The sequence below is a fragment of the Mesorhizobium sp. M1348 genome, from assembly GCF_040317925.1.
In the GTDB taxonomy this organism is placed as follows: Bacteria; Pseudomonadota; Alphaproteobacteria; order Rhizobiales; family Rhizobiaceae; genus Mesorhizobium.
Window position 1 is genome coordinate 334,335 of sequence record NZ_JAMYLH010000001.1, and the last position, 203,166, is coordinate 537,500.

Annotated in this window: 197 protein-coding genes, 2 tRNA genes, 5 pseudogenes and 1 riboswitch (2 of these 205 running past the window's edge); of the genes and pseudogenes, 122 read left to right on the forward strand and 82 right to left on the reverse strand. The window is 62.9% G+C overall.

The features are described from left to right. The 5 genes from NKH13_RS01710 to NKH13_RS01730 all read left to right on the forward strand — a co-directional run. Positions 1-463, forward strand: partial view of a GMC family oxidoreductase gene (locus NKH13_RS01710; RefSeq protein WP_352910105.1) — the final stretch only. The gene continues 1,163 nt to the left of window position 1, outside the view; only the last 463 of its 1,626 coding nucleotides appear in the window; the start codon falls outside the window, past its left edge; its stop codon occupies positions 461-463. A gap of 462 nt (positions 464-925) precedes the next feature. Next, positions 926-2,098 carry a patatin-like phospholipase family protein gene (locus tag NKH13_RS01715; protein WP_352910108.1) on the forward strand — a complete coding sequence of 391 codons (1,173 nt, stop codon included), beginning with the start codon at positions 926-928 and terminating at the stop codon, positions 2,096-2,098. A 47-nt stretch (positions 2,099-2,145) separates the two neighbouring features. Next, on the forward strand, positions 2,146-3,021 hold the full coding sequence (locus NKH13_RS01720; protein WP_352910110.1) for a DUF3313 domain-containing protein: 876 nt from the start codon (positions 2,146-2,148) through the stop codon (positions 3,019-3,021). Positions 3,022-3,154: 133 nt separating this feature from the next. Continuing rightward, on the forward strand, positions 3,155-4,282 hold the full coding sequence (gene lpxD, locus NKH13_RS01725; protein ID WP_352910113.1) for a UDP-3-O-(3-hydroxymyristoyl)glucosamine N-acyltransferase: 1,128 nt from the start codon (positions 3,155-3,157) through the stop codon (positions 4,280-4,282). Between the two features lie 677 nt (positions 4,283-4,959). Then, on the forward strand, positions 4,960-6,408 hold the full coding sequence (locus NKH13_RS01730; RefSeq protein WP_352910115.1) for a tyrosine-type recombinase/integrase: 1,449 nt from the start codon (positions 4,960-4,962) through the stop codon (positions 6,406-6,408). A 165-nt stretch (positions 6,409-6,573) separates the two neighbouring features. On the opposite strand, the gene NKH13_RS01735 is transcribed toward NKH13_RS01730, so the two are convergent. The 5 genes and pseudogenes from NKH13_RS01735 to NKH13_RS01755 all read right to left on the reverse strand — a co-directional run bounded on the left by NKH13_RS01735 (position 6,574) and on the right by NKH13_RS01755 (position 9,127). Continuing rightward, positions 6,574-6,777 carry a hypothetical protein gene (locus tag NKH13_RS01735; RefSeq protein WP_352910117.1) on the reverse strand — a complete coding sequence of 68 codons (204 nt, stop codon included), beginning with the start codon at positions 6,775-6,777 and terminating at the stop codon, positions 6,574-6,576. Positions 6,778-6,791: 14 nt separating this feature from the next. Further along, positions 6,792-7,119: pseudogene (locus NKH13_RS01740) on the reverse strand (uracil-DNA glycosylase family protein); the annotation flags it as partial. Then, a complete protein-coding gene (locus NKH13_RS01745; RefSeq protein WP_352910119.1) occupies positions 7,059-7,670 on the reverse strand; it encodes a glutathione S-transferase in 612 nt (203 codons plus the stop codon). The pseudogene NKH13_RS01740 and the gene NKH13_RS01745, both read right to left, overlap by 61 nt. A 67-nt stretch (positions 7,671-7,737) precedes the next feature. Beyond that, a complete protein-coding gene (locus NKH13_RS01750; protein WP_352910121.1) occupies positions 7,738-8,211 on the reverse strand; it encodes a methyltransferase family protein in 474 nt (157 codons plus the stop codon). A 22-nt stretch (positions 8,212-8,233) separates the two neighbouring features. Then, positions 8,234-9,127 (reverse strand): NAD(P)/FAD-dependent oxidoreductase, encoded by an 894-nt coding sequence (locus NKH13_RS01755; protein ID WP_352910123.1) that lies wholly within the window; start codon positions 9,125-9,127, stop codon positions 8,234-8,236. Positions 9,128-9,415: 288 nt separating this feature from the next. Between NKH13_RS01755 and NKH13_RS01760 the strand changes: the two genes are divergently transcribed. Together NKH13_RS01760 and NKH13_RS01765 are read left to right on the forward strand one after the other, a co-directional pair. Beyond that, positions 9,416-10,066, forward strand: a complete 651-nt coding sequence (locus tag NKH13_RS01760) for a TetR/AcrR family transcriptional regulator (protein ID WP_352910127.1) — start codon at positions 9,416-9,418, stop codon at positions 10,064-10,066. A 34-nt stretch (positions 10,067-10,100) separates the two neighbouring features. Further along, positions 10,101-10,962: pseudogene (locus NKH13_RS01765) on the forward strand (class I SAM-dependent methyltransferase). 619 nt (positions 10,963-11,581) lie between these two features. On the opposite strand, the gene NKH13_RS01770 reads toward NKH13_RS01765, so the two are convergent. From NKH13_RS01770 to NKH13_RS01795, 6 genes and pseudogenes are all read right to left on the reverse strand, one after another. Next, the gene (locus NKH13_RS01770) at positions 11,582-12,763 is read right to left on the reverse strand and encodes an arabinose transporter (RefSeq protein ID WP_352910129.1); all 1,182 of its coding nucleotides are present in this window, start codon (positions 12,761-12,763) and stop codon (positions 11,582-11,584) included. 40 nt (positions 12,764-12,803) lie between these two features. Further along, on the reverse strand, positions 12,804-13,232 hold the full coding sequence (locus NKH13_RS01775) for a lipocalin-like domain-containing protein (protein WP_352910131.1): 429 nt from the start codon (positions 13,230-13,232) through the stop codon (positions 12,804-12,806). Between the two features lie 50 nt (positions 13,233-13,282). Further along, positions 13,283-14,298, reverse strand: a pseudogene (locus NKH13_RS01780) (zinc-dependent alcohol dehydrogenase family protein). A gap of 25 nt (positions 14,299-14,323) precedes the next feature. Further along, positions 14,324-14,719, reverse strand: a complete 396-nt coding sequence (locus tag NKH13_RS01785) for a (R)-mandelonitrile lyase (protein ID WP_352910134.1) — start codon at positions 14,717-14,719, stop codon at positions 14,324-14,326. 19 nt (positions 14,720-14,738) lie between these two features. Next, positions 14,739-15,209: a cyclophilin-like fold protein gene (locus NKH13_RS01790; protein ID WP_352910136.1), complete on the reverse strand. Its 471-nt coding sequence runs from the start codon at positions 15,207-15,209 to the stop codon at positions 14,739-14,741. Continuing rightward, the gene (locus NKH13_RS01795; RefSeq protein ID WP_352910138.1) at positions 15,206-16,396 is read right to left on the reverse strand and encodes an MFS transporter; all 1,191 of its coding nucleotides are present in this window, start codon (positions 16,394-16,396) and stop codon (positions 15,206-15,208) included. Before NKH13_RS01795 ends, NKH13_RS01790 begins: the two co-directional genes overlap by 4 nt. 151 nt (positions 16,397-16,547) lie before the next feature. Between NKH13_RS01795 and NKH13_RS01800 the strand changes: the two genes are divergently transcribed. Beyond that, the gene (locus NKH13_RS01800) at positions 16,548-17,441 is read left to right on the forward strand and encodes a LysR family transcriptional regulator (protein WP_352910140.1); all 894 of its coding nucleotides are present in this window, start codon (positions 16,548-16,550) and stop codon (positions 17,439-17,441) included. A gap of 64 nt (positions 17,442-17,505) precedes the next feature. Here NKH13_RS01800 and NKH13_RS01805 read toward each other — a convergent pair whose 3' ends face one another. The 5 genes from NKH13_RS01805 to NKH13_RS01825 form a co-directional block, all read right to left on the reverse strand. Continuing rightward, positions 17,506-19,890, reverse strand: coding sequence for a xanthine dehydrogenase family protein molybdopterin-binding subunit (locus tag NKH13_RS01805; RefSeq protein WP_352910143.1), 2,385 nt, complete (start codon positions 19,888-19,890; stop codon positions 17,506-17,508). Beyond that, a complete protein-coding gene (locus NKH13_RS01810; RefSeq protein WP_352910145.1) occupies positions 19,887-20,879 on the reverse strand; it encodes an FAD binding domain-containing protein in 993 nt (330 codons plus the stop codon). The genes NKH13_RS01805 and NKH13_RS01810 overlap by 4 nt, the downstream gene beginning before the upstream one ends. Further along, entirely contained in the window at positions 20,876-21,367 is a 492-nt protein-coding gene (locus NKH13_RS01815; protein WP_352910148.1) for a (2Fe-2S)-binding protein, read from the reverse strand. Before NKH13_RS01815 ends, NKH13_RS01810 begins: the two co-directional genes overlap by 4 nt. 240 nt (positions 21,368-21,607) lie before the next feature. Then, entirely contained in the window at positions 21,608-22,441 is an 834-nt protein-coding gene (locus NKH13_RS01820; RefSeq protein WP_352910151.1) for an SDR family oxidoreductase, read from the reverse strand. Positions 22,442-22,474: 33 nt separating this feature from the next. After that, a complete protein-coding gene (locus NKH13_RS01825) occupies positions 22,475-23,638 on the reverse strand; it encodes an NADH-dependent flavin oxidoreductase (RefSeq protein WP_352910154.1) in 1,164 nt (387 codons plus the stop codon). A 110-nt stretch (positions 23,639-23,748) separates the two neighbouring features. On the opposite strand from NKH13_RS01825, the gene NKH13_RS01830 reads away from it, so the two are divergent. After that, a complete protein-coding gene (locus NKH13_RS01830; protein ID WP_352910156.1) occupies positions 23,749-24,642 on the forward strand; it encodes a LysR family transcriptional regulator in 894 nt (297 codons plus the stop codon). Between the two features lie 669 nt (positions 24,643-25,311). On the opposite strand, the gene NKH13_RS01835 is transcribed toward NKH13_RS01830, so the two are convergent. Then, complete coding sequence (locus tag NKH13_RS01835) at positions 25,312-26,346, reverse strand: LacI family DNA-binding transcriptional regulator (RefSeq protein WP_352910158.1); 1,035 nt, start codon at positions 26,344-26,346, stop codon at positions 25,312-25,314. Positions 26,347-26,661: 315 nt separating this feature from the next. Here NKH13_RS01835 and NKH13_RS01840 point away from each other — a divergent pair, with 315 nt between their 5' ends. From NKH13_RS01840 to NKH13_RS01950, 23 genes are all read left to right on the forward strand, one after another. Next, positions 26,662-27,675, forward strand: coding sequence for a sterol desaturase family protein (locus NKH13_RS01840; protein ID WP_352910161.1), 1,014 nt, complete (start codon positions 26,662-26,664; stop codon positions 27,673-27,675). Positions 27,676-27,720: 45 nt separating this feature from the next. Further along, entirely contained in the window at positions 27,721-28,686 is a 966-nt protein-coding gene (locus NKH13_RS01845) for a sugar ABC transporter substrate-binding protein (RefSeq protein ID WP_352910164.1), read from the forward strand. 114 nt (positions 28,687-28,800) lie between these two features. Continuing rightward, a complete protein-coding gene (locus NKH13_RS01850) occupies positions 28,801-29,847 on the forward strand; it encodes an ABC transporter permease (RefSeq protein ID WP_352910167.1) in 1,047 nt (348 codons plus the stop codon). A gap of 59 nt (positions 29,848-29,906) precedes the next feature. Next, a complete protein-coding gene (locus tag NKH13_RS01855) occupies positions 29,907-30,113 on the forward strand; it encodes a hypothetical protein (protein ID WP_352910169.1) in 207 nt (68 codons plus the stop codon). Positions 30,114-30,179: 66 nt separating this feature from the next. Further along, a complete protein-coding gene (locus NKH13_RS01860; RefSeq protein WP_352910172.1) occupies positions 30,180-30,311 on the forward strand; it encodes a hypothetical protein in 132 nt (43 codons plus the stop codon). Between the two features lie 285 nt (positions 30,312-30,596). Next, positions 30,597-31,643: a sterol desaturase family protein gene (locus NKH13_RS01865; protein ID WP_352910175.1), complete on the forward strand. Its 1,047-nt coding sequence runs from the start codon at positions 30,597-30,599 to the stop codon at positions 31,641-31,643. A 97-nt stretch (positions 31,644-31,740) separates the two neighbouring features. Further along, positions 31,741-32,706, forward strand: a complete 966-nt coding sequence (locus NKH13_RS01870; RefSeq protein WP_352910178.1) for a sugar ABC transporter substrate-binding protein — start codon at positions 31,741-31,743, stop codon at positions 32,704-32,706. Between the two features lie 114 nt (positions 32,707-32,820). Then, the gene (locus tag NKH13_RS01875) at positions 32,821-33,861 is read left to right on the forward strand and encodes an ABC transporter permease (protein ID WP_352910181.1); all 1,041 of its coding nucleotides are present in this window, start codon (positions 32,821-32,823) and stop codon (positions 33,859-33,861) included. Continuing rightward, complete coding sequence (locus NKH13_RS01880; RefSeq protein ID WP_502914224.1) at positions 33,858-34,880, forward strand: ABC transporter permease; 1,023 nt, start codon at positions 33,858-33,860, stop codon at positions 34,878-34,880. The genes NKH13_RS01875 and NKH13_RS01880 overlap by 4 nt, the downstream gene beginning before the upstream one ends. Before the next feature lie 127 nt (positions 34,881-35,007). Beyond that, on the forward strand, positions 35,008-35,853 hold the full coding sequence (locus NKH13_RS01885; RefSeq protein ID WP_352910183.1) for an ATP-binding cassette domain-containing protein: 846 nt from the start codon (positions 35,008-35,010) through the stop codon (positions 35,851-35,853). Between the two features lie 88 nt (positions 35,854-35,941). Next, positions 35,942-36,946, forward strand: coding sequence for a Gfo/Idh/MocA family oxidoreductase (locus NKH13_RS01890; protein ID WP_352910186.1), 1,005 nt, complete (start codon positions 35,942-35,944; stop codon positions 36,944-36,946). Then, the gene (locus NKH13_RS01895; protein WP_352910188.1) at positions 36,943-37,902 is read left to right on the forward strand and encodes a sugar phosphate isomerase/epimerase family protein; all 960 of its coding nucleotides are present in this window, start codon (positions 36,943-36,945) and stop codon (positions 37,900-37,902) included. The genes NKH13_RS01890 and NKH13_RS01895 overlap by 4 nt, the downstream gene beginning before the upstream one ends. Before the next feature lie 11 nt (positions 37,903-37,913). Further along, positions 37,914-38,222 (forward strand): MocE family 2Fe-2S type ferredoxin, encoded by a 309-nt coding sequence (locus tag NKH13_RS01900; RefSeq protein ID WP_352910191.1) that lies wholly within the window; start codon positions 37,914-37,916, stop codon positions 38,220-38,222. Positions 38,223-38,228: 6 nt separating this feature from the next. Next, positions 38,229-39,008: a TIM barrel protein gene (locus tag NKH13_RS01905; protein WP_352910194.1), complete on the forward strand. Its 780-nt coding sequence runs from the start codon at positions 38,229-38,231 to the stop codon at positions 39,006-39,008. A gap of 109 nt (positions 39,009-39,117) precedes the next feature. Beyond that, on the forward strand, positions 39,118-39,942 hold the full coding sequence (locus NKH13_RS01910; protein ID WP_352910197.1) for a 3-methyl-2-oxobutanoate hydroxymethyltransferase: 825 nt from the start codon (positions 39,118-39,120) through the stop codon (positions 39,940-39,942). Positions 39,943-40,940: 998 nt separating this feature from the next. Then, positions 40,941-42,380, forward strand: coding sequence for an NAD(P)-binding domain-containing protein (locus NKH13_RS01915; RefSeq protein ID WP_352910199.1), 1,440 nt, complete (start codon positions 40,941-40,943; stop codon positions 42,378-42,380). A 24-nt stretch (positions 42,381-42,404) separates the two neighbouring features. Beyond that, entirely contained in the window at positions 42,405-43,580 is a 1,176-nt protein-coding gene (locus NKH13_RS01920) for an acyl-CoA dehydrogenase family protein (protein WP_352910202.1), read from the forward strand. Positions 43,581-43,593: 13 nt separating this feature from the next. Further along, a complete protein-coding gene (locus tag NKH13_RS01925) occupies positions 43,594-44,949 on the forward strand; it encodes an LLM class flavin-dependent oxidoreductase (protein ID WP_352910205.1) in 1,356 nt (451 codons plus the stop codon). A 7-nt stretch (positions 44,950-44,956) separates the two neighbouring features. Further along, a complete protein-coding gene (locus tag NKH13_RS01930) occupies positions 44,957-45,298 on the forward strand; it encodes a DUF3088 domain-containing protein (protein ID WP_352910207.1) in 342 nt (113 codons plus the stop codon). Positions 45,299-45,302: 4 nt separating this feature from the next. Next, entirely contained in the window at positions 45,303-46,484 is a 1,182-nt protein-coding gene (locus NKH13_RS01935; RefSeq protein ID WP_352910210.1) for an acyl-CoA dehydrogenase family protein, read from the forward strand. After that, positions 46,481-47,836 (forward strand): LLM class flavin-dependent oxidoreductase, encoded by a 1,356-nt coding sequence (locus NKH13_RS01940; protein ID WP_352910212.1) that lies wholly within the window; start codon positions 46,481-46,483, stop codon positions 47,834-47,836. The genes NKH13_RS01935 and NKH13_RS01940 overlap by 4 nt, the downstream gene beginning before the upstream one ends. A gap of 74 nt (positions 47,837-47,910) precedes the next feature. Continuing rightward, positions 47,911-48,987 (forward strand): LLM class flavin-dependent oxidoreductase, encoded by a 1,077-nt coding sequence (locus tag NKH13_RS01945; RefSeq protein WP_352910214.1) that lies wholly within the window; start codon positions 47,911-47,913, stop codon positions 48,985-48,987. Between the two features lie 3 nt (positions 48,988-48,990). Beyond that, complete coding sequence (locus tag NKH13_RS01950; RefSeq protein ID WP_352910216.1) at positions 48,991-49,851, forward strand: NADPH-dependent oxidoreductase; 861 nt, start codon at positions 48,991-48,993, stop codon at positions 49,849-49,851. Positions 49,852-49,885: 34 nt separating this feature from the next. Here the strand turns inward: NKH13_RS01950 and gcvA are convergent, their stop codons facing one another. Then, positions 49,886-50,896 carry a transcriptional regulator GcvA gene (gene gcvA, locus NKH13_RS01955; RefSeq protein ID WP_352910219.1) on the reverse strand — a complete coding sequence of 337 codons (1,011 nt, stop codon included), beginning with the start codon at positions 50,894-50,896 and terminating at the stop codon, positions 49,886-49,888. Between the two features lie 348 nt (positions 50,897-51,244). Between gcvA and NKH13_RS01960 the strand changes: the two genes are divergently transcribed. Further along, on the forward strand, positions 51,245-52,840 hold the full coding sequence (locus NKH13_RS01960) for an ABC transporter substrate-binding protein (protein ID WP_352910221.1): 1,596 nt from the start codon (positions 51,245-51,247) through the stop codon (positions 52,838-52,840). A gap of 94 nt (positions 52,841-52,934) precedes the next feature. Then, entirely contained in the window at positions 52,935-54,530 is a 1,596-nt protein-coding gene (locus NKH13_RS01965) for an ABC transporter substrate-binding protein (RefSeq protein WP_352910224.1), read from the forward strand. 66 nt (positions 54,531-54,596) lie between these two features. On the opposite strand, the gene NKH13_RS01970 is transcribed toward NKH13_RS01965, so the two are convergent. Next, positions 54,597-56,081 (reverse strand): FAD/NAD(P)-binding protein, encoded by a 1,485-nt coding sequence (locus NKH13_RS01970; protein WP_352910227.1) that lies wholly within the window; start codon positions 56,079-56,081, stop codon positions 54,597-54,599. Positions 56,082-56,219: 138 nt separating this feature from the next. Between NKH13_RS01970 and NKH13_RS01975 the strand changes: the two genes are divergently transcribed. Next, on the forward strand, positions 56,220-57,578 hold the full coding sequence (locus NKH13_RS01975) for an LLM class flavin-dependent oxidoreductase (RefSeq protein WP_352910230.1): 1,359 nt from the start codon (positions 56,220-56,222) through the stop codon (positions 57,576-57,578). Further along, positions 57,575-58,622, forward strand: a pseudogene (locus NKH13_RS01980) (rhodanese-like domain-containing protein). The gene NKH13_RS01975 and the pseudogene NKH13_RS01980 overlap by 4 nt, the downstream one beginning before the upstream one ends. A gap of 34 nt (positions 58,623-58,656) precedes the next feature. Here NKH13_RS01980 and NKH13_RS01985 read toward each other — a convergent pair. From NKH13_RS01985 to NKH13_RS02005, 5 genes are all read right to left on the reverse strand, one after another. Then, positions 58,657-59,916 carry an FAD-dependent oxidoreductase gene (locus NKH13_RS01985; protein WP_352910232.1) on the reverse strand — a complete coding sequence of 420 codons (1,260 nt, stop codon included), beginning with the start codon at positions 59,914-59,916 and terminating at the stop codon, positions 58,657-58,659. 8 nt (positions 59,917-59,924) lie between these two features. Next, positions 59,925-61,145, reverse strand: a complete 1,221-nt coding sequence (locus NKH13_RS01990) for an acyl-CoA dehydrogenase family protein (RefSeq protein WP_352910234.1) — start codon at positions 61,143-61,145, stop codon at positions 59,925-59,927. 15 nt (positions 61,146-61,160) lie between these two features. Further along, positions 61,161-62,198: an ABC transporter substrate-binding protein gene (locus NKH13_RS01995; RefSeq protein WP_352910237.1), complete on the reverse strand. Its 1,038-nt coding sequence runs from the start codon at positions 62,196-62,198 to the stop codon at positions 61,161-61,163. A 9-nt stretch (positions 62,199-62,207) separates the two neighbouring features. Further along, a complete protein-coding gene (locus NKH13_RS02000; RefSeq protein WP_352910240.1) occupies positions 62,208-63,392 on the reverse strand; it encodes an LLM class flavin-dependent oxidoreductase in 1,185 nt (394 codons plus the stop codon). A 66-nt stretch (positions 63,393-63,458) separates the two neighbouring features. After that, positions 63,459-65,069, reverse strand: coding sequence for an ABC transporter substrate-binding protein (locus NKH13_RS02005; protein ID WP_352910242.1), 1,611 nt, complete (start codon positions 65,067-65,069; stop codon positions 63,459-63,461). A 315-nt stretch (positions 65,070-65,384) separates the two neighbouring features. On the opposite strand from NKH13_RS02005, the gene NKH13_RS02010 reads away from it, so the two are divergent. From NKH13_RS02010 to ssuD, 10 genes are all read left to right on the forward strand, one after another. After that, a complete protein-coding gene (locus NKH13_RS02010; RefSeq protein WP_352910244.1) occupies positions 65,385-66,371 on the forward strand; it encodes an ABC transporter permease in 987 nt (328 codons plus the stop codon). Further along, positions 66,371-67,369, forward strand: a complete 999-nt coding sequence (locus NKH13_RS02015) for an ABC transporter permease (protein WP_352910246.1) — start codon at positions 66,371-66,373, stop codon at positions 67,367-67,369. The genes NKH13_RS02010 and NKH13_RS02015 overlap by 1 nt, the downstream gene beginning before the upstream one ends. A 2-nt stretch (positions 67,370-67,371) precedes the next feature. Next, the gene (locus NKH13_RS02020; protein WP_352910249.1) at positions 67,372-68,367 is read left to right on the forward strand and encodes an ABC transporter ATP-binding protein; all 996 of its coding nucleotides are present in this window, start codon (positions 67,372-67,374) and stop codon (positions 68,365-68,367) included. Beyond that, positions 68,345-69,292, forward strand: a complete 948-nt coding sequence (locus NKH13_RS02025) for an ABC transporter ATP-binding protein (protein WP_352910251.1) — start codon at positions 68,345-68,347, stop codon at positions 69,290-69,292. Before NKH13_RS02020 ends, NKH13_RS02025 begins: the two co-directional genes overlap by 23 nt. A 20-nt stretch (positions 69,293-69,312) precedes the next feature. Next, on the forward strand, positions 69,313-70,368 hold the full coding sequence (locus tag NKH13_RS02030; protein WP_352910254.1) for an aldo/keto reductase: 1,056 nt from the start codon (positions 69,313-69,315) through the stop codon (positions 70,366-70,368). Between the two features lie 74 nt (positions 70,369-70,442). Beyond that, positions 70,443-71,033, forward strand: a complete 591-nt coding sequence (msuE, locus tag NKH13_RS02035) for an FMN reductase (protein ID WP_352910257.1) — start codon at positions 70,443-70,445, stop codon at positions 71,031-71,033. Between the two features lie 258 nt (positions 71,034-71,291). After that, positions 71,292-72,299 (forward strand): taurine ABC transporter substrate-binding protein, encoded by a 1,008-nt coding sequence (gene tauA / locus NKH13_RS02040; protein ID WP_352910260.1) that lies wholly within the window; start codon positions 71,292-71,294, stop codon positions 72,297-72,299. A 67-nt stretch (positions 72,300-72,366) separates the two neighbouring features. After that, positions 72,367-73,161: a taurine ABC transporter ATP-binding protein gene (locus tag NKH13_RS02045; RefSeq protein WP_352910263.1), complete on the forward strand. Its 795-nt coding sequence runs from the start codon at positions 72,367-72,369 to the stop codon at positions 73,159-73,161. Continuing rightward, the gene (locus tag NKH13_RS02050; protein WP_352910266.1) at positions 73,158-74,006 is read left to right on the forward strand and encodes an ABC transporter permease subunit; all 849 of its coding nucleotides are present in this window, start codon (positions 73,158-73,160) and stop codon (positions 74,004-74,006) included. Before NKH13_RS02045 ends, NKH13_RS02050 begins: the two co-directional genes overlap by 4 nt. A gap of 44 nt (positions 74,007-74,050) precedes the next feature. Next, positions 74,051-75,202, forward strand: coding sequence for an FMNH2-dependent alkanesulfonate monooxygenase (gene ssuD / locus NKH13_RS02055; protein WP_352910269.1), 1,152 nt, complete (start codon positions 74,051-74,053; stop codon positions 75,200-75,202). Positions 75,203-75,643: 441 nt separating this feature from the next. Here the strand turns inward: ssuD and NKH13_RS02060 are convergent. Both NKH13_RS02060 and NKH13_RS02065 read right to left on the reverse strand, forming a co-directional pair. After that, positions 75,644-75,720 (reverse strand) — tRNA-Arg (locus NKH13_RS02060). Between the two features lie 47 nt (positions 75,721-75,767). Beyond that, positions 75,768-76,460 carry a winged helix-turn-helix transcriptional regulator gene (locus NKH13_RS02065; RefSeq protein WP_292659138.1) on the reverse strand — a complete coding sequence of 231 codons (693 nt, stop codon included), beginning with the start codon at positions 76,458-76,460 and terminating at the stop codon, positions 75,768-75,770. Positions 76,461-76,800: 340 nt separating this feature from the next. Here NKH13_RS02065 and NKH13_RS02070 point away from each other — a divergent pair, with 340 nt between their 5' ends. From NKH13_RS02070 to NKH13_RS02095, 6 genes are all read left to right on the forward strand, one after another. Continuing rightward, positions 76,801-77,127 (forward strand): DUF1330 domain-containing protein, encoded by a 327-nt coding sequence (locus NKH13_RS02070; RefSeq protein ID WP_352529087.1) that lies wholly within the window; start codon positions 76,801-76,803, stop codon positions 77,125-77,127. Positions 77,128-77,254: 127 nt separating this feature from the next. Continuing rightward, entirely contained in the window at positions 77,255-77,779 is a 525-nt protein-coding gene (locus tag NKH13_RS02075) for a hypothetical protein (RefSeq protein ID WP_502908348.1), read from the forward strand. A 192-nt stretch (positions 77,780-77,971) separates the two neighbouring features. Further along, positions 77,972-78,544 carry a TetR/AcrR family transcriptional regulator gene (locus NKH13_RS02080; protein ID WP_352910275.1) on the forward strand — a complete coding sequence of 191 codons (573 nt, stop codon included), beginning with the start codon at positions 77,972-77,974 and terminating at the stop codon, positions 78,542-78,544. Between the two features lie 86 nt (positions 78,545-78,630). Beyond that, a complete protein-coding gene (locus tag NKH13_RS02085) occupies positions 78,631-79,656 on the forward strand; it encodes an alpha/beta fold hydrolase (RefSeq protein ID WP_352910785.1) in 1,026 nt (341 codons plus the stop codon). Between the two features lie 86 nt (positions 79,657-79,742). After that, the gene (locus tag NKH13_RS02090) at positions 79,743-80,042 is read left to right on the forward strand and encodes a hypothetical protein (protein WP_352910278.1); all 300 of its coding nucleotides are present in this window, start codon (positions 79,743-79,745) and stop codon (positions 80,040-80,042) included. Between the two features lie 41 nt (positions 80,043-80,083). Continuing rightward, complete coding sequence (locus tag NKH13_RS02095; RefSeq protein ID WP_352910280.1) at positions 80,084-80,227, forward strand: glycine zipper domain-containing protein; 144 nt, start codon at positions 80,084-80,086, stop codon at positions 80,225-80,227. Between the two features lie 72 nt (positions 80,228-80,299). Here NKH13_RS02095 and NKH13_RS02100 read toward each other — a convergent pair whose 3' ends face one another. Further along, positions 80,300-81,463: a M20 aminoacylase family protein gene (locus tag NKH13_RS02100; protein WP_352910282.1), complete on the reverse strand. Its 1,164-nt coding sequence runs from the start codon at positions 81,461-81,463 to the stop codon at positions 80,300-80,302. A 270-nt stretch (positions 81,464-81,733) separates the two neighbouring features. On the opposite strand from NKH13_RS02100, the gene NKH13_RS02105 reads away from it, so the two are divergent. Together NKH13_RS02105 and NKH13_RS02110 are read left to right on the forward strand one after the other, a co-directional pair. Next, complete coding sequence (locus NKH13_RS02105; RefSeq protein WP_352910786.1) at positions 81,734-82,912, forward strand: D-alanyl-D-alanine carboxypeptidase family protein; 1,179 nt, start codon at positions 81,734-81,736, stop codon at positions 82,910-82,912. Between the two features lie 4 nt (positions 82,913-82,916). Continuing rightward, a complete protein-coding gene (locus NKH13_RS02110; RefSeq protein WP_352714243.1) occupies positions 82,917-84,053 on the forward strand; it encodes a CobW family GTP-binding protein in 1,137 nt (378 codons plus the stop codon). Between the two features lie 166 nt (positions 84,054-84,219). On the opposite strand, the gene NKH13_RS02115 is transcribed toward NKH13_RS02110, so the two are convergent. The 5 genes from NKH13_RS02115 to NKH13_RS02135 all read right to left on the reverse strand — a co-directional run bounded on the left by NKH13_RS02115 (position 84,220) and on the right by NKH13_RS02135 (position 88,145). Next, positions 84,220-84,489: a sulfurtransferase TusA family protein gene (locus tag NKH13_RS02115; RefSeq protein ID WP_352910284.1), complete on the reverse strand. Its 270-nt coding sequence runs from the start codon at positions 84,487-84,489 to the stop codon at positions 84,220-84,222. 5 nt (positions 84,490-84,494) lie between these two features. Next, positions 84,495-85,820 carry a L,D-transpeptidase family protein gene (locus tag NKH13_RS02120; RefSeq protein ID WP_352714239.1) on the reverse strand — a complete coding sequence of 442 codons (1,326 nt, stop codon included), beginning with the start codon at positions 85,818-85,820 and terminating at the stop codon, positions 84,495-84,497. Between the two features lie 211 nt (positions 85,821-86,031). After that, entirely contained in the window at positions 86,032-86,982 is a 951-nt protein-coding gene (locus tag NKH13_RS02125) for an acetyl-CoA carboxylase carboxyltransferase subunit alpha (RefSeq protein ID WP_292664002.1), read from the reverse strand. A gap of 99 nt (positions 86,983-87,081) precedes the next feature. Next, positions 87,082-87,999, reverse strand: a complete 918-nt coding sequence (locus tag NKH13_RS02130; RefSeq protein WP_352714237.1) for a site-specific tyrosine recombinase XerD — start codon at positions 87,997-87,999, stop codon at positions 87,082-87,084. Then, positions 87,996-88,145, reverse strand: a complete 150-nt coding sequence (locus NKH13_RS02135; RefSeq protein ID WP_023677884.1) for a hypothetical protein — start codon at positions 88,143-88,145, stop codon at positions 87,996-87,998. The genes NKH13_RS02130 and NKH13_RS02135 overlap by 4 nt, the downstream gene beginning before the upstream one ends. A gap of 160 nt (positions 88,146-88,305) precedes the next feature. On the opposite strand from NKH13_RS02135, the gene NKH13_RS02140 reads away from it, so the two are divergent. Genes NKH13_RS02140 through NKH13_RS02155 form a run of 4 tightly spaced genes read left to right on the forward strand, consistent with a single transcriptional unit; the run spans position 88,306 to position 91,766 of the window. Beyond that, positions 88,306-88,908 carry a shikimate kinase gene (locus tag NKH13_RS02140; RefSeq protein ID WP_352910288.1) on the forward strand — a complete coding sequence of 201 codons (603 nt, stop codon included), beginning with the start codon at positions 88,306-88,308 and terminating at the stop codon, positions 88,906-88,908. Further along, the gene (gene aroB, locus NKH13_RS02145) at positions 88,905-90,026 is read left to right on the forward strand and encodes a 3-dehydroquinate synthase (protein ID WP_352910291.1); all 1,122 of its coding nucleotides are present in this window, start codon (positions 88,905-88,907) and stop codon (positions 90,024-90,026) included. The genes NKH13_RS02140 and aroB overlap by 4 nt, the downstream gene beginning before the upstream one ends. Continuing rightward, positions 90,023-90,919, forward strand: a complete 897-nt coding sequence (locus tag NKH13_RS02150; protein ID WP_352910294.1) for an HlyC/CorC family transporter — start codon at positions 90,023-90,025, stop codon at positions 90,917-90,919. The genes aroB and NKH13_RS02150 overlap by 4 nt, the downstream gene beginning before the upstream one ends. 40 nt (positions 90,920-90,959) lie before the next feature. Then, positions 90,960-91,766, forward strand: coding sequence for an alpha/beta hydrolase (locus tag NKH13_RS02155; protein WP_352910297.1), 807 nt, complete (start codon positions 90,960-90,962; stop codon positions 91,764-91,766). Position 91,767: 1 nt separating this feature from the next. On the opposite strand, the gene NKH13_RS02160 is transcribed toward NKH13_RS02155, so the two are convergent. Next, positions 91,768-92,070 (reverse strand): BolA family protein, encoded by a 303-nt coding sequence (locus NKH13_RS02160; protein ID WP_352910300.1) that lies wholly within the window; start codon positions 92,068-92,070, stop codon positions 91,768-91,770. A 133-nt stretch (positions 92,071-92,203) separates the two neighbouring features. On the opposite strand from NKH13_RS02160, the gene NKH13_RS02165 reads away from it, so the two are divergent. The 6 genes from NKH13_RS02165 (at position 92,204) to NKH13_RS02190 (ending at position 97,911) form a co-directional block, all read left to right on the forward strand. After that, positions 92,204-92,833 carry a J domain-containing protein gene (locus tag NKH13_RS02165; protein WP_254816626.1) on the forward strand — a complete coding sequence of 210 codons (630 nt, stop codon included), beginning with the start codon at positions 92,204-92,206 and terminating at the stop codon, positions 92,831-92,833. 123 nt (positions 92,834-92,956) lie between these two features. Beyond that, a complete protein-coding gene (gene cobS, locus NKH13_RS02170) occupies positions 92,957-93,943 on the forward strand; it encodes a cobaltochelatase subunit CobS (protein WP_023721131.1) in 987 nt (328 codons plus the stop codon). Positions 93,944-93,954: 11 nt separating this feature from the next. Then, entirely contained in the window at positions 93,955-95,853 is a 1,899-nt protein-coding gene (cobT, locus tag NKH13_RS02175; RefSeq protein WP_352910302.1) for a cobaltochelatase subunit CobT, read from the forward strand. After that, entirely contained in the window at positions 95,850-96,875 is a 1,026-nt protein-coding gene (locus NKH13_RS02180; protein WP_352910304.1) for an esterase-like activity of phytase family protein, read from the forward strand. The genes cobT and NKH13_RS02180 overlap by 4 nt, the downstream gene beginning before the upstream one ends. A 185-nt stretch (positions 96,876-97,060) precedes the next feature. Continuing rightward, positions 97,061-97,429: an ArsR/SmtB family transcription factor gene (locus NKH13_RS02185; RefSeq protein WP_292664933.1), complete on the forward strand. Its 369-nt coding sequence runs from the start codon at positions 97,061-97,063 to the stop codon at positions 97,427-97,429. After that, complete coding sequence (locus NKH13_RS02190; RefSeq protein WP_352714226.1) at positions 97,426-97,911, forward strand: SRPBCC family protein; 486 nt, start codon at positions 97,426-97,428, stop codon at positions 97,909-97,911. Before NKH13_RS02185 ends, NKH13_RS02190 begins: the two co-directional genes overlap by 4 nt. A gap of 38 nt (positions 97,912-97,949) precedes the next feature. Here the strand turns inward: NKH13_RS02190 and NKH13_RS02195 are convergent, their stop codons facing one another. The 3 genes from NKH13_RS02195 to rpmB form a co-directional block, all read right to left on the reverse strand. After that, a complete protein-coding gene (locus tag NKH13_RS02195; protein ID WP_352714224.1) occupies positions 97,950-98,624 on the reverse strand; it encodes a polyamine aminopropyltransferase in 675 nt (224 codons plus the stop codon). A 62-nt stretch (positions 98,625-98,686) separates the two neighbouring features. After that, the gene (locus tag NKH13_RS02200) at positions 98,687-99,367 is read right to left on the reverse strand and encodes a queuosine precursor transporter (protein WP_352714222.1); all 681 of its coding nucleotides are present in this window, start codon (positions 99,365-99,367) and stop codon (positions 98,687-98,689) included. An 82-nt stretch (positions 99,368-99,449) separates the two neighbouring features. Then, positions 99,450-99,746: a 50S ribosomal protein L28 gene (gene rpmB / locus NKH13_RS02205; protein ID WP_352714220.1), complete on the reverse strand. Its 297-nt coding sequence runs from the start codon at positions 99,744-99,746 to the stop codon at positions 99,450-99,452. A gap of 618 nt (positions 99,747-100,364) precedes the next feature. Between rpmB and NKH13_RS02210 the strand changes: the two genes are divergently transcribed. From NKH13_RS02210 to NKH13_RS02220, 3 genes are read left to right on the forward strand one after another with little or no spacing between them, the layout of a single operon-like run. Further along, the gene (locus tag NKH13_RS02210) at positions 100,365-101,156 is read left to right on the forward strand and encodes a DUF3108 domain-containing protein (protein ID WP_352714218.1); all 792 of its coding nucleotides are present in this window, start codon (positions 100,365-100,367) and stop codon (positions 101,154-101,156) included. A 43-nt stretch (positions 101,157-101,199) separates the two neighbouring features. Then, positions 101,200-102,105, forward strand: a complete 906-nt coding sequence (yddG, locus tag NKH13_RS02215) for an aromatic amino acid exporter YddG (RefSeq protein ID WP_352714216.1) — start codon at positions 101,200-101,202, stop codon at positions 102,103-102,105. Continuing rightward, positions 102,102-102,773 (forward strand): lysoplasmalogenase family protein, encoded by a 672-nt coding sequence (locus NKH13_RS02220; RefSeq protein ID WP_352714214.1) that lies wholly within the window; start codon positions 102,102-102,104, stop codon positions 102,771-102,773. Before yddG ends, NKH13_RS02220 begins: the two co-directional genes overlap by 4 nt. Before the next feature lie 4 nt (positions 102,774-102,777). Here NKH13_RS02220 and NKH13_RS02225 read toward each other — a convergent pair whose 3' ends face one another. After that, positions 102,778-103,206: a cupin domain-containing protein gene (locus NKH13_RS02225; RefSeq protein WP_352910310.1), complete on the reverse strand. Its 429-nt coding sequence runs from the start codon at positions 103,204-103,206 to the stop codon at positions 102,778-102,780. Between the two features lie 21 nt (positions 103,207-103,227). Then, positions 103,228-103,995 carry a hydroxyacylglutathione hydrolase gene (gene gloB, locus NKH13_RS02230; RefSeq protein WP_352910312.1) on the reverse strand — a complete coding sequence of 256 codons (768 nt, stop codon included), beginning with the start codon at positions 103,993-103,995 and terminating at the stop codon, positions 103,228-103,230. Between the two features lie 98 nt (positions 103,996-104,093). On the opposite strand from gloB, the gene NKH13_RS02235 reads away from it, so the two are divergent. The 3 genes from NKH13_RS02235 to NKH13_RS02245 all read left to right on the forward strand — a co-directional run bounded on the left by NKH13_RS02235 (position 104,094) and on the right by NKH13_RS02245 (position 107,710). Next, positions 104,094-104,864 carry a class I SAM-dependent methyltransferase gene (locus NKH13_RS02235; protein WP_352910313.1) on the forward strand — a complete coding sequence of 257 codons (771 nt, stop codon included), beginning with the start codon at positions 104,094-104,096 and terminating at the stop codon, positions 104,862-104,864. A 130-nt stretch (positions 104,865-104,994) separates the two neighbouring features. After that, a complete protein-coding gene (locus NKH13_RS02240) occupies positions 104,995-106,827 on the forward strand; it encodes an ABC transporter ATP-binding protein/permease (protein ID WP_352714210.1) in 1,833 nt (610 codons plus the stop codon). A 76-nt stretch (positions 106,828-106,903) separates the two neighbouring features. After that, positions 106,904-107,710 (forward strand): DUF1194 domain-containing protein, encoded by an 807-nt coding sequence (locus NKH13_RS02245; RefSeq protein WP_352714209.1) that lies wholly within the window; start codon positions 106,904-106,906, stop codon positions 107,708-107,710. 17 nt (positions 107,711-107,727) lie between these two features. Here NKH13_RS02245 and NKH13_RS02250 read toward each other — a convergent pair whose 3' ends face one another. Both NKH13_RS02250 and NKH13_RS02255 read right to left on the reverse strand, forming a co-directional pair. Continuing rightward, the gene (locus tag NKH13_RS02250; RefSeq protein ID WP_352910316.1) at positions 107,728-108,648 is read right to left on the reverse strand and encodes an RNA polymerase subunit sigma-70; all 921 of its coding nucleotides are present in this window, start codon (positions 108,646-108,648) and stop codon (positions 107,728-107,730) included. Positions 108,649-108,786: 138 nt separating this feature from the next. After that, the gene (locus NKH13_RS02255) at positions 108,787-109,533 is read right to left on the reverse strand and encodes an SDR family NAD(P)-dependent oxidoreductase (RefSeq protein ID WP_352910319.1); all 747 of its coding nucleotides are present in this window, start codon (positions 109,531-109,533) and stop codon (positions 108,787-108,789) included. A 235-nt stretch (positions 109,534-109,768) separates the two neighbouring features. On the opposite strand from NKH13_RS02255, the gene NKH13_RS02260 reads away from it, so the two are divergent. Next, the gene (locus tag NKH13_RS02260) at positions 109,769-110,089 is read left to right on the forward strand and encodes a DUF1330 domain-containing protein (protein ID WP_352910322.1); all 321 of its coding nucleotides are present in this window, start codon (positions 109,769-109,771) and stop codon (positions 110,087-110,089) included. A 25-nt stretch (positions 110,090-110,114) separates the two neighbouring features. Here the strand turns inward: NKH13_RS02260 and metW are convergent, their stop codons facing one another. Further along, a complete protein-coding gene (gene metW, locus NKH13_RS02265; protein ID WP_352910325.1) occupies positions 110,115-110,729 on the reverse strand; it encodes a methionine biosynthesis protein MetW in 615 nt (204 codons plus the stop codon). A gap of 58 nt (positions 110,730-110,787) precedes the next feature. Next, positions 110,788-111,957 (reverse strand): homoserine O-acetyltransferase MetX, encoded by a 1,170-nt coding sequence (gene metX / locus NKH13_RS02270; RefSeq protein ID WP_352714202.1) that lies wholly within the window; start codon positions 111,955-111,957, stop codon positions 110,788-110,790. A gap of 92 nt (positions 111,958-112,049) precedes the next feature. Then, positions 112,050-112,127, reverse strand: a riboswitch (SAM riboswitch). A 138-nt stretch (positions 112,128-112,265) separates the two neighbouring features. Here metX and hisC point away from each other — a divergent pair. Together hisC and NKH13_RS02280 are read left to right on the forward strand one after the other, a co-directional pair. Further along, a complete protein-coding gene (hisC, locus tag NKH13_RS02275; protein ID WP_352714201.1) occupies positions 112,266-113,375 on the forward strand; it encodes a histidinol-phosphate transaminase in 1,110 nt (369 codons plus the stop codon). Positions 113,376-113,381: 6 nt separating this feature from the next. Then, positions 113,382-114,317, forward strand: a complete 936-nt coding sequence (locus tag NKH13_RS02280; RefSeq protein ID WP_352910327.1) for a prephenate/arogenate dehydrogenase family protein — start codon at positions 113,382-113,384, stop codon at positions 114,315-114,317. Positions 114,318-114,554: 237 nt separating this feature from the next. On the opposite strand, the gene NKH13_RS02285 is transcribed toward NKH13_RS02280, so the two are convergent. Next, on the reverse strand, positions 114,555-115,556 hold the full coding sequence (locus NKH13_RS02285; protein ID WP_352910328.1) for a DUF2125 domain-containing protein: 1,002 nt from the start codon (positions 115,554-115,556) through the stop codon (positions 114,555-114,557). 114 nt (positions 115,557-115,670) lie between these two features. On the opposite strand from NKH13_RS02285, the gene NKH13_RS02290 reads away from it, so the two are divergent. Continuing rightward, positions 115,671-116,204: a gamma-glutamylcyclotransferase gene (locus NKH13_RS02290; RefSeq protein ID WP_352910330.1), complete on the forward strand. Its 534-nt coding sequence runs from the start codon at positions 115,671-115,673 to the stop codon at positions 116,202-116,204. 20 nt (positions 116,205-116,224) lie between these two features. Here NKH13_RS02290 and NKH13_RS02295 read toward each other — a convergent pair whose 3' ends face one another. Further along, positions 116,225-117,205, reverse strand: coding sequence for a quinone oxidoreductase family protein (locus NKH13_RS02295; protein WP_352910332.1), 981 nt, complete (start codon positions 117,203-117,205; stop codon positions 116,225-116,227). A gap of 326 nt (positions 117,206-117,531) precedes the next feature. On the opposite strand from NKH13_RS02295, the gene NKH13_RS02300 reads away from it, so the two are divergent. Beyond that, on the forward strand, positions 117,532-118,479 hold the full coding sequence (locus tag NKH13_RS02300) for an aldo/keto reductase (protein WP_352910334.1): 948 nt from the start codon (positions 117,532-117,534) through the stop codon (positions 118,477-118,479). 78 nt (positions 118,480-118,557) lie between these two features. Next, a complete protein-coding gene (locus NKH13_RS02305; protein WP_352910335.1) occupies positions 118,558-119,181 on the forward strand; it encodes a LysE family transporter in 624 nt (207 codons plus the stop codon). Between the two features lie 27 nt (positions 119,182-119,208). Here the strand turns inward: NKH13_RS02305 and NKH13_RS02310 are convergent, their stop codons facing one another. Then, the gene (locus NKH13_RS02310) at positions 119,209-120,009 is read right to left on the reverse strand and encodes a lysophospholipid acyltransferase family protein (RefSeq protein ID WP_352910337.1); all 801 of its coding nucleotides are present in this window, start codon (positions 120,007-120,009) and stop codon (positions 119,209-119,211) included. A 107-nt stretch (positions 120,010-120,116) separates the two neighbouring features. Next, positions 120,117-121,025 (reverse strand): LysR family transcriptional regulator, encoded by a 909-nt coding sequence (locus NKH13_RS02315; RefSeq protein ID WP_352910340.1) that lies wholly within the window; start codon positions 121,023-121,025, stop codon positions 120,117-120,119. Between the two features lie 132 nt (positions 121,026-121,157). Between NKH13_RS02315 and NKH13_RS02320 the strand changes: the two genes are divergently transcribed. Then, positions 121,158-121,778 carry a pyridoxamine 5'-phosphate oxidase family protein gene (locus NKH13_RS02320; protein WP_352910342.1) on the forward strand — a complete coding sequence of 207 codons (621 nt, stop codon included), beginning with the start codon at positions 121,158-121,160 and terminating at the stop codon, positions 121,776-121,778. Positions 121,779-121,794: 16 nt separating this feature from the next. Here the strand turns inward: NKH13_RS02320 and NKH13_RS02325 are convergent, their stop codons facing one another. The 3 genes from NKH13_RS02325 to ftsE form a co-directional block, all read right to left on the reverse strand. Continuing rightward, positions 121,795-122,556, reverse strand: a complete 762-nt coding sequence (locus NKH13_RS02325) for a YdcF family protein (RefSeq protein WP_352910345.1) — start codon at positions 122,554-122,556, stop codon at positions 121,795-121,797. A gap of 88 nt (positions 122,557-122,644) precedes the next feature. Beyond that, the gene (locus NKH13_RS02330) at positions 122,645-123,628 is read right to left on the reverse strand and encodes a cell division protein FtsX (RefSeq protein ID WP_352910348.1); all 984 of its coding nucleotides are present in this window, start codon (positions 123,626-123,628) and stop codon (positions 122,645-122,647) included. Continuing rightward, positions 123,621-124,280 (reverse strand): cell division ATP-binding protein FtsE, encoded by a 660-nt coding sequence (ftsE, locus tag NKH13_RS02335; protein ID WP_352910350.1) that lies wholly within the window; start codon positions 124,278-124,280, stop codon positions 123,621-123,623. The genes NKH13_RS02330 and ftsE overlap by 8 nt, the downstream gene beginning before the upstream one ends. A 236-nt stretch (positions 124,281-124,516) precedes the next feature. On the opposite strand from ftsE, the gene NKH13_RS02340 reads away from it, so the two are divergent. The 3 genes from NKH13_RS02340 (at position 124,517) to NKH13_RS02350 (ending at position 126,075) form a co-directional block, all read left to right on the forward strand. Then, entirely contained in the window at positions 124,517-124,807 is a 291-nt protein-coding gene (locus NKH13_RS02340) for a hypothetical protein (RefSeq protein ID WP_352910353.1), read from the forward strand. Between the two features lie 186 nt (positions 124,808-124,993). Further along, complete coding sequence (gene hpt, locus NKH13_RS02345) at positions 124,994-125,536, forward strand: hypoxanthine phosphoribosyltransferase (protein WP_352910354.1); 543 nt, start codon at positions 124,994-124,996, stop codon at positions 125,534-125,536. Positions 125,537-125,703: 167 nt separating this feature from the next. Then, positions 125,704-126,075, forward strand: a complete 372-nt coding sequence (locus NKH13_RS02350) for a response regulator (protein ID WP_352910356.1) — start codon at positions 125,704-125,706, stop codon at positions 126,073-126,075. A 19-nt stretch (positions 126,076-126,094) separates the two neighbouring features. Here the strand turns inward: NKH13_RS02350 and NKH13_RS02355 are convergent, their stop codons facing one another. Further along, complete coding sequence (locus tag NKH13_RS02355) at positions 126,095-127,045, reverse strand: DMT family transporter (RefSeq protein ID WP_352910358.1); 951 nt, start codon at positions 127,043-127,045, stop codon at positions 126,095-126,097. A gap of 223 nt (positions 127,046-127,268) precedes the next feature. Between NKH13_RS02355 and NKH13_RS02360 the strand changes: the two genes are divergently transcribed. After that, positions 127,269-128,126, forward strand: a complete 858-nt coding sequence (locus tag NKH13_RS02360) for a LysR family transcriptional regulator (RefSeq protein WP_352910360.1) — start codon at positions 127,269-127,271, stop codon at positions 128,124-128,126. A gap of 72 nt (positions 128,127-128,198) precedes the next feature. Here NKH13_RS02360 and NKH13_RS02365 read toward each other — a convergent pair whose 3' ends face one another. Together NKH13_RS02365 and NKH13_RS02370 are read right to left on the reverse strand one after the other, a co-directional pair. Continuing rightward, entirely contained in the window at positions 128,199-130,814 is a 2,616-nt protein-coding gene (locus tag NKH13_RS02365) for a TIGR02302 family protein (protein WP_352910361.1), read from the reverse strand. Positions 130,815-131,027: 213 nt separating this feature from the next. Next, the gene (locus NKH13_RS02370; protein ID WP_352714177.1) at positions 131,028-131,969 is read right to left on the reverse strand and encodes a threonine/serine dehydratase; all 942 of its coding nucleotides are present in this window, start codon (positions 131,967-131,969) and stop codon (positions 131,028-131,030) included. A gap of 63 nt (positions 131,970-132,032) precedes the next feature. Here NKH13_RS02370 and NKH13_RS02375 point away from each other — a divergent pair, with 63 nt between their 5' ends. Next, on the forward strand, positions 132,033-132,335 hold the full coding sequence (locus NKH13_RS02375; RefSeq protein WP_352714176.1) for an ArsR/SmtB family transcription factor: 303 nt from the start codon (positions 132,033-132,035) through the stop codon (positions 132,333-132,335). 95 nt (positions 132,336-132,430) lie between these two features. Here NKH13_RS02375 and lysA read toward each other — a convergent pair whose 3' ends face one another. From lysA to argH, 3 genes are all read right to left on the reverse strand, one after another. Next, entirely contained in the window at positions 132,431-133,699 is a 1,269-nt protein-coding gene (lysA, locus tag NKH13_RS02380; protein ID WP_352910363.1) for a diaminopimelate decarboxylase, read from the reverse strand. Between the two features lie 16 nt (positions 133,700-133,715). Continuing rightward, complete coding sequence (locus tag NKH13_RS02385; protein WP_023677931.1) at positions 133,716-133,922, reverse strand: hypothetical protein; 207 nt, start codon at positions 133,920-133,922, stop codon at positions 133,716-133,718. 71 nt (positions 133,923-133,993) lie between these two features. Then, positions 133,994-135,394 carry an argininosuccinate lyase gene (argH, locus tag NKH13_RS02390; RefSeq protein ID WP_352910364.1) on the reverse strand — a complete coding sequence of 467 codons (1,401 nt, stop codon included), beginning with the start codon at positions 135,392-135,394 and terminating at the stop codon, positions 133,994-133,996. Between the two features lie 35 nt (positions 135,395-135,429). Here argH and tlpA point away from each other — a divergent pair, with 35 nt between their 5' ends. Further along, positions 135,430-136,113 carry a thiol:disulfide interchange protein TlpA gene (gene tlpA / locus NKH13_RS02395; RefSeq protein WP_352910367.1) on the forward strand — a complete coding sequence of 228 codons (684 nt, stop codon included), beginning with the start codon at positions 135,430-135,432 and terminating at the stop codon, positions 136,111-136,113. 2 nt (positions 136,114-136,115) lie between these two features. On the opposite strand, the gene NKH13_RS02400 is transcribed toward tlpA, so the two are convergent. Beyond that, positions 136,116-138,548: a bifunctional diguanylate cyclase/phosphodiesterase gene (locus tag NKH13_RS02400; protein WP_352910368.1), complete on the reverse strand. Its 2,433-nt coding sequence runs from the start codon at positions 138,546-138,548 to the stop codon at positions 136,116-136,118. A 332-nt stretch (positions 138,549-138,880) separates the two neighbouring features. On the opposite strand from NKH13_RS02400, the gene NKH13_RS02405 reads away from it, so the two are divergent. The 5 genes from NKH13_RS02405 to NKH13_RS02425 all read left to right on the forward strand — a co-directional run bounded on the left by NKH13_RS02405 (position 138,881) and on the right by NKH13_RS02425 (position 144,150). Further along, positions 138,881-140,233, forward strand: a complete 1,353-nt coding sequence (locus NKH13_RS02405) for an extracellular solute-binding protein (protein ID WP_352910370.1) — start codon at positions 138,881-138,883, stop codon at positions 140,231-140,233. Positions 140,234-140,303: 70 nt separating this feature from the next. Continuing rightward, positions 140,304-141,188, forward strand: coding sequence for a carbohydrate ABC transporter permease (locus NKH13_RS02410; protein WP_352910373.1), 885 nt, complete (start codon positions 140,304-140,306; stop codon positions 141,186-141,188). A gap of 7 nt (positions 141,189-141,195) precedes the next feature. Next, entirely contained in the window at positions 141,196-142,110 is a 915-nt protein-coding gene (locus tag NKH13_RS02415) for an ABC transporter permease subunit (protein ID WP_352910376.1), read from the forward strand. A 31-nt stretch (positions 142,111-142,141) separates the two neighbouring features. Then, positions 142,142-143,242 (forward strand): sn-glycerol-3-phosphate ABC transporter ATP-binding protein UgpC, encoded by a 1,101-nt coding sequence (ugpC, locus tag NKH13_RS02420; RefSeq protein WP_352910379.1) that lies wholly within the window; start codon positions 142,142-142,144, stop codon positions 143,240-143,242. Between the two features lie 86 nt (positions 143,243-143,328). After that, on the forward strand, positions 143,329-144,150 hold the full coding sequence (locus NKH13_RS02425) for a phosphodiesterase (RefSeq protein WP_352910382.1): 822 nt from the start codon (positions 143,329-143,331) through the stop codon (positions 144,148-144,150). 36 nt (positions 144,151-144,186) lie between these two features. Here the strand turns inward: NKH13_RS02425 and NKH13_RS02430 are convergent, their stop codons facing one another. The 3 genes from NKH13_RS02430 to NKH13_RS02440 form a co-directional block, all read right to left on the reverse strand. Further along, on the reverse strand, positions 144,187-145,269 hold the full coding sequence (locus NKH13_RS02430) for an ABC transporter ATP-binding protein (RefSeq protein ID WP_352910385.1): 1,083 nt from the start codon (positions 145,267-145,269) through the stop codon (positions 144,187-144,189). Continuing rightward, the gene (locus tag NKH13_RS02435) at positions 145,266-146,849 is read right to left on the reverse strand and encodes an ABC transporter permease (RefSeq protein WP_352910387.1); all 1,584 of its coding nucleotides are present in this window, start codon (positions 146,847-146,849) and stop codon (positions 145,266-145,268) included. Before NKH13_RS02435 ends, NKH13_RS02430 begins: the two co-directional genes overlap by 4 nt. A gap of 166 nt (positions 146,850-147,015) precedes the next feature. Continuing rightward, on the reverse strand, positions 147,016-148,023 hold the full coding sequence (locus NKH13_RS02440; protein WP_352910787.1) for an iron ABC transporter substrate-binding protein: 1,008 nt from the start codon (positions 148,021-148,023) through the stop codon (positions 147,016-147,018). A 202-nt stretch (positions 148,024-148,225) separates the two neighbouring features. Here NKH13_RS02440 and NKH13_RS02445 point away from each other — a divergent pair, with 202 nt between their 5' ends. Beyond that, entirely contained in the window at positions 148,226-148,768 is a 543-nt protein-coding gene (locus NKH13_RS02445) for a sigma-70 family RNA polymerase sigma factor (RefSeq protein WP_352467572.1), read from the forward strand. 1 nt (position 148,769) lies between these two features. Continuing rightward, entirely contained in the window at positions 148,770-149,408 is a 639-nt protein-coding gene (locus tag NKH13_RS02450) for an NrsF family protein (protein ID WP_352910390.1), read from the forward strand. A 9-nt stretch (positions 149,409-149,417) separates the two neighbouring features. Here the strand turns inward: NKH13_RS02450 and NKH13_RS02455 are convergent, their stop codons facing one another. The 7 genes from NKH13_RS02455 to NKH13_RS02485 form a co-directional block, all read right to left on the reverse strand. Then, positions 149,418-150,296 (reverse strand): 3-hydroxybutyryl-CoA dehydrogenase, encoded by an 879-nt coding sequence (locus NKH13_RS02455; RefSeq protein WP_023721073.1) that lies wholly within the window; start codon positions 150,294-150,296, stop codon positions 149,418-149,420. A 114-nt stretch (positions 150,297-150,410) separates the two neighbouring features. Next, positions 150,411-151,340, reverse strand: a complete 930-nt coding sequence (locus NKH13_RS02460) for an electron transfer flavoprotein subunit alpha/FixB family protein (protein WP_352910393.1) — start codon at positions 151,338-151,340, stop codon at positions 150,411-150,413. Between the two features lie 19 nt (positions 151,341-151,359). Then, positions 151,360-152,109: an electron transfer flavoprotein subunit beta/FixA family protein gene (locus tag NKH13_RS02465; RefSeq protein ID WP_352910396.1), complete on the reverse strand. Its 750-nt coding sequence runs from the start codon at positions 152,107-152,109 to the stop codon at positions 151,360-151,362. 207 nt (positions 152,110-152,316) lie between these two features. Beyond that, entirely contained in the window at positions 152,317-153,120 is an 804-nt protein-coding gene (locus NKH13_RS02470; protein WP_352910400.1) for a rhomboid family intramembrane serine protease, read from the reverse strand. A 25-nt stretch (positions 153,121-153,145) separates the two neighbouring features. Continuing rightward, positions 153,146-153,727, reverse strand: a complete 582-nt coding sequence (locus tag NKH13_RS02475) for a cob(I)yrinic acid a,c-diamide adenosyltransferase (RefSeq protein WP_352910401.1) — start codon at positions 153,725-153,727, stop codon at positions 153,146-153,148. A gap of 29 nt (positions 153,728-153,756) precedes the next feature. Then, positions 153,757-153,948: a twin transmembrane helix small protein gene (locus NKH13_RS02480; RefSeq protein WP_023677950.1), complete on the reverse strand. Its 192-nt coding sequence runs from the start codon at positions 153,946-153,948 to the stop codon at positions 153,757-153,759. A gap of 23 nt (positions 153,949-153,971) precedes the next feature. Further along, positions 153,972-154,838: an SDR family oxidoreductase gene (locus tag NKH13_RS02485; protein ID WP_352910402.1), complete on the reverse strand. Its 867-nt coding sequence runs from the start codon at positions 154,836-154,838 to the stop codon at positions 153,972-153,974. Between the two features lie 57 nt (positions 154,839-154,895). On the opposite strand from NKH13_RS02485, the gene NKH13_RS02490 reads away from it, so the two are divergent. Further along, on the forward strand, positions 154,896-155,750 hold the full coding sequence (locus NKH13_RS02490; RefSeq protein WP_292656768.1) for a YihY/virulence factor BrkB family protein: 855 nt from the start codon (positions 154,896-154,898) through the stop codon (positions 155,748-155,750). Here NKH13_RS02490 and NKH13_RS02495 read toward each other — a convergent pair. Beyond that, positions 155,717-156,607, reverse strand: a complete 891-nt coding sequence (locus NKH13_RS02495) for a DMT family transporter (protein ID WP_352910405.1) — start codon at positions 156,605-156,607, stop codon at positions 155,717-155,719. The genes NKH13_RS02490 and NKH13_RS02495 overlap by 34 nt on opposite strands. Before the next feature lie 151 nt (positions 156,608-156,758). Then, positions 156,759-157,634, reverse strand: coding sequence for a tRNA glutamyl-Q(34) synthetase GluQRS (gene gluQRS / locus NKH13_RS02500; RefSeq protein ID WP_352910408.1), 876 nt, complete (start codon positions 157,632-157,634; stop codon positions 156,759-156,761). A 122-nt stretch (positions 157,635-157,756) separates the two neighbouring features. Between gluQRS and NKH13_RS02505 the strand changes: the two genes are divergently transcribed. Both NKH13_RS02505 and NKH13_RS02510 read left to right on the forward strand, forming a co-directional pair. Then, positions 157,757-158,398: a DNA-3-methyladenine glycosylase family protein gene (locus NKH13_RS02505; RefSeq protein WP_352910411.1), complete on the forward strand. Its 642-nt coding sequence runs from the start codon at positions 157,757-157,759 to the stop codon at positions 158,396-158,398. A 129-nt stretch (positions 158,399-158,527) separates the two neighbouring features. Further along, positions 158,528-159,085, forward strand: coding sequence for an HNH endonuclease (locus NKH13_RS02510; protein WP_023677956.1), 558 nt, complete (start codon positions 158,528-158,530; stop codon positions 159,083-159,085). A 162-nt stretch (positions 159,086-159,247) separates the two neighbouring features. Here the strand turns inward: NKH13_RS02510 and NKH13_RS02515 are convergent, their stop codons facing one another. After that, positions 159,248-159,766 (reverse strand): disulfide bond formation protein B, encoded by a 519-nt coding sequence (locus NKH13_RS02515; protein WP_352910413.1) that lies wholly within the window; start codon positions 159,764-159,766, stop codon positions 159,248-159,250. Positions 159,767-159,795: 29 nt separating this feature from the next. After that, positions 159,796-160,383, reverse strand: coding sequence for a YqaA family protein (locus NKH13_RS02520; protein WP_023677958.1), 588 nt, complete (start codon positions 160,381-160,383; stop codon positions 159,796-159,798). Between the two features lie 272 nt (positions 160,384-160,655). Here NKH13_RS02520 and NKH13_RS02525 point away from each other — a divergent pair. Further along, positions 160,656-160,740: transfer RNA gene (locus tag NKH13_RS02525), tRNA-Leu, on the forward strand. 107 nt (positions 160,741-160,847) lie between these two features. Here the strand turns inward: NKH13_RS02525 and NKH13_RS02530 are convergent. From NKH13_RS02530 to NKH13_RS02540, 3 genes are all read right to left on the reverse strand, one after another. Further along, positions 160,848-161,456, reverse strand: a complete 609-nt coding sequence (locus NKH13_RS02530) for a hypothetical protein (protein WP_352910416.1) — start codon at positions 161,454-161,456, stop codon at positions 160,848-160,850. Positions 161,457-161,880: 424 nt separating this feature from the next. Beyond that, positions 161,881-163,161: a GNAT family N-acetyltransferase gene (locus tag NKH13_RS02535; RefSeq protein WP_352910418.1), complete on the reverse strand. Its 1,281-nt coding sequence runs from the start codon at positions 163,159-163,161 to the stop codon at positions 161,881-161,883. Continuing rightward, the gene (locus NKH13_RS02540; RefSeq protein WP_352910788.1) at positions 163,161-164,561 is read right to left on the reverse strand and encodes a lipopolysaccharide biosynthesis protein; all 1,401 of its coding nucleotides are present in this window, start codon (positions 164,559-164,561) and stop codon (positions 163,161-163,163) included. Before NKH13_RS02540 ends, NKH13_RS02535 begins: the two co-directional genes overlap by 1 nt. Positions 164,562-164,823: 262 nt before the next feature. Between NKH13_RS02540 and NKH13_RS02545 the strand changes: the two genes are divergently transcribed. From NKH13_RS02545 to NKH13_RS02560, 4 genes are all read left to right on the forward strand, one after another. Then, complete coding sequence (locus tag NKH13_RS02545) at positions 164,824-167,520, forward strand: N-6 DNA methylase (RefSeq protein ID WP_352910421.1); 2,697 nt, start codon at positions 164,824-164,826, stop codon at positions 167,518-167,520. Between the two features lie 110 nt (positions 167,521-167,630). After that, positions 167,631-167,894, forward strand: a complete 264-nt coding sequence (locus NKH13_RS02550; protein WP_352910424.1) for a hypothetical protein — start codon at positions 167,631-167,633, stop codon at positions 167,892-167,894. A 4-nt stretch (positions 167,895-167,898) separates the two neighbouring features. Beyond that, positions 167,899-168,186 carry a hypothetical protein gene (locus NKH13_RS02555; RefSeq protein ID WP_352910426.1) on the forward strand — a complete coding sequence of 96 codons (288 nt, stop codon included), beginning with the start codon at positions 167,899-167,901 and terminating at the stop codon, positions 168,184-168,186. After that, the gene (locus NKH13_RS02560) at positions 168,183-168,434 is read left to right on the forward strand and encodes a hypothetical protein (RefSeq protein ID WP_352910428.1); all 252 of its coding nucleotides are present in this window, start codon (positions 168,183-168,185) and stop codon (positions 168,432-168,434) included. Before NKH13_RS02555 ends, NKH13_RS02560 begins: the two co-directional genes overlap by 4 nt. 144 nt (positions 168,435-168,578) lie before the next feature. On the opposite strand, the gene secA is transcribed toward NKH13_RS02560, so the two are convergent. Further along, positions 168,579-171,311 carry a preprotein translocase subunit SecA gene (gene secA, locus NKH13_RS02565; RefSeq protein WP_352910430.1) on the reverse strand — a complete coding sequence of 911 codons (2,733 nt, stop codon included), beginning with the start codon at positions 171,309-171,311 and terminating at the stop codon, positions 168,579-168,581. A gap of 252 nt (positions 171,312-171,563) precedes the next feature. Between secA and NKH13_RS02570 the strand changes: the two genes are divergently transcribed. Then, complete coding sequence (locus tag NKH13_RS02570) at positions 171,564-172,478, forward strand: peptidylprolyl isomerase (protein WP_352910432.1); 915 nt, start codon at positions 171,564-171,566, stop codon at positions 172,476-172,478. 43 nt (positions 172,479-172,521) lie between these two features. Here NKH13_RS02570 and NKH13_RS02575 read toward each other — a convergent pair whose 3' ends face one another. After that, a complete protein-coding gene (locus NKH13_RS02575; RefSeq protein ID WP_352910790.1) occupies positions 172,522-173,178 on the reverse strand; it encodes a TetR/AcrR family transcriptional regulator in 657 nt (218 codons plus the stop codon). Positions 173,179-173,443: 265 nt separating this feature from the next. On the opposite strand from NKH13_RS02575, the gene NKH13_RS35590 reads away from it, so the two are divergent. Further along, the gene (locus tag NKH13_RS35590; protein ID WP_502912331.1) at positions 173,444-173,524 is read left to right on the forward strand and encodes a hypothetical protein; all 81 of its coding nucleotides are present in this window, start codon (positions 173,444-173,446) and stop codon (positions 173,522-173,524) included. A gap of 3 nt (positions 173,525-173,527) precedes the next feature. Here NKH13_RS35590 and NKH13_RS02580 read toward each other — a convergent pair whose 3' ends face one another. Beyond that, on the reverse strand, positions 173,528-174,754 hold the full coding sequence (locus NKH13_RS02580; protein WP_352910434.1) for a caspase family protein: 1,227 nt from the start codon (positions 174,752-174,754) through the stop codon (positions 173,528-173,530). Positions 174,755-174,935: 181 nt separating this feature from the next. On the opposite strand from NKH13_RS02580, the gene argJ reads away from it, so the two are divergent. The 5 genes from argJ to NKH13_RS02605 all read left to right on the forward strand — a co-directional run bounded on the left by argJ (position 174,936) and on the right by NKH13_RS02605 (position 178,097). After that, positions 174,936-176,177: a bifunctional glutamate N-acetyltransferase/amino-acid acetyltransferase ArgJ gene (argJ, locus tag NKH13_RS02585; protein WP_352910437.1), complete on the forward strand. Its 1,242-nt coding sequence runs from the start codon at positions 174,936-174,938 to the stop codon at positions 176,175-176,177. Beyond that, positions 176,177-176,956, forward strand: coding sequence for a GNAT family N-acetyltransferase (locus NKH13_RS02590; protein WP_352467596.1), 780 nt, complete (start codon positions 176,177-176,179; stop codon positions 176,954-176,956). Before argJ ends, NKH13_RS02590 begins: the two co-directional genes overlap by 1 nt. Further along, positions 176,953-177,375 carry a (deoxy)nucleoside triphosphate pyrophosphohydrolase gene (locus NKH13_RS02595; RefSeq protein ID WP_352910442.1) on the forward strand — a complete coding sequence of 141 codons (423 nt, stop codon included), beginning with the start codon at positions 176,953-176,955 and terminating at the stop codon, positions 177,373-177,375. The genes NKH13_RS02590 and NKH13_RS02595 overlap by 4 nt, the downstream gene beginning before the upstream one ends. 127 nt (positions 177,376-177,502) lie before the next feature. Continuing rightward, entirely contained in the window at positions 177,503-177,808 is a 306-nt protein-coding gene (locus NKH13_RS02600) for a hypothetical protein (RefSeq protein ID WP_352910445.1), read from the forward strand. Positions 177,809-177,917: 109 nt separating this feature from the next. Next, positions 177,918-178,097 (forward strand): Flp family type IVb pilin, encoded by a 180-nt coding sequence (locus tag NKH13_RS02605; RefSeq protein ID WP_352910447.1) that lies wholly within the window; start codon positions 177,918-177,920, stop codon positions 178,095-178,097. 50 nt (positions 178,098-178,147) lie between these two features. On the opposite strand, the gene NKH13_RS02610 is transcribed toward NKH13_RS02605, so the two are convergent. After that, complete coding sequence (locus NKH13_RS02610) at positions 178,148-179,020, reverse strand: methyltransferase domain-containing protein (RefSeq protein ID WP_352910449.1); 873 nt, start codon at positions 179,018-179,020, stop codon at positions 178,148-178,150. A gap of 54 nt (positions 179,021-179,074) precedes the next feature. Here NKH13_RS02610 and NKH13_RS02615 point away from each other — a divergent pair, with 54 nt between their 5' ends. From NKH13_RS02615 to NKH13_RS02630, 4 genes are read left to right on the forward strand one after another with little or no spacing between them, the layout of a single operon-like run. Continuing rightward, complete coding sequence (locus tag NKH13_RS02615) at positions 179,075-179,875, forward strand: ComF family protein (protein ID WP_352910451.1); 801 nt, start codon at positions 179,075-179,077, stop codon at positions 179,873-179,875. 37 nt (positions 179,876-179,912) lie between these two features. After that, positions 179,913-180,182: a glutaredoxin 3 gene (gene grxC, locus NKH13_RS02620; protein WP_352910454.1), complete on the forward strand. Its 270-nt coding sequence runs from the start codon at positions 179,913-179,915 to the stop codon at positions 180,180-180,182. Between the two features lie 10 nt (positions 180,183-180,192). Then, positions 180,193-181,077 (forward strand): carbon-nitrogen hydrolase family protein, encoded by an 885-nt coding sequence (locus NKH13_RS02625; protein WP_352910457.1) that lies wholly within the window; start codon positions 180,193-180,195, stop codon positions 181,075-181,077. Then, entirely contained in the window at positions 181,074-181,499 is a 426-nt protein-coding gene (locus NKH13_RS02630) for a DUF1178 family protein (protein WP_352910459.1), read from the forward strand. Before NKH13_RS02625 ends, NKH13_RS02630 begins: the two co-directional genes overlap by 4 nt. 144 nt (positions 181,500-181,643) lie before the next feature. Here the strand turns inward: NKH13_RS02630 and NKH13_RS02635 are convergent, their stop codons facing one another. After that, on the reverse strand, positions 181,644-182,444 hold the full coding sequence (locus tag NKH13_RS02635) for an SDR family NAD(P)-dependent oxidoreductase (protein ID WP_352910462.1): 801 nt from the start codon (positions 182,442-182,444) through the stop codon (positions 181,644-181,646). A 158-nt stretch (positions 182,445-182,602) separates the two neighbouring features. Between NKH13_RS02635 and NKH13_RS02640 the strand changes: the two genes are divergently transcribed. Next, positions 182,603-183,823, forward strand: a complete 1,221-nt coding sequence (locus NKH13_RS02640; RefSeq protein ID WP_352910464.1) for a helix-turn-helix domain-containing protein — start codon at positions 182,603-182,605, stop codon at positions 183,821-183,823. 9 nt (positions 183,824-183,832) lie between these two features. Further along, a complete protein-coding gene (locus NKH13_RS02645; RefSeq protein WP_352910465.1) occupies positions 183,833-184,486 on the forward strand; it encodes a Vgb family protein in 654 nt (217 codons plus the stop codon). 39 nt (positions 184,487-184,525) lie between these two features. Here the strand turns inward: NKH13_RS02645 and NKH13_RS02650 are convergent, their stop codons facing one another. Then, on the reverse strand, positions 184,526-185,011 hold the full coding sequence (locus NKH13_RS02650) for a MarR family winged helix-turn-helix transcriptional regulator (RefSeq protein WP_352910468.1): 486 nt from the start codon (positions 185,009-185,011) through the stop codon (positions 184,526-184,528). A gap of 102 nt (positions 185,012-185,113) precedes the next feature. On the opposite strand from NKH13_RS02650, the gene NKH13_RS02655 reads away from it, so the two are divergent. After that, complete coding sequence (locus tag NKH13_RS02655; protein ID WP_352910471.1) at positions 185,114-186,004, forward strand: DMT family transporter; 891 nt, start codon at positions 185,114-185,116, stop codon at positions 186,002-186,004. Between the two features lie 19 nt (positions 186,005-186,023). On the opposite strand, the gene ubiG is transcribed toward NKH13_RS02655, so the two are convergent. Beyond that, positions 186,024-186,773, reverse strand: coding sequence for a bifunctional 2-polyprenyl-6-hydroxyphenol methylase/3-demethylubiquinol 3-O-methyltransferase UbiG (gene ubiG, locus NKH13_RS02660; RefSeq protein ID WP_352910472.1), 750 nt, complete (start codon positions 186,771-186,773; stop codon positions 186,024-186,026). 217 nt (positions 186,774-186,990) lie between these two features. On the opposite strand from ubiG, the gene NKH13_RS02665 reads away from it, so the two are divergent. From NKH13_RS02665 to NKH13_RS02705, 9 genes and pseudogenes are all read left to right on the forward strand, one after another. Continuing rightward, the gene (locus tag NKH13_RS02665) at positions 186,991-187,557 is read left to right on the forward strand and encodes a putative glycolipid-binding domain-containing protein (protein ID WP_352910474.1); all 567 of its coding nucleotides are present in this window, start codon (positions 186,991-186,993) and stop codon (positions 187,555-187,557) included. A 185-nt stretch (positions 187,558-187,742) separates the two neighbouring features. After that, positions 187,743-188,996 (forward strand): aspartate kinase, encoded by a 1,254-nt coding sequence (locus NKH13_RS02670; RefSeq protein ID WP_254816709.1) that lies wholly within the window; start codon positions 187,743-187,745, stop codon positions 188,994-188,996. A gap of 181 nt (positions 188,997-189,177) precedes the next feature. After that, the gene (gene ptsP / locus NKH13_RS02675) at positions 189,178-191,448 is read left to right on the forward strand and encodes a phosphoenolpyruvate--protein phosphotransferase (protein WP_292661374.1); all 2,271 of its coding nucleotides are present in this window, start codon (positions 189,178-189,180) and stop codon (positions 191,446-191,448) included. 8 nt (positions 191,449-191,456) lie between these two features. After that, positions 191,457-192,536: a peptide chain release factor 1 gene (prfA, locus tag NKH13_RS02680; RefSeq protein ID WP_352910476.1), complete on the forward strand. Its 1,080-nt coding sequence runs from the start codon at positions 191,457-191,459 to the stop codon at positions 192,534-192,536. Further along, complete coding sequence (gene prmC, locus NKH13_RS02685) at positions 192,529-193,407, forward strand: peptide chain release factor N(5)-glutamine methyltransferase (protein WP_352910477.1); 879 nt, start codon at positions 192,529-192,531, stop codon at positions 193,405-193,407. The genes prfA and prmC overlap by 8 nt, the downstream gene beginning before the upstream one ends. Positions 193,408-193,738: 331 nt before the next feature. Then, positions 193,739-194,680, forward strand: a complete 942-nt coding sequence (locus NKH13_RS02690) for a DUF4167 domain-containing protein (RefSeq protein WP_352910479.1) — start codon at positions 193,739-193,741, stop codon at positions 194,678-194,680. Between the two features lie 343 nt (positions 194,681-195,023). Further along, a complete protein-coding gene (gene clpB, locus NKH13_RS02695; protein ID WP_352910482.1) occupies positions 195,024-197,630 on the forward strand; it encodes an ATP-dependent chaperone ClpB in 2,607 nt (868 codons plus the stop codon). Positions 197,631-197,760: 130 nt separating this feature from the next. Continuing rightward, positions 197,761-198,126 (forward strand): annotated as a pseudogene (locus NKH13_RS02700) (MmcQ/YjbR family DNA-binding protein). Positions 198,127-198,364: 238 nt separating this feature from the next. After that, a complete protein-coding gene (locus NKH13_RS02705) occupies positions 198,365-199,846 on the forward strand; it encodes a L,D-transpeptidase family protein (protein ID WP_352910483.1) in 1,482 nt (493 codons plus the stop codon). A gap of 166 nt (positions 199,847-200,012) precedes the next feature. On the opposite strand, the gene NKH13_RS02710 is transcribed toward NKH13_RS02705, so the two are convergent. Next, positions 200,013-200,645 (reverse strand): TMEM175 family protein, encoded by a 633-nt coding sequence (locus NKH13_RS02710; protein ID WP_352910485.1) that lies wholly within the window; start codon positions 200,643-200,645, stop codon positions 200,013-200,015. 168 nt (positions 200,646-200,813) lie between these two features. On the opposite strand from NKH13_RS02710, the gene NKH13_RS02715 reads away from it, so the two are divergent. Next, the gene (locus NKH13_RS02715; protein ID WP_352910488.1) at positions 200,814-202,379 is read left to right on the forward strand and encodes an MFS transporter; all 1,566 of its coding nucleotides are present in this window, start codon (positions 200,814-200,816) and stop codon (positions 202,377-202,379) included. Between the two features lie 16 nt (positions 202,380-202,395). Here the strand turns inward: NKH13_RS02715 and NKH13_RS02720 are convergent, their stop codons facing one another. Then, positions 202,396-203,166 carry the final stretch of a M23 family metallopeptidase gene (locus NKH13_RS02720; RefSeq protein ID WP_352910490.1) on the reverse strand. Its footprint extends 1,188 nt past the window's final position, so 771 of the gene's 1,959 nt are visible here — the last part of the coding sequence; the start codon falls outside the window, past its right edge — the gene reads right to left on this strand; its stop codon occupies positions 202,396-202,398.

The window sequence follows — 203,166 nt, forward strand, 5'->3', positions numbered from 1 at the left end:
GTGTGTTGTCAGCCTTCAGCGGCCTACAAGTACGGGTCTTGTTTGGCTGAGTAGCGCCGATCCTTTTGCTCCCCCGGCCTTTCGGTTCAACTACCTACGAACAGAGCATGACCGGAAGCTCGCGGTTGTCGCACTCAGGCAATTGCGTGACTTGATGAACCAGCCCAGCATGGTGACCAAGCTCAAGGGCGAGGTCGGGGAACAGGTCGCCTGTCGCACCGATAAGACGTTGCTGTCCTGGGCAAAACGGGTCGCGAAATCCAGCTACCATTCCTCCTGCACGTTGCGTATGGGGAGTGGAGAGGGGAGTGTTGTGGACTCGTCCGGAAAAGTGCACGGGTTCGACAATCTGAGGGTGGTGGACGCATCCATCTTCCCCACGATCCCCACGGCGAATCTTTACGCGCCCACGATCATGTTGGCGGAGAAAATCTCTGCCGATCTGATCCGGGTGTCGGCGTAAGCGTCGTCGGGGACGGCCCGTGGGAGAGGGCGCGCGCTTTACAGTCAACCAAACGAACAAGGGCCAAACCGGCAGCGCACGAAACGTCCGCCATCAGGACCAGCTCAGTTCGATGCTAAGGTCGGTCGGGCAACCATCCGCATAGCACCGCCGACCGCAAGATGCGGTACTAGCCCGGCATTGGCACATTGTGCGACGATCGTCGCCAAGCCCGTTCCTTCAAAAAGTCAAACCATTGACGGTCGCGACCTTCGACTCCGCGGCGCGGCTTCCTAAGCGCAAGAGCGTTTGCCGGCGAGGATTGCAGGGCGAAACAACTCTTAACAATACAAAACCCACGGCAACGACAAATCGGGATTAATGCCGCCAGACGCGATTGCGAACAGCGGTCGCGGGTATGCCGACCGCCGGTGGCGACCTTGATGGTTCCTTCCGGCGATGGCCCGGGACAAGGCGGTAGACATGTATCGACTGGTGGCCATCGTCCTGCTGGCCTTCCTTGCGGGCTGTTTGGCGCCCGATCGCATTGTTTACGGGCCGAAGGCTGCGACGCTAGCCAGCATCCAAGGGTTCAGCGACATTCGTATTTATGCAGATTCGGCCCGGAAACTGCGCGACGCGCAAACCTGGCTGCCCATCCCGAGACACAAGGAAATCAACTACCTCGTCCTGTCGAGCGGCGGTGGCGCAGGCGCATTCAGCGTCGGGGCGCTCAAGGCTTGGTCGGACAATGGACAGCGGCCGGAATTCGACATGGTCAGCGGTGTCAGCACGGGCGCGCTAATTGCGCCCTATGCCTTCCTAGGCTCTGCCTACGACCAGCCCCTCGTGGAACTCTATACAAGCGGTGTCGCCAAGGAGTTAGTCGATGCGGATTTCCTACCGAAAGGCCTGTTCGGAGCAAGTCTCCTGAAACAGGAGCCGCTTCGCAAAATGGTCGAGCGCTATGTAACGCAAGACGTACTGGAAAAGATCGCAACTGAGCACCGCAAGGGGCGACGACTGCTTGTTTTGACCTCCAACCTCGATTCCCAAAGAGCGGTGATCTGGAACATGGGCGCCATCGCCGCCAGCGGGCGGCGCGGTTCGCTGAAACTCTTCCAGGACATACTCATCGCCTCGGCAAGTATCCCCGGCATTTATCCGGCCGTCCTCATCCGGGCCGAAGCTGGAGGGGAGGCGTTTGAAGAAATGCACTCCGACGGCGGTTCGGCGACCCAGATCCTGACGATCCCGGAGGGGTGGATAGCCAATTCGGACAAAAGCGTCCTGCCTAAGAACCTCAAGTTCAACATGTACATCATCATCAACAATGCGCTCATGCCAGAATTTACCACGACAACGAACAATACGTTTTCTGTCATGGCCAGGGCGAATTCCACCCTTGTCAAGTCACAGACCCGCAGTGCGCTGCTGGCCACTTACGTCTACGCCCAAAAGAACGGCATTCGATTTCGCGTGGCTTCGATCGACAAGCAGCTCCCCTACAGCATGACCGATCCGTTCAACACCGACTACATGCGCGCCGTTTACAACCTCGGATACACAAAAATGGCTGGTGGCAGCCTGTGGCAAGACAGGCCCGTGTTCACCGACAAGGTTGCTGCCGCTCAGCCAGCGAAACAGACGCAGTAGCCACGCGCCTGCCTCCCTCCATTCCCCAAGCCCAACAGGAGAACGAAGTGCCAAATTTCCATACAAACCAGGCTGCCGGTCGGCTGCAGCATAGATCGATCGGCGCCGCGATTCTGCCGTCGCTGCTTGTATCGGCAGTTGCCGGCTGCACCTCGGTGCCACTCCAGCCGGACAACTCGCTGGCCTCCTATGACGGTCTCACCAAGGTCGACGGGCGAATAAGGAAGGCAGAGTACAAGGCTGTCCCCGAGGATCTCGACGTCAGCAAAACAGTGTACATTGAGCCTACGCTGGTTTCGCCAACCGCAGCGCAATCCTCCATAAAACCCGCCGATCAGGCCTTAGTGGCAACCGTAGTTAGCCGCGCGCTTTGCGTTGGCGTCAGCGATCGTTTCGTAGTCACGGGAGACAGAGAAAGCGCCGATCTGGTTGTTCATGCGACGGTCACCCGCATCGTGCCAACGAACGCCACAGTCGCCGGCCTGTCGACCGCGGCGTCGATTGGGGCTTCGTTCGCGTCCTCCTCCGTCCCTGTCCCGAGGATTCCGCTGGGACTGGGCGGGCTTGCCGTCGAGGCCGAGGCGACCACGAAGGATGGAAAACAGGCGGCTGCGATGGTGTGGTCGAAGGGCGCGAATTTCGTGACAACAGGCGCGCGGATGTCACAGATTGGCGACGCCTACTCTCTGGCGGAGAGTTTCGGAAGCGACTTTTCCAAGATGCTTGTCACGGGCAAAACACCATTCAAGTTTGGCTTCCCGAAGCTTCCGTCTTATCAGAAGCTGAAATCCGGGCTCGGCGGCAAACCCAAATATCAGGCTTGCGAAAGGTTCGGTCGGTCGCCAGGCCTGAAGGATTTCGCAGGCGGGCAACTCGGTTTGCCGCCGTCCTGGACGGACAAGCCAGCTCGTCCGCAAAGCTAGAGCAGAATTTGTATCGACCAACTCCATCGCCGGACATCCGGATTAATGGACTGCGCGTCCGTATGCGGACCCGCGGTAAGTCGGTCGGCCTGCACTCCCCTGCCCCCCGACAGGCCGACCGACGCTTTGATGAATGCAAATCAAATCAAACCAAAACCAGTCCTGTCATGAACCGAGCCTGATCGTGCCGCCGATCTTTCAGCCGAGCGGATTAGCTTTAGCCGAACTCGCCAAAGAGGCGGGAGTGCTGCTACCCGCAGCTGCCAACCCAGACATGCTTCTGCAGAGCGGGGCGAGCCTTGAGACGGCACGGTCGTGGCATATCGCGTACATTGATCATGCACGCTACACGAACGCCTTGCGCACCACCAAGGCCGGCGCTTGCTTTGTCACGGAGCGCTTCGCCCATCTGGTGCCGCCTGGCACCGTTCCCATCACCGTTCGGGATCCCCGCCTTGTTTATGCCAAGGTGCTTGCCCGGCTACACCCCGAGGCATTGCGAACCCCGCCGCTTTTGGGCAGCCCTGATGTCACCGAGGGATGTTTTGTGCATCCATCGGCGCAGATCGGCGCCGGCGTCGTGCTCGATCCTGGTGTTGTCATAGGAGATCGGGTGTTCATCGGAGCCGGCACCACAATAGGCGCCCATGTGGTGCTGGGTCCAGACGTGGTGATCGGCTGGGACTGCTCCATCGGCCCTAGCGTCTCAATAGCCCATTGCAGCTTAGGTGATCGGTCGATCGTCTATGCGGGCGCGCGTATAGGCCAGGATGGTTTCGGCTTCGCGATGAGCGGTTCAGGGCATGTAAAAGTCCCGCAACTCGGCCGCGTCACGATCGGAAACGACGTCGAGATCGGAGCCAACAGCACGGTCGATCGCGGTAGTGCGGGCAATACTGTCATTGGAGACGGAACAAAGATCGATAATCTCGTCCAGATTGCGCACAACGTACGGATCGGGCGTCATTGCGTGATCACTGCCCAGGTCGGGATCGCGGGCTCGACCGTGCTGGAGGACTACGTAGCGGTGGGCGGCCATAGTGCGATTGCTGGCCATCTGCACATCGGCCAGGGCGCTCAACTTGCCGCGGCCTCGCGGTTCATGAGAGACGTGCCGGCAGGCGAACGCTGGGGCGGAATGCCCGCCAGACCACTGCGAGAATGGTTCCGCGAACAAGCAACCCTCAAGAAATTGGCGAAGCATCGCACCGGGGCTGACTCTGTAGCCATCTCATTCGCGGCCTGGCTGTCGAAGCTGTGAGCTCAGATATAATCCAGTGTTCCGCGGTGTTGGCCGGGCGCGTTTCGAATACGGCTCCATAAATGATGTTCTGCGACTTCTATGGTCGAGTACGTCTCATGTCGGTCGCCCACGATGGCTCCGCACATGACAGGGCACAAATGCAGCGCCGCTGCGGCTGTGATCAGGGTACCGTCATATGTCCAGAACCAACACTTTCAAAGAAACCGCATGCAGTCGCTAACGACAGCAGCGTCCCAAGCCTGTCTGGAGTGGGACGAAACCCGGCGCTGGGTCGGGGGCGTACGAGCATCCAGCCATCTCCTTCGAGGTCGATGCGCAATCTTTTTTGCCTTGAAAACTCGGCGGATACAGAGACGGGTTGCGCGGCTCAGCCAGACTGTCCGGAGAAGGCTGCGCTAACTCTCGGATAAGTCGACCGAATTTCGAGCCAGCCTACATAAGCTATGTCTACAGTGACTGAATGGTGATCCCGACAGGAATCGAACCTGTGACCTACAGATTAGGAATTTGTCAGACGGCCTTTCCCATTGTTTCCCAATGCCGGTCGTTGTACGATTGCGCTGTCACTAACATATTAAAGTTGTTGCGATTTTCGTACTGAGCGGCTATAATGACGTAGACAAACCAACAGATCGAACTGGTCGCAATCCCCGTACTAATCCCGTACTAATTGCATGGCAGACCTTCGAATCCCCCTTACAGACCGCGCCGTTGCACGCCTCCAGCAGGCGGCTTCGGGCCAGTATTTTGCTCGGGACACCGACCTGCTGGGCTTCATGGTGCTCGTGGGCAAACGAAAAAAAACGTTCGTCGTCCAGGGTGATCGAATGAAGGCGGGCAAGCGTCTGTCCGTCCGGATGAAGGTTGCCGAAGTTGGAGAACTCACAACGCGCGCGGCGCGGGCGAAGGCCAAGGACATTCTCGGGAAGATTGCCAACGGCATTGATCCTCGCGCGTCGACGCGCAAGCGGGACGGCGAAGCTGTAGCGGTCGATCTGCCGTCGATTACGAACCCCACGCTGCGCACTGCCTGGGAGCGCTATCGCGACGGGCATATGAAGAACAAAGGCCGCAGCAATGGGACGATCAATAACTATCGGGATCACATCGAGCGGCTCTTGGCCGATTGGCTTGACGAGCCGCTTTCCAAGTTGGGTAACGATCCTTCCCTCGTGACTGTGCGGCACGAGAAACTCACCAAGAGAAACGGCGCCTATATAGCCAACGGCTGCATGCGAACGTTACGCGCTGTTTACAACCACGCTCGCAAGGTCGCCCGCACGCTGCCGGCGGACAACCCGGTCTCGGCCATCGACTGGAATGCCGAACATCGGCGCAACACCGCGCTCGGGCTTTCGGATCTGGAGGAATGGTTCACCCAGCTCGCGACTTTGAAGAACCCTGTTCGGCGGGAGCTACATCTGTTCATGTTGCTCTCAGGCCATCGCCCTGAAGCGATCAGGAAGGCGCGGATCGACCATGTCGATTTTCGCGCGCGGGTCCTGCACATACCCAGGCCGAAGGGTGGTGAGGTCAAGGCATTCGACATACCGCTTTCGCGAGCCATGATCCGCTGCCTGGTGAGAGTGATGCGCATCGGTAGGGCTCTCTACGCCGAGCAATCGCGTGACTGGCTCTTCCCGGCCGACAGCGAAAGCGGTCACATCATCGAGCACAAAGAGAAACGCAGCGATCTGTCGAAATGGGGGAATGACCTGCGGCAGACCTTCCGCACGATCGCCCAAGCCGCGGGCGTTGCGGAGTTGGACGTCCATCTTCTGATGAACCACTCGATCCCGGGGGTTAACGCAGGCTACATCACACGCAACAAGCTGCTGAACGATCACCTGCGCCAGCAGCAGGAGACCATCTCACGTCGGATGCTCGAAGCTGGACGTTCGCGAGAGAACGGACCGGTGCGTCGCACTACTGGCTGGCCCGTACTTCCAAGCAGGCGCCTGCTTTCTGGTCTGATGAGTGGCAAGGATTTGCGGTTTCGAGCAATGGAAGTCGAGTCCTGCGCCAAACAATTTGCGGAGTATTGGGGGTTCGAGTCCGTAGAGCGCTACCGCCTTTCTCCCCACTCAAAAGACTTGCGGTATTTTCTGCGAAGTTGGGCGTGACGGAGCTGTCTTGGTGCTGCAAGAACGGTATGGAACGCGAAAGTCTGACCGAAGCCGACGAAGGTTTTTCGTGGCGCGAACGGCAGCTTCGCGCCTAATATCGGCTAGCGTCGTAGGAATTGATGCGATGACTGATCAGCGCGTCACGAGCAATTGAGGGTCCATTCACAAGATTGGAGTGCACCCATGTTTCGATCGAAAGTTGTCGCCCTTGCGTCGCTTGGCCTCGTCCTGGGACTTGCCGCTGCCCCCGCGCCCCTGCAGCGGAGTAGGCGTCGGCAGGATCGGTGCGAACGCCTTCGCGACGCGAAGCCGGCCATAGACGTTGACGTCGAACATCATGTCCACGTCGGTCGCGATTTTCGCCAAATCCGAGACTGCCTGAAGCCCATCGGCACGATGACGAATTTCTCAATGTCGTAGAATTCGTCGCCGGTCACCTCAAGTCGGCTGCGCAGGCGGTCGCCCGAGGCATCGGTGAAAGGCATGCCCGACAGGTGGATCCCGGCGCTTGGCTGGCGATCAGGATGCGGGCGCTGGATGATGGCCGCAGCACCGGCGCGGCTCATGCGGCAGCGGTTTGCCGACGGGATTTTCGACGCAGATGCGGCAGGCCCGAACCGTCGCTGCAAAACTGTCCAGTTCCACGCTCAAGCGGCGGCACTCGGCCGGCTGGAGACCGCCTGATGCCAGCGCAACACATTGGTGTATTCATCCGGCACCTTGATGCGCGCCGGATTCATGAAGTCGACCGCGATCAGACCGGTGATATCGGCAATCGAATAGCTGTCGCCGGCGACGAATTCCCGGCACGCCAGCTCGTCGTCGAGGATTTTCAGGAATGCGACCGCCTTCGGTTTGTTGGCCTCGCCCCATTCGGGGATCTGCGGGATTTCCAATTCCTTCATGGCCGGATGGATATGGCGAAAGGCCTGCGCGACGGAACTGAGCAGGTTGAACTCCATCCGCCTCTGCCACATCTCGACCTGCGCCTTGCCGAGCGCGCCACGCCCGAACAGGGCGGGCTCGGGGTGCAACTCCTCGAAATAGCGGCAGATGGCGACGGATTCGGTGATGATGGTGCCGTTGTCAAGCTCCAGCACTGGCAGGTGTTGCAACGGATTGCGTGAGCTGACCGTCTGGCTCTTGTGCTCAAGCGCGCCCATGTCGACCGACACCAAAGGAACCGCGATCCCCTTCTCAGCAAGGAAAACGCGAACCCGCCGCGGATTGGGCGCTCGGTCGCTGTCGTAGAGTTTCATTCGATACTTCCTTTTTCTTCCCAGCCAATGCTGGTTTCGGGCCCCGCAGGCGGCAGCGGCGGAATGGTCAGAGCCATCGGCGAACCTCGGCCTTGTAGCGGCGGTAGTCGTCGCCGAACTTCGCTTCGAGATAGCGCTCCTCGCGGGCGATCACCTGCGTCTGGATCGCAATCAGCACCAACGGGAGCAAGGCGAAGGCGATCGGCCCGTCAAAGCCGGTCGCAAGGCCGGCATAGATAAGCGCCATTCCGAGATACATCGGATTGCGGGTCCACCGATAAGGACCGGTCGTTGCGATGAGCGTCGTTGGCTGCGACGGCGGAACGTTGGTGCCCAGCCGCCGGAACAGCCTCGCCGCCGCAAGCATCATCGCCGCGCCGGCAACGAACAGCAGCGCGCCCGTCGCGACCAGCAACCACCAGTCGATGCCGAAAGAGCGCAGGGTGACGAATCGCTCCGCCGCCAGCCCCAACAGCAGCGCTCCCAGATAGACGAAAGGCGGAGGGAAGCGCACACCCGCGCTGTCCGGTTCGACGGTCATGCTCATCCTCCAGTCTGTGCTCTCAAACCAGCATCGACTGCTGGGCGGAGATACCCGCCGTCGCGCCCTGCGATATTGCCGTGGTGACCGAAGCCATGGCTGGGTTTGCAAGATCGCCGGCGGCGTACATGCCGGGTATGCTGGTTTCGCGGCGCTCGTCGGCCTTGAGGGCGATGCCGAGGGGCGTATTGACCGTGGCGAGGCCCAGTGATTCATGCAGGCTTGCGGACGGCTTGTTGCGCGGATGCGCGAATAAGATATCGACTGCGACATCGGGGGCGGTATCGAGCTTGACGGTGGCGTTATGCCCCCCGTGACGGGCGATCCCGGTGATCCGGCCATCGACGACAGGTATGTTGCGGCGCGCCAAATCGGCCCGGATATCGGGTGCAATGTCGTGACCATCGGCGAAGACCGTCAACGTGTCGGTCCAGTCGTGGTACAGCCTGACATAATTGTGCGACTGTGGGCCGGACCAGACGAGGCCCCAATGCTGGCCGGCGACTTCAAAGCCATCGCAATAGGGGCAGGGTACGATGGACGTGCCCCAGCCTTCGGCAAAGCCCGGAACATCAGGCATCTGGTCGGCGACGCCATAGCTCAGGATCAGGCGGCGCGCCCTAAGGCTTTCACCATAGGCAGTGAGGACGGAGAAATCGTCGATGGCGCCGGAGACGCTGTCGGCCCGGGCACTGGCTAGCCTGATCGTGGGATAGCGCGCCAGCTGCTGCCGCGCTTCGGCCAGGATGTCCAGCGGTGGCTTGTGATCGTGGCCGAGCAGGCCATGCGAGTGGCCGGCGAAGCGGTTGCGCGGCAGACCGGTATCGAGAACGGTGACCTTGCGGCGGGCACGGCCGAGCTGCAGGGCGGCGGCGAGACCGGCAAAGCTGCCGCCGATGATGATGACGTCATCCATAGTGATGGGCTCCGTGTTGCGGTTGGAGGGGTGTGGGCTGGGCGTGTCGCGAAATAGCGTCCAGCGATACGCGCTCGAGACGGGCAGCGAGCAGGGCTCCGGCATCGCCGAGACAGTCGCCCATCACTGTGTTGACCGGCCGGACGATGCCGCATTCGATATCTCCGGGCGGCCTCGGGAAACTTGATTTGGAGGACAGGGTAAAATCCAATCTTTGGCTTGCATATTTCTGAAACTGCGTGGTATCGTAATGCAAGGATTAGGATACTGTCAAGTACTGGAATTGCCGTGACCGAAAATAGCAAGGGCCGGCGCGGCCGGCCCGCCAACGAGGCGCTTGGCCAAACGATACTCGACGCTGCGTCCGAACTCTTTGTGGAATTGGGTTTTCAAGCGACGACATTGGACAAGGTCGCCCAGCGGGCGAAGATATCCAAGCTCAGCATCTATCGGCACTTCGAGAACAAGGAGGCGCTGTTCAGCGCGGCCATCGCGTCCGGCTGCCATCAGTTGTTTGCACCACAGGCCCTTCTTGAAGGCCTCGACGGTTCGGTCGAAGATCAGCTCATGGCGGTGGGATCATCCCTGCTTCGCACGCTGTTGAGATCAGACGTCCGCAGTGTCGAAGCCATGGTAATGGCCGACCAGACGAATCCAAAGTCGTTAAGCAAGCTCCATTACGAAGCCGGCCCCTCCCATGTCATCGCCCAGATCGAGGCCCTGTTGCGTCAGTTGCACGCAAAGGCGGTTCTGAACGTGCCCGATTCTCTCCGGTCCGCCCGCTTGTTTGCCGCGCTTTTCAAAGGATCCGATCTCCTGATTATCGCACGCTTCGATGAGGCGAGAGCAGCGGACGACAACGAAATCGATTCCTATTGCCGGTCCGCCGTCGCCATGTTCATCGCCGCGCACGGTGGCAACGACCACGCGGGCCGATAGCCTAGTTAAGAACGGATCAGAACAAGGATATGGCATGGCAGAGAAAAATGTTTATCAGGTAGCCGACTGGAATGGCCAAAGCGGGGAGCGCTGGGTCGCTTACCAGGCCCGGCTCGATGCCATGATGGCGGTGTTCGGCCGGGCCGCGATCGAAGCCGCCGCGCCCGCCACGGGCGAACGCGTGCTGGACGTCGGCTGCGGCGCGGGAGCGACTAGTCTGGATCTGGCCGCCCGCGTCGGCGCGGGGGGCCATGTGCTGGGCGTGGACATATCCGAAGCGCTAATCAGCAGAGCGCGCGCGCTAGCGCCACAGGATACGCCGGCCGTGTTCCAGGTGGCCGACGCCAGCAGCACCGAATTGCCCCAGGGCGCGTTCGACATCCTGTTCTCGCGCTTCGGAGTGATGTTCTTTGACGATCCTACGGCGGCCTTCACTCATATGCGCCGTGCGCTCAAGCCGGGGGCGCGGGTCGCTTTCGTCTGCTGGCGCGGCATGTTAGAACGATTGGGTGCGCTTGCCGATGGGCGCGATGAAGGGCATCCTTCCGCCGATGACGCCGCCCGGTCCCGAAGCGCCCGGCCCGTTCTCGTTTGGCGACCAGGGGCGGGTGGCGCGTATTCTAACGGTGGCTGGCTTCACCGATGTCGCTATCGCGCCCTTCGATGCCTCCATCCCGTTCGGCAAGGGGGAGACGCGGGACGCGGCGCTCGACGACGCGGTGAAGATGACACTCGAGGTCGGCCCGCTGTCGCGCGCTCTCGCTGATCAGCCCGACGACATCCGCGCCAGCGCCTCGGCAGCGATTCGTGCCGCCTTCGCGGGCTGCCCCGGTGAGCGGTCGGTGATGATCGACGGCGCGGCGTGGATCGTCACCGCGCGCAATCCGGCAAGCTGACAGGGACTAACAGGGGTAGACGCCCCGTCTCGATGGCTCGGCGTCGGCCGTGACGCGATAGACCCGCACTGCTTGCGGCCGGAACGCAGAGGAGATAGGGCGGCGGGCTTTTGTCCCAGGTCGCACCGATGCCATTGGTTTATATCGCGCTCATCGGCGATTACCTCTGGAACGATATTGACCGCCCCCTCGAACGGCCAATCCGAATGTCTGGTCGGCAGCGGATGGGAGCATCCTGTTCGGAGCGCCAACCATGCAGCATTGAAATTATTTGTGAAATTTTTCCGAAGGCGCTACCAAATATGCGGAAATTTCTAACTATTTCAATAACTTATTCGATTTTTGGTAGCGGGAGAGCGCTACCGCCTTTCCCCCCACTCAGAAGACTTGCAGTATTTTCTACGGTGTTGGGCGTGATGGACCTGTCTTGGTGCTGCAAAGACCGGTGGAGAACGGGAAAGTCTGACCCGAAGCCGACGAACGTTTTCCACGACGCGAACGACAGCTTCGCGCCCAATGTCGGCCGTAGAAGTCGATCTTGCCATTGCTCGGAAGCAGACGTCGCCCGAAGCGGGAGCGATCGTGGTTGCGCGACATCTCGAGCCCAGACTATCCGGCTCTATAGTGGAGCGTTGCGGCGACTCAGCAGCAGAGCGATGCCCAACGCCGGAAGCGTCGCCGTCGCGACGGCCAGGAAGACGAATTGCAGCCCGGCCGACGCAGCCACCAAGCCGAGCGCCGGACTGCCGAAGCCGAGCGCCACGTCGAGGAAGACTGTGTAGAGTCCCATGGCCAGGCCGCGGCTGCGTGGCGGAAGACGGCTTACGGCCTCGGCACCGAGGCCTGGATAGACCAGCGAGTAGCCAAGGCCAGTCAGGCCCGCTCCGATGGCGGCGAGAACGGGCCCGGGCGCAAGCCAGATCAGCATGAGCCCGACAGCCTCGACCGCCACGAAGATCGCGGCGACGCGCGCACCCCCCAACCTGTCAGGCAGGTGACCGAAGCACAGCCTTGCCACGATCAGCGACGCGGCATAGGCGGTGAAGGGAAGCCAGACCGGCTGCCAACCGCGTTCGGCAAAGAGCAGGGCGCCGAAACCCAGAATCGCACCATAGCCGAGGCTGCTAAAAGCTGCTCCCACTCCGGGAAGCCAGACCGCTTGCGCCACGCCCGTCCATGAGTGTCGCGCGGCGCTCGCGGCGAGACTGGTGCCACGCATAGGCAGGATGGCAAGCAGCGTCGCAAGCGGCAGGCCGACCGTCGCGACTGCGATCGCGGCGAAGCCGCTCGCCGCGTGAAGCGCAGATCCAATCGGCGCGCCTAGCGCGAGCGCCGCGAACATCGCCGTGCCCACCCAGGCTATGACCTTTCCGGAGTTCTGTCCGCCCGCGAGGGAGAGGCCCCAGGCGACGCCGCCGGTGATGATGAAGCTCTCGGACGCGCCCAGTACGGCCCGACCGGCGAAGAGCGCCGATGCGGACGCTACCGGCCGGTCGAGCAATGCCAGCGAGCCTAGGTAAATGAACCCCGCCAGGGCAGCGGCAATGAGGCCGACGATGACGGCCCGCTTGCCGCCGCGCCCATCGGCATAATTTCCGGCTCCAATGCGCGACAGCATCGAGGCGACGAACTGGCTGCCCGTCACCAGCCCGACCGCGAAAGGGCCGAAGCCGAGCTGCTGGTGAAGATGCAGCGGCAGGACGGGTAGCGCCAAGCCGATCAGTAGGAAGCCGGCGAAGACAGCCGCCATGATTGGCACCAGTTCCGCCATCACGCCATTTCGCTCTGAAGTCCGCGCCATTGCCGCCACCGATAACACTTTGACAGCCGAGCTGTTCCGATCAGTAACGTGCGTAGGTCACGCGCCAGCCTTCGGCCGGATTGTCCGGCGTGAGGACCAGTTTGTTGTCCGAGACTTCGAATTTGCGTTTCATGCTCTTCCCGACAAGGTTGCGGACCAGGGAGGACTCGATCGTGATGACGAAGGTCTTGTCCTGGTCGTTGATGGCGACCGGCCCGTAATAGGCTTCGTAGCCATTCTTTGTGTAAGGCGTGTCCGGCGCCTTGGCGTCGGGGTTCTGGGCCTGCACCGTGAGGGTGCCGGCCTCGGTGAAAATGACCTGACCGGAATACGGTACGGGCTTGAGATTTCCGCCTGCGCTGACCTCGAGCGACGTCATACGCCACGCACCGACGATCGGGGACTCTTGCGAGAAAGCCGGCGTGGCGACCGAAAGCGCAAGGGCGGCTATCTTCAATCTCATCGTCATATGCGTTGTTCCTTTTCTGATTTGTGGGTGCCCGTCCGCCCAATCTTCGCTCAAACCGAAAGCATGACCTTGATGGCGCGCCGCTCGTCCATGGCGCGGTAGCCTTCAGCGACCTCGGCCAACGGCAGCTTGAGGTCGAAGACTTTGCCGGGCTTGATCCTGCCGTTGAGCACACGGTCCATAAGGTCGGGCAGGAAGCGGCGCACCGGCGCCGGGCCGCCGAGCATGCGCTTCTGGCCGAAGAAGAGGTTCTGGCCATCGAAGCTCACGCCATGCGGCACGCCGACATAGCCGATGGTGCCGCCGGGGCGAGAGCAGGCCAGCGCCTGGTCGAAGGATTCCGCCGTGCCGACGCATTCCAGCACCGAGTCCGCGCCGACGTCCTTGGTGAGCTCTTTGATCCGGGCCACACCTTCCTCGCCGCGCTCGGCGACGATGTCGGTGGCGCCGAACTCGCGAGCGAGTTTCTGGCGGCTGGCGTGCCGGCTCATGGCGATGATGCGCTCGGCGCCCATCTCCTTGGCCGCAAGCACGCCCATCAGGCCGACCGCACCGTCGCCCACCACAACCACCGCCGATCCTTCTCGGACCTCGGCTGCGTCGGCCGCATACCAGCCGGTGCCGAGCACATCGGACACAGCCAGCAGGTCAGGGATGAGTTCGGCCGGCGGCACCTCGGCGGTGGCGACCAGTGTGCCATCCGCCAAGGGCACGCGGGCGTAAGGCGCCTGCGCGCCCGACATGAACTCGCGCTGCACACAGGACGACTGGAAGCCAAAGCGGCAATGCGGGCAGGTATTGTCGGACAGGCAGAACGAGCCGACGACGAACTGGCCGGGACGGACCGTGCGCACCTCTGCGCCGACCTCGACGACGATGCCACAATATTCGTGGCCATATGCATAGGGCCGTCGACCGGCTGCAGCCCGCGATAGGGCCACAGATCCGAGCCGCAGATGCAGCTTGTCGAGAGCTTGATGATGGCGTCCGTTGGCCGCATGATTTTCGGATCGGCGATTTCCTCGCAGCGGATGTCGCCCGGTTTGTAAAGAAGGGTTGCGAGCATTTTGGTTCCTTTCGAGTGGAGAAGATCAAGCGCCGTAGTCGGCGTCGCTGGCATGTTCCAGCCAGTCCACGACCTTGCCGTCTTTGACCTCCTGAAGGGCGATGTGGGTCATGGCGGTCTGAGGCGACGCGCCGTGCCAGTGCTTTTCGCCGGGCGCGAACCAGACGACGTCGCCCGGACGGATTTCCTCGACCGGGCCACCCTCGCGCTGCACGCGACCAAGGCCGGAGACGACGATCAGCGTCTGGCCGAGCGGATGCGTGTGCCAGGCGGTGCGGGCGCCGGGCTCGAAGGTCACCTGTGCGCCTTGGACCCGCCCGGCATCGAAGGGATTGAAGAGCGGATCGATCCGCACCGTTCCGGTGAACCAGTCAGCCGGCCCCTTGGCGGAAGGCCTTGTGCCTGCGCGAAGAATGTCCATGGTGATCTCCTTTGTGTCCTCAAATGCGTTCGATGCGAAGCGGGAACTCGCCGCGAAGGTGCAGGGCCTGCTCGCCCTCATCGAAGCGGCCGAGCCTGATCAGCCCGGGATGGCGATAGTCGGCGTAGAACATGGCCAGGTTGCCCCAGGGCATGAAATAGCACAGGTCATAGGGCTGCTCGTTGGCGAACGGACCGCTTCCCTCTTCAGTCAGCTTGCGCGGCAGATAGGCGATCTTCTCGTTATGCGCGTAGTCCTCGATCTCGAGATCGAGCGGCAGCATGGAGAAGAAGTCGCGCGCCGACGGATTGTCGTAGAGCGTGGCGGTCATGGTGCGGCCGTTGAAAACCATCCTGATCTTCATGTCGGTGGGCTCCTGGCTGACGGGGACCTCGCCTTCTTGGCTGGCGGCTGCGCGAGCCAGAGCCGCCACCGCGAGCGCGGCGCCGAGCAATGTCCGGCGGCTGAGCTGCGCACGCTCGATGGTCATGGCAAAGACCTCCGGGTCATATGCGATGCGGCCAGGGCGGCGAGCGCCGATCCGCAGAGCAGCACCGCGCCTAAAGTGAACGCTCCCCACCAGCCGACCGTATCGAAGAGCGTGCCGCCGATCGCGGCACCGCCTGTAATGGCGAGCTGGATGACGGCTACCTGCAACCCGCCGCCGGCCTCTGCGTCGTCCGGCAACGTTCGGCTGAGCCACGTACCCCAACCGACGGGCGCGGCCGTGCCGAAGAAGCCCCAGGCAACCAGCAATAGTGTTGTGGGACCGGGGAGTGCACCGAGAGCGATGAGCGCAGCGGCCAGCGCGGCCATGACCAGCGGGATGACGATGAGGATGCTGAACAGGCGCGTGCGCAAAAGCAGGCCGACGCACCATGTGCCGAGCACCCCGGCCAGCCCCATCGCCAGCAGGATCGCTGAGAGGGCAGCGATGTCGAGCCGAGTGACGCGCTCGAGAAAGGGCCGCAGATAGGTGAAGAGCGCGAACTGACCCATGAACAGCATCATGATCGACGCCATGCCGGTGGCGACAGGAAGACGGCCGAGCAGCGCCAGCGGATTGCCAGCACGCTTCCTCCGGCGCGGGGGCAGCGCCGGCAGGCTTATCCACTGCCAGACCAGCGCCAGGAGCCCAAACGGCACGACGAGGAAGAAAGCGCCGCGCCAGCCGACATAGGCGCCAAGAAAACTGCCCAGCGGCGCGGCGATGGTGGCCGCAATGGCATTGCCAGCGTTCAGCATGGCTAGACCCTTCGGAACCATGTCTTGCGGCACGAGGCGCATGACGATCGCGGTCGACATCGACCAGAACCCGCCGATCGCGATGCCGAGCAGCGCTCGGCCGACCATGAGGAACGCGTAGTTCGGCGCGAAGGTGACAGCCAAACCGGACACGATGAGGAGGAGGGTGAAGCCGGTCACGACCAGTCGGCGGTCGATGTGGCGCGTGAGGCCGGCGACCAGCAGGCTGGTCACGACGGCGAAAACGCCCGAAATCGAGATCGCCTGGCCCGCGCGGCCCTCGGTGATGCCAAGATCGGCCGCGAGCGGCGACAGCAGGCTGACCGGCATGAATTCAGACGCGATGAGCACGAAAACACACAGCGCCATCGATAAGACCGCGCCCCATGCGGCGCGGTCTTCGACAAGCCTTGTGTCGTAAGTCGTTTCCATGATTGGCATCCTTGCAAGGCGACTGGGGCGGATCAGCCGCCCATCCCCGTCGCCATGCCGGAAGGTATTGCAGAGGAACCCATTCTATTAGACTGAGTAATTCGCATGGACTTATCTGCTTGTGATATAAATGTCAGACGAGAGGTGCCCTATGCAGCGCGATGGCATGAAGGATCTGCTCTGGTTCGTGGCGGTCGCCCGGGAGCGCAGCTTCACCAAGGCGGCGGCCAAGCTCGGAACCTCGCAGTCGACCCTGAGCTCGACAATCAAGGAACTTGAAGCTCGTCTTGGCGTCCGCCTGCTGACACGGACGACGCGGAGCGTAGCTCCGACCGAGGCCGGCGAGCGACTTTTCCAGTCTCTTGTTCCCCGCTTCGAGGAAATCGAAGCCGATCTTGCAAGCCTGGTGGCCTTTCGCGACAAGCCCTCCGGAACGGTCCGCATCACGCTGTCCGACCATGCGCTCCAGACCACCGTCTGGCCGAAGCTGCAGCCCGTGCTCAGCGACTATCCTGACGTGCGCGTCGAGCTCTACAGCGACAACGGCTTGAAGAACATTGTCGAGGAGCGCTTCGATGCCGGCGTGCGGCTTGGTGAGAGCATCGACAGGGACATGATTGCAGTGCGAATCGGGCCGGATTGGAGGCTCGTGGCCGTGGCTTCGCCGGAGTACTTTTCCCGCCATCCGGTTCCGACCGCACCCCAGGATCTGGTCGATCATGACTGCATTAATATGCGGCAGGCAACGTTCGGCGGATTATATGTCTGGGAATTCGCCAGGGATGGCCGCGACCTTCGTGTGCGGGTGGAAGGCCAACTCACCTTCAATTCGTCCATTCCCATGATCGAGGCTGCGATAAGCGGTTTCGGGATCGCCTATGTCCCGGAAAACCTCGTCAGCCACCACATCGCCAAGGGATGCCTTAGGCTCGTGCTTGACGACTGGAGTCCGCCATTTGCGGGCTATCACCTCTACTACCCGAGCAGGCGACAGCTCTCGCCTGCGATGGCGGTGATCGTGGAGGCGCTCCGCCATCGTATCTGACCCCTTTAGAAGCGTACTCTTTGAATGCTCGCCTATTCGCGCAGCAAGGGTCACCAGAGGCGCATCAAGCGAGCTTTTCCAGCGTGATTGGAAGGCTTCGAATGCGTTTGCCGGTCGCGTGGAAGACGGCATTCCCGATCGCTGGGGCGACCCCTACGACACCGATCTCGCCGACTCCTTTGCCCCCCAGAGCAGTTGCCTGCATGTCCGGAATACCAACCGAAATCACTTGGATGTCGGGCACATCGGCGTTGACCGGGACGGCATAGTCGGCAAAATTCGCGTTGATGGTGCGTCCGTCCCGCTGGTCGACGTAACCCTCTTCCAGGAGAGCTTGCCCGAGACCCATCACCATACCGCTGATCCACTGGCTTTCGGCAAGCTTCGGATTGAAGATCCTGCCGCTGTCGAATGCCGAGACCATGCGCTTGACACGGATCGTGCCAAAATCCTCATCGATGCGAACTTCCACGAAATGCGCACACCAGCTATGGGCCGAGACGCCTCCTTCCACCGCGCCCTTCAACTGGGCGAAACTGCGGTCGGCCCCATTCTTCGTCTCTTCGGTGGCGCCTGGAGCAAAGGTGTTGCCCTCGATTTCCAGTTTGTCTGTGCCCACTGCCTTCAAAAGTTCCGCTATGCTGATGCCGCCGGTCGGGCGACGGGTCGGCCGTACCGAGCCGTTTTCGAACGTGAGGTCAGTCGCCTTCGAGGCTGCCAGCGGCGACTTCGGATCGGATGCGGCAAGCGCCAGGAAGGCATCCCGTGCATTCTTGGCCGCCTTGTTCACCGCTCCCGTCAGGTTGTTGGCCTGCTGGGAGCCGCCAGCGAGCGCCGATCTGGGGAGGATGGTATCGCCAAGCCGCACCGCGACGGTCTCGACGGGAACACCCAGAGCGTCAGCCGCGGTCTGGGCGAGAATGGTATAGGTCCCCGTTCCCATGTCGGTGCCTGCGCTGAGGACTTCGATCTGTCCACTGGCATGGAATACGATCTTGGCTTCGCTCGCAGTCCGGATCATGGGGTATGACCCGGCGGCCATTCCATAACCGATCAACTCGCGGCCTTCGCGCATCGAGCGAGGGGCCGGGTTCCTGTTCCACCAGCCGATGGCTTCCGCGCCGGCGGCATAGGCTTCGCGCAACTGTCGAGTGGTCCACGGCATACTGTTGCTGGGATCGATCTCCGCCCAGTTGGCAAGGCGAAGCGTGATCGGATCAATGTTGAGCGCGTACGCCAGTTCGTCGATCGCGCTTTCAAGAGCATAAGCACTGGGGTTTTCGCCGGGGCCCCGTTTCCAGCCAGGCTGAACCGTATTGACCGGCACGACGTTGAGACGTGACGAGAAGTTCGGCGTCGCATACATGATTTTCGTCACATTGTTGCAAGCCTCGATATGGACTTCGTCGATCGCTGTCTCGTTCCAGCTCTCATGGACAATCGAGCTTATCTTTCCGTCCTTCGAGGCGCCGATCGACAGGGTCTGCCGGGTTGCCGGTCGGCCGCCAAGGCCGGTGAAGGTCTGCGGTCTAGTGAGAGAAACCTTGACGGGCCTGCTGAGCCTCCGTGAGGCCGCGCAAGCCAGCCCCACATGTGGATGTGCCCCGATCTTGGACCCGAACCCACCGCCGACGTAAGGCGAGATCACCCGCACATTTTCGATGTCGATGCCGAGCCATTCCGACACGACGCTTCGAGCCCCGCCAACCCACTGGCTGGGCTCCCAGACGGTGATTTTCCCGTTCTCCCAGGAAGCGATGCAGGCATGCGGCTCTATCGGCACATTGTATTCGCGTGATGTCGTGTAGGTGACGTCTACCTTGACCTCGGAATTGGCCAGGGCTGTCGCGGCATCGCCCCAGGCAGCACCCATGGGATCGATGAGCTGGGCTTTTGCCTTGGGATCGTTGATGTCGAGAATAGGGTCGCCGTCCTCATATTCCACCTTGAGAAGGCTTGCCGCTTCCGTTGCCTGTTCAAAGGTTTCAGCGACCACGAGCGCGATATGCATGCCGTTGAAGCGGACCACATCGTCCTGAATTGGGGTAAATTCCTCGGTGGCTCCGCCGCCCTTGCTGTAGACGGTCGGCTTGTTGAGCTTCAGGGAATTCTGCGCGGTATAGACGTCCAAGACGCCCGGCAGAGCCTTGGCGGCCGAAGTATCGATATTGACGATACGCCCTGCCGGCCGTGTCGATTGGACGGAAACGCCATAAGCCAAGTTCTCCAGCTTCTGCTCGATCGCATAGCGGGCCTGCCCGGTGACTTTCAACGGGCCTTCGGCGCGCGACAGACGCGCACCGAGCACAGAGCCCTTGGATTTAGTGGGATCGCTTGCAAAAGCTGTTTCGCCCGACAAGCCAACCCCAGCGGTGGCCACAGCGGCTGCGCCTGCTCCGAGTTTCATGACGGTACGCCGGTTGAGTTCGAACTCGTTGCCATGTGTCATGCGATATCTCCTACCGTCATCAGGGCGCGTGCCACGACCTTCGGTGCCAGCTCGATTTTGAACGCATTGTGTCCCCTCGACTTTGCGCCATCGACGGCAGCTGCAGCAGCAGTGCGGAGCGTTGCCTCGTCGAGTGTCTTTCCCTTGAGCGCATCCTCGACCGCACGAAGGCGCCATGGCTTGGTGGCAACGCCGCCAACTGCAATGCGCACATCGCGGATCGTCTTGCCGTCCGCTTCCATCTCGATACCAACGGCAGCACTGGCTGCCGCGAACTCATAAGACGCGCGATCGCGGACCTTGAGATAATGGGAGCGCTTCAACGCGGCCGAACGCGGGATCTCGATCCCGACGATCATCTCGCCTGGCGCCAACTGGTGCTCGAGATGGGGGGTATCGCCCGGGAGCAGGAAGAATTCGTCGACGGGAATTTTGCGTTCGGAAGCTCCCCGGACGATGACCGTGGCGTCGAATGCCACCAGGGAAACTGCAAAATCTCCCGGATAGATCGCTATGCACACGTCACTCGTGCCAAGCACCGCGTGGTTGCGGTTGACACCCTCGAGCGCTGCACATCCGGAGCCGGGACTGCGCTTGTTGCAGTTCGAATAGGCGCCGGGGTCGCGGAAGTACGTGCAGCGGGTTCGCTGCATCAGGTTGCCGCCGATGGACGCCATGTTGCGTAGCTGCGCCGAGGCGGCGCGCCACAGGCTTTCGGAGAGAACCGGTGCCGCTTCCTTGATGTCTGCGTGGGCCGCGACCTTGCTCATCTTGGCAAGGGCGCGGATACGAATGACATCCGCAGACACCTCGATCGTGTCGAGCCCGGAAAGGCGGGTGATGTCCACCACGCGGGCAGGGCGCTCGACATTCAGCTTCATGAGGTCAAGGAGCGTGGTGCCGCCCGCGAGAAAAAGGGTCTCGGGCTTGGCAGCCTCAGCAACCGCCGTTGCGGCGTCTTCGGCGCGGAGATACTCGAACGTTCTCATAGTGCTGCCTCCTTCTTGAGGCGGCTGGCGGCATCGCGCACCGCGGCGACGATATGGGGGTAAGCGCCGCACCTGCAGATATTGCCGCTCATGTATTCGCGGATGTCCTCGTCCGTACCGGCGTGGCCTTCGCGAATACAGGCAACAGCCGACATGATCTGGCCTGGGGTGCAATAACCGCACTGGAAAGCGTCGTGCTCGATAAAGGCAGTTTGAACCGCGTGCATCACACCGTCGGCTGTCTGCAGGCCCTCGATCGTTGTGATCTGACGGCCCTCGACCTGGGCCGCCAAGGTGAGACAGCTCAGAACGCGCTCACCTTCGACGTGAACTGTGCAGGCACCGCACTGGCCGTGATCGCAGCCTTTCTTCGTGCCGGGCAGGTTGGCATGCTCGCGTAGTGCGTCCAGCAGGGTCACGCGTGCATCAAGATTGAACTGGTGGCGGCGGCTGTTGATGTCCAAGGCTAGCTGTCGGGGCTCTGACATGTCGTCTCCTCGAGTGGCGGGCGGGGATTGGGACTTCTCGCGAAGTCGACCGGACCGACGAAGCCTGCGGCATCAGTCGGAAAGGAAGTCTATTCCGAAGGCCCTGTCGTCGGCCGGTTGCCTAAGCAACCCTCAGGAGAGCACGGACGCGACATTCGAATTAGCCCTCAAAATTCGCATGAGCCTATCAATGGCACTCATGAATACACCTGCGACAGTGGTGGTGCTGAATGCGAACCTTCAGCTGTCGAAGGCCAGTGAGCTGGATAGCTCCTCATGGGCGTCGACCTGCTGCTGCAGCAGAGCGAGTTTCTGCCTGACCATGCCAAGAGCATCGGCGCCAGCGATGAACCGGCGGGGCAGCTCCGGCTTGTCGACCAGAGTGATCAACGCCTGCGCGAGTTTGGCCGGGTCGCCGACTTGCTGACCGTTCGCGGCTTTCCAGCCCGTTATCTGCTGGGCGCGACGTTCACTGTAGTCGCTAACGGAAGACGGAGCATATTGAGTGGACTCGTCCGTCAGTAGCTCTGTGCGGAAAAACCCAGGGTTCACGATCATCGTTTCAATGCCGAACGGCGCCACCTCGGCTTGCAGCGACTCGATCCAGCCATCCACGCCGAATTTTGCCGCAGCGTACGCAGAACAGAACTCGAAGCCCACCAGACCTGCCGTCGATGAGATTGCAATGACCTTGCCAGAACCCTGTGCGCGCATCACCGGCAGGACTGCACGGGTGACATTCATGGCCCCGGTCAAGGTGGACGCGAGCTGAAGCTCGATATGGGCTGGGGTCAGGTCCTCGAAATAGCCCGCATAGAAGCCCGCAGCATTGTTGACGAGCACGTTGAGGCGACCGAAGCGGTCGAGGGTTGCCTTCACGGCAGCGTCGGCGTCCTCCGGCTTGGTCACGTCCAACGTGACGACTAAAAGATTGTCCGACTGCCCGATCGCCTTGGCGACCCGATCCGGGTTACGACCGGTCGCAACGACCTTATCGCCGATGGCCAAGACCGCCTTGGCAAAGTCGAGGCCCATGCCTCGCCCTGCGCCGGTAATCATCCATACTCTACTCATAGCCGTATCCTTCCTAGCCAGTGTCTTTTCAATTTATGCCGCGTTGCCTTTTGGCATGTCTGTCTCGGCGGTAATCTTGAACCACCCGGTGGCGGACTGAATTACACCCCATAGTTTCGCTGGAATATCGATGCCCAGAACGCTTGACGGCCGGATTTCGGTCTCGATCAGATCCTCGCGGCCGCTCTTCGCCAGATCGACCCACTCCGGATTCATCACCAGCCCCTGCCCAACCGCGACGAGCGTGAGGCCTCTCTGCAGGGCGCGTTCGGCCTGAAAAGGCGTCCTGACCTGGCCCGCGGCAACGACCGGAATCCGCCCGCTGGCTCGGCGCGTGATCAGGTCAGCGATAGTGTCGCCCTCGGGTGCGTCTATAGGCTTTGCCTCGAGAACGCTCGTCAGCGATGCGTGGAGGTAGTCCACACCTTCATCGATAAGACATTCAATCAGCTCGTACGTGTCAGCGATACGCAAGCCACCTGACTCGGGTTCCTCGGGTGACACCCGGTAGCCTACGAGGAAGGGGCGGTCCGCGTGCGCCGAGACCACTCGCTTTACCTCACGCACTACGGCAATGGGAAAACGCATCCGATTTTCGCGGGTGCCGCCCCATTCATCGCCACGCTGATTGTAGAGAGGCGAGAAGAAGTTCTGGATGAGAAATCCGTGAGCACCATGCAGTTCGATGCCATCGAAGCCTGCCTCAATGGCCCGTCGTGTCGCCTCGCCATAGGCGGTAATGATCGCCAGGATTTCGTCATTCGTCAGTGCACGTGTCTTCACGCCGCCCGGATTGAAGGGGCCGGGCGGAACTTCGAGCGCACTGGCGCTGACGACCTCGCCGCCGGGAATAAGCGCCGGCACGGCCTTGTTCCCGGCGTGGAAGATTTGCAGAACGGCCAAGGCCCCGCCGCTTTTGGCCGCTGACGCCAGCCGAGAGAGGCTTGGGATGAAACGGTCGTCGTAGGAGGCGAATTCGCCTGTAAAGCCGATGCCGTCGGGCAACACATGGGTGCAGCCTGTGAGCACAAGTCCGACACCAGTCGCCCGACGGCGGTAGTAGGTGATCTCCGCATCAGAGACTGTTCCGTCGTCGTTGGCCGACCATGTGGTCATCGGCGCCATGACAATCCTGTTGTCGAGGCTCAAGCCGTTCGGAAATTGGAACGGCTGGAATATCTGTCGTTTGGTGTCCACAGGCGTTTCCCTTTCGACACGCGTTTCGTTGTCTCTAAGGCGAAATAAGGCATGGGACTCGATACGATTAGCCGCTATAATTTGCATGAAGTTAGAAATGGCATTGATAAATGAGGCGCGGAGATTTCAGCGAGCTTGCAGTCTTCATCGCCGTAGCAGAGGCAGGCAGCTTCACACGCGCCGCAGCAAAGCTCGGGCTATCGCAGTCGGCGCTCAGTTACGCTGTCAGGACGCTGGAGCAGCGCCTGGGAGTCCGGCTGATCTCACGCACCACACGCAGCCTGTCCGTGACGGTAGCTGGAGAGCGCTTGCTGCGAAGCCTACGACCGGCCTTCGACCACATCGAAAGCGAGATCGCCGCCGTCACCGCCCTGCGCGACAAGCCCACCGGCCTCATTCGCCTGACGACATTCCGGTATGCTGCCAAATCAGTACTGTGGCCCGTCCTTGCCAAACTCCTTCTGGAGTATCCGGATATCGAAGTGGAATTGAGCCTGGACGAGGGGCTGGTTGACATCGTTGCAAGCAAATTCGACGCCGGTATCCGGATCGGCGAGCAGATCCAGAAGGACATGGTGGCAATAAGGATCGGCCCGGACCTGCGCATGGCGGTAGTCGGATCACCGTCATATTTTGCAAACCGAACCGTTCCAAAGACACCGCGCGAACTTGGGGAACACAAAGGCATCAGCTACCGTCAGAAGACCGGCGGCGGGCTCTTTGCCTGGGAGTTCGAGAAAGACGGGGAGGAACTTGAAGTCAGGATGAATGGCCCCCTCGTTATCAATGACGGTGAAATGCTCGAGGCTGCGGCCCTTGACGGGCTCGGTTTAGCATACACGTTTGAAAGCCAGGTTGCTCCGTTCATCGCAGACGGTCGCCTTATCCGGGTACTAGAAGACTGGTGCCAACCCTTCCCAGGCTATCACCTTTATTACCCCAGCCGACGCCAACACACCGCAGCCTTCGCTCTACTTGTCGAGACACTCCGTCTCAAGGCGTGACAGGGGGGCGAAACGTACTCAAACATGCCGCTCTAACTTGGCATAGTGTGAGTTATCCTCCCTCATATGCGCGACCTCGCAAGATGTCGACAATCGGGTTCCGCCCGCTCAGGCAGAACCGGCGCGCCCTGGCAGATCGCCCTAGAAAAAGTCTCAACTTATCTGACGGGCTGCGTCGCGGTGAACGTCCGATTCCAGAATTCAGAGCCTTAAGCCGCCATTCCGCTTCTGGCCCCTTAAAGGCGACATCACAACATCTGCTCAGCGATGATCGCCTCTGGCGAATCTGCGACGTTCGTTGGCACCGTAAGGTAGCAGGCTCGGCCTTGAAATCATTGAGGATTTTCGGACAGGGCGCTACCATAAATCCGCGTTTTTGTTATGATTTCAATAGCTTAAAGGTAGACTGGTAGCGGGAGAGCGCTACCGCCTTTCCCCCCACTCGGAGAGCATGCGATATTTTCTACAGTGTCGGGCGTGATGGGCCTGTCTCGGTGCTGCAAGGACCAGTAGGGAACGGGAGAGTCTGACCCGAACGCTATCCACGACGCGAAAGGCAGCTTTGCGCCCAAATTTTCAGCCGTTGAGTTGGGTTGTGCATGACCTGAACGCGGTCATATCATCGGGTCGTATAAATACCCGAGGGCGGCCCCTTAGCGGACATCTGCGTCAGATATTCTCCGGAGTGACAATTTCAAAAGGTATAGACCGTTGAAGGGTGGCGAGCGGTGCTTGTGGTCCAATGACATCGATCATCGTCTGCACGAGAAGGGCGGAGGTCGCCTCAAGCGGATGACAGAGAGCTGCAGTAATCAGCCCCTCAGACAATCCCTTACGCGTCTCGGGTCCGATGTCGCGGCATACCACCTTGATCCCCGATCGCCTCTCGGGAGACACTTCCCTTAGCGCGCGAAGCACACCGGTTATTCCGCCGCCGACGATCAGAATGCCGACAAGATCGTCGGTCGACTTTAGAAGCTCGGCCACCATTCGGTGGGCCTCACTCGGTTCCTCATGGGTGGGACGACTTTCCTCGACCGTCAGTCGTGAAGCGTGCTCGCGCAAATAGGAGCGGAAGCTGGCGTCCGCGACATCCTGGCATTGATAGCGATGATTGCCTATGAAAACCGCAATACGACCAGGACCTTGGGTGGTTTGCGTAATCAGGAAAGCCGCGGTGCGCCCCAGCTTCCAATTGTCAGTGCCCACATAAGCTGCCCTTTCCGGCGCGGACTGATCCGTGATGTAAGAGACAATCGGTTTCCCAATCTCCTTCAATGAACGGATGGCCTGGCCAATGATTGGGTGATCCGCCGCGACCACCGCGACAGCGTCGCAAGAATCGCCGAGCGCGATGAGACGGCTCGAGATAGTCTCCGGCGTCAAAATATCCACGAAGTCGACGACAGGTTCGATAACCTCGTCCCGGCGCTCGCGACAGGCGGCAACGATCTTCTTTCCGAATAGCTGGTAAAGGTCGCGTGTCGACTGCTGGAGCAGGAAACCCAATCGGTAATGCGGCGAAATTTTGCGAGCCCGATCGTCAATCGCCCCGATACCGTAAAAGCCAATTTCTTCAGCAGCGCTTTGGACCCGTTGGACTGTTTTCGGCCGCACGGAAACGGTGCCACCCAAAATTCTGTTTACAGTCGCCACTGACACGCCTGCCGCAGTAGCGAGATCGTGGATTGTCGGCCGCTTCATGAACGCCATTCCTGTCTTGTATCATCATGATTGAACTCAAATGATACAAATGCAATTTTGATTTTATTTCTGTCTTCTCCGGATATCAACCCTCCGATATGAATCGCGTCGCTTTAGAGGTTACGCGGGGCATTGTCGGCAAGCGCGACGATTCCACGTGTATTTCGACGGCGACCTATGGCGGGGATGCTCTAGTGCCCCGATAGGCTGTTTCGGCACTTGGCACGAAGGCAGCAAGGAATCCGGCTCGGTCATGAAGACTCGCTTCCACAAGGAGGCGCGAACGGTTGAACCCAAGCAATAGGCGGCCGCGTGATGGACGATCTGGCCTTTGGCACCCGCGACAAGCGCGGCAATTGGCGTCCCAGCGCGCCGCTCCAAGTCGGACCCCTGCTGGATTTTCCCTGGCGCTTCGTGCGCGTGCTGAGATGGCTGCCGGCCTACTTCCTGCCGTGGAACGCTGTGTTCATGGCTGTTGGCGCTTTGTTGTGGTTTTACCTCACTCCTTCACGCGAGACGCTCCAGACCCTCGGTTGGGGATGGGTAGTATATCTCTATCTCCGCAACTCGGCGCTCATTCTGCTCCTCTACGGTGCTCTGGAAATACGCCTCTACTTGAAACGCGCCCAAGGCAATCGCTTCAAGTTCAACGGCAAGTTCCCGGCGGACCATCCATCGGACGTGTTCTGGGTCAAGAGCCAGAATATCGACAACGCGATCCGCACCTTCGTCAGCGGACTGCCGATCTGGACGGCCTATGAGGTGTTGTTTTTGTGGGCCTGGGCCAATGGCTGGGGGCCGTGGACGAGCTTCAGCGAGCATCCGGTCTGGCTTGTCGCCTTCGCTCTCGTCATTCCGCTGATTCATGAGGTGCACTTCTTCTGCATTCATCGACTGATCCACATTCCCGTGCTCTACCGCTGGGTCCATTCGGTGCACCACAATTCCATCAATCCAAGCCCGTGGTCGTCGCTATCCATGCACCCGGTAGAGCACCTGCTCTACTGGTCGGACAGCTTGATCCATCTAATCGTGCCTTCGCATCCGCTGCTCCTGCTTTACCACCTGCAGGTGACCGGCACCGGCGCAGTTGTCGGTCATATCGGCTTCGACAAGGTCGAAGCCGGCGACGGAGGCGTCGATACCCACGCCTACGCCCACTACCTGCACCACAAGTACTTCGAGGTGAACTACGCCGACGGCACGCTGCCGATCGATAAATGGCTCGGCACCTGGCACGACGGCACGAAGCAGGGCGACGAACAGATGAAGGTCCGCTTCGAGACAAAGCGAGCGCGCATCACGGCAAAACAACAGCAGAATTCATGAGGTCATGGATCCGTCAATGTGACGGCAAGAGAGGGAGGAAATGAAATGTGGAAGCTCTTGAAGATTGCGTGCGCGGGCGCGGCCCTGGCGATCATTGCCCAGGCCGCGACGGCGGCGAACATCGCTATCATCGGCGGAAAGGCGGATGATCCGTTTTTCGCCAAGATTAAGAAGGGCATCGACGATGCGACCTTGGTGGTCCAGGCGCATGGCGGAACGGTGAATTATCTGCAGCTTCAGACCTATGACAACATTGGCGGCGACGCCGCCAATCTTGTGCGCACCGCGATCAGCCAACAGGCATCTATCATCGCCGTGCCAAACTGGGTTCCTGCCGCCGAAGATGAGGCCATCAAGGCTGCCTTAGCGGCAGGTATCCCCGTCATGCTCTACAATTCTGGCGGCGGAGATAAAGCCAAGGAACTTGGCGCCATCAACTACATCGGCAATGAAGAATACCCCGCGGGCCTCGCCGGCGGCAAATATTTTTCCACGCACGGCCCCAAGCATGTCATTTGCGTCAATACCGTGCCGGGTGCCCAGAATCTCGAGGACCGCTGCAAGGGCATCGCCGACAACGTGACGAAAGCCGGCGGCAAGTCGAAACAGCTTCCGCTGCCTGCGAGCTCATTCGGAGATCCGACCGCTGTTGCCGAAGCCATCAAGGCCACTCTTCTCAAGGATGACTCCATCGACGGTGTTTTCACAATCTCCGCAGGCGACGCGGATTCCGCTGCTGCCGGCATCGACCAGGCTGGCAAGACCGGCAAAGTACAGCTGGGATCTTTCGACATGAACGTCGCTGGTCTCAACCGCATCAAGGATGGCAAGCAACTTTTCGCTATCGATCAACAGCCTTGGCTGCAGGGCTTCCTGGCCGTTACGATGTCTGACGCTTACGTGAATTATGCGTTGAAGCTCGCGTCGGCCCCAATTTTGACAGGCCCTGGAATTGTCGACAAATCAAATGTCGAAATCACGCTGAAGGGCGGTGAGCAAGGCTATCGGTAATCCTGTCACAGCATTGCTGCCCCTGATATAATCGAGAGGCCGAGGACTCCTCGGCCTCATCTACAAATGTTCTAAGAATACGACGTTGCCGGCACTCCTGGGAGGAATAGTGCAATGAACACAAATGCTGCCAAGCCTTTTGAAGCGGGATCGGGTGGGGTCGGGTCGGCAGGACTCGCAGTTGGTTCGCTGCTTCGGCGGCCGGAAGCTGGTGCGTTCCTGGGCCTGCTCGGAGTGTTCATCTTCTTCACGATCTTCGGGGGCACCAGTTTCCTCATGCCGGCAGGTGTCGCGAGCTGGCTCAATGTCGCTGCCAGTCTCGGTATCGTTGCCCTTCCCATGGGTCTTCTGATGATTGCCGGCGAACTCGACATCTCGATCGGCTCAATGATCCCGGCAGGGTCCATGACGGTCGCCATCATCGCAGGCCATTATGGTCTCTCGATCTGGCTGGGGATTTCTGTCGCGCTTGCCATCGGCGTCATTGTAGGTCTTGTCAACGGAATATTGGTGGTGCGAACCGAGGTGCCTTCGCTCATCGTGACACTTGGCACGCTATTCGCTGTAGCGGGCGCAGTGCTTGGTCTGTCCGTTATCATCACTGGCACCACCAGCGTCGCCCTGACCAGCACTGGGCTGGCAAAGGCCATCTTCGGCTCGTTCATCGGCGCTCAGTTTCAGGTCATAATCCTGTGGTGGATGGCACTCGCGGTAATCTACATTTTCTTCATCCACTACTCACCATTCGGAAACTGGCTCTTCGCCATGGGCGGTGACAAGGAGAGCGCGCGCAATGCCGGTATTCCAACCCAGCGCCTCACCATTTTGCTTTTCGTTCTGTCGAGCACCAGTGCCGCTTTTGTCGGCGTGTGTCAGGCGATCCTTTTCAGTTCGGCGCAGGTTTCGGCCGGCATGTCCTTTATCTTTAATGCCATCATCGCAGTCGTCGTGGGCGGAGTGCTGCTCACTGGCGGCTTCGGCTCTGTGATCGGCATCGTCTTTGGGACCCTCACCTTCGCCGTGGTGAACCAGGGCATCTACTTCACGTCGTTCGATCGCAATTGGTCGAGCCTCATTATCGGCGTACTCCTGCTGCTCGCAGTGCTGATGAACAACACCTTTCGCAAGATGGCATTGACCTACACGCCGAGGAAAAAGTGAGGGCCTTGGACGACGTGTAGGCGCAGGCAATCTTCGCGGGCCGGCGTCCGATGCACGATATGGCTGGCTGGGGATACGAGCCGGAAGAGGCCTGGGGGGTGCTGCGGACTGCAGCTGGCGAAGTGCGCATTCCCGCCGAACAGGGCCGCTATCACGATTACTACACAGCCTTTGCCCGTGCCGTGCGCGAGGGCACTTTGCCGCCGGTTACGCTGCCGCGGGCACGGCGTCCTCGAGGTGCTCGACGCGGCACGACTAAGTTTTGAAACACGACGTTCGATTGACCTTCGATGACGGGTCGGCTGATCGTGATCCAAGGAGTGAAAACTACAATGATCAGGATGGCAGTGATCCGCGCAGGTCTGACGGGCGCGGGTCATGCCAAGATGGTTGCCGAGGAACTGCCCGGCGCAACCCTTCAACTGCTGCGACACGGCAAGCGTCGACTGGCTGCATCGCGGTGATGGAGGTCGACCAGAAGGCGGGCGACGCGTTGAGCTGTTTTGGCCGCACGGAACCGGTGCCACGCAAAATTCTGTTCACAATCGCCGCTGAGAGTGCACCGTGGTTATATCATCATGACTGATACTAAATGATATAAATGTTGCTTTTATACTATTTCCATCTTGCTATGAAGATCAGGCGTTCGATATGAATCGCGTCCAGTCGGGGGTCGATATCTAGATCAGCCCCAAGTGGGCTGACGCCGCAATCTCACGACCGATCCGGGCAAGAGGCACTGTCACGCGATGGACGACCATCAGTATGGAATGCGCGACAAGCGCGGTAACTGGGCACCGCATCGCCGGGCCGAGCCGGCCCCGATCTGGCATCGTCCGTTCAATGCAAAGAAGGTAGTGGCCTGGATTCCTGAGTTTCTCTGGCCGTGGAACGCATTTCATCTCGCCACGTCGATCATTTGGGTGAACCTGCTCATCCCAAGCTGGCAGAGCCTCGCGACCTTTTCGCTGCTCAATTACTTTTGGCTGTATGGTCTCAACGCTGCAGGCATCTTCTTCCTCTACGGCTTCTTCGAGTTGCGCTACTATGTCCAGCGCAAACAACAGAACCGCTTCAAGTACAATCCTAAATTTCCGTCAGACGCGGTGTCAGACGTGTTCTGGTTTCAAAGTCAGAACCTCGACAATTTTACCCGCTCGTTTTTCGTCACGATACCGCTATGGACAGTGGTCGAGATCGCGATGCTGTGGATGTATGCAAACAGCTGGGCGGTCTGGCTGCCATGGACGACGAATTGGCTTTACCTGTCGTTCCTGGTGCTTATCGCGCCAGCCGTGCATGAGGTCTATTTCTTCTTCCTTCATCGGGCGATCCATTGGCCGCCGCTCTACAAATGGGTGCATTCGGTCCATCATAATTCGATCAATCCAAGTCCCTGGTCGTCGCTCTCGATGCACCCGGTCGAAGGCTTCCTCTATCATGCTGAAGTCTGGCTGCACCTGTTGATCCCTTCGAACCCGGTCTGCGCCTATTTCACGCTGCACGGAGCGGGATTTGGAGCAGTGAACGGCCATCTCGGTTTCGAGACATTCGAAATCACCGACAAGGTTAAGCTCGATAGCCATTCTTACGTGCACTACCTTCACCACAAGTATTTCGAGGTGAATTACGGCGGTGATGGGCTGGTACCCCTCGATAAGCTGTTCGGAACTTGGCACGACGGCAGCAAGGAAGCCGACGAGATCATGAAGGCCCGCTTCCGCAAGAAGAAGGAAAAAAGGCGGAGCCAGCAGGAAGGCCGCAGCGATCCCGCATCTGGAATGCCGGCGGAATAATGAACCAATCGCTGTTTCGACTGTGCCCGTGAGGAGCGGGCCCGGGACAGCCGGAATTTTTACTGAAAAGCCCCACGGGGCAAATGGGAGGAAGACTATGAAGCTTTTCAAGAAACTCGTGTCGACGGCCGTGCTGATCGGGTTCAGCACCGGTGCTACGCTTGCCGCCAATATCTTCGTCATCGGCGGCAAGCCGGACGATCCGTTCTGGTCGATTGTCAAGCGTGGCGCCGAAGATGCTGGCAAAGTTGTCGAGGCCCAGGGTGGCAAGGTCACTTGGCTCGGGCCGCAGAACTATGACAATCTGGGCGTCGACGCCGCTGAGCTGATCCGCCAAGCCATCGACCAGAAAGCGGACGCCATTGTCGGCCCGGACTGGGTGCCGGAAGCGATGGACCCTGCGTTCAAGGCCGTCAAGGATGCTGGCATTCCGCTCGTCATCTACAATGCTGGCGGGTTGAAGGCGGCCGATCGCCTCGGCGCTCTGAACTACGTCGGCTCTGACGACTACAAAGGTGGCGTCGCCGGCGGCGAGTACCTCGCCAAAGCCGGCAGCAAGAAAGGCGTCTGCATTAACACCCTCCCGGGTGCCGCCAATATCGAAGCTTATTGTGGTGGTTTCAAAGAGGGGATGAAGAATGGCGGCGGTGAAGCCGACGTGTTGCCCTTGCCGGCAACGTCCTTCGGCTCAGCGACGGCCGTGGCGCAGGCGGTGAAGGCCTATCTGCTCCAGCACTCAGACGTGACCGCCGTATTCACCATCGGCAACGTTGACGCCAACTCCGCCATGAACGGCCTCACCCAGGCTGGCAAGAGTGATAAGGTTCAACTATGCGGCATTAACTTCGACGAGACCATTCTGAACAACATCAAGGATGGCAAACAGGCCTGCGCGATCGATCAGCAGGGTTACCTGCAGGGCTACCTCGCCGTGGCGATCCTCAACGGCAAGGTAAATTACGGCCTCACCGTGCCGACCCGTGAGATCCTCACCGGACCCGGCATTATCGATAAGGCCAGCGTCGATGCAACCATCGCCGGCGTGAAAGCAGGGACGCGATAATCCTCCCGCCTGGGCCGCCCTCGCTTTTACAGTGGGCGGCCCTTTTTCCCTCTCTCTGCGGCGGCCACATCGCGGCCGGCCGCGTGCTCGCGGATTACCCTAATGGCACATCCCGTGACGTCCACATTAACCCCGGCGCCGAACCGCACGCAGTCCGGACTAGCCCTCGGCCGGCTGGCGCGTCGACCAGAGTCGGGCTCGTTCCTCGGCCTGATCGCAGTTCTGCTTTTCTTTGGCCTGTTCGGGGGAAGTGCGTTCATGTCGGCAGCCGGCACGGCCAGCTGGTTGAACATCGCGTCTGAGATCGGGATCATCGCGCTGCCGATAGGGTTGCTGATGATCGCCGGGGAACTCGACATCTCGGTCGGTGCCGTGATCCCCGCAGCGTCGCTTACCGCAGCCATCGTCTCGGGTCACTATGGCCTGCCCGACTGGCTTGGCATAACGGCCGCGCTTGGCCTTGGCCTCGCTGTCGGCTTCCTCAACGGGCTGCTCGTGACGAGAACGACCATCCCGTCGCTCATAATCACCATTGGCACCATGTTCCTCACGATGGGCCTGACGCTGGGTCTCACCGTGAAGATCGCCGGCAGCACTGGCGTCTCGCTTGTGCCGGACCCGCTCACCAAGGCAATCCTAGGCGCCTATCTCGGCGGCATGTTCCAGGTCACGATCCTGTGGTGGGTGGTATTCGTGATTGGCCTGTTCTGGCTGTTGCACATCTCCCCGATGGGCAACTGGATCTATGCACTCGGCGGCGACAAGGAAAGCGCGCGCAACGTTGGTATCCCGACCAAACGGCTGACCATCGGTCTGTTCATGCTGTCCGGCTTCAGCGCCGCTTTCGTCGGGGTCAGCGAGGTGATGGTCTACCAGAGTGCGCAGGTCCTGGCCGGTCAGTCCTTCATCTTCAATTCCATCATGTGTGTGGTCATCGGGGGCGTTCTGCTCACGGGCGGCTTCGGCTCGATCGTTGGCATCGTGTTCGGCACGCTGACATTCTCGATCGTGAACCAGGGCATCTACTTCACGAGCCTGGATCCCAACATTGGAAGCGTCATAATTGGCGCGCTTCTTTTGATCGCGGTGCTGACCAACGACACCTTCCGGCAGCTGGCCCTCAGCTATTCGTCGAAGAAGGGGCCGCAGTCATGATGGACGCAATCAAATCGGTGCTGCGCCGTCCCGAAGCCGGCTCGGTCCTCAGTCTTATCGGCGTGGTGCTGTTCTTCGTTCTGTTCGGCGGCGCCAGTTTGGGCACGCTCGTTGGCGCAGCGAGTTGGGTCAATTTCGCAGCCAATCTTGGCATTGTAGCCATTCCCGTCGGGCTGCTGATGATCGCTGGCGAACTCGACATTTCGATCGGCGCGTTGATCCCCGCCGGTTCAATGACCACCGCCATCCTGACCGGCTACTACGGGCTGCCCATCTCGGTAGGGATCGCTGGGGCGCTGGCTGTCGGCGTGACGGTCGGCCTGGTCAACGGCCTGCTCACGATCCGAACCTCGGTGCCTTCGCTGATCATCACGCTGGCCACGCTGGTCGCCATGCAGGGGGTGGTGCTAAGTGCCTCCGTGCTTCTGACCGGCAATGCCAGCGTTGCGCTAACGGCGCCGGACTGGGCGAAATTCCTGTTCGGACAGTTGATCGGTGGCAGTCACCAGATCATCATCGTCTGGTGGGTGGCGTTCGCCGCTGTCATAGGCTTCGCTCTTCACAAGACCCGCTACGGCAATTGGCTGTTTGCAATGGGCGGCGACAAGGTCAGCGCCCGCAACGCCGGCATTCCGACGAACCGCATGACCATTGCGCTGTTTGTGTTGTCCGCGGTCAGCGCCACGTTCGTCGGCATCTGTCAGGCGATCCTGTTCAACTCCGCCCAGGTCTCCGGCGGAATGAGCTTCATCTTCAATGCCATCGTGTCCGTGGTGGTGGGCGGTGTGCTGCTTACCGGCGGTTTCGGTTCGGTTATTGGTATCTTCGTGGGCACCATCACCTTCGCCATCGTCAGCCAGGGCATCTACTTCACCCAGATCGACCGAAACTGGTCGAACCTGATTATCGGTGTGATGCTCCTGCTGGCCGTGCTGATGAACCAGTCGTTCCGCGACTTGGCTCTGTATTTCAGACCGCGGCGTGGGCGAGGCCTGCCGCGGGAGCCAGCAAACCCATGAGAAACGAGTTGCCACAGGAGCCGTGCCCGGCGGTCGCTTCGATCAACGAGCATCGTGCTTCTATGAACACGGTCGCCGATCAATCGCATCAGCCAAGCCGGTTCGCAGATGAAGAGGTGAGCACGCCATGAACGACAAACCTGCCATTCTCGAGCTGAAAAGCGTCAACAAATCCTTCGGTCCGATCGATGTCCTGCACGATATTTCGCTGAGGGTGCGCGCCGGCGAAGTGCTTTGCCTTCTTGGCGACAACGGCGCCGGCAAGTCCACCCTCATCAAAACCTTGGCCGGGGTCCACAAGCCCACCAGCGGCCAGATATTGATGGATGGTCAGCCGGTGACCTTCACTGGGCCGAGTGATGCGCAGGGACGGGGCATCGCCACGGTGCACCAGTTCGGCGGCACGTTCCCGCTGATGAGCATCGGGCGGTCTTTCTTCGTCGGCGTCGAGCCGACCAAAGGTTGGGGACCGTTCAAGATCTACGACCGTAAGCGCGCCAACGAGATCGCGGTGAAGGCGGTCCGGGATTTCGGAATTACCCGCATTGATGACGGTGACCGCCTGGTCGGCGGCCTGTCGGGTGGAGAGCGCCAGTCGCTCGCCATTGCCCGCGCTGTGTATTTTGGAGCCCGCGTGCTGATCCTGGATGAGCCGACCGCGGCGCTCGGCGTCAAGCAGGCCTCGCATGTGCTGCGTATCGTCAATGAGTCCAAGAAGCGTGGCTTGGCGGTGGTCTTCATCACCCATCAGGTCATGCACGCCATGACCGTCGGCGACCATTTCGCGGTGCTGATCCGCGGCGCCATCGCCGATGATTTCAGCAAGGGCCAAAGGTCCCGCGAGGAGATTACGGATCTGATGGCCGGTGGCGAGACAATGGCCGGCCTGGAAGCCCAGGTCGAAGGTCACATGGCCGAGCACGAAGGCCATCCGCCGTCCCTCCAGGTGCTGGAGGGCCCAGCCGCTCAGTAGATTTCTTAAAAGGCGCCAACCAGGCGTGGCTCCATGCCGCCGAGTTGGCCATTGCCCGTAAATTCGAAAAAGCAAAAGCAGGACAGAAATGACAATCCGCATTGCAGTGATCGGCGCCGGTTTGATGGGCGCGGATCATGCCAAGATAGTTGCCGAGGAACTGCCCGGCGCAACCCTTCAATTGGTCTGCGACATGGATGAGCAGCGCGCTCGTTCTGTTGCCGGCGCGTGTGGCGCTATCGACATTGCCACCGACCCCAACGGCGCCATCACGCGGCAAGACGTGGACGCGGTGATCATTGCGAGTCCAGATTTCACGCATGCGCCGCTTTCGATGGCCTGCATTGCCGCCGGCAAGCGCGTCCTATGCGAAAAACCGCTGTCACAGGCGTCGGCTGACTGCATCGCGGTGATGGAAGCCGAGCAGAAAGCGGGGGCGAAATTCGTCCAGCTCGGCTTCATGCGGCGTTACGACCGCTCCTATCAGGAAATGAAGCAAGCGCTCGATAATGGTCATCTCGGCCGGGCGCTGATGATGCACAATTTTCACCGCAACGTTGAAACGCCTGCGGCCGACTTCACCGGCGCGATGGCTATCACCAATTCGGCCCCGCACGAATTTGATGTCGTGCGATATGTGCTCGGCACCGAATATGCTGCCATCTCCGCATTCCAGCCAAGCCGCTCGGACGGGCGTGTGGCACCTGTCGTCATGGTGCTGGAAACGGTGGATGGGCAACTCGTCAACATCGAGATCAACAACAACGCCGCCTATGGCTATGACGTTCGCGCCGAGCTGATTGGCGAGAACAGCGCCGTGGCAACCAACAACGTTGCCTACACCCGCACGGAGTCAGCGCTTACCCAAAGCACGAACTACGACGCCGACTGGCGCACCCGCTATTACGATGCCTATCGCCGCCAGAACCGCGACTTCCTTCGATTCGTCATGACTGGTGAGTTCCCCGCGACCGCCTCGGACTGCTGGGATGGCTACTGCGCCGCCGTCGTTGCCGAGGCCGGCGTGGTAGCGCTGAAGGAAGCCCGTCGTACGCCTGTCCAGATGATTGCAAAGCCGGAGTTCTACGCGTGAAGCTGGGCTTCGTTTCAGACAGTCTCGGCAATCTGCCGTTCGAGGCGGTGCTTAATCATGCGCAGCGCATGGGGGTATCGGGCATCGAGGTGAACACTTGCGGCTGGTCGACCGCCCCGCATTTCCGACTTTCGTCCATGCTGGGTAACAGGGAAGCGCAGAAGCGGATTGCTTCAGCCTTCGAGGAACGCGGCCTGGAGATCATAAGCCTCAACGCCAACGGCAATCCGCTGCACCCAACCGATCCGGCCCAGGGCCAAGGGTTGAAAGACACGATCCGCGTCGCTGGCGAGATGGGCATTCGCACCGTCTGCACCATGAGCGGTCTGCCGGCTGGCAGCGCTAGCGACAGCATGCCGAACTGGGTCGTCTCGTCCTGGCCGCCGGAAACGCAGACCATCCTTAAATATCAATGGGAAGAAAAGCTGATCCCGTTCTGGACCGAGATCGTGGCGCTGGCGAAAGAAAACGGCGTCGAGCGCATTGCGCTCGAGCTGCATGGCAATCAGTGCGTGTATAACGTGCCCTCGCTCCTGAAGCTTCGAGCAGCCGCAGGACCTGTCGTGGGCGCCAATCTGGACCCGTCGCACCTGTTCTGGATGGGTGCTGATCCCCTCGCTGCTGCCGAAGCGCTCGGCGCGGCCGTTTATCATGTCCATGCCAAGGACACGATGCTGAACCGGCCAGTCCAGGCAACGACCTCGCTGCTTGAGAATGGCAACCTAATGGACATTCCGGCCCGCTCGTGGAGCTACATCACGCTCGGGTTCGGCCATGGTGAGGAGTGGTGGCGGCAATTCTGTTATCGGCTCAAGATGGCTGGCTACGACGGCTGGCTTTCCATCGAGCACGAGGACGTACTTCTGAACTCGCTGGAGGGGCTCGAAAAGTCCGTCGCGCTCCTCCAGAGCGTGATGCCGTCAGCTCCCGCAGATTTCAAACCGCAAGATATCTGAGGAGAGATTCAATGCCCTGGGTTGACGCTTGTGCCGCTGACGAAATCGAAGCCGAGGAAGCCAAGCGCTTCGAGAATGGCGGCCGTACCTTCGCGATCTTCCGCAACGACGCGGATGAATACTATTGTACAGACGGGCTTTGCACGCATGAGAAGATCCACCTCGCGGACGGTCTCGTCATGGGTAATACGGTGGAGTGCCCCAAGCACGCTTCCGTTTTCGACTTCACGACTGGCGAAGTAGAGACGCCCCCGGCCTGCGAGAACCTCAAAATTTACAAGACGAAGGTCGAGAACGGCCGCGTCATGATCGAGGTTTGAGCCGTTATGAGCCAACCCTTCCAGTTGGCCGCCTGCGCCGAGATGCTTTGGCTTGATCGTCCGATGGCTTGGCGCGTCGCACGTCTACATGAGATGGGTTTCGGCGTCGGATTGTGGAATTGGCCGGACCATGACCTCGCAGCGCTCGAGAAGTCGGGGGCGACCTTCACGATCATGAACGGCTACCTCGAAGGAAGGCTCGCCGACGACGAGGGCGCCGACATGCTCTTGAAGTCCGCCCTGGAGACCGCAAGAGTCGGAAAGCGCCTCGGGATTGCCAGGCTCAACCTGCACGGCACCGGTCTCGGCGAAGGCGGTATTCCTATTGTGAAGTCCGAAGTCGAGACCGGCCCCATGTGGCTGAAGGCGCGGGACACCTTGAACCGTATCTGCGACTTGGCCGAGGCCGAAGATGTCGTCTTCACGCTTGAAAACCTGAACCTGCTTGACCACCCGGGCTGCCCCTTTGGCTCGACGGCAGACGTGCTGGCATTGGTGTCATCGATCAATAGACCCCAACTGCGGATCAACCTCGATCTTTATCACACTCAGATCGGCGAGGGCGATATCGTCCGCTGGTGTCAGAAATGCCTGCCCTTCATCGGCGAGGTGCAGATGGCCGACAATCCGGGTCGTTGCGAGCCGGGAACAGGCGAGATGAACTGGCCCTACATCGCGAGAGCTCTGTTCGACATGGGGTATCGCGGGTCGGTGGGTCTGGAAGCCTTTGCCCAAAACGATCCTGAGGCAGCGCTGGTTGCTTTCCGGCGGGCTTTTACGGTGTGAGCCATGCGGAGCATCATCAGGAGCGGCAAGCTGTCCGACCATGCTCTCCGATCCGAGCGCCGCTCGCAGATTTCTTTCGAGTTCACCTGACCTGCAGTGGAGGCTGATTATGGCCATGTATCACAACCGTCCTCATGTCGAGGATATCCGAAAGATGAAGAGGAATGGAAAGAAGATATCCATGCTCTTCGTCAGCACGCCCGACGAGGCAGCCGCCGCTGCCGCGGCAGGCATTCATATGCTCTCCATCGAGGGCCGATACTTTGACCAGGAAATGCGACAGGCAGCCGGCGACTGTTTCGTTCAGGTCGGTCTGCCTTACGGCGGCTGGGGCAGCTTCGCTGGCCGTCCGCTCGCTACGGCAGGAGACTATCTGCGTGCGGCTTTCCACTTTGCTGGCATTGGTGGCGACGCCTTCTACTGCTCTGCGTCCTACGATATCCAGAAGGCGCTCTGCGACAACCACCTCCCTGTCGTCGGGCATATCGGCCTGATCCCTTCGTACATCACCTGGACCGGTTGGCGCGCAGTCGGAAAGAGCGCGGAAGAAGCGATACGCCTCTGGCGGCACACCCAGAAACTCGAGGAGATCGGTGTCTTCGGGGCGGAACTGGAAGTCGTGCCCGACCGGGTGGCGAAATTCCTGACCGAAAACTCGTCGCTGGTCATGCTTGGCATGGGCGCCGGCAAGCATGCTGATGCGCAATACCTCTTCACAGAGGATGTCTGCGGCTATGGCAAGAACCATAAGCCGCGGCACGGAAAGGTTTACCGGAACCTCGGCCCTGAGCTGCAGAAGATCCAGGACGAGCGCGTGGCGGCGTTCAGGGAATACAAGGCCGACGTCGATTCTGGCCGGTACCCCGGTTACGAACATACAGTTCCGATTGGGGACGCTGACTTCGACAGCTTCATGCGAGCAGCCAAAGGGTGACAACCATGCGTGCGGGGCTATCCGATTGCTCAGGAGCGGGTGTCAGGCAAGTCGAAGTCCGCAACACGAAGGCGCCAACGCTCGCTGAACTCAAAATGCTGATTGCGAAGAGGGAGCTGATCCTTCCGGCGAAGTTGGAAACTCTGGTCCGTGTGATGTTTGCAGAGCCAGACTACGTTGCCTTCGAAAATTCTGCCTCGATCGCTCGCCGATGCAACGTGTCAACGACAACCTTATCTCGCCTCGCTCCGCGCCTTGGCTTCAGGTCTTTTAAAGAAATGCAGAACTGCTTCCGAAATCACATCCTCGATCGAAAAGCCCAGCGCAAACCGAGCTGATAAGTCGGCTACATCGATCACTGAGAAGTCCGATCCGCGCCTTGAGCAAGCCCGCCGCCCAAAGTTTAGCTTTCTAGCCCGGCATTCCCAGAAGCTGACTTTCCGCTTACGGGCCCCAAGGCGACATCAGGACATCTGCTTGGCAAAGACCGCTTCTGGCGCCTCTGCGACGTTCGTTGGCACCACAAGGAAGCAGGCTCGGCCCTGAAATCATTGAAGAATTTTTGGACGGGCGCTACCAAAGCTTCAGTTTTTGTTGTGATTTCAATAGCTTATAGGAGGGTGGTAGCGGGAGAGCGCTACCGCCTTTCCCCCCACTCACTGAACTGCCAGTTCCGGCTTCGCTGCTACGGCTGAGCGAAGTGAGCCTCTCTAACTGCGAATCGGGGGGTCAGGAGTTCGAATCGCTTCGGGCGCGCCATTCCAAATAATTGAAATCGTTGGCATTTTTTGGTCAACAGGTTGCGGCCTGCGTCCCACTGCAATATCAAAAGATGCCTCGGCTTCAGGGAGACCACACCACCGCCCATTCGGTCGGCTGTGAAAGCGCGTCGTTACAACGCAAGTGAAAAAAACTACCGGGCAATCAAAGCAGACATTTCTGGACTGTTTGTCGACCGAGGCGGAGTCTGATGACATTCAACCTCAGCCGGAACCGAAATGGCTTTACCGTCCGATCCAGATTTCCACGCCCGCGAAACACTCCGGCTGATCGGCCCTGATCCGCAAAACTGGGTGCCGGACCGGGAGGGCGTCGACCACAATGTCTTCATCGTGGGTGGCGGGCAGACGGGCTCGACCTTTGCCTTCGCGTTGAGGCGCGCCGGCATTGGCAAGGTCACGGTCATCGATGCGGCGCCGGATGAGAGCAAAGCCGGCATCTGGCTGACCCATGCGCGGATGAACCGGTTACGAACGCCCAAGGGCCTGCCGGGACCGGAACTCGGCCTGACGGGCTTGAGCTTTCAATCATGGTATGAAGCCCGCCATGGTGCGGAAGCCTATGCCGGCTTCGATCGTATCGCGCGGACGGATTGGGCGAACTACCTGAAATGGTATCGCGGCTTTCTCGGCATAGGCATTCGCTATGGCACGCGTCTCCTGCGCATCGAGCCGGCTGACGGGCATTTTCGTCTCCACCTCGAAACCGACGGCACGCGATCGGTCGAAAGGGCGCGCAAGGTCATTCTGGCCAATGGATTTGGCGGCAGCGGCGGTGCCGCCGTCCCGGAGGTGCTCGCCACTCTGCCCCAGGGCCTTGTCGCGCACAGTTCGGCAGCAATCGATTTTGCCTCACTCAAGGACCAGGCGATCGCTGTCGTGGGATCCGCGGCCTCGGCATTCGATGCGGCCGGGACAGCCCTTGAGGCCGGGGCAAAATCGGTGCGTCTCTTCGCCCGCCGCAACAGCATTGCCAGCGTGCCGATCAACCGCGTGCGCGGCTATCCCGGCGCCTATGACAACTATCCGCTGTTGCCGGATGCGGTGCGCTGGCGCCAGGCGTTGCGGTTTCGCGAGGCCGGTTCGACGCCGCCGCCCGATGCGGTGGAGCGGGTGGTGCGGCACAGGAATTTCCACCTGCATCTCGGTTCCCTCTGGACAAATGCGGATGTCGAAGGCGGCAAGGTAGTCTCCGATATCGGCGGCGAGACATTTGCCTTCGACTTCGTCATCGCCGGCACCGGCTATTTCGCCGACCCGACACGCAAGCCTGAATTTGCCGATTTCGCAGCCTCAATCCGGCTGTGGCGTGACCAGTACACGCCGCCGGAAGGCGAACTGGATGAAATTTTCGGCGCCCATCCTTATCTCGGCCTCGGTCATGAATTCCTCGAAAAGGCGCCGGGCGAGGCGCCGTTCCTGAAGGATGTCCATGTCTTCAATCCCGGCGGCTTCGTCAGTTTCGGCCTGCCGATCGGCGATGTGCCGTCGATCAGGCGCGATGTGCCGGCCGTGGTCGCCCGCATCAGCCGTGATCTCTTCCTCACCGATCTCGACAGCTATGAGAGCCGCATAACCGGCAGCCATCCGGCCGAGTTCGGCGAGGAGGCCTATGCCTCCGCCGTCTGGCGACCGGCGCAGACCATCGCGGCGGAATAGACATTTTTCGATGGACAATTACCGATGACCTTCAGCCCTGACCTTTCCGACCCGTTCGTCGCTACGGCGGTCGGACTGCGCGATATCTTCGATCGGGATGCGGTGGCGCGTGACAAGGCCGGGGGGCGACCGGTCGAACAGATCCGGCTGCTGAAGGAAAGTGGCTTGCCCTCGGCGCAGATTCCCAAGCGCTACGGCGGCAGGGGCGCGTCCTGGCTGTCGGTGCTTCGCGTCGTGCGCGAATTCGCCCGCACCGATGGTTCGCTCGCCCATCTCTACGGCTACCATCATCTGCCGCTCAACGGCGTGTTGTTTCGCGGCACGCAGGCGCAAAAGGACCAACTGCTGACACGCTCGGCCCGCGAGAACTGGGTCTGGGGCAATTCCGGCAACGCCATGTCGAAGACGTCGACGGCCAAGCGCAACGGCAAGGGCTGGATCCTCAGCGGCTTTCGGCCGTTCTCTTCCGGTTCGCACATCGCCGACTATATCCAGGTTGCCTGGGAGGACGGCCAGGATCGACTAGCGGCGGCGATCCCGGCCGATCGCGAGGGCATCGTCATCGAGGACGACTGGGATGGCGTCGGCCAACGCCAGACGGGTTCCGGCAAGGTCACGTTCAAGGACGTGCATGTCGGCGATGACGAACTGATCGGCTCGCCAGCGGTGCCGCTGACGCCGTTCCAGACGCTGACCTCACTCTTCCAACAGGCGGTCTTGCTCAATTTGTTCGTCGGCAGCGCCCAGGGCGCGCTCAGCGAAGGCCGCGACTATACGGTCTCGCAATCGCGCCCCTGGGTCTATTCCGGCTACGAGAAGCACACGGACGACCCGTTCGTGCAGCGCAAATACGGCGATCTCTATATCCGCACGCTGGCTGCGGCCGAGCTAGCCGATTTGGCGGCGCGAAGCCTCGATGCCGCCTATATCAAGGGCGAGGCTTTGACCCCGGAGCAACGCGGGCAGACGGCGATCGATCTCGCAACCGCCAATGTCTATGCCGGGCAAATCGGCCTCGACGCATCGAGCGAGATTTTCGAGGTGATGGGCGCCCGCTCGGCCACCAAGGCCAACGGCTTCGACAGGTTCTGGCGCAATGTGCGCACGCACACGCTGCACAATCCGGCCGAATACAAGAAGCGCACCATCGGCACCTGGTTGCTCACCGGGGAATTCCCGGTCGGCGGATTGTATCGCTAAGGAGGCGCTAGATATGGCCAGGCGCAAGGACAAGCTGAAGCTGGGAGCGTTTCTTCTCTTCACCGGTCACCATGTGGCAGCCTGGCGCCATCCACAGGCGGCCGAGGGGACCAGCCTCGGCGACCATGTTGAACTGGCGAGGCTCGCGGAAGCGGCCAAATTCGATGCGATCTTCTTTGCCGATGGCGTCGCGGCGCGGCTGAGCAATCTCGAGGCTGCCAGCCGCAAGGCGCATAGCGGCGTCTATCCGTTCGAGCCGATCACGCTGCTGTCGGCGCTGTCGGCTGTGACCACCAATATCGGCCTCATCGCCACGGCTTCGACCAGCTATTCCGATCCCTATAATCTCGCCCGCCAGTTCGCGTCGCTCGACCATCTGAGCGGCGGGCGCGCCGGCTGGAATCTTGTCACCTCGTCCGACCCGGACGCGGCTTTCAATTTCGGCCACGAGGCACATATCCAGCACGGCGACCGTTACGATCGGGCCGAGGAATTCGCCGATGTCGTGCTTGGACTGTGGGACAGCTGGGAAGATGACGCCTTCCCGCGCGACAGAGAAAGCGGGCGCTATTTCGACAAGGACAGGCTGCATGTGCTGAACCACAAGGGCCGGCACTTCAAGGTGCGCGGTCCGCTGAACACGCCGCGAACGCCGCAAGGTCATCCGGTCGTCGTCCAGGCCGGCGCGTCCGGCCCCGGCAAGGAGCTGGCGGCGCGCACGGCGGAAGCGATCTTTGCCGCGCAGATCACGCTCGACGAAGCGACTGCCTTCTATGCCGACGTCAAGGGCAGGCTCGGCAAATACGGCCGCTCGGAGGATGATCTGAAAATCCTGCCTGGCATCTTCCCGGTCGTCGGCCGGACCGAAGCCGAGGCGCAGGAGAAATTCGAACAGCTGCAGGATCTCATCCAGCCGGAAGTCGGCCTGGGTCTGGTGTCGGCGCTGGCCGGCGGCTTCGACCTCAGCTCATACCCGATCGACGGGCCGGTGCCGGACCTGCCGGAGACCAATGCCGGCAAGAGCCGGCAGGCGCTGGTGATCGATTTGGCGCGGCGCGAGCAGCTAACGATCCGGCAGTTGTATCTGCGCATCGCCGGCGCTCGTGGCCACTGGCAGGTGGTCGGCACGCCCGAGCAAATCGCCGACACCATGGAAGAGCGGTTCGAGAACTACGGTGCCGACGGCTTCAACATCATGGCCCCGATCATGCCCGGCGGCTTGAAGGATTTCATCGAGCTGGTGGTGCCGGAACTGCGCCGCCGTGGCCTGTTCCGCGAGGAATATGAGGGCAGCACCTTGCGCGACAATCTCGGCCTGAAGCGGCCGGCAAACCGTTTTTCGCGGCATGCCGCAGCAGCCGCGGAATAGGCCGGCAATGGCACGCGATACGCTCTTTCTCATTCAGCCTGGTTTCTCCGACCCGAAACATCCGGGCCGGACATTCGTCTGTCCCTTTTGCAACCAGGTCGAAGGGCTGCTCGCCGCCTTTCCTGATCTCGCCGCCAGACTGGACGTCGAGCGCGTCCCGTTCGCAAGGCCGAGAAGCAAGGTGATCGACGCTCTTGGCGAACGGCACCAGTCGCTGCCGGTGCTCGTCATCGGCAGCAATCCGCCCACTGGCCTGCCGACGGCCAAAGGCAAGGCCTTCTCCGACGACACCAGGCGCATTCTTGCGCTGCTTGCCGAGCGCCACGGCTTCCCTCATCTGCATGAGTGACACGATGACCTTCGATCCCGATACTTCCAATCCATGGATCGCCAAGGCGGTCGAGCTTCGCGATGTCTTTGCCCGCGACGCGGTCGAGCGCGACCAGCTTGGCGGCCGGCCCACCGAACAGATCCGCCTGCTCAAGGAAAGCGGGCTACTCACCATCGTCATCCCCAAGGAGTTCGGCGGCGCCGGCGAACCCTATTCGACGGCGCTGAAGATCGGCCGCGAGTTCTCCAAGGTCGACGGTTCGATCGGCCACATCTATGGCTACCATTTCAGCGCGCTGATCGCCGCCAGGCTCAATTCGGACGAACCGCGCTCGGCCGATCTGCTGCGCCGTTCGGCTGCCGGCGACTGGTTCTGGGGCAACACCGGCAACAGCTTTTCCAAGACGCTGTTCGGCCGCCAGGATGGCGAGTGGACGATCGTCAACGGCTTCAAGCCGTTCGCCTCCGGCTCGCATGTCGCCGACTACCTTTCGACCTCCTGGGAAGACGAGGTCAGCGGCGAGAGGAAGTTTGCGGCGATCCCCGCGGACCGTGACGGCATCACCATTCTCGACGACTGGGACGGCATCGGCCAGACGCAGACCGGGAGCGGCAAGGTCACCTACAAGGATGTCAGGATCCACGACAGCGAGCTGGTGCGCGGCTGGGTCGACGCGTCGCTGCCGATCCGCACCATCGGCCCGCTGCAACAGCAAAGCGTGCTGCTCAATGTCTTCATCGGCACCGCCCAGGGCGCGCTGCTGGCGGCACGCGACTATACGCTCAACAGCTCACGGCCGTGGATGTATTCCGGCGTCGAGCGCCATATCGACGATCCATGGATCAAGCGGCAATATGGCGAACTCTGGGTCAAGACGCGGGCAGCGACGGTTCTGGCTGATCGCGCAGCAGCGGCGATCGATCATGCGATCGCCCGCGGCAAGGAGCTGACCGAGCAAGAACGCGGCGAGGCGGCGGTTGCCGTCGCTGCCGCCAACGTGCTGGCGGGCAATGTCGCGCTGGAAGTCACGACCGAGATATTCGAGGTGATGGGCGCGCGGTCGGCGGTGCGCAAATACGGCTTCGATCGCTTCTGGCGCAATGCGCGCATTCACACGTTGCACAACCCTGCAGAATACAAGACCCGCACCGTCGGCACCTGGTACCTGACCGGCGCCTATCCCGAGCCGGGCGTCTTTCGATGAGCCGCGGGCAGCTCCATCTCAACGTCAACATCCTGCATGCCGGCTTCTCGCCGGCGGCATGGCGGATGGACGGCGTCGACCCTTACGCTGCCTTCACCGTCGACCACTATGTGCAGGTGGCGAAGATCGCCGAGCGCGCCAAGCTCGACGCCGTATTCCTTGCCGACCAGGCGGCAATCTCGGATCGCATCGACTATCGTCCGATCACATCGCTGGAGCCGACCATCGTGCTGGCAACGATAGCCGCCGCGACCGAGCGCATCGGCCTGATCGCCACGGCATCGACCAGCTTCAACGAACCCTACAACATCGCCAGGCGCTTCGCGACGCTCGACCATGTCAGCGGCGGACGCATCGGCTGGAACATCGTGACCACGGCCGACCCCGCCTCGGCTCGCAATTTCGGCCTGACGGGTGCGATCGATCATGGCCGGCGCTATGAGCGGGCGGCCGAATTCACCGAGATCGTCAAGGCATTGTGGGACAGCTGGGAGGACGATGCCTTCATCGGCGACGTCGCCAGCGGGCGCTTCGTCGATGCCGCCAAGGTTCATGCCATCGAGCACAGGGGCGCGCATTTTTCGGTGCATGGCCCTCACAATGTGCCGCGTTCGCCGCAAGGCCATCCCGTGGTCGTCCAGGCCGGCGGTTCCGATGACGGCAAGGACCTCGCCGCCCGCCACGCCGAAGCGGTGTTTTCCGCATCGCAATCCTTCGATGAGGCGCTCGGCTATGCGCGGGAACTGAAGGCTCGAGCCGTCGCCTATGGCAGGAGCGGCGGTTTGCCGCTCAACCTCGCCGGCCTCGCCACCATCATCGGCAGCACCGAGGGCGAGGCGAAGCGGCGGCAGGAAGAGCTGTGGGACCGCATCCCGCTCGATTACAGCCTGACGCGGCTGTCGGGCGTGCTCGGCATCGATCGCGAGCGGCTGAAGCTCGATGAGAAATTGCCTGACGTCATCCCGTTGCCAGCCAATGGCGGGCACACCTTCTTCAAGGCCACGCTCGCGCTCGCCCGCAACAACGATTTCACCGTGCGGCAATTGATCCGGGCGCTGAACGGCAGCACCGGCCACCGCACCATCGTCGGCACGCCGGAGCAGATCGCCGACGATATCGAAAGATGGTTTGTCGCCGGCGCCGCGGACGGCTTCAATCTGATGCCGGACGTTCTGCCGACCGGGCTGGAAGTTTTTGTCGATACGGTGGTGCCGATCCTGCGTCGGCGTGGCCTCTTTCGCACGGACTATGAAGGGCGCACGCTGCGCGACCATCTCGGGCTCGCCCGGCCCGAAAGCCGTTTTGCGCCGCAGCCGCACGCGGCGCCAGGGCTGCTTGGGGCCACCCATTGAACGATCATCAAACGATAACGGAGCGGACGGTTCTGCCATTAACCTCCACGCCCGGCGAAAATACAGGCCCGACAATGAGCGCTGATCCCGAATTTGTTTGGTACATCCCCAACCATGTCGACCCCGGTCACCGCGGCGAGCCGGCCGTCGTGGACCACAACAGCCTGGAGACGCTGACCAGCCACGCTAAGGCGCTTGAGGACCACGGCTGGAAGGGCGCGCTGATCGGTACCGGCTGGGGTCGGCCCGACACGTTTACCGTCGCGGCCGCGCTCGCCGCGCGGACCAGCTCCTTCGAGCCGCTCATCGCGATCCGCCCAGGTTACTGGCGGCCGGCGCACTTCGCGTCCGCCGTAGCCACGCTCGACCAGCTGACCGCCGGTCGCGTGCGTATCAACATCGTGTCGGGCAAGGACAACCTCGCCGCGTATGGGGACAGCGAAGGCGACCAGAACCATCGCTATGCCCGCACCAGAGAGTTCATGAGGCTGGTTCGCAGACTTTGGACCGAAGAGAACGTGACCTTTGCAGGCGAGCACTTCCAGGTCACCGGGTCTACCGTCATGCCCCGCATCCACGTCCGTGGGAACCGCCGCCATCCCAAGCTCTATTTCGGCGGTGCGTCGGAGGCGGCCGAGCTTGTGTCGGCCAGCGAGGCGGATGTTCAGCTCTTCTGGGGAGAGCCGCTCGACGGCGTCCGAGAGCGGATCGAGCGGCTCAAAGCCTTGAGCACGGAACTTGACCGAGACCTCCCGCCTCTTGAATTCGGGTTGCGGGTCACCACGCTGGTCCGCGACACCACCGGGCAGGCCTGGGCGGACGCCGAGGCGAAGGTCGAGGAGATGGCCAAGGGCCAGGGCGCCGGCTGGAAGGATCACGGTCGGGCGGTAGCGGTGGGCCAGCAGCGTCTGCTCGACCTACATGCGCGCGGCGAGGTGCTGGACGACAATCTTTATACTGCGCCGGGCAAATATGGCGGCGGCGGCGCCGGCACCACCTGGCTGGTCGGCTCGGCCGCCGCCGTCGCCCGCTCGCTCGGCAAGTACCGGGATCTGGGCATCACACACTTCGTGCTCTCGGACACACCGTATCTTTCCGAGATCAAGCGGCAAGGCAACCAGTTGCTTCCGCTTTTGCGCAACGGGGCCTAGACGATGTCACAGCCGGCCGCCTTCAGCACCCGCCCTTCCGACGCCGACCTGCGTGGTGAAGCGGCGCTACGGCGGCGTTACCGGGCGCCGCAAAGCGCGCATACCGGAAACTGGAACAAAGCCCTCGAGGCGAATCTTTCGCATCGCTCGGTCCGCAACTATCTCGCCAAGCCGCTGCCTGACGGGACGCTGGAACTGATCGTCGCTGCCGCCCAGTCGGCGCCGACCTCGTCCAATCTCCAGGCGTGGAGTGTGGTCGCCGTCGAGGATCCGGAACGCAAGGCGCGGCTTGCCGGACTGGCGGCGATCAATCGCCATATTGAGCAGGCGCCGCTGCTGCTGGTCTGGCTGGCTGACCTGTCGCGGCTGCGCGCCATTGCCGATGCAAACGGCCGGGCGGGCGAGGGGCTCGACTATCAGGAGAGTTTTCTGCTGGCCGTGATCGACGCCGCACTTGCCGCACAGAATGCCGTGGTGGCGATCGATGCGCTGGAACTCGCCTCCTGCTACATCGGCGCCATGCGCAATCATCCGCAGGAGGTGGCGCATGAGCTTGGCTTGCCGCCGGAAACCGTGGCGGTGTTCGGTCTGACCGTCGGCTATCCCGATCTCCTGGCCGCGACTGATATCAAGCCCAGACTGCCACAGGCTGTGGTGCTGCATCGCGAGCGCTACCAATCAGCTCCGCATCCGGACGATCTCGCAGCCTACAACCAGACGCTTCGCACCTTCCAGCAGGAGCAGTCGATGCCCGTGGTCGACTGGACCGAGCTGATGTCGAACCGCATCGGCAGCACAGCGGCGCTGAAAGGCCGCGATCGCCTGGGCGATGCGCTCAAGGCGCTGGGCTTCAAGCTGAAATAGCCGAGACCTGCTTCTCTGCAAGACTAAGGCAGGACTATTCAGCGGCGATGATGGCGATGCGCGCCGGCAGCGCCGCCGGCGGTGTGAAGTCGAGCGCGCCAAGCCTCCGCGCCTCAGCCTTCAACCAGCCATGGAAGCGCTCGACGGTCGCGAGCTTCGCCTTGTGCGGCGTCGTCGCGAAATAATAGGAAAACTCGACCGGCTGCGGCGAGCCGAACGGGCTGACCAGACGCCCCGAGGCAAGGTCAGGCTCGGCCAGCCGGAATTTGCCGAGGCCGATGCCCTTGCCGGCAACAGCCGCGTCAAGCACCAGCGACGACTGGCTAAGCCGTATGCCACCTTCGACAAGGCGGCCGGACAGGCCGTTGGATCGCAGCCAGCCCTTCCAGTCCGGGCAGCTCGGATCGCGTTCCGGTCCCTCCTCATGCAGGATAGGCGCGTCACGCAGCCCCTCAGGTCCGCGATAGAGACCGTGCATGCGGGCAAATTCCGGGCTGCAGACGGGCAGCACCGCTTCCGAAAACAGCCGTTCGGTGACGAGGCCGCTATAGGAGCCTGAGCCGTAGCGGATGACACAGTCGATGTCTTCGCTGGCAAAATCGGCAAGCCTGGTCGATGCATCGACTAGCACTTCGAGGCCAGGCACCGCATCGCGTAGCGCATCAAGCCGCGGGATCAACCATTTGCTGGCGAAGGAAGGGGCGACCGACACCTTGATTGGCGCATCCTCCTCGTCGCCGGAAATGCGTGCGACCGATTCGACAACCACGTCGAAAGCCTCGGTGAGGCCCGGCATCAACGCCTGACCGGCCGAGGTCAACAGAAGCTCGCCGCGGTTGCGCTGGAACAGCGGTTGCCCCAGGTGATCCTCGAGCAGGCGGATCTGCTGGCCGATAGCGGCGGGCGTCACATGGAGTTCTTCGGCCGCCCGCGTAAAGCTCAGGTGACGGGCGGTTGCGACAAAAGCGCGAAGCGAGGTCAGCGGCGGAAGTCTCGCCAGCGTCGGTCGTAGCTTCCTTGTTTTCGCGCGAATGAGATCAACCATGAAGCGCATTCAACACGTTCGGACCGGGCGCGACGAGGGCGGCCTTTGCGCCAAAGCGCCCGGCGGAAAATTTCGTTTGCCGCAGCGTTGCCTCAGCGGGAACGGAAATCTAAGAAATCGCAATGTCTACTATTCTTGTAGAATAAGGTCGGGATGCTGATTTGGGCGGCGACCAGCCTCGCCGGGTCCCAAGCCGGGTCTTGGAATGAAACCGTCGTGCGAAGCGGCGCTTTCGGCAGACGATAGAAAATCATTCTTCCGGTTTTGCAGGCTGGCAGGGATCATTGCGTCGAGGCGCCGGAATGTGTTCGGCCGCCGGATGCAATCCGTTTTCCGGAGCCCAAGACCATGCCTGTCAATCGTCGTCATTTCAACCAACTGCTGTTGCTTGGCGGTGCGAGCTTCGCATTGCCCGGTCTTTCCTTTGCCGCCGAAGGCACGCCCGTTAAGGGCGGGACGCTCAACTGGGCCTACTATCCTGATCCGACATCGCTGATCGCCATCAACACCTCGTCGGGCACCGGTCAAGCGATCGGCCCCAAGGTCAATGAGGGCCTGCTGGATTTCGACTATGATCTCAACCCGAAACCGCTGCTGGCGACGGACTGGTCGATCAGCGATGACGGCCTGCGCTATACTTTCAAGCTGCGCGGGGGCGTCAAATGGCACGACGGCAAGGACTTCACCTCGCAGGACGTTGCCTTCACCATCTTTCGGCTGAAGGAGGCGCATCCGCGCGGTCGCATCACCTACCAGAACGTGACGGCGGTCGAGACGCCCGATCTGCACACCGCAATCATTGTGCTTTCAAAGCCGGCGCCCTATCTGGTCACAGCGCTGAGCAGCTCGGAATCGCCGATCGTGCCAAAGCATGTCTACGAAACGTTCAAGCCGGCGGAACAGCCCAAGCTGGAACAGACGATCGGCACCGGGCCGTTCCTTCTCAAGGAATGGGTGCCTGGCAGCCATCTGATCTTCGATCGTAACCCGGATTACTGGGATGCGCCCAGGCCCTATCTTGACCGCGTCGTCCTGCACGTCATCCTCGACCCGGCCGCACGCTCGGCGGCGCTTGAAACCGGCGAGATCGATATCGGCGCCAATCCCGTGCCGCTGGCCGACATCGAGCGGCTGAAGGCAAACCCTGCTCTGGTCGTCGACACCAACACCTACGCCTATTCCGGCCCGCAGCAGCAATTGTTCTTCAACTACGAGAACGAAATCCTAACCAAGCGCGACGTGCGCCTGGCCATCGCGCACGCGATCGACCTGCAGAAGCTGGTCGACATCGCGCTCTATGGCTATGCGCAGGTGTCGCCAAGCCCGGTCAGCACGGCACTGCCCAAATGGTACGACCCGAGCATCAAGGCGCGCGAGCCCGATCCCAAACTGGCGGAGAAATTGCTCGACGACGCCGGCTATCCGCGCGGCGCCGACGGCACGCGCTTCAAGCTCCGGCTTGCCTACAACGCGTTCCTGCCGGCGTCCTATGCCGATTTCATCAAGCAATCGCTGGCAGCGGTCGGCATCGACGCCGAGATCCTGAAGCTCGATCTGTCGACGTTCCTGAAGACCGTCTATACCGACCGTGCCTGGGACCTGGTCGTGGAATCGCTGTCGAACACCTTCGATCCGACACTCGGCGTCCAGCGCGCCTACTGGTCGAAGAATTTCAAGATCGGCCTCGTCTTCTCCAACGCTAGTCACTATGCGAACCCCGAGGTCGACGATATCCTCGAAGCGGCCGCCATAGAGCCCGACGAGACCAAGCGGCGCGAGCTCTGGTACAAATTCCAGCACATCATCCATGACGATGTGGTGTCGGTCGATCTGGTCGCCGCCGGCGCCCAGATCGTGGCCAACAAGAAGGTCCGGGATTTCGCGCCCGGCGCGCAAGGCATCAACAACAGCTTCGCGCAGATCTGGCTCGCGCCAACCGCCTAGGTGTTTGGACTCCCTTGGCTGGGATCGGTTGTGAAGACACCGATCCCGACTTCTCTTCCATGAAAGACAATCGCGCAAACGCGGAGTACCGACCATGACCATCAACCGACGCCTGTTCAATCAGTTCCTGCTGCTGGCCGGCGCGAGTACCGCGCTCCCCGCTGGAGCATTCGCCGAAGACGCAAAGCCGGTGGCCGGCGGCACGCTCAATTTCGTCTACTACCCCGAGCCCAACCAGATCGTTTCCATCAACACCAGCGCCGGCGGGCCGGCCACCATCGGTCCGAAGATTTTCGACGGCCTGCTTGCCTACGATTACGATCTCAATCCGCGGCCGCAACTGGCCACCGAATGGTCGATCAGCGACGACGGGCTCGAATATGTCTTCAAGCTGCGCCAGGGGGTGAAGTTCAGCGATGGCCATGATCTGACGTCCGAGGACGTGGCCTTTTCGATCTCGCGGCTGCGCGAAGCGCATCCGCGTGGGCGCATCACCTTCCAGAACGTCACCGACATCGACACGTCGGATCCGCATATTGTGAAGATCAAACTGTCGAAACCGTCCGCCGCCCTGATCTCGGGTCTGGCCGCGACGGAATCGCCTGTCGTGCCCAAACACATCTACGAGAAGCTGAAGCCGGCCGACGATCCGTCCTTCGAGCAGATCATCGGCAGTGGGCCGTTCGTGCTGAAGGAATGGGTAAAGGGCAGCCACATCCTCGTCGAAAAGAATCCGACCTATTGGGATGCACCGAAACCCTATCTCGACCGGATCATTTTCCGCTTCATCACCGATCCCGGTGCACGCGCCGCGGCGCTGGAGACGGGCGAGGTCGACATCGGGCCGAACCCGGTGGCATTCGCCGACCTGGAGCGGTTCAAGGCGCTGCCGCAGTTCGTCGTCGACAGCACCGTCTTCGCCTATAGCGGCCCGTTGCACCAGCTGATCATCAATCTCGAAAACCCGATCCTGAAGGAGAAGAAGGTCCGTCAGGCAATTGCGCATGCGATCGACCTCGACGCGGTGAACGCCATAGTCTTCTATGGCTACGGCCAGGTGTCGCCAACGCCGATCAGCGTCGTCAACAAGAAGTATTTCGATCCCGATGTGAAGGCCGCTACGTTCGATACGACGCTGTCGGAAAAACTGCTCGACGAAGCCGGCTTCAGGCGGGGAGCCGACGGCATCCGCTTCAAGCTCAGGCTCACCAACAATCCCTACAATCCGTGGGGCTATGCCGACTTCCTCAAGCAGGCATTGGCCAAGATCGGCATCGATGCCGAGATCCAGAAGTTCGACTTCGGCACCTATGTCAAAACCATCTACACCGACCGCACATGGGACCTGTCTACGGAGTCCTGCGGCAACATCTTCGATCCGAGCGCCGGCGCGCAGCGGCTCTACTGGTCGAAGAACATCAAGAAAGGGCTGCCGTTCTCAAACGGCGCGCACTACGAGAATCCCGAGGTCGACCGGCTGCTGGAAGCCGCTTCCGTGGAGCTCGACGAGGCCAAGCGCAAGGAATTGTTCTTCAGGTTCCAGGAGATCATCGCTGACGAGTTGCCGATCATCAATCTGATCGCGCCGCCGACCATCATCATCGCCCGCAAAACCGTCAAAAACTATGCGCCGGGGGCCGAAGGCCTGTCGGCAAATTTCGCTGACGCCTATATCGATCCGAACGCCTGAACTCAGCGGACATCAGCAAGAAAAGGGTCGCACCGAGGTGTGGCCCCCGCTTGTGAGGCTGTAATCTCAGGCTAGGGCACGCAGCCTTGGGCTGGCGCCGACCAGAAGGCCGGCAAGGGCGATGGCCTGCGCCAACTGTTCACTGATGGAGCTTGATTCCCAGGCGATGCCGCGCAGCGGATGGCCGATGGCGAAGAGATTGCCGTGGGTCCTGCCATCGCGGGAAATCACCTGGCCATCATGCGTGGCATCGATGCCGAAGCCGGTTGCATGCGGCCTGACGATGCCGTTTTCGAGCAGGCTGTGAACGAACGGATCCGCGATCCGCCGCCAGTCATGCTCCTGATGGCCGCGGCAGTTGACGACGCCGTCGAAACGCAGCCGTTCGACCACGCCGCTATCGCGCCAGCGGATCTCGGCGGAGATGCCGCCGGCCTCCGGATGGAGTGCCAGCACCCGTCCCGCTCCCCCTGTCCAGCGGCCTTGGTTTCGCGCCAGCGCCACACGCTCAAAACTTGGCGGTGCCGCACGGTGCGCGGTGACATCCCAGAACGCGCGCAGATGGCGTGCGAACTTCAAACGCTCCCTGTCGGTGGCGCCTCGCCACAGAGCCAGGATCCATGGCCGGATCGTCAGCGGCAGCCCTTGCCAGTCCAGCCCGGCGGCTTCGATGGCCCGGCGTTCGGCCTTGACCAGGGCAAGAAGCGTTCTGGCGGTTTTCGGTAGCGGACGACCGGCGAGGAAGTCGCGCCACGCTTCCGTGTTGCGTCGTGGCTCCACGAGCTGCCCCCGGCGCGACACGACGCGATAGCCGCCCTCGAAGCCGCGCGCTTCCATGCTGGCGACAACGTCGACCATGCTGAGACTGGAGCCGATCAGCAGCAATTGCTTGCCACTGGCAAGCCGGTCGAGCGCCGCCGCATCCCAGGGATTGGCGACATAGCGGGGATCGCTGACGATGGCTGCTTCGGTGGCGGATGGCTCGCTCTGGAACACCCCGGTTGCGAGCACGACCTCATCGGCCAGCAATTGCTGGCCATCGCTTGTGCCGACGCAAACTCCGGACGGACCTGTCAGCATGTCGATTGCCGATGCCTTGACGTGGCGCAGCGAGGAACGCCCGTCTGCTTCTCTGACGGCTCTCGTCAGTTCGGACTGGACATAGCTGCCGAACAGCCAGCGCGGCGGGCTGGAGTCCGGGACATCTTCGGGCGGTGTCCAGCCATGCTCCGGCCCATTCGCCACGAGCCAGCGAACGAGATGATCGGGGTCGTCCGGATGCAGCGAAAAGATGCGCGCCGCGCCGTTGACGAGATGTTGCGGATCGACGGTGCTGTAGGCGACGCCGCGACCAAGCTGGGCCCGGCGCTCGATGATGGTGATCGCCAGCGGCTCGGTCGAACGGTCGAGCAGCTTGATCGCGGTAACCGCGCCGGCAAAGCCGCCACCAACGATAATGATTGAGCGCGGGGAGGAGGGGTTATGAAGCATCAAAAACCTTTGCAACGCTGACGGTCGAAGGTTCGGATCCAGCGCGCCGTCACGGGCCATGGTGCTTTCCCGTAACCCGATGTCAAAAAACAATAATTGCCAGCGGGCGAAAGGCATTCTTTCGCTCAGTGGTGCGGGCAGGCGGTAGAGATAAAAAGCATTACGCGACCCGCCTGAGAAACGCTCTCGAGAACACAGATGACTGAAGATCGAAAGATAAGGCTTGGAGCCTTTGTCCGCGGACCCGGCCATCATGTCGCCGCCTGGCGCCATCCCGATGTGCCCACCAATCCGGGCCTCAGTTTTCAGCATTACGCGGATGCCGCGCGCACCGCCCAGCGCGGCCTCTTCGACATGGTGTTTCTTGCCGACAGCCTCAGCGCGCGCAATGGCGAGCAGCCGATCGAGACTTTCGAGCGCACCGGCCATGTCGTGCATTTCGAGCCGCTAACGCTGCTGTCGGCGCTCTCGACTATCACGCAGCGGATCGGCCTCGTCGCGACCGCTTCAACCACCTATTGGGAGCCTTTCCACCTGGCGCGGCTGTTCGCCTCGGTCGATCATCTGAGCGGCGGCAGAACAGGCTGGAACGTCGTCACCTCGGCCGATGCGCCGGCGGCGGCGAATTTCAGCCGCGACCAGCATCCCGTTCACGCCGACCGCTACGACCGCGCCGAGGAGTTCGTCGCCGTGGCGCAGAAGCTGTGGGACAGCTGGGACGACGACGCTTTCGTCGCCGACAAGGCTTCGGGGATCGCCATCGATCGGCACGCCATCCATGCTCCGAACCATGTCGGCCGGCATTTCCGCGTCAAAGGGCCGCTCAACGTCGCCCGCCCGCCGCAGGGCCATCCAGTTATTGTCCAGGCCGGCTCGTCGGATGCCGGCCAGCACTTGGCGGCGCGGACGGCGGAAGTGGTCTTCACTGCCCATCCGACCATCGAATCAGCGCGCGGTTTTTATGCCGAGCTGAAAGGCCGATTGGGGTCGTTTGGCCGTTCTGCCGAATCCCTGAAGATCCTGCCCGGTGTCTTTCCGGTCGTTGCGGCGACGCGTGCGGAAGCCGAGGACAAGTTCGACGCGATCCAGCGCCTGGTCGATCCGGTGGTCGGCGTGGCGCTGGTTTCGGGCTTGCTCGGCGGCGTTGATCTTTCGAACCATCCGCTCGACGGTCCCTTGCCGGAACTCGGTAGTTCCGATGCGGTGAAGAGCCGCCTGAAAGTCGTTTCCGAATTGGCCGCGAGCCGGAACCTGACCATCCGGCAATTGTATCTCGCCGTCGCCGGCGCGCGCGGTCATTATCAGATCGTCGGCACGCCAAAGGATGTCGCCGACATGATGGAAGAGTGGTTCACCAGCGGCGCGGCGGACGGCTTCAACGTCATGCCGCCGATCCTGCCGACCGGCCTCACCGATTTCGTCGATCTCGTCATCCCCGAGCTGCAACGGCGGCGCCTGTTCCGGACCACCTATGAGGGCAGGACGTTGCGCGAGAATCTCGGCCTTGCGCGCCCGATCCGCGGCGCCACCGAACATCAGGAGAGGAAAGCATCATGAGCGCGAACACGATCGATTCGAAAACGTTTCGCCAATGGCTGGCGGATGGCGAAGAACTGGCGGTGCTGGATATCAGAGACAGCGCGACTGTCGGATACGCGTCGCCGCTGTTCGCCACCAATCTTCCTGCCGCTCAGGTCGAAGCGGAGATCGACCGCTTCGTCCCGCGCAAGGCTGTGCGCACCGTGCTGGCCGATGACGGCAGCGGCATTGCCGAGCAACTTGCCGAACGGCTGGCCCAGCGCGGCCGCAACCAGCTTTTCGCACTTGCCGGTGGAATTCCGGAATGGACGAAGGACGGTGTGGAAGGCTTGCCGACCTTCGACACGCCCGGCGTCGATTTTTCGCTGGCAATCGGCGACGAGAGGGGGACGCCGGTCATCACCGTTGATGAACTAGCGGCACTCAAGGGCCAGGGCGCCGACGTGGTCGTCCTTGACAGCCGGACGGTCGCGGAGTTCGACAAGGACCATGTGCCGGGCGCCATCAGCGTGCCGGGCGCCGAACTGGTGCTGCGCTTCGCCGATGTGGTGCCGTCGCCGGAGACGAAGGTGATTGTCTCCTGTGCCGGCCTGCCGCGCGCCATCATCGGCGCGCAGACGTTGATCGATGCCGGCGTGCCCAACCGGGTCGCCTACCTGCACGACGGCACCAAGGCATGGCGCGAGGCCGGCCTTGCGCTCGAAACCGGCAGGACTTCTGCCTATGGTCCGGCCAGTGAGGACGCGAAGCGCTTCGCGTAGGAGCACATCGCAAAACTTGCCGAAAGCGACAGCTTCCCTCGCATCGATGCGGCGACCGCCGCAGCATGGGCCAGGGACGACAAGCGGACAACCTATCTGCTCGACGTGCGCACGCCGGAGGAATTCGCCACAGCCCATATTGCGGGCTCGATCGCGTCGGAGGGCGGGCAGTTGCTCGGCGTCGCCTATCGCACCATTGCCGTGCGCGGCGCCCGTGTCGTGCTGATCGACGAAGCGCGGCTTCGAGATCGCCATCCTCCTGCATGACTTCCAGTCGTCCAGTCTGGTGGAAGCGGCGTAGAGGCAGGAGAACTGGCGGGCGATTTTAGGGGCCGCTATTCGGCGGCTTCGTTTTGACGGCGGCGACCCGACAGGACATTCTTCTGCATCGCCGTCAGCGAAGACCGCACCGCTTTGGCGCCGTGCTCGAGCATCTTGGCCTCATAGTCCGACAGCGCCTCGAGAAGTGGCTTGCCGCCGCGCTTGGCGGCCATCAGTTCGGGCACCAGCAACCCGGCATCGTAGATCGCAGAGTTGCCGCCGAGCGCGCGGAAATAGGTCATGGCGTGGATGGCATCGCCCAGCAGCGTCACCTGTTTCGTCGGCCATGGCTCGACAGGCTCCGAGCTATGGACGTGAAGCATGGCGACCGTGGACGGATCGGTGTAGCGGATGAGGTTGAGGAGTTCCGGATGCCAGTGACCGATCTTCGACATCAAAAGGTCGAGCAGTTCCGATCCGGAAAGTTTTGCCAGCGCGTCATCCGTGGCGAGCTCATCTTTCTCATAGGCGGTGTTCCACCAGACATAGCTGGTGGTGTTGTTGAAATGGAAACCGGCAATGTCCTTGTGGGTGTCGTCGTCCAGCCCGATCAGCCCATATCTGTGATAGGCCTCGACATTGACCCGGTGGCTGGTGACCATCAGTCCGTGACCTTCTGTCGGCCTGACGCCGGCATTGTAGTCGAGCAGCAGCGGCGAGATCTGGTGAAGCGCTGCCGCATGAAGCGTCATCTTGCCGGCCAGGCGCCGGACGCCGGTGTCGAAACTCCGCGCATGCGGCACCAACTGCTGGCGCACGCGCGAACGGGCGCCGTCGGCGCCGACCAGCACATCGGCATGGATTGAAGAGCCGTCCTCGAAATGCGCTGTTACCGAGCCGTCCGGCTGTTCCTCATAGCGTGAAAAGACCTTGCCGTAGTGCACGACGTCGTCGAGGCCGGACAGCAGCACTTGGCGCAGGGTGATGCGGCTCACCGATTTTTCGATATGGGTGTCGTCGGCCTCGCCGAGTGCGTTGCCGCCCCAGGCGTCCTCGCCCAACGTCTCGAAATTCTCGTTAAGCAGGATGTTGCGATCCGGCGCCTGGCCGAGCGTGGCAACAAAAGCCTCGTAGGGGTCCGTCGGCAAATTGGCGATCAGCGAATCGATGCCGCGCTGGCGGATGCGCAGCCGGAAACCCTGGACATAATCGGCGCGGGCGCGATCTTTCTCGAAGACCGCGACATTGATGCCGTTCTTCTTCAGGCCTTGCGCCAGTGTCAGGCCACCGGGGCCTCCGCCGATGATGGCGACTTCGACACGGTCAGATATCATGAGGCCGCTCACCCGACCGCCTTGAGCCTGGGTTTGACAGCGGCAATAGCCGGCGGCTCGGCCGCGTGCCGAGCAGCGTGGCGGCTGAGCGCCGCCTTGGCGGCGATCGTGCGGATCATATGGTTCTGCGGCGCGTGGGAGCGGGCTGTCAGCGTATCGCGATGATGACGCTCGAGCTGGAAATCGCGGTTGAGGCCGGGATTGCCGGCAAGCTCCAGCGCCAGCGAGGTGACAGCGACGGCATTGTCGATGACGACATGCCTGACGGTCATGCCGTCGGTGCCCACAGGCCGGCCGGCGTCGACGTCTTCGGCCAGCGAGCGCAGCAGCCGCGTGCTGGTCGCAAGCCTGACCTCGATCTCGCCCAGCCCTTGCTGGATGTGCGGAACGGTCGAGAGCGGCGCGCCGAGGCTCGCTGGCGCATGCGCGGTCACGAAGGAGACCAGCCGGTCACGGGCAGCGCGGGCGGCACCGTGATAGACGGCGCCGATCAGTGAAAAGAAGAACGCCGTCGAACCTTCTTCACGTCTCAGCGGCTCGGACGCCGGTTGTGCCTCGGTGATATCCTCGGCAGGCACCGCGACGTTGTCGAGAACGATATCGTCGCTGGCGGTGGCCCGCATACCGGCCGCATTCCATGTCTTTTCAACACGCAATCCCTGTGCATTGGTGGGCACCAGGAACGAGGCGAGGCGCGGTTGCGGTTCGTCGGTCAGTGCCAGCAGGTTCACCCATTTCAGAATGGGAATGCCGGTGACGTAGTTCTTGTGGCCGGATATCCGCCAGACATTGCCATCCCGCCGGGCAATGGTCTCAGGCGGCTTGCCATGGGCCGGCGAGCCGATCCGCGGCTCGGCCTGCGCGGCGTTGATCAGGGCAGGGCCGAGACGGCCGGCTTCGACAATCCGCGGAACCAGATGGCGCGGCCATTTTCCGGATTTCCGCATCGCGTACTGGCTGTTGTAGTGCATGGCCAGCACCAGCGCCGTCGATGGCTCGCCACGGCCGATCTCAGCGATCACCGCCTGGGCTTCCGTCAGCCCGCCACTGAGGCCGCCATGCTCGCGCGCCGTCACCAGGCCAAGCAGTCCGGCCTGGTGAAGCCGGTCGAAATTGGCGAAGGGGAATTCCCCGGTCGCGTCGTGATGTGCGGCGGTCAGCGCGAAGTCGTCTGCAAGGCTTGCTACCGTGTCGAGGAGTTGCGGAAACTCGGGGATCGTCGAGGTCATGAAGCTGGCGTCCTTTCAGGCGGCGGCGCGAATGTTCACCTGATCGAGCGGCCGGCGATCGACCCAGGCCTCGACATCGAAATCGCTGGCGAGAAAACCCCAGTCGCGCAGGAAATTCTTGTAGTGGGAAACCGTCGTGACGAGCTCGGGCTGCAGTCCGAGGCCGAGATGCTTGTGGACATCCGGGCCGTTGGCGGCCAGCACCTGCTCCTCGGTGGCGCCGGATTCGCGGGCGACGAAGCGCCGCGTCTCGTCCGGATGCGCCTCGGCCCAGGCGCCGGCGCGCAGGATCGTCTCGATCAGCCGTGCGACCAGATCGGGGCGCTCTTCGGCCAGCAAATCGTCGACGGTCAGCACCCGCGGCGAGCCGGAATTGATGCGGATGTTCGGGTCCGGATGGAAGCCGAATTCGGCGACCTGGATGGCGCCGATCAGATTGGCGACGTTGATGCCGGCGGTGCCTTTGACATAGATGGCGTCAACCTCGCCACGGATTAGCGCGGCGGCTTCCTCACCATAGGCCTGCTTGCGCTTGAGGCCGAACAGCGACGGTCCTTCCTGGCTGTCGAGCACGCTGTCAGCCAGCGCGATGTCGACGATCTCGACATCAGCATGGCTGAGTCCTTCGAGCGAGAGCGCCGAGACCAGGCCCTTCAGTGCCGTCGCCCGCATGAAGTCGACAATGCCTTCGGGACGCCGGGCTATGCCGAAGCGGCGCCCCTTCAAGTCTCTGGTCGTTTTGATGCCGGAGCCGGGCAAGGCGATAATCGCCTGGAACTCGTCGGTCCAGGTGATGCCGACGAGCCGCGTCTTGCGCCCTTCGGAGCGGGCACGGATCGGCGGCACGTTGCCGCCGTGGCGGAACGACCAGTCGAGCGTGTGGTTGAAATGGCTCTGACGGATGTCGCGGCTGGGCGAATCGATGATCGACTTCAGTTCGATCCCTTCCTTGCGAAAAGTTTCGTCGAGAAGCCCGAGCTGTGCTGCGAGGCCGACAGGCGTCGGCACCGGGCAGCGCGTGTACCAGATTTCGGAGATCGCATTCGTGGTCATGATTGCTCCTCAGGCGTTGCGCAGGCCGGCCTGCTTCATCAGCGGCAGAATGTTCTCGCCGAAGAATTCGAGGTCGGGCTTGAAGTCGAAGAAGGACAGCTGCAGGCCGTCGATGCCGGCGTACTTCAACTTGACGAACTGGTCGACGATCTGTTCGGGCGTGCCTATGAGGTAGATGTTGCCGCCGACCTTGGCGTAAGGGTCGTCACGGCCTTCGCGGCCTTTCCAGGCCTGGGCGTCGCTGTTGAAGGTCTGGAACCCTTTCGGCGTGCGGCTATCGGCATGGGCGACGATCTGGTCGGCAACCGCCCAGGCCTCCTTCTCCGTGGGACGGCTGATGACCAGCGGATTGAGCAGCGTGCGCACCTTGCGGCCGACACCAAGGGCTGCGTCCTTCACCTTCTTCGTATGCGCCGGCAGCGCCTCCAGCGCGCTGGCGATATCGGAGCCGGCCGGGCTGGTGACGAAGACGATGTCGGAATAGCGGCCGGCAAAGGAAATGCCGGCGTCGGAGCCGGTGGCGTTGACCAGGATCGGCCTGCCGTAATTCGGCTTCGGCGTGACGAAGCCGCCATTGAGCTTCCAGCTCGATTCTCCCGAGAAGGAGAAATTCTCGTCGTCCTGCCACAGCCGCTGCAGCACTTCGACGAATTCTGCGGCGAGTTCGTAGCGGCGGTCGTGCTCGATGCGGTTCCAGCCGAACATTTCGTGTTCGACGGCGCGATGGCCGGTGACCACATTGATGCCCCAGCGGCCGCCGGAGATATGGTCGAGCGTGGCGCCGAATTTTGCCAGATGCAGCGGATGCCAGGGGCCGTAGAGAACATGCATGGTCGAAATCAGCATGATCTTCTTGGTGATCGCGGCCATGGCTGCCACGGAGACAAAACTGTCCAGCGCCTGGCCGTTGAAAACCCCGCCATAGCCACCCTTGGGTAGCCATTGGCTGAGCGCAAAGACGAGATCGAAGCCAAGCTCTTCGGCCTTCAGCGTCAGGTCGCGATTGTAGTCGAAGCGCCAGTCGGTCGAGCGCGGCAAGGTGGAGTTGGTCCAGCCGCCGGCCTGGATCGGCAGGAACAGCCCGAGCAGCACCGGCTGTTGAAGCGCTTTCGACAGCGGGCTGTCCGGATAGTCGGTCGGCGCCTTGAAGAAGGGCGTGCCGACGATAAAACCAGGCTTGTGGGCGAGTGTCATGGCGAACTTTCTCGGGTGGAGCAAGGGAACCCGTGCGCGAAAGGACCGCGCACACGGTTCAGCGGATCAGGCAACGATATGGGCTGTTGCGAGGGAGCCGGCATTGCCCTCGGCGCCCACCGTGTGGTCGGCGATGCGCTTATTGTAGAGGGTGATTTCCGGCTGGCTGACGATGCCGATGTCGGGCAGGTCCTCGACGAGGATATGCTGGATCGCGGCCCACTGCTCGAAGCGCTTTTCGTGGTCGACTTCGACGGCGGCCGCTTCAAGAAGTTCATCGACCTTGGGGTTGCTGTATTTCGAGCCGTTGGAGAACGGTACGCCCGGCTTGAAATTCTTCGACCAGTAGAGGCGCTGCACGCCGACCGTCGGGTCGAACAAATTGCTCATGCCGTTGAAGGTGAAGTCGAAGTCGCGGTCGGTGTAGATGCGCTTGGTGTAGGTGGCGAAATCCTGGCTGCGTACCGTGACTTCGACACCGACTGCGGCCAGTGCCTGCTTGATGTAGTCGGCACCGCGCTTGTAGGTCTCGCCGCTCGGGACATAATCGTGGACAAGCTTGAGCCGCGTGCCGTCGGCGCCGCGCGGCAAGCCTGCTCCGTCGAGCAGTTTCTCGGCGGCGGCAGTGTCGACTGGGTAGGTCTTCAGGTCGGGTACGAACCACTTCTTCAGATTGGGGTTGATCGGACCGGGAATGGTCGCGCCATAGCCATAGTTGATCGTCTCGCGAATGACGTTGCGATCGATGACATGGGCGAAGGCGCGGCGGACGCGAACATCCTGGAAATAGGGTTTCTCCAGGTTGAACTCGACCCGGCTGATGCCATTGGAATACTGATAGCCCTGCTTCTCGAAGCCGATATGCGGCAGTGTTTCGAAACGCTGCAAATCGCTGTATGGGATCGGTGTTGCCGGCGCCAGATCGATCTCGCCGGTCTCCAGCGCCAGGGCGCGCGCCGAAGCGTCGGGGATGAAACGCACGATCAGCCGGTCGAGATAGGGGCGCGGCGCATCCCAATAGTCAGGGTTGCGTTCGTAGACGATGTGGCTGCCACGAACCCATTCTTTGAAGACGAACGGGCCAGTGCCGACAGGCGCGACGTTGACCGGATTTTCGGCTGCCTTTGTGCCGTCATAGAGGTGCTTCGGCACGATCGGTGTTTCGGCTGCGGCCAGCGCCGTGATCAGGTAAGGCGCCGGCTTCGACAGAACCAGCGTCACGGTCAGCGGATCCGGTGTCTGGATGTCGACAAGACTGAGGAAGGTGTTGCGGCCGCGTGGGTGAACCTCTTTGATCGTGGCGATCGAATAGGCGACGTCGGCGGCGGTAAACGGATTGCCGTCATGCCACTTCACGCCTTCGCGCAGCTTGAACGTGTATTGCAGCCCATCGTCGCTGACCGACCATTGCCTGGCGAGCGACGGGCGCGGCGTGAGATCGAAATCATAGGTCAGCAAGCCCTCTGTGGTCTTTGCCGAGACGTAGACCGAATTGAATGCCGTGTGGGCGATCGTCGTCAGCACCGGCGGCTCAGCCGAGAGCACCAGTGTCGCCGTTCCACCCTGTTTCGGCTCGGCGGCGTAGGCGCTGCGCGATGCAGGCAACAAGGTCGCTCCGAGCGCGGCTGCCGAGATGCCGAGGAACCTGCGGCGGTTCGGAATGAGGAAATGAGACATCGCGCCCTGGTCCTTTTTTGCTGCCGGCATCGGTCGGCCGGTCGTCGGCAGTCGAGTGAAAAATCCATCGTTCCAAGAGCGGGCCCATTTGCGAAAAGATTTGGCCGACCTGCCCCCAAGCGTAAGATTTCATACTTCAAACTGCTAATTTTGTAGCATGAAATAAAATTCTATTCTGCAAAATTGCCATTTACGGAACAAAGTTTCTTAAAACAGGTTTGACAATGTCTATAAATCTTGTCAACTAAAAAGCACGGACCTTTCCGGGAAAACAGCAAACCCACATCGTCAGTCACAGCCGGGATAGCGAAAACGATGTCGACCCTGACGCGCATTGGCAGAACGTTTCGACGCACCGCGATCCAGGCGGTGCCGACGGTTCTGGGCATCGTCATCCTGAATTTCTTTCTGCTGCAGCTCGCGCCCGGCGATGCGGCCGACGTCATGGCCGGCGAGGCTGGTTCGGCCACGGTGGAGACCATGGCGGCACTGCGCCAGCGCTTTGGGCTCGACAATCCGCTGCTCGTCCAGCTGTTCAACTATCTCTACAATCTGGCGCATTTCAGCCTCGGCTTTTCGCCGCGCTACGGCATGCCGGTCGCCGACCTGATCGGTCAGCGGCTGCCAGGGACGCTGCTGCTGATGGCGGTGGCGCTGACCATCGCCATTGCGCTCGGCCTGGTCCTCGGCGCGCTGATGGCGGTGTTTTCCGGGCGCCTGCCGGATCGTCTGCTGTCGGTCGTTTCGCTGCTGTTTTATTCCATTCCCGGCTTTTGGATCGGGCTGATGCTGATCGTGCTGTTCTCGGTCAAGCTCGGCTGGCTGCCAAGCGGCGGTTCGGGAACCATCGGCAGCAACCTGACCGGCCTTGCCAGCCTCTGGGACAAGGCGCGCTACATGATCCTGCCGGCGCTGTCGCTTGCGCTGTTCTACGTGGCGATCTATGCGCGGCTGACCCGGGCGGCGATGCTGGAAGTCCAGTCGCAGGACTATGTGCGCACCGCCGCCGCCAAGGGCCTGTCGCCGACCGTCATCACCATCCGGCATGTCCTGCGCAACGCGCTGATCCCGATCACCACCATGGCCGGCATGCATGTTGGCGGCATGCTCGGCGGCGCCGTGGTTGTCGAGACCGTCTATTCCTGGCCCGGCCTCGGGCGTCTCGCCTTCGAGGCGGTCATGGGCCGCGATTTCACTGTCCTGCTTGGTATCCTCTTGCTGTCGTCGCTGCTGGTCATCGTCGCCAACGCGACCGTCGACGTTCTGCACGCCTGGCTCGACCCCCGCATCGGAGTACGCTGATGGCTTCCACCGATTTTGCCGCCGGCGACACCCGCTCGCGCCGCGCCTATGCCGACGCCCGCGAGCCTGCGGCACCGGCTGAACCCGAAGCGAAGAGCTGGAGCAATCTTCACGCGCCCGACGCGCGCTCCGCCTCGGCGGCATCGGTGCCGATTGCCGCCGGTGGCCGGGCGCTGAAGGTTTTCCTGCGCAATCCCAACGCCATGTTCGGCGTGGTGTTCCTGTCGCTGGTCGTGCTGGCCGCCTTGCTGGCGCCCGTTCTCTATCCCGCCGATCCGCTGTCGATGGTGGCGCGGCCCTTCCTGTGGCCGGGGCAGAATCCGGCTTTCCCGCTGGGCACCGATTCCATGGGCCGCGACGTGCTTTCGGGCATTCTGCATGGCGCGCGGATTTCGCTGTTCGTCGGCCTGGTGGCGACAGCGCTTGGGCTGAGCTTCGGCATCCTTGTCGGCGCCACCGCCGGCTATTTCGGCGGCTGGATCGACGACCTGCTGGTGCGCCTGATCGAGATATTCCAGACCATACCGAGCTTCGTGCTGCTGGTCGTCATGGTGGCCATCGCGCAGCCCACCGCGCTTGTCGTAACCGTGGCGATCGCCGTCATCACCTGGCCGACGGTGGCGCGGCTGACCCGCGCCGAATTTCGGGCCATCCGCGAGAAGGATTTCGTCATGGCTGCCCGCAGCCTCGGCTACGGCCATGCCCGCATCATCTTCCGCGAGATCCTGCCCAATGCGCTGCCGCCTTTGATCGTGATCTCGTCGGTGATGGTGGCGACCGCGATCCTGATGGAATCGGCGCTGTCCTTCATGGGCCTCGGCGATCCCAATGTCGTCAGCTGGGGCTCGATGATTGGAGCGGGCAGGGAACTGATCCGCACCGCCTGGTATCTGACAGCACTGCCGGGACTGGCGATCGTCTTTACCGTGCTGGCGCTGAACCTGATCGGCGACGGCCTCAACGACGCGCTCAATCCGCGCTTCTCGCAGGAGCGCTAGAGATGGCTGCCTTGCTAAGGGTCGACAATCTGACGGTTCGCTTTCCAACCACCGAGCCGGTCAGCCAGCTGAGCTTCGAGGTCGGCGAAGGCGAGACGCTGGCGATCGTCGGTGAATCGGGCTCCGGCAAGTCGCTGACGGCACTTGCCCTGATGCAGCTTCTGCCGCGCTCGGCGAAGATCCCCAATGGCAGGATCGAATTCGCTGGCAGGGATTTGCTCAGCCTCGACCAGAAGGCGATGCGCAATTTGCGCGGGCGCGAGATCGCCATGATCTTCCAGGAGCCGATGACTTCGCTCAACCCGGTGCTGACCATCGGCCGGCAGATCACCGAGGTACTGACGCTGCACGAAGGCATACGCGGCAAGGCCGTGCGAGCGCGGGCGATCGAACTGCTCTCGCTGGTGCGCATTCCCGATCCGCAGCGGCGCATCGACGATTATCCCCACCAGCTTTCCGGCGGCATGCGCCAGCGCGTCATGATTGCCATCGCGGTTGCCTGCCGGCCGCGCCTGCTGATTGCCGACGAACCGACGACGGCACTGGACGTCACCATCCAGGCACAGGTGCTCGACCTGCTCGATACGCTGCGCCGCGAACTCTCGATGGCCGTCGTGCTCATCACCCACGATCTCGGCGTCGTCGCGCAATGGGCCGACAAGGTCGTCGTCATGTATGCCGGCCGCAAGGTCGAACAGGCGCTACCCGGTGCATTGTTCAGAACACCGCTTCATCCCTATACGCGCGGCCTGCTGGCGGCGTCGCCGCGGCTGAAGACCAATCTCCACTATCGCGACGCCAGGCTGACGGAGATTCCCGGCAGCATCGTCTCGGCCGCCGGAGAGAAGGGCTGTCCGTTCCGGCCGCGCTGCTCGGTGGCGCGCGACAGCTGCGCCCATTTCGTGCCCGATCTCGTCGAAGTCAGCGAAGATCGGCTCGTCGCGTGTCCCTACAGCTTCATTCCGGAGGTTGCGCATGGCGCTGCTCTCGGTCTCTGACCTTTTCACGCATTTCCAGGCCCAAGGCGGCGCACTGCGCGCCGTCGATGGCGTTTCCCTGGAGGTCGGGCGCGGCGAGACGGTTGGCCTCGTCGGTGAAAGCGGCTGCGGAAAATCGACGCTCGGCAAGACCATCATGCGGCTGGTCGATCCGACCGGCGGCAGAATAGAATTCAACGGCACCGACATCACCGTGCTCGACGCTCGCCGGCTGAAGGCGGCGCGCCGCAACATCCAGATGATTTTCCAGGACCCGTTCGCCTCGCTCAATCCACGTCATACGATCGGCGACATTTTGACGGCGCCGCTGAAGGTCCATGGCATCGGCAACAAGGCCGAGCGACGCAAAATCGTCGAGGACATCATCGAGCGTGTCGGCCTGCCGAAGGATTCGCTTGGCCGCTACCCGCATGAATTTTCCGGCGGTCAGCGCCAGCGCATCGGCATCGCCCGGGCGCTGATCCTCAACCCGGAACTGGTCGTTTGCGATGAGCCGGTGTCGGCGCTCGACCTTTCGATCCAGGCGCAGATCCTCAACCTGCTGGTCGACATGAAACGGCAGCTCGGCCTGTCCTACCTGTTCATCTCGCATGACCTGTCGGTGGTCCGCTATTTTGCCGACCGGGTGCTGGTCATGTATCTCGGCCGCATTGTCGAAAGCGCCGACAACGCGACGCTGTGGACCTCGCCCAAGCACCCCTACACGCGCGCGCTGATGGACGCCGTGCCGGACCCGGCGCGCCGCCGTCAGGCAGCACCAATCCATGGTGATCTGCCGAGCCCGCAGAACATCCCGAACGGCTGCCGCTTTCACACGCGCTGCCCGCTGGCGACCGATCTGTGCCGTTCGCAGGAACCGGCATTCCGGGCGATCGCGCGGGGACACCACGTCGCCTGCCACTACGCCGAACCAACCCTCAACTGAAACTTCAACGGAGCAGAAAAATGTCCGACTACCGCTATCTCGGCCGCAGCGCCCTGAAGGTTTCGCCGCTCAGCCTCGGCACGATGATGTTCGGCGGGCCGACCGAGGAAACGATCGCCCACCGCATCATCGACAAGGCGCGCGAGCAAGGCATTAATTTCATCGACACCGCCGACGTCTACCACAATGGCAAGTCCGAGGAAGTCGTCGGCCGCGGCATAAAGGCGACGCGCGATCACTGGGTCGTGGCGACCAAATTCGTCAACTCGCATGACAAGGGTCCCAATCTCGGCGGCCATTCACGCAAGTGGGTGATCCAGACCGTCGAGAACAGCCTGCGGCGCCTTGGAACGGACTATATCGACCTGTTCTACTTCCACCGCGCCGTCTTCGACGCGCCGCTGGAGGAGCCGGTGCGGGCCATCGCCGACCTGATCCGCCAGGGCAAGCTGCGCTATTTCGGCGTGTCCAATTTCCGCGGCTGGCGTATCGCGGAAGTCGCGCATCTGGCCGATGAACTCGGTATCGACCGGCCGGTGGCCAGCCAGCCGCTCTACAACATCGTCAACCGCACCGCCGAGGCCGAGCAGCTGCCGGCAGCCGCCTATTTTGGTCTTGGCGTCGTCTCCTACAGCCCGCTGGCGCGCGGCGTGCTTACCGGGAAATACGAGCCGAACCAGGCACCCGGGGCCGATACTCGGGCCGGTCGTGGCGACAAGCGCATCGCCGAGACCGAGTGGCGCCCCGAATCGATCGAGATCGCCAGGCAGATTGCGGCTCATGCAAAATCACGCGGCGTCTCCGCCGCCGATTTCGCGCTGGCCTGGGTGCTGAATAACCGTCTGATCACGGCGGCGATCGCCGGCCCGCGCACCGAGGAACAGTGGGACAGCTACGCCAAGGCGCTGGACTTCAAGCTGAGCGCCGAGGACGAGGCCTTTGTCGACCGCCTCGTCACCGCAGGCCATGCGTCAACGCATGGGTTCAATGATCCGAGCCATCCGGTCGAAGGCCGAGTGCCGCGCTCGGAGCCGGCCGCGCCGATCCCGCTGACGCGGCCTCTGCGCGCCGCCTGATAAGTCGCCGACGACATGGCGGGGCCGGCGGCCCCGCCCGACTTTCCAACCGCTTCGGACAGATGAGAGAGCCCATGAATTTCCATGTCGAACGGCTGCGCCAGAACATCGTCGTGCTGTCGGGCAACACCCACAGGCCGTCGAAGTCACGGACGCTGGCGCATCATCTGGGTGAGGCGCTGCGCGAAAGATTGTCTGTCACGGTAAATTTTCTCGATCTTGTCGATGCCGGCCGCGGTCTGGGCGCAGCATTTACGCGGCAGGAGTTGACTCCGGAGGCGCTGAATGTGGTAGACGCGGTCGAACAGGCCGACGCGCTGATCGTTACGACGCCGGTCTATAACGGCTCCTATGCCGGTCTGTTCAAGCATCTGTTCGACCTTATCGATCCGCTGGCGCTCGTCGACCGGCCGGTTCTGATCGGCGCGACGGGTGGTGGCCAGCGCCATGCGTTGGTGGTCGAACACCAGCTCCGCCCGCTCTTCGGCTTCTACTCGGCACTGACCGTGCCAAGCGCCGTGTACGGCAGCGACAGCGATTTTTCCGATGGCAAGCTTGTGGATCCGCTGGTCCTGGCGCGCGCCGGACAGGCCGTGGACCAATTCGTCGCCCTACTTTCAGCGCGGCAGCCAACGAGCCAACCGGTCCGGGCGGCTTCGGGCTGACGGATAAAGTGCCAAGGCAAGTGCCTGATAGGCCATATATATAGCCAAGGCGCGGCCCGTAAGCACCCCGCTTTTGCGCGTGAATAAACCCGAAGGCGACAGCGTGCCGTCTAATCCGAATTCTTTTTTAAGCGCGAGCTGATTTTCAGAATTCCATTTCTATCTAAGTCTATAATATCAGTGGACTTTAATCCAACGCTCTTTGAATGGAGCGGGCAGTCGAGGGGTTTGCCCTCTGTTCAAAAGGATTAAGATCCCATGCGAAAACTGATTTCCGCCGCCCTTGTCGGGCTTGCCATAGCGGCCACATCGGTCGCAGCCCTTGCCGCCGATAAGAAAGTCGTCATCGCCTACCAGACCGGCGCCAACCCCTATAATCTCGGCATCGCCAATGGCGATCTTGCCAAGAAGACCAGCTGGAACATCGAATTCCGCCGCTTCAATTCCGGCGCTGACATTTTCGCGGCCATAGCATCCGGCGACGTCCAGATCGGTGATGTCGGCTCGAGCCCGTTCGCCGCTGCCGTCAGCAGGGGCATCGACGTGAAGGCGTTCTACATCTCCTCGGTCTCCCGTGACGGCGAGGCTCTGGTGGTGCGGCCCGATATCAAGTCGCCGGCCGACCTGCGCGGCAAGAAGCTTGCCGCCGCACCCGTATCGACGGACCATTACCAGCTTCTCGCCGTGCTCAAGCAGGAAGGCATTTCGGAGAAGGAAACCCAGGTCATCGCCATTCCGCAGCCTGAAATCGTCGCCGCCTGGAAGCGCGGCGACATTGACGGGGCTTTCGTCTGGGATCCGGCACTCTCCGAACTCAAGAAGGACGGCAAGGTCCTGCTCACCGCCGGCCAGGTCGCTGATCGGGGCGCGCCGACCTTCAGCGCACTGGTTGTCACCGGCGATTTCGCCAAGGCCAATCGCGACTTTCTCGGCCAGTATGTCCGGCTGATCGACGGCTACAACACGGCCTACCTGAGCAACCCGGCCGCATGGGGACCGGAGTCCGAAAGCGCCAAGGCGATCGCTAAATTGCAGGGTGGCACGGCGGCCGAGAATTCGGAGCAGTTGAAGACGACAGTCGTTCCGCCGCTCGACGAGCAGGTCTCCGACAAATGGCTGGGCGGTGGTGAGAAGGGCGCCGTTGCGAAAATCCTCAAGGACACCGCCGGCTTCCTGAAGGACCAGAAGAAGATCACCGCCATCAAGGACAGCTACGCTGCGTTCGCCGATCCGGAATATGCCGACGCTGCCAAGGCTTCGAACTAAAAATCAACCAACGACATTCGGTTCTGGCTGGCGGAATTCTCGCCAGCCAGACTGCTTGGAGGCCACCATGCTTCGAATCCGCGATGCCAGCGTCACCTTTCCAGCCTCGGACGGCCAGGACGTGCACGCGCTTGACCACGTCTCGCTGGACATCGCACCCGATTCCATCGTTGTCGCGGTCGGTGCCTCCGGATGCGGCAAGTCGACATTGCTCAACGCGATCGCCGGCTTCCTGCCGCTCAGCGAAGGCACGATCACACTGGACGGAAAAGAGATTGTCGCGCCCGGCGGCGATCGTGGTGTCGTCTTCCAGAAAGACACCTTGTTGCCTTGGGCCAATGTGCTGGACAATGTTGCGCTCGGCTTGAAATACCGGGGCGTGCGGCGCAGCGAACGTCATGAGCGGTCGAGGCGTCTGCTGGAACTGGTCGGGCTCGCCGATTTCGCCGAAAAGCCGCCCTATGAACTGTCCGGCGGCATGCGCCAGCGCGTCGGCATCGCGCGGGCACTGGCCACCGATCCGAAGATCCTGCTGATGGACGAGCCGTTCGGCGCCCTCGACAGCCTGACGCGCGAGACGATGCAGCAGCTTCTGGCCTCGGTCTGGGCCAAGACCGGCAAGCAGATCCTGTTCATCACCCATTCAATCGAGGAAGCCCTCACGCTCGGCACGACCATCGTCGTGATGTCGCCCAGGCCGGGCCGCATCGTTGCCCGGTTCGACGCCGACTTCGTTCGCGAGTTCGCTGAGAGCGGCGACATCGGGCCGATCCAGTCCCACCCGCGCTTCATCGAACTGCGGCAGGAAATCCGCTCGCTCATCCACCAGCCGGAAGGCGCCCGCACAGGAACCTTGCAATGACGCTTGCCGCCAATTCCCCAACTTCATTCCAGCCTTCAACGACCCGCCGCAGGCCGTCTCCTCAGCCGCGACGGTCCGCATCGACAAGCACGTTCGGCATCAGCCTGGTTACGCTGGCGTCGCTCATCGCCTTGTGGTTTTTGGCCACGCGCTTCGGCTGGGCGTCGCCGCTGTTCCTGCCGTCGCCCGCCGAGGTACTGACCCAGTTCAGCGCCGTCTGGGCCGATGGCTATGCCAACGGTACGCTCCTCGAGCACACACTGGCCAGCCTCGGCCGCATCGCCGCGGCGCTCGGTGTCGGCATTTTCCTGGGCATTCCGCTCGGCCTGTTGATGGGGCTCAACCGCTGGGTCAAGGGCATCTTCAGCGTTCCGATCGATCTCTACTGGGGCTTGCCGCCACTGGCCTACCTGCCGCTGCTGATTATCTGGCTGGGCATCGGCGAGACCTCCAAGATCGTGCTGCTGTCGCTGTCGACCTTCGCTCCGATCTGCTTTGCCGCACAGGCCGGCGTCCGGTCCGTGCCCGCTGAACGGATCAACGCCGCGCTGTCGCTTGGCGCCAGCCGCCTACAACTGTTCACCAGCATCATCCTGCCGTCCGCATTGCCGGAAATCATGACCGGCCTGAAGATTGCCATCGGCGCCGGTTTGTCCACGCTGGTCGCGGCCGAGCTGATCGCGGCCCAGTCGGGCCTTGGCTACATGATCATGTCGGCGGCCAATTTCCTCGCCACCGACGTCGTCTTCGTCGGCCTCATCGTCATCGCTGTCCTCGCCTTCGCCTTTACCAGCGGCATGCGCTGGCTGGAGCACCGTCTCATCCCCTGGAAGGGCAAGCTCTGACGATTGCCTTTCCACACATTCCGCATCGCTGAAGGAACAGTCCGATGTCCAGCAACCCGCTCGATCTCTACTGGTACCTGCCGACCCATGGCGATGGACCGTATCTCGGCACCGACGAGCGGCACCGCCCGGCAACCTTCGGATATCTCAAGGAGATCGCCCAGGCCGCCGACCGGCTTGGCTTCAAGGGCGTGCTCTTGCCCACCGGAACGCGGTGCGAGGACGCCTGGATCGTGGCGGCCGGGCTGATCCCGCTTACCGAACGGCTGAAGTTCCTCGTGGCACTTCGACCGGGCAGCGGAACACCGGCGCTGTTTGCGCGTCATGCAGCCACACTGGACCGCATCTCCGGCGGCCGCGTCCTGCTCAATGTCGTCACCGGTGCCGATCCAGCCGACCTCGCCGGCGACGGCAACAAGCTCAGTCATGACGAGCGCTATGCACAGACCGACGAGTTCCTGACCATCTGGCGGCGCATCCTTTCGGGCGAGCCGGCGGATTTCGAGGGCAAGTACCTTTCCGCCCACGGCACTGACATTTCCTTCCCGCCAGTTCAGCGGCCGCATCCGCCACTCTGGTTCGGAGGTTCTTCGGATGCCGGCATCGCGATCGCCGCCAAGCACGTGGACACCTATCTGAGCTGGGGTGAACCGGTGGACCAGCTTGCCGAAAAGATTGACCGCGTCAGGGTGGCCGCGGCGGCGCAAGGCCGGACGATGCGCTTCGGCCTTCGCATTCATCTGATCGTACGCGAAACCGACGACGAGGCGTGGGCCGCTGCCGACAGGCTGATCAGCCATGTTACCGACGATTTGATCGCGGAGGCCCAGAAGGGATTTGTCCACATCTCGGAATCCGTCGGCCAGAAGCGCATGTCGGCGCTGCATCAAGGCCGGCGCGACAGGCTGGTCGTCAGCCCTAATTTATGGGCGGGACCTGGACTGGTGCGTGGTGGCGCGGGAACGGCACTGGTGGGTAGTCCCGACAATGTTGCCACACGCATTCGCGAGTATCAGGAGATCGGCATTGAAACAATCATCGCGTCCGGATACCCGCATCTCGAAGAGGCATTCAACGTCGCCGAACTGCTTTTCCCCAAACTTGGGCTGAGCGGCGAAGCCGCACCCCAGGAGCGTAGCTGGGATGTCGAGTTCGGGCGCGGTGTCCTTCCCCAAGTCGCCGCGTCCGCTTCGTGATGTCGTGCTGACAGCTTCGGCCAGAAAGATGTCCTTTCGTTACGCAATTCACCGCCGCGAAAGACGTCAGAGGCAGGTGTCGAAACGGATATCATAGAGGCCACATAGGCGGGGTTGACTGCGCTGCCTTTCGTCGACGGTCTAGGTGCCGGACAGGTCCTGCGCCACGGGGTATGTGGACGATTTCCGTCACGAGTTTGCGGGGGTCGTGCGGGCGCGGAAAGACACGACAGACTTCAAATCGAGTTCCGAGGGTGATTGGGAACACCCGATGACCACTCCCAATCGGGCATCGTAGCGCTCCACTTCGCAGTGGAATTGAGCCGTTTCTTCCTCAGGCATGCGTCCCCAAAGTTTGAAGGTCCGCGAAATTCGCCGTACTAATTTCGCAAAATCTCGTAAAAAAGTACGGCGAGTTTCTCGCTAAGTCCTTGAAAAGCATGGTGATCCCGACAGGAATCGAACCTGTGACCTACAGATTAGGAATCTGCCGCTCTATCCTACTGAGCTACGGGACCATCGCGCCCGACACATAACCGCTTCGGATCGTTTCGCCAAGAGGCAGCTAGGCTGCTCGCTTGGGTTCGACCGCGAACGGGCTCAGGCCCAGCCAGGTCTGCATTTTGCGGGCGATATCCTGGTCGCCCGTCAAGATGACTTTCGCCCCGGCCTTCTCGACGGTGATCAGCCCCATCCAGATTTCGGTCATGGTGTGCAGGTCGGTCGAGACGTAGAGATCGACATCGAAGCCCGGATCGTACCAGCAGAGGTCGACCTCGCCGTGCTTCTCGACGATCAGCCACCACGACCGTTTGGAGGCGGGGAGCTCCTGGTACAGAAACTGTATCACCGTGCGGCCGTCGGGCAGCGGCGACGCGTTGAGGTTGCGCCGCATGTCCCACATCAGCAGCGACGGATCGAGGTTCTTCAGCGACAGCCGCGACTCGACCCATTTCTGCCCCCAAAAGCCCATCGCCTCGACGACGGAACGCAGATCCCGGCCGGCCTCTGTCATCCGGTATTCGAAGATGCCTTTCTCGCCGCGCACTTCCTTGCGCTCGACGATCCCGGCCAGCTCAAGCTCCTTGAGCCGTTGCGACAGAAGGGTCGGCGACATTTTGGGGACGCCGCGGCGCAGATCGTTGAAACGGGTCGAGCCCGCCACCAATTCGCGAAGCAGAACCATGGTCCAGCGGGTGCACAGCACCTCCGCGGCCATCGATAACGGGCAGAACTGTTTGTATCCGGCCTGGGTCATGATGTTGCCTTCCCCTCAAACTCAGCCGGGACCATAGGCCTTTCCCAGCGGTGCGGCGAGTACAGAAACTGTACCGGCCCAAGTGTGGTGGATTTGAAGTTCCTGCTTTCTGGGTGGCATCAGGGTTAGGAACTTCAAATCCAAAACCACACTGGAAATCCAAGCACTTGCTGGTGTGGCTTTTGAATCCGAAATTCGCTCGCTGCGTTGCTCCAAAGTGAATGCGAATTTCGAATTCGCCACACCAGTACAGATCGCGGACTGGCTGGCGCCGGCCTTGCCATGCGACCCCTCTGCCGCTGCACGGGATACCCCTGTGCACGATCAGGAGACATGAACCATGACCGCTTACGTTATCGCAGACATCAAGGTGAGGGACCCGCAGTGGATGCCGGCCTATGCCGCGTCGGTCCACGACCTCGTTCACAAGCACGGTGGCAGATATCTGTCGCGCAGCGGCAATGTGAAGACGCTCGAAGGCAAGCCGCTCGACACCACGCTGATTGCCTTGATGGCGTTCCCGACCGAGGCAGCGGCGCGCGCCTTCACCGACGATCCTGCCTACGCACCCTTCGTTTCGGCCCGTCAGGGCGGCAGCGACAGCCGGTTCCAGCTGATCGACAATTCCGATCTGGCCGGAACGATCCCGTATCTGCCGAAGGGATGATCTTCCCCTGCATTCGTCGCATCGGGATAGGGCTCTCCGAGCAACAACAGCCACAGCGCCCACCTGCCGGACCTCCTTACTTCCGGCGCCCGGCCGGGCTGTGCTTTTCAAGAAGAATGGAATGATTATGACAATCAACTTTCGCAACAAATTCCTCGCTGCCGCGGCGGTCCTGTCGGCCTGCACTGCGTTGGCGCAGGCGCATCAGGCAGCGCCCACGTCCGGTCCCAATCCGCTGGCCGAAAAGGTGCGAGCCGCCAACAGCCGCTTCGAGAATGTGGCGGCGGCGACCGCCGAGGGCTATGCGCCGATCCCCTGCGCCAGCGGCATCACCGGCGGCGCCATGGGTATCCACTACGTCAATCCCGGCTACCTCAAGGACGACGCTGTCGATGTCGCCAAGCCCGAAGCGGTGATGTACGAGCCGATGGCCGACGGCACGCTAAAACTGATCGCGGTCGAATACATCACCTCGAAAGGCCCGGCCTCGCTCGATGGGCATCTGTTCAACTTCAACAGCGCGCCCAATCGCTATGGCCTCGGCCCGTTTTACGAGCTGCATGTCTGGGCCTGGAAAGGCAACCCGACCGGCGCGTTCGCCGACATGAACCCAAACGTGTCGTGCGAACCGACGACTGCTGCCAGCCAGTAAGCAGCCGAGCCAGGCGGCGCCTACGCCGCCTGGTTTTTAATCTCACAGAGGGGCCAAGCTCCGGGAGATCGCGATGCAACCTGGCATCGCTGGCGTGCCTGTGTGCCCATCGAGCTGTCTTTGCAAAAAAGTCGCTTGACTGGCGATGTAAAATGCTCATTCTAGAATGATCATTTTACATTGGGTTGCTCCATGACCAGACCGCGACTATTTGACGAAGCCACTGTGCTGGGTGACGCGATGAACGCGTTTCGACGGGCCGGTTTCGCGGGAATTTCGATCAAGGATCTGAGCGATGCCACCGGCCTGACGTCTGGCTCGATCTACAATGCCTTTGGCGACAAGGAAGGTCTCTATCGGGCGGCCTTCGGCCACTATATCGATGCCGTCATCCGCTGCCGGATCGAGACCTACATCGGCGAAGCAGGCGATCTGGATGGTTTGGAACAATTGTTCCTGTCGTTGTTGCTGCCCGCCCCGGAATCCGGCGACGACGGCTGTTTGTTGACGAATGCCGCAGTCGAGTTCGGCGCGCAACCGTCGGTCGCCTCGGAAGGTCTCACGGAAGGCTTCGCCGTGCTGGAAGCCGCCATCCGGCAGGTCGTGGAGCGCCAGATCGGCGGAGGGCAGGTCGATCTCCACGTCGTCAGGCTTCTGCTTCTCTACCAAGGCATTCTCGTGCTGATCCGCGCCGGCCGAGACGTCTCGGCCTGCCCGGCCGTCATTCGATCAGAATTCGAGCAGCTAAGGAAACTTCTGCCATGATCACCCTTTCCCGCAGGGCGGTGCTTCTCGGCACCGCCGGCAGTCTTCTTGCGCCTTGCCTGCCGGTCTTTGGCGCGTCGCAGGCCATGCCGCCGGTCCGATACGTTCGCTCCAACGGCATCGATATGGCTGTTTACGAAGCCGGCAAGGGACCGGCGGTCGTTTTGCTGCACGGCTTTCCCGAACTCGCCTTTTCCTGGCGTCACCAGATCGCGCCGCTCGCGGCCGCCGGCTATCACGTCATTGTTCCCGACCAGCGCGGATATGGTCTGACCGACCGGCCGTCCAAGGTCGAGGATTATGATATGGTCCACCTGACCGGCGATCTCGTCGGTCTCCTCGATGCTCTCGGCGTCGAAAAGGCCGTGTTCGCGGGCCATGACTGGGGCGGCCTGGTCGCATGGCAGATGCCGCTTTTGCATCAGAGCCGGGTCGCTGGCGTCATCGGTGTCAACACGCCATTCATTCCCCATGAAATGCTGTGGCTGCATCCGAGCCTCACCAAGGGGCTGACCGCCCCAGACAAGCCGTTCGTGGCCAACCCGGCAAAAGACCCGATCGCGCAGATGCGCGAAGTCTACAATCCCGACATGTATGTGCTGATGTTCGAAGATGGTGATCTCGCGGACCGTTTGATGGCGCATGACGTGGCGCGGGTGTTCAGGAGCAATATGCGCAAGGGTGTTATCACCGCCGCGCAATACGCCAAGCTGCCGCCGCAGGCCCGACACATGACGTTCCTACAGGCGCTCGCGCAGCCGGAGCCGAAGACGCTGCCCGGCGAGCTGATCCTGACGCCAGACGAGCTTGCTTTCTCTGCCGAGAGCTTCCGGCGCACCGGTTTCACGCCGGGCATCAACTGGTATCGCAATTTGTCGCGCAATTGGAGAGCCGGCTTGAATGTCGACCAGACGATAAAAGTGCCTTCGCTCATGATCGGCGCTGAGGACGACGTCGTGTTATCTCCAGCGATGATGGATGGAATGGACGCCCACATCGCCGATCTCGAAAAACATGTGGTCGCCGGCTGTGGACATTGGTCACAGCAGGAGAAGCCGGGCGAAGTCACCACGCTAATGGTCGATTGGTTGAAGCGGCGGGTTCCTGCGTAGCCGACATGGCGAGCGGTGCAAAGACGGTTAAGATAGCGGAACTTTCGGGATGCCGGCGCGCTTTAGTGTCCCGAAGGAGACACCGCATGAGCGCCACAAAAGAGTTCTTTGAAACCTGGCTGCAGGAGAATGTCGGCAATCTGCCGGCCGAGAGCGAGGTGAGCGTCGCCGTCCTGGCGCAGCAATTCGAGCAGGATGCCGACGCTGCCGGCTATGGCCACGAGGTTCGCGAAGACGAGCTCGGCAACATCCAGGAGGCGATCGAGGCAGCGTTGAAAAAGGCGAGAACCGGCGAGGAACCGCAGAATGCGGTCCCGATCGAAGACAGTGAACTGGCGCCGGTCATGGAGGCGCTGGAGGTCGAGGATCCGAAGAGCGGGCCGTAGCGGTTGCGGCTCTTCCCTTCCACGCTACATGACCGGGCATAATGGATGCCAAACACCTCACACTCGGCGTCGTGATCGGCGTGGCTATCGGCGTCGTGTTGGACAACATTGTTGCGGGCATTGGTATAGGTATTGCTCTGGGCATTGCCTTCGGCCTTGCCTGGAAGTCATCCGGCCGGAAGTGACCAGCAGAACATATCCTGCCCAGTTTTGCCGCCCAGAGATGCGGCGGTCGCCGCACCGCCGGTGCCGAATCGCTACGCCGCCAGCGCCGTCTCCGCCAGCTTCACCCAATAGCTCATGCCGTGCGGGATGACCTCATCGTTGAAGTCGTAGGCCGGGTTGTGCAGGCCGGCGGTATCGCCATTGCCGATGAAGATGAAGGCGCCCGGCCGCGCTTCCAGCATATAGGAGAAATCCTCACCGCCCATCACCGGCTGGATGGCGCGGTGCACATGGCTGTCGCCGGCGACGTCGGCCGCGATGTCGCTGGCAAAGACCGTCTCTTCCGGATGATTGAAGGTGACGGGGTAGTTGGCATTGTAGTCGACCTCGATTGTCGCGCCGAAGGCAGCGCCCAGGCCTTGGCAAAGCGCGCGGATGCGCTCTTCGGCCTTCTTGGCAACCTCCTTCTTCAGCGTGCGTACGGTGCCGGCGATCTCGGCGGTCTCTGGAATGACGTTATAGGCGTCGCCGGCGTGGAATTTCGTCACCGAGACGACCACCGCCTCGACCGGATCGATGCTGCGCGAGGCGATCGTCTGCAATGCGCCGACAAGCTGGCTGGTGATGACGATCGGATCGATGGTGCCGTGCGGCATCGCCGCGTGGCCGCCCCGGCCCTTGACGGTGATGGTGAATTCGGCGGTCGCCGCCATGATCGGGCCCGGCCTGATGGCGAACTGGCCGACCGGCAGGCCCGGCATGTTGTGCATGCCGAACACCTTGGATATGTCAAAGCGCTCCATCATGCCGTCCTTGACCATCTCGTTGCCGCCGCCGCCGCCTTCTTCGGCCGGCTGGAAGATGACCGCGACGGAACCGGCGAAATTGCGCGTTTCGGCGAGGTATTTGGCGGCACCCAACAGCATCGCGGTGTGGCCGTCATGGCCACAGGCGTGCATCTTGCCGGGGACGGTCGAGGCATAGGATTTGCCGGTGATCTCGTTGAGCGGCAGGGCGTCCATGTCGGCGCGCAGGCCGATGGTCGAGCCTTCGCCGTGGCGGCCGCGGATGATGCCGACGACGCCGGTCTTGCCTAAACCCGTCACGATGTCGTCGCAGCCGAAAGCCTTCAGCTTCTCGGTGACGAAGGCGGCGGTCTTGAAGACGTCGAAATTCAGCTCCGGCGTCTGGTGCAAATGGCGGCGCCAGCCGGCCACCTCGTCCTGCATTTCGGCGGCTCGGTTCAGGATCGGCATGATGGTTCCATTTCGCTGTTGGAGCAGGCGGTCCTGGCCTGCTGCTTTGCAATTGTGCCTGCTGCCTTGCAACCATGCACGCAGCTTTGCATTGTGCTGCTGCTTCCACATTGTGATCGGCAGCACTTTGCCATGTTGACGTCACATAGAGTAAATAGCACCGCGACTGTGGTCCGGGAACAGAGGGCCGGACCATTATCCTGGCGATCGTGTAACGAAATCTTACGGAGCCAGGTGCGACTGCGGCAAGAGGCTATTTCGGTTTTCATGATGCGCTACAGGCATTTCCTCAAACTGTTGGTGGCGGGCGCGGTGGTGCTTGCGGCGCTGGCCGGGCCTGCCTTGGCCAATCCGACCATCCTGTTCGACCTGAACAGCGGCAAGATCCTGCAGCATCAGGAGGCGTTCAGGCGCTGGTACCCGGCATCGCTGACCAAGCTGATGACCGCCTATGTGGCGTTTCGGGCGATTGCCGCGGGCGAGGTCCAGGTCGATTCGCCGATCAAGGTGACGAAACATTCGGCCGGCGAGCCGCCGAGCAAGATGGGCTTCAAGCCGGGCTCGGTGATGCGGCTCGACAATGCGCTGAAGATGATGCTGGTCAAATCGGCCAACGATATCGCCATGGCGGTCGGCGAGAATATCGGCGGTTCGCAAGCGGCTTTCGCCGAACGCATGAACGCCGAGGCGCGGAGGCTCGGCATGAGCGGGTCGCATTTCGTCAATCCGAACGGGCTCTATTCGCCGGACCAGTATACGACAGCGCGCGATCTCGCTTTGCTGGTGATGGCGATCCGCAAGGAATTCCCGCAATATGCTCCCTGGTTCTCGATCGAAGGCCTCGCCGTCGGCAAGAAGGCGATCTCCAACTACAACCTGCTGATCGGCCGCTATCCGGGTGCCGACGGCATGAAGACGGGTTTCGTCTGCTCGTCCGGTTTCAACATGATCGGCTCGGCGACCCGCAACGGCCGCACACTGGTCGCCGTAGTGCTCGGCGAACAATCGGCCGTCACCCGCGCCGAGGCGGCGGCAAAACTGCTCGACCAGGGCTTTGCAACGCCGGCGCCGAGCTGGCTGACGGTCGCGGCGCTGCCTGCCTATGGCGACACCGTGTCGGCCAACGACATGAATGACGAGATTTGCAAGAAGAAGCCGGCCGAGGAGCAATCGGAAGCAGCACCCGCCGTCGGCGACAAGGGCAAGGACGTGCCGAAATCGCCCTATCAGGAAAAGCTCGACCATGTGCCGACGCTGATCGCCGTCGGCCTCGGCGGCGCCACGGGACCGAAGCCGAAGGCGATGCTCGACGCCTCCGGGCAGGAATATGCCGACGTGCCGCTGCCGACATGGCGGCCGGACCGGGCGCCGCCGGCCGGCGCCGAGCCGGCCGTGGCGGGATCCACCACCGCCGCGCAGGTCCAGCAGCCGGCCAAGGCGCTGAACTAGCCGCATGGTCGGCTTCCCGATCCCCGTTTCGGTGCTCACCGGCTTTCTCGGCGCCGGTAAGACGACGCTGCTCAACCGGCTGCTCCGGGATCCGGCACTCGCCGACACCGCCGTCATCATCAACGAGTTCGGCGAGGTGGCGATCGACCATCTCCTGGTCGAGCAGGCCTCCGACGGCATCATCCAGCTCTCCGACGGCTGCCTCTGCTGCACGGTGCGCGGCGAGTTGGTCGACACGCTGGCCGACCTCGTCGACCGCCTGCAAACCGGCCGCATCGACCGGCTTGCCCGCGTCGTCGTCGAGACCACCGGGCTCGCCGATCCCGCCCCCGTGCTGCAGTCGATCATGGCGCATCCGGCGCTGGTCCAGGCCTTCCGGCTCGACGGCGTCATCACCCTGGTCGACGCCGTCAACGGCAATGCGACGCTCGATGTGCATGTCGAGGCGGTGAAGCAGGTGGCCGTCGCCGATCGCATCGTGCTCAGCAAGGCCGACCTGGCCACGGATGCAGGCGATGTCGAGGCGTTGCGGGCGCGGCTCAGTCACCTCAACCGGGGCGCCGTGGTGCTCGACGCGAGCCAGGCAAGCGCGGCGACCCTGTTCGATAGCGGCCTCTACAATCCGGCCACGAAATCGGTCGATGTGCAGCGTTGGCTCGGCGAAGAAGCCGGCCACGACCATGACCACAGCGGGCATGACCACAGCGGGCACGATCACGACGGGCATGACCGTGGCGATCACCATCACCATGGTCATGGCCATAGGCACGATTCCCGCGTGCGTTCGTATTCGCTGGTTCATGACGGGCCGGTGCCGTTTTCGGCAATCGAGATGTTCCTCGATCTGCTGCGCTCGGCGCATGGCGAGCGCCTGTTGCGGATGAAAGGCGTCATCGAACTTGCAGAAGATCCGTCGCGGCCGCTGGTTATCCATGGCGTGCAGAAGATCCTGCATCCGCCGGTGCAACTGCCGGCCTGGCCGGACGGCCAGCGCGGCACCAGACTGGTGCTGATCACGCTCGACATGCCGGAAGACTATGTCCGCCGGCTGTTCGCCGCCTTCACCAACCGGCCGTCGATCGACACCCCGGATCGCGCAGCACTGGAAAGCAATCCCCTGGCTATTGCCGGGCGTGGGTGAAGCTGCCGATCTCCCCCCTCGAGGGGGAGATGGCCGGCAGGCCAGAGGGGGGTCGGCGCGACCGGACGCGGCCTCCTGCGGCAGATCAAGGTTGGCGCTTTACGCGAGGCGACCCCCTCTGTCGCCTTCGGCGACATCTCCCCTCGAGGGGGGAGATTACCCCCGCTCAGCCGCGCTCGACCAGGAAGCGGTGGCCGCCCGATATCGCCGTCGTTTCGACCAGCCGATGGCCGCTCTCGGCGCAGAAGGCGGGAATGTCGAGGACGGCGAGCGGGTCGGTGGTTTCGAGCCAGAGCCGGCTGCCCGGCTGCATTGCGGACAGGCGCTTTTTTGCCTTGAGCACGGGCAACGGGCAGTTCAGGCCTTTGAGGTCGTAGACGGCGGCGGAGTTGGTTGAGGGCCTGTCTTCTTGGCCCCCATCTTCTTGTTCAAGCATGAAGCTCAGCCGCCAAACATGCCGAGCAGCTTTTTCTTCAACCTTGTCGCCGTGCTTTCGGCGTCCGCAGCCTGCGTTTCGACTGCCGGAGCGGCCTCCGATGGCGCTACGGTGGCGGTGGCGACAGGCATCTCGGCGGCGGTCTTGGCAGCTTCCTTTTCGGCCAGTGCCTGGGCTTTGGCAGCTTCCTTCTCGGCCAGGGCCTGCGCCTTGGCTGCCTCTTTCGCGGCCTTCGCCGCTTCTATGGCGGCTAGCCTTTGTTCCTCGGCCTTCTGCTTGGCGGCCTTTTCGGCGTCGAGCGCCGCCATCTTGCGGCCCGCCGGCGAATCGACGCGGCCCATGCGCGCCGTTTCGGTCACCGTGCCGTCCGCGTTGAGCGACGGCGGCTCGATCGGCACGCGTTCGCCGCGGGCACGCCGTTTCGACCAGTCGGAAACGATGCTGGCTTCCTTGATCCCGGCGATGGTCGGCTTGGGCGCCGGCACGCTGGCCTTGACGGCGCCGTTGAAGGCCGCCTCATAGGTGCTTTGATAGGCGTTGATGGCGCTCTTCAGCGAATCGGGCTGGGTGGTCGCAGGGCAAGGGCCGGTCGGATTGAAGGCCGAGCCGTCGGCCGCAACCTGGTTGAAGACGTAGCGTTTCTCGCAGACGTCGACTTTCGGCGGCACCTTGGTGACTTCGAAATTGTCGTAGCCGACCTTCAGCATCTTCCAGAATTCGTAGTTCGGGTCGTTGCGGTAGCGCGCCATATTGGCGGCGGTCATGCGGAACGGAAAAGCCTGGATCTGGAACTCGGTCTGGCCGCCCTGGAAGGCGTCGCGGCCGAAAGCGTAAATCTGCTCGATCTGCGCGTCGGTCATCGAATAGCAGCCAGACGACGAGCAGGCGCCATGGACCATCAGGTTGGAACCGGTGCGGCCATTGGCGCGGTCATAGGCGTTCGGGTAGCCGATGTTGAAGGACAGGTGATAATTCGACCGCGGGTTCATCTGTGCCGGGCGGACCGTGTAAAAGCCTTCCGGCGCCTGGCGGTCGCCTTCGGTGAACTTCGGCCCGAGCTTGCCCGACCATTTGCAGATGTCATAGCTGGCGACCAGGTCGTAGCGGCCGTTGGTCTTGGCCTTCCAGATTTCGAGCTTGCCTTCTTCCTTGAAGATGCGGGCCATCACCGAAGAGGTGCGGACCATGCCCTTGGCCTTCATTTCGGTCAGGATCTTGTCCGGCAGCGGCTTGTTGGCTTGCGGCGCAAAATCCTTCATCGAAGCATCGTTGCAGCCGGCGACGCCGATCGCAGCGATCAGAACTCCGGTGCGGGCAAGCTTGGCTAACATGGATATCGCTATCGTCTTCATCTCTGCGCCGCGGATGCCGCAGCTGCTAAACTGACCACTGACGGACCCTAAGCCCGTTAACCTTGAAAATTCCTTACCGCAAGCATGCTGGAGCGTCCCCTTACGGCAAGCTCACTGAGCCGAATGCAGCGGCATTTTTGTGGCGAAATTGCTCCACGCCGTCACATTTCAGGCCGCGTGCCTGCGTTGATTACAGATTGCGGCCCATCGCCAGGTATTTCTCGCGACGATGCTCGCGGAAGTCGGTGTTGGCGCCGGAAAATTCCTTCATCGTCCTGGCGATGAGGTCGCCGGTGGCGGCGATAACCGTCTCGGGGCCGCGATGGGCGCCGCCGAGCGGCTCGGCAACGATGGCGTCGATGATCTTCAGCTCCAGCAGGTCCTGCGCCGTGATCTTCATATTGGTCGCAGCATCCCTGGACCGCGTGGTGTCGCGCCACAGGATCGAGGCGGCGCCCTCCGGCGAGATCACCGAATAGATGGCGTGTTCGAGCATGTAGACGCGGTTGGCGGTGGCGATCGCTATGGCGCCGCCCGAGCCGCCTTCGCCGATCACCACCGAGATCGACGGCACCTTCAGGCCAAGGCAGGCGGAAGTCGAGCGGGCGATGGCTTCCGCCTGGCCGCGCTCCTCGGCGTTGACGCCGGGATAGGCGCCGGCAGTGTCGACCAGCGTCAGCAGCGGGATCTGGAAGCGGTCGGCGAGTTCCATCAGCCGCACCGCCTTGCGGTAGCCCTCCGGCCGCACCGAGCCGAAATTATGCTTCAGCCGGCTTGCCGTGTCGGAACCCTTCTCCTGGCCGATGATCGCCACCGGCTCGCCACGGAAGCGGGCGAAGCCGCCGACGATCGCCTGGTCCTCGCCGAAATTGCGGTCGCCGGCGAGCGGCGTGAAATCGGTAAGCAGGCCCTTGATGTAGTCGATGCAATGCGGCCTGTCCGGATGGCGCGCCACCTGCACCTTCTGCCACGGCGTCAGCGCCTTGTAGGCGTCGCGCAGCGCATCGCGCGAGCGCTTCTCGAGACGGGCGATCTCATCGCCGACATCGACCGCCTCGCCGTTCTCGGCAAGCTTCTTCAGCTCGAGGATCTTGCCTTCGAGATCCTGCACAGGCTTTTCGAAATCGAGGTAATTGTACATTCTTGGGCGGACCGGCAAGTCGGAAGGCAATGACTGACGCAAGCCTGAAAATGCAGGCTGGGCGCGGTGGAACGTCGTTCTCACATAGCGACATGACGCCTAGTCGGCAAGCGGATGATGATCGTTAACCAGGCGCACCAGCCGCTCTTCCAGCACATGCGTGTAGATCTGTGTCGTTGAAATATCGGCATGGCCGAGCAACTGCTGCACGGCCCTGAGATCGGCGCCGTTTTGCAGCAGATGGCTGGCGAAAGCATGGCGCAGCACATGCGGCGATATCTTCGCCGTGGCAATGCCGGCCCGCGCGGCAAGCCCTTTCAGCTCGCGGGCAAAGACCTGTCTCGAAAGATAGCCGCTGTCCGAGGCGGCCGGAAACAGGAAGGGGCTGTCGGCAAAAGCCGGCACCGCCGCCCGTGCGGCGAGCCAGGTCCGCATCGCCGTGCGCGCCTTGGCCGACAGCGGCACCATGCGCTCCTTGTTGCCCTTGCCGCGGACCATGAAGAAGCGGTCGTCGCGCTGCGCCACCGTCACGGGAAGGCCGACCAGCTCCGAAACGCGCAAGCCGGTGGCGTAGAGCACCTCGACCAGCGCGTGGAGGCGCAGCGCCGCGAGCCTGTCGCCGTCATGCATGGAGGGGTCCATCGCCTCCTGCGCGGCGCGGTCGAGCAGCCGGCCGGTGTCGGCCTCGCTCATCGTCTTCGGCAGCGGCCGGCCTTTCCTCGGACTGTCCAGCGTGCCGGTCGGATCGTCACCGCGCAGACCCTCGGCGTAGAGGAACTTGAAGAACTGCCGGATCGCCGACAATTTGCGCGCCTGCGAAGTGGCGGCAAAGCCGCGCGCGGCGATGTCGTCGAGATAAGCACGGATGGCGGCGCTGGTGGCAGCGGCAAGCCCGCCGCCGATCCCGGCGGAAGCGTCCTCGAGGTCGCGGCGATAGGAGGAAAGCGTGTTTTCGGCAGCGCCGCGCTCGGCGCTCATCATCTCCAGGAAGGCTTCGATGCGGGCGGCGCTGTTCATTTTTTGGGATTGAGCTTTTCCGGAGGGATACGCACGCTCATTTCCGCCTTTCTCGGCTCGACGAACATGACCAGGGCGAACATTGCGCCATAGACAATGCCGGCAAGAATCGCGAGCGTCACGACAAAGCGAAACAGTGTTGGCATTAATTTTCGCCCGTCGTCTTATTCTGCATTTCCAACCCTGTGCCCTTATGAGACGCCAATCCGGCCAATTCAAGGGTGAAGCCGATAACAGGTCCCGGTTGCGCCGCGCTTGACGCAAACAGGCTTTTGATGTCGATACGCCGGCAAGAGGCCTAGAAACATGAACGCGCTACCAGCAAATCCTCCGGGCGAGAGCCATGCCGCGCTGCTCGGCCGGCTGGGCGAGCGTTCCATCGTCTTTGTCGGGCTGATGGGCGCCGGCAAGACGGCGATCGGCCGCAAGGTAGCGGCGATGCTGGCACTGCCCTTCATCGACAGCGACCAGGAGATCGAAACCGTTTCGCGCATGAGCGTCCCGGACCTGTTCGAGCGCTATGGCGAGGCGGAGTTCCGGGCACTGGAGCAGCGCGTCATCCTGCGTGTGCTGGAGCACGGGCCGCAGGTGCTGTCGACCGGCGGCGGCGCCTTCATGAACGCGCAGACGCGCGAGGCGATCGCCAGCCATGGCGTTTCGGTTTGGCTGAAGGCAGAGATCGACCTGTTGATGGAGCGCGTTTCCAAGAAGCAGAATCGGCCGCTGCTGAAAAGCGCCGAACCGCGCGCCGTGCTCGAACGGCTGATGGCGGAACGCTACCCGGTTTACGCCGCGGCCGATGTCATCGTGCCGACCCGCGACGACCGCAAGGAGATCATTGCGGCCGAGGTGGTGGACGCGCTGCGCGGCCATCTCGGCGTTGCCGACATTGACGAGGTGCGGTCGTGAGCGCTGATGCAACGGTCTCTGTCGAAGTCGGGCTTGGCGAGCGTGCCTACGACATCTTGATCGGCCCCGGCCTACTGTCACGCGCCGGCGCCGAGATTTCGCGCCGTCTGCCGGGCACGCGGGCGGCGGTCGTCACCGACGAAAACGTCGCGGCCGCGCATCTCGCAACGCTTGCGGCCGGCCTGGCAAGCGGAGGCATCCAACATGCCGTCATCACGCTGCCGCCAGGCGAAAAGACCAAGAGCTTTGCGCATCTCGAAGAGGTGGTCGACGGCGTGCTGGCCGCCAAGCTGGAGCGCGGCGACGTCGTCATCGCGCTCGGCGGCGGCGTCGTCGGCGACCTCGCCGGCTTTGCCGCCGGCATCGCGCGGCGCGGCATGAACTTCGTGCAGGTTCCAACCTCGCTGCTGGCGCAGGTCGATTCCTCCGTCGGCGGCAAGACCGGCATCAACAGCAAGCGCGGCAAGAACCTGGTCGGGGTGTTCCACCAGCCGAAGCTGGTGCTGGCCGACACCGAAGTGCTCGACACGCTGCCGATCCGCGATTTTCGCGCCGGCTATGCCGAACTGGCCAAATACGGGCTGATCGACCGGCCGGAGTTCTTCGCCTGGCTGGAAGAAAACTGGCGCCAAGTGTTTGCCGGCGGGCCGGAGCGGGGAAAGGCCATTGCCGAGGCCTGCCGCGCCAAGGCCGACGTCGTTGCCCGCGACGAGTTCGAGACCGGCGACCGTGCGTTGCTCAATCTCGGCCACACCTTCGGCCATGCGCTCGAAGCGGCGACCGGCTATGACGGCGCAAGGCTCGTGCATGGCGAGGGCGTTGCCATCGGCATGGCGCTGGCGCACCGCTTTTCGTCAAGGCTCAATTTGGCGAGCCCCGACGATGCGGCGCGTGTCGAGGCGCATCTTCGCGCCGTCGGCCTGCCCTGGCGCATGGCCGACATTCCAGGAGAACTGCCCGACGCCGAGACGCTGTTCTCCTTCATCACCCAGGACAAGAAGGTGTCGCGCGGCGCGCTGACCTTCATCCTGACGCGCGGCATCGGCCAGGCCTTTATCGCCCGGGATGTGCCGGCCTCGGAAGTGCTGTCGTTCCTCGGGGAGAACCATCCGGGATGAGCCAAGCCGGCTGGATCGCGGCTGCCGTGCTTGCCGGCCTCGGCCTGCTGGGCTTCGTCTTGCGCCGGCACCTGTTCGCCGCCTTCGGCTACGAGCTGCAGCGTATCGAGCCGCAGCGCTCGGCGCATGAGGAATTGCGCGGCGCCGTCGACGATTTCCGCCGCGACGGCCAGGTGGTGCGCGAGGATCGTGCCCGCATTGGCGGCCTGTTCGACCTCGAGGAGCTCGAAGTGTCGGACGTGATGGTCCACCGCACCAATATGCGCTCGGTCAACGCCGACGACCCGCCGGAAGCGGTGGTGCGCGAGATCCTACAGAGCCCGCACACCCGCATGCCGTTGTGGAAGGGCTCGCTCGATAACATCGTCGGCGTGCTGCACGCGAAGGACCTGCTGCGCGCGCTGAACGAGGTCGGCAATGATTTCTCCAGGATCGACGTGATGAAGATCGCGTCGCGGCCGTGGTTCGTGCCCGACACCACGACGCTGCAGGAGCAGCTCAACGCCTTCCTGCGCCGCAAGGCGCATTTCGCCATCGTCGTCGACGAATATGGCGAGGTCGAGGGACTGGTGACGCTGGAGGACATCATCGAGGAGATCGTCGGCGAGATCGCTGACGAGCACGACATCGACATCCAGGGCGTCAAGCAGGAGGCCGACGGCTCCGTCGTCGTCGACGGCACGGTGTCGATCCGCGACCTCAACCGGGCGCTCGACTGGCACCTGCCGGACGAGGAAGCCACCACCATTGCCGGCCTTGTCATCCACGAGGCGCAGTCGATCCCGGACGAAAAGCAGGCCTTTACGTTTCACGGCAAGCGCTTCGTCGTCATGAAGCGCGACAAGAACCGGATCGCGCGGTTGAGGATCAAGCCGGCGATGCTTGGCGAATGACAGTGCGCGCCCCATGGCAACTGTGGGTAGTCAGGAGTTGATGACGATCGATCGGCGAAGCCTGCTTCTGGCGTCGATGGCGGCGCTGCTGCCGGGACAGGCGGCGGCATTGCGGCTGCGTTCGCCGTCGCCCGAAACCTTCGACTATGGGCCGGCCAAGCTCGACATCTATTCCCGCGACGGCGCAAACAGCCTGCCGGTCGTTTTCTTCGTCCATGGCGGCGCCTGGCGGGTCGGCAACCGCAACAATGTCAACTCCAAGCCTGGTTTCCTGCTCGACAATGGCTTCTGCTTCGTCTCGATCGACTACCGGATGCTGCCTGAAGCCGATGTCGCCACCCAGGCGGCGGATGTCGAACTGGCCTATCGTTACGTCCGCGCCAACGTCGCCAGGCATGGCGGCGATCCGGACCGGATCGTCGCCATGGGCCATTCGGCCGGCTGCCATCTCGTCGCATTGACCGGGCTGCGCGGCGGCCTGCCCGGCGTCGCGGCGCTGGTTCTCGACGACACCAGGGCCTACGATCTGGAGGCGCTGGCCAGGAGCGGCGGCATGGCGGGGGTCTATGCCCGGGCCTTTCCCGATCCGGCGCAGTGGCGCGCGCTGTCGCCTGTCACCTATGTGGAAGGCCGCAAGCACCCGCCGACCTTCATCGCCCATTCGCGGGCGAAAGCCCGCGCGGCTGACGCGCAGGCCTTCGCCGAGCGTCTGCGCGCCACCGGAACCAGCGTCACGCTGTTCGACGGCAGCGCCTATTCGCACATGTCGATCAATCGCGACTTCGGCACCGAAGGCGATGCATTGACAGCTGCGGTGATGATGTTCCTGAGGGCGAGCCTCGGCTGAGTTACCAGCGCGTCTTTTCGCCGGGCGCTGCCGGCTCGATCGCCAGGGCGTGGACGCCGGATTTCAACTCCTCGGCCAGCAGATCGTTGACGGCGCGGTGGCGTTCGACGCGGCTCATGCCGGCAAAGGCGGGCGCGACGATGCGGACGCGGAAATGCGTCTCACCGGCGCCGTCGAAGGTGGCGTGATGGCCGGAATCCACATGATGATGCCCGGCATGGAGCTGGCTTTCGTTGATGACGTCCAGCCGTTCCGGCGAAAACGCCTTTTTCAGCTTGTCTTCCATCGTTGCCTGTATGGACATCGCCGCTTCCCTTCACCACATCTATGTCATCGCACAAAATTCGCCATTCGCCGGTTTTATGCCGCGATTCAGCGGTTAGGGCGATCATCGCGAAAATGTCAATTCTTGTTTCGCATCCGCGAACAGCCCATAAATGGGTGAGATGAAGCCGTACCCAAAATATTTCGAGAAGATTCGCATCCGCCCGGAGAAGGACGCGGAGCTGAAGTCGCGTTCGCCGATCTGCCAGTGGGATGGCTGCAAGGAGGCCGGTACCCACCGCGCCCCGGTCGGACGGATGAAGGAAGGCGAGTATTTCCAGTTCTGCTTCGACCATGTGCGCGAGTACAACAAGGGCTTCAATTATTTCTCGGGCGTTCCCGACACCGAGATCGCGCGCTTCCAGAAGGAAGCCATGACCGGCCACCGGCCGACCTGGAAAATGGGCGTCAACGGCGCCTCGACACGCTCCTCGCCCGACTTCGCCCAGGCGCGCTCCGGCCGCGCCGGCTACTACAATCGCATGCGCGATCCCTTCGACCTGTTCAAAGGCCCGAAGGACCCGCGCGAAGCACGCGAGCGCAAGGCCAAGCCGCTTGAGGCCAAGGCACTGGAAACGCTTGGCCTTGATACAAAGGCAAGTGGCAAGGATATCAAGGCGCGCTATAAGGAACTTGTGAAACGCCACCATCCGGATGCGAATGGCGGCGACAGAGGTTCGGAAGACCGGTTCCGCGATGTGCTTCAGGCGTATCGCGTGCTCAAGCAGGCAGGTTTGTGCTGAGCGACCTTACGGTTCGTGTCGCTTTCCAACTTTCATAAGGTTGGAAAAGGCTCTAAGACCGCCCCCGAACAAAATCGATTGCCAGCGAAACGCGGCGTTTCGCTTGTGGAGACGTTGATAGAGATGAACAAGGTCGATCGCGATATCGCCAACCTGCCCGACACCACGGTGTCGGTGAAGGAGACATTCGGCTTCGACTCCAAGATGGTGGTGCCGGCCTATTCGGTGACGAGCGAGCATGTCCCCGACATCGATCCGGACTACCTGTTCGACAAGAACACGACGATGGCGATCCTCGCCGGCTTTGCCTACAACCGCCGGGTCATGGTGTCGGGCTATCACGGCACCGGCAAGTCGACGCATATCGAGCAGGTTGCCGCCCGGCTCAACTGGCCCTGCGTGCGCGTCAATCTCGACAGCCATGTCAGCCGTATCGACCTCGTCGGCAAGGACGCGATCGTCGTCAAGGACGGGCTGCAGATCACCGAATTCCGCGACGGCATCCTGCCCTGGGCCTACCAGCACAATGTCGCGCTGTGCTTCGACGAATACGATGCCGGCCGCCCGGACGTGATGTTCGTCATCCAGCGCGTGCTGGAATCGTCGGGCCGGCTGACGCTGCTCGACCAGAGCCGGGTCATCCGCCCGCACCCGGCCTTCCGGCTGTTTTCGACCGCCAACACGGTTGGGCTGGGGGACACCACCGGCCTCTACCACGGCACCCAGCAGATCAACCAGGCGCAGATGGACCGCTGGTCCATCGTCACCACGCTGAACTATTTGCCGCACGACAATGAGGTGAACATCGTGCTGGCCAAGGCCAAGCACTACCGCGACGGCAAGGGCAAGGAGATCGTCAACAAGATGGTGCGTGTCGCCGACATGACGCGCTCGGCCTTCATCAACGGCGATTTGTCGACGGTGATGAGCCCGCGCACGGTCATCACCTGGGCCGAGAATGCCGAGATCTTCGGCAATATCGGCATGGCGTTCCGGCTGACCTTCCTCAACAAATGCGACGAGCTGGAACGCTCGCTGGTCGCCGAGTTCTACCAGCGCGCTTTCGGCGAAGATCTGCCGGAGAGTGCCGCCAACGTGGTGCTGGGCTAAGCAGAGTCTCGATGGCGGGTCCGGGCGACAACACGCGAAACAAATCCAAGACCGGCGCTGAGAACGACAGCTTCAAGCGCGCCGTCACCGTCTGCATGCGCGCGATTGCCGGCGACAAGGATCTCGAGGTCGGCTTCGCCAAGGACCGGCCGGCGCTGGCCGGAAGCCGTGCCCGGCTGCCGGAATTGCCGAAGAAGGCATCGAAGGCCGATATCGCCATCACCCGCGGCCTCGGCGATTCCATGGCGCTGAAGCGCGCCTGCCACGATGCGCGCATCCACACCAGGCTGGCGCCGGAAGGCAAGCAGGCCCGCGCCATCTATGACGCGGTCGAGCAGGCCCGCGTCGAGGCGATCGGCTCTCGCGCCATGCAGGGTGTCGCCGACAATATCGGCTCGATGCTCGAGGACAAATACGCCAGGGCCAACCTCGTCGACGTCAAGGACAAGGCCGACGCGCCGATCGAGGAAGCGCTGGCGCTGATGGTGCGCGAAAAGCTGACCGGGCGCACTGCGCCGAAGAGCGGCGAACGGCTGGTCGATCTCTGGCGGCCCTGGGTCGAGGAAAAGGCCAGCGCCGACCTAGACGGCCTGTCGGCAAAGCTCGACGACCAGCAGGCTTTCGCCCGCGTCGTGCGCGACATGCTCGCCTCCATGGAAATGGCCGAGGAGCTCGGCGACGACCAGGAGACGGAAGACTCCGAGGACAACGACGAAAACCAGCCGCAAGGCGAGGAGCAGAGCGAAGAGGGCGGCGAGGACGATTCCGGCTCCGAGCAGTCGCAGTCCGAGGATACCGAGGCATCGTCCGACGACGAGCAATCGGCCGAGACGGAAGCCTCCGACGCCACTGCCGAGGATCTCTCCGACGATGACGACGCCGATGCGGAGACGCCCGGCGAGGCGCGCCGCAACGACAACCCCTTCACCAATCTGCCGAAAGAGATCGACTACAGGGTCTTCACCACGGCCTTCGACGAGACCGTAGGCGCGGAGGAATTGTGCGAAGAGGAGGAGCTCGACCGGCTGCGCGCCTTCCTCGACAAGCAGCTCGCCAACCTTTCCGGCGTCGTCGGGCGGCTGGCCAACCGGCTGCAGCGTCGCCTGATGGCGCAGCAGAACCGCTCCTGGGATTTCGACCTCGAAGAGGGCTATCTCGATCCGGCGCGGCTGGTGCGCGTCGTCATCGACCCGATGCAGCCCCTGTCCTTCAAGCAGGAGCGCGACACCAAATTCCGCGACACGGTGGTGTCGCTGGTGCTCGACAATTCGGGTTCGATGCGCGGCCGCCCGATCACCGTCGCGGCGACCTGCGCCGACATCCTGGCGCGCACGCTGGAACGCTGCGGCGTCTCGGTCGAAATCCTCGGCTTCACCACCCGCGCCTGGAAGGGCGGGCAGGCGCGCGAGAAATGGCTGAAGGAAGGCAAGCCGCCGAACCCCGGCCGGCTCAACGATCTGCGCCACATCATCTACAAATCCGCCGACCATCCGTGGCGGCGGGCGCGCCGCAATCTCGGGCTGATGATGCGCGAGGGCCTGCTCAAGGAAAACATCGACGGCGAGGCGCTGCTGTGGGCGCATAACCGGCTGATCGCGCGGCCGGAGCAGCGCAAGATCCTGATGATGATCTCGGACGGCGCGCCGGTCGACGATTCAACGCTGTCGGTCAATCCGGGCAATTATCTCGAGCGGCATCTGCGCGCCATTATCGAACTCATCGAGACGCGCTCGCCGGTCGAGCTTTTGGCCATCGGCATCGGCCACGACGTCACCCGCTATTATCGCCGCGCCGTCACCATCGTCGATGCCGAAGAGCTGGCCGGCGCCATGACCGAGCAGCTGGCCTCGCTGTTCGCCGAGGAAACTGTGCGCGATACGCGGCGCGGCAGCATGCGGCGCGCCGGATGATTTTTTCCCGCGGCGGCTTTTGGCAGAAGCTTTTGGCCGCCACTGCGTTGTTAGGCATCAGTTTGGCGCCGGCTATCGCTGCCGGCCCGGCCTCGGTCGAGCCGGCCGAAATCTCGGCACGGCCGATCAGCGAATTCCACATCGGCCGGCCGGACAAACAGTTCGGGCCGCTCGAATTCGTCGGCGGGCTCGAAATGACCTCGCCGACGCGCGATTTCGGCGCGCTGTCGGCGCTTCGGTTCCTCAAGCCAGGCAGCGATTTCATCGGCGTCGCCGACACCGGCTTCTGGTTCTTCGGCACTCTCGTCCACGATGCCGACAAGCGGCCTTCCGGCATCCAGAATTTTCGCATGCAGCAGATGGTCGATGCGGCCGGCCAGCCGATCGACGAGAAATGGGCGGTCGATGCCGAAGGCCTCGCGGTCAAGGACGGCATTGCCACGGTCGGCTTCGAGCGCGATCACCGTATCGCAGAGTTCAAGATCGACCCGGACGACATGAAGGCGCCGTTCAGGCAATTGGACTTCCTGATCCCGGCCGGGGAACTCCGCCGCAATCGGGGCTTTGAGACCGTCACCCGCGCCCATCCTTACGGACAGCACGCGGGCGGGCTGGTCGTGGTGTCGGAAAAGAGCCTCGACAAAGCCGGCAACATCTTTGCCGCGATCATCGAAGGGCCTCGCAAGGGCGTCTTCACCGTCAAGCGCAATGGCGATTTTGATATCACCGACGGCGCGTTCCTGCCGGATGGCGACCTGTTGCTTCTGGAGCGCAGTTTTTCGATGGCCGGCGGCGTCAAGATGCGTCTGCGGCGCATCTATGGCGAAAGCGTCGAGAAGGGCGCCGTTGCCGACGGGCCGGTGCTGCTTGAAGCCGACATGGGTTACCAGATCGACAATATGGAAGCCCTCGACGTCTGGACCCGCGACGACGGCGCGCTGATCGTGTCGCTGATGTCCGACGACAACCACTCGATCCTGCAGCGCAACCTCTATCTGGAATTCATCCTGCACGAGGATTGACGCGCGATCGGCCATTGACCGGCTGACGGCGATGCTGGCGTTTCCGCGCCGTTTCGCAGCTCGTGTAATTTCCCTTGGCAATGCCCCCTGGCAATAACCTGCGGGTTCCAGCCAGATTCGCCGCCTGCAAAAAACACTTTAGTCAAGACTTGACAATTTGTGCCATCGAAGGGACACTCAAGTCTATGCTTAAGTATTCCGAGATCGACAGCATCCTGCGAGCTCTTGCCGAGCCGACGCGCCGGGCAATCCTGGAAAGGCTGAGCCGCGGGCCGGCCACCGTCAGCCAGTTGGCGGAGCCGTTCGGCATGACGTTCGCCGCCGTGCTCCAGCATCTTCAGGCGCTGGAAGCGTGCGGGCTGATCCGAAGCGAGAAGGTCGGACGCGTGCGCACCTGCCGGATCGAGCCCGGCGGGCTCGCCCCGCTCGCCGACTGGATCGCCGCGCGCCGTACGCCGGCCGAACGCCACCTCGACCGTCTCGGCCAGATCCTGGCGGAGACTTCCCAACCGAACGCAACACTCCACGACCAGGAAAAGGACGACAAGAAATGAACCAGATTGCGCCCGTGAACGACGAGCACTCCGTCATCCATTCGACCTTCACGATCGAGCGGACCTATCCACAATCGCCCGAGCGCGTCTTCTTTGCCTTTGCCGACAAGGCGACGGTGCGGCGTTGGCGCGTCGAAGGTGACGGCTTCACCATCGCCGAATTCACCTTCGATTTCCGTGTCGGCGGCGGCGAGGTTTCGCGGTTCAGCTATCAGGGCGGCCCGGAAATCAGGCTCGATGCGCAGTTCCAAGACATCGTCCCTGACCGGCGCATCGTATTTTCCTACCGGATGGCGGTCGGGCCGCAGCCGCTGTCGGCGTCTCTCACCACCGTCGAGCTTGCACCTTCCGGCGACGGCACCCGCCTGACCTATACCGAACAGGGTGCGTTCTTCGATGGCGTCGATTCAGCGCAAGGGCGCGAGGAGGGCACGCGCGGGCTGCTGCAGGCGCTCGCTGCCGAGCTTCAGAACGCGCAGTAGAGGTTCGTCGGGGTATCGGGCGGCGTCCAACAAGGGGCCTATTGCCCCTTGCTCGCGAGCCAGACGATGTGACGGGCGCCGCGCTTGCCGTGAGCCCGCACCTTAACCTCGTCGACCGTGAAGCCCGCCTGCTTGAGCCTGAGGGTGAAACCTGCGTCAGGGCCCTGCGACCAGACCGCCAGCACACCGCCGGGCTTGAGAGCTGCTCTCGCGCTGATCAGGCCGGTGCCGCTGTAGAGCGCATCGTTGGCCTTGTAGACGATGCCCTCGGGGCCGTTGTCGACGTCGAGCAGGATCGCGTCCCAGGCCGATGCTTGCGATCGGATGAGCTGACCGACATCGGTCTCGCGAATGCCTACGCGCCGGTCGTCAAGGCAGCCGTCGAAAACCTCGGCCATCGGGCCGCGCGCCCACGTCACGACCGCCGGTACCAGTTCGGCAACGGTGACCTTCGCATCGGCGCCAAGCTCGGCCAGCGCCGCGCGCAAGGTAAAGCCCATGCCGAGGCCGCCGATCAGGATGCTTGGGTTCAGGCGGCCGGCAATCCTTTGACAAGACAGTTTGGCCAGCGCCTCTTCGGAACCGCTGAGCCGGCTGTTCATCAGCTCGTTCGCGCCAAGCATGATCGAGAATTCGCCGCCGCGCCGCTTCAGGCGGAGTTCCTGTCCGCCGTCAGGCGTTTTTGCCGAGTCCAGTTGAAGCCAGGGGATCATGCTCGATAGTCTTTGAGCATGATCTTGTCCGAAAACCGGTTCCCACTTTTCGGGATCATGCTCTATGCCGCCAGTGCCGGCTGGCTCCAGCGGGCGGCAAGCAGCCTGTAAGGGATCAGCGCCACCACCGCTATGACCAGCTTGACGCTGAGATCGCCGAGCGCCCAGGATATCCAGCGCATCGTCTCGACCGGCAGCACGCCCATCAGCGGCGCGGTCTCCAGCGCAAAGCCGTCGTTCGGCCCGGCGAAGGCGAAAGCCGCCGCAAAGGCGACGGTGAAAAACACCACCGTATCGAAGACTGAGCCGACCAGCGTGCCGACGATCGGTGCGCGCCACCAGCTCTGCCGGCGCAGCCGGTTGAACACGGTGACGTCGAGCAACTGCGCGGTGAGGAAGGCCGCGCCCGACGCCGCGGCAATGCGCACCAGCCGGTCGGCGGCGGTCTCGAATTCGATCAGGCCGTGGCGAAACAGCAGCGGTGGGATGACGATCGAGCAGACCACCGCTGTCATGAAGCCGACAAAGACGATCCTGCGCGCCACCGCCGGGCCGTAGCGGCGGTTGGCGAGATCGGTGACTAGGAAGGAGAACGGATAGGTGAAGGCGCCCCAGGTCAGGATGTCGGCCAGCGACAGCCCGCCGATTGCACCCTGCATCGGGAACTGCACAAGGATGTTCGAAGCCACGACGACGAGTGCCATGGCCGCCACGAAGGGCAGGTACCGCGAGAGGAAAATCATTTTTTTATCCTGGGTGATGGAACCAGCGGAACCCGATCCGGAACCCCGGTCACGCCCTGGAAGGCGGCTGCCGCCGAAAAACTCAGGCGGCCGGCCGTTCGGCGAGCTTCTTGGCGATCTGCTTCTTCAACAGGCGGGCGCGCTGCGACAATTCCTTGGCGTCAGCCTTGACCAGGAAGGCATCGAGGCCGCCGCGATGCTCGACCGAACGCAGCGCGTTGGCCGAAATGCGCAGGCGCACATTCTGGTTCAGCGCTTCCGAGATCAACGTCACATTGACGAGATTGGGCAGGAAGCGACGCTTGGTCTTGTTGTTGGCGTGGCTCACATTGTTGCCGGACATGACTGCCTTGGCAGTGAGTTCGCAGGTGCGGGACATGATACTAACCTTCGGTTCTCGGTCCTGGCCAAACATTCGACCCGCGCCGGGTGGCGCGCGGTTTCGGTCAGGCGGCCTTATGGAAAAAGTTGGCGTTCCATAGTTGCATTTCGCCGATGCGTCAAGCTTGGGGTTGCTCGGAAGAGGGGAATCGCACTTTCGGAGAAGGCGCTACCAGCGAAGCTGCCGATCTCCCCCTTGCGGAGGAGATGGCCGGCAGGCCAGAGGGGCTGTCCCTCCGACTTAGCACCGTTGCAGCCAAAACTCTCGGCACTGGGAGGATAAACTGAACCTTGGCGATCCGTAACACCCCCTCTGCCCTGCCGGCCATCTCCTCCGCAAGGGAGAGATCGGCAAATTCGTCGAGGGCGCCACATTTTGTTCTTGCTTTGTGCCGGCAGCTATGCTATTAATTTCGGTATGGTGCTGATTCGCACCGCCGACCCGCCCACCGAGGCGGGTTTTTCATTTCCGGCTTCCGTCAGCTCCCACCGACCAGCCCCAGCGTTTCCTGCCGAAGCCGCCTTTCACATTAAGGCCGGAATTCAGCCTATAAACGGTCGCACAGGGACATGCCAGACCGGAGCCGCCCGTCCGGTCGACAATCAAGGACCCGCCATGCCTCGTTCTTTCCTCCATGCCCTGATCGTGTTGGTGGCCGTCGTGCTGTCGACGACGGCTTCGACCGCAGAGCCGCAATCCTTCACGGGCGAGTATTCGGTGTCGTTCCTCGGCCTCTCCGTGGCCAAGGCGAAATTCTCCAGCGATTACGAGGGCGACACCTATTCGATCGAGGGCAGCGTCTCCGCCGCCGGGCTCGCCACTTTGTTCGACGATACGCGAGGCACGATCTCGTCGAAGGGCAAGATTTCGGGCAAGCAGTTGCAGCCGCAAGCGTTCCACGCCGACTACACGTCCGGCAAGAAGGCATCGATGATCGACATCCAGTTTGCCAACGGCGTCGTCACCTCGACCAAGGTCGTGCCTGAGCCGAAGAAGCGCAATCCCAACAACTGGATACCGCTGGTCGGCAGCGATCTCGTATCCGTCCTCGATCCGATGGCCGCGACCGTCATCCATGCCGACAGCCTCGACCAGGTCTGCGGGCGCACGGTGAAGCTCTATGACGGCGAAATGCGTGCCGATCTGAAACTGACCTACGAGTCGAAAGGGTCGATCTCGGTGACCGGCTACAAGGGCGATACGGTCACCTGCAGGCTAGGCTTCGAGCCGGTGGCCGGCTACCGCAAGAACCGCAAGGCGCTGAACTACCTGAAGAAACGCAGCCGCATCATGGTGACGTTTGCACCGGTCGGCCAAAGCGGCGTATATGCGCCGATCCGCGCCACGGTCAGCACGCAAATCGGCCCGTTGACGATCAGCGCGGAGCGGTTCGAAGCAAACGAATAGGCGTGATGGTGCGCCGCCAACGATGGGCACGGGGGCGACGGATATGGCGCGCGCAACACTGATCGGCTTCTCCGCGGTCGCCATGTGGGCGCTGCTGGCGCTGCTTACGGATGCTTCGGGCGCCGTGCCGCCGTTCCTGCTTTCGGCAATCACCTTTACGATCGGCACCTGCGTCGGGCTGGTTGCCCGGCTGTTCATGCCGGCAGCCGACGGCGCCGCGAAGACACCGCGCCAGGTCAAAATACCACGCAAAGTCTGGGTGATTGGCATTGCCGGCCTGTTCGGCTACCACTTTTTCTACTTCACCGCGCTGCGCAATGCGCCGGCCGTCGAGGCCAGTCTGATCGCCTATCTGTGGCCGCTGCTGATCGTGCTGGGATCGGCGCTGATGCCTGGCGAGCGGCTGGCCTGGAACCATATCGTCGGCGCGCTGCTCGGCCTTGCCGGCACGGTCCTGATCGTCACCAAGGGCGGCGGGCTTGCCTTCGATGCGCGTTATGCCTTCGGCTACGCCATGGCCGGCGTCTGTGCGGTGCTGTGGTCGTCCTATTCGCTGTTGTCGCGGCGCTTCCCGTCGGTACCGACCAGCACCGTCACCTGGTTCTGCGCCGCCACCGCGGCCCTTTCGCTCGTCTGCCATCTGTTGCTTGAACAGACGGTGCTGCCCGACGGCGCCGGCCAGTGGCTGGCCGTGCTCGGCCTCGGTCTGATGCCGGTGGGGGCGGCGTTCTATGCCTGGGACATAGGCGTCAAGCGCGGCAACATCCAGGTGCTGGGGGCGGCGAGCTATGCCGCGCCGCTGCTGTCGACACTGGTGCTGATCGCCGCCGGCTTCGCCGAGCCGTCATGGCGCATCCTCGCCGCCTGCGTGCTGATCACCGGCGGCGCGGCGCTGGCGGCGAAATCGCTGTTCCTGCGCAAGAGGGCTACGAGCGAGGCAAACGCATGATGCCGTTTCCCGGCGGCATCGATGCCAATGCCAATGCGACGCTGGTGTTTTCGTTGGCGGCGACGGTGATTTACGCGTTCAGCCTCGGCATGCGGCCGCGTCTTTCGCGGTCGGCGGCAAGGACATTGGCGGTTGCAATGCTGGCGGTGCTGGTCGTGCAGCAGGGCGGCCCATGGCTGCTCGTCGCCGCGCTGGGCGCCAGTGCCATCGGCGACGCCTTCCTGTCGCGCGACGGCGAGAAGGCATTTCTTGGTGGCACGGCCAGCTTTCTTGCCGCGCATGTGCTTTACGTCGTGCTGTTCCTGCGTGCCGGCGGCGGCCTCGGACTGCTTTCGGCCGAGCCATGGCGGGCAGCGATCGTGCTGGCGATGGTCGTGTCGGTGCTGGCCATGCTTTTCGCGCTCCGGCGCCGCGTCGGCCCCGCCTTGCGTTTGCCGATCGGTGTGCATGCCGCGGCACTGCTTGCCATGGGCATTGCGGCGCTCACCCTGAACAGCGTCTGGGTCATTGGCGGCATCGTCCTGCTCATCCTGTCCGACGGGCTGCTCGCTTCGGAAAGGTTCCTGCTGCCCGCCATCTCGCCGCATCGCATTTGGGTGCGCCATGCGGTCTGGGCGCTGTATTACGCCGGCCAGCTCGCGATCACGCTGGGTTTCCTGCTGGGCTAGGTGCCTAGGGCGTGCCCGGCAGCCAGCCTGGTTCGGCCAGTTCGAAGGCGGCGAAATCGAAGCCCGGCGCCACCGTGCAGCCGACCAGGGTCCATTCGCCGAGGCTGCGTGCCGACTGCCACCAGCCTGCCGGCACGACGATCTGCGGCCGCTCGCCCGCGGCAAGCGCCGTACCGAGGACCTCCTCGATGACGGGACCGCCTTCTCGATGTATCGACAGCGCCAGCGGCGCGCCGTCATAGAAGTGCCAGACCTCGGCCGCGTCCCTGACCCGGTGCCAGGCCGACAATTGGTCCTTCTCCAGAAGGAAATAGATCGCCGTCGAATGGCCGCGGGCGCCTTCCGCCCCGTCGCGAAAGGTCTCGGCATACCAGCCGCCTTCCGGATGCGGCTTCAGGCCGAGCAGGGCGATGATTTCGGCGGAACTGGTCATGACCCTAGCTCCGGGCGCCGCTCAGAAATTGTCCTTGCGCTTGCGGATCTCGGCGAACACTTCGGCGTCTGAGGCCTTCTCCAGGCCGAGATGCCTGCGGATCGCCGGATCGTGCCAGCGCAGGAACGGATTGGTCGAAAGTTCCTCGCCGATCGTCGTCGGCAGCGTCGGCTTGCCGTCGGCGCGCAGCGCCTCGACTTTCGCGGCGCGCTCTTTCAGCGCCGAATTGGTCGGATCGATGGTCAGCGCGAAACGGGCATTGGCCAGCGTATACTCATGGCCGCAATAGACGACCGTCTCGGCCGGCAGCGCCGCGAGCTTCTTCAGGGATTCGTACATCACCGGCGGCTTGCATTCGAGCAGCCGCCCACAGCCGAGCGCAAACAGCGTGTCGGCGGCGAATGCCACTTTCGACGCCGGCAGGTGATAGGTGACATGGCCCGCCGTGTGGCCGGGCGTGGCGATAACCTCGATCCGCTCGTCGCCGAGGCAGAGGACCGAGCCTTGCTCGACGGTTTCGTCGATGCCGGGAATCTTTGCCTTTTCGGCTTCCGGCCCGACGATGCGCAGCTTGAATCGCTCCTTCAGCGCCAGATTGGCCTCGACGTGGTCGAGATGGTGGTGGGTGGTCAGGATCATCGTCGGCGTCCAGCCGGTGCGCTTGATCGCCGCCAGGATCGGCGCCTCCTCGGGTGCGTCGATGAGCGCCGTCTGGCCGCTTTTCGGATCATGCACCAGCACGCCGAAATTGTCGCTGCGGCACATGAATTGTTCGATCTCGACCGGCATCATATCTCTCCCTTTATTGCCGCAGACATAGGGCGCCTGCCAGCCGATGTCATCTGCCTTTGTTGAACTTGGACTGCTTCGAAGCTACCGTTCCGCGCATGCATTCAGACATTGTCGACCTCCGTTCCTTCTATTCGACCACGCTCGGCCGCCTGGCCGAACGCTCGATCACCATGGCGCTGTCCTCGATATGGGCCATCGTGCCCAACGAGCGGCTGGTCGGCCTCGGCTACACCTTGCCGTGGCTGGAGCGCTTCGGCAGCGATGCCGAGCGGGTCTTTGCCTTCATGCCGGCAACGCAGGGCGCGGTGGTCTGGCCGGCGACGGGGCCGACGGCGACCGCGCTTGTCTTCGACGAGGAACTGCCGCTGGTCGATTCCTGCATCGACCGCATGCTGCTCGTCCATTCGCTCGAACATGTCGAGAACCCGCGCGAGACGCTGAACGAGATCTGGCGGGTGCTGTCGCCGGCCGGCCGTGTCGTCATCGTCGTGCCCAACCGGCGCGGCGTCTGGGCGCGCTTCGAGCACACCCCTTTCGGCAATGGCCGGCCGTTCTCGCGCGGCCAGCTGACCGAATTGCTGCGCGAAGCGAATTTCACGCCGGCGGCGTGGTCCGATGCGCTGTTCTTCCCGCCGTCGCCGCGACGTTTCATGATGCAGTTCCACAATGTGCTGGAACGCGCCGGCCGGCGCTTCTGGCCGATCTTCTCCGGCGTCATCGTCGTCGAGGCGCAGAAGCGGCTCTATCAGGGCGTCCCGGTTGCGCAGCGCGCGTCCCGCCGCGTCTTCGTGCCGGTTCTCTCGCCGCATGGCGCGCCGACGCTCGGCCGGGCGTTGCGGGCTAAACACCCGGCGCCGCCAAGATGACGCGTTCGTGATCCGAGGCAGGCTTTTTCTCACCTATCTGTCGCGGACAGGTTGGCTGCCCGATTGAAGGCATACGCGGTCGATTCTATGACCGGGTTTCAGCACCGCTTCCGAATGCAAGGATCCACTCATGGCTGATCTTCCGGATGTCGAGGCCAGTGCCCAGAAGCTTGCCACGTCGATCGAAGCCAGCAGCCTGCGTGAGCAGCTGGCAACAATCAAATTGGCGCTGACCACCTCGCCAGTGCGAAGGCAATTGTTTTGGGCCGCGATCGGCATCGTCGCAGTCATCGTGGCGAGCTCGATCGGGCAGATTCTGCTCAATCGCTGGAACCAGCCTTTCTACGACGCGCTGGCGCGGCGCGACATGCCGGCTTTCCTGCATCAGCTTCTGGTCTTTGCCGGCATCGCCGGCGGGCTTGTGGTGCTCAATGTCGGCCAGACCTGGCTCGACCAGATGCTCCGCCTGAAGCTGCGCGAGGCGCTGACGCTCGACCTGATCGACGAATGGATGCGGCCGGCGCGTGCCTTCCGGCTGACCCATGCCGGCGCCATCGGCGTCAATCCCGACCAGCGCCTGCAGCAGGATGCCGGGCATCTCTCCGATCTTTCCACCGGCCTCGGCATCGGCCTGCTGCAGTCCTGCATCCTGCTTGCCTCCTTTGTTGGGGTTCTGTGGTCGCTGTCTTCCGGCTTCGTCTTCCACATAGGCGGCCATTCGCTGGCCATACCCGGCTACATGGTCTGGGCGGCGATCCTTTATGCTGGCACCGCTTCGTGGTTGAGCTGGCTGGTCGGGCGGCCGCTGATCCGCTTCAACAACGATCGCTATACGCGCGAAGCGGAGCTGCGCTCCTCGGTGGTTCGCGTGAACGAGAATGTCGATGCCATCGCGCTCGCGCATGGCGAGGCCGATGCCAGGCGCCGCCTCGAATTCGATCTTGGCATGGTGCTGGGCGCCATGCGGCGCATCTACAGCGCCCAGATCAATCTTTCCTGGGTTACCGACACCTATGGCTGGATCACTGTCGTCGCGCCGATCCTTGTCGCTTCACCGGTCTATTTCGCCGGCGATATCAGCTTTGGCGGCTTGATGATGGCAGTCGGCGCTTTCAACCAGGTCCATTCCTCGCTGCGTTGGTTCATCAACAATATCGGCGGCATCGCCGATTGGCGCGCCACGCTGATGCGGGTCGCCGACTTCCGCATCGCGCTCGGCGACACCGACGCGCTGCACAATACGGAAAGGCGTATCGCCTTCGGCGAAAATCCGGACGGCAGCCTCACCTTCGAGAAACTTGAGATTGCCTCGCCGGAGGGATGCACCAAGCTTGCCGAGCCGCATGTTGAAATCCGCGCCGGCGACCGCGTCATGATCACCGGAGATCCGGGCGCCGGCAAGACGCTGTTCTTCCGCGCCATTGCCGGTTTGTGGCCATGGGGCAGCGGCCGCATCGGCATGCCGGCCGGAGAAGCGCCGATCTTTGTTCCGCGTACGCCCTATTTCCCGCTCGGCAAGCTGCGCGAGGTGCTCAACCATTCAGACGGCGCGGCGGAGGCGAGCGATGCCGAGATTTCGGAGGTGCTGGCGGATGTCGGGCTGCAGCGCCTGTCGTCCTCGCTCGATCGCTCGGCGCGCTGGGAGCGTGAACTCAGCGACGACGAGCAGCGTCTGTTGGCCTTTGCCAGGCTCGCCTTGCGACGGCCGAAATGGGTGATCATCGACGAGGCGCTGGACGCGTTCGACGGCCCGACGCTGAGGCAAGTGCTGTCGATGCTGGAGAAGCGCCTTCCCGACGCCGCGATCCTCAATATCGGCCGCGGCCAGCACAATGCCCGCTTTTTCCGGCGGGCGTTGACCATCGTCAAGGATGCCGGCCAACCGCCACTCAAGCCCGCCCGTATCAGGGCAGGTGCCATCGAACCGCCCCCGGCTATCGCCTCGGCTGGCCGAAAGAAATAGAAGGCAAGCTTTATTTCGCCGCGATCGCGGCGAAAAACTGTCGCGATCGTTTCAGATGGGGACGTTCCGATCGGCCATGCTTGACGCTCTCGCCCTGCTCGCCTGCCTTGCCTGCACCCCGGCGGCACCTGCGGCCGCGCCCGCCAATGCAATTGCCGTCGATGTCGAACTGGTGCTGGCCGTCGACATCTCGCAGTCGATGGATGAAAGGGAGTTTGCCCTGCAGCGCGCCGGCTATGTCGCGGCGCTGCGCCACCCCGACTTCATCAACGCCGTGCGTGCCGGCACCTCCGGCCGCATCGCCATCGCCTATTTCGAATGGGCCGGCACGATCCGCGACGATGCGGTCATTGCCTGGCAGGTCGTCGACAGCAAGGAGAGCGCCAACGCTTTCGCCGACAAGATCGCGGCCCGCCCGTTCAGGAGCTTTCGCGGCACCTCGATTTCCGGTGCAGTGGCCTTCGGCGCCGAGCTTTTCAACGGCACGGCCTTCGCCGGCAAACGCCGCGTCATCGACGTCTCGGGCGACGGCCCAAACAACACCGGCTTGCCGGTCACAACGGCACGCGATGCGGCGCTGGCGAAGGGCATCGTCATCAACGGCCTGCCGATCCTGATCAGCCCGTCACCTACCTTCAGTCATCTCGACCGGTATTATGCCGAATGCGTTACCGGCGGGCCGGGCTCGTTCGTGCTGCCGATCTATGCTGCTTCCGAATTCGCCACCGCCACTCGCCGCAAACTGATCCTCGAGGTCAGCGGCATCGAGTATCCCAGGGAAGATCCGAGGACGATCCGCGTCGACGCACCGATCGACTGCCTGCAAGGCGAGCGCGACCGGCGGTTTTTCTCCGACCCGTATTTCCCGGAACTCGACCGGTAAGGCTTGCCAGGGGTAAGCTAGGCTGGTGGCAGGCCGAAGGCCGGGAACAGAGATGGCCCGAGCGGCCCTATGAAGATCGTCAAGGAAGCGATCCCGCCCTCGGCCGCGTCGAACACATGCAGGGAATGGGCCCGCCATTCAGGGCCATCGTGGCTGCGGGAATAAACCCCGACCGCCGGCTGGGCATTGGCGCGGGTGGCCAGCGTGCGGAAGCCGCCAAACCTCGGCCAAACGGTCTCGAAGAAACCGCGGATCGCTTCGCGGCCTTGATACCATTCGCGCCAGGGCGGCATGGTATAGATGGCGTCCTCACGCAGGAGCTCGATCAAGCTGTCGAGATTGGCGGCCTGCCAGGCCTGCATGTAGCGTTCGAGCAGCATGCCTTCTTCGGGGCTGGGCCGTGATCGGCTGGCCGGCCGTCCCTGAGGATAGCGCGCCGCCAGCGTTGCGCGGGCCCGCTGCAACGCGCTGTTGATCGAAGCCGTCGATCCGCCCAGCAAACGCGCCGCCTCGACAGCCGACCATCCGAGGACGTCGGCAAGCAGCAGCGCGGCGCGCTGTCTGGGCGGCAGATCCTGGATCGCGGCGACGAAGGCGATCTGGACGGCCTCGCGGCTCTCGTAACGAGCTTCCGGACCTGGCTCGCTGCCGGCAATGTCTGGAAGCTCCGCGTCGGGGTAGGGCTCCAGCCAGGCGATGTCGGCTACAGGCCCGCCCATGGCCGCCCCGTGGGAGGGCGGCCGTCCGGGTTCCCGGAGAATGCGACGCGCCCTCGACCTCGCCTTGATGGCGTTGAGGCAAGCGTTGGTCGCGATCATGTAGAGCCAACCGCGAACCGAACCCCGCCCGTCGAACTCCGATCTTGCGCGCCAGGCGCGAAGCAACGTGTCCTGGAGAGGTCGTCGGCCTCGTGCAGCGAACCCATCATGCGATAGCAATGCAGCTTGAGCTCGCGGCGATGCGCGGCCGTGACCTTCTCGAAGGCCAGCCGATCGAGAATCGGCTGGCGTGCTGGGTCCAGAGGTGGCTGAGCGTCTGTCATGGGACTTCCGGGTTAGGTTCGCATTACGCGCGCCTCAGGCGGCCGGTGCAAGGCCGCTCCCGCTCACCATGAAGGAACTGCCTTGCGGTTGGCCGGTGGCGAGCGCGACCACCGCCCGTCCGACATCGGCCGGCGTTTGCATGTCGGTCATGGCGGCGATGAAGTCCGCCGGCTGGATGCCCATATAGGCCGCGATGCTGTCGACGCCGGCCTTGCCGACGCCGGTCTCCGGCATGATGCGCATCGGCGCGAGCGCCATGAAGCGCAGGCGGAGGCCGAGCCGGTCGGCCTCCTTCTGGCTATGACCGGCCAGGAACATCTGCATGCGTTTTGCGCCGGCATAGCCGCCGGCGTTCGGTGGCCCGCCGGTCAAGGCCGCGCCGCTGGAGATCAGAACGATCCGGGTTCCCGGCTTGAGCGGACGCCGCAGAGCGGCCCGGCAAAACAGGAACGAGGCCTTGACGTCCGTGTCCCAGTTTGCGGAGAACGCCTTCCAGTTCTGTTCATGCACCGGCGCGGAAGGCGCCAGCGCACCTGCACAGATCACCAGCACGTCCGGCTCCAGCGCGGCGAAGACCTTATCGGGGGCGGAGTCCACCGTCGCATCGACCGCGAGCGTCTTCACACCCGAGACCTCCCAGGCAAATTGCGCCAGAGCCTGTTTTCCGCGGGCGACGGCCAGCACCGTCGCTTTCTCCTTGAGGGCGGCCTCCGCGATGGAGCGGCCAACACCACGGCTGCCTCCGACGACGACGACATTCTGACCTTGCAACGATCCCATGGATCACCTCTCTGTTCCCGGCCGCCGGACCATCCAGGCGCGCTCATCGATAAGGACAGCGCGGGCGAGGGGAAATCATCGGTGCCAGGCGGAAATATCTTTCAGTGACGGCAGCGGCGCGCCAGTTTTGTATTCAGTGTCATTACCTCGGGGGTAATCGACCTGTGCGCTACGTCTCGGCAAAACTGCTCCCATCAAGCCGATTGTTCGGCTTTCGACCACAAGGAGTTACGCCATGACCGCCTATGCCGTCGCCCATATGCGCCAGGTCACGCCAGGGCCGCAGATCATCGAGTACCTGCACAAGATCGATGCCACGCTGGAGCCGTTTGGCGGTCGCTTCATCGTGCATGGCAGCGAGGTGGAAGCCGTTGAAAACACCTGGCCGGGGCACCTCGTGATTATCGAGTTTCCCGACAGGCAGCAGGCGCGCGCATGGTACGACTCGCCCGCCTATCGGGAGATCTTGCCGCTGCGTACCGGCAATTCCCAGTCCGACGTGGTCTTCGTCGACGGCGTCCAGCACCCGCACAAGGCCACCGACGTTCTCGAATAAAGGGACGATCTGCTACGACTGGCTCTTATCGTTTCAGCAGGAACACCGCCTGCTGGCCGAAAAAATTCCAGAACCACCACGGCATCGAGAAGCCGATCCGCTGGCCGTTGGCGTCGAGCGCGGTTGCCTTTTCCACCGTCGCGCCAAGCTCGTCGCATAGATTGACGAAATCGCGAATGGTGCAGAAATGGATGTTGGGGGTGTCGTACCAATAATAGGGCAGGTCCTTGGTCACCGGCATGCGGCCGTTGAAGAGCAGCGAAAAGCGCACCCGCCAATGGCCGAAATTCGGGAAGGAGACGATGGCGCGGTTGCCGATCCGGAGCAGTTCGTCGAGCACCAGCTTCGGATTGCGGGTCGCCTGCAAGGTCTGCGACAAGACGACGAAGTCGAAACCCTTGTCGGGATAGAATTGGAGATCCTTGTCGGCATCGCCCTGGATGACCGACAGGCCCCGCGCCACGCATTCGTTGACGCCGCGCTGCGACAGTTCCAGCCCGCGGCCATCGACCTTCTTGGTCTCCTGCAGCAATTCGAGCAGCAGGCCGTCACCGGAACCGACGTCCAGCACCCGCGACTGCGGCGGGATGAGATCGGCGACGACTTCGAGGTCGACGCGCTGGGCGCGGTTGACGCTCATGCGTTCGGCTCCTGCCTGGCGCATGGTCCTGATCCGAACAGTCCGCAACCTTCCGAGGTCATGCGCCGAGCCCTCTCGCCCGCGCGGCCGAGGCGATGAAGCCTTTGATGGCGGCGAACAGTTCCGGCTCGTCGAGCAGGAAGGCGTCGTGGCCGCGGTCGGTCTCGATTTCGACGAACGATACCGAGGCGCCGGCCGCGTTCAGCGCGTGCACGACCGAGCGGCTCTCCTCGGTCGGGAACAGCCAGTCGCTGGTGAACGAAACCAGGCAGAAGCGCGTCTTGGTGCCGGCGAAGGCATCGGCCAGCCGGCCGCCATGGTCGGCGGCGAGATCGAAATAGTCCATCGCCCGGGTCATGTAGAGATAGGAGTTGGCATCGAAGCGATCGACGAAGGTCATGCCCTGATGGCGCAGATAGCTCTCGATCTGGAAGTCGGCATCGAAGCCGAAGGTCAGGGCTTCGCGGTCTTGCAGGTTGCGGCCGAACTTGCGGTGCAGCGCTGCTTCCGACAGATAGGTGATGTGGGCGGCCATGCGCGCCACCGCCAGCCCCTTTTCCGGCCGCTTGCCATGCTCGAAATATTTGCCGCCATGCCAGTCGGGGTCGGCCATCACCGCCTGCCTGCCGACCTCGTGGAAAGCGATGTTCTGCGAAGAATGGCGGGCGCCGGTGGCGATCGGCAGCGCCGAGAAGACGCGCTCCGGATAGCTGGAGGCCCATTGCAGCACCTGCATGCCGCCCATCGAGCCGCCAAGCACGCTGAACAGCTGTTCGATGCCGAAATGCTCGACCAGCTTCAGCTGCGCCCGCACCATGTCGCGGATGGTGATGATCGGCAGGTCGAGCCCGTAGGGCTTGGCGGTGGCGGGATTTGTCGAGGCGGGGCCGGTGGAGCCGAGACAGCCGCCGATGACGTTTGACGAGATTACGAAGAAACGGTCGGTGTCGATGATCTTGCCGGGGCCGATCAGCACTTCCCACCAGCCCGGCTTGCCGGTCACCGGATTGGTGTTGGCGACATGCTGGTCGCCGGTCAGCGCATGGCAGACGAGGATGGCGTTGGAGCGCGCGTCGTTGAGCGTGCCATAGGTCTGGTAGGCGATCTGGAACGGCGACAGCAGCGTGCCGGCGTCGAGCTTGAGCGGCTTGTCGGCGCCGAAACGCAACACCGGGCTCGACGGCTGGTCGGCCTCGTTGTTGGTTTTTCGAGCGCGCAAAGCGACCATCACATCTCCTTGCCCGGGCTTCAGCTGCCGCCAGTCTGGAGCAACAACCAGTCAGGGCAACAAAAAACCGGCCATGCCTTCGCAAAGCCGGTTACAGGATGCAAACGGCCCTTTAGCAAGTTGTTTAACGTGGCTGCAAGCCGACCGGCCAAATCACCACGGAACTGTAGCCGTTCTTCTATGACTCGCGCATGGCTTCGTCAACGGCAAGTTCTTGATCCCGAATTGCCGCCCCTCGACATTCCGGGCCACGGCTTGTATTTCCGCTGCGGCCTCCGGATGGAGGCATCCTCGACGGATTTCATGGAATGAGCCAGACACCGGATCAGATACGTCCAACGCCCCGCGCCGGCATCATGGACATCGAAGCCTATGTGCCCGGCAAGAGCGCGGCGTCTGAAGGTGTCGCCAAGGTCCATAAATTGTCGGCGAACGAGAACCCGCTCGGTCCTTCGCCAAAGGCGATAGAGGCCGCGCGCGCGGTCGCCGACAAGCTCGCGGTCTATCCCGACGGCAGCGCCAGGCGCCTGAGGGAAGCGATCGCCGAGGTGCACGGGCTCAACCCGGCGAACATCGTCTGCTCCAACGGCTCCGACGAGATTCTGGGCCTGCTGGCGCAGACCTACCTCGCACCCGGCGATGAAGCCATCATCACCGAACACGGCTTCATGGTCTACAAGATCTATATACAGTCGGCCGGTGCGGTCCCGGTAACGGTCAAGGAGACCCACGAACGCGCCGACATCGACGCGATCCTTGCCGCGGTGACGCCGCGCACCAGGATCATCTTCCTTGCCAATCCAAACAATCCAACCGGCACTTACGTGCCGTTCCAGGAGGTGCGCCGCCTGCATGCCGGCCTGCCGCGAAACGTGCTTCTGGTGCTGGATGCCGCTTACGCCGAATATGTCCGGCGCAACGACTATGAAGCCGGCGTCGAGTTGGTGGGCAGCGCGGAAAACGTGGTCATGACCCGCACTTTCTCCAAATTGGGCCTGGGCGGCGCGCGGATCGGCTGGATGTATGCGCCAATGCACGTCATCGACGCGATCAACCGCGTGCGGGGACCTTTCAATGTCAATGCGACGGCAATCGAGGCCGGCATCGCGGCGATCCGCGACCGCGCCCACATCGAACGCAGCGTCGCGCATAACGAGACCTGGCTGGCTTGGCTGAGCGAGCAATTGGAGGGGCTTGGGCTGCGGGTGACGCCGAGCGTCGGCAATTTCATCCTCATCCACTTTCCCGAGGACAAAAAGCATTCGGCGGAGGCGGCCGACGACTACCTCAGCCAGCGCGGCTACATATTGCGGCGCGTTTCCGGCTACGGTTTTCCCAACGCGCTGCGCATGAGCATCGGCACCGAAGAGGCCAACCGCGGCGTTGTCGCAGCACTCGCGACATTCCTGAAAAGCTAGAACACCATGACCTCACCGATGTTCGAAAAGATCGCGCTGGTCGGCATCGGCCTGATCGGCTCGTCGCTTGCCCGCGTCATCCGCCGCGAGGGACTGGCCGGCCAAGTCGCGATTTCGACGCGCAGCGAGGCGACGCTGGCGCGGGCGCGCGAACTTGGCCTTGGCGACACCTACACGACGGACGCGAAAGAGGCGGTTCGCGACGCCGATCTGGTCATCGTTTCGGTGCCGGTCGGCTCTTCGGGTACCGTCGCCGCGGAGATCGCACCGGCGCTGAAGAAGGGCGCCATCCTCACCGATGTCGGCTCGACCAAGGCGTCGGTCATCGCGCAGATGCAGCCGCATGTCCCTGATGGCGTGCACTTCATCCCCGGCCATCCTTTGGCCGGCACCGAAAAATCGGGACCGGATGCCGGTTTTGCCGAACTGTTCGAGAACCGCTGGTGCATCTTCACGCCGCTGCCCGGCACCGATCCCGCGGCACTGGAAAAGCTCTCGGAATTCTGGCGCCGCTGCGGCTCCAACATCGACACGATGGACCCGCAGCATCACGACATGACGCTGGCCATCGTTTCGCACCTGCCGCACATCATCGCCTACAACATCGTCGGTACCGCCGACGATCTGGAGTCGGTGACCAAGTCCGAGGTCATCAAATACTCGGCTTCCGGCTTTCGCGACTTCACCCGTCTCGCGGCGTCCGACCCGACCATGTGGCGCGACGTCTGCCTGCACAACAAGGACGCCATTCTCGAAATGCTGGCGCGGTTTTCCGAGGATCTGTCCTCGCTGCAGCGGGCGATCCGCTGGGGCGACGGCGAAAAGCTGTTCGACCTGTTCACCCGCACCCGCGCCGTCCGCCGCTCGATTATCGAGGCCGGCCAGGACATCGACGTACCGGATTTCGGCCGCCAGGCAGTCGAACACCCGCCGAAGGGATAAGCCGCGGCAGGCCGATCGCAGGCCAGACCGCCCTAGAACGGTTCATCGTTTCACGGAAACGCCGAGCCGCTCTATCTTTTTGTTTTGACGCAATTCCGGACGGAAAACCGTTCACACTTTTCCTGGAATTACTCTAAAGCGCGTCGCGTTCGACCGGCCTCATGTGACGCGCATTAGGTTCTTGTTTTGATGCATGTCGTTGTCGCAAAACCGCTGCACACTTTTGCGCGACATGCATTAGTCGAGCGGCTTGATCTTGCCGAGCGGGATGAAGCCGAGCGAGGCCTTGCCCCTGACGATCTTAAGCGGCATCGACGGCTGGTTGCCGAGCAGCGCCAGTCCGGCAAAGCCGGTTTGGATCTCTTTCTTCTGCTCGGGGATGGCGGTGGCGAGGATTGCCGCCACTGCCTTCGGATCAGTGAGCCTGATCGTCAGGTCGGCATTTAGGAGACCGTCGTCATCGACCGACAGCGGTCCGGAAACGGTGATGCGCGCAGTTCCGGACGACAGATCGAGCTCGTGGATTTCGGCCGCCTGGCCGCGCAGGCTCTTCGGATTTGCCTTGATCAGTGTCACGCCGTTCTTCAGCGTCACGTCGCCGCTGCCGTCGAGCGGCGGCAAGACGCGCCCGTCGATGGCCGCCGCGTCAATTTCGAGATCGGTGAAATTGCCGGCATAGTCGATGTCCGGGCCGTTTGGGCGCAATTGTCCGGTGGCGGCTCCGGCGCTGAACAGCGAGACTGGATCGGTGTCGTCTGCCGGATCGGTCTGGCCGGACAGGCCTTCTGCCTGCAGCGACAGCCGCCTCGGCAGCGGCCAGGACAGCTTCATGTCGGCCCGCAGATCATCCCAGTCGATCCACAGCGGGGTCATGCCGGGAACAGAGGTCCTGAGCGGCCCCCTGAGCTCGGCGGCAGGCGACAAAAGCCGGGTGATCTGCGTGGCGGCGTTGATTTTGCCTGTCGATGCCGCGACGTTGCGGCGGTCGTCCTCGTAAGCCAGACTGTCGCAGGAAAGGGTGAAGCTGAAGGGATAGCCCCTAACCGCGAGATTGGCGCACTCGGCCTTGATACCGTTGTCGTCGAGATCGGCGACCGCCTTGTCGGTCGCGCTCTCGACCAGGTCCGCCAGGTAGAACCAGCCCGCGCTGTAGATGCCGAACAGCACGAGAATGAATGCGGCAAGCCACAACAGGCGGCGACGTTGGCTGGGCGGCGGGCGCTCGTCACTTGACGTCATGCTGCGGCTTTCGTTAACGCGGGTGGCACGGGCGGGCTGTCGCTTGCGGCAACAACGGGTAGACGGACTGAAACACCACCGGTGGGGTGGTTCGTCACAATCAGGCTTGGCGATATGGGCGATTTTTGGGTTTTTGGCTACGGCTCACTGATCTGGCGGCCGGGATTCGCCCATGTCGAGACGCGGCGCGCCCGCCTGCATGGCTATCGCCGTTCGCTCTGCGTCTATTCTTTCGTGCATCGCGGCACGCGCGAACGGCCGGGCCTGGTGCTCGGCCTCGACCGCGGCGGCTCCTGCATCGGGCTGGCGTTCCGGGTTCCAGGCGAGCTGCGCAACGAGGTCATCACCTATCTGCGCGAGCGCGAACTGGTCACCAACGTCTATCTCGAACGTGTACTCAGCGTTCGCCTCGACAAGAGTGAAACGGATGGGGGCGAGACTGTCGAAGCCATCGCCTATGTCGTGGACCGCAGCCATGAGCAATATGCCGGTGCGCCCGACCCGGCCGAGGCGGCGGCCGTCGTTCGCGGCGCCGTCGGCCAGTCGGGCAGGAATGAGGATTACGTGTTCAGCACGCTGGAGCACCTCGAAGCACTGGGTATAAGCGATCACTGGCTGGAAGACGTGACGAGACGGATCGCGACGTAGCTTCGGTGTCGTGGCCTGGGCTACATCCTGAAAATCTGTTTTCCAAGATCGGCGCGATCCAGGCTGCCTGCCACGGCAAGCTTGAACTCGGTCAGCGCGTGGAGACCGCCGACAGGAACGTGGAAGCCCGGCTGACCGAAGATGTCGATGATCTCGCGTAGGACAGGCCGGTCGGCTTCGGCCGGCGGCGAAAAGAAATAGCGATAGATATTCGCCCTGATCTCGACACCACTCAGCAAGACATCGAAATTGTGCAGTTCGAAGCGCTCGGCACTCATGCCGCCATTGATCACCATCTGTCCGCCAAGCGCCAGGGTGCGAATCAATTCGCCGCTGACAGGTCCGCCGACATTGTCGATAATCCCGTTCAATCCGGCGCCGCCGGTGATATCCATCACCGCTTCCCGGATACTTGGCTTCAAGTCCGAAAGGTCAAGAATGGCAGCGGCGCCAAGCGTTTTCAGGTCGAAGCTTTGGTGCGAGCGCCGCACAAGCGCGATGACGTTGATGCCGCGTCGTTGGGCGAACTGCATCACCATTGTCGAAATCGACGAATAGCCGGCCGTGACAGCCAGCCACTGGCCGGGCCGCACACGGGAATCCACCAGCAGATCCCACGCGGTAATGGGGTTCACCATCTGCCCGGCGCGTTCGACCGGATAGCCGGCAGGCAATGGGATCAGCCATTCGGCTGGAATGGCCGCGTACTCGGCCCAACTGCCATAATAGCTGAACGCGACAAGCGTGCCCGGTTCCAACGGGACGTTTGCGCCGACGGCCTCGACGATGCCGGCGCCATGATTTCCGGCGATCTGCTGGGGAAAATGCGGCTTCTTCGGTTCGGGATAGAGGTTCTGGATAAACAGGAAGTCGCCCGGATTGATCGAGGCCGAGACCATCCTGAGCAGCACATCGTCGTCGCCGATCCGCGGCATCGGCAGGTCATCCACATAGAGCACGTCGCGCGGCGAGCCGATTGCGTCAAATACAATTGCTTTCATGCCGGTCTCCATAACAAACGATCGGGGGCAAACAGTCTGGGCCCGGCCAGACCGTGCCGAGACTTGCGTCGGCGCCGCGGAACCTACGGTCGGCCGGCAAAAGTCAGAATTGGCAGATTTGACAATCTATGTGCTAAACTTGCCAGATCGTTTCTTCAGAGGCTGCTGGTTTGGATATCCCGGACGCGGCGCGGCGGGTCGCGGTTTTGTGAAGCGCCGGCGGGCTGGAAAGGAGGCTATGCGTTTGACGTCGCCGCGGCGCGACATAGGTTAGCCCGGTCGGCGGCTCCCACCCGCCCCAGCATGAATCACCATGGAGATCAGCCTTGCAGAAACGTCGTCTCGGTCGCACCGACCTATCCATCGCGCCATTGGTTCTGGGCGGCAATGTCTTCGGCTGGACCGCCGATGAGAAAACCTCCTTCGACCTGCTCGATCGCTTCGTCGACGCCGGCCTCAACGCCATCGACACGGCCGATTCCTATTCGCGCTGGATTGCCGGCCACCGGGGCGGCGAATCCGAAACCATCATCGGCAAATGGATGAAGAGCCGCGGCAACCGCGAAAAGGTTGTCGTCGTCACCAAGGTCGGCTCGGACATGGGACAGGGCAAGAGGGACCTGTCCGCCGCCTATATCGAAAAGGCCATCGACGCCTCGCTGAAGAGGCTGCAGGTCGATACCATCGATCTTTATCTGTCGCACTGGCCTGATCCGGCCACTCCCTATGAGGAAACGCTCGGCGCCTACCAGAGACTGCTCGATAAGGGCAAAATCCGCTATACCGGCGCTTCCAACCTCGACGCCGCCCAGTTGCGCGCCGCACTCGACGTGGCAAGCCTGCGCGGCCTGCCGCGCTACGAGGTGCTGCAGCCGGAATACAATCTCTACGACCGCTCGTCCTTCGATGGTCCGCTGCGCGATCTGTGCACGGCCGAGGACATCGGCATCATCACCTATTTCAGCCTCGCCAAAGGATTTTTGAGCGGCAAGTATCGCAGCGAAGCCGACCTCGGCAAAAGCCCGCGCGGTGGCGGCGTGAAAGGCTATCTCAACACGCGCGGCATGCGCATTCTCTCAGCGCTCGATGCCGTTTCGGCCAGACATTCGGCCAAGCAGGCGGAAGTGGCGCTTGCCTGGGTAATGGCGCGGCCCGGCGTCACCGCTCCGATCGCCAGCGCGACGACGCTCGACCAGCTCGACAGCCTGGTGCGTGCCGCGTCGTTGCAGCTCAGCCCGGACGATATCGCCGAGCTCGACAAGGCCAGCGCATAGCCGCGCACGATCGTTCAAGACCGGCGCCGCTGCCTTGCCCTACCGTCCCTGCATCATCGCAGGATGCAGGGACGCCGCATGGCCGGACAAGTTCTTCTCGATCAGCAGCTATGGCAGCAATTGCTGGCGCTTGTGCTGGCGTCGGCCATCGTCATGGGCAGCCCGGGGCCGGCGACGATAAGTGTCACCGCGGTCGGCGCCGCGTTCGGCCTGCGCGATTCGCTCCGCTATGCCTCGGGGATCGTTGTCGGCACGGTCCTCGTGCTTTTGGTGGTGGCGACCGGCATCATGGCCGTTCTCGCCGCGTTGCCGAAGCTCGCAGCGCTGCTGGCGGTCGTCTCGGCAGCCTACATCCTCCACCTGGCGTTCAAGATAGCCACGGCGCCGCCACTGGCGGCACGCGTCGGTGGCGCGGCCCTTCCCACCTTCCTTGGCGGGTTCTTTCTGGGCGTTGCCAACCCGAAAGCCTATGTGGCGATTGCCGCCGTATTCGCCGGCGCGTCTTCCGGCGCCGCCGCCCGTCTTGCTATTTCAGCCAAGCTGGCGGTTCTCGCCTTGATGATCGTTGCCATTCATCTCTTGTGGCTTCTCGCCGGCGCGGCTTTTGCACGTTTGCTGCGCAAACCGCTGGCGTCGCGGATCATCAATCTGGTGTTTGCGGTGACGCTGATTGCAACAGCCGCCCTGGCTGCCCTGCCGTGAGCCATTCTGGCATCCGCGGCCGTTGCCTCAGCCTTTCAATTCAGGTTTCGCGTCCAGCTCACCAAGCCGTTTCACCGCCGTCGGCGGCATCGGCGGCGGGTTCGGCGACTGCGACGCTTCGACGAGGAGCTGGTCGCAGGCGGCCTCCGTCTTGCCGATCAGCCGTTGCATGAATTCGTCCTTGCCGAGGCCGGGCGGGATCGGTGGCAGGAAGCGCGCCTTGATCGTGCCGGGATAGCGCAGGAATTTGCGGCGCGGCCAATAGAGGCCGGCGACGTGAGCGACCGGCACCACCGGAATGCCAAGTTGCGCGTAGAGTTCGACGATGCCGTATTTGTAGACCGGTTCGTCGCCCGGCGCCCGGCGGGTGCCCTCGGGATAGATGATGAGCTGGCGCGGATTGCGCGCCAACTCCTGTTTGGTCGCGGCGATCACCATCTTCAATGCCTTCGAGCGGCTGCCGCGATCGACCGGAATCATCCGCATCTTCAAGATGTACCAACCGAAGAACGGGATCCAGGTCAGCTCCCGCTTCAATATGTAAACGGGATCGTCGAGATACGGCAGGAAAGCGATCGTGTCCCAGAAGGACTGGTGCTTCGGCGCCAGGATGAAGGAGCCTTCAGGCAGGTTTTCCTGGCCGGTGATCTCACTTCTGGTGCCGGCGATATTGTCGTAGAGCCACATGCTGGTGCGCGACCAGAATTTCGGCACGAACCAGGCGCGATGGCGCGGCGACAGGAAATAATACGGGGTCCAGAGGATCATCTGGACGATCAAATTGAGGTAGAAGGCGAGATTGAACGCCAGCGAGCGGAGATAGAGCATACAGCGATTGCCCGATGAGGAGGTGTGCGTTGGTTACACCAAGCGCCGGCAAAAAGGAAACGCTGCGAGGCGGGCGATCGGCCCGGTCTTGCGATGGGCCGTCTTCGTCACGTTTGCCACGCCGCCTGCAGCAGGCGGTGTCTCAGGCGCGGGGCGGCGAAGTCGAGGAATGCGCGCAGCTTTACCGGCAGCAGCCCCTGGCCGGCATGGACGAGGCTCACCGGCCATGGGTCAGGCTCAAACTCCTGCAGCACCGGGCGCAGCGTACCCGACCGGACTGCGGCGGCGATCTGGTAGGAAAGCAGCCTCGTCACGCCGACGCCGGCAATCGCCGCATCGATTGCTGCCTCAGCCGTGTTGACCCGTAACCTGGAGCGGACCGGCACGCTGAATTCAGCCTTGCCGGTGGCGAAGCTCCAACTGGCGGCGGTGAGCCCTTCGAAGGTGATTGCACTGTGTGCTGCAAGCTCTTGCGGCGTTTTCGGTGTGCCGTGCTCGGTGAGATAGGCCGGGCTCGCGCAAACGACGCGGCGGATCGAACCCAGGCGGGTGGCGATCAGGCTCGAATCGGCAAGCTCGCCGATGCGGATGGCGAGATCGATGTGCTCTTCGACCAACTGGGTTATCCGGTCGGCGAGTGTCAGCCGCACACTTACCTCAGGATAGACGGAGAGGAAGCCGGTGACGACCGGCAGCACATGCAGGCGGCCGAAGACGATCGGCGCAGTGACGATCAGTTCGCCGGTCGGGGCGCTGTATTCGCCGGCGGCAATTCGCTCGGCCTCGCCGACCTCATCGAGAATGCGACGACAGGCGGCGAGATAGGCGTGGCCTGCATCGGTCAGCGACAGCTGCCGCGCCGAGCGGTTCAACAGCCGTGTCTTCAGGTGCTTTTCCAGGTCCGAAACCTTGCGGCTGACCGTCGTCAGCGGAATGCCGAAGCGGCGCCCGGCAGCCGAGAGGCTGCCTGTCTCCGCTGCGGCAACGAAAAGCGACATGGACTGGAGGCGATCCATAGCTCTCCCGAAAATTGCCTTTCCGAAAAACGGAAGGATAGGTTGCAGATATGGCATCTGCATCTCGAAGATGGAAGGCCCTATTTCGTGAGTGAACAATGCAGCGCAACTCGGCGCGTAAGGAGGGTTTTCATGAACGCTCACACCAGCGATGTCGCCTTCACCCCGACGGTGAAGGCGATCCAGGCCCGCAAGGGCTCCCGCCAGGCCTATGCCCGTGTCGAGGAGCGTGGCGGCTGGCAGGCGGCAATCACGCCCGATCTCGCCGCCTTCATCGAGGCGCAGACCAGCGTCTTTCTGTCGACCGCCAATGCGGACGGGCAGCCCTACATCCAGCATCGCGGCGGGCCTGCTGGTTTCCTCAAGGTACTCGACCAGCGGATGATCGGCTTTGCCGATTTTGCCGGCAACAGGCAGTTCATCACCCAGGGCAATCTCAGCGACAACCCACAGGCTTTCCTGTTCCTTATCGATTATGCACACCGGCAGCGCATCAAGATCTGGGGCAAAGCGCGCGTCGTCGAGGGCGATGCCGAGCTGACGGCAACGCTGATGCCGCAAGACTACAAAGCGCGACCCGAGCAGGTCATCCTGTTTACGGTTGCGGCTTGGGATTCAAATTGCTCGCAGCACATCCCGCAGCGTTTCGAAGCGGCCGACGTGGCGGCGGCTCTGGCCGAACGCGACCGGCGTATAGAACGGCTCGAGCAGGAGATCGCGCGCTTGGGCTCGGGTGCAACAGCCAGGGAATAAAAACTGCCGGTGCCGTTCAGTTTCCGCCCGCGGCGTCGGCCAGCGTCACGCTGTCGGTTTGCTTCACCGGCATGATGCCGCGCGCCAGCGCTAGCAGGTATTTGTTGTATTCGGTGAACAGCACGCGTAGCGCTTCCGGCTTGGTCAGCCAGCCACCATTCCCGAGGTTGGTGTTGACCACTGGATAAGGCTCGAGCCTTGCGCCGTGTAGCAGCCGGCCCATTTCCAGCAGGCTGCGCGGCATGTGATAATTGTTGGTGACGAGGATCACGGTGCCGTAGGCGTGGTCTTCGACCCATTTGGCGCTTTCCTCGGCATTGCCGATCGTGTCGAGCGCGGCGCGGTCGATGTCGACGCAGCAGGAAAAGAGCCTCTTGTCGCCGCCGGTAGCGGCCTGAAGCTGGCGGCGGCTGGCGGAAGGATGAACGCCGCTGATCAGCAGCCGCTCGCCCTTGCCTGATGCAAGCAGCCCCATTGCGGCGTCGAGGCGCGACTGGCCGCCGGTCAGCACGATGATAGCGTCGGCTCTTGCCGGATTGGCGGGCGTCGTCAGACGGCTGACGGTATTGGCGAACCAGCCGAAGCCGGCGACAAACAACGCCACAATGGCGAGCAGAAGGAGAGCCGAGAGGCGCAAGGAGCGGGCAGCCAGCAGCCGCCCATGTTTGGCGAATTGATCCGGCTTGGCAAATTCATCAGGCCCGGCGAATTCATGCGGACGCGCAACCAGCACTGGCATGCACCCAGCGGTATCGGTCGAGTCCCGAACGTCCATCATGAAATGGTTAATCCCGAAATACGGCCTTTGGTAGGAAAAAAATGCAATTTTCGTGACGCTGCGTTTTCATCCGTGATCGATCTTTCCTTTAGCCGGCGTCCGGTTGGCGAATGTCGATGTCGCTGAGATAGGTAACCACGGTGAAATGGGAGGTTGCCGCCGTCAGCGCGCCGATTACCAGCACCATGACAGCGACCCCGAGATAACCCGCCGAGCCGATGGCGAAATTGCCGAACAGGGCGGTCGCCTGATCAGCCTGTGGCGTTGCCATGTTGCGTGACGACCACCAGGAGAAGACGATGAAGACCAGGATCGCCGCGGCGCCGCCTGCCGCGGCGCCCTTCATGCCGGTGACCAGAAAATGCCGGCGGAATTCGCGCGCGATGAAGCGCGCCTCGGCGCCGACAAAATGCAGCACCTCGATGATGTGGCCGTTGCCGGCCATGGCGCCGCGCGTTGCGAACACCACGGTCAGCACCGTCGCCGACAGCATCAGCGCCAGCACTGCAATACCGATCGTTACCGTGGTGCGGGCCATGGCAACCAGCCGGTCGACCCAGGTGCGATGATCGTCGAGCGAGGCACTCGGCAGCTTCGGCGTGATTGCCGCACGCAGTGCGGCAAAATCGGGCGGGTTGTTCTCGTCGATGGTGATGATGATCAAGCGCGGCACCGGCAGCTCATCGATGTTCAATCCCGAGCCCAGCCAAGGTTCGAGCAGCCGGGCCGTTGCTTCGCGGTCGACGATCCTGGCGCTTTTCACGCCAGGGAATTCGCCTGCGATCTGCGAGGCCAGCGCAAGTGCAGCCTCCATGTCGAGGCCGTCGACCGGCTTGATCTGGATGGTCGCCTCGCGCGAGATCTGGTTCTCCCAGACGGAGGCGGTGTCACGCACCAGCGTGACTGCGCCAAACGTAAGGCAGGACAGAAACGTCATGATGGCGATGACCAGCACCAGCGCCCGGCCGGCGATGTTCTGCGCCGGCACGATGGGCGCCAACTTGCGCTGGACGCGGGGCTTTGCCGCCGCGGCGTCCTGACCCTCGAAATGTTCGACGGAGAGCTCAGTCATAGATGTCCAGCCTTCCGCCGGCCAGGATCATTCGCCGTGCGTCGACCTGTTCCATCAGGCCGAGGTCGTGTGTGGCGATCACCACGGCGGTGCCCAGCCGGTTGAGCTCGATGAACAACCGCAGCAAGCGTCGTGCCAGCGGCGGGTCGACATTGCCGGTCGGCTCGTCGGCGAGCAGGATCTCGGGCTGCTCGATCAACGCCCGGGCGATCGTGGCGCGCTGCTTCTCGCCGCCAGACAGCACCGGCGGCAGCACATGCATGCGCTCGCCGAGGCCGACCCATTTCAGCAGCTCGGTGACGTCGGTGCGGTAGGTCGCCTCCTCGCGGCCACGCACGCGCAGCGGCAAGGCCACGTTCTCGTACGTGGTCATATGGTCGAGCAGGCGAAAATCCTGGAACACCACGCCGATGCGCCGTCTCAGATGCGGCAATTCGGTGCGCGAGATGCGCGAGCGGTCCTTGCCGAAAATGGTGATCAGGCCGCGCGTCGGCTTCAGCGACATGAACAAAAGCCGCAGCAACGTCGTCTTGCCGGCGCCTGAAGGTCCGCTCAAGAACTGAAAGGAGCGCTCCGGAATGTGCAAGGAGATGTCGCGGAGAATCTCCGGACCCATGCCATAGCGGAGGCCGACATTTTCGAAGCGGATCACTTTCGACGACCTGAAATTCTCGGCGGCAAGATGCCAGCCCCTTCTGTGGAAAGACCATCGGCCGGCATGGTTAACCGACGGTTAATTTGGGGGCTTTTCGAGCGAGTCACAGGGGTTCCGGTGGGGAAGCGTTAACCATTTCCGTTTACCCAAAAGAAACGAACAGCGAACAGGTGCCGTAGTGTTGGGCCATGATGGCTGAGGATCGAACCGCGCGCCCGGTTTCCGGCGAAATCATGACCGATCCGGCCGCCGAGCCGGAACGCATCATGCATGACGTGACCGCCGACGTCATCGATGCCGACTATCAGGTGCTGCCGCGCCATTTTACACGTCCAGACTTTGCGTCGCCGCCTGCGCGCATGATTTCTACGCCTTCGATCGAAGGCATGGACATGTTGCGCAAGCCCGAAACCGCCGTCGAACGGCCGTTGTGGGTGCATGGTGGGCCGATCTTCTGGATTTTCGGCGTCGGTGCCGCCTTTGCCGCCTTCTGGATTTCGGGCGGCCATGCGTTGGTTCGTTAGAGCGGCGCCAGAAAGTCGACAGGTCACCAGATAAACGATTCGCGACGCGCTGGGGACATCCGACCGTTCGCGGGCGTCCTGCGAAAGATTGGCCTTGCCAGCCGGCTCGACATGCCTAGAAACGGGTTGAAGACCGTTTTCGGTCGGCTTCGCCTGCAAGGCGATCATTTCTGGAAGGGGCAGCCAATGCCAGTTGTGCGCGGCAAGGACATCGAAGTCCTGTTTTCGGCGTCCGCCATCGCGCGGCGGAACCTGGAACTTGCCAAGGAGATCGCCGGGCACGACTACCACGACCTTCTGGTAATCTCGGTGCTGAAGGGATCGTTCATCTTCGCCGCCGATCTTATCCGTGCCATGCACGATGTCGGCCTGTCGCCGGAGGTCGAGTTCATCTTCATCTCCAGCTATGGCGCCGGGACGACCAGCGGTGAGGTGAGGGTGCTGCGCGACATCGACAACGAGGTCGCGGGCCGCGATGTGCTTCTCATCGACGACATTCTGGAATCCGGCAAGACGCTGAGCTTCACTCGCGACCTCATGCTGTCGCGCGGCGCGAGGAGCTGTGCAATCGCCGTGCTGCTCGACAAGCGCATGCGCCGCCAGACCACGCTCAACGCCGATCATGTCGGCTTCGACTGCCCCGATTATTTCGTCGTCGGTTATGGCATGGACGTCGCCCACGCGTTTCGCGAATTGCCGTTCGTCGGCATCGTCAAGGGCGACGCCTAAAAGCGCGTCGCGTTCGACCGGCCTCATGCGACGCGCTTTAAGTTCTTGTTTGATGCATGTCGTTATCGCGCAAAACCGCTGCGCACTTTTGCGCGACATGCATTGGTTGGGTTGTCGCCGCTCGCGGTTCAGGAAACATCAACTTTTCCTCGCCAAATATCCTGCACATGGCAAAGCTCCTGATCGTCGAGGACGATGAATCCGTCCGCACCCTCGCCGCCCGTGCGCTCGAACGCGCCGGGCATAATGTCGCTGTTGCCGCCGACGGCGCACACGGTCTTTCTCTGATCGGGGCGGCGCAGGGGGGCTACGACCTTGTGCTGTCCGACATCCGCATGCCGGAAATGGACGGCATCGAGATGGCCAAGGCGGCAGCGGCGCTGTTCCCGGCGATGAAGATCATGCTGATGACAGGCTATGCCGACCAGCGCGAGCGCGCCGAGGAATTGGACGGCATTATTCTCGACGTCGTGCAGAAACCGTTCACGCTGGCTGAAATCCGCGCCCGCGTCGAACAGGCGCTCGCCTGCTTCGCCTAAAGCCCAAGGCCGACCGCCTTCAGGCAAGGTCGCAGGTCGCCGCAATGGCTGGCGCGCCGCTCCGGCGCCGGCTGGCATTGAGCGCAAACAGGCCGGCGCCGATGATGAGGGCTGCGCCGGTCGCCGTCGCTGGTCGCGGCACTTCGGCAAAGAACAGAAAACCCCATAGCGGCGACCAGATGATACCGGTGTATTCGAAGGTGGCGACGCTGTTGGCGGGCGCCAGCCGGTAGGCCTGCGACAACAGGATCATGCCGGCCGAGGCAACGAAGCCGCATGCTCCCATCTTGAGCAGATCCGGCGTCGTCGGCCAGACCCATGGCCGGACGAGGAATTCGAGGCTCGGATGCACAGCATGGTCAATGCCTGCCAGCCAAAACAATGCCGCCACCAAGGCAGCGCCGGCCAGATAGGCGCCGTTCTGATAAAACGCCATGACGGTCGAGGATTCGGTGTCGCCGATCTTGCGTGCCATCAGCTGCGAGAAACCGTAGAGCAGAGCCGATCCTAGCGACAGCAGCGCCGCCCAGTCGAACAAGCCGGCGCCCGGGCGCACCATCACCAGCACGCCGAGCATGCCGACCAGGACGGTGGCGAGCGCCTGCCAGGACACGCGTTCGCCGAGATAGGGGCCGGCCAACGCCATGATGAACAGCGGCGCCATGAAATAGAGCGCCACCGCGTCAGCCAGCGGCAGGGCGGCGATTGCCAGATAGTAGGCCGTATAGGAGGTGAACTGGATGAAGGCGCGAATCGTAAGCATGCCGAACCGCTTCGACAGGATCGCCTGCAATCCGACATCGGCGTGGACGAGGAAAACCAGGATCGGCAGGGCGACTATCGAGCGGATCGCCATCACCTCGGTGACGGGATAGTGGCTCGACACCGCCTTGACCAGCGGATCCTGCAGCGAAAAGACCAACACGCCGAGACAGAGGCTGAGGATGCCGAGCACAAGCCGATTCTGCATAGGCGCTCCTGTCTCCCGCTTGCGCGGCCGAAAGCAGGCCTGCATCCGGGTAAAAAGAACCCGCCACCGTTTCGGGCAGCGGGTACGAGTGAGGACTTTTGCTTGGTCCGCGGCCGATTTCGCGGCCGCATATCCAATGGGTGAGGCAACTATCGTCCGCCGTTTGACATGTTGCAAACGAATTGGAATGATGCCAGCTATCAGATTTTCTTATGGCGGGCACATGCGACCCAATCTCGACAGCGACCTGTTGCGCACCTTCGTGGCGGTCGCCGACACCGGCAATTTCACCAAGGCGGCGGAGCGGGCCGGCCGCACCCAGTCGGCGGTCTCGATGCAGATGAAGAGGCTCGAAGGCATGGTCGGCGACAGCCTGTTCGAGCGCGGCTCGCGCGGTGTGGCGCTGACGCGGCGCGGCGGCGAGCTCATCGCCAACGCCAGGCGCATCGTTTCACTGCTCGACGAGACGGCGGCATCGATGGTCGCGGCGCCGCTTGGCGGGCCGGTGCGCATCGGTATCCCGGAGGAATATGGCCACGCGATCCTGTCGCGCGCGCTCGGCGCCTTTGCCAAGCGCCATCCTCAGGTCGACATCACCGTCCGCTACGCGCATTCCGGTGCGCAGATCGCGGCGCTCGCCGCCGGCGATCTCGATCTGGCGGTGGTGTTCGAATGGCAGGATCTGTCAGGCGGTGAGGTGCTGATGCATGATCCGACCGTATGGGTGACGTCGGAACTGCATCACATGCATGAGGAGCGGCCGGTGCCGATCGCGCTCTACAACCGTGCCGGCTGGTGCAAGGATTTCGCGATAAAGTCGCTGGAACAGCGTGGTCTCGCCTATCGTGTCGCCTACACCAGCGATACCAATGGCGGCCTGCGGCTCGCCGTCACCTCCGGGCTGGCGATTGCGCCGATCTCGCGCAGCAACATCCCGGCCGGCTGCCGCGAGCTTACGGCCGCAGACGGGTTCGGCGACATCGATTCCTCGAACGTAGTGCTGCGGCGCAATCCGAACGCTTCCGGCGAGGCCATCGACGGCATGGAAGACGCGATCCGCGAGGCGTTCACCAACCGTTAAAACATGCCGCTCAGTCCGGCGGTGGCGGCCACCACGGACCGCACGGCGATCTTCCGAATATTGGGGGCAGCCTTACTTCAGCTCCAGCAACCGCTCCAGATAGCTGCGCTCGATATCGGGGCTGAGCGCGTTGCCGAGCCGCTTGCGGATCGCTTCGAGGATCTGGCGGGCACGCTGCACGTCGATCTCGTCAGGCACTCTCACCGAACTTCCGTCATCGGGACCCTCGCTGGTGCGGGGCCGCCCGAGCGGGTCACGGTCGGCATTCTGCTGGCGCCCGCCCTGCCCGTTGCCGCCCTGGTCGCCTTGCATCGCCTGCAATTGCTTCATCATGTCTTTGGCGCCTCTGCGCAAGGCTTCCAACGCGCGGCCCTGGTGACCGACGGCCTGGTCGCCTTCGCCCTCGCCGAGCGCCTGTTCGGCATTGCCCATGGATTTGCCGGCCTCGCCAAACCCTTCGTTGGGGTCGAGGCCCATGCCTTCGAGGCTCTTCCTCAATTGATCGAGCTCGCTCTGCAGCTTGCCCTGGCCTTCCTGCAATTGCTTCAGCGCATCAGCAAATTCCTGCGGCGTCATCGGCTTCGGCCGGCCGAGCGGATCGCGGTCGTCACCCGGGCCGGGCTTGCCCTGTTCGTCCATCGGGCCTGGCTCACCGTTCTCGCCGAGCTGCTCGTCGCGGTTCTGCCCGCGCTGTTGCTGGCCGCGCTGCATCTGGTCCATGCGGAAAGTGTCGTTCATCATCTCCTGCTGGCGCCGCATGATTTCGCCCAGCTTGTCCATCTGCTGGCGCATCTCGCTGTCCTGCTGGCCGCCTTGTTGCTGGCGGCCTGCCTGCAGATTGTTCATCATGTCCTGCAGCTCGGACAGCAATTGCTGCGCCTGGTCGCGATTGCCGGATTTCGCCAGGTTCTCGATCTGGTCCATCATGCGGTCGATGTCGCTCTGGCGCAGTTCCTGGCCGTTCTGCTGCATCTGTGGCGCATTCGGATTCTGCTGCGCCCGCGCCGCGAATTCCTGCAGGAACTGGTTCATCGCCTCGCGCAGTTCCTTCATCGCCTTCTCGATCTCTTGGTCGCTGGCGCCGTTCTTGATCGCATCCTGCAGCGCCTGCTGCGCCTGGCGCAGCCGCTTCTCGGCCGCCGACAGATTGCCTTCCTCGATGCCGAGCGCGATCTCCCAAAGGTACGCGACCTCGTCGCGCAACTGGTCGTCGCTGTCGGCCATCTTCAGCCGGGTGCGGGCGCTCATGATGGCGAGGTAGTGCGCCATGTTGTCGAACGTGTCTTCGGGCCTAAGCGTGATCGCATCCATCAGGTCGAGTACGCGGTCCTTGGCATAGGCGTCGAGCGCCAGTATGCGGCGCTGCTCGACCACAGCCCGCGCCAATGGATTGGAGAATGGCCGCTCCGGCATCACCAGCGTCTTGGTTTCGCTGGTCGCCGTGTGTCCGGCACCGTCGGTGGCGACAAGCGACAGCTTGACGTTGCCACCGGCCCAGGCATGGTCGGTCAGGTCCTTCGTCGTCTTGGCTGCATTGGCCTTGCCGCCGCGGCGCGGCAACGTCAGCGGCATTTCCGGCGGGCCATAGAGCGGATGCGCGTTGGGCGCCTGCGGATCGGCCAATGCGAAAACCGCCTTGGCGGAGGCCGCGCCATAGTCGTCGTCGATCTGGTAGTTGAGTTCGAAGGCGCCGTTGACGGCGCGCTTCGGCTCGCCGACAAAGCGGATCTGCGGCGGCTTGTCGGGAATTATGGCGAAGGCCCAGCGGCCGAGCTCGCCGTCGCCGGACTGCAGCGTCAGCATGCCGTCGGCCGTCAACTTGCCGCTGAACTGGCGCACGGTTGAAGGCGTTGCCGTATTTGCCTCCGGCTTGCTGGATTGCGGCCCTGTCGGATCGATGGCGCGGCTGTTGCCGCCGGTGTCGGCGTAGCTCAGCGTTTCCTCGCCCGAACCGCCGGTGACGCGCAGTGACACATCGCTGCCCTCCGGAACGGTGAAGGTCGGCGCCGCTTGATTGGCGTTGTTGGCAAGGACCGGGGCGTTGAGGAATACCGGCGGCCTGCCGGTATAGGCCGGCGGCGTCACCCAGGCATCAATGCGCGGCGGCACGACGTCACGCGCGGCACGGGCAACAAAACCGTCGCTCAGCCTGCCGCCCGACGGCCCGAAGGAGAAGGCAAAAGCAGTGACCAACAAAAGCGCGGCAACGGCGCGCAGCGCCCACGGGTCGCGTTCCGGCACGCGTGTGCGCGGCACGTCGCCGCCAAGCTCGCCCAGCCGGTCCGCCATGCGCCTCTGATGCTCGCGCCACAGGGCTTGCGAAAAAATGCTTTCCTTGCCGCTCGGGCGATCGGTCTGGACCTGCACCGGGCTGTGCAGCAATCGGTTGGCCGCCTCGATGCGGCGGTCGACCTCGGCACTGGATGGCGTGCGGAAGAAACGCAGCGGGTAGAGTGCGGCAAGCGCTGCGACACCGAATGCGGTGATGAGACCGATCCGAGCCAGATCGGGCAAGAATGGGAACAGGCCGAGCCACGAGATGCTGAGGAACAGGCTGGCGACGATGATCAGTGGCAGCAGCAATGGCCAGCCGCGTTCGACGATTATCGAGACCTGCGTCCCCAGCCGGCTCAAGGCAAGGCGCCTGGCCAGACTGCGATCGCTGGTGAAGATGGGTCGTTGCGTCATCGGCCCTTCCTGGGCCGGGCGGGATAGCCCGGGCCTCACGAGTCTATCGCATGGGCCCGAAAAGTCGATTTTCGGGAAGCACGATGCGAAGACCTAAAATCTTAGCGCGTACTTCGTGCGTCCAAGCGGATGCACATCGGTCTAAGGATACCAACAAACACGGCGAAGGCGAGGCGGTTCCCCAAAACGTGAACAATAATGCCCCGGATATTGTCAGAATTTCGCCGGATTGGCGTTTGCGCCGCAGACCAGTACGGCAACGCGCTCGCCTGCAGCCGGTGCGTAGCGGCCGGACAGGAGCGCCGCGAAGGCGGCCGCACCGCCCGGCTCGGAGATGATTCGCACGCGGTCCCACAGCGCCGCCTGGGCGGCGATAATGTCGTCGTCGCCGACCAGGATCGAGCGCTCGACGAACGCCTCGGCGATAGGAAACATCATTTCGCCGACACGCTTTGGCGCGAGCGAATCGGCGGCGATGCCCTCAGCCGGCGCGTCGACGGGTCGGCCCGCCGCGAAGGCGCGATGAAGCGTCGGCGCACCCTCAGGCTCGACCGCGATGATCCTGATGCGGCCGGAAAACCAGGCGGCGATGCCGCCGATCAGTCCGCCGCCGCCGACAGCGACCAGCAGGGTGTCGAGCTTCGGCAGGTCGGCCTCGATTTCGAGGCCGAGCGTGCCTTGCCCGACCAGCGTCTCCTCCTGGTTGAAGGCGTGGATCTGCAGCGCGCCGGATTTTTCGGCGAAGCTCTCGCTGGCGGCCAGTGCCTCCGCATAACGGGCGCCGCCGACGATCAGCTCGGCGCCGTAACCGCGGATGCGGTCCAGCTTGGCAGGCGGGCTCACTTCGGGAACAAAGATGGTCGCCTTGTGGCCGAGCCGCATGGCGGCATAGGCGACAGCGGCACCGTGGTTGCCGCCCGATGCGGCGACGACGCCGGCCGCAGGAACCGGCCGTTCGAGGAGATTGGTGAACGCACCACGCGCCTTGAACGAGCCGGAATGCTGCAAGCACTCAAGCTTCAGGTCGACAGGCAGAGGCGGGCGGCCGAAATCGGCCATGTCGACGCGCAGCACCGGCGTGTGGCGCACGAAGGGCCGGATGCGCGGCTCCATTGCAGCGATGCGCTCGCGGGTGATCGTGTGGCCGTGCAGCATGCTTCACTCCCCAAAGTTGACGTTCAGAGTTGACATTACTTAGTAACTTGGCAAAGTACCTAAATGCAAGAGGTCGATGTCTTCAAAGCGATCGCCAACGAGCGCAGGCTGCAGATCCTCGATTGGCTCAAGGACCCGCGCGCGCATTTTCCGCCGCAGGCGGACGGCGATCTGATCGAGGACGGGGTCTGCGCGCTGCTGATCGCGGAAAAGCTGGGGATCACCCAGGCGACGCTCAGCGAGCATATGCGCGTGCTCACCCAGGCAGGGCTTTTGCGTAGCAAGCGCATCAAGCAGTGGATATTCTATCGCCGGAACGAAGACAGGATCGCCGAAACCAGGGCGCTCATTCAGCACCGGCTGTAGCGCTGCAGGGTATCTATTTTTTGTTTGATTATGATCTTTTCCGAGAACCGGCTTCCACTTTTCGCTGACGCGAACCTTCGGTTCGCGATCATGGTCTACTTCAACCAGTCCGGCACCGAATCCAGCCCGATCAATTCGTCATAGGTCTGGCGCGGGCGCACAACGTGGAAGCGGTCGCCGTCGACCAGCACTTCCGGGACCAGCAGCCTGGTATTGTAGGTGCCGGCCTGGACGGCGCCATAGGCGCCGGCGGTGGCGATAGCGATCAGGTCGCCGGATTTCAGCCGGGGCAGGTCACGGTCTAGCCCGAGATAGTCGCCGGTCTCGCAAACCGGGCCGACGACGTCGACCTTCATGCGTGGTGATGCGGCCGGCTGCTGCGCCACCGGCCTGATGTCGTGGAAAGCGTCGTAAAGCGTCGGCCGGATCAGGTCGTTCATCGCGGCGTCGACGACGAGGAAGTTCTTGGCGTCGCCCTCCTTCACGAAGATCACCTCCGAGACCAGGATGCCGGCATTGCCGACGATCAGCCGGCCTGGCTCGAACATCACTTTCAGCCCGAGCTCGGCGACATGCTTTCTGACGATCCGGGCATAGGCATCGGGCAAAGGTGGCGGGTTGTTGTCGACGCGGTAGGGAATGCCAAGGCCACCGCCGACATCGATATGCTCGACGGCATGCCCGTCGGCGCGCAAGGCGCCGACCAGCTCCACCAGCAGCGCAAAGGCGTCGTCGAAGGGCTGCAATTCGGTGATCTGACTGCCGATATGGGTATCTATGCCGGTGACCTTGATGCCCGGCAGCTCAGCCGCGCGCGCATAGACCTTCCGCGCCTGCTGCCAGGGAATGCCGAACTTGTTCTCGGCCTTCCCAGTCGAAATCTTCTTGTGCGTCCTGGCGTCGACATCCGGATTGATGCGCAGCGAGATCGGCGCGATCTTGCCCAGCGCGGTGGCGCGGGCCGACAGCAGCTCCAGCTCCGGTTCGGATTCGACGTTGAAACAGAGAATGCCGGCCGAGAGCGCAAAATCCATTTCGCGCGCGGTCTTGCCGACGCCCGAAAACAAGATCTTGCTTGCCGGGATGCCGGCCGCCAAAGCGCGGCGCAATTCGCCCTCCGAGACCACGTCGGCGCCGGCGCCGAGCCTTGCCAGCACCTTCAGCACGGCCTGGTTGGAATTCGCTTTCATGGCATAGCAGACGAGAGCGTCGAGCCCGGCAAAGGCCTCGGTAAAGACGCGAAAATGCCTGGTCAGCGTCGCCGTCGAATAACAATAGAACGGCGTGCCGACGCTGGCGGCGATGTCTGATATCGCCACGTCCTCGGCATGCAGCGCGCCGTCGCGGTAATCGAAATGGTTCACGAGATTGGTCCGAAAATCAGAGCAGCGGGTCGAGGATGAATTTCTTGTCCTCGACAGGTTTTTCCGGCTCCGGCGGCAAAGGTTGCTTGGCCTTCTCGGCGTCCTTGCGAGCCTGCACGGCTGCCGCGTAGGGCGTATCGAGCGCAGCCTTCCTGCCGCAAGCCGCAACGGTGGCCATTGCTGCCAGCAGCGTCAGCGTCACCAAAATCCTGCTTCCGGTCATCGTGCCATCCGTCCGAAACTGTTGCCCGCAGCCGCTTCTAGCCGAGTTTTGCGGCCATTGCACCCCGCGTCTTACGCCTTGGCGAGCCGCTTTTTCCAGTAGCGGATCTGCTTGCGCACCTCGGACGGCGCGGTGCCGCCGAAGCTTGTGCGGCTCTTTACAGAATTCTGCACGGCGAGAACCGAAAACACGTCGGCGCTGATACCGGGGTAAATGGACTGCAAATCCTCCAGCGAAAGCCTGTCGAGCCCGACCTTCTTGTCCTCGGCCAGCGCCACCGCCCGGCCAGTGATATGGTGCGCCTCGCGGAACGGCAGGCCTAGCGTGCGCACCAGCCAGTCGGCGAGGTCGGTCGCAGTCGAATAGCCGGCGCCGGCCGCCTTTTTCATCGCGGCGGTGTTCACCGTCATGTCGCGCACCATGCCGGTCATTGCCGCCAGCATCAGGTCGAGCGTCTCTGCCGCGTCGAAGACGGATTCCTTATCTTCCTGCATGTCCTTGCCATAGGTCAGCGGCATGCCCTTCATCACCGTCAGCAACCCGACCAGATGGCCGGTGACGCGGCCGGTCTTGCCGCGCACCAGTTCGGCAGCGTCGGGGTTCTTCTTCTGCGGCATGATCGACGAACCCGTCGAGAAACTATCCGACAGCCTGACGAAGCCGAATTGCGGCGTCGACCAGATGATGATCTCTTCGGCCAGCCGCGACAGATGCGTCGCGCAGATCGCTGCTACGCCCAGGAACTCGAGCGCGAAATCGCGGTCCGAAACACTGTCGAGCGAATTGCGCATCGGCTCGCGGAAGCCAAGCGCCTTCGCCGTCTGGTGCCGGTCGATGGGAAAGCTGGTGCCGGCGAGGGCGGCAGCGCCGAGCGGGCTTTCATCCATCCGCTCGATCGCGTCGCGGACGCGAGACAAGTCGCGCGCAAACATCTCGACATAGGCCATGCAGTGATGGCCGAAGGTCACCGGCTGCGCCGCCTGCATGTGGGTGAAGCCAGGCATGACCGTTGCCGCATGCTCCTCGGCCCGGTCCAGGAACGCCGTAATCAGGCCCTTCAGCGCCTCGGCGACGCGAAAGCACTCGTCCTTGACCCACAGCCTGAGGTCGACCGCCACCTGGTCGTTGCGCGAGCGGGCGGTGTGCAGGCGGCCGGCGGCGGGGCCGATCAAATCGGCGAGGCGGGCCTCGACATTCATGTGGATGTCTTCCAGCCTGGTCGAGAACTCGAACGTGCCGGCCTCGATCTCCGCCAGGATCGTGTTCAGCCCGTGAGCGATTTTTTCTTGATCGGCCGCCGAAATAATGCCCGTTTGCGCCAGCATCTGGCTATGGGCGATCGAGCCGCGAATATCTTGCGCATAGAGTTTGCGGTCGAACGAGATCGACGCGTTGATCGCTTCCATGATTGCGGCCGGACCCGAGGCAAAACGTCCGCCCCACATCTGGTTGCTGGTCTTCTTGTCGTTCATCGCTATAACCCGTGCTCCGGAGCAGTTTTTCAAAAATGGCAGACGGCAATAGATTTTTCCCGGCTTTGCGTCTCATCCTCGCCGCTTTGGTTGCGGGCGTGCTGGCCGGCGCGGTCGCGGTATATGTCAGGGAAAGCAGTTCTGGCAACAAGGCGCCCGCGCAAGTGGCCGCCGGCGGCGGCAAGGACGACGTAGCCTGCGCCGCCAAGACCGATCGTGCCAAGAAGATCGCCGCCGCTGCTACCGGCCAGGTTGCCGCGCTTTTGCCGGCGGATCCGCCGCAATCGCTGAAAAGCCTTGCCTTCAACGGCCCCTACGGCAAGCCGACGACGATCGCCGATCATGCCGGCAAGACGGTGCTGCTCAATCTGTGGGCGACATGGTGCGCACCTTGCCGAGCCGAAATGCCGGCGCTCGATGCGCTGCAGAAGGAGATGGGCAGCGATGCGTTTCAGGTTGTTGCCGTCAACGTCGATGCCGGTGACGATGCCAAGCCGAAGAAGTTCCTGGAGGACACCGGCGTCAAGTCGCTCGGCTACTATCGCGATGCCACCATGGCGCTGTTCAACGACGTCAAGACGCGCGGCCTGGCGCTCGGTCTGCCCGTCACCATGCTGATCGACGGGCAAGGCTGTCTGATCGCCCATATGAACGGCCCAGCCGAATGGTCGGGGCCGGATGCCAAGCATCTGGTCGAGGCGGCGCTCCAGCCAGGATAGGATCAGACCGTGCGCAGGCGCGGCTTGAGCACGGCAATGCTTGCGCCGCGTCGGCTGGCGGTGCGGATTGCCGGAGCGGCCACGCCCGTCAGTTCGCCGAATGTCTCGATCGGAGCCGGTTTGCCGAGGTAATAGCCCTGCCCGATCTCGCAAGCCTCGGCGTCCAGGAACTGCAATTCACCCGGCGTCTCGATGCCCTCCGCAAGGACCGGTAGACCGAGACCGCGTCCAAGCCCCAGCACGGCGCGAACGATCGCCGCGAACTGGGCGTTCTTGTCGACCGATTTGATGAACGACCCGTCGATCTTGATCTTGTCGAAGGGAAAGGCGCTGAGGTTGGACAGCGAAGAATAGCCAGTGCCAAAATCGTCCATCGCCACATGCACGCCAAGCGCCTTGACCTGCCTCAAGGTTGCCAGCGCGCGCGGCATGTCCTTCACCAGGGCCGTTTCGGTGATCTCCAGTTCGAGCCTGCCGGGGGCCAGGCCGGATCTCGACAATGCGTCGTGCACCTTGCGGCTGAAGTTCGGATTGTGAAGCTGCACGGCGGAGACGTTGACGGCGACCATCAGCGGGTTTGTCCAGCGAACAGCATCGTTACAAGCCGTCGTCAGCACCCAGTCGCCGATCTGCGCGATTGCGCCACTGTCCTCGGCCACGGGGATGAAAACGGCCGGAGAAATGTCACCCCTCTCAGGGTGCTGCCAACGGACCAGGGCTTCGAAGCCGATCATCCTGCCGCCGCGGATCTCCTTCTGCGGCTGATAGACGAGGTGGAATTCCTTGCGGGCGATCGCCTGGCGCAATTCATGCTCCATCACGCGCTTGTCGCGGGCCGCGGTGCCCATGGCTATCTCGAAAAACCGGTAAGTGTCCCTGCCTTCGGTTTTGGCGCGATGGAGTGCCGTGTCGGCATGGCTGATCAGGCCGGCCTGGTCTTCGGCATCCAGCGGAAAGAACGCGATGCCGATGCTGGCCGAGACGAGGCCGGAGCCGACCGAAACCCTGTTTTCCTCCCGGATCGCCGCTAGCAAGTCCTCGGCTATGCGGCCTGCGGCCAGGGGGTCAGGAAGGTTCGGAGCTATGATGGCAAATTCGTCGCCGCCGAGACGCGCGAGCAACTGGCCTTGGCGCGGAATGCCGGAAATGCAGTGCGCCAGCTTCTGCAGCATGGCGTCGCCGGCGCTGTGGCCGTAGAGGTCGTTGACCTGCTTGAACCGGTCGAGGTCAAGCAGCAGGAGCGCCAGATATCCATCCTTGCCGCCACGATCCATCGAGGCGAATTCTGCTTCCAGCCGGGAAGAAAAGCTCCGCCGGTTGGCAAGCCCGGTAAGTGGATCGAAATGCGCGAGGCGGAGGATCTCTTCTTCCGCCTTCTTGCGCTCACGGATGTCGCGAACGGCAAGCACCGTATGAGGCCTGCCGCAGTAGGTGATCTTCCTGGCGATCAGCTCGACAGGAATTCTCGTGCCGTCGATGGCCCTTAATTTTGCTTCCTGCGCCTGTTCGCCGAAGCCGGACATATCGGCTGCGCTCCGTCCGTCGAAAAGCTCGCCGAGTTGCATCGTGTTGAGGGTGGCTGTCGCTGTTCCGGTCAGCTTCGCCATACTGTCATTGGCGCTGACGATGCGGGTGCCATCGCAAACGATCAGACCTTCCACCGCCGCATTGGCGAGATCGTGCATGCGATCGGCCTCGAGCTTCTGGCGGCGAAAGCGCAGGTCGATCCACAGGGCGGTGCCCGACAGCACAAGGATTATCAGGCTGGCGACCGCTGCGGCAAAGGCCTGGGAAACGGGATCGATTGAATGTGCCGATATTTCAATCGAGGAATCCGGAATGATCGACACCGCGGCCATCGCGATGAAATGCAAGCTGCAAATCGCCAGCGTCAAAAGCGCGGCGCCGCCAAGTGTCGCGAGCGCTGACGGGCGGCGCAAGACGACAACGAGCGCCAGTGCCGCAAGGGTCACGCCGGCCAGAAGCGATATCGCGACAAGGAGCAGGTTCCATACGACCCGGCCTTCGACCTCGAAAGCCGCCATGCCGATGTAGTGCATCGTCGCGATGGCGCCGCCCAGAATGGCGCCGCCGACGAGGAAATGGTCGATGCCGCGGCGCAAGGTGGCGACCCACATCCCAAGCGCGGTCAGGATGACGGCGGCGGCAAGCGAAAAGGCGGATAATCCCGGATTGTATGCGTTCGGTATTCCCGGCGTAAACGCGGTCATGGCGATGAAATGCGTCGCCCATATGCCGAACCCGGTCGAAGCCGCGGCGATCATCAGCCAGATAAGCCGGTTTCGGTCAGTCGATCGGCCGACATGCTTAAGGAGATTAACTGCTGAGAAACAAGAAATTCCACAGACGAGTGCAGCAAGTGCAACCAGTCTCAGGTCGTGCTGATTTACGATACAATTATAGACCGTCAGCATCCTGGTTCACTCGGTCTGCCAAAACTAACAGGGGAGGTGTGACCGATTAGCACCTGGAGATTTTAACGAATGGTTAACCCGTGGGCGGTGAGGCGGACCTTTTCAGGGGAAAACCAGGCAGTTGCTTCGTACCGTGTGGTCCGCGCTAGACCTCGGCTGCCGCACCGATGCGCCTGCCTAAATCAGGGCAAGATCGCTGCCCCGTATCGCTGTTCCCGCTTGTCCACAGCGCTCCCGAGGCACAGCAGAACTGTCACATACTTTCTCTAAGAGACGGCGAAGGAGCCTGCGCAACGATCCTTCAACAAGCCACTCAATAGGGAATGAGATTCATGTCGATGATCAAAAACGGCTTGGCGGCTCTCGCCGTCGGCGCAAGCACCGTTTCATTGGCGCTGCCCGCCGCCGCCGCGCCGGTCAAATTCGACTTCTGGTTCGGCCTTTCGGGCGATCTCGCCCGGGTCGTCGATACGCTGTGCAAGAATTTCAACGCATCGCAGTCCGACTATGAAGTCGTCTGCACCAGTCAGGGCAATTACGACGCCACGCTGCAGAATACCATCGCGGCGTTCCGTGCCGGCAAGCAGCCGGCCGTCGTTCAGGTCTATGATGTCGGCACCGCCACCATGATGCTTTCGGGCGCATCCAAGCCAGCCGACAAGCTGATGGAAGAGAACGGCTATAAAATCGACTACAGCGACTATTTCCCCGGCATTGCACGCTATTACGCGACCTCTAAGGGCGAGATGCTGTCGTTCCCGTTCAACTCGTCGACCGCGCTGATGTACTGGAACAAGGACGCCTTCGCCAAGATCGGCAAGACCGAAGCGCCGAAGACCTGGGAAGAGGTTGGCACCGACCTCCAGGCGATGAAGGACGCTGGCTACGATTGCCCGATGGCGATCAACATCTCCGCCAATGAAAGCTGGCAATTGATGGAGCAGTTTTCGGCCATCCACAACCAGCCCATCGCAACCAAGGACAACGGCTATGACGGCCTCGACGCCCGCCTCGAGGTCAATAAGACCAAGTTCGTCCAGTATGTCGGCGACCTGAAGAAGTGGTATGACGCCGGTCTCATCAAGATCAAGTCCAAGGATCTCGGCCAGGACATGGTCCAGGCCTTCGCGTCCGGCACCTGCCAGCTCATCCTGACCTCGGTCGGCGACCACGGCACCGTCGGCAAGACGCACAAGGAAGGCATGAACTGGGACGTCGCCGAACTGCCGGTCTATGCCGGTACGGAACGCAAGAATTCCCTGGTCGGCGGCGCCTCGCTCTGGGTTCTCTCCGGCAAGTCAGACGAGGAATACAAGGGCGCTGCCGCCTTCCTCAACTTCATCCACGATCCCAAGACGGCGCTGTTCTGGTCGACCAACACCGGCTACATTCCGGTGACGAAGTCGGGCTTCGATTATATGAAGGCCAACGGCTTCTACGACAAAGCGCCGTACAAGGGCCGTGAGACCGCGATTGCCAGCCTGACTGCTTCCGAGCCGACCGACATCACCCGCGGTATCCGGCTTGGCAACTTCACCCAGATCCGGGCCGAGTTCGGCACCCAAATGCAGGCGATCTTTGCCAACAAGGTCAGCGTCCAGGACGGCATCGATACGCTGGTCAAGAACGGCGACGCCATACTCGACCGGTTCCAGCAGACCTATCCGAATAAGACGCTTCCCTGACCGGCAGGATCGATGAGGGCCGGCTGCCGACGATCGGCGGCCGGCCGTCTCACATCCTGGAAAACAGCTGATGGAAAAACGCGTTACTTTCAGCAGATGGACGGTCGGTATCCTTTTTGCGGTGCCGCAGCTGCTGTTGATCTTCACCTTCTTCTATTGGCCGGCCGGCCAGGCCGTGTACTGGTCGCTGACGCTGCAACAGCCTTGGGGCGGCGGCAACATCTGGGTCGGGCTCGACAATTTCCGCTCGATCCTGTCCAGCGCGGACTACTGGAAATCGATCACGGCCAGCCTTGTCTTTGCCGCGATCAGCACCGCCATTGCTATGGTCGTCGCGCTTGTGCTCGCCGCCCTGACCGACCGGCAGCTGGCCGGCTCGCGTTTCTACCGAGTGGTATTGATCTGGCCGTACGGCATTGCCGCACCGGCGCTGGCGCTCGCCTTTCGTTTCATCCTGGCGCCCGAAGCCGGGTTCATGGCCGTCGTCAATCAGGCGTGGCAGGGGTTCTGGGATCCGGGCCTCGACGGCGCCGACGCCATGGCTTCGATCATCGCCGCCTTTTCCTGGAAATATATCGGCTACAACTTCATCTTCTTCCTGGCTGCCTTCCAGGCCATCCCGCGCTCGCTGATCGAGGCCTCGGCCATGGACGGCGCCAGCGTCGTCAGGCGCTTTTTCGACATCCAGTTTCCGCTGATCACGCCGACGATCTTCTTCCTGCTTGTCATCAACATCACCGAAAGCTTCCAGGATTCGTTCGGCATCGTCGACATCATGACATCAGGCGGGCCGGCGAATGCGACCAATCTGATGGTCTACAAGATCTATGCCGATGGTTTCAGGGGCCTCGATTATTCGGGTGCCGCCGCGCAGAGCATAATCCTGATGCTGCTCATCATCGTGCTCACGATCTTCCAGTTCCGCTTCATCGAGCGGCGTGTGCATTACCGATGAGGCGGCCATGGTAGAGCGCACTCCGATCCTCAATTTCATCACGCATGTCGTCCTGTTTCTCGGCTTTGTGCTGGCCGTCGCCCCCTTCGTGATCGTTGCGATCGCCTCGTCGCATAATCTGAAGGACGTCAACGACGTACCGATGTCGCTGCTGCCGGGCAGCGACTTCTGGACCAACATCAAGACGGCATGGACGACGGCAGACCTCGGTCCGAAGCTGCTCAACAGTTTCATCTTTGCCGCCGGCGTTGCGGCCGGCAAGGTCATCATCTCGGCGCTCACTGCCTTCTCGATCGTCTATTTCCGCTATCCTGGCCGCACCTTCATCTTTTGGCTGATCTTCGTCACGCTGATGCTGCCGCTCGAAGTGCGCATCGTGCCGACCTATGCGGTGGCGGCCAATGTGCTGTCGCCCTATCAGGCGATACTCGACGTCACCGGCGTCAGTTGGCTGATCGAGACTATATCGGGCGTGCAGGTGTCATTGAGCTTCGGGCTGCTCAACTCCTATACCGGCCTCATCCTGCCGCTGATCGCGACTGCCACCGGCACCTTCCTCTACCGCCAGTTCTTTCTCACGGTGCCCGACGAGTTGACCGAGGCTGCCCGGATGGACGGCGCCGGGGCGCTGCGCTTCTTCATCGATATTCTTTTGCCGCTGTCGCGCACCAATATGGCGGCGCTTGGAACCATCATGTTCCTGTGGGCATGGAACCAGTATCTCTGGCCGCTGCTGGTCACCACCGATCAATCGCATGCCACGGCGGTGACCGAGCTCAAGCAGCTTATACCGAATGTCGGCGGCATTCCCGAGTGGAACATCGCAATGGCCGGCACGCTGATCGTCATGCTGCCGCCGCTGATCGTCGTCGTGGCGATGCAGCGCTGGTTCGTGCGCGGCTTGATCGCCACCGAGAAGTAATTTTTTATCCGCTATAGGAAGGAAATGGCCGATGGCCTCCATCACCATTCGCGACGCCAGGAAAAGCTACGGCAAATCACAGGTCGTGCACGGCGTCGATCTCGACATCCAGTCGGGTGAGTTCGTCGTCATCCTCGGCCCCTCGGGTTGCGGCAAGTCCACGCTGCTCAGGATGATCGCCGGACTGGAGGAGATTTCCGGCGGCGAGATCGCGATTGATGGCACTGTCGTCAACCGGCTGGAACCGCGCGAGCGTGGCTGCGCGATGGTGTTCCAGAACTATGCCCTCTATCCGCATATGAGCGTGGCGCAGAATATCGGCTATTCGCTGAAAGTGGCCGGCGTTCTCGCTGCCGAGCGCAACGAGCGTATCCGCGCTGTCGCTCGCATCCTGGAACTCGAGCCGCTGCTCGACCGCAAGCCGGCGGCACTGTCAGGCGGCCAGCGCCAGCGCGTCGCCATGGGGCGCGCCATGATCCGCGAACCGAAGGTCTTTCTGTTCGACGAACCGCTCTCCAATCTGGATGCCAAGCTGCGCGTCCAGATGCGCTCGGAGATCCGCAAGCTGCATCGCCCGCTGAACGCCACGTCCGTGTTCGTCACGCATGACCAGGTCGAGGCGATGACGCTGGCCGACCGGCTCATCGTCATGAATGGCGGCCGGGTCGAACAGGTCGGCACGCCAGGCGAGGTCTACAGCCGCCCGGCCAGCCGCTTCGTGGCGACCTTCGTCGGTGCCCCGGCGATGAACGTGCTGGAAGGCTCGGTCGAACTCGACGGTCTTTCGTTGCTCGGCGGCAGCCGGCGTCTTGCCATTCCGCGGGTCGGCCTGCCCGTCGGCACGCAGGTCGCCGCGGGCATCCGACCGGAGGCGGTGCGTCTCGTTGCGCCCGGCACGGCGGGCGCGCTCGACGCCACCGTCGACTTGGTCGAGGAGCTGGGCGCCGGCCGCGTCGTCTATGTGGATCTCGACGGGGCGTCCTTCTGCGTGGCGACACCTGAGCCCGTACACCCGGCGCCCGGCACACCCATCGGGCTGAAATTTTCGCCTGAAGACATGCATTTTTTCTCGTCCCAGACCGGAAGCCGCCTTGATGTCTTCAATGCTTCCGTACCGGTCCCCGCACACTGATCTGTAGCCGTCCACCGCTTGCTCCCGCCGGCTCCAGATCGTCAGCAATACTGTATCCCGTGGAATATCGAAGAAAAGGTCACGCAATGAAAATCCTGCAGGTCACCGATGTCCACCTCGGTCGGAAGGGCGAGATCCGCTATGGCGCGAACCTGCATGAACGGCTCGCCAGCTGCATCGACCACATCAATGCCCGTCACGCCGATGCCGCCCTCTGCGTCTTTACCGGCGACCTGACTGAAACCGGCGAAGTTCACAGCTATGCCGATCTCAAATCAGCCTTAAGCAGGCTTTCCGTGCCCTTCCGCCTGCTGCCTGGAAATCACGACAGGCGCGCCAACCTCGTTGCGGCATTTCCCGAAAACCCGATCGACGACAATGGTTTCGTGCAATCCGCCTTTGATACGGCGGAAGCGTCGCTGCTTTTCCTCGACAGCCTGGCCGAAGGCCGCGTCACCGGCGAATTATGCGAAAAGAGGCTTGCCTGGCTCGATGCCCGGCTCAGCGAGGCGGCGGGCCGGCAGGCGTATATATTTCTGCATCATCCGCCGGTGGAGCTCGGCCTGGCACTGCTCGACCCTCTCGGCCTCGAGCAGCCTGGGCGGTTCCTAGATGTGCTCAAGCGCCATGGCAATGCTCGCCATATCTTCTTCGGGCACGTGCACCGCGACATTGCGGGCACGGTCGCCGGTATCCCGTTTACCGCGCAACGCGGCCTGCACGCCCGCTTCGTTCTCGATCTGGTGGGGGACGAAGTGGTCGAGCAAGCGCCCGCGTCATACGCAGTCGTCCTCATCGACCCCACTGACCAATGGGTTGTCGTTCACAATTGCGACTTCCTTGAGCGATGGCCCATCTATTCACCGGCGACGGGCGAGATCGTCACGCCGGTTGCCCGCGTCGCCTGATCGCCGGCGCCCTTCCGGGCGAGCCAGGGCGGCTGTTCAGGCAAACACATGCGCCTTGCCCGACACGGTCAGCCGGACGATCTCGCCGATCGCCGGCGCATCCATGCCCGGCTTGCGCAGGATCAATGGCGTGTTGCCGATCGCGGCGGCGTCGGGCGGATCGGGGCTGTTCAACAGACGCACCGCGATGGTGCACATCGAGCCGGCGAACTCCGATTCCGTCACCTCGCCGAACAGCATGTCCGGCGTGCCGGACATGCCTTCACGCGATGTGCGTTTCAGCAACACCTGCTCCGGCCGCAGCATGATGCGGGCGACGTCGCGCCGCACCGAGCTGTCGACGGCGATGCGGCCGAGCGGCGAGATGGCGAAGCCATCGGCGATCCTTGCCGGCAGGACGATGGCGTCGCCGAGGAACTCGGCGACCATCCTGTCCTTCGGCTTGAAATAGAGCTCGCGCGGCGTGCCGACCTGCGAGAAGTTGCCGTCGCGCATCACCGCGACCTGGCTGGCGAATGACAGCGCCTCGGCCTGGTCGTGGGTGACCAGGATGGTGGTGATGCCGGCGGTTTCAAGGAGCTCGGCCACGGCCTTGCGCATCGAGGCGCGCAGGCCGGTGTCGAGCGCCGAGAACGGCTCGTCGAGCAGCATCAGCCGCGGCTTCATGGCCATGGCGCGGGCGAGCGCGACGCGCTGCTGCTGGCCACCGGAGAGTTCGTGCGGGCGGCGCTTCAGGATCCCTTTGTCCAGCCCGACGACATAGGCGAGCTCGGCGATGCGCTCACTGCGCTTTTCCTCGTGACGCCCCATGCCGAAGCCGATATTGGCGGCGATGCTCAGATGCGGGAATAGAGCGCCGTCCTGCGCCACCAGCCCGATGCCGCGGCGATGCGCCGGCACGGCCGTTTCGCCATCGGCCAGCACCTCGCCATCGAGCACGATGCGGCCCTGGTCCGGCGCCTCGAAGCCGGCGATCAGCCGCAGCAAGGTGGTCTTGCCGCAGCCGGACGGCCCGACGATTGCCGTACGGCTGCCGCTGGCCACGCTGAGGTCGACGCCGGCAAGTGCTGCGACGGGCCCGTAGTGCTTGTGGATGCCGCTCAGCTCGAGAAAGCTCATCGCCCGGCCATCCGCTTCGACTGGACGTAGAGCAGCCAGGTCAAAGGCAGCGACATCGCCACCATGATTAGGGCATAAGGCGCCGCCGACGCATAGTCGATCTCGCCGCTATAGGACCAGAACGCCATGGCCAGCGTGCGGGTGCCGTTGGGCGCCAGCATCTGGGTTGCGGTCAACTCGTTCATGATGCCCAGCGCGACCAATGCCATGCCGGCCGCGGCACCCGGCGCCGACAGGCGGATGGTCGTCGACCACAGCGCCTTGAGCGGCGACCGGCCGAGGCTGGAGGCGGCGCGTTCGAGCTCGACCGGCGCCTGTGCAATTGACGCCCTGAGGCTAATCAGGGCGCGCGGCAGGAACATCAGCGCATAGGCGACCAGGATGGTGAACAGGGTCTGGTAGAGCGGCATGGCGATACGCACGGCGATGGTGACCAGCGCCAGGGCGATGACAACGCCGGGCAACGCGCCGACGATATAGTTGCAGCCCTCCAGGACGCGTTGCAGCCGCCCCGGCGCGCGGATCGAAATCCACGCCATCGGCATTGCCGCGACGGTGGCGAGCAGCGCGCCGGCAATCGCCAGGAACAGTGTCTGACCAAGCGCCAGGCCGATCTCGTCGAGCCGCCAGACGTCGGCGCCGCCGGCCATGAGCCAGCGACCGATAGTGACGAACGGCACCCCGAGCGCCAGCAGCGTGGTAACAGCGGGCAGCAGCAGGCAAGGAATGGTGGCGCGCCCAAGGCTCGTGCGCTGCTGGTGGCGCGCAGCACCCGAGCCGACGCGGGCATAGCGCTCCTCGCCGCGCACCAGCACCTCCAGCCCGAGCAGCACGAAGCAGCAGGTCACCAGCACGCCGGCCAGCATGTTGGCGGCGGGACCGTTGAAGGTCGACTGAAACTGGTCGACGATCGCGGTGGTGAAGGTGTCGAAGCGGATGAAGACATAGAGCCCGTATTCGGCCAGGAGATGCAGGCCGACCAGCAGGGAGCCGCCGCAAATGGCGAGCCGGAGCTGCGGCAGCACGACACGCCTGAACACGCGCCAGGGGCCAAGCCCGAGCGCTGCCGCTGCATCCTCGAGAGCCGGATCGAGTCGGCGCAAGGCTGCCGCCACCGGCAGATAGAGGAAGGGGAAATAGGCGATGACGGACACAAGCACGCCGGCCCACAGGCCGTGCAGTCTGGGCACCATGGTGATCCAGGCGTAACTGTGGACGAAGGCGGGAATGGCGAGCGGCGCCACCGACAGCCAGGCCCATAAGCGGGCACCCGGCAGATCGCTGCGCTCGGTCAGCCAGGCCAGCGCCACCGACAGCACGATCGAGATCGGTACCGCCAGCACCACCAGCAGGCTGGTGTTGACTAGAAGCTCGCCGACGCGCGGCCTGAACACCAGCGCCGCCACGGCTTCCCAGCCGGTCTGTATCGCCACCCAGACGATGAAGGCAAGCGGCAGCAGCGCAAACAGCGAGACAAAGACGGCAGCCAACGCAATCCATGAGACCGACCAACGACGTGCCCGCACGGCTGTGGTGTCGGCCGGCAAGCCTGAAGGTTCGAGATCGATCGCCGACTGCATCAGATCAGACGTTGTGCCGTTTCCGCCCGGAGGCGGAAACGATCGTCGGCCAATGCGGCGAGCAGCTTGCGGTCATGGACAGATGCCATCTTGAAAGCAGAGCGCTCCCGCGGAAAGCGAATTCCCACAGGAGCGCAGTCGGTTGCCCTTTTAGGACGAACGCCGGCTAAAGCAAGCCGGCCGCCGTCATCAGGTCGGTCACCTTTTTCGAGTTCAGCGCCGTCGCGTCGACTTTCGGCGCCTGCAGATCGGCCAGCGGCACCAGCTTCGGATTGGACTCGGCGCCCTTGCCGACTGCGTATTCGAACGAATCGCCTGTTTTCAGCACGTCCTGGCCGCCCTTGCCGGTGACCCATTTCAGGAAAGCCTGCGCTTCCTTCGGGTGCTTGCTCGAGGCCAGCACGCCACCCCCGGAAACCGAGACGAAAGCGCCGGGGTCCTGGTGCTTGAAATAGTGCAACTCGACATTCGTGCTGTTCTCGCCGGTCTTGGCCTGATCGCCGTAGTAGTAGTAGTGATAGATCACGCCGCCTTCGACCTCGCCGGCATTGACAGCCTTCATCACCGTGCTGTTGCCCTTATAGGCGGTAAAATTCTCCTTCATCGCCTTCAGCCATTCGGCCGTCGCTGCCTCACCCTTGAGCTGCAAAAGCGCGCTGACGATCGCCTGGAAATCGGCGCCGGAGGGCGAAGCGGCCCAACGGCCCTTCCAGCTCGGATCGGCGAGATCGAGCAGCGATTTGGGCAGCTGGTCGGCGGTCAGCTTGGTCTTGTTGTAGGCAAAGACGGTGCTGCGCGCGGCGACGCCGACCCATTTGCCGCTCGCCGGCTGGTACTCCGGCGGAACCTGGGCCAGTGTCTCGGTGTCGACCGGTGCGAACAGGCCGGCCGTCTCGACCAGCGCCATGGCCGGCGAATTCTCCGTCAGGAACACGTCGGCGGGCGAAGCGGTGCCTTCCGCAACGATCTGATTGGAGAAATCGCTGTCGCCGCCATTGCGGACGGTGACCTTGATGCCGGTTTCCTTGGTGAATCCCTCCGCCCAGGCCTTGGTCAGGTTTTCGTGCTGGGCGTTGTAGACGACGATGCCCTCGTCCTCTGCTATTGCCGGGCCGGCGATCAGGCTGATTGCAAGTGCTGTCGCACCGGCAAGGGCGGAAAGAGCATACTTCATGGCGTCGTCCTCGATTTCGATGGTCTTTGGCTTTGCAAGCTGCACCTACCAATACCTGACTAGTGCAGTCAACATTGCTGGCCCACTCAATTGCTCAAAAGGAGCAAACTTTCGTGATGCTCAGCTAATTTGCCTTGGACATTATTTCGCCGGCCCCGTAACAAATCAGCGCCGAGACGCGAATATCGGGGAGTGAACTCTTGTGAGCGGCAAGGACGAAGCCGAGCTTTCACGGCTGCTGCGGGCCGCGATCGCCGGAGACGAAAGGGCCTATGCCGACTTTCTGCACCGGATCGCCGCGCTCGTTCGTGGCTTTGCCCGGCGCAAGATTGTGCAGGGCGGGGTGGATCCCGAGGATGTCGTGCAGGAAACCTTGCTGGCCATTCATGTGAAACGACACACCTGGCGCCGTGATGCGCCGGTGCTGCCTTGGGTCTATGCAATAGCCCGCTTCAAGCTGATCGATGCGTTCCGGCGGCGCGGCCGGCGGATCGAGGTCGAGATCGACGAAATCGCCGAGACCTTTGCCGAGCCGGAATCGGAGACGGTGAGCGAGCGCGACGTCAACCGGGCGCTTGACAGCCTGTCGCCGGCACAGCGTTCCGTCGTCTCGGCCGTATCGGTCGAAGGCCGGTCAATCGGTGAGACCGCGGCCAAATTCGGCATCAGCGAGACGGCTGTGCGGGTGTCACTGCACCGCGGGCTTGCCGCCATTGCCAAACGGTTCAGGGCGGGGCGGGAATAACATGAGGACCGAAGATCTCATCAAGGCGCTCGACGCCGATGCCCGCAGCGAGGCGCTGCCGCTAGGCGCCGCCTGGTGGCTTGCCGCCAGCGCGGCCATCGTGATCGCGGCCGCGGTTTTCTGGCTGACGATCGGCCCGCGCCCCGACATTGCGATCGCCATGCACACGATGCGGTTCCTGTCCAAATTCGTCTTCACGATCGCTCTTGCCGCCAGCGCCTTTGCCCTGGTGCGTGCGCTGTCGATGCCCGGTGCATCGACTGGCCGGGCGGCGAGCTGGATGATCGCCGCGCCGCTGCTGGTGATTGTGGCCGTGATTCTCGAACTCCTCGTCGTGCCTGCGTCCGACTGGGGCACGCGCCTGGTCGGGACGAACATGGTAATCTGCCTGACCTTCATTCCGCTGATCGGCATCGGCCCGCTTGCCGTCTTTCTCGCGGTGCTGCGTCATGGCGCGCCGACACGGCCGGTGCTTGCCGGTGCTGCGGCGGGCCTTCTTGCCGGCGGGCTGTCGGCGACCTTCTATGCCGCGCATTGCTTCGACGATTCGCCGCTTTTCGTCGGCACCTGGTATACGATCGCGATCGCCATCCTTGGCGTGTTGGGGGCGCTCGGCGGGCGGCTTTTCGTGCGCTGGTAGCAGTGGCGATCAGCGTGTCGGAACGGGATGCTCGCCGCGATAGTCGTAGAAGCCGCGTCCGGTCTTGCGGCCGAGCCAACCAGCCTCGACATATTTGACCAGCAGCGGGCAGGGGCGGTATTTTGAATCCGACAGGCCGTCATGCAGCACCTGCATGATCGACAGGCAGGTATCCAGCCCGATGAAATCGGCAAGCTGCAGCGGCCCCATCGGATGGTTGGCGCCGAGCTTCATGGCGGTGTCGATGGCGTCGACCGAGCCGACACCTTCATAGAGTGTGTAGATCGCTTCGTTGATCATCGGCAGCAGGATGCGGTTGACGATGAACGCCGGGAAATCCTCCGAGACGGTGATCGTCTTGTCGAGCTGCTTCACATAGGTTTTTGCCGCCTCGAAAGTCTGGTCCTCGGTGGCGATGCCGCGCACCAGTTCGACCAGCTTCATCACCGGAACGGGATTCATGAAATGTATCCCGATGAAGCGTTCAGGGCGGTCGGTCTGCGAAGCCAGCCGCGTGATCGAGATCGATGACGTGTTTGTCGCCAGGATGGCCTCGGGGTTGAGCTGCGGGCAGAGCTGGGCATAGATCTTGCGCTTGACCGTCTCGTCCTCTGTCGCTGCTTCGATCACCAGGTCGGCGCCCGCAAGGTCGGCCATGGCCGGTGCCGCCGAAATGCGCGCCATCGCCTCATTGCGCAGCTTTTCCTCGAGTTTGCCGGAGCCGACCTGACGGGCCATGTTGCCGCTGACGGTAGCAATGCCCTTTTCGATGCGGTCGGGCGAAATATCGTAAACCAGCACCTTATAGCCCGCCAACGCCGACACGTGGGCGATGCCGCCACCCATCTGGCCCGCGCCGATGATGCCGATCGTCTCGATCTTGCTCATTACCCGATCCCGTCGAGGCCTTTGCGGCCCGTTTTTTGTGCAGTGCAAACTAAAAGGGCGGGGCGACTTCGTCTACCCCACCCCTCAGAATTTAATACGCTTTGGCAGAAGGCGTCAAAGCGCCTTTTGCAGTTCCGGCAGAATGACGAAGAGGTCACCGACAAGGCCGTAGTCGGCGACCTGGAAGATCGGCGCTTCCTCGTCCTTGTTGATGGCAACGATCACCTTCGAATCCTTCATGCCGGCAAGGTGCTGGATGGCGCCGGAGATGCCGACGGCGATGTAAAGGTCGGGCGCTACCACCTTGCCGGTCTGGCCGACCTGCCAGTCGTTCGGCGCATAGCCGGCATCGACGGCGGCGCGAGATGCGCCAACCGCCGCACCGAGCTTGTCGGCGACCGGCAGAATGACCTCCTGGAACTTCTCGGAGGAGCCCAGCGCACGGCCGCCCGAGATGATGATCCTGGCCGAGGTCAGCTCTGGACGGTCGGTCTCAGAGAGCTTGTTCTCGACAAAGCTCGACAGGCCGGGATTGGCCGCCGCCTGGACCGTCTCGACCGGCGCGGAACCGCCCTCGGGTGCTGCCTGGAAGGAAGCAGTGCGCACTGTGATGACCTTCTTGGCGTCACTCGACTGCACCGTCTGGATGGCGTTGCCGGCATAGATCGGCCGCTTGAAGGTGTCGGGCGACACGACTTCGATGATTTCCGATATCTGGGCGACATCGAGCAGCGCCGCCACGCGGGGCGCGACGTTCTTGCCCGACGAGGTCGCCGGCGCGATGATCGTCTCGTATGGCTCAGCAAGCGAAATGACGAGTGCCGCCAGCGGCTCGGCGAGACGCTCGGTCAGTTCGTCAGCGTCGGCGAGCAGCACCTTGGTGACGCCCTTGAGCTTGGCGGCGGCGTCCGCTGCCGGCTTGGCACCTTTGCCGGCAACCAGCACATGCACGTCCGAACCGATCTGCAGCGCCGCCGAAAGCGCCTTGGCGGTCTGGTCGGAAAGCGTCGCGTTGTCGTGTTCGGCAATCAGAAGAATTGTCATTTTTTATCCCTTCCTGGCCTTACAGCACGCCGGCTTCGTTTTTCAGCTTGTCCACCAGTTCGGCGACGCTCTTGACCTTGACGCCCGCCTTGCGGCCGCCCGGCTCCTCGGTCTTGATCACCCTCAGCCGCGGCTTGACGTCGGCGCCGTAGTCGGCAGGGCTCTTCTCGTCGAGCGGCTTCTTCTTGGCCTTCATAATGTTGGGCAGCGACGCGTAGCGCGGCTGGTTCAGCCGCAAATCGGCCGTGACGATTGCCGGCATCTTCAGTTCCAGCGTCTGCAGGCCGCCATCGACCTCGCGCGTCACCGTGGCCTTGTCACCGTCGAGCACGATCTTGGAGGCGAAGGTGCCCTGCGCCCAGCCGAGAAGTGCGGCCAGCATCTGGCCGGTCTGGTTGGAATCGTCGTCGATCGCCTGCTTGCCGAGAATGACCAGGCCGGGCTGTTCTGCCTCTACGACGCCCTTCAGCACCTTGGCGACGCCCAGCGGCTCGGTCTGCTCGTCGGTCTTGACCAGGATGGCGCGGTCGGCGCCCATGGCGAGCGCGGTGCGCAAGGTCTCCTGTGCCTGCTGCGGCCCGATCGACACGACGATGATCTCTTCGGCCTTGCCAGCCTCCTTCAGCCGGATCGCCTCTTCCACCGCGATCTCGTCGAACGGGTTCATCGCCATCTTGACGTTGGCGAGTTCCACCGCCGAACCGTCCGCCTTCACCCGGACCTTGACGTTCGCATCCACAACCCGCTTCACGGGCACAAGGATCTTCATTTGCCTGTCACCTCTTTCACGATAGTCTCTTCACGCTCATCGGGCGCGCTATAGCAGCGTGCACCTCTTCAGAGTTGTCGAAAGCCGACATTCCGGACGGAATTCTGGTCTTCGCCACGCCAGTAGGGTGGCGCTTCCGTAGTTGCGGCGACCCCGCGCGTCAATATCCGGGCGCACTCGGATCCTCGGCGAAGCACTCAAATCGGTTCAGTCCGGACCGGAAACGGTCCCCCGGCCCCAGCGCGGCGCCGGCTGCGCAGGTTGTGGTTCGCTTGGCGCCGGCTCTACGGCAACGGGCACTTGGCCGGCGACCACCACAGCCTCTTCATCCGCAGCGGCGAGCAGCGGCACGCCGCGGCTGCGCAAGACAAGCACCAGCACGGCTCCGGCGATGATGCCGCCGATATGGCAGGCCCAGGAAACCTGATCCTCGCCACCCTGCGCGAACATGAAGATTTGGAACAGGATCCACAGGATGAGCGGGATGAAGGCCGGGATGCGCAACGGGATGCGGGCGAAGACCAGCACCCATACCTTCACCCGCGGATAAAGGATCAGATAGGCGGCGACCACACCGGCGATGGCGCCCGACGCGCCGATCAGCGGCACCGGCGAATCCCAGGCAACCAGACCCTGGAAGAAAGCGCCGGCGATGGCGCAAAGCAGGTAGAAGACGAGGTAGCGGACATGGCCGAGTGCATCCTCGACATTGTCGCCGAACACCCACAGGAACAGCATGTTGCCGCCGAGGTGGAAGATATCCGCGTGCAGGAAGGAATAGGTCAGATAACTCAGGCTTTCCGGAATGACGACAAATTGCGGAGCGAGCTCGACGCTGTCATGCACAACCGACGGGATGAAACCGAGGCCCAGCACCGCGGCGTTGGCGAAATCCTCGCCGCCCAGTGTGGTGACAAAGTAGATCAGCACATTGAGGGCGATCAGGCTGATCGTCACATATTGCAGCTTGATGTGCCGTAGCCGGTTGGTGTCGTAAAGCGGGATGAACATCGGGCCTCTCCCGCTTCCGGCGGATTCAGCGGTTCTTGCCGGGAACCCATAGCACGTCGGCATTTCCATTGTCATTGACCGCGCGTGCGGCGACGAACAGAAAGTCCGAGACACGGTTGATGTATCTTATCGCCTCGCGGTTGACGTGCTCGTCTGGAGCTTGCGACAGCGCAACCATGATGCGCTCGGCGCGGCGGGCCACCGTGCGGGCGAGGTGAAGCGCAGCCGCTGCCGGCGTGCCGCCGTTGAGCACGAAGGATTTGAGCGGCTCAAGGTCCTTGTTGAGGAGGTCGATGTCCTGTTCGATGCGGTCGGTCTGCGAGGCGATGATCCGCAGCGGCTCGTAGTCGAGCGGCCTGCCATTATCGGGGACTGCCAGATCGGCGCCGAGATCGAAAAGATCGTTCTGGATGCGGCCAAGCATCGCATCGATCGCCGGATTTACTGCCGCTGTATGGATGCGAGCCATGCCGATGCAGGCATTGGCCTCGTCGACGGTGCCGTAGGCGTCGATGCGAAGGTCGGATTTCAGCCGCCGCTCACCAGAGCCGAGGCCGGTGGTGCCATCGTCGCCGGTGCGGGTGTAGATCTTGTTGAGCTTGACCACGGGTTACCTCCCGGCTGGTGGCTGCTGCGTCACTTACGGGTGAAATACACCGCCAGCATGATCAGCACCAAGGCCACGAACTGCAACAGCACGCGCGTCTGCATCAGCTTGTTGGAGGTCATGCTGGAGCCGCCGCGCATCATGTTGATGAGGCCGCGGATCAGCACGATCACCACGGCGACCATGACGAGAACGGCGAGGATGTTGAAGACGGTTGCCATGGTGTGTTCCAGTTGGATTGCGTTCAGGCGCGTTTGGCGAGCAGACGGTAGAGTACCGATGACGGCAGGATGCGTTTAAGGATCGCGCCGATCCTGGCCGGCACTGTTACCACATAATGCGGGCGCGGGCGCCGCGACAGAAGCGCATGGTGCAAGGCGGCATAAACCACCTCCGGCCCGGGCTTCAGCCGCGATGTGCTGCCGCCGGCCCGCAGCCGTTTAAGTTGCGCCGCATAGGCGAGGCGATGAACGGAATTCTCGTGATCGATATTTGCCAGGAACCAGGGGAGGCTGTTGGTGGCGATCTTCGATTTCACCGCTCCCGGCTCGATCAGCGAAACATGGATGCCGCTGCCGAGGAGTTCCTGATGCAGGCTTAGCATCAATCCTTCGACGGCGTGCTTCGATGCCGAGTAGGCGCCGCGAAAAGGCAGCGGCGCAAGGCCGAGGATCGACGAGCAATGAACGAGACGGCCATGGCCCTGGCGGCGCATCACCGGTACGACACGGCGAGTGAGATCATGCCAGCCAAAGACATTGGCCTCGAACTGCTGCCGTAAAGCCTCGACCGGCAGATCCTCGACGGCGCCGGGCTGTCCGTAGGCGCCGTTGTTGAAGAGCGCATCGAGCCGGCCGCTGGTCCGTTCCAGCACCGACGCCACCAGCGCCTCGATCGATCCGGGCTCGGTGTAGTCCAGATAAAAGGCCTCGATGCCGTCGGCCTCGAGCGCGGCGATATCCTCGGGCTTTCGGGCCGTTGCGAACACCCGCCAGCCTTCCTTCTTAAGAGCATGGGCGCAATAGGCGCCTATACCGGAAGAGGCACCTGTGACAATGATGGTGCGCAACTCTTCTCCGGGAGGACTGGTGGTTTGACCTAGGGTTGTCATTTACCGCAAACCCTTCCCATATTCGCGGCGTCGGGACAATCGAAGGGAACGCGGTTCTTGTTGCGGAAGATCGTAGCCCTCAAACGCGTCCTTTACGACGCGCTCGGCCATTTCAATACCGACGACGGCTGGGCGATGGCCAGCCATCTGGCGATCACCGCGCTTATGGCGCTTTTTCCTTTCCTGATCTTCGCCACGACGCTGGCGAGTTTTTTCGGCGCGCAGGCTTTCGCCGACACCGCCGTGCACCTTGTGTTCGACACATGGCCCGAGCAGATCGCCAAACCGATCGCGCGCGAAGTGCTCAACGTGCTTACCGTCCGGCGCAGCGACCTGTTGACCTACGGTATCGTGCTTGCCGGATACTTCGCCTCGAACGGCATCGAGGCGCTGCGCACCTCGCTCAACCGGGCCTATCGTGTCTCGGAAACGCGCGGCATCATCTACCGGCGGGTGCAGAGCATCATCTTCGTGCTGATCGCGACGGCCGGGTTTTTGGCCATCAGCGTGCTGCTGGTCTTCGCGCCATTGCTGGCACGGCTGGCCGAGTCGCATTTCGAATGGATAAAACCCTATATGGGCACGATCACGCTGTGGCGTTACGTCATCGCCTCGGTCGTCATCATCGGCGGTCTGTTCGCCGTGCATTTCTGGTTGCCGGCCGGCAAGCGCCGCTTCGTTTCGATCGTGCCTGGCATCATCTTCACTCTGGTCGGCTGGCTCATCGGGTCGACCATCTTCGCCGCCTATCTCGATCATTTCTCGTCCTATGTGACGACCTATGCCGGCCTCGCCTCGATCATGATCGCCGTCGTCTTCCTCTATATAGTCTCGGCGATCTTCATCCTCGGTGGCGAGCTCAACGCCGCGATCAGCCGCTATTTAGAGGCACGTGCCCGCGTCGGCGGCTGAGCCGTCGCCAGCCCGACGCCGAGCGTCGCGATCGCCATGCCGCCGATCTGGAGCGGACTCAATTGCTCACCGAACAATGCCCAGGCGATGACCGCGGTGACGGCCGGCACGAGGTAAAACAGCGAGGCGACCTTCGACATCTCGCCGTCGCGGATCATCACCATCAACAGGAAGATGGCGCCGATCGATAGCACCAGCACGAGCCAGGCCATAGCAAAGATCAGTTCGCCATTGACGATGACCGTTCGGGTCTCGAAGGCGAGCGAGGCCAGAGCCATCACCGATGCGCCGCCGACATATTGCCAGAACGTGGCAGCCACCAGATCGCCGCCGGAGGCGAAACGCTTCTGCCAGATCGTGCCGGCGCTCATGCCGAGTACGGAGACAAATGAGGCGACCAGCGTCTCGGCCGTCACGCCGCCGCCGAGCGCGCCGAGCTTCGGCCAAAGCACGATCACCACGCCGATCAACCCTAGGCCGAGACCGGCCCAGTGGCGCGGCAGGATGGCCTCGCCCAGAAGCCGGCCGGCGAGCACCGCCGTGATCAGCGGCTGCAGGCCGACGATCAAGGCTGAAAGCCCGGCGGGCATGCCCCGGTGGATGGCCCAGAACACGCCGCCGAGATAGACCCCATGCATCAGGATGCCGGCGCCGGCCGCGTGCAGCGCCTCGTCTCGGGTGGCGCGGCTCGAACCAAGCGCGGCCATCAAAGCGACAAGCAGGATTGCGGCCAGGACAAAGCGCGCAGCCAGGAAAGTAAAAGGCTCCGCCCACGGCATGGCATAGCGCGCGCCGATGAAGCCGGTCGCCCACAGGACGACAAAAGAGGCGGGGATAAACCGCTTGAGGCTGTGCATTTTTCCGGGGGCCACGGTGAATTCGGGTGAGGGATCGACTGCGGCGACTGCTTAATGCCGTTCGGGCCGGCAAGCAAAACCAAACGGTTGATCCATAGAGTCATTTGAATTGAAGGAGCGCCGTTGATGGCCGTCAGCTCACCGGTCTAGTCTAGAGACCAACCAGCCGCTTGACATCGGCGGGCGATGCGCCCGCCTCGCGCTGGGCGGCAAGGCCGGTATCGCCAAGGCTCTTCGACAGTTTTCGTCCATCCGGGCCGAGGATCAGGCGATGGTGAAAATAGGCCGGCTGCGGCAGCCCAAGCAGTTGCTGAAGCAGCCGCTGCACGCTTGTCGCGGAATAAAGGTCCTGGCCGCGCACGACATGGCTGACGCCCTGCAGCGCGTCGTCCATGGTGACGGCGAGATGATAGCTGGTCGGGATTTCGCGGCGCGCCACGACCACGTCGCCCCAATCCTGCGGATGGGCTTCGACACGACGCGTCGCGGAGAGCGTCTCGTCCGTGTATTCGGCCCATGACAGGTCCTTGCCGGCGCGCGCTATTGCAGCATCGACGTCCAGCCGCCAGGCAAATGGCACATTTTCGGCGATGCGCCGCTTGCGTTCGCTCGCCGTCAACGCCTTGTCGGCGGCGGGATAGAGCGGCACGCCGTCCGGGTCGCGGGGCCAGTCGCGGCCGCGCTTTTCGCTGTCGGCGATAAAGGCGCGGATCTCACTTCTGCTCATGAAGGCCGGATAGACAAGCTCCGCTTCGATCAGCCGCTCGAGCATCGCCCGATATTCGGCAAAATGCTCGGACTGGCGGCGCACCGGCTCCTCCCAGCCAAGCCCCAGCCATTTCAGGTCGCGAAAAATGCCTGCCTCGAATTCCAGCGTGCAGCGCGTCGTGTCGATATCCTCGATGCGCAGCAGCAGGCGTCCGCCCGTGGCCTTTGCCATTTTCTGATTGAGCAGCGCCGAATAGGCATGGCCGAGATGCAGTTCGCCGTTCGGGCTCGGCGCGAAGCGGAATGTCAGCAGTGTCATTGTCCGGCGGCAATCGGGTTGTGCGGCGCTTTCGCCAATTGCTACTTTGCGCCGGCAGCGTCGCGCGTCCAGAGGGACGCGTGACGAAGCGTGCGGCACATTTGATTTTGGAACAAGCAGACATGCAACGCATCGCCAACCTTGACGACATTGTAGAAGGCCTGGACGCGCTGTGCCTGCTTGATCCGCGCCTGGACAAGGTGCGCGGCATGGCCGGCGAGGTGCCGCTCAGGCTGTCGGAGCCGGGGTTCAGGAGCCTTGCTTCGATCGTCGTTTCACAACAAGTGTCCCGCGCGACTGCCGATGCCATCTTCGGCCGGCTGACGAAACTGCTCGATCCGCTGACGCCGCAGGCGATCCTTGCCGCCGATGAGGCGATCTTTCGCGAGGCCGGGCTGTCGCGGCCCAAGCAGCGCGGCCTGATTGCCGTCGCCCAGGCGGTGGCCGACGGGCTCGACCTCGATCATCTCTGCCAACTCGATGCAACGGAGGCGATCGCAGCCATGACCAAGGTGCCGGGCATCGGCCCGTGGACGGCTGAAGTCTACCTTTTGTTTGCCGCCGGACACCCAGATATCTTTCCGGCGCGCGACGTTGCGTTGCAGAGCGCGGTCGGCCATGCGCTCGGCATCGACCCGCGTCCGCCGGAGAAAATGCTGATCCGGCTTGCCGAATCATGGAGCCCGTGGCGCGGTGTCGCATCGCGGCTTTTCTGGGCTTATTATCGCGAATTGAAGGGCAGGGATGCCGCGCCTCCGGCCTGAATCCGCAAAAAAGCATTGAAATCATGCGTTTCTGAGACCCGGCATGATCGACAATCCGCTTCACATCCCTGTCATGTCGGGCTTACAGTATCCGCGTCGACCGGTTCTAGGGTGAAGGAGGTCAACGACGTGACGGTTGCCGTATCTCCGGATGGGCTTCCAGCGCTGGTGCTGAACGCGGATTACCGTCCGCTCAGCTATTACCCCCTGTCGCTCTGGTCCTGGCAGGATGCCATCAAAGCGGTGTTCCTCGAGAGGGTGAACATCGTCGCCGAATACGAACACGCCGTCTCTTCACCGACCTTTTCGATGAAGCTGCCGAGCGTCGTCAGCCTGAAGGCTTACGTGAAGCCGTCGAGGCATCCGGCGTTTACTCGTTTCAACGTCTTCCTGCGTGACCGTTTCCAGTGCCAATATTGCGGCACGCCGGACGATCTGACGTTCGACCATGTCATTCCTCGCCATCGCGGCGGCGCCACGACCTGGGAGAATGTCGTCGCTGCCTGCTCGCCCTGCAATCTGAGGAAGGGCGGCATGATGCCGGCCCACGCCAAGATGTGGCCGCTGCAGAAGCCCTACCAGCCGACGGTGCATGATTTGCATAATAACGGCCGGCTGTTCCCGCCCAACCATCTGCACGAAAGCTGGATGGATTATCTCTACTGGGATGTCGAACTCGAACCTTGAGATCATCCGACAATTCGCGAGGCTAGCCGTCTGAAGCGATTGTCCGCGCTTCCGATGCTCACGGACCAATGTCCGCTCCGCTTCGGTTCTCGACAATCACGTCATACGACTCAGCCTGCCGAATTCTTGAATGATCTTGCGTCCGCCCATAGGGCGAACCGCTCAATCGCGGGCGAAGGCGCTGCGGAACGCTACGACCGCCAGGACAAAGCTAGCGATGGCGTTCCAGCCGGCCAAGGACAGGCCGAGGATGCGGAGCGCCGCCTTGTCGCAGGAGGGCGGGACGAATTTGTCGAGCGCGTCGAGCACGCCCTTGCCGCCGGTGTCCACCGGCCCGGCGGCTGCGGTGCAATCGGTCGGGCCCGGCCACCACGCCCATTCGACGCCGGAGTGATAAACGCCGAGATAGACGCCGTAGAGCATCAGCAGGCCGCCAATGGCCAGCAGGCCACGGCTTATCCAGGCTGGCGCGTGAAGAGCCGACGCAAGCACCGCCAGCAGCATCAAGGGCACGCCGACGTAGTAAGGAGTGCGCTGCTCGAGGCAGAGCTTGCAGGGGATGTAGCCGCCAACATACTGAAAGGCCAGCGCCGAGCCGACCGTGGCGGCCATGGCGACAGCGAGAAACAGGGCGGTGCGCAGCCGCTGGCGTCCGGTATCGGCATTCACGGTCGCTGTCATTGGACTCAGTCCATTCGGTTCGATTCCGTTCAGACGGCGTATTTGACGACGATATAGAGCAAAATCAGGGCAGCGGCGGCGGCGCCCGCAATCTGGCCAAGGCGCTTTTCGATGAAGTGGCGGATCGGCTCGCCATAGCGGCGCAACAGCCACGCGAGAAACAGGAAGCGGGCTCCGCGGGCAACAATTGCCAGCACGATGAAAAGTAGCAAAGGAACGCCGATGACGCCGGACAGGATCGTCACCACCTTGATCGGCGGTAGATGGGCGAGGCCGGAGGTGACCAGCATCAGGATGATGAAGCCGACACCCGACGAGACGCGCATCGCCTCGAACTCGTCATATTTGCCATAAAATTCGAGGATCGGCCGCGCCACCGCATCATAGGCATAATGGCCGATGAACCAGCCGGCGATGCCGCCCAGCACCGAGGCGACGGTGGCAACCAGCGCATAACGGTAAGCGCGATCCGGTCGCGACAGCGCCATCGGCAGATAGAGGACGTCGGCCGGCACCAGGAACACCGAGCTCTCGACGAAGGCGATGAAGGCCAGCCACCATTCGGCGGATTTGCTCGCCGCCAGCGACAAGGTCCAGTCGTAAAGTCCGCGAAGCATCGGCACTCCTAATGCACGCCCAAACCAGTAGCGGTCTTGGGATCACGACATGTACAAACAAGACTTGGAAGCGCCCCGATCAACCTCGTCGGACAAGGTGCGCTTCAATGACATGCGCCGCCTGTCTAGAAAGATTTTCCGCGCTGCACAATGGCAGCTGCTTCACGAAATCGAAAGGCTGAGGCTTGAGCGAGACCGGATCTCGGGAATTGGCCGTTGACGAACAGGCCTCCAACCGTATAGTCCGCGCCCATCCAGGCCGCCCGGCCTGAGCCCCTATGGCGGAATTGGTAGACGCGCTCGACTCAAAATCGAGTTCCGCAAGGAGTGCTGGTTCGATCCCGGCTAGGGGCACCATTTCCCATCCGTCGAGAGAGCTCGGTTTGGTCGTTATCCCAGGAGCCCCCTGGGATAACTGAGGCCCCGAGCGCTTTCGACAACCCAGACTGTAACGGAGGTCGCTATCACATCGGCCCCGGCACCATCTTGGTCGGCTGCTCCGGCATCGGAAACGCATAGTTGTCGCATTTCACGTCCGGGTTCGTCGGACTGAACATTCCGAGCGGGTTGTCCTTGAACAGCCAGGCGTGAAGGTCGTAGTGGTGGAACTCCTTCGGGATGAGCGGATAATGCCCCTCCATCGGCCCCTGGAATGTCTGTCCGAAGAGCTTCGGCGGCTCCTTGGTGTCCGGCGTCAAGGGCACGAGCCATTCCGCGCCGACCAGGCGCAATTCGCCGCCGACCGGCTCATAGATCAGCACATTGGGACGCGTCGGATCCGCAGTCGGGCCGATAGTCGTGACGTTGACGAAATGGATCCCCATCGCGCCCTTCGGGTAGTCCATCGCTCCCTCTACCTTTTCGCCGCTGTAGAAGACGCATCCAACCGTCGATAGATAAAGCTCGCGAATGGCAACCTTGTAGTCTTCATACCTGGACAGCGATTTACGCAGGGCATCGATCTCGGCCTTGTCGGGTTCGGCGGCCCGAGGCGCGGCGGCGTTCAGACACGCGCCAACGAGACCTGCCAATGTGAGGATACCGAGACGCCTGAGGTGAGTTGTTTTCGTCATGCATTCCTCCCAGATTTTTTTCTGGCCGTGCAGGACCGAGGCGGCAGTGATGCTGGACGCGCGGCCGAAATTGATCGCCTCATCCCGGTTGGGACTGCGTCGATGCTAATCTTTTCCGCTGATCGGGAGAATTAACCCTGACGACCTAGGCCCAAGCGGACCGATGGTGCGGAGACCAGGGCAGTCGCATAGGGGCAAGTACCCCCTCACCCAGATTGCCAACCGAATTGCGAAGGGCAATTCGGGGCAATCCGACCTCTCCCCGAGGGGAGACGAGGAGATCGCCAGCGCTGGCGTCCGCCTCTTCTCCCCAGCTGGGGAGAAGGTGGCCGCGAAGCGGCCGGATGAGGGGACTCCATATGCAATAGCCCATGGTGCGGACCGGACCAACGGCCGATCCGGTCGCATCCCTAGGCCCGATGCACTAGCGCCGGCGCAGCAGGCTCCTCATCCGGTTGCGCAGCAGGCGCGCCATGTTGCGGGTCTCGCGGTAGAGGTGAAGCTGCGAGGCCGCCTGGCGGGCGGGGCGGTCGGCGTCCGGCGTCAGCCCGATCACCAGCGTGCCCATCGGCTTGCGTTCGCTCCACAGCCGGCTCATCACCGGATGGTCGGGCACCGCGCAGGAATCGGTCATCATGATGTTGGGGTCGTCGAGATGCTGCCTGGTCACCTCGATCATCAGCAGCGTGCCCGGCGAATAGGGGGCGAGCGTCTCGTCATAGGCGGTCTTCCAGGTGTAGGCGACGCCGGCCTCGACGAAGACGACCAGGCAGGCGATGGTGCGGCCGTCGAGCGTCAGCGAATGGATGCGGCAGAGGTCCTGCTCGGCCAGCCGGTGCACCGCCTCGCGGGCGAAGGCGGCGCGGTAGCGGTCGATGGCCATGGCAGTGCGTTCGCGGCCTTTCCAGCCGGCAGCCTCCAGCGTCAGGAAATTTTCGATGGCGTGGCGGATCTCGTCGGGCCCGCGCGCCACGACATGCTCCAGCCGGCCGAGGTCGGCGAGACGGCGCTTCAGGCGGCGGAACTCGCGATAATGGTGGGCGCGCAGCGAAGCTTTCAGATACTCCTCGCCGTCGAGTTCGCTTTCGAGCACCGGGCGCTCGGCCTTGCCGGTGGTGACCAGCGTCAGGCCGCGCGTTTCGGCGACGCTGGTGAGCAGGCTCGCAACCGGGCCGTCCAGCCTTATGTCGGGCAGCACGAAGACCTTCGGCAGTTTGAGATGCGGCCTCGACAGCATCGAGAAGAAATCCTCGATCACGCCGATCGGATCGTCGCGGTCGATCAGCGGCGTGCCGATCGGGCCGAACGGGCTCGACCAGGTGCGCATGACGGGAACCCCGAGCGGCACCATCGGCCGCTCGACCGACAACGGCACCAGCAGGCGCAGCCGGTTGCGATACTGGTCGCCGTCGCGGATGACCGCCAGCCGCACCTCGCGGTCCTCGAGCCTCGGCATGGCCGGCGCCAGGAAGCGCGGATTGAAGAAGACGTTGGGCTCGATCGTGCGGGTGCAGAGATAGTCGAGCTCCTCGACCAGGTCGAAGCCGGCGGAGGCCGGATAGATGGCAAGCTTGCGCTCGGGCCGGTTGTTGGCGAGGATCTCGACATGGGCGGGATCGGCTTCGCGGGCAAGTCCGGCAAGGCCGGACACCATGGCGCCGGCCGGGCCGCCGCTGGTTTCCTCGAGCAAGGGGACGGCAGCCATCAGGCGGCTCCTTTGGCGGGCACGAAAATGGCCATGGCGATACCGAGCTTGCGCCAGACCGTAAATGACAGCGCGCCGGCCTCGAAGATCATGGCGAAGACGGTGGCCATCGCCGCGCCCCATAGGCCGAAAAGCGGGATCAGCACGACGCTGAGCGCGATGTTGAAGGCCAGCGTCATGGCATAGACAGCGGCGCAGATGTTCTGGTTGCCGCTCATGGTGAGCAGGCTTTCGCAAGGGCCGACGGCGGCCCGCGCGACGACGCCGAACACCAGCAGGAACAGCAGCGGATAGCCGGCGGAAAATTCCGAGCCGAACAGGGTCAGCATCGGCTCGCCCAGCGCCAGCACCAGCAGCGCCATCGCCAGCGACGGCCAGAAGGTCCACGACACGGTTTCGCGGGCGAAGGCGGCGAGCTTTTGCGGCTCGCCATGAGTGAACTGCGCATAGCGCTGGGCAACGCCGGCCTTGACGGCGAAATAGACGAAATGCACCAGCGCCAGCGTCTTGACGGTGGCGAAATAGACGGCGACGTCGTTGGGATCGAGATAGGCGCCGACCATCAGCACGTCGGCATTGGTGAGCAGGAAGAAGAAGCTCTCGACCAGGAAGATCGGCAGCGAGACGATGAACCATTGGCCGAAATGCAGCTTCATCGGCCCGGCCGGGATCCTTTTGTCGATGCGCGAGGTGACGCCGATGAGCTGGCCGAGCGTGGTGGCATAGGTGGCGGCGATGGCGGCGAAGATCGCCGTTTTGGCGTCGGGCGCGTAGCCCGCCAGCAGCATCAGCGCCATGAACGCCAGGATCAGCAGCGGCCGCACCAGGAATGTCGGCGACAGCGCAAACAGCGCCCAGGAATTGGCCCGCGCCAGCCCTTGCAGAAGGTCGGACATGGCGATCATCGGCAGGCAGATGATGCCAAGGATGAACGGCACGTCGTAATAGTTTTCGATATAGGCCGACAGCAGCCAGACGCCGAGCGCGCCGAGGCCGGCGATCACCGTCGAGGCAATCAGCACGAACAGCCGGCTGGCCTGCACGATGCCGCGCAATTCGGCCATCATGCCGCGCTCGCGATATTCGGGGATGAAGCGGATGATCGAGGTGTGGAAACCGAGGCAGGCGAGATTGCCGACGATGACCATAGTCACCCAGACAAGCACGAAAATGCCGTATTCGAACGACCCCATCCAGCGCGCCATCAGGACCTGGCTGACGAAGGCGATGACGGCGCTGACGATGCGGACCGAAAAGGCGATCAGCGACATGCGGCCGGCCTCGCCCCGCGCGCCGGCGCTGAACAGCACGGCATCGATCAGGCCAAGCAGCGGCCTGATGCGCAGCGCAAGGCGCTGCGGCAGGTACCGCCCGGCTGTCGTCGCCGCGGAAAAACGCACCCCGATCACACTCCGTTTTCCGCCTCTTTTCTGGCTATGCGTCTAACGAAAACACATTAAGAAACGGTTGGGTGGCGAGGGGGGCGTCAAGGTAGTGCTAGCCAAAAGGGAGGTTCCATAGCCTTGCCGATACCTAGTCTCTGACCTGAGCTGGAAAGGGAGGGAGTTTGAGAGATGTGGATAAAAATGTTTGATGTTGAGAGTTCGAAAAACATTGCCCTGCCGAATCGCGTAGGTATCGAAAGTACTTGGAGGATGCGGCGTGGCCGTCAGTGAAAAAACAAAAGAAATTCTTGTCCACCTTTCCCGGCGTCCCGGTCACGATGAGGTCAAGGCAGATTTCCGAAGTCTTCTTACTGAGGAATTCGGCGCGGACATCCAGTCCGTGGATTTTGAACGCCGGGTTCCGGAAGTGCGCGGACGCATCGATGCCCTTATCGGGCGGACAGTCTTCGAGGCGAAATCCAATCTTGACCGTGAGTGGCCAGACGTTGCGCGGCGCATGCCCGACTATCTGGCCGATCGGGAACGCGAAGAGAGCGAGCGTTTTGTCGGCATTGCAAGCGATGGACTGAAGTGGGCGGTCTTCGAACTTAGGAACGGTGAGCTCGACAAGATAAAAGAAATCATTCTTGATCCCGACAAAGGAGAACTGTTTCTCGCTTGGCTTGACGGCGCGCTAGCGCTCAAATCATCGCTCCCACCCGAGCCTCTAACCATTCGTCTTGAATTGGGGCAGGATAGCGTCGCTTTCCGACGTGCATCGGAAGAGCTGATTGCGATCTGGCGGACGCTCGAACACCGGCCCGACGTGGCGTTGAAGAAGCAGCTCTGGTCGACGCTCCTCAAGATGGTCTATGGGCGTGACATAGAAAATGAGATGCTCTGGATACAGCATACGTTTCTAGTGATCGTCTCGAAATGCGTGGCGCTGGCCGTTCTCGACCTTGTAGAGGATGACCCGGCGCGTGTGCTCTCCGGGCGGGCGTTTCAGCAGGCCAACATATACGGCGCGGTGGAAAGCGATTTCTTCGACTGGATCGTCGCCGCGCCGGAGGGCGTGAGACTGGTGCGCAGGATCATGGCGCATGTCCGTCGCTTTCGTCTGCGTGAGGTCAAAAGCGATGTTCTGAAAATTCTCTATGAATCACTTATAGATCGTGAAGAGCGTCATGGCCTTGGTGAGTACTACACACCCGACTGGTTGGCGGCCAAGGTAGTACGAAACACAGTAAGTGCACCGGTCGAGCAAAAAGTTCTCGACCCTGCCTGTGGCTCAGGCACTTTCCTGTTTCACGCCATTCGCAATTTTCTGGTCGAAGCGGAAGAAGTCGATATGCCGGTTATCAACCGGGCGGCAGAAGCGACGCAGCTTATCTCAGGCATGGATATCCACCCTGTCGCAGTCATCATCGCGCGGGTCACCTATCTTCTGGCATTGGCGCCGGTGCTGAACCAGCGCTCTGGATCCCTGTCGATTCCCGTCTACCTCGGCGATGCCCTGCAACTGTCAATCAGCCGCATGCTAACCGACAAAGAGTTGACAATACGCGTTCCGCCGCCGGCAGCTGGCGACGGTCAAAGCGGTGAGCCCAATGGCAGTGGAGGCGAAAAACTCGATTTCCCTGAAGTGTTCTGTCGTGACCCGGCGTTGTTCGACAAAGCAATCGAGAGGATGCGCTCCGGTTCAGAGCAGAATATGACACGCCCGCAGGTCGAGCAGGCGCTGGCCCGGATTACCGAGCAGCATTACGCGGCAATTCCGACCGCCGGGGCGTTTCGCCAAGAAGGCCTAACAGAAGAGCAGAAACGCGGCATCGAAGATCTTGGCAAGACCTATTTGGTCTTCGACCGGTTGCGCCGCGAAGGACGTGACACTGTGTGGGCCTACGTGGCGCGCAATCTTTCACGCCCACTCTTCTTGTCGGCATCTGGCGGTTGGGCCAACGTTATAGTCGGTAATCCACCTTGGGTCGCTTTCAGACATATGAGCGCCGACCTGCAGGTGCGTTTTCGCGATCTCTCGAAAAGCGAGCGAGTTTTCGTCGGTGGCAAACTATCAACCCAGAACGATCTCTGCGCACTCTTCACGGTCCGCGCCGCATCGCTCTATCTGCGTTCCGGCGGCAAGCTGGCCTTCGTGTTACCGCTGGCGGCACTGACGCGGGGCCAATTTGAGAAATTTCGCTCCGGCATTTTTGAAAGCGTCAGGTTACGGTTCGATGAGACCTGGACAATGGACGATAGGGTGCAGCCACTGTTTCCGGTGCCGTCCTGCGTGATTTTTGCGACCAAGCGCCGCGTGGGTCAGCAGATGACGGAGAAAATCGTTCGTCGCGCGTATTCGGGCTCGCTGCCATATAGAGATGCGCCGGAAGATATCGCCGATGCAAGGCTCACCGTTGACGAAATGCCCGGTGATCTGACCGAGGCCACCTTTACTGGCGGCTCGGTCTATCGCAAGCAATTTCGGCAGGGTGCCACTCTAGTGCCACGCTTTCTCTGCTTCGTCGAAAGAAGGAATCTCGGCGCGCTCGGCGCCGACCCCAATGCGCCCTATGTCGTCAGCCGGCGTTCCACGCAAGAAAAGCCGCCTTGGAAAAGCCTGCCGGGGCTCGAGGGACGCGTGGAGAAGGAGTTCTTGAGACCGGTTCTGCTTGGTGAAAGCATTCTGCCATATCGCGTCTGGAGGCCCTTCGAGGGCGTGATCCCAGTGACGGCTAAAGGCGAGATGCTCTCTTCCGACACCGCACTTAATCGGGGATACCAAGGGATTGCTGAGTGGATGCGAGAAGCGGAGGCCACTTGGAAGGCCAATGCGTCCGAAAGCAACTCGCTATCGCTCAAACAACGCTGGGACTATCATGGGGAACTATCGTCGCAATTTCCGGTTGCCCCGATGCGAATTGTTTATGCAGCCTCTGGACAAATCCCGCTGCCTGCATACTTGAGAACATAGAAGCTGCAATAGAGCATAAACTGTATTGGACTGCGATCCGTGACCGCGACGAAGGCGGCTACCTAACGGCGCTTATCAATTCAGAGACCGTGCGCGGTCGAATTGAGGCGATGCAATCCAAAGGCCAGTGGGGAGCGCGTGATTTTGACAAGGTGGTATTCAATCTGCCGATCCCGCGTTTCGATCCGGCCATTAGGCTTCACACCGAACTGGCCGGCGCCGCAGCCAAAGCTGAAGAGATCGTCGCCTCTGTCGACATCGCCGAAACTGCCGGCTTCCAGCGCGCCCGAGGGATGATACGCGATACATTGAAAGAGGCCGGCGTGGCGCAGAAGATCGACGCGCTTGTAGCGCAGTTGTTGGATGGAAGCTGAGCGGATGCCCGGCAGAAATCAACTCGACCTTTTTGGCGCCGAAGAACAGTCCGACCTGTTCGACGAAGATGCGCCTACGGTTTATTATCACGGCGATCCGGATCGGGTGCGTGCGCGATTGCACAGGCTTATCGCGGAGGCGCGCAGTGCGGAAACGCTGCCTTGGGATCAGGATAGCGTCCGGCTCTACCGCAAGATCGTGCCACAGATGGTGCTTTGGCTGCCTGAGGAAGAGGCTGCGCAGTTGAAGTTCGAGTTCGAAGCCGAGATGGAGCGGCTTAAGGCGGCATGAATCAGCTTTCGCTTTTCGAGCCCGAACATGCCGTCACTGCGCCTCGCGCTCCTAACGTCGCCTATATCCGCAAGCACCTCAACCGACTGCTTCAGCTTGCCCGCAAGGCTGAGCGGCTGCCATGGAGCGGAGCCGAGGCAGCTAGCTGGGAGAAACTGTTTCCGGAGCTGACGCTGTTGCTTCCGCGGGAAGAAGGCGAGGCTTTGCGGGCTGCTTTTGCGTCGGAGTTGGAACGGCTTAAGGCCTAGGCCGGCGGGACAGCGCCCCCCTCTGGCCTGCCGGCCATCTCCCCCTCAGGTGGGGAGATTGGCTACTCGCAAACGCCGGCTCTGCCCCTCATCCGCCCCTTCGGGCACCTTCTCCCCGTGAACGGGGCGAAGGAAGTGGGCGCTTTACGCAAACGCGCCATGACAATGCTTATACTTCTTGCCCGACCCGCACGGGCAGGCTTCGTTGCGGCCGACCTTGCCCCAGGTGGCCGGGTTCTTCGGGTCGCGGTCTTCGGGGGCGACGATGGCATTGGTCTCCTGGCGGACCAGCACGGCCGTCTCGCCGCCTTCGAAATCGTCTTCGCCGGTGCTGCCGTCGATATGGCTGCCGAACATGTCGGGGGCCTCGGGCGGCGGCGCGTCGGCCGCCTGGCGGACCAGTTCGACGCGCATCAATTGCGCGGTGACGGCCTGGCGCAGATTGCCCAGCATCGCCTGGAACAGCTCGAACGCTTCGCCCTTGTACTCCTGCAGCGGATCGCGCTGGGCATAGCCGCGGAAGCCGACGACCGAGCGCAGATGGTCGAGATTGACGATGTGCTCGCGCCACAGATGGTCGAGCGTCTGCAGCACCACGGAGCGCTCGACGTAGGTCATCACGTCGGGGCCGAAGCGCTCGGCGCGCTCCTTGGCGGCGGCCTCGGCGGCCTGGCTGATGCGCTCGCGGATGTCGTCCTCGGCAATGCCTTCTTCCTTGACCCAGTCCTCGACCGGCAGATCGAGATTGAGGAACTCGGCGATCTCGGCCTTGAGACCGGCGACGTTCCACTGCTCGGCATAGGCGTTTTCGGGGATGTTCTTGGCGACGATCTCCTCGATGACGCCTTCGCGCATCTCGGTGATGGTCTCCGACAGGCCTTCGCCGTCCATCAGCTCGATGCGCTGTTCGAACACCACCTTGCGCTGGTCGTTGGAGACGTCGTCATATTTCAACAGGTTCTTGCGGATGTCGAAGTTGCGCGCCTCGACCTTCTTCTGCGCCTTCTCCAGCGCCTTGTTGATCCACGGGTGGATGATCGCCTCGTCTTCCTTGAGGCCGAGCTTTTGCAGCATGCCGTCCATGCGCTCGGAACCGAAGATGCGCATCAGGTCGTCCTGCAGCGACAGGAAGAATTTCGAGCGGCCAGGATCGCCCTGGCGGCCTGAGCGGCCGCGCAACTGGTTGTCGATGCGGCGCGATTCATGGCGCTCGGTGGCGAGCACGTAAAGACCGCCGGCGGCGAGCGCCTTTTCCTTCAGCCGGGCGATGTCGTCGCGGATTTCCTTTTCCCTGGCCTCGCGCTCGGGGCCGGCCGGCATGTCGCCAAGCTCCTCGGCGATGCGCATGTCGGCATTGCCGCCGAGCTGGATGTCGGTGCCGCGGCCGGCCATGTTGGTGGCGATGGTGATGGCACCGGGCTTGCCGGCCTGGGCAACGATCGCCGCCTCGCGCTCGTGGTGGCGGGCGTTCAGCACCTCGAAATCCTTGAAACCTTCCTTGCGCAGGCGTTCGGCCAGCTGTTCGGACTTTTCGATCGAGGTGGTGCCGACCAGCGTCGGCTGGCCCTTGGCGCGGGCTTCCTTGATCTCCTTGACGATCGCCTTGTATTTCTCCTCGACCGTCCGGTAGACCTCGTCGTCTTCGTCAAGGCGGATGACCGGCAGGTTGGTCGGGATCTCGGTGACGTCGAGATTGTAGATGTTGGCGAATTCCTCGGCCTCGGTCAGCGCCGTGCCGGTCATGCCGGCGAGCTTCTTGTAGAGGCGGAAATAGTTCTGGAAGGTGACCGAGGCGAGCGTCTGGTTCTCCGGCTGGATCGCCACATGCTCCTTGGCTTCGAGCGCCTGGTGCAGGCCCTCCGAATAGCGGCGGCCGGGCATCATGCGGCCGGTGAACTCGTCGATGATGACGATCTCGCCGTTGCGCACGATGTAGTCCTTGTCCCGCTGGAACAGCCGGTGCGCCTTCAGCGCGTTGTTGACGTGGTGGACGATGGCGACGTTCTCGACATCGTAGAGCGACTCGCCCTTGAGCAGGCCGGCATCGCGCAGCATGTTCTCCAGCTTCTCGGTGCCTTCCTCGGTGAAGATCGAGGTCTTCTGCTTCTCGTCGATCTCGTAGTCCTGCGGCTGCAGCTGGATGATGAAGGTGTCGATGGTGTTGTACATTTCCGAGCGGTCCTCGAGCGGACCGGAAATGATAAGCGGCGTGCGGGCCTCGTCGACCAGGATGGAATCGACCTCGTCGACGATCGCGTAGCTGTGACCACGCTGCACCATCTGGGCGCGCTCGTATTTCATGTTGTCGCGCAGATAGTCGAAGCCGAGCTCGTTGTTGGTGGCGTAGGTGACGTCGGCGGCGTAGGCGACGCGGCGCTCCTCGTCGGACAGGCCATGGACGATGACGCCGACCTTAAGGCCGAGGAATTTGTAGACGCGGCCCATCCATTCGGAGTCGCGCGTGGCCAGGTAATCGTTGACGGTGACGACATGGACGCCATTGCCGGCGAGCGCGTTGAGGTAGACCGGCAGCGTCGCCACCAGCGTCTTGCCTTCGCCGGTGCGCATCTCGGCAATGCCGCCATTGTGCAGCACCATGCCGCCGATCAGCTGTACGTCGAACGGCCGCATGCCGAGCACGCGGCGGGCGGCCTCGCGCACGGTAGCGAAGGCCGGCACCAGGAGGTCGTCCAGGCTGGCGCCATTGGCAATGTCCTGGCGGAATTTGTCGGTGCGGGCCTGAAGCTCGGCGTCGGAGAGCGCCCGCATCTCGTTTTCCATGGCATTGATCGCCTCGACGCGAGGCCGGGTCGATTTGACCCGACGATCGTTGGAGGAGCCGAAAACCTTACGGGCGAGACCGCCGAGACTGACCATCCAATGGCCCTTTCGATAGCATTCCAAGTCATTGCGATGGGCGCCGGCCGGCCCCATCAACTCCGCGTGAACGCGGGCAAACGCAAAAAGCGCCCGGAAAACGGTTCTGGACGCAAAGTCGTTGGACAGATAAGAGGGGGCTCATTCGATGTCAACGCCGCGCTCGCCGTGTCGACCGCGCCAAATTCCGCCACAATCCTGCTGGTCTGGAAGCCATTCCGCTCTAGCTACCCCGCTTTGGAGATAATCGTAATGTCCTTGTTGTTCCGCCGTGCGTCGCTCGCCAGCCTTGGTCTGGCATTCGGGCTGTCGGCCCTTTCGCTGTCGCCGCTGATGGCGCAGGAAGCCGCCCCTGCCCAGCCGGCAGCACCCGCTCCGGCCAAGCCGGTCGATCCGAACGCCGTGGTCGCCACCATCAACGGCCAGACGCTGACCGAGGCAGACCTTGGGCTTGCCGAGGGCGAGCTGTCGCAGCAGTTCGCGCAGCTTCCGCCCGAGCAGCGCCGCGCCGCGGCGCTTTCGGCGGCGATCGAAATCCGCGTCATGGCGGCTCAGGCGGTGACCACCGGCCTCGACAAGGATCCCGACTTCCAGCGCCGCATGGCCTTCCTGCAGCAGCGCGCGCTGCATGGCGAAATGGTCGAGAAGGGCGTCGTCAACAAGGTTACCGATGCCGAGGTCCGCGCCCGCTACGACCAGGAAATTGCCAACACGCCGCCTAGCAATGAGGTGCACGCCCGTCACATCCTCGTGAAGACGAAGGAAGAGGCCGACGCCATCATCAAGCAGCTCGACGGCGGCGCCGACTTCCAGAAACTCGCCAACGAGCACACCAGCGATCCGAGCGGCAAGACCAGCGGCGGCGATCTCGGCTGGTTCGGGCCTGGCCAGATGGTGCCGGAGTTCGACAAGGCGGTGTTTGCGCTGGCGGTCGGCAAATACACCGAGCAGCCGGTGCAGTCGCAGTTCGGCTGGCACGTCATCAAGGTCGAGGACAAGCGCACCAAGCAGCCGCCGGCCTTCGACCAGGTCAAGGACCAGGCGCGCCAGGCGGTCATCCGCGACAAGTATTTCGCGCTGGTCAAGTCGCTGCGCGCCAACGCCAAGGTCGACATCCCCGATGCCAACCTGAAGAAGACGGTCGACGCGCTGGAAAGCGCCAAATAGGCCAGATTGAGCTACGACAGGGCGCGCTGCCGCCCTGTCGCTTCTATTTGGTAGGGCGAGCGATGATGCGTCGACGCCGCCGCCGGACCGCCGTGGCGTCGCCGGCGCCGTCAACGACTATGCCTTTCAAGATATAACGTACCGCCCTGCGTAAGATCGCTTCGTCCTCGTCCAGGCGATCTGTCAGAAGGTGCGTCCAGGCAAACGAGGCGATCAAGTCGGCGACGACAGTGGCATCGACATCGGCTGCCACCTCTCCCCTTGCCTTGGCGCGTTCGACCATCTGGCCGGTATGGACGCGACGCCCTCTTGCGTATTCGGCGAGGGCGGCGGCCGCTTTTTCGTCCGACTGCGCCTCGGCGATCAGCGATCTGAACACGCTGCCCGACGATGTGTCGCGCCAGTGCGCGAACAAGCTCTTCAGAAAGCCGACGAGATCCTGCTCAAGGTTCCCGGTATCGGGATTGTCGACGCGCTTTTGCCGCTGATAAACATCGAGCAGCAGGACGGCCTTGCTTGGCCACCAGCGATAGATCGTCGGTTTTCCCGCGCGCGCCCGCCGCGCCACCGCCTCGATGGAGAAGCCGGAATAACCGGCTTCGACCAGTACCGCTTCGGCGGCATCGAGAATGGCGTCGGCGCTTTCGGGGCTGCGCCGTGCGCCGGCTGACTTGCGCCCAGGATCGGTGGTTTCGCCCATCTCTTCTTCCTTACCCGCGATTTCAGCAGCCATCATATACAACTCTTGACGAAACGAAACGATCCGTTTTATATGTAACGGAACGTTCCGTAACGATATGGAGAACAACAATGACTCCGACCGCCGCCACCCGCTTTTCGCGCCTGCGCTTCGCCCTGCTGGTGCTGCTCGGCGTCTATCCGCTGATCACTGCCATTTTGTACGTGGTTTTCCGCTGACGCAGGAATGGCAAATCTGGCAACGTACGCTGGTCATCGCGCCGCTGATGGTCTCGATCATGATCTGGGGACTGATTCCGGGCGTGCAGCGGGCGTTTCGCGGGTTCATCAACCCAACGGTGCGGTGATGTTCATTCCAGCGCTTGCGACGTTTCCGACACAACGCGCCACGCTCCGTCAGTCATAACGAGCTCAAGCGTTACCCGCGCCTTGCCGGTCAGGCGCTGCGCCGATTTGTCTTTCGGTACATAATCGTAGCTCATGGCGAAAACCACGTCGGCGCGGTCCTTGCCGTGCGGCGTCACCTCGAGGCTGCCGGGCTCGAGATCGAACGACCACGACGCCCATTGCGCGAACCAGTCGGCCTTGACCTTGACGATGGCCTCGCTGTCGTAACGCGTGCCGTAGATGGTGGCCGACGAACCGTAAAGCCGCTTGACCGTTTCGCGCATTCTCCTGGCATCAGGCGCCAGATAGTTTTCGCGCAGGAATTTTTCGATGGCACCCTTGTCGCCGACGGAGCGCTCAAGCGCCGCCACCTGCGACGCGGGAGCCGGGCTGACGGCCGGTTTCGGTTGCTGGGCAGTGTCTCCGCCCGGAACGAATTCGAAACGCTCGAGCAGCGATCCCTGCTCCCACGGACGCTGCGCCTCGCGCGTTGCGGAAACGACGTCGCGGCGCACCGCGATCATCATGTCGTTGATGCTCTGTCCGGGCTCGGCCATATGCCGCAAAAGTGCCGCGGCAAAGGGCGAGTTGCGCCCCGTCCCGTCCATTGCGACGGCGCCGGGTGCCGTCGAGAAGGCGATGAACGAGCCGCGTGTCGACTCGAACTGGGCAAGGCCGGCGAGGGCCGTCGCCGAGCGCGTCGTGGCGCTGCGGCTGAGACTTCGGGCAAACGGGTTGTTGCGGCAGGCATCGAGGAAGACCAGGCTGACCTTGGTCTGCTGCTCCATGATGTCGAGAACCTCGTCGATCGGCACCGCCTCGAGCTGGAGCTTGACCGGCATGTCCAGCCGGGCGTCGACCGGCACGATGAAGTTGCGCCCGTCGACCTGCAGGCCGTGGCCGGCATAGTAGAACAGCCCGGCACCGGCACCTTGCAGCGCATCGGAGAATTCGCCGATCTTGCGTTCGAGTTCGCGCTTGCCGAGATCGTTGCCTTCGATCACCTCGAAACCGATGGCGCGCAGCTTGTCGGCGATGTCGAGCGCATCGTTGACGGGATTGGCCAGCGTGCCGGCTTCGGCGTAGCTGCCGTTGCCTACCACAAGCGCTACGCGCCGCGCCGTCTGCGCATCCGCGCGCAGCAGCAGAAAGCCCAGAAACGCCAGTGCCAAGACCACAAGCCTGCCCATCGGGCAGGATCATAGCGCTATCGGCCGCAGCGACGCCAACAAATTTGCAACAGTCTTGCTTGCGGCCGGGGCAGGTGTCAGGCTTCCGGCACCCACAACGGCTGTGAAAACGCCTTGCGCCGGCGCGCGCTATCGGGCAAACCGGCGTTCCTTTCGCGATTTTTCCCGCCCGGGGTCTTCCATGTCCACAGAGGTTTCGCCGCTCGCGCCGAAGAAATATCCCAAGATGCCGGTGATCGAGGGCGTGCGCATCGCCACCGCCGAGGCCGGCATAAAATACAAGAACCGCACCGACTTGCTGGCCATGGTGTTCGACGCCGGCACCACCGTCGCCGGCGTCTTCACCAAATCAAAGTGCCCGTCGGCGCCCGTCGATTTCTGCCGGCAGAACCTCGTGGCCGGCAAGGCACGTGTGCTGGTCGTCAATTCCGGCAATGCCAATGCCTTTACCGGCCAGAAGGGCCGGGCCTCGACGGCACTCACGGGCGAGGTGGCAGCGAAAGCAGCCGGCTGCACAGCAGGCGAGGTGTTCCTGGCCTCGACCGGCGTCATCGGCGAACCGCTCGACACCGGCAAGTTCAGCCATCTGCTGGCCGGGCTGGTCAAGGACGGCAAGCCGGAATTGTGGACCGAAGCCGCCAAGGCGATCATGACCACCGACACCTATCCCAAACTGGCGACCGCGACGGTCAAGCTCGGCGATGCCGACGTCACCATCAACGGTATCGCCAAGGGCGCCGGGATGATCGCGCCCGACATGGCGACGATGCTTTCCTTCATCGCCACCGATGCGCCGATCGCAGCACCCGTGCTGCAGGATCTCTTGTCGCGCGGCACGTCCAAGACCTTCAACGCGGTTACCGTCGACAGCGACACCTCGACCAGCGACACGCTGCTGATGTTCGCCACGGGTGCTGCCGCCAGGCGCGGCGCGCCGGCAATTTCCGACCCCAAGGATGCGCGCCTCGGCGCCTTCCGCCGTGCCCTCGGCAAGGTGCTGAAATCGCTGGCGCTGCAGGTGGTACGCGACGGCGAGGGCGCCCGCAAGCAGGTCGAGGTCACCGTCACCGGGGCCAAATCGGCCCGCTCGGCCAAGCGCATCGCGCTGTCGATCGCCAATTCGCCGCTGGTCAAGACGGCAGTCGCCGGCGAGGACGCCAATTGGGGCCGCGTCGTCATGGCCGTCGGCAAGGCCGGCGAACCGGCCGACCGCGACCTTCTGTCGATCTGGTTCGGCGACAACCGCCTGGCGTATCAGGGCGAGCGCGACGCCGCCTATTCCGAAGCGGCGACTTCGGCGTATATGAAGCGCGACGAGATCCGCATCCGCGCCGATATCGGCATCGGCCGCGGCAAGGCGACGGTGTGGACCTGTGACCTCACCAAGGAATATGTCGCCATCAATGGCGACTATCGGAGCTGATGGCGTTGGCTTCCAGACATCCGGCAAGCGTGTTGGCGATCGTGCGCCGCTACGAGGCGGCCGGCTTTCGTGCCTGGCCGGCGGCCGCCGTCCATTATGATGGTACCTGGGTGGTGCGGCTGACGGCCGGCCACCCGGCCAAGCGGCTGAATTCGGTCAATCCGCTCGATCCGGGCGACATCCAGCACATTGCCGAGCGCATCGGCCGCGCCAGCCGCCGCTTCGACGCCTATGGCAGGCCGCTGACCTTTCGCATCTCGCCGCTGTCGGGGCCGGATCTGTCAAAGTACCTCGACAGCGAGGGCTGGAGCACATTCGCGGAGTCGCTCGTCATGCGGCTGCCGTTGGCGGACGCCGCGCTCGAAGATGCCATGGACCAGATTCCGTTGAAGGACATCAGCCGTTTCATCGGTGCCGCGCTCAAGGTGAGCGGCTCGCATGTGTCGCTGCGGCCGGGCCTGTCGGAGATCATCGGCGCCATCCAGCCGGAGGCGGGGCTGTTTGCGCTGGAGGCCGGCAGCGAGCCGCTGGCAACGTTGATCTGCGTGCATGACGGCGACCTTGCCGGGCTGTTCGAGATCGCCACCGACAGATCGGTGCGCAACCAGGGCCATGGCCGCCACCTCATCCGGTCGGCGTTGAAATGGGCGCGGCTGCGCGGGGCGCGGGAAGCCTGGCTGCAGGTCGAGGCGGACAACGCGCCGGCGCTGGCGCTTTACCGTTCGCTCGGATTCGACGAAGTCTATCGCTATCACTATCGCCGGCCACAAGGCGCATGAGCGGCTCAAACACGGCCGGCAAGCGCCTGCTCCTGGTCGCGGCCTGCGCGCTCGTCGATGCCGACGGGCGCGTGCTGTTGGCGCAGCGGCCCGAAGGCAAGCAACTCGCCGGCCTGTGGGAGTTTCCGGGCGGCAAGGTCGAGCCCGGTGAGACGCCGGAACAATGCCTGATCCGCGAATTGTACGAGGAGATCGGCATCGAGACCGACATCCCTTGCCTGGCGCCACTCACCTTTGCCAGCCATTCCTACGATGATTTTCACCTGCTGATGCCGCTGTTCGTCTGCCGTCGCTTTCGTGGCATTGCCCAGCCGAAGGAAGGCCAGGTGCTGAAATGGGTGCGGCCGCGCCAGATGCGCGATTTTCCAATGCCGCCGGCCGATGCCCCGCTGATCCAGTTCCTCATCGATCTGCTGTAACGGCCGACCTCCCGTAAACCGGGCAGCTCCGCAACGCGATATCGGCAGCGTTAATGAAAGATTTATCTGGCCGTGAAAAATTGACGCAAGGCGGTTACGCCGATTTCACCGCTGGGGAGCGATTTGCATGAGCTTCGACAAGGACTGGGACTCGCCTTGGCCCGACCGCCTTCCTGGCGCCGCAAATGCCGGCATGGGAATACTGCGCATCACCCTTTTGTTCGGCTCGGCCGCGGTGGCTCTGGCGTTGATCGCGACGCCCTACCTCGACAGCCGGACCCGCTCGCAGTTTGCCCGCGACGGCCTTGATACGATGAGCACCGGCTCGATCGGCCAGCGCGACAGCTATACGCTGCGCAAGAGCGTGCTGCAGCCGCTGCCCGGTTCGGTCTGCGTTATACGGGTCGATGGCAGAAGCAGCGGCGACTGCTGACGTCCTCAACAGATCTCTACAATGCAGCTGTTTCACTGCCCGTTAAGCCTGTCGCGTTAACCTTTCTTAACGGGTCGGCGCTAGGTTCGGGCAAGAGGGATGGGCGCCCATGAAAATCTTGCTGCAACGATTTTTAGAAGACGAGAGGGGTGCGACGGCTATCGAATATGGTTTGATCGTTGCCGTGCTGTCGCTTGCCATTGTCGCTGGCGTCGGCCGGGCTGCCGGTGCGATTCAGTGGCTGTTCAGCGACAACAGCAGCAAGCTTGCCAACGCTTTTGCGCAGTGACCCGCTTGGTTCTTGCGTGGGTACGCTTAGCTTTTTGCGCAAGGATCCGGTCAGGAGCCGCCGGGGTTTTCCAGGATCGTCTTCAGCGATATTTTTGCGGAGCCCGGCTTCAGCGGTTTTTGCTGAGAGGCATCGGGCGCCCAGCCTGACATCCAGACCACCGAGAAACTCGCCCTGACGCGGCCATCGGCATCCGAAAACCGCTCGGCATAGATTTCGGCGGCGCGCGCGAACAATGCTCGCGTGCCCGGCCGCCTAGTGCGGTCGACAAGAGCGCTGGTCTCGCCCATGGCGCGCAGGTCGGCGACCAGGCCAAACAGGGAATCATAGCGCACCGTGATCGTCTCGACGTCGGCAACCGGCAGTGCCAGGCCGGCGCGCTGCAGCAGCGCGCCGGCGTCGCGGACGTCGGTGAACGGGATCACACGCGGGCTGGCGCCGCCATAGAGCTCGGTCTCGGCGGCAAGCAGGCTTTCGCGCAGCTCGGAAAGCGTGCCTGTGCCGGCGAAGGCGCCGAGGAAAAGCCCGTCCGGCTTCAGCGCCCGGCGGATCTGCACCAGCATGCCGGGAATGTCGTTCATCGCCTGCAGCGACAGCAGCGAGACTGCGAGGTCGAGGCTCTCCGGTTCGAATGGCACGGTTTCCAACGGCGCCACCACTCCTGGCTGGCCGCCCAGGAAAGCGGCGTCGGCCTCGACGCGCACGTTTTCCGTAACCTTGCCGCTTTCAGCGAGCACCTCTGCTGCTGCCGGCGTCTGGCAAAACAATGAGGCCGCCTTGCCGAACCTGCGTTCGACAGCGCCGAGCCGGTCGGCAAGATCCTCGGCCGCCCGCCGCATGAGGAAATCCGCCCCGGCGATGGGGCGGGCCAGAGCCCGGCGCTTGCGCGCCAGCCAGAGCGAGGTGTCGATTACAGGCTGCAATGGGCAGGTCCTTGTGCTTCGCTCTCTGATATAGTGATGCGGAGGACCAATCACGTGGCCGATCCGATGCCAGAGATCAAGCGTATTGCGATCAAGAGCATTGCCCGAAAGGCAGTGGGCTGGCCGGCGCGCCTCTTGTTCCCGCCGGTCTGCGCCGGCTGCCGCCGCCATGTCTCGCAGCCCGGGGTGTTGTGCGGCGCCTGCTGGCCGAAACTCAGGCTGCTGGAACGGCCATGGTGCCCGGTGATGGGCACGCCGTTCACCCACAATATGGGTGAGGGGTTCCTGTCGGCAGAGGCGATAGCCGACCCGCCGCCGTTCGAGCGCGCGCGGGCGGCGGTCGCCTATTCCGGCGTTGCCCGCCAGATGGTGCAAGGGCTGAAATACCAGGATCGGACCGATCTGGCGCCGTGGATGGCGCGCTGGATGCTTCGCGCCGGTGCCGAGCTCATCGCCGAGGCCGAGGTGGTCGTGCCGGTGCCGCTGCACTGGCGGCGCTTCTTCAGGCGGCAGTTCAACCAGTCGGCGGAACTGGCGCGGGCGGTGGCGCAGCTCGGCGGGCGGCCTTTCGCGCCATCAGCCATCAAGCGCGTCAAACTCACGCGCCAGCAGGTCGGGCTGGAGCGGCGGGAACGCGAGGAAAATGTTCGCGCCGCATTCAAAGTGCCTGATGAGGCGGAGATCGAAATCGCCGGCCGTCGGGTGCTGTTGATCGACGATGTCTACACCACCGGCGCCACCGTCCGCGCGGTCGCCAGGGCATTGAAGAAGGGCGGTGCCGGCGCAGTCGACGTACTGACCTTCGCGCGTGTGCTGCCGGGGGACTTTCGGGCCGACGAATCGGCGCCTATATAGCCTAGATGACAGCGGAACGAGGCAGGGTTGCTGACCGATGGTCGATGTGACGATCTACACGCGGATGATGTGCGGCTATTGCACCGCGGCCAAGCGGCTGCTCGAGAGGAAGGGCGTCGCCTATACCGAGCATGACGCCTCCTTCTCGCCGGAACTGCGCCAGGAAATGATCTCCCGGGCCCATGGCCGTTCCACCTTTCCGCAGATATTCATCGGCGACACGCATGTCGGCGGCTCCGACGATCTCCACGAATTGGAGGCGGAAGGACGGCTGGACAGATTGCTCGCCAACGGCTCGACCAGATAAGGACATGACCATGGGTGCCATCAAGTCGGGGGGTGCTTTCAAGGCGGCGGCGATCCAGATGCGTTCGGGAACCAGCCCGGAGCGCAATGCGGTCGATCTGGAACGGCTGGTGCGCGAGGCGGCAGGCCTTGGCGCGACCTATGTCCAGACCCCGGAAATGACCGGCGCGCTGATCCGCGACAGCCAAGCGCGGGCCGCTTCCTTCACCTCCGAAGACAAGGACATCGTCGTCTCGACGTCGCGGAGGCTGGCCAAGGAGCTCGGCATCTTCCTGCATATCGGCTCGACCGCCATTCTGCGCGCCGACGGCAAGCTTGCCAACCGCGCCCTTCTGTTCGGGCCGGACGGCGCCACGATCGCCACCTACGACAAGATTCACATGTTCGACGTCGATCTCGACAATGGCGAGAGCTGGCGCGAATCCGTCGCCTATGAGCCGGGCACCGAAGCCGTCGTCGCCGAAATCGATGGCGCGAAGCTCGGCTTTGCCGTCTGCTACGATCTGCGCTTTCCGCAGCTGTTCCGTGCCGAGGCGCTGGCCGGCGCCGATCTGCTTTCGGTGCCCGCCGCCTTCACCCGCCAGACCGGCGAAGCGCATTGGCATGTGCTGCTCAGGGCGCGCGCCATCGAAAACGGCGCCTATGTGGTTGCCGCCGCGCAAGGCGGAGTGCACGAGGACGGCCGCGAAACCTATGGCCATTCGCTGATCGTCGATCCCTGGGGCCGCATCGTCGCCGAGGCTGCCCATGACGAGCCGGCTGTGATCGTCACCGAGATCGACGCGGCGCAGTCAGTCGCCGCACGCAAGAAGATACCGAATCTCAAAAACGCACGCGATTTTGCCGTAAACGCCGGTTCGGCGGAGGCAATGCCGCTCAGGGGTGCCGCCTCTTGATCCGCTTTTCCCTGATCTGCGAGCACGAGCACGAATTCGAGGCCTGGTTCCGCAGCAACGACGATTTCGACACACAGAAGAAGCGCGGTTTCGTCGATTGCCCGGCCTGCGGCTCGCACAAGGTCGAGAAGGCGCTGATGGCGCCTGCCGTCTCGACCGGGCGCAACCAGGAAAAGATCGCGCTGGCCATGGGCGAGGCGCAAAAGCAGGCGCTGGCCCAGCTCAAGGCCATGGCGGAGAAGGTGCGCGAGAACGCCGACTATGTCGGCGACAAATTTGCCGAGGAAGCGCGCAAGATCCACTTTGGCGAGAGCGATCCACGCGGCATCTATGGCGAGGCGACGCTGGAGGAGGCCAAGAGCCTCGCCGATGACGGCGTCGAGTTCTTGCCTATTCCAAGCTTCCCCGACGACCGCAACTGATCGGTCAACCTGCTCCAGACATAGCGAGGCATCTCTTCGCCAGGCAGCGCCGTGATCGTGAAAGTCGGCGCCGTCGCCTGCGACAGCCGACCGGCTGCGTCGGGGCGCCGATGCTGCCGCCCCCTTTCACAAGCGTTCGCAGTTTCAGGCCGAGCAGCAAGGATGGGCTTCTCGGGTAATCGTTTCGCTTTTTCCTTCATGCCCACTGCCTGACGGGCTTGCTTCACTGGACGGGCTTGCTTCCGCATAGGCTGCAAACTGGCGTTCAAGCGCCTTGATCGCACTGCTGCGCCAGCCCTCCGCCAGGGATTCCGACATGGGATCGGGGAAGATTTCCTCCTCGCCGTTCTCCACGCCGTCCAGGATTGCCCGCGCGACAGACTCCGGAGAGGCCTTCGCTATGTCCAGGCCCCGGGTCATGTCCGTGTCCACGGGGCCGGGAAGGACCCTGTGGACGCTGACACCCCGTCCGGCCAGGAGGGTGCGCAGCGACTGTGACAGGGAGAATGAGGCCGCCTTCGAGACCGAGTAGGCCGGACTGAACGGCACGGCGGCAATCGAGGCCAGCGACAGAATGTTGACGATGGCTCCCCGCGACCGGGCCAGCAACGGCAGCAGTGCCTGGGTAACGTCATACGAGCCGAAGAGGTTTACGGCGAGCTGTTGTTCGAGCACACGACGGTCGCTGAGGTCATCGAAGGGCGATACGCCGGCGTTGTTGATGAGGATATCGAGAGCATCGATCTTCTCGACGGCCTCCCGGATCTGCGCAGCGTTGGTCACATCCATGGTCAGGGACGTCACACGCCGGTCCGGGTGGGCCATTGGTTGGCGGGTTGCGGCGAAGACGCGCTTTACGCCTCTGCTCAGGGCTTCCTCGACCAGTGCCCGACCGATGCCCCGATTGGCTCCAGTCACCAGGATGGTTGAACCTTCGATCTTCATTGCGTCTCTCCTAGTGCTTATCGTTGCGTTCGAGCTAGTGCACAATCGCGTCGCAACTCAGGTTGGCTACAGTCGCCGTTGTCGATACGACTGGTTGGTGAGATGGACTTAGCGCCGGATGTCGAAGCCGTGGGAGTGACAAGTGTGACGGGATTCCGATGGACTCGCTGATCACGGCCGCAGCGCATGCGCTTGCGGCGGGCGATCCGCTCGGCGCCTTGAAGCGGATTGCGCTGCGCGATGATGCGCCGGCACTGGCGTTGCGCGGTATCGCGATGGCGCAGCTTGGCGACCTGAATAGGGCGAAGGTTCTCCTCAAGAGGGCGGCGCACGCATTCAGCCCGAGGGAGGCAGTGGCCCGCGCGAGGTGTATAGTCGCCGAGGCCGAGATCGCGCTCGTCTCGCGCGACCTTACCTGGCCGGCCAAGGCACTCGACGCCGCGCGGGCGACGCTTGAAAAGCATGGCGACCGCGTCAACGCCGCGCATGCGCGCAATCTCGAAGTCCGGCGCCTGCTGCTGATCGGCCATCTCGACGAAGCCGAGCGCAGGCTGGACGGCTTCGATCCCTCGCCACTGCCGCCGGCATCGCGGGCTGCCCACGAGCTGGCTGTCGCCGGCATCGCCATCCGCCGCTTGCGGACCGGCCCTGCGCGCGCCGCCCTTGACCTGGCGGCGCGGGCGGCGCGCGCGTCCGGCATCCCCGCGCTGATGGCGGAGGTGGAGAGCGCATCGCTGGTGCTGGACACGCCGGCCGCACGACTTGTCGTGCGCGGCGAGGAACGGCCCCTCCTGCTCGACGAAGTCGAAGCCCTCCTGGCGTCGGGGGCGCTCGTGGTGGATGCGTGTCGCAATGTCGTTCGAGTCGCAGATACCGTCGTCTCGCTGGCGACCCGCCCGGTGCTGTTCGCGCTGGCCCGCGCGCTGGCCGAAGCCTGGCCGGGGGACGTAACAAGATCGACGCTTATTGCGCGTGCTTTCCGCGGAAAGGACGCGGACGAATCACATCGCGCGCGGCTGCGCGTCGAAGCCGGGCGGCTTCGCGCGGAGCTTCGGAGCTTGGCGGATGTGAGCGCGACGAAGCGGGGCTTTGCGCTGGCACCGCGCCGCGCAGGTGAGGTCGTCGTGCTGGCGCCACCCGTCGAAGAAGAGCATGCCGCCGTGCTCGCCTTCCTCGCCGACGGCGAGTCTTGGTCGAGTTCGGCCCTGGCGATTGCGCTTGGAGCCAGTTCGCGTACCGTGCAGCGGGCGCTCGAGCAGCTCGCCCAGGCCCGCAAGGTGCAGTCGTTCGGCCGCGGGCGGGCGCGTCGCTGGATGACCCCGCCGCTGCCGGGTTTCCCGACGATCTTGTTACTCCCCGGCCCACTGCCGGGCTACTAGGATGGAATTATGAAACGATCCTCTGCCGAAATCCTCCGTGAATATGGACCCTTTCCGGGTGTCGACCACGTGGACGGCGTTACCTTCGACGGTGAGCATGTCTGGTTTGCGTCAGGCGACAGATTGAACGCCTTCGATCCAGCGACCGGCAAAGTGGTGCGCTCGATCGATGTTGCGGCACACGCCGGAACGGCTTTCGACGGCCAGTACCTCTATCAGATCGCCGAGGATCGCATCCAGAAGATCGATCCGAAGAATGGCCAGGTGCTGGCGTCGATCCCGGCTCCTGGCAACGGCGGTGATTCCGGGCTCGCCTGGGCCGAAGGAACGCTCTGGGTCGGGCAGCACCGGGGCCGAAAGATTCATCAGGTCGATCCCGAGACAGGAGCAATCCTTCGCACCATCGTTTCCAACCGCGTCGTCACCGGCGTCAGCTGGGTCGACGGCGAGCTGTGGCATGGCACCTGGGAGGGTGAGGAGAGCGATGTCCGGCGGATCGATCCTGAAACGGGAAAGGTCCTGGAGAAGCTCGATATGCCGCCGGGAACAGGCGTGTCGGGGCTCGAATCCGATGGCGGCGACCAGTTTTTCTGTGGCGGCGGAAACAGCGGCAAGATCAGGGCCGTTCGCCGGCCCAAACGAGGCTCGGCGGCCAAGATTTGAGCTTTTCCATCCCCTCGGCCCGCTCCTTGGCCGGTTCGGTTAGCTCAGGCTCGCTATCAGTTTTTCGAGCAGGCGGGCCAGCATGATCTGCTCCGGGCGTGCCAACCCAGAAAGTATCTGGTGCTCGTTGGCGACGTGAGCGGCAACCGCCTCGTCAATCAACGCCAGACCCTTTTTAGTCAGCTGAACGACAATCCCGCGGCGATCGTCGGGATGCGGCCCGCGCTTGATCAGGCCGGATTTCTCGAGCCGATCGAGGCGGTTGGTCATCGCGCCCGACGTCACCATCGTCGCCTCGTAGAGAGCCGTCGGCGTCAGCGCGTAGGGCGGCCCGGAACGACGCAGCGTCGCCAGCACGTCGAATTCTCCGGATTGCAGCCCGTAACTTGCAAACAGCGGCGCCAGCCGCTCTCGCGCGATCAGCGAGGCGGCCTCGTGCAGCCGTCCGAGCACGGCCATCGGCGAGACATCGAGATCCGGCCGTTCCTTTTTCCACTGCTCGATCGCTTTTGCCGCGCGATCCATGTCTCTCACCGTTATGTATCTTGACGTGAAGAATCTTTATATTATCTTACCTCAGCTTGTGGTGTAGGCCAAGGGGCCGCGAACGGGCGACGGGACGGTGCGATGAAATTTCTCTGGGACTCGGCGCTTGGCCTTCTGGTCGTCACCGGTGGACTGCTCGGCCTGACGCTGCCGTTCGGCAAGATCGCGACGGCGGCCGGCGTGCCCGCCATGGTCTGGGCCTTCGTCATCTCGCTTGGTGCCGGCGGTGTGCTTTTGTGCGCATTGCTGCTCAACGGGAAGCGCATGCGGCTTACGCCGCACAGGCTGCGCTATTTCTTCGTCACCGCGGCCGTCTCCTACGCAATCCCCAATCTGCTGATGTTTTCAGCCATTCCGCATCTGGGTGCCGGCTACAGCGGCATCATGTTCACGCTGTCGCCGGTCGTCACGCTGGTGTTCTCGATGCTGCTCGGGGTCAGGCGGCCGACCATGCTGGGCGTTGTCGGCATTGCCGTCGGTTTCGTCGGCGCAGTCATGGTGGCGGTGACGCGCGGCGAAGCGGGCCAGCCGGCCGAATTTTTCTGGGTGGCGATGGGCCTGCTCATTCCGGTCAGCCTCGCCGCCGGTAACATCTACCGCACCGTCGACTGGCCCGAAGGCACCGGCCCGATCGAGCTTGCCGTCGGCAGCCATCTGGCAGCAGCCTTGATGCTGCTTGCCGGCATTCTGGTCCTGCTGGGCGGCAATGCATTCGGCTCGCTCGGCGGCGTGCCGCTGGTCGCTGCGGCACAGGTGGCATCAGCCTCGGCGATGTTCGCCTTCTTCTTCCGGCTGCAAGCCGTCGGCGGCCCGGTCTATCTCAGCCAGATCGGCTATGTCGCGGCGGCGGTCGGGCTGTTTGCCGGGACGCTCTTCCTAGGCGAGCGCTATCAATTGCTGACCTGGGCCGGTGCCATCATCATCACCGCCGGCGTGTTCATCACCACCAAGGCGCAAAGCCAGAAGACATAGGGGCCAGAAGGCGTAAGTTTCAGACGGATGCCTTCTCCGCCAGCACCATGTAGTTGACGTCCATGTCCTTCGAGCGCTGCCAGCGGTCGGCGAGCGGGCTGTAGGTGACCCCGGTGCGGTCGATGACGGTCAGGCCGGCGCCGGCAAGCGCTTTTTCGAGTTCCTCGGGGCGCACCAGCTTGCCGAACTGGTGGGTGCCGCGGGGCAGCCAGCGCAGCACATATTCGGCGCCGATGATGGCCAGGCCCAGGGCCTTCAGAGTGCGGTTGATGGTGGCGACGAACATGATGCCGCCGGGCTTGACCATCTCGCCGCATTTGGCCAGGAACAGATCGACATCGGCGACATGCTCGACCACTTCCATGTTGAGGATCACGTCGAATTTTTCGCCGGCGTCGGCCAGGTCTTCCGCGGTGGTGGCGCGGTAATCCACGCTCACGCCGACTTCCGCAGCATGCAGCTTGGCCACTTCGATGTTTGTGGCCGAGGCATCGGCGCCGACCACTTCGGCGCCAAGCCTAGCCATCGGCTCGCACAAAAGTCCGCCGCCGCAGCCTATGTCGAGGAAGCGCAGGCCTTCGAACGGCCGTGCCGCACGCGGGTCGCGGCCGAAGCGAGCCGCCACCTGGTCGCGGATATAGGCAAGCCGGATCGGGTTGAACTTGTGCAACGGGCGGAACTTGCCGTTCGGGTTCCACCATTCGGCGGCAAGGGCGGAAAAGCGTTCCACCTCTCCGGCATCGATCGTCGATCGTCGGGGCTCTGGCATGGTGTGGTCTCCTCGGACGCTAGGAAGTCGGGCGCGAGGCTGCGAATGTCAAGGCGCGAAATTCACCGCCGGCGGCGCGATGCGCGCCATGCCTGCCGGCGCCGCCTTTTGCCGGCTGCATTTGTGTCAGCACGTGTCAGTTGATGGTGTGTCGGAAGGAAACACCTAGGCTCTGGCGGACGAAGCAGAGACATCGTGCTCGAAGGAGTGCAAAACGATGCGGATGGTAGCTTCCATTCTTTGGCGCCGGCTTGACCAGGAAGGCCACGACGCTTGCCTGCTGTCGGAAGCGAGTTCCGGGTGGGACCTCAGGGGACACGCGCTTTTCGTCCAGGACGGCAAGCCGTGCAGCATCGCCTACGAGGTGGACTGCGACGCCGATTGGCATACACGATCGGCGCGCGCCGACGGTTTCCTCGGCACGCAAGAGCTGCATTACAGGATCGACCGGCTGACCGAGCGCCAATGGACGCTGAACGGCGAGCATCAAGCGGAAGTCGACGGTCTCATCGATGTCGATCTCGGCTTCACGCCCGCCACGAACCTTTTGGCGCTTCGCCGTTTTGCCCTCGATGCCGGCACGGCGACGCCCGCCCCGGCAGCCTATCTGACATTTCCCGAACTCAGGCTCGTGCGCCTCGAACAGACCTATCAGCGCGTCGATGCGGCACACTACGCCTATGCCGCGCCGCTGTTCGGCTACAACGAGATGCTGGAGGTCTCGCCGCTAGGCTTCGTCGTCGACTATCCGCGTCTGTGGAGAGCCACAGCACAGCTGGGCTGAAGCGCGCACCATTTTGCAGGCGCGATGCTGCGCTGGTGTGTCGCCCGGCCGGCAGCGGCGGCACGCCTTGCGAAACGACTGTCATTTGGCTAAGGAGGCCGCGCATTGAGCGCCCGGCCACAGCTTGGCGCATTTTTCGCTCTTCGGCCTTCGGTCCGGCATCCAGTCAAAGGCATTTCGCTTCCATGGCGCGCATCGTGATGAAATTCGGCGGAACGTCCGTCGCCGACATCGCCCGCATCCGCAATGTGGCGCGTCATGTCAAACGCGAGGTCGATGCCGGCCATGAGGTCGCCGTCGTGGTCTCGGCGATGGCCGGCAAGACCAACGAGCTCGTGCAATGGACGCGCGAGGCCTCGCCGATGCACGATGCGCGCGAATATGACGCCGTCGTCGCGTCCGGCGAGCAGGTCACCGCCGGCTTGCTGGCGATCGCGCTGCAGAATATCGGCGTGCACGCCCGCTCCTGGCAAGGCTGGCAGATCCCGATCAAGACCGATAACGCGCATGGCGCGGCGCGCATTCTCGATATCGACGGTGCGTTCCTGATCAAGCGCTTCGGCGAAGGCCAGGTGGCGGTGGTCGCCGGTTTCCAGGGCATCGGGCCGGATAATCGGATCGCAACGCTCGGCCGCGGCGGTTCCGATACCAGCGCAGTCGCCATCGCCGCGGCGGTCAAGGCCGACCGCTGCGATATCTACACCGATGTCGACGGTGTCTACACGACCGATCCGCGCATCGAGCCGAAGGCGCGGCGGCTGGCCAAGATTTCCTTCGAGGAAATGCTAGAAATGGCCTCGCTGGGGGCCAAGGTCCTGCAGGTGCGCTCGGTCGAGCTTGCCATGGTGCACAGGGTGCGTACCTTTGTGCGGTCGTCCTTCGACGATCCCGATGCACCCGGAATGGGGGATTTGCTCAATCCGCCGGGAACGCTTATTTGCGACGAGGAAGAGATCGTGGAACAGCAGGTCGTCACCGGAATTGCCTATGCCAAGGACGAAGCGCAGATTTCGCTGCGCCGCGTCGGCGACCGGCCGGGCGTCGCCGCCGGCATTTTCGGGCCGCTGGCCGAGGCCAACATCAATGTCGACATGATCGTCCAGAACATTTCCGAGGACGGCAAGTTCACTGACATGACCTTCACCGTGCCATCCGGCGACGTCGACAAGGCGCTTGCCGTGCTCGAGCGGCTGAAGGCGACGATCGGCTACGATGTGGTGCAGTCGGAAGCCGGCATGTCGAAGGTCTCGGTCATCGGCATCGGCATGCGCAGCCATGCCGGCGTCGCCGCCACCGCCTTCAAGGCCCTGGCCGACCGCGCGATCAACATCCGCGCCATCACAACGTCCGAAATCAAGATTTCGATCCTGATCGACGGTCCCTATACGGAACTAGCAGTTCGCACTTTGCATTCCGTGTACGGTCTGGATAAGCAGTAGCAGACTGCATCGGCCCGAAAATCGGAGTCGATTTTCGGAAAGCACGATGCAGCGGATCGAAAGTCTTGGAGCGGCCTTTATGCGTCCAATTGGACGATGGCGCTCTAATTGAGTTGTTGCGTTTGTGCCGCTGTGCAGGGCAACCTGCACCGGTTGAAACGCTATTGGAGAAGAAGCCGCGATGCGTGATTCGGCCAGTGGCCCGCGCGTTTTGCTGAAACGGCTCCGCGAGCTCATGCAAGAGCCGCTGGAGCCGCAGGAGCGGCTTGACCGAATCGTGCGCGACATCGCCTCCAACATGGTTGCCGAGGTCTGCTCGCTTTATGTTCTGCGCGCCGATTCGGTGCTCGAACTCTACGCCACCGAAGGCCTGAACCCGAACGCCGTCCACCTGGCGCAGCTCAGGCTGGGCCAAGGCCTGGTCGGCACGATCGCGGCCTCGGCGCGGCCGCTCAACCTCTCCAATGCACAGGAGCATCCTGCCTTCGCCTACCTGCCGGAGACCGGGGAAGAAATATACAATTCCTTCCTCGGCGTGCCGGTGCTGCGGGCAGGGCGGACGCTCGGCGTTCTGGTCGTGCAGAACAAGACCATGCGCCATTATCGCGACGACGAGGTCGAGGCGCTGGAAACAACGGCGATGGTGATCGCCGAGATGATCGCCACCGGCGATCTGGAGCGGCTGACAAGGCCCGGTCTCGAGCTCGATCTGCGCCGCCCGGTAAGCTTTACCGGCCTGTCCTTCAACGAAGGCGTCGGTCTCGGCCATGTGGTGCTGCACGAGCCGCGCATCGTCGTCACCAATCTTTTCAACGAGGACAGCGAGGAAGAGGTCAGGCGGCTCGACGCGTCCCTCGGCTCGCTCAGGCTGTCCATCGACGACATGCTGGAGCGCCGCGACGTCGCCTTCGAGGGCGAGCATCGCCAGGTGCTTGAAGCCTATCGCATGTTCGCCAACGACCGCGGCTGGGTACGCCGGCTCGAGGAGGCGATCCGCAACGGCCTGACGGCCGAAGCGGCGGTCGAAAAGGTGCAGAGCGACATGCGTGCCCGCATGCTGCACATGACCGATCCGTACCTGCGCGAACGGATGAGCGATTTCGACGATCTCGCCAATCGGTTGTTGCGGCAGCTGATGGGGCGCGGTCCGGAAGACGTCGCGGCCTCGCTGCCCAAGGACGCCATCATCGTCGCTCGCTCGATGGGGGCTGCCGAGCTGCTCGATTATCCCAGGGACAAACTGCGCGGGCTGGTGCTGGAGGACGGCGCCGCGACCAGCCATGTCGTCATCGTGGCGCGGGCCATGGGCATACCCGTCGCCGGCCAGATGAAGGGCGCCGTTTCCATGGCGGAAAACGGCGATGCCATCATCGTCGACGGCGAGGAAGGCGCGATCCATCTGCGCCCGCAGCCAGACCTCGAGGCGGCCTATGCCGAGAAAGTGCGCTTCAGGGCGCGACGGCAGGAGGTCTACCGCGAACTGCGCAAGAAGCCGTCGGTGACCAAGGACGGTGTCCAGGTCGATCTTCTGATGAATGCCGGGCTGGCGGTCGATCTGCCGCAACTGGCCGAAGCCGGCGCGGCCGGCATCGGCCTGTTCCGCACCGAGCTGCAATTCATGGTCGCTTCGACCTTTCCGCGCGCCGAAGCCCAGGAGCGGCTCTATCGTGACGTGCTCGAGGCGGCGCGCGGCAAGCCGGTGACGTTCCGCACCATCGATATCGGCGGCGACAAGGTGCTGCCGTATTTCAAGGGCTCGATTCAGGAAGAGAACCCGGCGCTCGGCTGGCGCGCCATCCGCCTGACGCTCGACCGGCCCGGATTGCTGCGCACCCAGATCCGCGCGCTGCTCAAGGCGTGCGGCGGGCGCGAACTGAAGCTGATGCTGCCAATGGTGACCGAACTCGGCGAGATCGCGCAGGCGCGCGAGATCATCGATCGCGAGGTGCGGCATCTGTCGCGTTTTGCCCATCATTTGCCGACCAGCCTGAAGCTCGGGGCGATGCTGGAGGTACCGTCGCTGCTGTTCCAGCTCGACGAGCTGATGAAGGCGGTCGATTTCGTCTCGGTCGGCTCGAACGACCTGTTCCAGTTCGTCATGGCGGTGGATCGCGGCAACACCCAATTGTCCGACCGCTTCGACCCGCTCTCGACGCCGTTCCTGCGCGTCCTGAAGCAGATTGCCGACGCCGGGGCGCGCAACCATACGCCGGTGACCCTGTGCGGCGAACTTGCCGGCAAGCCGATTTCGGCGATGGCGCTGATCGGCCTTGGCTACCGCTCGATCTCGATGTCGCCGGCATCGATCGGCCCGGTCAAGGCGATGCTTACGGAACTGCCGCTCAGCGAGCTGGAAGCGTTCTTCGACGACAATCTGATGGCGCCGGCGCATGGCCTGCCGATGCGGGCGCTGCTGCAAGCCTTTGCCGACGACCGCTCTATACCGCTATAGACTTCGCCATGATCAACCTGCCCCGCGACCGTATGGATCAAGTCGTCAAGCGTTTCGACATGCTCGAAGCGCAGATGTCTGCCGGGCCGGCGCCGGATGCCTATGTCAGGATGGCCTCCGAATATGCTGACATCCAGGAGATGGCGGCAAAGATCAGGACACTGCGCGCCGCCGAGCGCGAACAGGCCGATCTGGAGGCGATGCTCGCCGACAAGGGCACCGACGCCGAGATGCGCGCCTTGGCCGAGGCCGACCTGCCGGAGGTCAAAGATCGCATCGAGGCGCTGCAGAAGGACATCCAGATCCTGCTGTTGCCAAGGGATGCCGCCGACGACAAGAACGCCATCCTCGAAATCCGCGCCGGCACCGGCGGTGACGAGGCGGCGCTTTTCGCCGGCGACCTGTTTCGCATGTACGAGCGCTATGCCGCGGCGCGTGGCTGGCGTTTCGAGACGGTGTCGGCCAGCGAGGGTGAGGTCGGCGGCTACAAGGAAATCATAGCCACCGTTTCGGGCAAGGGCGTCTTTGCCCATTTGAAGTTTGAATCCGGCGTGCACCGGGTGCAGCGTGTGCCGACGACCGAGGCGGGCGGACGCATTCATACCTCGGCGGCGACGGTCGCGGTGCTGCCGGAAGCCGAAGAGGTCGATATCGAGATCAGGGCAGAAGACATCCGCATCGACACGATGCGCGCCTCGGGTTCCGGCGGCCAGCACGTCAACACCACCGATTCGGCCGTGCGCATCACCCATCTGCCGACCGGCATCATGGTGGTGCAGGCAGAGAAGTCGCAGCACCAGAACCGGGCGAAGGCCATGCAGATCCTGCGCGCCAGGCTCTACGACCTCGAGCGCAGCAAGGCGGACGAGGAACGTTCCGAATCGCGCAAGTCGCAGGTTGGCTCGGGCGACCGCTCGGAACGCATCCGCACCTATAATTTTCCGCAGGGTCGCGTCACCGATCATCGCATCAACCTGACGCTCTATAAGCTCGACCGGGTGATGATGGGCGAGCTCGACGAGATCATCGACGCGCTGATCGCCGATCACCAGTCGAAGCTGCTCGCCGATATCGGCATCGATGGCTGACAGCCTGCCCGCCACGCTTGCGCCGCTGCTGCGGGAGGCGCGAAACCGGCTTGCCGCAGCCGGGGTTGCGGATCCGGCGCTCGATGCCAGGCTGATCGTCGAGCATTTTTCCGGCACCAGTCGCACGCAGGCCGTCGCCGATCCCGGGCGAGCGGTCGATGCGGACGTGACGGCGGCAATCGAAGCCGCCTTGCGGCGGCGCATCGCCGGCGAGCCGGTACACCGGATCCTTGGCTACCGCGAATTCTACGGCTTGCGCCTTTCGCTTTCGCCGCAAACGCTGGAGCCACGGCCGGATACCGAAACGCTGGTCGAGGCGGTGCTGCCCTTCATCAAGGCAATGGCGGCACGCGAGGGCGGCTGCCGCATCCTCGATCTAGGGACGGGTGCCGGTGCCATCGCGCTGGCGCTGCTCAGCGCCGTTCCGGCCGCGACCGCCACCGGCGTCGACATTTCGCAGGAGGCGCTGGCCACAGCCATGCGTAATGCCGGGGAATTGGGGCTCGCCGGCCGGTTCACGCCGCTCAAATCCGACTGGTTTGAAAAAGTTTCTGGCCGGTACCATGTAATTGTCGCAAACCCTCCCTATATACCCTCAGACGACATTGGAAATCTGCAGGACGAGGTCCGCGGTTTCGATCCACGCCAGGCCCTCGATGGCGGCGTGGACGGTCTGAGCCCCTACAGGAAAATCGCCGCAGGAGCGGCAGCGTATTTGGAACTCCAAGGCAGGATTGCGGTCGAGATCGGCCATACGCAGCACCAACAGGTTACGGAGATATTCTCCGCGGCCGGGTACCGTTCGGTCGGGGCGTTTCGTGATCTCGGCGGAAACGACAGAGTTCTTGCGTTCGAACGGTGGAAGCCGTGATGCAGTGCGAAAAAAGCGCTTGGCAATACCGGGGAATGCGGCTAGGGTCGCCTTAACCGGATGAGACGAAGCAGGCAGTGCTCTTAGCGATTCGGTTTTCCTTGGAAATAGCTGCCTTCTTGCGCAAACGACGCCCAAGCTTCGTGCGGGAATCGTCCGGCAAGTGAAGTAACCGGAACAGGATGGCACGTGGCGCCAACGCAATTGATGCGGGCGAACGCCGGTGAAGGAACGAAACGGCTGGCCGCATGAGCGCCTCCGTTCGTGAAGAGTTTTTCGAAAATTTCAAAGTGAAGAGAGTCTAATGAGGCCACAACAGCAAAACAGGCGCATGCGCGGTCGCAACAACAATGGCGGCGGCGGCAACAACAATAACAACAACAATCGTAAGGGGCCGAATCCCCTGACGCGCAACTATGAGAGCAACGGCCCGGACGTGAAGATCCGCGGATCGGCTCAGCAGATTGCCGAGAAGTACGCAACCCTTGCCCGTGACGCGCAAAGCTCCGGCGACCGGGTGATGGCGGAAAACTATCTCCAGCATGCAGAGCACTATAACCGCATCATCGCAGCCGCTCAGGCGCAGATGCCGATCCAGAACGCGCAGCAGAATCGCGACGATTTCGACGATGACGGCGACGAGGATCGCGACGAGTTCGACAATGCCGGCAACAACAATGCCAACGAGGCTTCGGCTTCGGCCAATCACGGTGCTGGCCCGCAGCCGGTCATCGATGGCACGCCGGCCGAGCTGGCGCTGAACCAGGAAAACAGCCGCGACAATCGGGGCGGCCGCGATAACCGTGACGGCCGCGACAACAATAGCGGACGCCACCGCGACCGTCGCCCCAATGGCGGTTACGGCCAGAACGGCCAGCGCGGCGAATATGCCTCGCGCGGCGAGCAGGGTGGCCAGCGCGTCGAACAGCCACGGCGCGACGAGGTTCCGGCGCAGGCGGAGCCCGTGCCGGCCGCTGAGCCGGTCTTTGTGGGTGAGCCCGCACCGCAATTCGACAACCTTTCGCCGGCGGGTCTCGCCGCCCAGGCCGAGCTCAACGAAGCCGCTGCCGAAAACAGCCCGGCCCGCCGCCCCAGGCGTCCGCGTCGCCCGCGCCTCGATGTCGAACAGGCAAATGGCGGCAACGACAACGCCGGCCCTGACAGTGCCGAGACAAGCAATGCTGAAACTGGCAACACCGACGCTGGCAATGTCGATGCAGCGCCGGCTGAAGGCCCCGACGGTCAAGCTGTGATCGCAGACGTCGAGAATTGATCGAAAAAACGTTCAGCCGATCTCAGCGCATCCTTTACTCTAAAGAGCGTCGCGTTCGACCGGCCTCATACTACGCGTTTTAGGTTCTTGTTTTGATGCATGTCGTTATCGCAAAACCGCTGCACACTTTTGCGCGACATGCATAGACGGCGGAGAGAAATCTCCGCCGTTTTTGTTTTGCGCGCTCGGGATATTATGCGTCCGCCAGTGTCGAGGCGTCTTGAGGGTCCGTGGTTTGCGTCCCATATCTTGCGTGAACACAGGATCCGGCTCGAACGGGCGGGTCCGTCACCGCAATCTGATCCGGTGCCGCGAAGCGGGCCGGTGACGGAAGGAGACAGGCATGAATCTTGAAAAATATTCCGAGCGCGTGCGCGGCTTTATCCAGTCCGCGCAAACCATGGCGCTTTCCCGCAATCACCAGCAATTCACCCCCGAGCATATCCTCAAGGTCCTTGTCGACGACGACGAAGGCCTGGCTGCGTCACTGATCGAGCGCGCCGGCGGCAATGTCCGTGACGTCAAGCTCGGTGTCGAAACGGCACTGGAGGCAATGCCCAAGGTCGAAGGCGGCAATGGCCAGCTCTATCTGGCGCAGCCGCTGGCAAAGGTGTTTTCAACCGCCGAGGAACTGGCCAAGAAGGCCGGTGACAGCTTCGTCACCGTCGAACGGCTATTGCAGGCGCTGGCCATGGAAAAGTCGGCCAAGACCGCCGACATCTTGGCCAAGGCCGGTGTCACGCCGCAGGCGTTGAACCAGGTCATCAACGACGTACGTAAAGGTCGCACCGCCGATTCGGCGAGTGCCGAGCAGGGCTACGACGCGCTGAAGAAATACGCGCGCGATCTGACGGCGGACGCCCGTGCGGGCAAGCTCGATCCCGTCATTGGCCGCGACGACGAAATCCGCCGCACCATCCAGGTGCTGTCGCGGCGCACCAAGAACAATCCGGTGCTGATCGGCGAGCCCGGCGTCGGCAAGACGGCGATTGCCGAAGGGCTGGCGCTGCGCATCGTCAATGGCGATGTGCCGGAATCGCTCAAGGACAAGCAACTTATGGCGCTCGACATGGGGTCGCTGATCGCCGGCGCCAAATACCGCGGCGAGTTCGAGGAGCGGCTGAAGGCGGTGCTTTCCGAAGTCACGTCTGCCGCCGGCGGCATCATCCTGTTCATCGACGAGATGCACACCCTGGTCGGCGCCGGCAAGGCGGATGGCGCCATGGATGCGTCGAACCTGCTGAAGCCGGCCCTGGCACGCGGCGAGCTGCACTGCGTCGGCGCAACGACGCTCGACGAATACCGCAAGCATGTCGAGAAGGATGCGGCCCTCGCCCGCCGCTTCCAGCCGGTCTTCGTCAACGAGCCGACGGTCGAAGACACCGTCTCGATCCTGCGCGGATTGAAAGAGAAATACGAGCAGCACCACAAAGTGCGCATCTCGGATTCGGCACTGGTCGCGGCCGCAACCCTGTCCAACCGCTACATCGCTGACCGCTTCCTGCCGGACAAGGCGATCGACCTGGTCGACGAGGCCGCGTCGCGGCTCCGCATGCAGGTCGATTCGAAGCCCGAGGCGCTGGACGAGATCGACCGCCGCATCATGCAGCTCAAGATCGAGCGCGAGGCGCTGAAGGTCGAGAAGGACGATGCCTCGAAGGACCGGCTCGCCCGGCTCGAGAAGGAACTCTCGAACCTCGAGGAGGAATCGACCGAGCTGACTTCGAAATGGCAGGCCGAGAAGCAGAAGCTCGGGCTTGCCGCCGACCTCAAGAAGCAGCTCGACGAGGCGCGCAACGAACTTGCCATTGCCCAGCGCAAGGGCGAATTCCAGCGCGCCGGCGAACTTGCCTATGGCAAGATCCCAGAACTCGAAAAGCAGCTGAAGCAGGCCGAAGCCAGGGATGGCAAGGCCGGCATGGTCGAAGAAGTGGTCGGCCCCGATCACGTCGCCCATATCGTCTCGCGCTGGACGGGGATCCCGGTCGACAAGATGCTGGAAGGCGAGCGCGACAAGCTGTTGCGCATGGAAGACGAGATAGGCAAGCGCGTCGTCGGCCAGGGCGAGGCCGTGCAGGCGGTGTCGAAGGCGGTACGCCGTGCGCGCGCCGGCCTGCAGGACCCGAACCGGCCGCTCGGCTCGTTCATGTTCCTCGGGCCGACGGGCGTCGGCAAGACCGAATTGACCAAGGCGCTGGCCAGCTTCCTGTTCGACGACGAGAGCGCCATGGTGCGTATCGACATGTCGGAGTTCATGGAGAAGCACTCGGTCGCCCGGCTGATCGGCGCGCCTCCCGGCTATGTCGGCTATGAGGAAGGCGGCGCGCTGACCGAAGCGGTACGGCGCCGGCCCTATCAGGTCGTGCTGTTCGACGAGATCGAGAAGGCGCATCCGGACGTCTTCAACGTGCTGCTGCAGGTGCTCGACGACGGCCGGCTGACGGACGGGCAGGGCCGTACGGTCGACTTCCGCAATACGCTGATCATCATGACGTCCAATCTCGGCGCCGAATATCTCGTCAATCTTAGCGAGGACCAAGATGTCGATGTCGTGCGCGACGAGGTGATGAACGTCGTCAGGGCTTCGTTCCGGCCGGAATTCCTCAACCGCATCGACGAGGTGATCCTGTTCCACCGGCTGCGCCGCCAGGATATGGGCCAGATCGTCCAAATCCAGCTCAAGCGGCTGGAAAACCTGCTTGTCGACCGCAAGATATCGCTTTCGCTCGATCAGGAGGCGATCGACTGGCTGGCGGCCAAGGGTTACGACCCGGCCTATGGCGCGCGGCCGCTGAAGCGGGTGATGCAGAAGGAATTGCAGGATCCGCTGGCGGAAAAGATCCTGCTCGGCGAGATACTCGACGGCTCGACCGTCAAGGTCACCGCCGGCTCCGACCGCTTGAACTTCCGCTCGAAGCCGGCAGTCGTGGCAACCGAGGCGGCCGCCTGACTTCAAGCCAAGTGCCTGTTCCATCCCGATCGAATCGGGATGGAACTCCTATCTTCAATTTTGACCATGATCTTTTCCGAAAAATCGGCCGACCTTCGGTTGATGGTCTAACACCACTGGCGGGGCGCAGATGACGTTGGACGACTACAACAGTTTCTGCGCCTCGCTGCCTTCGACGACCCACGTCGTGCAGTGGGGCGGCGCCCATGTCTGGAAAGTCGGCAGCAAGGTGTTTGCGATCGGCGGCTGGAGTGAAGGCAAGGAGCCGTTCGTCACCTTCAAATGCTCCGATATCGCCTATGATGTGCTGAGGGAATAGGCGGGCCTTCGGCCGGCGCCGTATCTCGCCTCGCGCGGCATGAAATGGATCCAGCGCCGGACAAGCGAAAGCATGGATGATGAGGCGCTGAAGGATTATTTGCGCGAAAGCCACCGTCTTGTCGCGCTGAAGCTGACGAAGCAGGCACGCAAGGAATTGCGGCTCACTGTCGGTTGATCGGCCGGAAATCCGCCATCTTCATGCCCGGTTCATATTGGAACCTTATGGTTGACAACTGATTTGCCGTCGAAGGGGTTCGCCTGCCGCATCGGCCCGAAGATCGAATTCGATGTTCGGAAAGCACGATGCGGAGATTTAGGTATTGGAGCGACCTTTTCGCGTCCGAAAGGACGCGCGGCGCTCTGAGGGGACAACGCCGACGGCGGCATTTACGGACCGGAGAATCTTGGCCACCATGTTGCGCACCATCTTCACCCTTTCAGCGCTTGCTGCCGGGCTGCTGGCTTCTAATGCGATGGCCTCACCCCTGGCGGACACCGCGCCGGGGGTTGTTCGCGCTGCCGATGCGGGCGGCGTTCTGATCGCCCAGAACGGCAATCTCGATATCTACTACGACGCCAGGGGAAACCGCGTCATCGTCGATGCGGAGACCGGCAAGGTTATCGCCATCCAGCCGCCGCAAACCAGGCTCGACCGCCGCGCCTTGCGCCGCGAGCGCTTGCGCAATCTCGGACCGGTCGAGGACGACCGCTATTATCTCGACGACCCGCAGGACATGGCGCGTTACCGCCGCAGGCAGTTGGAAGACGAGGGCAGGATCATCGTGCCGCCTGCCGACGACTACGATTTTAATGGCGACAATTCGGTGGAAGCCTTCCCCGAAGCGCCACGGGATGACGGCTACGGCAACGATTATCCGGAGGCAGCGCAGCCGGTGAAGCCGCGCACTATCGAGCGCCAGCCGCTCAACGAGGCCTCGATCGAGCCGGTCGAGCCGACAGTGCCGAACGAGCAGGCGGCCTTACCGCCAGACACAGCCCCGCCGCCAAGCACTGGCGGCAAGACGGCGGTCGACCCGTCGCTTGCGCTCGGCGCCCGCGAGGACGTGGCGGCGCTGCAGGTGCTGCTCGACCGTGCCGGTGCGTCGCCCGGCGTCATCGACGGACGCTTCGGCTCGAATGTCGATAAGGCGCTCGCCGCCTATAACGAGATCACCGGCAGCAATCTGAAATCGACCGACGCGATCGGCATCCAGGCGGCCCTGGCGCAATCCGGCGGCGATGCCTTCGCCTCCTATACGATCACGCCCGAGGATGCGGCCGGCCCCTATGTCGCCTCGATACCGGAGGACTACAGCCAAAAGGCCCAACTCGATCGCATGGGCTACACGTCGGTACCCGAAGCGCTGGCCGAGCGCTTCCATATGGATGAAACCTATCTGAAATCGCTCAATCCGGAGGCCAATTTCAATCGTCCGGGCACCATCATCAAGGTTGCCAATTTCGGCAGGCTGGTGGCGACGCCGGTGGCGCGCATCATCGCCGACAAGGCCAACAAGCAGGTCCGCGCCTATGATGCGGCGGGCAAGCTGGTCGCGGCCTATCCGGCAACTATCGGCTCGTCGGACACGCCGTCGCCGTCCGGCACGCATACCGTGTCGCGTGTCGCATTGGATCCGAATTACACCTACAACCCGAACATCAATTTCAAGCAGGGCGAAAACGACAGGATCCTGACCATCCCGCCGGGGCCGAACGGCCCGGTCGGCTCCGTCTGGATTGCGCTCGACAAGCCGACCTACGGCATTCACGGCACGCCGGACCCGTCCAAGATCGGCAAGACCGAAAGCCATGGCTGCGTGCGGCTGACCAATTGGGACGCGCGCGAGCTTGCCAAGATCGTGACGCCCGGCGTGACGGTGGAGTTCGTCGAGTAGGGTATGTTGATATTCAGGTGATGCCGGCCTGCAAACGGCGGCTTCCTGCGCTTCCGGTGCTCACGTACCCAAAAGTACGCTCCGCTCCGGTTCTCGGAAGCCACCATTTTCGGCTCGGCCTGACCTGAATCTCAACACACCCTAAAGCGGACAGGCGTCGCTCCATTCACCCGATGACCTTGCGCAGCAGTGGCGCGCGCAGCGCTGCCGCGTAGATCAACTGCACCACCAGGATGAAGCCGACGCTGAGCAACGGGCTGACCAGGCAGAGTGCAGCGCCGACCGCCCACAGGATCTGCGCCTTGACGATGCGCAGATAGACCGTTCGGGTGGTCTCCGCGTCGACACCTTCGGCAAGGAAGCCGTTTTTGTCCGCATAGCGCCAACTGGCGAGCAGCGTCAGTCCCAGCATAAAAAGATTGAGCCAGTAGACGAGCACCGCAGTCCTAAATTCAAGGAAGTCGGCCAAAAGATCGGTCGAGAACGGCAGCAAGGCGATGAAGCCGAGGAAGCAGAGGTTCAGCGTGGCAAGCCGCCGGTCGGATTTTGCAATCAGCCCGTGCTGCGCCTGCTGGCCGAACCAGAAGATGGTCAGCGTCAGGAAGCTGAGCGCATAGGTCAGAAAACGCGGCGCCAGTGCTGTGATCGCGGCGATCAACTCGCTTTCGGAATGCACCGTTTCATGCGCCGGCACCCTGATCTCGAGAACGATCAGGGTGAGCGCGATGGCGAACACGCCGTCGGTGATGCCGACGACGCGCCCGCGTCCTTCCGCCGACGGTTCGAGCGGTCGTTTCATGCGGTATTTCCCCGTTGTCTGTAGCGCTGCGAGAAGCTTAGCACGGCATCTAACGTTTGCACCCGGATCGGCGTGACCCTGCCTGTGTGGCCCGGTTCGGGCTGGTTTCAACGAGAACAGCCTGCTGGCCGGTTGTCGCCGGCGTGGGGGCGGTCTAGGTAAGGCGGCATGCACACGCCAACCAAAGTCGGTACCGGCGCCGTTCCCCTGACCGGCTCACTTCCGGCCGATACGTTCTGTCCGCAGGCGCAGCGGCGGTTCGTGCTGATCGCCGCGATCCTGGCTTCCGCGCTCGGCTTCATCGACGGATCGGTCCTGGCCATTGCGACGCCGGCGATCCGCCTCGACCTCGGCGCCAGCCTTGCCGAGGCACAATGGATTTCCAATGCCTATGCATTGACGCTTTCAGCCCTCATTCTCGTCGGCGGCGCCGCCGGCGATCGCTTCGGCCTGCGCCACTCCTTTGTCGCCGGCATCGTCCTGTTCATCGCCGCCTCGCTCGCCTGCGCGTTGGCGCCTAACCCGGCGGTGCTTATTGCGTTTCGGGCTATCCAGGGTGTCGGCGCGGCCATCATGGTGCCGGGCAGCCTGGCCATTATCGCCAAAGCCTATCCAAAAAAGGAACGCGGGCGGGCGATCGGCATCTGGGCCGCGGCATCGGCACTGACGACGGCGCTCGGCCCGGTGCTGGGCGGCTTCGTGCTGTCGGCATTCGGCGACGGCATCTGGCGGGCGATCTTCGCCATCAATCTGCCGCTCGGTCTTATCTCGATCTATCTTCTGCTGGCCAAGGTCCCTGCCGACGCGCCGGCGGAAAAGCGCAGCCTCGATCTCGGCGGCGCTGCACTCGCCATATTGGCGTTCGGAGCTCTCGCTTACGGCCTGACCTCGATGAGCGGCGAGGGAGAGGGGCTGATGTCCGGCCCGAGTATTGCCGCCGGTGCGGTTTTGCTCGTCGTGTTCATCCTCTTCGAGCGCCGGCGGCGCGAGCCGATGATCGACCTGTCGCTGTTTCGGATCGGCGCGTTCGCGGGCGCCAATGTGGCGACCTTCTTCCTTTATTTCGCGCTGTCGGCCAATCTGTTCTATCTGCCGATGCTCATGATCGCCGGATGGGGGCTGAGCGCGGCCGAGGTCGGTTTCATCTTCCTGCCGCTGTCGGCATTGATCGCATTGTTGTCCGGACCGGTCGGCCAGTGGTCCGACCGCATCGGGCCTCGCTTTCCGGTCGCCAGCGGCAGTCTGGTTGTGGCTCTTGCCTTTGCCGGGCTTGCCTTGCTGGCCTATTGGGGGATCCACAATTTCTGGTTGGGGGTGTTCCCGCTGATGACGCTGATGGGGTTCGGCATGGCGCTGGTGGTGTCGCCGCTCTCGACCGCCATCATGACGGCGGTCGAGGACAAGGATACGGGTGCCGCCTCGGGCATCAACAACGCCGTCTCGCGCATCGGCGGCCTGATCGCCGTGGCGGCGATGGGATCGCTGGCGGCCTGGGTTTATGCTGGCGTGCTCGGCATCGGTGCCGGCCCCGGGATTCCGGGCTTCGGCGAACCGCCGCCCGCCGGCCTGGCGCCCGGCCTCGACGCGGCACGACTTGCCGCCAGCGACGCGGCATTCGCGGCCGTTGCCGCGGTGACCGCGCTGCTTTGCCTGCTTTCGGCAATCATCGCGTGGACGACGGTTTCCGGCGAGCGGCTGCCATGGGCGCGCGACACGGCGAATCAGCAGAGCTGACGACGAAAACGTCGACTCAGCCTTCGATCTTGGCGCTCGCTACCTTCAACTGATTGCTGTCTTCCTGCTTGAGCAGGTCGTCGATGCGTTCGCGCTCGCGCTTGAAGGCGACGAGGTCGTCGCCCTTCAGCGTCTTGCCGACCGGCAGGCGGACGCGCATCGAATCGACCTTGGTGCCGTTGACGATCAGTTCGTAATGAAGATGCGGACCGGTGGAGAGGCCGGTTGAGCCGAGATAGCCGATAACCTGACCCTGGCGAACGCGAACACCCGGCTCGATGCCCTTGGCAAAGGCGCTCTGGTGATTGTAGGACGTCTCGTAGCCATTTGCGTGACGCAAGATGATCTGCTTGCCATAGCCGCCGGCCCAGCCGGCCTTTTCGACAACGCCATTGCCTGCGGCAATGATCGGCGATCCCACGGGAGCTGCCCAGTCGGTGCCGGTATGCATTTTCACATACCCCAAAATGGGGTGGCGCCTGGCACCGAACCCGGACGTAAATCGGCCATTGGGCAGGGGATTGCGCAGCAGAAACTGCTGGGCGCTGCTGCCGTTTTCGTCGAAATAGTCGGTGCTGCCGTCCTGAATCTGGAAACGGTAGAAATTTCGCGTCGTGCCGCCGAAAGTCGCGGAGACGTAGAGGAGCTCCGACTCGTCGGAGGCCTGGTCGTCGCCATCCGGCTGCGAGAACAGCACCTCGATGCGGTCCGTGGGATTGAGGCGCGACTGGAAGTCGACACTGGATGCCAGCAACTTGATCAGCCGCTGCGTCATCGCCTTGGACAT

Coding starts and splice junctions, on each gene's coding strand:
- NKH13_RS02045 (WP_352910263.1), top strand. CDS start 72,367: ATGCTTCGAATCCGCGATGCCAGCGTCACCTTTCCAGCCTCGGACGGC.
- NKH13_RS01960 (WP_352910221.1), top strand. CDS start 51,245: ATGCCTGTCAATCGTCGTCATTTCAACCAACTGCTGTTGCTTGGCGGT.
- NKH13_RS01885 (WP_352910183.1), top strand. CDS start 35,008: ATGAACGACAAACCTGCCATTCTCGAGCTGAAAAGCGTCAACAAATCC.
- NKH13_RS02455 (WP_023721073.1), bottom strand. CDS start 150,296: ATGAGCAAGATCGAGACGATCGGCATCATCGGCGCGGGCCAGATGGGT.
- argH (WP_352910364.1), bottom strand. CDS start 135,394: ATGAACGACAAGAAGACCAGCAACCAGATGTGGGGCGGACGTTTTGCC.
- NKH13_RS02710 (WP_352910485.1), bottom strand. CDS start 200,645: ATGAAACGACCGCTCGAACCGTCGGCGGAAGGACGCGGGCGCGTCGTC.
- NKH13_RS02330 (WP_352910348.1), bottom strand. CDS start 123,628: ATGACTGAGCTCTCCGTCGAACATTTCGAGGGTCAGGACGCCGCGGCG.
- msuE (WP_352910257.1), top strand. CDS start 70,443: ATGAATTTCCATGTCGAACGGCTGCGCCAGAACATCGTCGTGCTGTCG.
- NKH13_RS02095 (WP_352910280.1), top strand. CDS start 80,084: ATGGATGCCAAACACCTCACACTCGGCGTCGTGATCGGCGTGGCTATC.
- NKH13_RS01950 (WP_352910216.1), top strand. CDS start 48,991: ATGTCACAGCCGGCCGCCTTCAGCACCCGCCCTTCCGACGCCGACCTG.
- NKH13_RS02705 (WP_352910483.1), top strand. CDS start 198,365: ATGTTGCGCACCATCTTCACCCTTTCAGCGCTTGCTGCCGGGCTGCTG.
- prmC (WP_352910477.1), top strand. CDS start 192,529: ATGGCTGACAGCCTGCCCGCCACGCTTGCGCCGCTGCTGCGGGAGGCG.
- NKH13_RS02085 (WP_352910785.1), top strand. CDS start 78,631: ATGCCGCCGGTCCGATACGTTCGCTCCAACGGCATCGATATGGCTGTT.
- NKH13_RS01935 (WP_352910210.1), top strand. CDS start 45,303: ATGACCTTCGATCCCGATACTTCCAATCCATGGATCGCCAAGGCGGTC.
- NKH13_RS01970 (WP_352910227.1), bottom strand. CDS start 56,081: ATGGCCCGTGACGGCGCGCTGGATCCGAACCTTCGACCGTCAGCGTTG.
- NKH13_RS02450 (WP_352910390.1), top strand. CDS start 148,770: ATGAGGACCGAAGATCTCATCAAGGCGCTCGACGCCGATGCCCGCAGC.
- NKH13_RS02405 (WP_352910370.1), top strand. CDS start 138,881: ATGTCGATGATCAAAAACGGCTTGGCGGCTCTCGCCGTCGGCGCAAGC.
- NKH13_RS01730 (WP_352910115.1), top strand. CDS start 4,960: ATGGCAGACCTTCGAATCCCCCTTACAGACCGCGCCGTTGCACGCCTC.
- NKH13_RS01915 (WP_352910199.1), top strand. CDS start 40,941: ATGGCTTTACCGTCCGATCCAGATTTCCACGCCCGCGAAACACTCCGG.
- NKH13_RS02505 (WP_352910411.1), top strand. CDS start 157,757: ATGCAACGCATCGCCAACCTTGACGACATTGTAGAAGGCCTGGACGCG.
- NKH13_RS01965 (WP_352910224.1), top strand. CDS start 52,935: ATGACCATCAACCGACGCCTGTTCAATCAGTTCCTGCTGCTGGCCGGC.
- NKH13_RS01900 (WP_352910191.1), top strand. CDS start 37,914: ATGCCCTGGGTTGACGCTTGTGCCGCTGACGAAATCGAAGCCGAGGAA.
- cobT (WP_352910302.1), top strand. CDS start 93,955: ATGGCGGGTCCGGGCGACAACACGCGAAACAAATCCAAGACCGGCGCT.
- argJ (WP_352910437.1), top strand. CDS start 174,936: ATGTCCACAGAGGTTTCGCCGCTCGCGCCGAAGAAATATCCCAAGATG.
- cobS (WP_023721131.1), top strand. CDS start 92,957: ATGAACAAGGTCGATCGCGATATCGCCAACCTGCCCGACACCACGGTG.
- NKH13_RS02715 (WP_352910488.1), top strand. CDS start 200,814: ATGCACACGCCAACCAAAGTCGGTACCGGCGCCGTTCCCCTGACCGGC.
- NKH13_RS02650 (WP_352910468.1), bottom strand. CDS start 185,011: ATGGATCGCGCGGCAAAAGCGATCGAGCAGTGGAAAAAGGAACGGCCG.
- NKH13_RS02690 (WP_352910479.1), top strand. CDS start 193,739: ATGCGCGGTCGCAACAACAATGGCGGCGGCGGCAACAACAATAACAAC.
- NKH13_RS02005 (WP_352910242.1), bottom strand. CDS start 65,069: ATGTCTCATTTCCTCATTCCGAACCGCCGCAGGTTCCTCGGCATCTCG.
- NKH13_RS02140 (WP_352910288.1), top strand. CDS start 88,306: ATGAACGCGCTACCAGCAAATCCTCCGGGCGAGAGCCATGCCGCGCTG.
- NKH13_RS02155 (WP_352910297.1), top strand. CDS start 90,960: ATGACGATCGATCGGCGAAGCCTGCTTCTGGCGTCGATGGCGGCGCTG.
- NKH13_RS01870 (WP_352910178.1), top strand. CDS start 31,741: ATGAAGCTTTTCAAGAAACTCGTGTCGACGGCCGTGCTGATCGGGTTC.
- NKH13_RS01795 (WP_352910138.1), bottom strand. CDS start 16,396: ATGGAAACGACTTACGACACAAGGCTTGTCGAAGACCGCGCCGCATGG.
- NKH13_RS01910 (WP_352910197.1), top strand. CDS start 39,118: ATGGCCATGTATCACAACCGTCCTCATGTCGAGGATATCCGAAAGATG.
- NKH13_RS02280 (WP_352910327.1), top strand. CDS start 113,382: ATGACCTCACCGATGTTCGAAAAGATCGCGCTGGTCGGCATCGGCCTG.
- tlpA (WP_352910367.1), top strand. CDS start 135,430: ATGGCAGACGGCAATAGATTTTTCCCGGCTTTGCGTCTCATCCTCGCC.
- NKH13_RS01945 (WP_352910214.1), top strand. CDS start 47,911: ATGAGCGCTGATCCCGAATTTGTTTGGTACATCCCCAACCATGTCGAC.
- NKH13_RS02595 (WP_352910442.1), top strand. CDS start 176,953: ATGAGCGGCTCAAACACGGCCGGCAAGCGCCTGCTCCTGGTCGCGGCC.
- gloB (WP_352910312.1), bottom strand. CDS start 103,995: ATGCCGGTCGAGATCGAACAATTCATGTGCCGCAGCGACAATTTCGGC.
- NKH13_RS01815 (WP_352910148.1), bottom strand. CDS start 21,367: ATGTCAGAGCCCCGACAGCTAGCCTTGGACATCAACAGCCGCCGCCAC.
- NKH13_RS01860 (WP_352910172.1), top strand. CDS start 30,180: ATGATCAGGATGGCAGTGATCCGCGCAGGTCTGACGGGCGCGGGTCAT.
- NKH13_RS01925 (WP_352910205.1), top strand. CDS start 43,594: ATGGCCAGGCGCAAGGACAAGCTGAAGCTGGGAGCGTTTCTTCTCTTC.
- NKH13_RS01790 (WP_352910136.1), bottom strand. CDS start 15,209: ATGACCATCGAGCGTGCGCAGCTCAGCCGCCGGACATTGCTCGGCGCC.
- NKH13_RS02385 (WP_023677931.1), bottom strand. CDS start 133,922: ATGACCGGAAGCAGGATTTTGGTGACGCTGACGCTGCTGGCAGCAATG.
- NKH13_RS02485 (WP_352910402.1), bottom strand. CDS start 154,838: ATGACAACCCTAGGTCAAACCACCAGTCCTCCCGGAGAAGAGTTGCGC.
- NKH13_RS01840 (WP_352910161.1), top strand. CDS start 26,662: ATGGACGATCTGGCCTTTGGCACCCGCGACAAGCGCGGCAATTGGCGT.
- NKH13_RS02255 (WP_352910319.1), bottom strand. CDS start 109,533: ATGGGATCGTTGCAAGGTCAGAATGTCGTCGTCGTCGGAGGCAGCCGT.
- NKH13_RS01830 (WP_352910156.1), top strand. CDS start 23,749: ATGAGGCGCGGAGATTTCAGCGAGCTTGCAGTCTTCATCGCCGTAGCA.
- NKH13_RS01775 (WP_352910131.1), bottom strand. CDS start 13,232: ATGACGATGAGATTGAAGATAGCCGCCCTTGCGCTTTCGGTCGCCACG.
- NKH13_RS02305 (WP_352910335.1), top strand. CDS start 118,558: ATGGCCGGACAAGTTCTTCTCGATCAGCAGCTATGGCAGCAATTGCTG.
- NKH13_RS02370 (WP_352714177.1), bottom strand. CDS start 131,969: ATGCTGCACGGCCACACGATCACCCGCGAGCGCATCGCTGCAATGGAG.
- NKH13_RS02025 (WP_352910251.1), top strand. CDS start 68,345: ATGGCGCTGCTCTCGGTCTCTGACCTTTTCACGCATTTCCAGGCCCAA.
- NKH13_RS01770 (WP_352910129.1), bottom strand. CDS start 12,763: ATGGCGCGGACTTCAGAGCGAAATGGCGTGATGGCGGAACTGGTGCCA.
- NKH13_RS02480 (WP_023677950.1), bottom strand. CDS start 153,948: ATGGCAACCGTCTTCAACATCCTCGCCGTTCTCGTCATGGTCGCCGTG.
- NKH13_RS01940 (WP_352910212.1), top strand. CDS start 46,481: ATGAGCCGCGGGCAGCTCCATCTCAACGTCAACATCCTGCATGCCGGC.
- NKH13_RS02110 (WP_352714243.1), top strand. CDS start 82,917: ATGGTCGGCTTCCCGATCCCCGTTTCGGTGCTCACCGGCTTTCTCGGC.
- NKH13_RS02415 (WP_352910376.1), top strand. CDS start 141,196: ATGGTAGAGCGCACTCCGATCCTCAATTTCATCACGCATGTCGTCCTG.
- NKH13_RS02310 (WP_352910337.1), bottom strand. CDS start 120,009: ATGCTCTATCTCCGCTCGCTGGCGTTCAATCTCGCCTTCTACCTCAAT.
- NKH13_RS02655 (WP_352910471.1), top strand. CDS start 185,114: ATGAAATTTCTCTGGGACTCGGCGCTTGGCCTTCTGGTCGTCACCGGT.
- secA (WP_352910430.1), bottom strand. CDS start 171,311: ATGGTCAGTCTCGGCGGTCTCGCCCGTAAGGTTTTCGGCTCCTCCAAC.
- NKH13_RS02550 (WP_352910424.1), top strand. CDS start 167,631: ATGCAATCCAAAGGCCAGTGGGGAGCGCGTGATTTTGACAAGGTGGTA.
- NKH13_RS02180 (WP_352910304.1), top strand. CDS start 95,850: ATGATTTTTTCCCGCGGCGGCTTTTGGCAGAAGCTTTTGGCCGCCACT.
- NKH13_RS01855 (WP_352910169.1), top strand. CDS start 29,907: ATGGCTGGCTGGGGATACGAGCCGGAAGAGGCCTGGGGGGTGCTGCGG.
- NKH13_RS02210 (WP_352714218.1), top strand. CDS start 100,365: ATGCCTCGTTCTTTCCTCCATGCCCTGATCGTGTTGGTGGCCGTCGTG.
- NKH13_RS02425 (WP_352910382.1), top strand. CDS start 143,329: ATGAAAATCCTGCAGGTCACCGATGTCCACCTCGGTCGGAAGGGCGAG.
- NKH13_RS02200 (WP_352714222.1), bottom strand. CDS start 99,367: ATGATTTTCCTCTCGCGGTACCTGCCCTTCGTGGCGGCCATGGCACTC.
- NKH13_RS01845 (WP_352910164.1), top strand. CDS start 27,721: ATGTGGAAGCTCTTGAAGATTGCGTGCGCGGGCGCGGCCCTGGCGATC.
- NKH13_RS01810 (WP_352910145.1), bottom strand. CDS start 20,879: ATGAGAACGTTCGAGTATCTCCGCGCCGAAGACGCCGCAACGGCGGTT.
- NKH13_RS02520 (WP_023677958.1), bottom strand. CDS start 160,383: ATGCTTCGCGGACTTTACGACTGGACCTTGTCGCTGGCGGCGAGCAAA.
- NKH13_RS02530 (WP_352910416.1), bottom strand. CDS start 161,456: ATGACGAAAACAACTCACCTCAGGCGTCTCGGTATCCTCACATTGGCA.
- NKH13_RS02470 (WP_352910400.1), bottom strand. CDS start 153,120: ATGTTCATCCCGCTTTACGACACCAACCGGCTACGGCACATCAAGCTG.
- rpmB (WP_352714220.1), bottom strand. CDS start 99,746: ATGTCCCGCACCTGCGAACTCACTGCCAAGGCAGTCATGTCCGGCAAC.
- NKH13_RS02645 (WP_352910465.1), top strand. CDS start 183,833: ATGAAACGATCCTCTGCCGAAATCCTCCGTGAATATGGACCCTTTCCG.
- NKH13_RS01805 (WP_352910143.1), bottom strand. CDS start 19,890: ATGACACATGGCAACGAGTTCGAACTCAACCGGCGTACCGTCATGAAA.
- NKH13_RS02600 (WP_352910445.1), top strand. CDS start 177,503: ATGAGCTTCGACAAGGACTGGGACTCGCCTTGGCCCGACCGCCTTCCT.
- NKH13_RS02325 (WP_352910345.1), bottom strand. CDS start 122,556: ATGATGGACGTTCGGGACTCGACCGATACCGCTGGGTGCATGCCAGTG.
- NKH13_RS01880 (WP_502914224.1), top strand. CDS start 33,858: ATGATGGACGCAATCAAATCGGTGCTGCGCCGTCCCGAAGCCGGCTCG.
- yddG (WP_352714216.1), top strand. CDS start 101,200: ATGGCGCGCGCAACACTGATCGGCTTCTCCGCGGTCGCCATGTGGGCG.
- lpxD (WP_352910113.1), top strand. CDS start 3,155: ATGCAAATCAAATCAAACCAAAACCAGTCCTGTCATGAACCGAGCCTG.
- metW (WP_352910325.1), bottom strand. CDS start 110,729: ATGAGCGTCAACCGCGCCCAGCGCGTCGACCTCGAAGTCGTCGCCGAT.
- NKH13_RS02190 (WP_352714226.1), top strand. CDS start 97,426: ATGAACCAGATTGCGCCCGTGAACGACGAGCACTCCGTCATCCATTCG.
- NKH13_RS02150 (WP_352910294.1), top strand. CDS start 90,023: ATGAGCCAAGCCGGCTGGATCGCGGCTGCCGTGCTTGCCGGCCTCGGC.
- NKH13_RS02015 (WP_352910246.1), top strand. CDS start 66,371: ATGGCTTCCACCGATTTTGCCGCCGGCGACACCCGCTCGCGCCGCGCC.
- NKH13_RS02365 (WP_352910361.1), bottom strand. CDS start 130,814: ATGACGCAACGACCCATCTTCACCAGCGATCGCAGTCTGGCCAGGCGC.
- ssuD (WP_352910269.1), top strand. CDS start 74,051: ATGTCCAGCAACCCGCTCGATCTCTACTGGTACCTGCCGACCCATGGC.
- NKH13_RS01990 (WP_352910234.1), bottom strand. CDS start 61,145: ATGACCTCGACGATCCCCGAGTTTCCGCAACTCCTCGACACGGTAGCA.
- NKH13_RS02625 (WP_352910457.1), top strand. CDS start 180,193: ATGGGTGCCATCAAGTCGGGGGGTGCTTTCAAGGCGGCGGCGATCCAG.
- NKH13_RS02070 (WP_352529087.1), top strand. CDS start 76,801: ATGACCGCTTACGTTATCGCAGACATCAAGGTGAGGGACCCGCAGTGG.
- NKH13_RS02465 (WP_352910396.1), bottom strand. CDS start 152,109: ATGAAGATCCTTGTGCCCGTGAAGCGGGTTGTGGATGCGAACGTCAAG.
- NKH13_RS02220 (WP_352714214.1), top strand. CDS start 102,102: ATGATGCCGTTTCCCGGCGGCATCGATGCCAATGCCAATGCGACGCTG.
- NKH13_RS02315 (WP_352910340.1), bottom strand. CDS start 121,025: ATGGATCGCCTCCAGTCCATGTCGCTTTTCGTTGCCGCAGCGGAGACA.
- NKH13_RS02410 (WP_352910373.1), top strand. CDS start 140,304: ATGGAAAAACGCGTTACTTTCAGCAGATGGACGGTCGGTATCCTTTTT.
- NKH13_RS02240 (WP_352714210.1), top strand. CDS start 104,995: ATGGCTGATCTTCCGGATGTCGAGGCCAGTGCCCAGAAGCTTGCCACG.
- NKH13_RS02460 (WP_352910393.1), bottom strand. CDS start 151,340: ATGACAATTCTTCTGATTGCCGAACACGACAACGCGACGCTTTCCGAC.
- NKH13_RS02535 (WP_352910418.1), bottom strand. CDS start 163,161: ATGGCTGCCGTCCCCTTGCTCGAGGAAACCAGCGGCGGCCCGGCCGGC.
- NKH13_RS02440 (WP_352910787.1), bottom strand. CDS start 148,023: ATGAAGTATGCTCTTTCCGCCCTTGCCGGTGCGACAGCACTTGCAATC.
- NKH13_RS02235 (WP_352910313.1), top strand. CDS start 104,094: ATGCATTCAGACATTGTCGACCTCCGTTCCTTCTATTCGACCACGCTC.
- NKH13_RS02125 (WP_292664002.1), bottom strand. CDS start 86,982: ATGTACAATTACCTCGATTTCGAAAAGCCTGTGCAGGATCTCGAAGGC.
- NKH13_RS02605 (WP_352910447.1), top strand. CDS start 177,918: ATGAAAATCTTGCTGCAACGATTTTTAGAAGACGAGAGGGGTGCGACG.
- NKH13_RS02495 (WP_352910405.1), bottom strand. CDS start 156,607: ATGCACAGCCTCAAGCGGTTTATCCCCGCCTCTTTTGTCGTCCTGTGG.
- NKH13_RS02340 (WP_352910353.1), top strand. CDS start 124,517: ATGACCGATCCGGCCGCCGAGCCGGAACGCATCATGCATGACGTGACC.
- NKH13_RS01715 (WP_352910108.1), top strand. CDS start 926: ATGTATCGACTGGTGGCCATCGTCCTGCTGGCCTTCCTTGCGGGCTGT.
- NKH13_RS02320 (WP_352910342.1), top strand. CDS start 121,158: ATGAACGCTCACACCAGCGATGTCGCCTTCACCCCGACGGTGAAGGCG.
- NKH13_RS02135 (WP_023677884.1), bottom strand. CDS start 88,145: ATGCCAACACTGTTTCGCTTTGTCGTGACGCTCGCGATTCTTGCCGGC.
- NKH13_RS02000 (WP_352910240.1), bottom strand. CDS start 63,392: ATGACACTCGCCCACAAGCCTGGTTTTATCGTCGGCACGCCCTTCTTC.
- NKH13_RS02640 (WP_352910464.1), top strand. CDS start 182,603: ATGGACTCGCTGATCACGGCCGCAGCGCATGCGCTTGCGGCGGGCGAT.
- ubiG (WP_352910472.1), bottom strand. CDS start 186,773: ATGCCAGAGCCCCGACGATCGACGATCGATGCCGGAGAGGTGGAACGC.
- NKH13_RS35590 (WP_502912331.1), top strand. CDS start 173,444: ATGGTCTCGATCATGATCTGGGGACTGATTCCGGGCGTGCAGCGGGCG.
- NKH13_RS02090 (WP_352910278.1), top strand. CDS start 79,743: ATGAGCGCCACAAAAGAGTTCTTTGAAACCTGGCTGCAGGAGAATGTC.
- NKH13_RS02670 (WP_254816709.1), top strand. CDS start 187,743: ATGGCGCGCATCGTGATGAAATTCGGCGGAACGTCCGTCGCCGACATC.
- tauA (WP_352910260.1), top strand. CDS start 71,292: ATGCGAAAACTGATTTCCGCCGCCCTTGTCGGGCTTGCCATAGCGGCC.
- NKH13_RS02575 (WP_352910790.1), bottom strand. CDS start 173,178: ATGGGCGAAACCACCGATCCTGGGCGCAAGTCAGCCGGCGCACGGCGC.
- NKH13_RS02165 (WP_254816626.1), top strand. CDS start 92,204: ATGGGTGAGATGAAGCCGTACCCAAAATATTTCGAGAAGATTCGCATC.
- NKH13_RS01750 (WP_352910121.1), bottom strand. CDS start 8,211: ATGACCGTCGAACCGGACAGCGCGGGTGTGCGCTTCCCTCCGCCTTTC.
- NKH13_RS02160 (WP_352910300.1), bottom strand. CDS start 92,070: ATGTCCATACAGGCAACGATGGAAGACAAGCTGAAAAAGGCGTTTTCG.
- NKH13_RS02295 (WP_352910332.1), bottom strand. CDS start 117,205: ATGAAAGCAATTGTATTTGACGCAATCGGCTCGCCGCGCGACGTGCTC.
- NKH13_RS02115 (WP_352910284.1), bottom strand. CDS start 84,489: ATGCTTGAACAAGAAGATGGGGGCCAAGAAGACAGGCCCTCAACCAAC.
- NKH13_RS02260 (WP_352910322.1), top strand. CDS start 109,769: ATGACCGCCTATGCCGTCGCCCATATGCGCCAGGTCACGCCAGGGCCG.
- NKH13_RS02430 (WP_352910385.1), bottom strand. CDS start 145,269: ATGAGCTTTCTCGAGCTGAGCGGCATCCACAAGCACTACGGGCCCGTC.
- NKH13_RS01865 (WP_352910175.1), top strand. CDS start 30,597: ATGGACGACCATCAGTATGGAATGCGCGACAAGCGCGGTAACTGGGCA.
- NKH13_RS01785 (WP_352910134.1), bottom strand. CDS start 14,719: ATGGACATTCTTCGCGCAGGCACAAGGCCTTCCGCCAAGGGGCCGGCT.
- NKH13_RS02075 (WP_502908348.1), top strand. CDS start 77,255: ATGACAATCAACTTTCGCAACAAATTCCTCGCTGCCGCGGCGGTCCTG.
- NKH13_RS01890 (WP_352910186.1), top strand. CDS start 35,942: ATGACAATCCGCATTGCAGTGATCGGCGCCGGTTTGATGGGCGCGGAT.
- NKH13_RS02435 (WP_352910387.1), bottom strand. CDS start 146,849: ATGCAGTCGGCGATCGATCTCGAACCTTCAGGCTTGCCGGCCGACACC.
- gcvA (WP_352910219.1), bottom strand. CDS start 50,896: ATGGTTGATCTCATTCGCGCGAAAACAAGGAAGCTACGACCGACGCTG.
- NKH13_RS02030 (WP_352910254.1), top strand. CDS start 69,313: ATGTCCGACTACCGCTATCTCGGCCGCAGCGCCCTGAAGGTTTCGCCG.
- NKH13_RS02010 (WP_352910244.1), top strand. CDS start 65,385: ATGTCGACCCTGACGCGCATTGGCAGAACGTTTCGACGCACCGCGATC.
- NKH13_RS01985 (WP_352910232.1), bottom strand. CDS start 59,916: ATGATATCTGACCGTGTCGAAGTCGCCATCATCGGCGGAGGCCCCGGT.
- NKH13_RS02375 (WP_352714176.1), top strand. CDS start 132,033: ATGCAAGAGGTCGATGTCTTCAAAGCGATCGCCAACGAGCGCAGGCTG.
- NKH13_RS02555 (WP_352910426.1), top strand. CDS start 167,899: ATGCCCGGCAGAAATCAACTCGACCTTTTTGGCGCCGAAGAACAGTCC.
- metX (WP_352714202.1), bottom strand. CDS start 111,957: ATGGTCGCTTTGCGCGCTCGAAAAACCAACAACGAGGCCGACCAGCCG.
- NKH13_RS02185 (WP_292664933.1), top strand. CDS start 97,061: ATGCTTAAGTATTCCGAGATCGACAGCATCCTGCGAGCTCTTGCCGAG.
- NKH13_RS02105 (WP_352910786.1), top strand. CDS start 81,734: ATGCGCTACAGGCATTTCCTCAAACTGTTGGTGGCGGGCGCGGTGGTG.
- NKH13_RS02195 (WP_352714224.1), bottom strand. CDS start 98,624: ATGATCCCCTGGCTTCAACTGGACTCGGCAAAAACGCCTGACGGCGGA.
- NKH13_RS02400 (WP_352910368.1), bottom strand. CDS start 138,548: ATGCTGACGGTCTATAATTGTATCGTAAATCAGCACGACCTGAGACTG.
- NKH13_RS01835 (WP_352910158.1), bottom strand. CDS start 26,346: ATGAAGCGGCCGACAATCCACGATCTCGCTACTGCGGCAGGCGTGTCA.
- NKH13_RS02080 (WP_352910275.1), top strand. CDS start 77,972: ATGACCAGACCGCGACTATTTGACGAAGCCACTGTGCTGGGTGACGCG.
- clpB (WP_352910482.1), top strand. CDS start 195,024: ATGAATCTTGAAAAATATTCCGAGCGCGTGCGCGGCTTTATCCAGTCC.
- NKH13_RS02360 (WP_352910360.1), top strand. CDS start 127,269: ATGCGACCCAATCTCGACAGCGACCTGTTGCGCACCTTCGTGGCGGTC.
- grxC (WP_352910454.1), top strand. CDS start 179,913: ATGGTCGATGTGACGATCTACACGCGGATGATGTGCGGCTATTGCACC.
- NKH13_RS02065 (WP_292659138.1), bottom strand. CDS start 76,460: ATGACCCAGGCCGGATACAAACAGTTCTGCCCGTTATCGATGGCCGCG.
- NKH13_RS02285 (WP_352910328.1), bottom strand. CDS start 115,556: ATGACGTCAAGTGACGAGCGCCCGCCGCCCAGCCAACGTCGCCGCCTG.
- NKH13_RS02355 (WP_352910358.1), bottom strand. CDS start 127,045: ATGCAGAATCGGCTTGTGCTCGGCATCCTCAGCCTCTGTCTCGGCGTG.
- prfA (WP_352910476.1), top strand. CDS start 191,457: ATGATCAACCTGCCCCGCGACCGTATGGATCAAGTCGTCAAGCGTTTC.
- NKH13_RS02580 (WP_352910434.1), bottom strand. CDS start 174,754: ATGGGCAGGCTTGTGGTCTTGGCACTGGCGTTTCTGGGCTTTCTGCTG.
- NKH13_RS01755 (WP_352910123.1), bottom strand. CDS start 9,127: ATGGATGACGTCATCATCATCGGCGGCAGCTTTGCCGGTCTCGCCGCC.
- NKH13_RS02100 (WP_352910282.1), bottom strand. CDS start 81,463: ATGCCGATCCTGAACCGAGCCGCCGAAATGCAGGACGAGGTGGCCGGC.
- NKH13_RS01930 (WP_352910207.1), top strand. CDS start 44,957: ATGGCACGCGATACGCTCTTTCTCATTCAGCCTGGTTTCTCCGACCCG.
- NKH13_RS02130 (WP_352714237.1), bottom strand. CDS start 87,999: ATGAACAGCGCCGCCCGCATCGAAGCCTTCCTGGAGATGATGAGCGCC.
- NKH13_RS01905 (WP_352910194.1), top strand. CDS start 38,229: ATGAGCCAACCCTTCCAGTTGGCCGCCTGCGCCGAGATGCTTTGGCTT.
- gluQRS (WP_352910408.1), bottom strand. CDS start 157,634: ATGACACTGCTGACATTCCGCTTCGCGCCGAGCCCGAACGGCGAACTG.
- NKH13_RS02020 (WP_352910249.1), top strand. CDS start 67,372: ATGGCTGCCTTGCTAAGGGTCGACAATCTGACGGTTCGCTTTCCAACC.
- NKH13_RS01745 (WP_352910119.1), bottom strand. CDS start 7,670: ATGAAACTCTACGACAGCGACCGAGCGCCCAATCCGCGGCGGGTTCGC.
- NKH13_RS02290 (WP_352910330.1), top strand. CDS start 115,671: ATGGGCGATTTTTGGGTTTTTGGCTACGGCTCACTGATCTGGCGGCCG.
- hpt (WP_352910354.1), top strand. CDS start 124,994: ATGCCAGTTGTGCGCGGCAAGGACATCGAAGTCCTGTTTTCGGCGTCC.
- NKH13_RS01800 (WP_352910140.1), top strand. CDS start 16,548: ATGCAGCGCGATGGCATGAAGGATCTGCTCTGGTTCGTGGCGGTCGCC.
- NKH13_RS01820 (WP_352910151.1), bottom strand. CDS start 22,441: ATGAGTAGAGTATGGATGATTACCGGCGCAGGGCGAGGCATGGGCCTC.
- NKH13_RS02245 (WP_352714209.1), top strand. CDS start 106,904: ATGCTTGACGCTCTCGCCCTGCTCGCCTGCCTTGCCTGCACCCCGGCG.
- NKH13_RS01975 (WP_352910230.1), top strand. CDS start 56,220: ATGACTGAAGATCGAAAGATAAGGCTTGGAGCCTTTGTCCGCGGACCC.
- NKH13_RS02665 (WP_352910474.1), top strand. CDS start 186,991: ATGCGGATGGTAGCTTCCATTCTTTGGCGCCGGCTTGACCAGGAAGGC.
- NKH13_RS02560 (WP_352910428.1), top strand. CDS start 168,183: ATGAATCAGCTTTCGCTTTTCGAGCCCGAACATGCCGTCACTGCGCCT.
- NKH13_RS01920 (WP_352910202.1), top strand. CDS start 42,405: ATGACCTTCAGCCCTGACCTTTCCGACCCGTTCGTCGCTACGGCGGTC.
- NKH13_RS02350 (WP_352910356.1), top strand. CDS start 125,704: ATGGCAAAGCTCCTGATCGTCGAGGACGATGAATCCGTCCGCACCCTC.
- NKH13_RS02570 (WP_352910432.1), top strand. CDS start 171,564: ATGTCCTTGTTGTTCCGCCGTGCGTCGCTCGCCAGCCTTGGTCTGGCA.
- NKH13_RS02515 (WP_352910413.1), bottom strand. CDS start 159,766: ATGACAGCGACCGTGAATGCCGATACCGGACGCCAGCGGCTGCGCACC.
- NKH13_RS01850 (WP_352910167.1), top strand. CDS start 28,801: ATGAACACAAATGCTGCCAAGCCTTTTGAAGCGGGATCGGGTGGGGTC.
- NKH13_RS02050 (WP_352910266.1), top strand. CDS start 73,158: ATGACGCTTGCCGCCAATTCCCCAACTTCATTCCAGCCTTCAACGACC.
- NKH13_RS01995 (WP_352910237.1), bottom strand. CDS start 62,198: ATGACCACGAATGCGATCTCCGAAATCTGGTACACGCGCTGCCCGGTG.
- ugpC (WP_352910379.1), top strand. CDS start 142,142: ATGGCCTCCATCACCATTCGCGACGCCAGGAAAAGCTACGGCAAATCA.
- NKH13_RS02225 (WP_352910310.1), bottom strand. CDS start 103,206: ATGACCAGTTCCGCCGAAATCATCGCCCTGCTCGGCCTGAAGCCGCAT.
- hisC (WP_352714201.1), top strand. CDS start 112,266: ATGAGCCAGACACCGGATCAGATACGTCCAACGCCCCGCGCCGGCATC.
- NKH13_RS02590 (WP_352467596.1), top strand. CDS start 176,177: ATGGCGTTGGCTTCCAGACATCCGGCAAGCGTGTTGGCGATCGTGCGC.
- NKH13_RS02120 (WP_352714239.1), bottom strand. CDS start 85,820: ATGTTAGCCAAGCTTGCCCGCACCGGAGTTCTGATCGCTGCGATCGGC.
- NKH13_RS02635 (WP_352910462.1), bottom strand. CDS start 182,444: ATGAAGATCGAAGGTTCAACCATCCTGGTGACTGGAGCCAATCGGGGC.
- ptsP (WP_292661374.1), top strand. CDS start 189,178: ATGCGTGATTCGGCCAGTGGCCCGCGCGTTTTGCTGAAACGGCTCCGC.